General features: G+C 62.6%; 211 protein-coding genes and 3 pseudogenes (1 of these 214 cut by a window edge). 109 read left to right on the top strand and 105 right to left on the bottom strand.

Features of this window, described 5'->3' with window-relative positions; all coding sequences use genetic code 11:
- A protein-coding gene (locus tag ACFFP0_RS09795) for an ABC transporter permease (RefSeq protein WP_377259714.1) crosses the window boundary here: on the bottom strand, nucleotides 1-195 show its 5' end (the start). 720 nt of this gene lie to the left of the window's left edge; 195 of the gene's 915 nt are visible here — the first part of the coding sequence; it begins with the start codon at nucleotides 193-195; its stop codon lies off the left edge, out of view.
- Nucleotides 196-255: 60 nt separating this feature from the next.
- Nucleotides 256-1,773 carry an ABC transporter substrate-binding protein gene (locus tag ACFFP0_RS09790; protein ID WP_377259712.1) on the bottom strand — a complete coding sequence of 506 codons (1,518 nt, stop codon included), beginning with the start codon at nucleotides 1,771-1,773 and terminating at the stop codon, nucleotides 256-258.
- Nucleotides 1,774-2,256: 483 nt separating this feature from the next.
- On the opposite strand from ACFFP0_RS09790, the gene ACFFP0_RS09785 reads away from it, so the two are divergent.
- From ACFFP0_RS09785 to ACFFP0_RS09760, 6 genes are all read left to right on the top strand, one after another.
- Nucleotides 2,257-3,423: a sialidase family protein gene (locus ACFFP0_RS09785; RefSeq protein WP_377259709.1), complete on the top strand. Its 1,167-nt coding sequence runs from the start codon at nucleotides 2,257-2,259 to the stop codon at nucleotides 3,421-3,423.
- Nucleotides 3,424-4,011: 588 nt separating this feature from the next.
- Entirely contained in the window at nucleotides 4,012-4,203 is a 192-nt protein-coding gene (gene napE, locus ACFFP0_RS09780; RefSeq protein WP_377259706.1) for a periplasmic nitrate reductase, NapE protein, read from the top strand.
- A 277-nt stretch (nucleotides 4,204-4,480) separates the two neighbouring features.
- Nucleotides 4,481-4,768, top strand: coding sequence for a chaperone NapD (locus ACFFP0_RS09775; protein WP_377259703.1), 288 nt, complete (start codon nucleotides 4,481-4,483; stop codon nucleotides 4,766-4,768).
- A complete protein-coding gene (gene napA, locus ACFFP0_RS09770) occupies nucleotides 4,743-7,247 on the top strand; it encodes a periplasmic nitrate reductase subunit alpha (RefSeq protein ID WP_377259701.1) in 2,505 nt (834 codons plus the stop codon). Before ACFFP0_RS09775 ends, napA begins: the two co-directional genes overlap by 26 nt.
- A complete protein-coding gene (locus ACFFP0_RS09765) occupies nucleotides 7,217-7,708 on the top strand; it encodes a nitrate reductase cytochrome c-type subunit (protein WP_377259698.1) in 492 nt (163 codons plus the stop codon). The genes napA and ACFFP0_RS09765 overlap by 31 nt, the downstream gene beginning before the upstream one ends.
- Before the next feature lie 4 nt (nucleotides 7,709-7,712).
- Entirely contained in the window at nucleotides 7,713-8,417 is a 705-nt protein-coding gene (locus tag ACFFP0_RS09760) for a NapC/NirT family cytochrome c (RefSeq protein WP_377260132.1), read from the top strand.
- A 145-nt stretch (nucleotides 8,418-8,562) separates the two neighbouring features.
- On the opposite strand, the gene ACFFP0_RS09755 is transcribed toward ACFFP0_RS09760, so the two are convergent.
- Nucleotides 8,563-10,176 (bottom strand): sensor histidine kinase, encoded by a 1,614-nt coding sequence (locus ACFFP0_RS09755; RefSeq protein WP_377259695.1) that lies wholly within the window; start codon nucleotides 10,174-10,176, stop codon nucleotides 8,563-8,565.
- Nucleotides 10,177-10,454: 278 nt separating this feature from the next.
- On the opposite strand from ACFFP0_RS09755, the gene ACFFP0_RS09750 reads away from it, so the two are divergent.
- The 11 genes from ACFFP0_RS09750 (at nucleotide 10,455) to ACFFP0_RS09700 (ending at nucleotide 20,411) form a co-directional block, all read left to right on the top strand.
- On the top strand, nucleotides 10,455-11,360 hold the full coding sequence (locus tag ACFFP0_RS09750; RefSeq protein WP_377259692.1) for an AraC family transcriptional regulator: 906 nt from the start codon (nucleotides 10,455-10,457) through the stop codon (nucleotides 11,358-11,360).
- A 228-nt stretch (nucleotides 11,361-11,588) separates the two neighbouring features.
- Nucleotides 11,589-12,347, top strand: a complete 759-nt coding sequence (locus tag ACFFP0_RS09745) for a helix-turn-helix domain-containing protein (RefSeq protein WP_377259689.1) — start codon at nucleotides 11,589-11,591, stop codon at nucleotides 12,345-12,347.
- Between the two features lie 169 nt (nucleotides 12,348-12,516).
- Nucleotides 12,517-13,167, top strand: a complete 651-nt coding sequence (locus ACFFP0_RS09740; RefSeq protein ID WP_377260130.1) for a hydrolase — start codon at nucleotides 12,517-12,519, stop codon at nucleotides 13,165-13,167.
- A 121-nt stretch (nucleotides 13,168-13,288) separates the two neighbouring features.
- The gene (locus ACFFP0_RS09735; RefSeq protein ID WP_377259686.1) at nucleotides 13,289-13,570 is read left to right on the top strand and encodes a XapX domain-containing protein; all 282 of its coding nucleotides are present in this window, start codon (nucleotides 13,289-13,291) and stop codon (nucleotides 13,568-13,570) included.
- A 5-nt stretch (nucleotides 13,571-13,575) separates the two neighbouring features.
- Nucleotides 13,576-15,558 carry an amidohydrolase gene (locus tag ACFFP0_RS09730; protein WP_377259683.1) on the top strand — a complete coding sequence of 661 codons (1,983 nt, stop codon included), beginning with the start codon at nucleotides 13,576-13,578 and terminating at the stop codon, nucleotides 15,556-15,558.
- Between the two features lie 15 nt (nucleotides 15,559-15,573).
- On the top strand, nucleotides 15,574-16,002 hold the full coding sequence (locus ACFFP0_RS09725; protein WP_377259680.1) for a DoxX family protein: 429 nt from the start codon (nucleotides 15,574-15,576) through the stop codon (nucleotides 16,000-16,002).
- 375 nt (nucleotides 16,003-16,377) lie between these two features.
- Nucleotides 16,378-17,205, top strand: coding sequence for an alpha/beta fold hydrolase (locus ACFFP0_RS09720; protein ID WP_377260128.1), 828 nt, complete (start codon nucleotides 16,378-16,380; stop codon nucleotides 17,203-17,205).
- Nucleotides 17,206-17,225: 20 nt separating this feature from the next.
- Nucleotides 17,226-18,848 (top strand): MFS transporter, encoded by a 1,623-nt coding sequence (locus tag ACFFP0_RS09715; protein WP_377259677.1) that lies wholly within the window; start codon nucleotides 17,226-17,228, stop codon nucleotides 18,846-18,848.
- A complete protein-coding gene (locus ACFFP0_RS09710; RefSeq protein ID WP_377259674.1) occupies nucleotides 18,845-19,531 on the top strand; it encodes a YoaK family protein in 687 nt (228 codons plus the stop codon). Before ACFFP0_RS09715 ends, ACFFP0_RS09710 begins: the two co-directional genes overlap by 4 nt.
- A 139-nt stretch (nucleotides 19,532-19,670) precedes the next feature.
- Nucleotides 19,671-19,850 carry a hypothetical protein gene (locus tag ACFFP0_RS09705; protein ID WP_377259671.1) on the top strand — a complete coding sequence of 60 codons (180 nt, stop codon included), beginning with the start codon at nucleotides 19,671-19,673 and terminating at the stop codon, nucleotides 19,848-19,850.
- Nucleotides 19,851-19,892: 42 nt separating this feature from the next.
- A complete protein-coding gene (locus tag ACFFP0_RS09700) occupies nucleotides 19,893-20,411 on the top strand; it encodes a Dps family protein (RefSeq protein WP_377259668.1) in 519 nt (172 codons plus the stop codon).
- Between the two features lie 84 nt (nucleotides 20,412-20,495).
- On the opposite strand, the gene ACFFP0_RS09695 is transcribed toward ACFFP0_RS09700, so the two are convergent.
- From ACFFP0_RS09695 to ACFFP0_RS09685, 3 genes are all read right to left on the bottom strand, one after another.
- Complete coding sequence (locus ACFFP0_RS09695; RefSeq protein ID WP_377259665.1) at nucleotides 20,496-21,383, bottom strand: helix-turn-helix domain-containing protein; 888 nt, start codon at nucleotides 21,381-21,383, stop codon at nucleotides 20,496-20,498.
- A gap of 132 nt (nucleotides 21,384-21,515) precedes the next feature.
- Nucleotides 21,516-21,857, bottom strand: coding sequence for a response regulator transcription factor (locus tag ACFFP0_RS09690; RefSeq protein WP_377259663.1), 342 nt, complete (start codon nucleotides 21,855-21,857; stop codon nucleotides 21,516-21,518).
- 114 nt (nucleotides 21,858-21,971) lie between these two features.
- On the bottom strand, nucleotides 21,972-22,604 hold the full coding sequence (locus ACFFP0_RS09685; RefSeq protein ID WP_377259660.1) for a response regulator transcription factor: 633 nt from the start codon (nucleotides 22,602-22,604) through the stop codon (nucleotides 21,972-21,974).
- Between the two features lie 207 nt (nucleotides 22,605-22,811).
- On the opposite strand from ACFFP0_RS09685, the gene ACFFP0_RS09680 reads away from it, so the two are divergent.
- On the top strand, nucleotides 22,812-23,396 hold the full coding sequence (locus tag ACFFP0_RS09680) for a helix-turn-helix domain-containing protein (protein ID WP_377259657.1): 585 nt from the start codon (nucleotides 22,812-22,814) through the stop codon (nucleotides 23,394-23,396).
- Here the strand turns inward: ACFFP0_RS09680 and ACFFP0_RS09675 are convergent.
- Complete coding sequence (locus tag ACFFP0_RS09675) at nucleotides 23,360-24,280, bottom strand: LysR family transcriptional regulator (protein WP_377259654.1); 921 nt, start codon at nucleotides 24,278-24,280, stop codon at nucleotides 23,360-23,362. The genes ACFFP0_RS09680 and ACFFP0_RS09675 overlap by 37 nt on opposite strands.
- 104 nt (nucleotides 24,281-24,384) lie before the next feature.
- Between ACFFP0_RS09675 and ACFFP0_RS09670 the strand changes: the two genes are divergently transcribed.
- Nucleotides 24,385-25,599, top strand: a complete 1,215-nt coding sequence (locus ACFFP0_RS09670) for an MFS transporter (RefSeq protein WP_377259652.1) — start codon at nucleotides 24,385-24,387, stop codon at nucleotides 25,597-25,599.
- A 101-nt stretch (nucleotides 25,600-25,700) separates the two neighbouring features.
- On the opposite strand, the gene ACFFP0_RS09665 is transcribed toward ACFFP0_RS09670, so the two are convergent.
- On the bottom strand, nucleotides 25,701-26,690 hold the full coding sequence (locus tag ACFFP0_RS09665; RefSeq protein WP_377259649.1) for an alpha/beta hydrolase: 990 nt from the start codon (nucleotides 26,688-26,690) through the stop codon (nucleotides 25,701-25,703).
- Between the two features lie 42 nt (nucleotides 26,691-26,732).
- Complete coding sequence (locus ACFFP0_RS09660; RefSeq protein ID WP_377259646.1) at nucleotides 26,733-27,281, bottom strand: helix-turn-helix transcriptional regulator; 549 nt, start codon at nucleotides 27,279-27,281, stop codon at nucleotides 26,733-26,735.
- A 370-nt stretch (nucleotides 27,282-27,651) separates the two neighbouring features.
- Between ACFFP0_RS09660 and ACFFP0_RS09655 the strand changes: the two genes are divergently transcribed.
- Nucleotides 27,652-30,426 (top strand): ATP-binding protein, encoded by a 2,775-nt coding sequence (locus ACFFP0_RS09655; RefSeq protein ID WP_377259643.1) that lies wholly within the window; start codon nucleotides 27,652-27,654, stop codon nucleotides 30,424-30,426.
- Between the two features lie 46 nt (nucleotides 30,427-30,472).
- Here ACFFP0_RS09655 and ACFFP0_RS09650 read toward each other — a convergent pair whose 3' ends face one another.
- From ACFFP0_RS09650 to ACFFP0_RS09630, 5 genes are all read right to left on the bottom strand, one after another.
- Nucleotides 30,473-30,619: a hypothetical protein gene (locus tag ACFFP0_RS09650; protein WP_377259640.1), complete on the bottom strand. Its 147-nt coding sequence runs from the start codon at nucleotides 30,617-30,619 to the stop codon at nucleotides 30,473-30,475.
- Between the two features lie 47 nt (nucleotides 30,620-30,666).
- Complete coding sequence (locus ACFFP0_RS09645; protein WP_377259637.1) at nucleotides 30,667-32,397, bottom strand: dipeptide ABC transporter ATP-binding protein; 1,731 nt, start codon at nucleotides 32,395-32,397, stop codon at nucleotides 30,667-30,669.
- Between the two features lie 20 nt (nucleotides 32,398-32,417).
- Nucleotides 32,418-33,335: an ABC transporter permease gene (locus ACFFP0_RS09640; RefSeq protein ID WP_377259634.1), complete on the bottom strand. Its 918-nt coding sequence runs from the start codon at nucleotides 33,333-33,335 to the stop codon at nucleotides 32,418-32,420.
- Nucleotides 33,336-33,337: 2 nt separating this feature from the next.
- Nucleotides 33,338-34,318, bottom strand: a complete 981-nt coding sequence (locus ACFFP0_RS09635; protein ID WP_377259631.1) for an ABC transporter permease — start codon at nucleotides 34,316-34,318, stop codon at nucleotides 33,338-33,340.
- A 98-nt stretch (nucleotides 34,319-34,416) separates the two neighbouring features.
- Complete coding sequence (locus ACFFP0_RS09630) at nucleotides 34,417-36,048, bottom strand: ABC transporter substrate-binding protein (RefSeq protein WP_377259628.1); 1,632 nt, start codon at nucleotides 36,046-36,048, stop codon at nucleotides 34,417-34,419.
- Nucleotides 36,049-36,240: 192 nt separating this feature from the next.
- Between ACFFP0_RS09630 and ACFFP0_RS09625 the strand changes: the two genes are divergently transcribed.
- Genes ACFFP0_RS09625 through ACFFP0_RS09610 form a run of 4 tightly spaced genes read left to right on the top strand, consistent with a single transcriptional unit; the run spans nucleotide 36,241 to nucleotide 40,671 of the window.
- Nucleotides 36,241-37,119, top strand: a complete 879-nt coding sequence (locus ACFFP0_RS09625) for a MurR/RpiR family transcriptional regulator (RefSeq protein ID WP_377259625.1) — start codon at nucleotides 36,241-36,243, stop codon at nucleotides 37,117-37,119.
- 10 nt (nucleotides 37,120-37,129) lie between these two features.
- Nucleotides 37,130-37,924 (top strand): N-formylglutamate amidohydrolase, encoded by a 795-nt coding sequence (locus tag ACFFP0_RS09620; protein WP_377260126.1) that lies wholly within the window; start codon nucleotides 37,130-37,132, stop codon nucleotides 37,922-37,924.
- Between the two features lie 14 nt (nucleotides 37,925-37,938).
- On the top strand, nucleotides 37,939-39,219 hold the full coding sequence (locus tag ACFFP0_RS09615; protein WP_377259622.1) for an NAD(P)/FAD-dependent oxidoreductase: 1,281 nt from the start codon (nucleotides 37,939-37,941) through the stop codon (nucleotides 39,217-39,219).
- A gap of 21 nt (nucleotides 39,220-39,240) precedes the next feature.
- Nucleotides 39,241-40,671 carry an aldehyde dehydrogenase family protein gene (locus ACFFP0_RS09610; RefSeq protein ID WP_377259619.1) on the top strand — a complete coding sequence of 477 codons (1,431 nt, stop codon included), beginning with the start codon at nucleotides 39,241-39,243 and terminating at the stop codon, nucleotides 40,669-40,671.
- Nucleotides 40,672-40,703: 32 nt separating this feature from the next.
- On the opposite strand, the gene ACFFP0_RS09605 is transcribed toward ACFFP0_RS09610, so the two are convergent.
- A complete protein-coding gene (locus ACFFP0_RS09605) occupies nucleotides 40,704-41,897 on the bottom strand; it encodes a helix-turn-helix transcriptional regulator (protein WP_377259616.1) in 1,194 nt (397 codons plus the stop codon).
- 135 nt (nucleotides 41,898-42,032) lie between these two features.
- On the opposite strand from ACFFP0_RS09605, the gene ACFFP0_RS09600 reads away from it, so the two are divergent.
- From ACFFP0_RS09600 to ACFFP0_RS09585, 4 genes are all read left to right on the top strand, one after another.
- Nucleotides 42,033-42,362, top strand: a complete 330-nt coding sequence (locus ACFFP0_RS09600) for a hypothetical protein (RefSeq protein WP_377259613.1) — start codon at nucleotides 42,033-42,035, stop codon at nucleotides 42,360-42,362.
- 72 nt (nucleotides 42,363-42,434) lie between these two features.
- Nucleotides 42,435-42,917, top strand: coding sequence for a hypothetical protein (locus ACFFP0_RS09595; protein WP_377259610.1), 483 nt, complete (start codon nucleotides 42,435-42,437; stop codon nucleotides 42,915-42,917).
- 86 nt (nucleotides 42,918-43,003) lie between these two features.
- The gene (locus ACFFP0_RS09590; RefSeq protein WP_377259607.1) at nucleotides 43,004-44,707 is read left to right on the top strand and encodes a hypothetical protein; all 1,704 of its coding nucleotides are present in this window, start codon (nucleotides 43,004-43,006) and stop codon (nucleotides 44,705-44,707) included.
- 66 nt (nucleotides 44,708-44,773) lie between these two features.
- Entirely contained in the window at nucleotides 44,774-45,166 is a 393-nt protein-coding gene (locus tag ACFFP0_RS09585) for a hypothetical protein (protein WP_377259604.1), read from the top strand.
- 147 nt (nucleotides 45,167-45,313) lie between these two features.
- On the opposite strand, the gene ACFFP0_RS09580 is transcribed toward ACFFP0_RS09585, so the two are convergent.
- The 4 genes from ACFFP0_RS09580 to ACFFP0_RS09565 form a co-directional block, all read right to left on the bottom strand.
- Nucleotides 45,314-46,393: an alpha/beta hydrolase gene (locus ACFFP0_RS09580; RefSeq protein WP_377260124.1), complete on the bottom strand. Its 1,080-nt coding sequence runs from the start codon at nucleotides 46,391-46,393 to the stop codon at nucleotides 45,314-45,316.
- A gap of 200 nt (nucleotides 46,394-46,593) precedes the next feature.
- The gene (locus tag ACFFP0_RS09575; RefSeq protein ID WP_377259600.1) at nucleotides 46,594-49,665 is read right to left on the bottom strand and encodes an efflux RND transporter permease subunit; all 3,072 of its coding nucleotides are present in this window, start codon (nucleotides 49,663-49,665) and stop codon (nucleotides 46,594-46,596) included.
- A complete protein-coding gene (locus ACFFP0_RS09570) occupies nucleotides 49,662-50,747 on the bottom strand; it encodes an efflux RND transporter periplasmic adaptor subunit (protein ID WP_377259597.1) in 1,086 nt (361 codons plus the stop codon). Before ACFFP0_RS09570 ends, ACFFP0_RS09575 begins: the two co-directional genes overlap by 4 nt.
- Nucleotides 50,744-51,820, bottom strand: coding sequence for an efflux RND transporter periplasmic adaptor subunit (locus ACFFP0_RS09565; protein WP_377259594.1), 1,077 nt, complete (start codon nucleotides 51,818-51,820; stop codon nucleotides 50,744-50,746). Before ACFFP0_RS09565 ends, ACFFP0_RS09570 begins: the two co-directional genes overlap by 4 nt.
- Nucleotides 51,821-51,931: 111 nt before the next feature.
- Here ACFFP0_RS09565 and ACFFP0_RS09560 point away from each other — a divergent pair, with 111 nt between their 5' ends.
- Nucleotides 51,932-52,549, top strand: coding sequence for a TetR/AcrR family transcriptional regulator (locus ACFFP0_RS09560; RefSeq protein WP_377259591.1), 618 nt, complete (start codon nucleotides 51,932-51,934; stop codon nucleotides 52,547-52,549).
- 18 nt (nucleotides 52,550-52,567) lie between these two features.
- Here ACFFP0_RS09560 and ACFFP0_RS09555 read toward each other — a convergent pair whose 3' ends face one another.
- Nucleotides 52,568-52,834 (bottom strand): hypothetical protein, encoded by a 267-nt coding sequence (locus ACFFP0_RS09555; RefSeq protein WP_377259588.1) that lies wholly within the window; start codon nucleotides 52,832-52,834, stop codon nucleotides 52,568-52,570.
- Nucleotides 52,835-53,097: 263 nt separating this feature from the next.
- On the opposite strand from ACFFP0_RS09555, the gene ACFFP0_RS09550 reads away from it, so the two are divergent.
- Entirely contained in the window at nucleotides 53,098-53,301 is a 204-nt protein-coding gene (locus tag ACFFP0_RS09550; protein ID WP_377259585.1) for a hypothetical protein, read from the top strand.
- A gap of 771 nt (nucleotides 53,302-54,072) precedes the next feature.
- Here the strand turns inward: ACFFP0_RS09550 and ACFFP0_RS09545 are convergent.
- From ACFFP0_RS09545 to ACFFP0_RS09505, 9 genes are all read right to left on the bottom strand, one after another.
- Nucleotides 54,073-55,467 carry a coiled-coil domain-containing protein gene (locus tag ACFFP0_RS09545; RefSeq protein WP_377259582.1) on the bottom strand — a complete coding sequence of 465 codons (1,395 nt, stop codon included), beginning with the start codon at nucleotides 55,465-55,467 and terminating at the stop codon, nucleotides 54,073-54,075.
- Nucleotides 55,468-55,474: 7 nt separating this feature from the next.
- Nucleotides 55,475-56,434 carry a DUF6384 family protein gene (locus ACFFP0_RS09540; RefSeq protein WP_377259579.1) on the bottom strand — a complete coding sequence of 320 codons (960 nt, stop codon included), beginning with the start codon at nucleotides 56,432-56,434 and terminating at the stop codon, nucleotides 55,475-55,477.
- 22 nt (nucleotides 56,435-56,456) lie between these two features.
- Nucleotides 56,457-57,638, bottom strand: a complete 1,182-nt coding sequence (locus tag ACFFP0_RS09535) for an RLV_5639 family protein (RefSeq protein WP_377259576.1) — start codon at nucleotides 57,636-57,638, stop codon at nucleotides 56,457-56,459.
- A 198-nt stretch (nucleotides 57,639-57,836) separates the two neighbouring features.
- Complete coding sequence (locus tag ACFFP0_RS09530) at nucleotides 57,837-58,991, bottom strand: mandelate racemase/muconate lactonizing enzyme family protein (RefSeq protein ID WP_377259573.1); 1,155 nt, start codon at nucleotides 58,989-58,991, stop codon at nucleotides 57,837-57,839.
- A gap of 13 nt (nucleotides 58,992-59,004) precedes the next feature.
- Entirely contained in the window at nucleotides 59,005-60,213 is a 1,209-nt protein-coding gene (gene manD / locus ACFFP0_RS09525) for a D-mannonate dehydratase ManD (protein WP_377259570.1), read from the bottom strand.
- Between the two features lie 3 nt (nucleotides 60,214-60,216).
- The gene (locus tag ACFFP0_RS09520; protein WP_377259567.1) at nucleotides 60,217-61,923 is read right to left on the bottom strand and encodes an ABC transporter ATP-binding protein; all 1,707 of its coding nucleotides are present in this window, start codon (nucleotides 61,921-61,923) and stop codon (nucleotides 60,217-60,219) included.
- 1 nt (nucleotide 61,924) lies between these two features.
- On the bottom strand, nucleotides 61,925-63,079 hold the full coding sequence (locus tag ACFFP0_RS09515; RefSeq protein WP_377259564.1) for an ABC transporter permease: 1,155 nt from the start codon (nucleotides 63,077-63,079) through the stop codon (nucleotides 61,925-61,927).
- Complete coding sequence (locus tag ACFFP0_RS09510; protein ID WP_377259561.1) at nucleotides 63,076-64,062, bottom strand: ABC transporter permease; 987 nt, start codon at nucleotides 64,060-64,062, stop codon at nucleotides 63,076-63,078. Before ACFFP0_RS09510 ends, ACFFP0_RS09515 begins: the two co-directional genes overlap by 4 nt.
- A gap of 136 nt (nucleotides 64,063-64,198) precedes the next feature.
- Nucleotides 64,199-66,139, bottom strand: coding sequence for an ABC transporter substrate-binding protein (locus ACFFP0_RS09505; RefSeq protein ID WP_377259558.1), 1,941 nt, complete (start codon nucleotides 66,137-66,139; stop codon nucleotides 64,199-64,201).
- A 176-nt stretch (nucleotides 66,140-66,315) separates the two neighbouring features.
- On the opposite strand from ACFFP0_RS09505, the gene ACFFP0_RS09500 reads away from it, so the two are divergent.
- From ACFFP0_RS09500 to ACFFP0_RS09460, 9 genes are all read left to right on the top strand, one after another.
- On the top strand, nucleotides 66,316-67,008 hold the full coding sequence (locus tag ACFFP0_RS09500; RefSeq protein ID WP_377259555.1) for a GntR family transcriptional regulator: 693 nt from the start codon (nucleotides 66,316-66,318) through the stop codon (nucleotides 67,006-67,008).
- 553 nt (nucleotides 67,009-67,561) lie between these two features.
- On the top strand, nucleotides 67,562-69,346 hold the full coding sequence (locus ACFFP0_RS09495; RefSeq protein WP_377259552.1) for an IucA/IucC family protein: 1,785 nt from the start codon (nucleotides 67,562-67,564) through the stop codon (nucleotides 69,344-69,346).
- The gene (locus tag ACFFP0_RS09490) at nucleotides 69,330-71,066 is read left to right on the top strand and encodes an IucA/IucC family protein (RefSeq protein ID WP_377259549.1); all 1,737 of its coding nucleotides are present in this window, start codon (nucleotides 69,330-69,332) and stop codon (nucleotides 71,064-71,066) included. Before ACFFP0_RS09495 ends, ACFFP0_RS09490 begins: the two co-directional genes overlap by 17 nt.
- Nucleotides 71,063-72,343, top strand: a complete 1,281-nt coding sequence (locus ACFFP0_RS09485; RefSeq protein ID WP_377259546.1) for an AMP-binding protein — start codon at nucleotides 71,063-71,065, stop codon at nucleotides 72,341-72,343. The genes ACFFP0_RS09490 and ACFFP0_RS09485 overlap by 4 nt, the downstream gene beginning before the upstream one ends.
- On the top strand, nucleotides 72,340-73,641 hold the full coding sequence (locus ACFFP0_RS09480) for a DUF6005 family protein (protein ID WP_377259543.1): 1,302 nt from the start codon (nucleotides 72,340-72,342) through the stop codon (nucleotides 73,639-73,641). Before ACFFP0_RS09485 ends, ACFFP0_RS09480 begins: the two co-directional genes overlap by 4 nt.
- Nucleotides 73,638-74,507 carry a sugar phosphate isomerase/epimerase family protein gene (locus ACFFP0_RS09475; RefSeq protein WP_377259540.1) on the top strand — a complete coding sequence of 290 codons (870 nt, stop codon included), beginning with the start codon at nucleotides 73,638-73,640 and terminating at the stop codon, nucleotides 74,505-74,507. Before ACFFP0_RS09480 ends, ACFFP0_RS09475 begins: the two co-directional genes overlap by 4 nt.
- A 207-nt stretch (nucleotides 74,508-74,714) precedes the next feature.
- Entirely contained in the window at nucleotides 74,715-75,230 is a 516-nt protein-coding gene (locus ACFFP0_RS09470; protein WP_377259537.1) for a sigma-70 family RNA polymerase sigma factor, read from the top strand.
- A gap of 196 nt (nucleotides 75,231-75,426) precedes the next feature.
- The gene (locus ACFFP0_RS09465) at nucleotides 75,427-76,401 is read left to right on the top strand and encodes a FecR family protein (RefSeq protein WP_377259534.1); all 975 of its coding nucleotides are present in this window, start codon (nucleotides 75,427-75,429) and stop codon (nucleotides 76,399-76,401) included.
- 136 nt (nucleotides 76,402-76,537) lie between these two features.
- Nucleotides 76,538-78,889, top strand: coding sequence for a TonB-dependent receptor domain-containing protein (locus ACFFP0_RS09460; RefSeq protein WP_377259531.1), 2,352 nt, complete (start codon nucleotides 76,538-76,540; stop codon nucleotides 78,887-78,889).
- 43 nt (nucleotides 78,890-78,932) lie between these two features.
- Here the strand turns inward: ACFFP0_RS09460 and ACFFP0_RS09455 are convergent, their stop codons facing one another.
- From ACFFP0_RS09455 to hutI, 4 genes are all read right to left on the bottom strand, one after another.
- Entirely contained in the window at nucleotides 78,933-79,514 is a 582-nt protein-coding gene (locus tag ACFFP0_RS09455) for a HutD/Ves family protein (RefSeq protein ID WP_377259528.1), read from the bottom strand.
- A 5-nt stretch (nucleotides 79,515-79,519) separates the two neighbouring features.
- Entirely contained in the window at nucleotides 79,520-81,208 is a 1,689-nt protein-coding gene (gene hutU / locus ACFFP0_RS09450; protein ID WP_377259525.1) for a urocanate hydratase, read from the bottom strand.
- Nucleotides 81,209-81,223: 15 nt separating this feature from the next.
- Complete coding sequence (gene hutG / locus ACFFP0_RS09445; protein ID WP_377259522.1) at nucleotides 81,224-82,024, bottom strand: N-formylglutamate deformylase; 801 nt, start codon at nucleotides 82,022-82,024, stop codon at nucleotides 81,224-81,226.
- Between the two features lie 102 nt (nucleotides 82,025-82,126).
- Nucleotides 82,127-83,389, bottom strand: coding sequence for an imidazolonepropionase (gene hutI / locus ACFFP0_RS09440; RefSeq protein WP_377259519.1), 1,263 nt, complete (start codon nucleotides 83,387-83,389; stop codon nucleotides 82,127-82,129).
- A 134-nt stretch (nucleotides 83,390-83,523) separates the two neighbouring features.
- Here hutI and ACFFP0_RS09435 point away from each other — a divergent pair, with 134 nt between their 5' ends.
- The 3 genes from ACFFP0_RS09435 (at nucleotide 83,524) to hutC (ending at nucleotide 87,475) form a co-directional block, all read left to right on the top strand.
- Complete coding sequence (locus ACFFP0_RS09435) at nucleotides 83,524-84,870, top strand: formimidoylglutamate deiminase (protein WP_377260122.1); 1,347 nt, start codon at nucleotides 83,524-83,526, stop codon at nucleotides 84,868-84,870.
- 145 nt (nucleotides 84,871-85,015) lie between these two features.
- Nucleotides 85,016-86,548, top strand: a complete 1,533-nt coding sequence (gene hutH, locus ACFFP0_RS09430) for a histidine ammonia-lyase (RefSeq protein WP_377259516.1) — start codon at nucleotides 85,016-85,018, stop codon at nucleotides 86,546-86,548.
- A gap of 135 nt (nucleotides 86,549-86,683) precedes the next feature.
- Complete coding sequence (hutC, locus tag ACFFP0_RS09425) at nucleotides 86,684-87,475, top strand: histidine utilization transcriptional repressor HutC (protein WP_377259513.1); 792 nt, start codon at nucleotides 86,684-86,686, stop codon at nucleotides 87,473-87,475.
- A 9-nt stretch (nucleotides 87,476-87,484) separates the two neighbouring features.
- Here the strand turns inward: hutC and ACFFP0_RS09420 are convergent, their stop codons facing one another.
- The gene (locus ACFFP0_RS09420; RefSeq protein ID WP_377259510.1) at nucleotides 87,485-87,712 is read right to left on the bottom strand and encodes a hypothetical protein; all 228 of its coding nucleotides are present in this window, start codon (nucleotides 87,710-87,712) and stop codon (nucleotides 87,485-87,487) included.
- On the opposite strand from ACFFP0_RS09420, the gene ACFFP0_RS09415 reads away from it, so the two are divergent.
- The 10 genes from ACFFP0_RS09415 to ACFFP0_RS09370 all read left to right on the top strand — a co-directional run bounded on the left by ACFFP0_RS09415 (nucleotide 87,713) and on the right by ACFFP0_RS09370 (nucleotide 97,197).
- Nucleotides 87,713-87,847, top strand: a complete 135-nt coding sequence (locus ACFFP0_RS09415) for a hypothetical protein (RefSeq protein WP_377259506.1) — start codon at nucleotides 87,713-87,715, stop codon at nucleotides 87,845-87,847.
- Between the two features lie 105 nt (nucleotides 87,848-87,952).
- Nucleotides 87,953-88,129, top strand: a complete 177-nt coding sequence (locus tag ACFFP0_RS09410; protein ID WP_377259503.1) for a hypothetical protein — start codon at nucleotides 87,953-87,955, stop codon at nucleotides 88,127-88,129.
- Nucleotides 88,130-88,228: 99 nt separating this feature from the next.
- Complete coding sequence (locus tag ACFFP0_RS09405) at nucleotides 88,229-88,783, top strand: RNA polymerase sigma factor (protein ID WP_377259499.1); 555 nt, start codon at nucleotides 88,229-88,231, stop codon at nucleotides 88,781-88,783.
- A 78-nt stretch (nucleotides 88,784-88,861) separates the two neighbouring features.
- A complete protein-coding gene (locus ACFFP0_RS09400; RefSeq protein WP_377259496.1) occupies nucleotides 88,862-89,794 on the top strand; it encodes a FecR family protein in 933 nt (310 codons plus the stop codon).
- Nucleotides 89,795-89,907: 113 nt separating this feature from the next.
- Nucleotides 89,908-92,358, top strand: coding sequence for a TonB-dependent siderophore receptor (locus ACFFP0_RS09395; protein WP_377259494.1), 2,451 nt, complete (start codon nucleotides 89,908-89,910; stop codon nucleotides 92,356-92,358).
- A gap of 32 nt (nucleotides 92,359-92,390) precedes the next feature.
- Nucleotides 92,391-93,278 carry a siderophore-interacting protein gene (locus ACFFP0_RS09390; RefSeq protein WP_377259491.1) on the top strand — a complete coding sequence of 296 codons (888 nt, stop codon included), beginning with the start codon at nucleotides 92,391-92,393 and terminating at the stop codon, nucleotides 93,276-93,278.
- A gap of 38 nt (nucleotides 93,279-93,316) precedes the next feature.
- A complete protein-coding gene (locus ACFFP0_RS09385; protein WP_377259488.1) occupies nucleotides 93,317-94,312 on the top strand; it encodes a FecCD family ABC transporter permease in 996 nt (331 codons plus the stop codon).
- Nucleotides 94,309-95,391: a FecCD family ABC transporter permease gene (locus ACFFP0_RS09380; protein ID WP_377259485.1), complete on the top strand. Its 1,083-nt coding sequence runs from the start codon at nucleotides 94,309-94,311 to the stop codon at nucleotides 95,389-95,391. The genes ACFFP0_RS09385 and ACFFP0_RS09380 overlap by 4 nt, the downstream gene beginning before the upstream one ends.
- Nucleotides 95,388-96,203: an ABC transporter ATP-binding protein gene (locus ACFFP0_RS09375; protein ID WP_377259482.1), complete on the top strand. Its 816-nt coding sequence runs from the start codon at nucleotides 95,388-95,390 to the stop codon at nucleotides 96,201-96,203. Before ACFFP0_RS09380 ends, ACFFP0_RS09375 begins: the two co-directional genes overlap by 4 nt.
- A gap of 13 nt (nucleotides 96,204-96,216) precedes the next feature.
- Entirely contained in the window at nucleotides 96,217-97,197 is a 981-nt protein-coding gene (locus ACFFP0_RS09370; protein ID WP_377259479.1) for an ABC transporter substrate-binding protein, read from the top strand.
- A 33-nt stretch (nucleotides 97,198-97,230) separates the two neighbouring features.
- Here the strand turns inward: ACFFP0_RS09370 and ACFFP0_RS09365 are convergent, their stop codons facing one another.
- The 8 genes from ACFFP0_RS09365 to ACFFP0_RS09330 form a co-directional block, all read right to left on the bottom strand.
- Nucleotides 97,231-98,166, bottom strand: a complete 936-nt coding sequence (locus ACFFP0_RS09365; protein ID WP_377259476.1) for a 2-hydroxyacid dehydrogenase — start codon at nucleotides 98,164-98,166, stop codon at nucleotides 97,231-97,233.
- 11 nt (nucleotides 98,167-98,177) lie between these two features.
- Nucleotides 98,178-98,933: an SDR family oxidoreductase gene (locus ACFFP0_RS09360; protein WP_377259473.1), complete on the bottom strand. Its 756-nt coding sequence runs from the start codon at nucleotides 98,931-98,933 to the stop codon at nucleotides 98,178-98,180.
- Nucleotides 98,930-99,916 (bottom strand): D-erythronate dehydrogenase, encoded by a 987-nt coding sequence (denD, locus tag ACFFP0_RS09355; protein WP_377259470.1) that lies wholly within the window; start codon nucleotides 99,914-99,916, stop codon nucleotides 98,930-98,932. The genes ACFFP0_RS09360 and denD overlap by 4 nt, the downstream gene beginning before the upstream one ends.
- 45 nt (nucleotides 99,917-99,961) lie before the next feature.
- Nucleotides 99,962-101,473, bottom strand: a complete 1,512-nt coding sequence (locus ACFFP0_RS09350; protein WP_377259467.1) for a tripartite tricarboxylate transporter permease — start codon at nucleotides 101,471-101,473, stop codon at nucleotides 99,962-99,964.
- Nucleotides 101,470-101,928, bottom strand: a complete 459-nt coding sequence (locus tag ACFFP0_RS09345) for a tripartite tricarboxylate transporter TctB family protein (protein WP_377259464.1) — start codon at nucleotides 101,926-101,928, stop codon at nucleotides 101,470-101,472. Before ACFFP0_RS09345 ends, ACFFP0_RS09350 begins: the two co-directional genes overlap by 4 nt.
- Nucleotides 101,929-102,007: 79 nt before the next feature.
- Nucleotides 102,008-102,676, bottom strand: coding sequence for a 4-carboxy-4-hydroxy-2-oxoadipate aldolase/oxaloacetate decarboxylase (locus tag ACFFP0_RS09340; protein ID WP_377259461.1), 669 nt, complete (start codon nucleotides 102,674-102,676; stop codon nucleotides 102,008-102,010).
- Between the two features lie 109 nt (nucleotides 102,677-102,785).
- Nucleotides 102,786-103,739: a tripartite tricarboxylate transporter substrate binding protein gene (locus ACFFP0_RS09335; RefSeq protein WP_377259458.1), complete on the bottom strand. Its 954-nt coding sequence runs from the start codon at nucleotides 103,737-103,739 to the stop codon at nucleotides 102,786-102,788.
- Between the two features lie 94 nt (nucleotides 103,740-103,833).
- Nucleotides 103,834-104,721: a LysR family transcriptional regulator gene (locus ACFFP0_RS09330; protein ID WP_377259455.1), complete on the bottom strand. Its 888-nt coding sequence runs from the start codon at nucleotides 104,719-104,721 to the stop codon at nucleotides 103,834-103,836.
- A gap of 228 nt (nucleotides 104,722-104,949) precedes the next feature.
- Here ACFFP0_RS09330 and ACFFP0_RS09325 point away from each other — a divergent pair, with 228 nt between their 5' ends.
- Nucleotides 104,950-105,906, top strand: a complete 957-nt coding sequence (locus ACFFP0_RS09325; RefSeq protein WP_377259452.1) for a DMT family transporter — start codon at nucleotides 104,950-104,952, stop codon at nucleotides 105,904-105,906.
- Here the strand turns inward: ACFFP0_RS09325 and ACFFP0_RS09320 are convergent.
- The gene (locus tag ACFFP0_RS09320) at nucleotides 105,896-106,828 is read right to left on the bottom strand and encodes a DMT family transporter (protein ID WP_377259449.1); all 933 of its coding nucleotides are present in this window, start codon (nucleotides 106,826-106,828) and stop codon (nucleotides 105,896-105,898) included. The two genes, ACFFP0_RS09325 and ACFFP0_RS09320, sit on opposite strands and share 11 nt — an antisense overlap.
- 199 nt (nucleotides 106,829-107,027) lie before the next feature.
- On the opposite strand from ACFFP0_RS09320, the gene ACFFP0_RS09315 reads away from it, so the two are divergent.
- From ACFFP0_RS09315 to ACFFP0_RS09290, 6 genes are read left to right on the top strand one after another with little or no spacing between them, the layout of a single operon-like run.
- Entirely contained in the window at nucleotides 107,028-107,471 is a 444-nt protein-coding gene (locus tag ACFFP0_RS09315) for an acetyl-CoA carboxylase biotin carboxyl carrier protein (protein WP_377259446.1), read from the top strand.
- On the top strand, nucleotides 107,471-108,865 hold the full coding sequence (gene accC, locus ACFFP0_RS09310) for an acetyl-CoA carboxylase biotin carboxylase subunit (RefSeq protein WP_377259443.1): 1,395 nt from the start codon (nucleotides 107,471-107,473) through the stop codon (nucleotides 108,863-108,865). Before ACFFP0_RS09315 ends, accC begins: the two co-directional genes overlap by 1 nt.
- Nucleotides 108,862-109,296 carry a hypothetical protein gene (locus tag ACFFP0_RS09305; protein WP_377259440.1) on the top strand — a complete coding sequence of 145 codons (435 nt, stop codon included), beginning with the start codon at nucleotides 108,862-108,864 and terminating at the stop codon, nucleotides 109,294-109,296. The genes accC and ACFFP0_RS09305 overlap by 4 nt, the downstream gene beginning before the upstream one ends.
- On the top strand, nucleotides 109,293-110,006 hold the full coding sequence (pxpB, locus tag ACFFP0_RS09300) for a 5-oxoprolinase subunit PxpB (RefSeq protein WP_377259437.1): 714 nt from the start codon (nucleotides 109,293-109,295) through the stop codon (nucleotides 110,004-110,006). Before ACFFP0_RS09305 ends, pxpB begins: the two co-directional genes overlap by 4 nt.
- Nucleotides 110,003-111,001: a 5-oxoprolinase subunit C family protein gene (locus ACFFP0_RS09295; RefSeq protein WP_377259434.1), complete on the top strand. Its 999-nt coding sequence runs from the start codon at nucleotides 110,003-110,005 to the stop codon at nucleotides 110,999-111,001. The genes pxpB and ACFFP0_RS09295 overlap by 4 nt, the downstream gene beginning before the upstream one ends.
- A gap of 23 nt (nucleotides 111,002-111,024) precedes the next feature.
- Complete coding sequence (locus ACFFP0_RS09290) at nucleotides 111,025-111,792, top strand: 5-oxoprolinase subunit PxpA (RefSeq protein ID WP_377259431.1); 768 nt, start codon at nucleotides 111,025-111,027, stop codon at nucleotides 111,790-111,792.
- A gap of 130 nt (nucleotides 111,793-111,922) precedes the next feature.
- Here the strand turns inward: ACFFP0_RS09290 and ACFFP0_RS09285 are convergent, their stop codons facing one another.
- Genes ACFFP0_RS09285 through ACFFP0_RS09270 form a run of 4 tightly spaced genes read right to left on the bottom strand, consistent with a single transcriptional unit; the run spans nucleotide 111,923 to nucleotide 115,871 of the window.
- Nucleotides 111,923-113,026, bottom strand: coding sequence for an ABC transporter ATP-binding protein (locus ACFFP0_RS09285; RefSeq protein ID WP_377259428.1), 1,104 nt, complete (start codon nucleotides 113,024-113,026; stop codon nucleotides 111,923-111,925).
- A gap of 9 nt (nucleotides 113,027-113,035) precedes the next feature.
- Nucleotides 113,036-114,112, bottom strand: coding sequence for an ABC transporter substrate-binding protein (locus ACFFP0_RS09280; RefSeq protein ID WP_377259425.1), 1,077 nt, complete (start codon nucleotides 114,110-114,112; stop codon nucleotides 113,036-113,038).
- Between the two features lie 26 nt (nucleotides 114,113-114,138).
- Nucleotides 114,139-114,942, bottom strand: a complete 804-nt coding sequence (locus ACFFP0_RS09275; protein ID WP_377259422.1) for an ABC transporter permease — start codon at nucleotides 114,940-114,942, stop codon at nucleotides 114,139-114,141.
- Nucleotides 114,939-115,871 (bottom strand): ABC transporter permease, encoded by a 933-nt coding sequence (locus ACFFP0_RS09270; RefSeq protein ID WP_377259419.1) that lies wholly within the window; start codon nucleotides 115,869-115,871, stop codon nucleotides 114,939-114,941. Before ACFFP0_RS09270 ends, ACFFP0_RS09275 begins: the two co-directional genes overlap by 4 nt.
- A gap of 430 nt (nucleotides 115,872-116,301) precedes the next feature.
- On the opposite strand from ACFFP0_RS09270, the gene ACFFP0_RS09265 reads away from it, so the two are divergent.
- Both ACFFP0_RS09265 and ACFFP0_RS09260 read left to right on the top strand, forming a co-directional pair.
- Nucleotides 116,302-117,504: a pyridoxal phosphate-dependent aminotransferase gene (locus tag ACFFP0_RS09265; RefSeq protein WP_377259416.1), complete on the top strand. Its 1,203-nt coding sequence runs from the start codon at nucleotides 116,302-116,304 to the stop codon at nucleotides 117,502-117,504.
- Between the two features lie 11 nt (nucleotides 117,505-117,515).
- The gene (locus ACFFP0_RS09260) at nucleotides 117,516-118,208 is read left to right on the top strand and encodes an SDR family NAD(P)-dependent oxidoreductase (protein WP_377259413.1); all 693 of its coding nucleotides are present in this window, start codon (nucleotides 117,516-117,518) and stop codon (nucleotides 118,206-118,208) included.
- 132 nt (nucleotides 118,209-118,340) lie between these two features.
- On the opposite strand, the gene ACFFP0_RS09255 is transcribed toward ACFFP0_RS09260, so the two are convergent.
- The 7 genes from ACFFP0_RS09255 to ACFFP0_RS09225 all read right to left on the bottom strand — a co-directional run bounded on the left by ACFFP0_RS09255 (nucleotide 118,341) and on the right by ACFFP0_RS09225 (nucleotide 126,193).
- On the bottom strand, nucleotides 118,341-119,246 hold the full coding sequence (locus ACFFP0_RS09255; RefSeq protein ID WP_377259410.1) for a LysR substrate-binding domain-containing protein: 906 nt from the start codon (nucleotides 119,244-119,246) through the stop codon (nucleotides 118,341-118,343).
- 297 nt (nucleotides 119,247-119,543) lie between these two features.
- Nucleotides 119,544-119,804, bottom strand: coding sequence for a hypothetical protein (locus tag ACFFP0_RS09250; RefSeq protein WP_377259407.1), 261 nt, complete (start codon nucleotides 119,802-119,804; stop codon nucleotides 119,544-119,546).
- 168 nt (nucleotides 119,805-119,972) lie between these two features.
- Nucleotides 119,973-121,769: an ABC transporter ATP-binding protein gene (locus tag ACFFP0_RS09245; protein ID WP_377259404.1), complete on the bottom strand. Its 1,797-nt coding sequence runs from the start codon at nucleotides 121,767-121,769 to the stop codon at nucleotides 119,973-119,975.
- Nucleotides 121,770-121,828: 59 nt separating this feature from the next.
- Nucleotides 121,829-123,382: an ABC transporter substrate-binding protein gene (locus ACFFP0_RS09240; protein WP_377259401.1), complete on the bottom strand. Its 1,554-nt coding sequence runs from the start codon at nucleotides 123,380-123,382 to the stop codon at nucleotides 121,829-121,831.
- Nucleotides 123,383-123,490: 108 nt separating this feature from the next.
- On the bottom strand, nucleotides 123,491-124,411 hold the full coding sequence (locus ACFFP0_RS09235; protein ID WP_377259398.1) for an ABC transporter permease: 921 nt from the start codon (nucleotides 124,409-124,411) through the stop codon (nucleotides 123,491-123,493).
- Nucleotides 124,408-125,331: an ABC transporter permease gene (locus tag ACFFP0_RS09230; RefSeq protein WP_377259395.1), complete on the bottom strand. Its 924-nt coding sequence runs from the start codon at nucleotides 125,329-125,331 to the stop codon at nucleotides 124,408-124,410. The genes ACFFP0_RS09235 and ACFFP0_RS09230 overlap by 4 nt, the downstream gene beginning before the upstream one ends.
- Nucleotides 125,324-126,193 (bottom strand): metallophosphoesterase family protein, encoded by an 870-nt coding sequence (locus ACFFP0_RS09225; RefSeq protein ID WP_377259392.1) that lies wholly within the window; start codon nucleotides 126,191-126,193, stop codon nucleotides 125,324-125,326. The genes ACFFP0_RS09230 and ACFFP0_RS09225 overlap by 8 nt, the downstream gene beginning before the upstream one ends.
- Before the next feature lie 153 nt (nucleotides 126,194-126,346).
- Here ACFFP0_RS09225 and ACFFP0_RS09220 point away from each other — a divergent pair, with 153 nt between their 5' ends.
- Nucleotides 126,347-127,075, top strand: coding sequence for an HAD-IIA family hydrolase (locus ACFFP0_RS09220; protein ID WP_377259389.1), 729 nt, complete (start codon nucleotides 126,347-126,349; stop codon nucleotides 127,073-127,075).
- A gap of 30 nt (nucleotides 127,076-127,105) precedes the next feature.
- Nucleotides 127,106-127,984, top strand: a complete 879-nt coding sequence (locus tag ACFFP0_RS09215) for a MurR/RpiR family transcriptional regulator (protein WP_377259386.1) — start codon at nucleotides 127,106-127,108, stop codon at nucleotides 127,982-127,984.
- Nucleotides 127,985-128,156: 172 nt separating this feature from the next.
- Here the strand turns inward: ACFFP0_RS09215 and ACFFP0_RS09210 are convergent, their stop codons facing one another.
- The 4 genes from ACFFP0_RS09210 to ACFFP0_RS09195 form a co-directional block, all read right to left on the bottom strand.
- Entirely contained in the window at nucleotides 128,157-129,065 is a 909-nt protein-coding gene (locus tag ACFFP0_RS09210) for an alpha/beta fold hydrolase (protein WP_377259383.1), read from the bottom strand.
- 211 nt (nucleotides 129,066-129,276) lie between these two features.
- Nucleotides 129,277-129,645, bottom strand: coding sequence for a ribosomal maturation YjgA family protein (locus ACFFP0_RS09205; protein WP_377259380.1), 369 nt, complete (start codon nucleotides 129,643-129,645; stop codon nucleotides 129,277-129,279).
- Between the two features lie 337 nt (nucleotides 129,646-129,982).
- The gene (locus tag ACFFP0_RS09200) at nucleotides 129,983-131,041 is read right to left on the bottom strand and encodes a GSCFA domain-containing protein (RefSeq protein WP_377259377.1); all 1,059 of its coding nucleotides are present in this window, start codon (nucleotides 131,039-131,041) and stop codon (nucleotides 129,983-129,985) included.
- Nucleotides 131,038-131,922, bottom strand: a complete 885-nt coding sequence (locus ACFFP0_RS09195; protein WP_377259374.1) for a WcbI family polysaccharide biosynthesis putative acetyltransferase — start codon at nucleotides 131,920-131,922, stop codon at nucleotides 131,038-131,040. The genes ACFFP0_RS09200 and ACFFP0_RS09195 overlap by 4 nt, the downstream gene beginning before the upstream one ends.
- Before the next feature lie 563 nt (nucleotides 131,923-132,485).
- Here ACFFP0_RS09195 and ACFFP0_RS09190 point away from each other — a divergent pair.
- The 10 genes from ACFFP0_RS09190 to allE all read left to right on the top strand — a co-directional run bounded on the left by ACFFP0_RS09190 (nucleotide 132,486) and on the right by allE (nucleotide 142,455).
- Nucleotides 132,486-134,126, top strand: coding sequence for a thiamine pyrophosphate-binding protein (locus ACFFP0_RS09190; protein ID WP_377260120.1), 1,641 nt, complete (start codon nucleotides 132,486-132,488; stop codon nucleotides 134,124-134,126).
- A 111-nt stretch (nucleotides 134,127-134,237) separates the two neighbouring features.
- Nucleotides 134,238-135,263, top strand: coding sequence for an ABC transporter substrate-binding protein (locus ACFFP0_RS09185; protein ID WP_377259371.1), 1,026 nt, complete (start codon nucleotides 134,238-134,240; stop codon nucleotides 135,261-135,263).
- Between the two features lie 4 nt (nucleotides 135,264-135,267).
- Entirely contained in the window at nucleotides 135,268-136,338 is a 1,071-nt protein-coding gene (locus ACFFP0_RS09180; RefSeq protein ID WP_377259368.1) for an ABC transporter ATP-binding protein, read from the top strand.
- Nucleotides 136,335-137,192 carry an ABC transporter permease gene (locus tag ACFFP0_RS09175; protein ID WP_377259365.1) on the top strand — a complete coding sequence of 286 codons (858 nt, stop codon included), beginning with the start codon at nucleotides 136,335-136,337 and terminating at the stop codon, nucleotides 137,190-137,192. Before ACFFP0_RS09180 ends, ACFFP0_RS09175 begins: the two co-directional genes overlap by 4 nt.
- Nucleotides 137,193-137,289: 97 nt before the next feature.
- Nucleotides 137,290-137,994, top strand: a complete 705-nt coding sequence (locus tag ACFFP0_RS09170) for an ABC transporter permease (protein ID WP_377260118.1) — start codon at nucleotides 137,290-137,292, stop codon at nucleotides 137,992-137,994.
- Between the two features lie 31 nt (nucleotides 137,995-138,025).
- On the top strand, nucleotides 138,026-138,691 hold the full coding sequence (locus ACFFP0_RS09165; RefSeq protein WP_377259362.1) for an aspartate/glutamate racemase family protein: 666 nt from the start codon (nucleotides 138,026-138,028) through the stop codon (nucleotides 138,689-138,691).
- A gap of 17 nt (nucleotides 138,692-138,708) precedes the next feature.
- The gene (locus ACFFP0_RS09160) at nucleotides 138,709-139,608 is read left to right on the top strand and encodes a polysaccharide deacetylase family protein (protein WP_377259359.1); all 900 of its coding nucleotides are present in this window, start codon (nucleotides 138,709-138,711) and stop codon (nucleotides 139,606-139,608) included.
- Nucleotides 139,609-139,617: 9 nt separating this feature from the next.
- Nucleotides 139,618-140,556, top strand: coding sequence for a polysaccharide deacetylase family protein (locus tag ACFFP0_RS09155; protein WP_377259356.1), 939 nt, complete (start codon nucleotides 139,618-139,620; stop codon nucleotides 140,554-140,556).
- The gene (locus tag ACFFP0_RS09150) at nucleotides 140,442-141,677 is read left to right on the top strand and encodes a M20 family metallopeptidase (RefSeq protein ID WP_377259353.1); all 1,236 of its coding nucleotides are present in this window, start codon (nucleotides 140,442-140,444) and stop codon (nucleotides 141,675-141,677) included. The genes ACFFP0_RS09155 and ACFFP0_RS09150 overlap by 115 nt, the downstream gene beginning before the upstream one ends.
- A gap of 34 nt (nucleotides 141,678-141,711) precedes the next feature.
- Nucleotides 141,712-142,455: a (S)-ureidoglycine aminohydrolase gene (gene allE / locus ACFFP0_RS09145; RefSeq protein WP_377259350.1), complete on the top strand. Its 744-nt coding sequence runs from the start codon at nucleotides 141,712-141,714 to the stop codon at nucleotides 142,453-142,455.
- A gap of 19 nt (nucleotides 142,456-142,474) precedes the next feature.
- Here the strand turns inward: allE and ACFFP0_RS09140 are convergent, their stop codons facing one another.
- The gene (locus tag ACFFP0_RS09140; protein ID WP_377259347.1) at nucleotides 142,475-143,401 is read right to left on the bottom strand and encodes a LysR family transcriptional regulator; all 927 of its coding nucleotides are present in this window, start codon (nucleotides 143,399-143,401) and stop codon (nucleotides 142,475-142,477) included.
- Nucleotides 143,402-143,498: 97 nt separating this feature from the next.
- Between ACFFP0_RS09140 and ACFFP0_RS09135 the strand changes: the two genes are divergently transcribed.
- The 10 genes from ACFFP0_RS09135 (at nucleotide 143,499) to glpK (ending at nucleotide 155,288) form a co-directional block, all read left to right on the top strand.
- The gene (locus tag ACFFP0_RS09135) at nucleotides 143,499-144,887 is read left to right on the top strand and encodes an FAD-binding oxidoreductase (RefSeq protein ID WP_377260116.1); all 1,389 of its coding nucleotides are present in this window, start codon (nucleotides 143,499-143,501) and stop codon (nucleotides 144,885-144,887) included.
- A gap of 302 nt (nucleotides 144,888-145,189) precedes the next feature.
- The gene (locus ACFFP0_RS09130) at nucleotides 145,190-145,963 is read left to right on the top strand and encodes a DeoR/GlpR family DNA-binding transcription regulator (RefSeq protein ID WP_377259343.1); all 774 of its coding nucleotides are present in this window, start codon (nucleotides 145,190-145,192) and stop codon (nucleotides 145,961-145,963) included.
- Between the two features lie 109 nt (nucleotides 145,964-146,072).
- Nucleotides 146,073-147,590 (top strand): glycerol-3-phosphate dehydrogenase, encoded by a 1,518-nt coding sequence (gene glpD / locus ACFFP0_RS09125; RefSeq protein ID WP_377259340.1) that lies wholly within the window; start codon nucleotides 146,073-146,075, stop codon nucleotides 147,588-147,590.
- Between the two features lie 39 nt (nucleotides 147,591-147,629).
- Nucleotides 147,630-148,706, top strand: a complete 1,077-nt coding sequence (locus ACFFP0_RS09120) for an ABC transporter ATP-binding protein (protein ID WP_377259337.1) — start codon at nucleotides 147,630-147,632, stop codon at nucleotides 148,704-148,706.
- Nucleotides 148,707-148,716: 10 nt separating this feature from the next.
- Complete coding sequence (locus ACFFP0_RS09115) at nucleotides 148,717-149,787, top strand: ABC transporter ATP-binding protein (RefSeq protein ID WP_377259334.1); 1,071 nt, start codon at nucleotides 148,717-148,719, stop codon at nucleotides 149,785-149,787.
- Between the two features lie 3 nt (nucleotides 149,788-149,790).
- Nucleotides 149,791-150,657: a carbohydrate ABC transporter permease gene (locus tag ACFFP0_RS09110; protein WP_377259331.1), complete on the top strand. Its 867-nt coding sequence runs from the start codon at nucleotides 149,791-149,793 to the stop codon at nucleotides 150,655-150,657.
- Between the two features lie 14 nt (nucleotides 150,658-150,671).
- Nucleotides 150,672-151,499 (top strand): carbohydrate ABC transporter permease, encoded by an 828-nt coding sequence (locus ACFFP0_RS09105; protein WP_377259328.1) that lies wholly within the window; start codon nucleotides 150,672-150,674, stop codon nucleotides 151,497-151,499.
- A gap of 16 nt (nucleotides 151,500-151,515) precedes the next feature.
- Nucleotides 151,516-151,797: a DUF2160 domain-containing protein gene (locus ACFFP0_RS09100; protein WP_377259326.1), complete on the top strand. Its 282-nt coding sequence runs from the start codon at nucleotides 151,516-151,518 to the stop codon at nucleotides 151,795-151,797.
- Between the two features lie 76 nt (nucleotides 151,798-151,873).
- Nucleotides 151,874-153,604 carry an ABC transporter substrate-binding protein gene (locus ACFFP0_RS09095; RefSeq protein WP_377259323.1) on the top strand — a complete coding sequence of 577 codons (1,731 nt, stop codon included), beginning with the start codon at nucleotides 151,874-151,876 and terminating at the stop codon, nucleotides 153,602-153,604.
- 178 nt (nucleotides 153,605-153,782) lie between these two features.
- The gene (gene glpK, locus ACFFP0_RS09090) at nucleotides 153,783-155,288 is read left to right on the top strand and encodes a glycerol kinase GlpK (protein ID WP_377259320.1); all 1,506 of its coding nucleotides are present in this window, start codon (nucleotides 153,783-153,785) and stop codon (nucleotides 155,286-155,288) included.
- 96 nt (nucleotides 155,289-155,384) lie between these two features.
- Here glpK and ACFFP0_RS09085 read toward each other — a convergent pair whose 3' ends face one another.
- The 7 genes from ACFFP0_RS09085 to ACFFP0_RS09055 all read right to left on the bottom strand — a co-directional run bounded on the left by ACFFP0_RS09085 (nucleotide 155,385) and on the right by ACFFP0_RS09055 (nucleotide 162,533).
- Nucleotides 155,385-156,131: a GntR family transcriptional regulator gene (locus ACFFP0_RS09085; protein ID WP_377259317.1), complete on the bottom strand. Its 747-nt coding sequence runs from the start codon at nucleotides 156,129-156,131 to the stop codon at nucleotides 155,385-155,387.
- Nucleotides 156,131-157,369 (bottom strand): pyridoxal phosphate-dependent aminotransferase, encoded by a 1,239-nt coding sequence (locus ACFFP0_RS09080; RefSeq protein WP_377259314.1) that lies wholly within the window; start codon nucleotides 157,367-157,369, stop codon nucleotides 156,131-156,133. Before ACFFP0_RS09080 ends, ACFFP0_RS09085 begins: the two co-directional genes overlap by 1 nt.
- 40 nt (nucleotides 157,370-157,409) lie before the next feature.
- The gene (locus ACFFP0_RS09075; protein ID WP_377259311.1) at nucleotides 157,410-158,465 is read right to left on the bottom strand and encodes an amino acid ABC transporter permease; all 1,056 of its coding nucleotides are present in this window, start codon (nucleotides 158,463-158,465) and stop codon (nucleotides 157,410-157,412) included.
- A 2-nt stretch (nucleotides 158,466-158,467) separates the two neighbouring features.
- Nucleotides 158,468-159,565, bottom strand: a complete 1,098-nt coding sequence (locus ACFFP0_RS09070) for an amino acid ABC transporter permease (protein ID WP_377259308.1) — start codon at nucleotides 159,563-159,565, stop codon at nucleotides 158,468-158,470.
- Between the two features lie 90 nt (nucleotides 159,566-159,655).
- Nucleotides 159,656-160,672 (bottom strand): amino acid ABC transporter substrate-binding protein, encoded by a 1,017-nt coding sequence (locus ACFFP0_RS09065; RefSeq protein WP_377259305.1) that lies wholly within the window; start codon nucleotides 160,670-160,672, stop codon nucleotides 159,656-159,658.
- A 66-nt stretch (nucleotides 160,673-160,738) separates the two neighbouring features.
- The gene (locus ACFFP0_RS09060) at nucleotides 160,739-161,677 is read right to left on the bottom strand and encodes a PLP-dependent cysteine synthase family protein (RefSeq protein ID WP_377259302.1); all 939 of its coding nucleotides are present in this window, start codon (nucleotides 161,675-161,677) and stop codon (nucleotides 160,739-160,741) included.
- Between the two features lie 40 nt (nucleotides 161,678-161,717).
- Nucleotides 161,718-162,533 (bottom strand): SDR family NAD(P)-dependent oxidoreductase, encoded by an 816-nt coding sequence (locus tag ACFFP0_RS09055; protein WP_377259299.1) that lies wholly within the window; start codon nucleotides 162,531-162,533, stop codon nucleotides 161,718-161,720.
- 345 nt (nucleotides 162,534-162,878) lie between these two features.
- Here ACFFP0_RS09055 and ACFFP0_RS09050 point away from each other — a divergent pair, with 345 nt between their 5' ends.
- The 5 genes from ACFFP0_RS09050 to ACFFP0_RS09030 all read left to right on the top strand — a co-directional run bounded on the left by ACFFP0_RS09050 (nucleotide 162,879) and on the right by ACFFP0_RS09030 (nucleotide 169,093).
- On the top strand, nucleotides 162,879-163,730 hold the full coding sequence (locus ACFFP0_RS09050) for an NADPH-dependent oxidoreductase (protein ID WP_377259296.1): 852 nt from the start codon (nucleotides 162,879-162,881) through the stop codon (nucleotides 163,728-163,730).
- Between the two features lie 256 nt (nucleotides 163,731-163,986).
- A complete protein-coding gene (locus tag ACFFP0_RS09045) occupies nucleotides 163,987-165,081 on the top strand; it encodes a rhodanese-like domain-containing protein (protein ID WP_377259293.1) in 1,095 nt (364 codons plus the stop codon).
- A gap of 196 nt (nucleotides 165,082-165,277) precedes the next feature.
- Nucleotides 165,278-166,897: an ABC transporter substrate-binding protein gene (locus tag ACFFP0_RS09040; protein WP_377259290.1), complete on the top strand. Its 1,620-nt coding sequence runs from the start codon at nucleotides 165,278-165,280 to the stop codon at nucleotides 166,895-166,897.
- 13 nt (nucleotides 166,898-166,910) lie between these two features.
- Nucleotides 166,911-167,888: an ABC transporter substrate-binding protein gene (locus ACFFP0_RS09035; RefSeq protein ID WP_377259287.1), complete on the top strand. Its 978-nt coding sequence runs from the start codon at nucleotides 166,911-166,913 to the stop codon at nucleotides 167,886-167,888.
- Nucleotides 167,885-169,093, top strand: a complete 1,209-nt coding sequence (locus ACFFP0_RS09030) for an acyl-CoA dehydrogenase family protein (protein WP_377259284.1) — start codon at nucleotides 167,885-167,887, stop codon at nucleotides 169,091-169,093. The genes ACFFP0_RS09035 and ACFFP0_RS09030 overlap by 4 nt, the downstream gene beginning before the upstream one ends.
- Before the next feature lie 287 nt (nucleotides 169,094-169,380).
- Here ACFFP0_RS09030 and ACFFP0_RS09025 read toward each other — a convergent pair whose 3' ends face one another.
- From ACFFP0_RS09025 to ACFFP0_RS09005, 5 genes and pseudogenes are all read right to left on the bottom strand, one after another.
- The gene (locus ACFFP0_RS09025; protein ID WP_377259281.1) at nucleotides 169,381-170,973 is read right to left on the bottom strand and encodes an ABC transporter substrate-binding protein; all 1,593 of its coding nucleotides are present in this window, start codon (nucleotides 170,971-170,973) and stop codon (nucleotides 169,381-169,383) included.
- A 41-nt stretch (nucleotides 170,974-171,014) separates the two neighbouring features.
- Nucleotides 171,015-172,218, bottom strand: a pseudogene (locus ACFFP0_RS09020) (M20 aminoacylase family protein).
- A gap of 334 nt (nucleotides 172,219-172,552) precedes the next feature.
- Nucleotides 172,553-173,374: an MFS transporter gene (locus ACFFP0_RS09015; protein ID WP_377259278.1), complete on the bottom strand. Its 822-nt coding sequence runs from the start codon at nucleotides 173,372-173,374 to the stop codon at nucleotides 172,553-172,555.
- 7 nt (nucleotides 173,375-173,381) lie between these two features.
- A pseudogene (locus ACFFP0_RS09010) lies at nucleotides 173,382-173,963 on the bottom strand (NAD(P)/FAD-dependent oxidoreductase); the annotation flags it as partial.
- Between the two features lie 55 nt (nucleotides 173,964-174,018).
- On the bottom strand, nucleotides 174,019-174,954 hold the full coding sequence (locus tag ACFFP0_RS09005; protein ID WP_377259275.1) for a TSUP family transporter: 936 nt from the start codon (nucleotides 174,952-174,954) through the stop codon (nucleotides 174,019-174,021).
- A 156-nt stretch (nucleotides 174,955-175,110) separates the two neighbouring features.
- Between ACFFP0_RS09005 and ACFFP0_RS09000 the strand changes: the two genes are divergently transcribed.
- A complete protein-coding gene (locus tag ACFFP0_RS09000) occupies nucleotides 175,111-176,034 on the top strand; it encodes a LysR substrate-binding domain-containing protein (RefSeq protein WP_377259272.1) in 924 nt (307 codons plus the stop codon).
- Nucleotides 176,035-176,254: 220 nt separating this feature from the next.
- On the opposite strand, the gene ACFFP0_RS08995 is transcribed toward ACFFP0_RS09000, so the two are convergent.
- The 3 genes from ACFFP0_RS08995 to ACFFP0_RS08985 all read right to left on the bottom strand — a co-directional run bounded on the left by ACFFP0_RS08995 (nucleotide 176,255) and on the right by ACFFP0_RS08985 (nucleotide 178,205).
- Nucleotides 176,255-176,512, bottom strand: coding sequence for a type 1 glutamine amidotransferase family protein (locus tag ACFFP0_RS08995; protein ID WP_377259269.1), 258 nt, complete (start codon nucleotides 176,510-176,512; stop codon nucleotides 176,255-176,257).
- Nucleotides 176,513-176,521: 9 nt separating this feature from the next.
- A complete protein-coding gene (locus ACFFP0_RS08990) occupies nucleotides 176,522-177,442 on the bottom strand; it encodes a helix-turn-helix domain-containing protein (RefSeq protein WP_377259266.1) in 921 nt (306 codons plus the stop codon).
- Nucleotides 177,443-177,860: 418 nt separating this feature from the next.
- Nucleotides 177,861-178,205 (bottom strand): hypothetical protein, encoded by a 345-nt coding sequence (locus tag ACFFP0_RS08985; RefSeq protein WP_377259263.1) that lies wholly within the window; start codon nucleotides 178,203-178,205, stop codon nucleotides 177,861-177,863.
- A 314-nt stretch (nucleotides 178,206-178,519) separates the two neighbouring features.
- On the opposite strand from ACFFP0_RS08985, the gene ACFFP0_RS08980 reads away from it, so the two are divergent.
- Complete coding sequence (locus tag ACFFP0_RS08980) at nucleotides 178,520-178,969, top strand: hypothetical protein (RefSeq protein WP_377259260.1); 450 nt, start codon at nucleotides 178,520-178,522, stop codon at nucleotides 178,967-178,969.
- Between the two features lie 197 nt (nucleotides 178,970-179,166).
- Here ACFFP0_RS08980 and ACFFP0_RS08975 read toward each other — a convergent pair whose 3' ends face one another.
- A complete protein-coding gene (locus tag ACFFP0_RS08975) occupies nucleotides 179,167-180,036 on the bottom strand; it encodes a LysR family transcriptional regulator (protein ID WP_377259257.1) in 870 nt (289 codons plus the stop codon).
- On the opposite strand from ACFFP0_RS08975, the gene ACFFP0_RS08970 reads away from it, so the two are divergent.
- From ACFFP0_RS08970 to ACFFP0_RS08940, 7 genes are all read left to right on the top strand, one after another.
- Complete coding sequence (locus ACFFP0_RS08970; RefSeq protein WP_377259254.1) at nucleotides 180,026-180,958, top strand: glycerophosphodiester phosphodiesterase; 933 nt, start codon at nucleotides 180,026-180,028, stop codon at nucleotides 180,956-180,958. The two genes, ACFFP0_RS08975 and ACFFP0_RS08970, sit on opposite strands and share 11 nt — an antisense overlap.
- Nucleotides 180,959-180,963: 5 nt before the next feature.
- A complete protein-coding gene (locus ACFFP0_RS08965; RefSeq protein ID WP_377259251.1) occupies nucleotides 180,964-181,776 on the top strand; it encodes an inositol monophosphatase family protein in 813 nt (270 codons plus the stop codon).
- A gap of 221 nt (nucleotides 181,777-181,997) precedes the next feature.
- A complete protein-coding gene (locus ACFFP0_RS08960; RefSeq protein ID WP_377259248.1) occupies nucleotides 181,998-183,263 on the top strand; it encodes an ABC transporter substrate-binding protein in 1,266 nt (421 codons plus the stop codon).
- Nucleotides 183,264-183,320: 57 nt separating this feature from the next.
- Nucleotides 183,321-184,394 carry a carbohydrate ABC transporter permease gene (locus ACFFP0_RS08955; RefSeq protein WP_377259245.1) on the top strand — a complete coding sequence of 358 codons (1,074 nt, stop codon included), beginning with the start codon at nucleotides 183,321-183,323 and terminating at the stop codon, nucleotides 184,392-184,394.
- A 3-nt stretch (nucleotides 184,395-184,397) separates the two neighbouring features.
- Nucleotides 184,398-185,267: a carbohydrate ABC transporter permease gene (locus ACFFP0_RS08950; RefSeq protein ID WP_377259243.1), complete on the top strand. Its 870-nt coding sequence runs from the start codon at nucleotides 184,398-184,400 to the stop codon at nucleotides 185,265-185,267.
- Nucleotides 185,268-185,280: 13 nt separating this feature from the next.
- Nucleotides 185,281-186,270 (top strand): glycoside hydrolase family protein, encoded by a 990-nt coding sequence (locus tag ACFFP0_RS08945; RefSeq protein WP_377259240.1) that lies wholly within the window; start codon nucleotides 185,281-185,283, stop codon nucleotides 186,268-186,270.
- Nucleotides 186,271-186,273: 3 nt separating this feature from the next.
- Nucleotides 186,274-187,356, top strand: a complete 1,083-nt coding sequence (locus tag ACFFP0_RS08940) for an ABC transporter ATP-binding protein (protein ID WP_377259237.1) — start codon at nucleotides 186,274-186,276, stop codon at nucleotides 187,354-187,356.
- Between the two features lie 290 nt (nucleotides 187,357-187,646).
- Here ACFFP0_RS08940 and ACFFP0_RS08935 read toward each other — a convergent pair whose 3' ends face one another.
- Nucleotides 187,647-188,333 carry an aspartyl/asparaginyl beta-hydroxylase domain-containing protein gene (locus ACFFP0_RS08935; protein WP_377259234.1) on the bottom strand — a complete coding sequence of 229 codons (687 nt, stop codon included), beginning with the start codon at nucleotides 188,331-188,333 and terminating at the stop codon, nucleotides 187,647-187,649.
- Nucleotides 188,334-188,351: 18 nt separating this feature from the next.
- Entirely contained in the window at nucleotides 188,352-188,669 is a 318-nt protein-coding gene (locus tag ACFFP0_RS08930) for a hypothetical protein (protein WP_377259231.1), read from the bottom strand.
- Nucleotides 188,670-189,332: 663 nt separating this feature from the next.
- On the opposite strand from ACFFP0_RS08930, the gene ACFFP0_RS08925 reads away from it, so the two are divergent.
- From ACFFP0_RS08925 to ACFFP0_RS08905, 5 genes are read left to right on the top strand one after another with little or no spacing between them, the layout of a single operon-like run.
- Complete coding sequence (locus tag ACFFP0_RS08925) at nucleotides 189,333-190,502, top strand: patatin-like phospholipase family protein (RefSeq protein ID WP_377259228.1); 1,170 nt, start codon at nucleotides 189,333-189,335, stop codon at nucleotides 190,500-190,502.
- A 30-nt stretch (nucleotides 190,503-190,532) separates the two neighbouring features.
- Entirely contained in the window at nucleotides 190,533-191,405 is an 873-nt protein-coding gene (locus ACFFP0_RS08920; protein WP_377259225.1) for a DUF3313 domain-containing protein, read from the top strand.
- 18 nt (nucleotides 191,406-191,423) lie between these two features.
- Nucleotides 191,424-192,626 carry an HlyD family efflux transporter periplasmic adaptor subunit gene (locus tag ACFFP0_RS08915; RefSeq protein ID WP_377259222.1) on the top strand — a complete coding sequence of 401 codons (1,203 nt, stop codon included), beginning with the start codon at nucleotides 191,424-191,426 and terminating at the stop codon, nucleotides 192,624-192,626.
- Nucleotides 192,623-193,810: an ABC transporter permease DevC gene (devC, locus tag ACFFP0_RS08910; protein WP_377259219.1), complete on the top strand. Its 1,188-nt coding sequence runs from the start codon at nucleotides 192,623-192,625 to the stop codon at nucleotides 193,808-193,810. Before ACFFP0_RS08915 ends, devC begins: the two co-directional genes overlap by 4 nt.
- On the top strand, nucleotides 193,810-194,502 hold the full coding sequence (locus ACFFP0_RS08905; RefSeq protein ID WP_377259216.1) for an ATP-binding cassette domain-containing protein: 693 nt from the start codon (nucleotides 193,810-193,812) through the stop codon (nucleotides 194,500-194,502). Before devC ends, ACFFP0_RS08905 begins: the two co-directional genes overlap by 1 nt.
- Nucleotides 194,503-194,932: 430 nt before the next feature.
- On the opposite strand, the gene ACFFP0_RS08900 is transcribed toward ACFFP0_RS08905, so the two are convergent.
- A complete protein-coding gene (locus ACFFP0_RS08900; protein ID WP_377259213.1) occupies nucleotides 194,933-195,796 on the bottom strand; it encodes a MipA/OmpV family protein in 864 nt (287 codons plus the stop codon).
- 323 nt (nucleotides 195,797-196,119) lie between these two features.
- On the opposite strand from ACFFP0_RS08900, the gene ACFFP0_RS08895 reads away from it, so the two are divergent.
- Nucleotides 196,120-196,857 (top strand): response regulator, encoded by a 738-nt coding sequence (locus ACFFP0_RS08895; RefSeq protein WP_377259210.1) that lies wholly within the window; start codon nucleotides 196,120-196,122, stop codon nucleotides 196,855-196,857.
- Complete coding sequence (locus tag ACFFP0_RS08890; protein ID WP_377259208.1) at nucleotides 196,857-198,281, top strand: ATP-binding protein; 1,425 nt, start codon at nucleotides 196,857-196,859, stop codon at nucleotides 198,279-198,281. Before ACFFP0_RS08895 ends, ACFFP0_RS08890 begins: the two co-directional genes overlap by 1 nt.
- Nucleotides 198,282-198,415: 134 nt before the next feature.
- Here the strand turns inward: ACFFP0_RS08890 and ACFFP0_RS08885 are convergent, their stop codons facing one another.
- From ACFFP0_RS08885 to ACFFP0_RS08760, 26 genes and pseudogenes are all read right to left on the bottom strand, one after another.
- On the bottom strand, nucleotides 198,416-198,556 hold the full coding sequence (locus ACFFP0_RS08885) for an alpha/beta fold hydrolase (RefSeq protein WP_377259205.1): 141 nt from the start codon (nucleotides 198,554-198,556) through the stop codon (nucleotides 198,416-198,418).
- A gap of 57 nt (nucleotides 198,557-198,613) precedes the next feature.
- Nucleotides 198,614-200,089, bottom strand: a complete 1,476-nt coding sequence (locus ACFFP0_RS08880; protein WP_377259202.1) for an NAD-dependent succinate-semialdehyde dehydrogenase — start codon at nucleotides 200,087-200,089, stop codon at nucleotides 198,614-198,616.
- Between the two features lie 74 nt (nucleotides 200,090-200,163).
- Complete coding sequence (locus tag ACFFP0_RS08875; RefSeq protein WP_377259199.1) at nucleotides 200,164-201,243, bottom strand: ABC transporter ATP-binding protein; 1,080 nt, start codon at nucleotides 201,241-201,243, stop codon at nucleotides 200,164-200,166.
- On the bottom strand, nucleotides 201,240-202,040 hold the full coding sequence (locus tag ACFFP0_RS08870; RefSeq protein ID WP_377259196.1) for an ABC transporter permease: 801 nt from the start codon (nucleotides 202,038-202,040) through the stop codon (nucleotides 201,240-201,242). Before ACFFP0_RS08870 ends, ACFFP0_RS08875 begins: the two co-directional genes overlap by 4 nt.
- Before the next feature lie 2 nt (nucleotides 202,041-202,042).
- Nucleotides 202,043-202,822: pseudogene (locus ACFFP0_RS08865) on the bottom strand (ABC transporter permease); the annotation flags it as partial.
- A 251-nt stretch (nucleotides 202,823-203,073) separates the two neighbouring features.
- Nucleotides 203,074-204,084 carry a polyamine ABC transporter substrate-binding protein gene (locus ACFFP0_RS08860; protein WP_377259193.1) on the bottom strand — a complete coding sequence of 337 codons (1,011 nt, stop codon included), beginning with the start codon at nucleotides 204,082-204,084 and terminating at the stop codon, nucleotides 203,074-203,076.
- A 62-nt stretch (nucleotides 204,085-204,146) separates the two neighbouring features.
- Complete coding sequence (locus ACFFP0_RS08855) at nucleotides 204,147-204,461, bottom strand: NIPSNAP family protein (protein ID WP_377259191.1); 315 nt, start codon at nucleotides 204,459-204,461, stop codon at nucleotides 204,147-204,149.
- 5 nt (nucleotides 204,462-204,466) lie between these two features.
- Entirely contained in the window at nucleotides 204,467-205,930 is a 1,464-nt protein-coding gene (locus ACFFP0_RS08850) for an aldehyde dehydrogenase (protein WP_377259188.1), read from the bottom strand.
- A gap of 6 nt (nucleotides 205,931-205,936) precedes the next feature.
- Nucleotides 205,937-206,974 (bottom strand): LLM class flavin-dependent oxidoreductase, encoded by a 1,038-nt coding sequence (locus ACFFP0_RS08845; protein WP_377259185.1) that lies wholly within the window; start codon nucleotides 206,972-206,974, stop codon nucleotides 205,937-205,939.
- Entirely contained in the window at nucleotides 206,971-207,909 is a 939-nt protein-coding gene (locus ACFFP0_RS08840) for a flavin reductase family protein (protein WP_377259182.1), read from the bottom strand. The genes ACFFP0_RS08845 and ACFFP0_RS08840 overlap by 4 nt, the downstream gene beginning before the upstream one ends.
- Nucleotides 207,906-208,748 (bottom strand): alpha/beta fold hydrolase, encoded by an 843-nt coding sequence (locus ACFFP0_RS08835; RefSeq protein WP_377259179.1) that lies wholly within the window; start codon nucleotides 208,746-208,748, stop codon nucleotides 207,906-207,908. The genes ACFFP0_RS08840 and ACFFP0_RS08835 overlap by 4 nt, the downstream gene beginning before the upstream one ends.
- Before the next feature lie 17 nt (nucleotides 208,749-208,765).
- Nucleotides 208,766-209,368, bottom strand: coding sequence for an amino acid synthesis family protein (locus ACFFP0_RS08830; RefSeq protein WP_377259176.1), 603 nt, complete (start codon nucleotides 209,366-209,368; stop codon nucleotides 208,766-208,768).
- A gap of 102 nt (nucleotides 209,369-209,470) precedes the next feature.
- On the bottom strand, nucleotides 209,471-210,649 hold the full coding sequence (locus tag ACFFP0_RS08825; protein WP_377259173.1) for an iron-containing alcohol dehydrogenase: 1,179 nt from the start codon (nucleotides 210,647-210,649) through the stop codon (nucleotides 209,471-209,473).
- Nucleotides 210,650-210,694: 45 nt separating this feature from the next.
- A complete protein-coding gene (locus tag ACFFP0_RS08820; protein ID WP_377260114.1) occupies nucleotides 210,695-211,426 on the bottom strand; it encodes an amino acid ABC transporter ATP-binding protein in 732 nt (243 codons plus the stop codon).
- Nucleotides 211,427-211,456: 30 nt separating this feature from the next.
- Nucleotides 211,457-212,149 (bottom strand): amino acid ABC transporter permease, encoded by a 693-nt coding sequence (locus tag ACFFP0_RS08815; protein ID WP_377259171.1) that lies wholly within the window; start codon nucleotides 212,147-212,149, stop codon nucleotides 211,457-211,459.
- A gap of 74 nt (nucleotides 212,150-212,223) precedes the next feature.
- Nucleotides 212,224-213,075: a transporter substrate-binding domain-containing protein gene (locus ACFFP0_RS08810; RefSeq protein WP_377259168.1), complete on the bottom strand. Its 852-nt coding sequence runs from the start codon at nucleotides 213,073-213,075 to the stop codon at nucleotides 212,224-212,226.
- A 181-nt stretch (nucleotides 213,076-213,256) separates the two neighbouring features.
- Nucleotides 213,257-213,952, bottom strand: a complete 696-nt coding sequence (locus ACFFP0_RS08805) for a GntR family transcriptional regulator (protein WP_377259165.1) — start codon at nucleotides 213,950-213,952, stop codon at nucleotides 213,257-213,259.
- Between the two features lie 180 nt (nucleotides 213,953-214,132).
- Nucleotides 214,133-215,440 (bottom strand): type III glutamate--ammonia ligase, encoded by a 1,308-nt coding sequence (gene glnT, locus ACFFP0_RS08800; RefSeq protein ID WP_377259162.1) that lies wholly within the window; start codon nucleotides 215,438-215,440, stop codon nucleotides 214,133-214,135.
- Between the two features lie 76 nt (nucleotides 215,441-215,516).
- Entirely contained in the window at nucleotides 215,517-216,845 is a 1,329-nt protein-coding gene (locus ACFFP0_RS08795; RefSeq protein ID WP_377259159.1) for an FMN-binding glutamate synthase family protein, read from the bottom strand.
- An 18-nt stretch (nucleotides 216,846-216,863) separates the two neighbouring features.
- Complete coding sequence (locus ACFFP0_RS08790) at nucleotides 216,864-217,550, bottom strand: GltB/FmdC/FwdC-like GXGXG domain-containing protein (RefSeq protein WP_377259156.1); 687 nt, start codon at nucleotides 217,548-217,550, stop codon at nucleotides 216,864-216,866.
- Nucleotides 217,551-217,552: 2 nt separating this feature from the next.
- Entirely contained in the window at nucleotides 217,553-218,458 is a 906-nt protein-coding gene (locus tag ACFFP0_RS08785; protein ID WP_377259153.1) for a class II glutamine amidotransferase, read from the bottom strand.
- 112 nt (nucleotides 218,459-218,570) lie between these two features.
- Complete coding sequence (locus tag ACFFP0_RS08780) at nucleotides 218,571-219,221, bottom strand: helix-turn-helix domain-containing protein (RefSeq protein WP_377259150.1); 651 nt, start codon at nucleotides 219,219-219,221, stop codon at nucleotides 218,571-218,573.
- A 51-nt stretch (nucleotides 219,222-219,272) separates the two neighbouring features.
- Entirely contained in the window at nucleotides 219,273-219,455 is a 183-nt protein-coding gene (locus ACFFP0_RS08775) for a helix-turn-helix domain-containing protein (protein WP_377259147.1), read from the bottom strand.
- Nucleotides 219,456-219,611: 156 nt separating this feature from the next.
- Entirely contained in the window at nucleotides 219,612-220,814 is a 1,203-nt protein-coding gene (locus tag ACFFP0_RS08770; RefSeq protein WP_377259144.1) for a hypothetical protein, read from the bottom strand.
- 20 nt (nucleotides 220,815-220,834) lie between these two features.
- A complete protein-coding gene (locus ACFFP0_RS08765; RefSeq protein ID WP_377259140.1) occupies nucleotides 220,835-221,212 on the bottom strand; it encodes a hypothetical protein in 378 nt (125 codons plus the stop codon).
- A gap of 64 nt (nucleotides 221,213-221,276) precedes the next feature.
- Nucleotides 221,277-221,534 carry a hypothetical protein gene (locus ACFFP0_RS08760; RefSeq protein ID WP_377259137.1) on the bottom strand — a complete coding sequence of 86 codons (258 nt, stop codon included), beginning with the start codon at nucleotides 221,532-221,534 and terminating at the stop codon, nucleotides 221,277-221,279.
- A gap of 240 nt (nucleotides 221,535-221,774) precedes the next feature.
- On the opposite strand from ACFFP0_RS08760, the gene ACFFP0_RS08755 reads away from it, so the two are divergent.
- Nucleotides 221,775-222,122: a hypothetical protein gene (locus ACFFP0_RS08755; protein WP_377259134.1), complete on the top strand. Its 348-nt coding sequence runs from the start codon at nucleotides 221,775-221,777 to the stop codon at nucleotides 222,120-222,122.
- A gap of 87 nt (nucleotides 222,123-222,209) precedes the next feature.
- On the opposite strand, the gene ACFFP0_RS08750 is transcribed toward ACFFP0_RS08755, so the two are convergent.
- Entirely contained in the window at nucleotides 222,210-222,488 is a 279-nt protein-coding gene (locus ACFFP0_RS08750) for a beta-propeller fold lactonase family protein (RefSeq protein ID WP_377259131.1), read from the bottom strand.
- A 110-nt stretch (nucleotides 222,489-222,598) separates the two neighbouring features.
- Between ACFFP0_RS08750 and ACFFP0_RS08745 the strand changes: the two genes are divergently transcribed.
- The 4 genes from ACFFP0_RS08745 to ACFFP0_RS08730 all read left to right on the top strand — a co-directional run.
- On the top strand, nucleotides 222,599-223,063 hold the full coding sequence (locus ACFFP0_RS08745; RefSeq protein ID WP_377259128.1) for a MarR family winged helix-turn-helix transcriptional regulator: 465 nt from the start codon (nucleotides 222,599-222,601) through the stop codon (nucleotides 223,061-223,063).
- Nucleotides 223,064-223,427: 364 nt separating this feature from the next.
- Complete coding sequence (locus ACFFP0_RS08740; RefSeq protein ID WP_377259125.1) at nucleotides 223,428-224,636, top strand: flavin-dependent oxidoreductase; 1,209 nt, start codon at nucleotides 223,428-223,430, stop codon at nucleotides 224,634-224,636.
- Between the two features lie 4 nt (nucleotides 224,637-224,640).
- Complete coding sequence (locus ACFFP0_RS08735; protein ID WP_377259122.1) at nucleotides 224,641-225,702, top strand: maleylacetate reductase; 1,062 nt, start codon at nucleotides 224,641-224,643, stop codon at nucleotides 225,700-225,702.
- A gap of 35 nt (nucleotides 225,703-225,737) precedes the next feature.
- Nucleotides 225,738-226,030 (top strand): dioxygenase (locus tag ACFFP0_RS08730; RefSeq protein WP_377259120.1); only part of this gene is annotated, 293 nt, incomplete at its 3' end.

The raw sequence follows: 226,030 nt of genomic DNA, 5'->3' as shown, positions 1-226,030 counted from the left end.
GCCGAACTGCACGATCAGCGGATCGTTGAGGCCGTGCAGCCGGCGGAAATTGTCGAGCATTTCCTGCGTCGCTTCCCTCGGCAGGAACAGGGCCGCCGGATCGCCGGTCAGCCGCGACAGGAAAAAGACCATCACGATCAGGGCGATCAGCGAAAAGAAGCTCGAAAGAACCCTGCCGAAGATGAGTTTTCGCATTGCCTTCTCCTTGCGCAAGAAGGCGCGGCAAACGCCGCGCCCTCGCACGTCATGCCAAGCTTACTTGAAGCCGATCTGGGACAGTTGAAGCTGGCCGTTGGTTGCAATGGTCGGCTTGAACGTAACACGCTCGTTGACACGGGCAAAGCCGACCTGGTTGAACAGCAGGATGTCCGCGACGACCTCGTTGTTGAGGTAGGCGATCAGGCCGGACCACTTCTTGGCGCGGTCATCGCCGGTCGCCCCGGTCGCGTCCTCGATCATCTTGTCGACCTTCGGATCGGAAAAGCCCGACTGCGGTCCCTTGCTGTGATATTTGAAGAACATCGAGAAGACCGGGTCGCCGCGGGCATTGTCATGTTGCGCGCCGACCAGCTGGGCGGTGCGGTCCGGTGAATAGGGCTTGCTGTAGATGCGCTCGAACTCGGCGACTTCGTACATCTGCAGGTCGACGTTGAAGCCGACGTCCTTCAGCATGCCCTGGATCGCTTCCATCACCTCGAGCACGTTCGGGAAGAGATTGCTCCGGCCGACGATGGTGATCTTGGAATCCACCGCCACGCCGTCGGCCTTGGCCGCGGCGATCAGCTTCTTGGCCTTGTCGGGATCGAAGGGCCAGGGCTGGATATCCTTGTTGAAGCCGAGCGTGGAGGGCGGCACCATGGCTGTCGCAAGCGTCGTCTCGGCCGGCACCAGCGTGCCGACGAAAGCCTTGCGGTCGATCGCCAGGTTGAGGGCCTCGCGGACGCGCTTGTCCTGCAGCGGCGCCTTGCCCTGGTCGATGCGCAGGTAGAACACTTCCGAATTCGGATAGGCGTGGTCGAGCTTGTCGTTGGTGGCGTCGGTCACCGAGATGCTCGGCGCGATGTCGGCCTCGCCGGTCTGCACCATCGCCGCCGCGACGGCGGGGTCGGTGCGGAAGACATAGGTCGCCTTGGCGACCTGGGGCTTTTCACCCCAATAGTCATCGCGGCGCTGGAGGACGATGTTCTGCCCGACATTCCAGGCCGCCATCTTGTAGGGGCCGGTCCCGACGGGGTTGCGGGTGAACTCGACCGGCGTGCTGGACGGGACGATCGTCACGATCGACATCATGAGGGGGAGGATGGCCTGTCCCGGATCGGCGGTAATGTCGATCGTGGAAGGATCGACCACCGTGGCCGTGATCTTGCTGGAGCCGAAATAGCGCGGCGTTTCGCAGGCGATCTTCGAGCTCATGGCGCGGTCTATCGAGTGCTTCACGTCTTCCGCGTCGAAGTCCGACCCGTCGGAGAACTTGACGTTCTTGCGCAGATGGAAGCGCCACGTCTTGTCGTTCTGCTGGTCCCAGCTTTCCGCCAGGCGCGGCATCAGGCCCTTGCCGCCGGTGATGTCGAGTTCGGTGAGGGTCTCGTTGATGTTCTGCAGCAATATGCGCCCGATGTTGGAGCGCGTCGACATGCACGGCTCCATCAGGTCGACGCCCTCTCCCAGGACGATCGTCACATCCTTGGAGGCATTCTGCGCGAATGCCGGGGATGCTGCAGGCAAGGTGACGCTCAGGAGAGCGGCGCCCAGCGATATCAGTCGGTATTTCATAGTGATCCTCCCTGATCACGGCGGGTTGACTTGAACAACGGCTTCGGCCGGTGGCTGTTTTCTCGAATGGCCGGAAAACGGATGGGATCGCTCACGGCAGGAAACCTGCCGCGTCCATGGGCATGGCGACGGGCGGAGCGAAGGGTGACGTCGCCTCCCGCTGCGCCGGACGGTGGCGGTGCCGGACACCGCTCCCTCTCGAAGCTGATGCGAACATCTTTTGCGGCATTCCGACGGTCCTCCGTTCAGACGCCTCCTGCGTCCCATGCCCTAAGATTGACGATTTTCTGGCCAACATGTCAACTGGTAACATTCATGTCCACATCCATGTCTGCCAGTTTTGACGATGTGATAGGGAATTTCCCTTATTTTACAATGAAATCCTGCAATTTTTCTGAGCCGTTCATAGGATATTTCAACTTGACAACATTTGCCGACGCGGGAATGTTGGGCCGACTTTGCAACGGATTTGAGGAGGGAATGATGTCACCGGACGAAATCGAAAGCCGCATGGACGGCGTGTTGGCGGATCTCGGCGGCGGTCGTTCCGAGGCGTTCCTTCCTTCTCCGACGATCCAGAATCACGCGGCCTTCCTGGCCTCGCTTTCCGATGGCAGCCTTGCCTGCGCATGGTTCGGCGGTACGCTGGAAGGAAAATCCGACATCTCGATCCATCTGTCGCGGCTTGCCCCGAACGCCGGCCGCTGGAGCCCGGCATCGCGCGTCAGCGACGATCCGGATCATTCGGAGCAGAATCCGGTTCTCTGGATCAACGGGAACGGGGAGCTGACGCTTTTCCACACGTCGCAGGTCTCCGGCAACCAGGAGGGAAGCGTGGTCAAGGTCCGTCTCCTGCATCAGGACGGCGAGGCGATGGGCGCCGGAGACGCACGCACTTTGCCGCTGGACCGCGGAACCTTCGTCCGCGCACCCGTCGTGCGCCGCGCCGACGGCGCGCTGCTCCTTCCGCTCTTTCTGTGCAAGGCGAAGGAGGGGGCGAAATGGAACGGCAGCCACGACACCGCAGCCCTTGCCATCAGCGAGGACGAGGGCGCTGGATGGCGCGTCGTGCACGTTCCCGGCTCCCTCGGCTGCGTGCACATGACGATCGTGCCCCTGGGCGGGTCGAGGATGGTCGCCTTCTTCCGGCGGCGGCAGGCCGACTTCGTCTACCGCACGACCAGCGACGATGGCGGCGAGACCTGGAGCGTGCCGCAGGCGACGGACGTTCCGAACAACAACTCCTCGATCAACGCCATCCGGCTGAAGGACGGCAGGATCGCCCTTCTGTGCAATCCGGTCTCCGCGGCGACATCCCGCGACCGGCGGCAATCGCTCTACGACGAGCTTGGCGAGGAAGACGACCGCCCGGACTCCGATGGCGGAATCGAGCCGGTATGGGGCGTGCCGCGCGCGCCGCTGGCGCTCTGCTTTTCTTCCGACGAAGGCGTGACCTTTCCCGACCGCCGGCTCGTCGAGGACGGGCCGGGAACGTGCCTGTCGAACAACTCGATCGATGGCCAGAACAAGGAACTCTCCTATCCCGCGCTGCTCGAAGACGCCGATGGCGTTCTTCACCTGGCCTTCACGTTCCATCGGCGCGCCATCAAATACGTCCGGCTGGCTCCGGACTGGTTGAAATCCGCTTAGGCAGCCATGGGGCAGGCGCATGTTCCGGGCAGCGCGCCGATGGCCCATGTCCGGACGATCGGCCTTGCGAACCGATCGTCGCCCATGTTTTCGGCATGCGCGGACCTCTAGGCATGGTTGTGTGATGAAGGCAGGTCGGCGGCGATCTTCGCATCCGCTTCCGGATGGCGGACTTGTCCGGGCGGGGTTGGCGGCATCGGAAGGTCGTGCCGTCGGCAATCGCGTCGCGGGATGGCGAGTGCCGGCCGTGCGATCCGGTCTCCCGAGCCGGAAGCGGAGCGCGTAAGTCTCTTACCCGATAGAGGAAAGCCCGGCGGCCTGTTCATCGGGAGCGAGGCGAACGTCGTGGAAGGGTGCGACCGTACGCCCCGGCGTGCATGCGGCTTACTTGCGCTGGAACAAAGACGACTCCTTGCGTCTTTGGCCTTCTGGGAGCCGTCGTCGACGCGGCGAATGCGGGCATCGACGATGAGCAGGGATGCAACCGGAGAGCATGAAAGAAAAAACTGTAACCCGATTCAGTTTTGGCTTTTCTCTCAATTCTTCCATGCTAGAGTTGTTCAATAAATATGCAAAATGGAGATTGATTTGGTCAATTTTTCCACAGAGCATCTGAAAGACGAGGCGCCGAAATCCCGTCGGCGCAGCGAGCTTTTTACTTTCGTCGTACTGGCTTTCGGCATCTGGCCCGTGCTGGCCGTGGGTGTGGTCGGCGGATATGGCTTTCTGATCTGGATGTATCAGATCATCGCGGGACCGCCCGGTCCTCCCGGTCATTGAGGCGCGGCGATGATGGCCCGGTTGCTTTCCCGAGGGGAATGTCTGTTGGCGAGCGTGGTTTCGGCGGGAAGCGTCCGCTGGCCGGAAGGCCGGAGCCGCGACCCGGGATCATGCCGCGGCGATGAGTTCCGTGCGGGGCGATGTCCCACCTTCATTGCCGCCATCGGGGGCGGATCGCCGTCCGGCGCGTTCTTGAAACGGGAACGCATGCCGCGGGGCGAGTGCGTGGGCCTCTGTCCCGAAAATGCGGTGTGCATCGGACCGGGAGAGATCGCCCATGCCTGAAGGGAAGCAGCGGTATCATGTGTCCAGTGCGGTGATCGTGGTCCGGCCGCAGGACGAGGACCGGGTCCTGCGGCAGATATCCGCCATGTCCAATGTCGAGGTTCATGGCGTTCAGGACGGCAAGATGGTTGTCGTCATCGATGGTTACAGCAGTGGTCAACTGGGCGAGGCGCTGTCGACGATCTCGGCGATCGACGGCGTGGTCGCGGCGAACATGGTTTTCGAACATTCCGAAGAGCTGGAGGGTATAGCACATGAAGGGAGAACTGACGCGGCGTGACCTCATCAAGGTTCACGCGGCCGGCATCGCCGCGGCAACCGCGGGGATTGCCCTGCCTGTGGCCGCCCAGCCTGTGCCGGGCGGCGTGGAATCCCTGGAGATCAAGTGGTCCAAGGCGCCCTGTCGTTTCTGCGGCACGGGATGCGGCGTCATGGTGGGCGTCAAGGAAGGCCAGGTCGTGGCGACCCACGGCGACATGCAGGCCGAGGTCAATCGCGGCCTCAACTGCATCAAGGGCTACTTCCTGTCCAAGATCATGTACGGCGAGGACCGCCTTACCCAGCCCCTGCTGCGCAAGCGGAACGGGCGTTATGCCAAGGACGGCGAATTCGAGCCGGTGAGCTGGGACGAGGCCTTCGACGTGATGGCCGAGCAATGCAAGAAGGTGCTGAAGGAAAAGGGGCCGACGGCCGTCGGCATGTTCGGCTCGGGCCAGTGGACTATCTTCGAAGGTTATGCCGCGACGAAGCTGATGCGCGCCGGCTTCCGGTCCAACAATCTCGATCCCAACGCCCGGCACTGTATGGCGTCGGCGGCCTATGCGTTCATGCGCACCTTCGGCATGGACGAGCCGATGGGTTGCTATGACGACTTCGAAAACGCGGACGCCTTCGTGCTCTGGGGCTCGAACATGGCCGAGATGCACCCGATCCTCTGGACGCGCGTGGCGGACCGGCGGCTTGGCCACCAGCATGTCAAGGTCGCCGTGCTTTCGACCTTCACCCATCGCAGCATGGATCTGGCCGACGTGCCGATCATCTTCACGCCCGGGACCGATCTTGCGATCCTGAACTACATCGCCAACCACATCATCACCAGCGGAAAGGTCAACGAGGAGTTCGTCCGCAACCATACGACCTTCATGAAGGGCGTGGACAATATCGGCTACGGCCTCAGGCCCGACAATCCGCTGGAGCTCAAGGCCGCCAATGCCGGCGACCCGACGAAGATGGAGCCGATCGATTTCGAGGCCTTCAAGAAGTTCGTCTCCGACTACACGCTCGAAAAGACCGCCAAGCTGACGGGAGCGGACCCTGGCTTCCTCCAGCAGCTCGCCGAACTCTACGCGGACCCGAACCGGAAGGTGATGTCGCTGTGGACGATGGGCTTCAACCAGCATGTCCGGGGCGTCTGGGCCAACCAGATGGTCTACAATATCCATCTTCTGACGGGGAAGATATCCGAGCCGGGCAACGGGCCGTTCTCGCTGACGGGGCAGCCGTCCGCCTGCGGGACGGCGCGCGAGGTCGGCACCTTTGCGCATCGCCTGCCGGCCGACATGGTCGTCACCAACCCGGAACATCGCCGGCATGCGGAGGAATTGTGGAAGCTGCCCGAAGGCCTGCTCCCCGACAAGCCCGGCTACCACGCCGTGCAGCAGGACCGCATGCTCAAGGACGGCAAGCTCAGTTTCTACTGGGTACAGGTCAACAACAATATCCAGGCCGCGCCCAATACCAAGAACGAGACCTACCAGGGCTATCGCAATCCCGATAATTTCATCGTGGTCTCGGATGCCTATCCGACGGTCACGGCCATGTCGGCCGACCTTGTCCTGCCTGCCGCCATGTGGGTGGAGAAGGAAGGAGCCTACGGCAATGCGGAGCGCCGCACCCATGTCTGGCACCAGCTCGTGCAGGCGCCGGGCGATGCGCGATCCGATCTCTGGCAGCTCGCGGAGTTCTCGAAACGCTTCACCACCGAGGAGGTCTGGCCTCAGGAGATCCTGGACAAGCATCCGGACTACCGCGGCAAGACCCTTTTCGACGTCCTGTTCAAGAACGGGCAGGTCGACCGCTTCCCGCTCAGCGAAATCGATCAGGACTATGCGAACAACGAGGCGAGGGAATTCGGCTTCTACATCCAGAAGGGATTGTTCGAGGAATATGCTTCCTTCGGGCGCGGGCACGGCCACGACCTGGCGCCCTACGACCGCTATCACCAGGAGCGGGGCCTGCGCTGGCCCGTGGTCAACGGACAGGAGACCAAATGGCGCTATCGGGAAGGCTACGATCCCTATGTGAAGCAGGGCGAAGGGGTCCGCTTCTATGGGAGGCCTGACGGCAAGGCCGTGATCCTTGCGGTTCCCTACGAGCCGCCGGCCGAATCCCCGGACGACGAATATGATTTCTGGCTGGTGACGGGCCGCGTGCTGGAGCACTGGCATTCCGGCTCCATGACCATGCGGGTGCCGGAACTCTACAAGGCCTTTCCCGGCGCCCGCTGCTTCATGAATGCCGACGACGCGCGCAAGCGCGGCATCAACCAGGGCGCGGAAATCAGGATCGTCTCCCGGCGCGGGGAAATCCGCTCCCGGGTGGAGACCCGCGGGCGCAACCGCATGCCGCCGGGCGTGATCTTCGTGCCCTGGTTCGACGCCAGCCAGCTGATCAACAAGGTCACGCTTGACGCCACTGATCCCATCTCCAAACAGACGGATTTCAAGAAATGCGCAGTCAAGATCGTTCCCGCCGTCTGAGCTTCGGCTCCATCCGAATCGTGGTTGCCGCCTTTGCGGTCGCATTCATGGCGACGCTTGCCGCCGCCCAGATGGTCCCGCAATTGTCGGGGCCGCCGCAGGCGATGGATACGCTGCCCGCCCGCCCCATGCCCAAGTGGACCGTGGACGACGTGCGCAGGATGCGCGCCTATCCCGACCAGCCCCCGGTCATTCCCCACTCCATCGAGGGATACCAGCTGTCGGTGAACACGAACCGCTGTCTCTCCTGTCACAAGCGCGAGTTCACGGAAGGGGCGGGGGCGCCGATGATCAGCGTCACCCATTACATGACGCGCGAGGGCCAGATGCTCGCCGACGTCTCCCCGCGCCGCTATTTCTGCACGGCATGCCATGTTCCCCAGGCCGAGGTGACCCCTCTCGTCGGCAACACGTTCAGGGACATGAGCCAGATGGGCATCGAGCATCTGGGAGGCAAATAAGGTGATGGGACGGATAAAGATCCTTGCGGCGTGGATATGGAAGATCCTGAGCACGCCGGCGGCAACCCTGAGCCTTGCCTTCCTGACGCTCGGCGGTTTCGTCGGTGGCGTGCTCTTCTGGGGCGCCTTCAATACCGCGCTGGAACTGACCAATACCGAGAAGTTCTGCACCGGCTGTCACGAGATGCAGACGAACGTCTACGAGGAACTGACGCGGACGATCCATTTTTCCAACCGGTCCGGCGTGCGCGCCTCCTGCCCGGATTGTCACGTACCGCACAACTGGACGGACAAGATCGCCCGCAAGATGCAGGCTTCCAAGGAAGTCTGGGGCAAGATCTTCGGGACGATCAACACGCGCCAGAAATTCCTCGACGAGCGGCTGCGCCTTGCCCAGCACGAATGGGCCCGTCTCAAGGCCAATGACAGCCTGGAGTGCCGCAACTGCCATTCCTCGCTGGCGATGGACCTTTCCAAGCAGACGCAGCGGGCCGCCGACATCCACACCCGGTATCTGCTGAGCGGCAAGGCGACGTGCATAGATTGCCACAAGGGTATCGCTCACGAACTGCCGAACATGCAGGGCGTCAACCCGGGATGGCAGATGCCCAAGGAACTGGAAGGCGAGGTCCTGCCCAGCGCTTCGGCGGTCGATGACCTGCGGCGGGCGATGGATGAGGCTCATGCGAGCCTGACGAGCATCGAGTGACAACCCGCCCGTCTCTGAGAGGAATCTAGAACACGTCCGGCGAAAACGGGATCGCCGGACGTGCTCCGTCGCTTTGTTCCTGGGCAATTCCGAACACAAGACGCGGCGCACTTTTGCTGGAATTGCGTTAGGCGGGTGGAGGAGGTTAACGGGAAAGCGTCATGTCGGGGGCAGCAAGCCCGGCGATCAGGGGCAGCCTTATCTCCACCTGCGCCCCCGATGCGCCGGGCCGGTTGCCGATGGCGATGTATCCGTCATGCGCCATCACGATCGACCGGCAGATGGCAAGGCCCAGCCCCATGCCGTTCGGCTTGGTTGTCGAGAAAGCCTTGAAGAGGCTCTCGCCGTCATTTTCCCCCAGTCCGGGGCCGGAGTCCTCGAAGACCACGATCAGGTCGGTCTTGTCGACCGCCGTCCTGATGGTCAGTTGCGGCATGCCGGCTTTCGCCTCTTCCATCGCCTGCACGGCATTGGCGATGACGTTCAGGAAGGTCTGCTGCAGCAGGACCCGATCGCCGAGGACGACCGCGCCATTGGCCCGAAGGTCCATGGAGACCGTCACGGCGTGGTCCGAAAGCTCCTTCTGTTTCAGGCGGACGGCATCGGCAACGATCGTGTCGACCGAAACCGCGCCATTTTCCGGCTGCGCCTTTCCGAGCAGCATGCGCACCCGCTTCACGACGGCGGATGCGCGTTCCGTCGAGAGCACCACGTCGTCCAGGGCGAGCCTCGTTTCCTCCAGGTCCGGCTGTGTCCGGTTCAGCCATCTCTGGGCTGCCTGAACGGAGGTCATGATCGCGGACAGGGGCTGGTTCACCTCATGGGCGATCGAAGCCGATATCTCGCCGATCATGGCCGCGCGGGACGCATGCTCCAGCTCCTGGCGGGAGCTTTCGAGGGCTTCCTGGAATTCCAGTCGCTCGGTGATGTCGACGATGCTTGCCTGAATCCGGCCCAGTCCCTCACCCTGGGGAAAGCTCAGGATGACGATGACCGGGATCATCCGTCCGCTGCGGCTGCGGATGGTCGTCTCGGACTGGAAGGTGGCATGGCCCTCGTCGAGGGCGATCAGGCACTGGGCGAAGCTGGCGTCGTTTTCCGGCAGGAAATCGGCCAGATGCGTGAAGAACTCCTCTTTCGTGGGCACGTCCATCAGCCGGAGCGCGGTCCGGTTGACGTCGGTGATCCTCACCATCCGGCGCGTCCGGATGACGAATTCGGGATGATCCTCGATATACCTGCGCATATCGGTGACGCCGCTTTTTCGCAGCGACACGAGTTCCGCCTTGACCTGCCGGAAATCGTGCTCCCAGATCGCAACCGCCAGCGTCTCGAAGATATTGCGGTAGCGATGCTCGCTCTCCTCCAGCAAGATGCGGTCGGTCCGCCGTTTCCAGAGGATGGCCGTGGTGACCGCGTTGGCGGCCATGCTGAAGACGAGGCGCAGAACGGCTTCCGGCTCCGCCCGGATGCCGTGGACATAGAGGAAGCTCGCGAGGGCGAGGATGGCGCAGGCCGCCGAATGGGCGAGAAGCCGGTATCGGCCCCCCGGTCCGTCCGCGAGTACGATGACGAGGACGTACAGCACCGCAATGGCGCTGCCGAGCGACGTGAAGGTGTCGAGGATGAAGATGGATGCCGCCATGGCCGCCGCAGCCGCCAGGCGACGGTTGTAGCCTGCGGCCGCCGGGGCGGCATCGTCCATGCCCCAGCGCTCGAAAGGCTGCGATCGTCTTGGATTTTCGCTCTTGATCTCCATCTTCCCCGGCAGAATTTCTGCTGCGTTTCCTTCATCTTGCTTTAATCGGGATTTAGCATCTTGAATCATGGGCTCCATTTTTGAACTTTATCAATAGTCTTCCTCCCGCGGCGGGTTCCGCCGCGGTTCCATGCGCGAGGCTTTCCGTTGTTTTGACAATCGGGACAAGCGTTTCGTACAAGGCTCCGGCGGCCATGCATGCTGGATTGTCCATGCGGGGGCAGTCTGAAATGGGCACCTGGAAAGGGATGCTCCCGACCGAAGAATGCGAGGAGCGATTGTACAGAAGCACCGGATCTCTGACGTCCGTCGGAAGTTCCTTCGGGCTTGACGATGCGCCATGCCGCCGGGCGACCCCCATCCGGGAGGCCGGTTTTTCGGCCACGCGTCTGGAAAGGGAGGTTCCGGCAGGCTCAAGCCGCGACGTCGTCCTCGACGCCATGGACGCCTATTTCCTGATGGTCTACCGGCGGGATGTCCTGCATTGCGACATCCTGTCCGATGGCGGCCGCTCGCCGGTGCGAACCTATCGCAAGGGGTCCGTCTGCCTTGTGGACCTGACGGCGGGCGCTTCGATCTCCCTGCTGAGCCGTCTTGATTCCGTGGCGTTCGTCATCCCGGTCGCGCTCTTCCGCGAACTGGCGGAACTGTCGCCCGGGACCAGGCTGCATGGATTGCGATGCAGGAGAGGGGAGATGGACCCGATCATCGAGGGCCTGACGGAATCGCTCCTTCCGGCCTTGCAGGACGTGACCGTCTCCTACCTCGCGTTTCCGCATATCGCGCTGGCGATCTGCGCCCACCTCATCCAGAACTACAGCGACATGTCGCTCCAGAACGGCCTGAACGAAAGTTCGCTGTCCGTCTGGCAGGAAAAGGCCGCCAAGGAATTCATGCTCGACAATCTGGGCACGAGCATTTCGGTCACGGCGATCGCAGCCTCGGCCGGGCTGTCGGCCGGGCATTTTTCGCATGGCTTCAAGCGTGCCACCGGAATGACGCCACATCAATGGCTGCTGAAGATGCGCGTGGTGCGCGCCAAGGAACTGCTGGCGGAGTCGACCTTCAACATCGCCACAATCGCCGAAATCTGCGGATTTTCGGATCAGAGCTACTTCACCAAGGTGTTTGCCCGCTCGACGGGAATGACGCCGGCGGCCTGGCGTCTCACGCAGCATTATTGACCCATGGTCACGGCGGAGGAGCTTTTTGTTCAATATTCCGCTGTTTTTTACCAAAGCCCTGTTATAGGCTTCGCTGAAGCGAATGACACTTTCGGCAGGTGAAGAAGCGTGCATCAGGAAATCAGGCCCGGAGGCCTGCCGGAGCCCCGGCCTCTCGATCTCAGCATCGATCTTGCGGGCATTTTGGTCACGAGGCGGAACTCGGACAACCGGGAGACGGATGTAAGATTGCCGTTGCCGAGCGACGATGCCTATTGCGTCGTGACCGAACTGGTCGACCTGCCTCTTCATCGCATCTGGAAGGGAGAGGACCTGCTTGCCGAGGGCGAGCGCCCGAAGGGAAGCCTGGAGATCTTCGACCTGAGGGAGGAATGGCAATGCCAGTATCTGTCACCCTTCGACACGGTCCATTTCCAGATCCCGTTCCGGCTTCTCCAGTCCTTTGCCGCCGATATGGGACGGCCCGAATTCAGCGGCCTTCTCAGCGCCCGCTGCGTGACGGATGAGGTGGTGCTGGGACTGGCGAACGCGCTCATTCCTATTCTCAACGGAGCCTGGAAATCCAATCAGCTTTTCCTCCGGCAGATCAAGCTCGCCCTGCTCACGCATCTGACCCAGAATTACGGCGGGCTGCATTTTCCCTCCCGGAGGAAGGGGACGCTCGCTCCATGGCAGGAAAGGCGCGCCGTCGAATTTCTCGCCGCGCATCTCAACGCGCAGTTCTCGATCGTGGAACTGGCCGACGTATGCAGCCTTTCCAGGAGCTATTTCATCAAGGCGTTCAAGGAAACGTTCGGCCGGACCCCGTATCGCTGGCTTCTTGAGTACCGCGTTTCGCGTGCCAGGGAACAATTGCTGTCCGACACCCCGATCGCCGAGATCGCCGTATCGTGCGGCTTTTCCGACCAGAGCCATTTGACCCGTGTGTTTGCCGAGATCACCGGGCAATCGCCGGGAAGCTGGCGGCGGGATAACCGGACCGTCTGACGGTCCCGGCCTGTTCCTTTCCGGCCGCCCGGCCGTGGCGCCGGGAGGCGCGAGCAACGCGCTGCGATCCGAAAATCCAAAAGACCGGGTTTCCAACAAGAAACGGAACGGGGCGGCGGGCATCTTGTGAGCGCCATAGGCACTATATTCACGAGAGGAAACCATGACCATCACAGCGACGCCGACCCCGGGTGCCCGACTTCTCAATCCGTCCGATCACACGCTGATCATGATCGATTTCCAGTCCCAGATGTCTTTCGCGACGAAGAGCATCGACGCCGTCAATCTTCGCACCAACGCAGCTCTGGTCGCAAACGGCGCCAGGGGTTTCGGTGTGTCGACCATCCTGACGACGGTTGCCGAAAAGAGCTTCTCCGGGCCGATGTTCAGCGAGATCACCGACACTTTCCCCGGGCAGAAGCTGTTTGACCGCACCTCGATGAACACCTGGGAAGATGCCGCGGTCATCGACGAGGTGAACCGGATCGGCAAGAAGCGCATCGTGCTCTGCGGCCTGTGGACCGGCGTCTGCATCGTCGGCCCGGCTCTCTCCGCCCTCGACCAGGGCTTCGAGGTCCTCGTGATCGCCGATGCCTGCGGCGACGTTTCCGACGAGGCCCACAACCGCGCCATGGACCGGATGGTCCAGGCCGGCGTGCAGCCCATGACCTCCCTGCAATACCTGCTCGAGCTCCAGCGCGACTGGGCGCGGACCGAAACCTACGACATGACGACGGGTATCGCCAAGAAATTCGGCGGCGCCTACGGCCTCGGCATCATCTACGCCAAGACCATGTTCAACGCTTCCGAAAGTCATTGAGCGAAGGGGCGGCCGCGTCGGCGCCAGGCGCCGTGTCGCGGCCCGTCCCACGTATCCCGGGGGCGGTTTCCGAGGCATCCGCACGATAGACGCCGGGGGAGCCCGGAAAGGACAACCAACCATGAAAATCTATCTCTATTCCCTGATCGCCGGGCTGCTCGTCGGAGTGATCTACAGTCTTCTCAACGTCCGGTCGCCGGCCCCGCCGGTCGTCGCCTTGATCGGTCTTCTGGGCATCCTCGTCGGGGAACAGATCATCCCCCTGGCGAAGGTGCTCTGGAACCGGGAGCCGGCCGCGGTTTCCTGGATACATCAGGTCAAGCCGCACATGTTCGGCCACCTGCCCAAAGGTGAAATCACCGCCCGCAAGGCGGCGGGTCGCAGCTCGACCACAGCCGGATAAAGCCCATGCCCACCAGACGCTCCTTTCTCGGCGTGGCCTCCGGCCTCGCCTTTCCCAACCTGTTCTCCGGTGCGTTTGCCGCCGATCCCATCCCGACGAGAGGTGCAGGCATGTCCGCCGACATCATCCTTTTCAACGGCCGCGTCACGACGCTCGACCGGACCAATCCGAATGCGACTGCCATCGCCATCAAGGACGGCCTATTTTCCGGTGTCGGAACCGACGCTGAAGTCGCAGCCCTCGCCGGTCCGGATACGAAGTTCATCGACCTGAAGGGCAAACGGGTCCTGCCGGGCCTGATCGACAACCACACGCATGTCGTCCGGGGCGGGCTGAATTACAATATGGAGCTGCGCTGGGACGGCGTGCGCTCGCTGGCGGATGCGATGGAGATGCTGAAGCGGCAGGTGGCGATCACGCCGGCGCCGCAATGGGTGCGCGTGGTCGGCGGCTTTACCGAACACCAGTTTGCCGAAAAGCGCCTGCCGACGATCGAGGAGATCAACGCGATCGCTCCCGACACGCCGGTGTTCCTGCTGCATCTCTACGACCGTGCGCTGCTGAACGGGGCCGCGCTCCGGGCGGTCGGGTACACGAAGGATACGCCGAACCCGCCGGGCGGCGAGATCACCCGCGATGCCAAGGGCAATCCGACCGGCATGCTGTTGGCCAAGCCGAATGCCGGCATTCTCTATTCGACGCTCGCCAAGGGGCCGAAGCTTCCGCTCGACCATCAGGTCAACTCGACCCGCCATTTCATGCGCGAGCTGAACCGGCTGGGCGTGACCGGCGTCATCGACGCGGGCGGCGGCTTCCAGAACTATCCCGACGACTACGAGGTCATCCAGAAGCTCGCGGAAGCGGGCCAGATGACCGTACGCCTCGCCTACAACCTCTTCACGCAGAAGCCGAAGGAGGAGAAGGAGGATTTCCTCCGATGGACCTCCTCGGTCAAATACAAGCAGGGCGACGACTATTTCCGCCACAACGGCGCCGGCGAGATGCTGGTGTTCTCCGCGGCGGATTTCGAGGACTTCCGGCAGCCGAGGCCCGACATGCCGCCCGAGATGGAAGGCGAGCTGGAGGACGTGGTACGGGTTCTTGCCGAAAACCGCTGGCCCTGGCGTCTGCATGCGACCTATGACGAGACGATCTCCCGCGCGCTCGACGTGTTCGAGAAGGTTGACAAGGATATCCCGCTCGAAGGGTTGAACTGGTTCTTCGACCATGCGGAGACCATTTCCGAGCGCTCGATCGACCGGATCGCCGCCCTTGGCGGCGGCATCGCCACCCAGCACCGCATGGCCTATCAGGGTGAGTATTTCGTCGAGCGTTATGGTCATGGCGTCGCCGAAGCGACCCCGCCGATCCGCCGCATGCTCGACAAGGGCGTGCATGTTTCGGCCGGAACCGACGCCACCCGCGTCGCCTCCTACAATCCGTGGGTCTCCTTGTCCTGGATGGTGACCGGCAAGACGGTCGGCGGCATGCAGCTCTATCCGCGCGCCAATTGCCTCGACCGCGAGACGGCGCTCCGCATGTGGACCGAGAAAGTCACCTGGTTCTCCAACGAGGAGGGCAAGAAGGGCCGCATCGAAAAGGGCCAGTTTGCCGATCTCGTCATACCGGACAAGGACTTCTTCTCCTGCGCCGAGGACGAGATCTCGTTCCTGACGTCGGAACTGACCATGGTGGGCGGCAAGATCGTCTATGGCGCCGGAGACTTCAAGTCGTTCGACGAGAGCGACGTTCCGCCCGCCATGCCCGACTGGTCGCCTGTGCGGACCTTCGGCGGTTATGCCGCCTGGGGCGAGCCCGAAGGGGCCGGCAAACGCTCGCTGCGGCGCGTGGCGATCTCCTCCTGCGGCTGCGCCAATAGCTGCGGCGTCCATGGACACGATCATGCCTCAGCATGGACTTCCCGGCTGCTGATATCGGATCTCAAGGGCTTTTTCGGAGCGCTTGGCTGCGCCTGCTGGGCCGTGTGAGGAAGGAGAAGAGATATGGATATTCTTTCAAAGGACCAGGTAGCATCGGGTCCGCAGGCGGAGCGGTCCGGCACTCTCCGGCTGCTGGCGCTTCTGGCGCTCTGCTCGGCCTATATACAGGGGCCGATCGTGAAGATCCTGGACTTCAACGGCGCGCTCGCCGAAATGGAACATTTCGGCCTCCGGCCGGCCCCCCTTTTCGCGGTGGGGGTCATCGTCTTCGAGCTTTCCATGTCGGCGCTGATCCTGAGCGGGATCTTGCGGCGGTGGGCGGCGCTCGCGCTGGCGCTTTTCACGCTGGCGGCGACATTCCTGGCCTTACGCTTCTGGGAATTGCCAGCCGGCATGGAACGATCCATGGCGATGAACGGCTTCTTCGAACATCTCGGGCTGGTCGGCGCCTTCGTCCTCGTCGCCTGGCGTCAGGCCCCTCGAACGTCCTGAGCATGCCGTTTGAAACTATCAAAGGCCCGGCGCGACCGGGCCTTTTCCGTTCGGAGCTTCCGGCATCCGCTGCCCGGGCGAGTGTGTGGTGTTCATGGAAGAGGTGCGGCCGCCCCCGGATCGGCTCCTTCAGATTGTCCAAACCGCCCTTCGAACAGACAAGAAGCCACGGCGCGTTCAGCCTATCGATGAAGCCGAACCGCCGGTCACCCGATCGCAGTCTCGCAAAGGGATGAAACAATGCCGACAAGCATCGAATTGCTCCTGTCCCGCCGGCAGACGTTGCTGGCAGGCGCAAGTCTCACGGCGGCGATGGCCCTGCCATCCGTCGCTCTCTCCCAGTCCCATTCCGCCAACACGAAAGGTATTCCGGCGATGACCCAGAACTTCATCGAAACCAAGGACGGCACCAGGATCTTCTACAAGGACTGGGGAATGGGCCAGCCCATCGTCTTCTCGCATGGCTGGCCGCTTTCGGGCGATGCCTGGGACGCGCAGATGCTTTTTTTCGGCCAGCAGGGCTATCGCGTCATCGCCCATGACCGTCGCGGGCACGGCCGCTCCGACCAGCCCTGGAACGGCAACAACATGGATCAGTATGCCGACGACCTTGCGGAATTGATCGAGAAGCTGGATCTCAAGGACGCCGTGCTCATCGGCCATTCGACCGGCGGCGGCGAAGTCTCCCATTACATCGGCCGTCACGGCAATGCGCGCGTCGCCAAGGTCGTTCTCGTCGGCGCCGTGCCGCCGCTCATGCTGAAGACCGCATCCAATCCCGAAGGCACGCCGATCGAGGTTTTCGACGGCATCCGCAAGGGGACGGCGGGCGACCGGTCGCAATTCTTCAGGGACCTGACCATACCTTTCTACGGTTTCAACCGGGAAGGCGCGAAGGTCAACGAGGGCCTGCGGGAAGCCTTTTGGCTGCAGGGCATGGTCGGCAGCATCAAGGGCCATTACGACTGCGTCCACGAATTCTCCGAGGTCGACTACACCGAGGACCTGAAGAAGATCGAGCGCCCGACGCTCGTCATCCACGGCGACGACGACCAGATCGTCCCGATCGCCGCTTCCGCGCAGAAGACCGCAAAGATCGTCAGGAACGCGACGCTGAAGGTCTATCCGGGCGCGCCGCACGGCCTTGCCCAGACCGAAGCCGACAAGTTCAACGCCGACGTTCTGGCATTCATCAAGTCCTAAGCGATCTTCAGGAGCAGTCCATGACCGAGACCGTCGCCAAGCCTCAGCACGGAAGCGGAAGCTTCGCTCCCTTCCGCCATATCGTCTTCAGCGTATTGTGGACCGCGACGGTCCTCGGAAATACTGGAAGCTTCATGCGGGACGTGGCGAGCTCCTGGCTCGTCACCGACCTTTCAGCCGCCCCGGCGGATGTGGCGCTGATCCAGGCCGCAGGCAGCCTGCCCATCTTCCTGCTGGCGATCCCCGCGGGCGTGCTGGCGGATATTCTCGACAAGCGAAAGCTGCTGATCGCGATGCAATTGCTTCTCGCGAGCGTGAGCCTGTCGTTGATGGCTCTCGCGCATTTTTCGGCCCTGACGGTGGAAGCGCTGATCGGGCTGACATTCCTCGGGGGCGTCGGCGCGGCGCTCGTCGCGCCCGCGTGGCAGGCGATCGTCCCGGAACTGGTTCCGAAGAAGGACCTGAAGAGCGCGATTGCGCTGAACTCCCTCGGGATCAATATCGCCCGTTCCATCGGGCCGGCTGCCGGCGGCCTGATACTGGGGGCGCTCGGCGCGGCCGTCACCTATGGCGCGGATGTCGCAAGCTATATCATCGTCATCGCCGCGCTCCTCTGGTGGAAGCGTCCGAAGGACGATACCGGGGAACTGTCGGAGAATTTCGCCGGTGCGTTCCGCGCCGGTCTCAGATATGCGCGGGCGAGCAGGGAACTGCACATCGTCCTCCTGCGCGCGGCGATCTTCTTTGCCTTCGCCAGTGCGATCTGGGCCTTGCTTCCGCTGGTGGCGCGCAACCTCCTGCAGGGAACGTCGAGCTTCTACGGTGTTCTTCTGGGCGCTGTCGGCGTCGGTGCGATCGGCGGGGCTCTTGTCCTGCCCAGGTTGCGGGAGCGCCTCGGTTCCGATGCCTTGATCATGATGTCCGTGATCGTGACCGCGGGCGTGATGGCGGTTCTTGCGCTGTCGCCGCCGAAATGGCTTGCCATTCTCATCCTGCTCCTGCTCGGCGCCGCATGGATCGCCGCCCTGACGACGCTGAACGGGGTTGCGCAGTCCATTCTGCCGAACTGGGTTCGCGGCCGGGCTCTCGCGATCTACCTGATGGTCTTCAACGGCGCCATGGCCGGCGGCAGCATCGGATGGGGCCTGGTCGCCGAGGCGACGGGGCTGGCCTCCGCCCTCCTGATCTCGGCCGCGGGACTGATCGTCGCCGGCGTCGTCATGCATCGCGTCAAGCTTCCGCGGGGGGAGGCCGATCTCGTCGCCTCCAACCACTGGCCGGAACCCCTGCTGGCCGCACCGGTGGAGCATGACCGGGGGCCGGTGCTGATCCTGATCGAATACCGGGTGGCGGCCGAAAACAGGGGCGTCTTCCTGCACGCACTGGCCGGCCTTTCGACGGAGAGGCAGCGTGACGGCGCCTATAGCTGGGGCGTGACGGAGGACGCGGCCGACCCGGAGCTGATCGTGGAATGGTTCTTCGTGGAATCCTGGGCCGAACATCTCCGGCAGCATGCCCGCGTTTCGAAAAGCGATGCCGACATACAATCGAAGGTCATCGGTTATCATGTGGGCACCGAGAAGCCCGTGGTCAGGCATTTCCTCGGGCTCAACCCGAAGGCGCCCGCAAGGAGGCATCGATGAAGGACAAATGGCTGACGCTGCTCCTGAGTTTCAACGGCGGTTTTGTCGATACCGCCGGTTTCCTGACGCTGCAGGGGCTGTTCACGGCGCATGTCACCGGCAACTTCGTCACGCTTGCCGCCGCCTTCGTCGACGGCTCGGCCGGCACGACGGCAAAGCTGCTGGCGCTGCCCGTCTTCTGCGTGGTCGTGCTGGTCACCCGCCTTGCCGGCCTCGTGCTGGAGAGGTGGAACCGGCCTGCGCCCGCGATTCTCCTGACGGTGAAGTTCGTGCTGCTGTCGTCCGCCGCAGCCTATGCCGTCGGCCATGGTCACTTCGATGGCGGCGACAATCTTCCGAACGTCGTGCTGGGCATGATCCTGGTTGCCGCCATGGCGATCCAGAACGCTGTGCACCGGCTCCATTTCTCAAAGGCGCCGCCGTCCACCCTGATGACGGGCACGACAACGCAGGTGATGATCGATCTGGCCGATCTCCTGGCGGGCAGGGCAGGGGATGATGTCGCGGCCGTGCGAAGCCGGCTCGGCCAGATGGTGAGCCACGTTCTCGCCTTTGCGCTGGGCTGCGGCACTGCCGCGGCCGCGATCGTCTCCGCCGGCGTGTGGTGCTTCGCCATACCGCCCGTCATTGCCGCGCTGACCGCCATGCGCGCCCGCGTCGCCCATGAGGCGGAAGCGGGTTAGGCTGGTCTCGGTTCTTTCCGCCTGCTCCCGCTTTGCGGGCAAACGTCCAAAGGAAGGTCGATCTTTCAAGAAAGATCGGTGCGCCTCGCCGATATTGCATCCGTCCCGCCGATCAATTTCGCCTTTCGGAGCGAGCGCCATGCCCAGGAACGATGAAACCAGCACTGTTCGCGAAGGGTTCGAAACGCTTCCCGAACCGCTCGATCCGGCCCTGCCGGACAAGGACGACATGTGGCGGCAGGCCGACGCGGACCTGGATGAAGCATTGCGGGAAACCTTCCCCGCCAGCGACCCGATCGCTTCCGGCCATATCGCCTGAACACCGCACGTACGCAAACCTCGCGAACAACAGGAGACAGAAATGAACGAAAACGTGAAATCACGCCGCGCGGCCGCCCTTCATACGCCGACCGGGCTTTCCCAGGAGGCTGTCCGGGACATTTCGGCGGCGGCAACGACACTGCTTGCCGATGTCTTCGCTCTTTATCTGAAGACGAAGAACTTCCACTGGCATATGTCGGGCTCCAGTTTCCGCGACTACCACCTGCTGCTGGACGAGCAGGGCGATCAGCTTTTCGAGATGACCGACCCTCTGGCCGAACGGGTGCGCAAGCTCGGCGGCGAAACCCTGAAATCGATCGGGGACATCGCCCGCCGGCAACGCCTTGCGGACAACGATGCCGATTTCGTCCATCCCCACGAGATGCTGGCGGAACTGCGCGAGGACAACGGCACGCTGATAGCGAGCCTGCGCCAGCTCCATTCGCTTTGCGACGAACATGGCGATGTGGCGACCGCCAGCCTGATCGAGAACTGGATCGACGAGACCGAGCGCCGGGTCTGGTTCCTGTTCGAGACCCTGCGCGGCACCAATGCCTGATCGCGTCCCAAGGGAGCCTGTTCTTCCCAGGCTCCCCTTGGGAAGGTCGAACCGGAGAACCCTGCGAATTTGGGAAAGTGTCGGTCACGCCAACATGTGGCGGCGCCATGTGCCGGGCGGCTTTCCGACGGCCGATGAGAATGTCCGGCTGAAATGGGCCTGATCGGCGAAGCCGCACAAGGCGGAAATCTCGGCGAGGGAAAGCGGCGAGGTGAGCAGAAGCTGCCGGGCGCGGTCGATGCGCTGCTGGGCAAGCCACTGATTGGGGGTCTTACCCGTCGTCTCGCGGAACGCCTGGATGAAGGCGGTGCGGGACAGGTTGCACTCCGTCGCGAGATCGTCGATCGAAACGTCGCCCTTCAGGCGGCTCAGCATCAGTTCCTTTGCACGGCTCTCGTTGTGGCGGGAGAGCCTCCGCCGCTTGTCGCTCAGCCTCTGGCGGCCGTTTCCGTATCTCTGGATAAGGTGAAGGCCGAGGGCGGTCGAGAGCTGGTCGACGAAGAGCGTGCTCGTTTCCTGCTCCAGATCCAATGTCGCGAAAAGCGCGCGCGCCAATCCGCCGATGACCGGATCAGGCTCGGCGACCGTGTTCTCCAGTTCCGTCACCCCGCAGACATCGGCCCCTTCCGCGATCTGCGACAGGCTGGTTCTGGAGATTTCCATCAGGATGAAGTTCAGAGGACCCTTCAGCTCGGCCTTGTAAGGATCTGAAAAGTCTCGAATATAAATGGAGTTCTCGACGAAGTCGTGGGTTGTCGAGTGATGTTCCTGGAATATTCTTCGCCTTTGTCCGCCGGCCGTCGCCAAGCCGATGACGAAACCCCGGTTGCTGCCCGGAGTGGACACCAGGCCGGGTGAGCGACCGGCCGAACTCTTGAGGTAGAACCGTATGTCGCCGCCTGCGATATGCTGGTCGCCATCGAGATTGCCGAGCGAGCATCCGAAGCTGTCCGTTTGCTTTGGGAGGGACATTTGAGATCCGTCTGGCGACATTCATCCTCTCCTGCTGTGGGAACCCGGTGGTGGAAGATGGCGCATGATGGTCCGCCGATCCGTTCTTGTCAAAAGCCGCGCCCGATGCCGCCCGGATGCTCATCGTCATTTCTATGAGGACGGGAGGGCCTTCTCGATGCACGCGATGAGCGCTTCGGCCTGATAGGGCTTCTGGAGCACGCAGACCTCGTCTCCGACCCGGGCGCGCACGGGCGCTTCGGCGAAGGCGGTGATGAAGATGAACGGCACGGGGTTGTTTCGCGCTCTCAGGAGGCTGAAAAGATCCAGGCCGCTCATCCCCTGCATCTGGACGTCGGAAATGATGCAGGCCGGCGCTTCCTCGTTTTCCGAGGCCAGGAATTCTTCCGCCGAGGCGAAGGTGCGCACGGAAAACCCGCAGGACCGCAGCAGGCTGCTCGTCGCGCGCAGCACCGTGGCTTCGTCGTCGATCACGGAGACTGACCGGGAGGGGATCACTGGGAATGTTACCAATCTCCGGCGGGAGCCGGTGTTGTTTCTTGTCCCCAATATGCGCCCGAAGGCCGGGGAATTAAATTATACCGGGGTTTATCTGGAAGAAGATGCGGTCGCGGAGAGCTTCAGGGCCTCCGCCATCTTCACCAGATCGGCGAAATTCTTCGCCATCATCTTGCGGCTGATCTTGCCGCGATGGATCTTCACGGTGATCTCGCTCAGCCCCAACTGGCCGGCGATCTGCTTGTTCAGGAGGCCGGCGGTTGCCATCGTCATGATCTGCCGCTCGCGGGGCGAAAGGGACTGATAGCGCGCCTTCAGTTCCAGTTCGAGTTTGCCGCTGCCTCTGGCGGCGATGTGTTTCTCGGTGGCGGCGGCGACGGCGTCGAGCATGTCCTGGTCGCGGAACGGCTTGGGCAGGAAGTCGACGGCGCCCGCCTTCATGGCGCGCACGGACATCGGGATGTCGCCGTGTCCCGTGACGAAGACCACCGGCACGTCGATGCCCTTGTCATTGAGCTTCTGCTGAAAATCCAATCCGCTGGTAAACGGCAGGCGGACGTCGAGGATCAGGCAATCCGCATCCTGAAGGGAGGCGTCTTCATAAAGGTCCTGCGCGGTTGCGAACGTCTTCACGCGATAGCCGACCGACCTCAGGAGCGTATCGAGAGCCCTGCGTATGAGCGCTTCGTCATCGACGACCAATATAAGCGGACTTTCCGACATCCCCGACCGTTCTTTCGCGTGCAGGTCCTGTTCCCGGCTCACCGCTTCATAGGACGGGATCGCACCGGCGGGCAACTATACCACGGTATGTCGGCCTAAGACTCAAGTGTGCGGAAACTCAATCACCGTACGATTTCGCGGGCGTCGCCTCCGGTCAAGAATGGAGCCGTCAACAACAATCCATTCGGCTTCATGAGGAGATGAGCGATGTCCCTGGCGGCGATCGGCATGAACCACGAACTCCATCACCCGATCGAGATCGGTGATATCGACAGCCTGACGTCCGGCCGGCTTTCCAGGCTGCTGCTGCGGGCGCTGGATTGCGTCGAGCGCGACGAGACCGTCGCCCTCGACCTGGTGAAGCAGGCCTCGATGCTCATGCGTCCGCATGTCGAGGCCGTGGAGACCCGGCGAACCGGCGACGATGCCGTCTCGGGCGGGCTCGCGCCCTGGCAGGCCAGGCGCGTTGCGCAGCATATACAGGATCGCATCTCCCGCTCCATCAGCCTGGAGGAGCTGGCGCGGCTCGCCCGGTTGAGTACGAGCTATTTCTCCACGGCCTTCAAGGTCAGCTTCGGAACCTCTCCCCACAGCTATATCCTTGCGCAGCGCGTCGACCATGCAAAACGCCGGATGCTGGCGACCGATGCCCCGCTCTGCGAAATCGCGCTGGATTGCGGCCTCGCGGATCAGGCGCATCTGTGCCGCGTGTTCCGGCGTGCGACAGGCACGACGCCCAGCGCCTGGCGACGCTATCAGGCCATGGAGGGTGGCCGTTCCGTCCTCGTCTGAAAGGCCTCGTGTGCCGCAAGGCTTGCGCGGAGCGCGGAAACGAGCACGCGCACCTTCGGCAGGAGCAGCTTGTTGGTGGGGTAGACGGCCCAGATGCCCAAAGGTTCGGGAGTTCCGTCGCCAAGCGATATCCGCACAAGGTGACCGGCGGCGAGATCCTCGGTCACGTTCCACGCGGACAGAAGCGCTATGCCGCCGCCGGCGAGGCAGACGGAACGGCAGCCTTCGATGCTGCTGGACGAAAAGCGCGAGGCGAGGCGTACATGCTTTTCCCCGCCACCGGCCACGAAGGTCCAGTGCGTGCCGCCCGCAAGCGGAAGGCACTGGTGATCGATGAGGCTGTCGACGGAAGCGGGCAGGCCATGCCTTTCGACATAGTCCGGCGCGGCGACCAGGATGCGGGGGCTGTCGGCGAGCTTCTGCGCGATCATCGAACTGTCCCTGAGGCGTGCGATGCGTATCGCCAGGTCCATGCCTGAGGAGATCAGATCGGGATGCGCGTCGCTGAGGTCGAGCACGATCCGGAGCTCCGGGTTCTTTTCCAGAAGTTCCGGAACGAGGGGCGCGACGAACTTGAGGCCGAACGCGACCGATGTCGTCATCCGCAGCATGCCGGATGCGCCATCCGCGTCCGGCCGCAGGCGCGCCAGCGCTTCTTCCTCGTTTTCGACAAGCGCTTGCGCGAACGGCAGGAAGGTTTCGCCTTCGGCAGTGAGGGAAAGGGAACGGGTCGTCCTGTGCAGCAACCGCACGCCGAGGCCTGTCTCCAGGGATGTGAGGCTGCGGGAGGCGGCCATCGGCGTGACACCCAGTCGTCTCGCCGCAGCCGCGAGGCTGCCGGCGACGACCGCGATGGTGAACACTCTCACGTCATTTGTGTCCATTGTAACGGATATCGTTATTCAGGAGAAACGTACGGGATCACTAAAACCGTTTTCGATAAAGCGCTAGATGCTTGGATGATTTTTTTGTTCGGAAAGGCAAGGCCATGAATGCCATCGATACACCCAATTCCCTGAAAGGCCCGGCCGCCGGCATCGGACGGTCCGGTCTTCTGGCGATGGCCGCTGCGAGCGGCATCGCAGTCGCGAATATCTATTACAATCAGCCGATGCTCGGCCTGATCGAGGGGGAGTTCAGCAATTCCTCGGTCACCGGACTTATCCCGACCGTCACCCAGCTGGGTTACGCGCTCGGGCTGTTTCTGCTGCTGCCGCTCGGCGATATTGTCGACCGGCGGCGCCTGATCATCGGTCAATTCCTGGTCCTGGCGATAGCGCTCGCCGTCGCCGCCGTCTCGCCGTCGGCCATGGCGCTGGTCGTCGCGTCGTTCGTGGTCGGGGCGGGCTCCACGGTGGCGCAGCAGATCGTGCCGTTCGCAGCCTCGCTCGTCGCGCCGGAAAAACGCGGGTCGACGATCGGTTTCGTCATGGCAGGCGTTCTTTCGGGAATTCTGTTCAGCCGGACGCTTTCGGGCTTCGTCGGCGAGCATGCCGGCTGGCGCGACATGTTCTGGGTCGGCGTCCCGCTGGCCCTCATCGCCTCGGCGCTGATGCATGTCACCCTTCCGCATCACCGGCCGGCATCACGCATGGCTTACGGCGCCGCCATCCGTTCGCTCGCGCATCTGTGGAGGCGGGAGCCCGCGCTCCGCATCGCCGCCTTCATGCAGGCGGCGCTGTTCGCCTCGTTCACGGCGTTCTGGACGATTCTCGCCCTTTATCTCCAGAGCCCGGATTTCGACCTGGGGGCCGATGTCGCAGGGCTCTTCGGCATCGTGGGCGCCGTCGGCGTGTTTGCCGCTCCGCTGGCTGGCCGGCTCGCGGACCGTCGCGGCCCCGCATTCGTCGTCTGGCTCGGCACGGCGATGACCTTCGCAGCCTGGATCATCTTCGGTGCCTGGACATCCATCGTTGCGCTGGTGATCGGCGTGATCGTGCTGGATTTCGGGGTGCAGAGTTCGCTTGTCTCCAACCAGCACGTCGTCTACGCGCTCGATCACGCCGCGCGCAGCCGGCTGAACACGATCTTCATGACCGCCATGTTCCTGGGCGGAGCGGCAGGTTCCGCCCTTGCCTCCTTCGCCTGGGGCCATGCCGGATGGGGTGGCGTCAGCCTGGTCGGGGCGGTCCTGCCGCTGGTCGCGGTTGCCGTGCGGATTTTCAGCCGCCATCCGCATGGACCGGCTTCCGGCATCCACTGAGGTCCGCCACGCCAGGGTTCGCACAACGGATCACCGGAGGCCGGCCGCGGCCTCCTCGTCGCCCGCCATTCTTCCTTGTCGCGGCGGCCATGACGGCAGGATCATTTTCCAAACGAGACCCTGAGCGCGGCGATCGCCTGCGCGAGCGCGCTTTGCGCCGCCGGGGTTTCCGAGAGCGCATCGAGAAGGATGAAATCGTGGATCGCTCCGATGAAGCGCGTCGAATGGACCGCGACGCCCGCCTGCATCAGTTTCCGGGCGTAGGTTTCGCCTTCGTCGCGCAGGACGTCGTTTTCCGCCGTGACGACCATGGCGGCAGGCAGACCTTCAAGCTGCCGGATCGACGCGCTGGCGGGAAATGCGCGGGAATCGGCAGCGATTTCCGGGACGCCATATTCCGCGAGAAGCGACCGCATGACATCCCTCGTCAGCCAGGGGCCGTTCCCGAACATACGATAGGAGGGGGTATCGCAGCCACAGGCCATGACCGGGCAGAACAGAAGCTGCAGGCAGATGTCAGGCCCCTGTCGCTCCCTGGCCATCAGGCAGACCGCGGCGGCGAGCGTGCCGCCGATGCCGTCGCCGGCAACCGCCAGACGTGTCTCATCCAGGCCGAGGCCGGCGGCGCGGGCGGCGATTTCGGCCAGCACGGCGTAATTTCTCTCGATCCGCTCCGGAAGCGGATGTTCTGCCGCATGGCCCTCCTCGATGAGGATCACGGCGGCGTCGGAACCGGCGGCGAGCTCCCGCAGCAGCCTGTCATGGGTCCTGATGCCGCCGGTTCCGCCACCGGAGAAATAGGCGATGACCGGCAACCGGCTTGCGCCGGTCCGGGGGCGCAGGATGCGCATCCGTATCGCGCCGGCCCGGCCGGCGGTTATGGTCAGGTCTTCGCCAGGCGCATGCGGCACGGCAGGTGGATTGCCCTGCAACACGCCGAGCTGCTCTCGAAATGCCTGGAGCGTGGGAGGGGACGCCGTGGGCAGCCGGTCGAGGAATTCTTGCGTGACGGGGTCCAGCACAGGGTTGGCGGAGGCGGGCGTGACGCTCAGGGTCACCAGTGTCGGGCCGTTACCATATGGCGAGGTCATGCGCGATCTCAGCAATCGAATGCAGGGGTGGGGAGCGGGCGATCAGGTTGTGGCGAGGCGGCTACGGCGCCAGCGGCTGGGCGTCTCACCCGTCAGATTCCGGAAAAGCCGGGAAAAATGCGCCTGGTCCGACATGCCGCATGCGAGGGCGATCTGCGCGAGCGATTCATCGCTGGAAAGCAGCAGTTCCTTGGCGCGCGCGATCCGCTTGTTGAGGACATAGGCATAGGGCGAAATGCCGAAGCTCTGCTTGAAGGCCTTGGAAAAGTGGCTGACACTGAGGCGGCTGGCCGCCGCAAGGTCTTCGGTGCGAACGCTGCCGTCTATGTTGGACCGGATATAGCCTTCGACACGCTTGACCTGCCAGGGCGCGAGCCCGCCGGCATCTGCGGGGGCGGGCTGTTCCGCGGCGAGGCCGGTCAGCATGGCGTGGGCGCGATCCAGATAGGTGCGGACGGCGTTCATGTCATGGTCCACATGGCGACCTGCCTCTTCCAGCAGTTTCGCGATGTCGAACGCCATTCCGGCGGAAAACTCCGGGATCGGATGCGCGGATCGCGAAATGGTCATCTCGGCGCTTTGAGCGGGCATGGTCGTCTCCTCTCGGGTCTGGATGGGCAGGAATCCCGTTGCCGCTTCCTGTGCATCCAACCTAGCCAGACCCGGATTCGAGCGTCACTTAAGCTGTGTTAAGTATCGCAAACGCGCGTTAAGGGGTGCCTCGCAATTGGAGGATCGGATGAACATAATAATATATCTATTTGATTTACAATATTTTTTCTAAAGAAAACGCAGTTCATGTAATACATGAAGTTTTTCCCGTTCAAAAATGCGGGATATCGTTCTATCCGCGCGGCTGCGCGATGTGCGTATCTGCCCGCGGAAATCCAGGATGAGTCCTGGACCTAATATCGGAGAGGCATGATGTCCGGCTGTTCGACGGGGCGAGCCTTTGGCCCGCATGCGTGAAGACGATATCTATTCCTTCCAGGGGTTCACCCTGTCCGCGCCGCAAAGGGCGCTTTACGAAGGCAGCCAACCGATAAGGCTCGGCACGAGGGCGCTCGAAATCCTGCTCCTGCTGGTGAGCCGGGCAGGGGAACTGGTTTCAAAGGAAGAACTGATGGCGCGCGCCTGGCCGGACACGACGGTCGACGAGAACGCGCTTCGCGTCCATCTTTCGGCCGTCAGGAAGGCCCTGGGTGAAACGTCGGGCGGCGTCAGCCGGTTCATCCTCAACGAAACCGGACGAGGCTATCGTTTCGTCGCGAAAGTGGTCCGAAACCCCGTCTCCGCCTCGCCGCAGGAGACTGGAAGGGCTTCGCCGCCCCTCTATCTGCCGTCGAACCTCAGCCGGATGATCGGCCGCGACGAGATCGTGGCCGGTCTCGTCGCCCTGTTTCCGGAGCGCCGCCTGTTGACGATTGCCGGTCCCGGCGGCATCGGAAAGACGACCGTTGCGCTTGCCGTCGCGCACGCCATGGCGTCGTCGTCCTCCATACGCGTCTGCTTCGTCGATCTCGCCCCGCTCTCCGACCCGGCGCTGGTCGCCGGCGCGCTGGCGTCCCAGCTCGGTCTTGCTGTTTCTTCCGGCGCGCCGGAGCAGGCCGTCCTTGCCGCATTGCGCGGGGAACCTGTCCTGCTCGTCCTCGACAATTGCGAGCATCTCATCGACGTGGTCGCGACCCTGACCGAGTCCATTCTCCAGGGCGCGCCGGACGTCATGCTTCTCGTCACCAGCCGCGAGCCGCTGCGCGCCGACGGCGAATGGGTCTACCGGCTGCCGACATTGCAGGTCCCGTCTCCGGCGGCGAAAATCTCGGTCGAGGAGGCGCTGGCCTTTCCGGCGGTGCAGCTCTTTTGCGAGAAGGCGGTCGCGAGTTCGGACAGTTTCGTCTTCACCGACGACGAGGTGCTGCCGGTCATCGACATCTGCAACCGGCTGGACGGAATGCCGCTCGCCATTGAAATGGCGGCGGCCCGCATGGATATTCTGGACGTGCGCGATCTCGCCCTTCGCCTCGACGATCGCTTCGCGCTTCTGACGCGGGGCAGGCGCACGGCCCTGCCGCGCCAGCAGACGCTCCGCGCCACGCTCGACTGGAGCCACGATCTGCTGGGAGAGCGCGAGAAGGCGGTGTTCCGCAAGCTGTCCGTCTTTCGTTCGTCCTTTCCGCTGGAATCGGCGGTGGCTGTCTGCACCGGGCCTGACCTCAGCGAGGCGGATGTCTTCGATGCGCTGACGGCGCTTGTCGCGAAATCGCTGGTGACGATGGATCGCCGGGACCGGACCGTCCTTTACCGCCTTCTCGACACCACGCGCTTTTATGCCGCCGACAAGCTGGCGCTGAGTGGCGAGCAGGGCGAGGCTTTCCGCCGCCACGCCATCCACTGCGTGAACCTGTTCGCCGATCCGACCGCCTCCTGGGATGGCAAGGACCCCCGGCAATGGCTGGCGATCCACAGCTGGCGCGTCGACGATCTTCGCACGGCCTTCGACTGGGCCTTTTCGGCCCATGGCGATCCGGCGATCGGTCTGGCGCTGGTGGTGGCGTCCGCTCCCCTGTGGTTCCATCTGTCGCTTCCAAACGAGTACCTGGCGATCGCACGCCGGGCAAAGAAGGTGATCGCCGGAACCGATCTCGAAGGTTCGGTGGCCGAACTCGAGCTGATGGCGTCCTTCGGCCATGCCCTCTGGCATACGTCAGGCCCGGTCGGGGACATGGACGATGCCTTCAGGAGGAGCATGGAAATCGCCGAGGCGCAGCAGCTTGAAGCGCATGGGTTGCGGGCCGTCTGGGGGCTGTGGGCCTGCAACATCCTGGCTGGAAACTATGCCGAAAGCCTGACGCTTGCCCGCGCTTTCGAAGCGCCGGCCTACAAGTCGGGTGATCTCGCCAATATCCAGACGGCCGATCATATGCTGGCCCTTTCGCATCATTTCATGGGCGACCAGAAAAGGGCGCTCGATCTCCTCAACCGTGTCATCGCCGGCGACGAGGCTCCGGCGCGTGCCAATCACACCAACCATGCGCAGGTCGACGGCAGGACGGCCACGCTTGCCCTGTTGATGCGGATTCTCTGGCTGACGGGACATGCCGACCGGGCGCTCCAGGTCGCACGCGATTGCGCCGCCGACGTTCTCTCCCTCGACCACGATCTGTCGATCTGCTACGGGCTCGCGATAGGCTGCATTCCGGTGGCGATATGGACCGGGGAACTGGATCTTGCCCGCGGGCTGAACGTTCACCTCGCCGAACGCACGAAGCGTCGCGGCCTGCGCCACTGGCAGATCTGGGCGGACGGATTCGAGATCGCGCTCGGCTCGCACAGATCCCTGCCCGGCGACGGCAGCGGTATGCAGGACGAGACCTTTGCGACCTTGAGTCCAAGGACGGTCGGGGGCAATGCGCTGGCGCGCCTCGCGCGCGAACGGGACCTCTGGTGCGCGCCGGAGCTGATGCGGCTGAAGGCGGAGGAATTGCTGGAAACGGGAGCCGAAGCCGCGGCCGAAAACGCCGAAGCGAAATTGCGGGAGGCGCTCGATCTCGCCGGCCGGCAAGGGGCCCTCGCATGGGGATTGCGCATCGCGACGAGCTTCGCAAGGCTGCTCGATTATCGCGGGCGGCGCGCGGAAGCGAAAGAGGCGCTGGGCGGAGTTCTCGCGCGATTCGAGGAGGGGACCGCAACCTCGGACATGACAAAGGCCCGGGCCCTCCTGAAGACGCTGTCATAAGCATGCGATCCGGGTTTCGGCCGCGTCACCCGCCGCCCGTTCACCTTCATCCGTCGGCGAGCGGCAGGGGCGCGTTGCGGGCGACTTTAATGGCTTCCCCTGCAAGCGCCATCATGGCCGTTCGGGACGTGGCGCATCCAGCCTCCGGGGTGTCGGCATCTTCCGGAGACGTGCCGCCGCGCGGTCGTGTCATCTGTTAGGAAGCAAGATCCGTTTGCGTCGCCTCCGAAGCGGGCTGGCCTAAAGCCGGGGCATCAGCCGCAGGAGTTCTTCCGTGTAGGCGTGCTGCGGGTTTGCAAAGAGGGTTTCGGTATCGGAAACCTCGCAGAGCTTTCCGTGGCGCATGACGGCGATGCGATCGCACATCTGGCGCACGACGGGCAGGTCGTGGCTGATGAAGAGGATGGTAAGCCCGAGCCATTCCTGCAGGTCCTTCAGGAGGTTCAGGATCTGCGCCTGGATGGAGACGTCGAGCGCCGAGGTGGGCTCGTCGCAGATGAGGAAGCGGGGGCGCGTCGCGAGCGCACGGGCAATCGAGATGCGTTGTCGCTGGCCACCGGAGAATTCATGCGGGAATTTCCGGCCGGCGCCTTGCTCCAGGCCGACGAGGTCCAGCAGGTCCGCGACGATGGCGTCACGTTCGCGGTTGTTCTTCGCCAGGCGGTAGTGTTCGATCGGCTCGGCGATGATCGCGTCGACGCGCATGCGGGGATTGAGCGAGGAATAGGGGTCCTGGAAGATCATCTGGATCTGCTGGCCGGAACGGCTGCGGCTGCTCCCGCCGCCCAGGGGCGCGCCATCGAACCTGATCGCTCCGGCGGACCCGGCATAAAGCCCGGCAAGAATACGCGCGACCGTCGACTTGCCGCTGCCGGATTCTCCGACGAGGCCGAGCACTTCTCCTTCGTTCACGTCGAGGGTGAAGTCCTGCACCGCGTCGAAATAGCGCCGCCGCCCGGGGAAGACGGAGCGGTGGGTGACGAAGCGCATGCCGAGATCGCGGATTTCGACGAGCGGCGCGGTGCGCGCCTGCCGGTCGTGGCCTTTCGCCGCTCCGCCTTTCGCTGCTCCGCCTTGTCCGAGCCAATGGGTGCGTATGTCGAAATCCGGCGCCGGCTGCCCGGAGCCTTCGATGAAATCGACGCGCGGAAAGCGGTCGAGCTTCACGTCCGCGCGAGGAACCGCGCCGATCAGGCTTTTCGTATAGGCATGTTTCGGCGCGTGGATGATCTGCCGCGTTTCGCCGGTCTCGACGACGCGGCCGCGATACATGACGGCGACGCGTGTCGCCGTTTCCGCGATCACGCCCATGTCATGCGTCACGAGCAGCACGCCCGCATTCCGCTCGGCGGCGAGCCGTTTGATGAGGTCGAGGATCTGCGCCTGCACCGAAACGTCGAGCGCGGTCGTCGGTTCGTCGGCGATGATGAGGTCAGGGTCCGTGCAGAGCACCAGCGCAATCACGACGCGCTGACGCATGCCGCCGGAAAACTGATGGGGATATTGCTCCATCCGCCGCTCGGCGTCGGCGATGCCCACCTTGTCGAGCAGGACGATGGCATCGCGCCGCGCCTGTTCGCGGCTGACCCGGCGATGGGTGCGTATGGTCTCGATAAGCTGCCGGCCGATCGTATAGAGAGGGTTGAGGCTTGTCAGCGGGTCCTGGAAGATCATCGAGATACGCTTGCCGCGAATGCCGCGCATCGCTTCCGGGCCGAGGTCGTCGATCCTCCTGCCGTCGAGTTCGATCATGCCGGCGGCGATCCGGCCCGGCGCATCGAGCAGGCCCATGATGGCGCTGCCTATGGTCGATTTGCCCGCGCCGGATTCGCCGACGAGCCCGAGGATTTCGCCGTGGCGGATGTCGAGGTCGATGTCCTCCACGGCGACGAATGTCCTGATCCGCCCCGGATATTCCACCTTCAGGCCCCGGATGGAAAGAAGAGGCTTGCTTGCGTCCTTTTCCTGCATGGAACTGGTTTCTCCGAGAGTCATCGCAGCTTCGGGTCGAGCGCGTCGCGCAACCAGTCGCCCAGAAGGTTGACGGACATGACGAGCAGGGCCAGCGTCAGGCCGGGAAAGATCACGATCCAGCGTTCGCCCGAGAAGAGGAAGTTGTTGCCGATGCGGATCAGCGTGCCGAGCGAGGGTTCTGTCGCCGGCATGCCGACGCCGAGGAAGCTCAGCGTCGCCTCGCCGAGGATAGCCACGCCGAGATTGATGGTGGCGATGACGAGAACCGGGCCAAGCACGTTCGGCATGACGTGCTTCAGCATGATCACGACGGCCGGACGGCCGATGATGCGGACGGCCTGCACATATTCCCGGTTCTTCTCGACCATGGTGGAGGCGCGCACCGTGCGGGCCACCTGCGGCCAGATGGAAAGCGCGAGCGACAGGATGATGACGAAGAGCGCAAGTCGGTCATGCCGTTCCCGCGGCAGCAGCCCGCGGGAGATGCCGTCGATCAGCAGGGCGACCATGATGGCCGGGAAGGTCATCTGGATATCGACCACGCGCATGATGAACCCGTCGACGAAACCGCCCAGGTATCCGGCGACAAGCCCGAGCGCGAGGCCGATCGCCACGGCGATGCCGACGGCGACGAAGCCGACGGCAATCGAGGTCCGCGTTCCGTAGAGGATGGCGGAGAGCAGGTCCCGGCCCTGGTCGTCGGTCCCGAGGACGAAGGTCCAGTCGCCATCCTCCTGCCAGACCGGCGGGGTCAGCGAGTTCAGGAGATCGACTGTTGCCGTGTCGAACGGGTCATGGGGCGCGATCCAGGGCGCCAGCAGGGCGCACAGGATCAGCACGCCGGCGACGATCGCCGCACAGACGGTAAGAGGGGAGGAGAGGAACTTGTAGAGCATGTCGCTCCTGATGGCCTTCGCCAGTCTTCCGGCAGCCATGGTCAGTGCCTCCCGGAAGCGTCGGCGCGCAGGCGCGGGTCGACCGCATAATACAGAAGATCGACCACGAGATTGATGATGACGAAGATCGCCGCGACGAGCAGCAAATAGGTTGACATGATCGGGATATCGGCGGTCGAGATCGCCTGCAGGAAGAGAAGGCCGATGCCGGGCCACTGGAAGACGCTCTCGGTGATGATGCCGAATGCGATGATGGAGCCGAGCTGCAGGCCGGCGATGGTCATGACGGGCACAAGCGTATTCTTCAGGGCGTGCCCGAAATGGATGGAGCTGTTGCGCAGCCCGCGCGCGCGGGCGAACTTGATATAGTCGGCGCGCAGCACCTCCAGCATTTCCGAGCGTATGAGCCGCATGATGAAGGTGAGCTGGAAAAGGCCGAGCGTGAAGGCCGGCATGAGGATGGATTTCCAGCCGGAAACGGTCAGCAGCCCGGTCGACCACCAGCCGAGCTGCACGACATCGCCACGGCCGAAGGTCGGCAGCCAGCCGAGTTCGACCCCGAAGACGAGAATAAGCATGATGCCGATAAAGAAGGTCGGCAGCGAAATGCCGGCAAGCGATACGATCATGAAGGCGCGGCTCAGCCAGCTTCCGGGATGCAGGCCGGTATAGACGCCCATCGGCACGCCGAGCAGGGCGGCAAGGATGAGCGCCGTGAAGCTCAATTCGAGGGTCGCGGGAAGACGGGTTGCGAGAAGCATGTCGACGGGCTGGCCCATCTGGTAGGAAAGGCCGAAATCACCCTGCAGTATGCGGCCGGCGAAGGTGGCGAACTGGACCGGGACGGGATCGTTGAGCCCGAGCTGTTCGCGCAGCTGGGCGCGTTCCGCAAGCGAAGTTTCCTGCCCGACCATCTGGGCCACCGGATCGCCGATATAACGGAACATCAAAAAGGCGATCAGCGCCACCGCCAGCATCACGATGCCGGACTGGACGAGCCGCCGAAGCAGGAAAGAGAACATCGGGCACCATCATGTCCGTGGGGAGGGGCGCCGCAGCGCCTCCTCCGGCGGAAAAGTCGGACGGGCGCGGAAGACGCGCACCGCCCGGATGACTGAGGTTACTTCTTGATCTGCACGTAGCGCCAGTCGAAAACATCGTCGGGCCGCTGCTTCAGCTCGACGCCGTCCCGCACGCCCCAGGCGATCCACTGCTGGTGCAGCGGCAGATAGGCGATGTCGCCGGTCGTGATCTTCCACGCGTCCTTGATGAGCGCGGTGCGCTTGGCCTGGTCCGTCTCCGACAGTATCCGGTCGGCGAGCTTGTCGACTTCCGGGTTGCAGTACCCGCCGTAGTTGGACTTGCCGTTGGAGACCTTCTCCCGCTCGCCGTCCTTCCAGACGGCCGATTCCGGGGAGACGCGCGGGCACATGTGCAGCGAGTTGATCGGCGCCCAGCTATCGAAGCTCGGCGGCGTGGAGCCGATCAGGCCGACGCTGAAATCGAGCTTGGGCGCGAAGATCTTCTCGAAGAATTTCGACTTGGTCTGCGCGTTGAGCTTCACCTTGACGCCGATCCTGGCCCACATGTTGGTGACGGCCACGCAGATCGCCTCGTCGTTGACGTAGCGGTCGTTCGGGCAATCGAGGCCCAGTTCGAAACCGTCGGGATAGCCGGCCTCGGCGAGCAGGGCCTTGGCCTTTTCGGGATTGTATTCGAGACGCTTGAAGTCCTCGCTGAAACCGTTGATGCCGGGAGCGACCATCAGCGCCGACGGCGTCGACATGCCGCGCATGACCTTCTTCTTGATCGTCTCGATGTCGATGCCGCGGTAGAGAGCCTCGCGGACGCGACGGTCCTTCAGCGGGTTCTTGCCCTTCACGTCGGAGTAGAGGAGCTCATCGCGGAACTGGTCGAGGAAGAGATAGATGGTGCGCAGCTCCGGGCCGACGATCATGTGCGTGCCTTCGGATTGCTCGACACGGTCTATGTCCTGCACCGGAACGGGGAAGATGACGTCCATCTGGCCCGACAGGAGCGCTGCGACGCGCGTGGCGGCGTTCGGGATCGGCGTGAAGACCACGTCCGTGACGTTGTCGGTGCGGCTGGACTTGGCCCACCAGTCGGCGTTGGCGGCAAGCGTCGTCTTGATGCCCGGCTCGCGGGAGACGAGCCTGAAAGGTCCGGTGCCGTTTTCATGCAGCGTGGTGTAGCTCTCCTCGCCGCTGCCCGCCTTCTGAGGCGCGCCCACCTTGTTCTTCTCCGCCCAGCTCTTCGACATCATGTACCAGTTGCCCCACTGGTAATGGATGATCGGGTTCGGCGTGGCGGTGATGAAGTCGACCGTATGGTCATCGACCTTCACCACCTTGGTGTCGGGAGCGAGACGGTTCTTGAAATCGGACGCGCCGGAGCGGATGCGTTCGGCCGAATAAAGCACGTCGTCCGCGGTAAAGGCGCTGCCATCGTGGAATTTCACATCCTTGCGCAGATGGAAGCGCCAGCGTGTCGGCTCGACCATTTCCCAGCTCTCGGCAAGCGCGGGCTGGATCGAAAGATCGGGCGCGCGGCGGACGAGGCCTTCATAGACATTGCCGAGGAAACCGGACGTGAAGGTTTCGTCGATCGTGTAAGGATCGAACGAGGTGATGTCACCCTGGGAGGCGAAACGCAGTGTCTCCGCTCCTGCATGGAGCGTGCTGGCACACAGCAGAGAAGCCGTGACGAGACCAAGGCTGAGCTTTTTGCGCACTTTTTGTGTCCCCTTTTTGATGTGTGAATATATGCGTGCACCCCCGCGGCGCCGCCCTGCGGGTTTTCCAAACAACACGGCTTCATAGTATGACAACTTGAACAAGGGTCAACGCATTTTTGTAGCAAAAAATGTCAAAATGCGTTGTTGAACTAGAAAATATATCATATTGTACAAATTCAGAGGTGAGGCATGACGATCAAGGACAGGTTGACCGGCGGCGCGTTGAAGCTGACCGCCGCCGAAACCAGGGTAGTGCGTACATTGCTGGCGAATTATCCCTCCGCGGGCCTCACCACCGTTGCCGGCTTTGCGCAGCGCGCGGGAGTAAGCGTTCCCACGATCCTGCGGCTGGTGAGCAAGCTGGGTTTCGGCGGTTACGCCGCCTTCCAGGAAGCGTTGATCGACGAGGTGAGCGAGAAGCTCAATTCGCCGCTTTCGATGTTCGATGCCCGAAGCGCCGACGAACCGGGAACCGGCGTCTATGCCGCCTTCATGCGCAACCTGGCGGGCGCGCTGCAGCAGGCTGCCGACGATTTCCGCGAGGCGGAGTTCGAAGCGATCCTCGATCTCTTCGGGGACGAGCGCTCGACCGTCTATTGCGTCGGCGGCCGATCCAGTTCCACGCTGGCGCTGCGCCTGTCGCTGCTGCTGGGGCAGGTCCGGCCGAATGTCTTCCACATCGGCAATGAATCGACGCGCCTGTTCGACCGCCTGGCGGACTTCAACAGCCAGGTGACGCTCGCCGTGTTCGACTACCGCCGCTACCAGGGCGATGTCGTGGAGTTCGCGCGTCTTGCCAAGGAGGCGAGGGCGCGCATCGTGCTCTTCACGGATCGCTGGCTGTCGCCGGTCAGCAATTTCGCCGATCAGGTTCTGGTCTCGCCGGTCGAAAGCATTTCGGCCTTCGATTCCCGCGTCGTCGCCTTCGCTCAATGCGAGGCCATCATCGCCGCCCTTTCCAAGCGCAACCCCGACCGCGTGCGTGAGCGTCTCGGGATAATCGAAGGCCTGCGCAACAAGGGCAACGCGCAGTTCCACCGGATCGAATACAGGAATGACGAGGAATAACGTGAAAAGAATGCCGGACGCCGACGCGGCCTGGTTTCCGGAAATCATCAATCCGGCCGGCAGCTTCCCCTGCATGATCGTTTGCGACCATGCAAGCAGCCGGGTTCCGGCGCATTATGCGGATCTCGGTCTCGACCGGGCCGATCTCGAAAAACACATCGGGGTGGATATCGGCATCGCCGACGTCGTGCGCCAGCTCGCCCTGCGCCTCGATGCGCCGGCCGTTCTTTCTCCCTGCTCGCGCCTGCTGGTGGACTGCAATCGCTGGATCGAGGACCCGCGCTGCATTCTCGCCGAGAGCGATGGCATCGCCGTGCCGGGCAACCACGGGCTCGGCGAGGCCGGGAAGGCGGAGCGGTACGAGGCCTATTTCTGGCCCTATCACGAGGATATCGGCCGCGTCTTTTCCGCCCTCGTCGAGCGGACGGGCGGGCCGGGCTTCCTTTCGCTCCACAGCTGCACCCGCCAGCTTTGCGGCGGTGAGTTCCGGGCCATGGATGCGGGTACGATCTGGCACGAAAGCAACGCTCTCTCCGCCGCCCTGATCGACGGCCTGAACCGCGAGCCGGGCCTGGTGATCGGGGACAACCAGCCGTATTCCGGGATCGGCGGCACCTTCACCATCGATTATCACACCTGGGGCAAACGCATTCCCGCCTGCGGGCTGGAGATCGTCAACACGCATCTCGAAACGGCGGAAGGGCGAACTTTGTGGACGGAACGTCTCGCCCGGGCGCTCGAGCATATTTTCGGGAGAGCAGGGCAGGCGGACGATCCGCCTGCGCCGGAACCCGTTTCCCGCTAGCAAAGGGCTGGATCATGTCTATCCGGAGCATTCTCTACGAGCATACCGCACCGGCAGCACCGGCGACCACGCAGCTAACCGGAGCGCATGAGGCCGATTTCGTCGTGATCGGCGCGGGCTATACCGGGTTGACGGCCGCCATTCACGCTGCCTCGCGAGGGACGAAGACCATCGTGATCGAGGCGGAAGGTCCCGGTTTCGGCGGGTCCGGGCGCAACCACGGCCATTGCGTTCCGATCCTCGGCTTCATCAATCCGAAATCCGCCGCGGAGCGGCTGGGGCGGGAACGCGGAGAGCGTTTCACCCGCTTGCTGGTCGATTCCGGCAGGAAGGTCTTCTCGCTGATCGGACGATACCAGATCGACTGCGAGGCCGCTCCGACGGGCGCGCTGCAGCTTGCGCACAGCCCGGCCACGGTGGAGCAGCAGAAACGCCAGTGCGCGGCTTATGCAAGGCTCGGCATCGAAGCCGTCTGGCTCGACCGGGCGGAGGCGGTTGCAATGTCGGGCTCGGAGGCCTTTCACGGAGGCTGGATGCATCCGGATGGCGGCCATCTCAACCCGCTCGCCTATGCCCGCGGCCTGGCAAAGGCAGCCATCCGCGAAGGCGCGGAAGTCTATACGAATTCGCCGGCGCTTTCGCTCGAACGCGAGGCCGGCTGCTGGCGCGTCACGTGCCCTGCGGGAACGATCAGGGCAAAGCGGGTCGGCATCGCCACCAATGCCTATACGGACCGGCTTCTGCCGCCGCTGGGCCGGTCCTATTTCGTCATGTCGTCCTATGCCTTTGCCAGCGAGCCCATCGATCCGGCGCTTCGCCGCAGGATACTTCCCGGCAATCAGAGCCTTGGCGATACCCGGCCGGATGTCCGCTACATCCGCTTCGACAAGGCGAACCGGATGATCGTCGGCGGCCTTGTGGAAACCATCCGGGGCCGCAATGTCGGATGGACGGAAGATCACATGCGCAAGCGCTTCAGCGCCGTCTATCCGGAACTGGCCTCCGTGAAATGGGGCTGGTACTGGTCCGGCCGGCTCGCCATCAACATGGACCGGCAACCGCATCTCTACAATCCCGCGGAAGGGCTTTACGCGCTGGTCGGTTATTCCGGGCGCGGCGTGCCGACGGCGACTGCGCTGGGCGAGGTTCTGGGCGAAGCTGGCACGGGGGTCGCGGCCCCGGACCTGCCGATGGAGATTTCGGAACTCAGGCCGCTGCTTCCGGCGCCGATCCTTTCCGCCCTCGTGCCGAGGTTCCGCGGGCCGGTCAACCGCATTCGCTCAATCTGGTCTTAGGATCGCTTTCAGGACAGAACCATGAAAACCACGAATTTCTACATCGATGGACAATGGGTGCCGCCGATCAAGGGCGAACCATTCTACGTCATCAATCCGGCGAACGGCAGGTCCAGCGCCACGATCAGCCTTGGCGGTGCCGAGGATGTGGACCGCGCTGTGGCCGCTGCACGGCGTGCGTTCGAAGGATGGAGCGAGACCCGGCACGAGGACCGTATCGCGGCGATCGAGCGCCTGCAGAAAGTCTACGACCGCCGGTTCGAGGACATAGCGCGGGCGATCTCCGCCGAAATGGGGGCGCCGATCAGTTTCGCGCGACAGGCGCAGGCGGAAGCCGGCCGCAGCCAGATCAACAATTTCCTCGTCGCCGCGCGCGATTTCCCGTTTGAAGGGCCGATGCGTCCGGATGGTTCCGGCGACCATATCCTGCGCGAGCCGATCGGCGTCTGCGGTCTCATCACGCCGTGGAACTGGCCGATCAACCAGATCGGGCTCAAGGTTCTGCCGGCGCTGGCGGTGGGCTGCACGGTGGTGCTGAAACCTTCCGAGATCGCGCCCCTCTCGGCGCTGCTGTTCGCCGAGATGATCGACGAGGCAGGTTTTCCGGCAGGGGTTTTCAACCTCGTCAACGGCGCGGGCGCGACCGTCGGCGCGGCGATGGCGGCCCATCCCGGCATCGACATGATGAGCTTTACCGGTTCCACCCGCGCCGGGATTTCGGTGATGAAGACGGCGGCCGATACGGTCAAGCGCGTGACGCTGGAACTCGGCGGCAAGTCGCCCAACATCGTCTTCGCCGATTGCGGGCTTGAGGATACGGTCACGCGCGGCGTGAAGGCCTGTTTCTCCAACAGCGGGCAATCCTGCAATGCCCCGACCCGCATGCTCGTGGAAAGCAGCGTCTATGACGAGGCGGTGGCGATCGCGGTCCGTGTCGCCTCACAGACGCAGGTGGACGACCCGGCGAAGGAGGGTTCCCATATCGGGCCGGTCGTGTCGGCGACGCAATACGAGCGCATCCAGGCGCTGATCATGGCCGGCATCGCCGAAGGCGCGCGGCTTGCGGCCGGCGGTCCCGGGCGTCCCGAGGGGCTGGAGGAGGGCTACTATGTCCGCCCGACGATCTTCGCGGATGTCGATAACGACATGCGGATCGCCCGCGAGGAAATCTTCGGCCCGGTCCTCTGCATGATTCCCTTCTCCGACGAGGCGGAAGCGATCCGCATCGCCAACGATACGCCCTACGGGCTGAATGCGCAGGTGCAGACGGGTGACAAGGATCGCGCCCGCCGCATCGCCCGCAGGCTGCGCTCCGGCATGGTGCAGATGAACGGCGTCGGCCGCGCTTCGGGCAGCCCTTTCGGCGGTTACAAGCAATCCGGCAACGGCCGCGAGGGCGGGGCATGGGGGCTGGAGGAATATCTCGAGGTGAAGTCGGTCAGCGGCTGGTAGCCTGGCGGCGGAACGACGACGTCGGCATGCCGTCAGGCCGCGTTGCTCTGCATCAGCAGCCGTACGAGTTCGGCCTGGCGGCGCACCCCGGTCTTCTCGAATATGTTGCTGAGATGCGCCCGGACCGTTGTCGCGGTGATCCCGAGCCGGGCTCCCGCGGCATCCCGCCCGTCGCCCTTGGCGATCTCCAGCGCGACGTCCGCCTCCGCCTTCGTCAGTCCGAACCGGCGGCGCAGGAATTCCTTGGTCTCATCCGGTGGCAGGCCGGACCCCGCGGATACGGGCCGGGGGACAAAGACCGCCGCCACCGCTTCGGGCCTCAGGCGCGCGCGCAGGTCGCTGCCGTTTATCGGCAGGACATGGGCCAGCATCGGCAGTGCCTGCGATCCGGAAAGGCAGACGGCAAGACCGGTCTTCCCGAGCGTTCCTTCGTCCCGGGCGGCGAGGCGGATCGCCTTTCGCAATTCCCGTCCCGCGTCCGGCGCCCTGGCGGCGAGAACGCCGTTGGCATCGTATACGGCAGCGCCGTCTTCCAGCAGCCGCTCGGCCGCGCGGTTCGCATGCAGGATCTTCCCTTCCCCGCTGGTCAGGATGAAGCCGCAGCGGAGCGCGTCGAGCGCTTCGGAGATGCGTTCCCGCTCGATGGCGCCCGCATCGAGGACATTGGTGATCGTGACCGCCCGGCGCAGATGCGGCAGCAGCAGTCCCGCGATCTCGACCTCCCGGTCGGTGATCGCGCCCTGCCGCTCATGCCGTCCGATCACGAGTTCCGAGAAATGCGACGGAGTGTACATGAGGAACTGGTGCATGATGTCGACGATGCCGAGGGGTTTCAGGCAATGCTGTACGTAGGGTGACGCATGCAGATAGTCCGGTCCGAGCTGGCGCGAGGCGATGAACGGTTCGTCGAGGGACGGCCCCCTGGCAAACCATTCGCCGATCCGTGCATGCACCTCGGACAGGTGCCTTTGCCTCTCCGCAAGCCCCGCAGCGCCCCAGCCGATGCTCTTGTCGATCAGGATACGGTCGTTGCGCAGGTCGTTGAGGGAGAGGATGACGGACACGCCCGACAGCGCCTGCATGATATCCGTCAGGGTCTGCTCCCAATGAGAGGGCACGAGAACGCAGTCGTATATGGAACCGATAAGTTCCGAAAGGTCATGCGGTGAAACGTTGCGGAGCCGAGGCTCGGCGCCAGTTTCGGAGTTGTTGCGCATCTTATGCATAACTCGCCGCTCCTTACTGGAAACGGGAGAATATTATAGGACGAATGTCCGATGTGTCACTGTGTAAATCATGCAATTATTTTATTCGTTACTGATGGGTTGCTGCTTTCCTGCCGAAAATGAAGGATGGGTGGAATGTCTAGACCGGCATTTGTGACGATAAAGCGAGTGAAATGCTACGCGATCAACGATTATACCGGTTCCGACAATTTGTATGGCGTAATCGGCCCTGTCCGGTTTCGCATCGGCTCGTTTGCGCCGGGAGACGATTACCGTCTTGATATCACGCAGGTTGTCCCATTCGGGGAATTCCATCTCACGATCGTCGAGGCCGACGTGACCGGAGACGACGAAATCGGGTCCGTGAACCTGAGCGACCTCATGGATTTCGACACCAGGAAGAACGTGCACGGCGAAGACGCCAGCTACGACATAACCTATTTCGTGGAATCGGTGTCGGACTAGGTTGTCCGGAAGCCGCCGGCCTCAATCATGAAAATTCTGAATTCCGATCAGCCGCCAGAGGAGGATTCCGCAATGGCTACGGTTAGGTTGTTAATGTTGTTCTGCGTGCGCCACGCCTCCGGCACGGATTTCGGCGCGACGCAAGCGATCGCGGGGCTTGCCGATTTCATCCCCGCATCGCAGTTCGGATCGCCCCTCAGCAGCGTCATCAGCAATCTGCCGCAGGTCATCGCGGCGATCGATACGGCGCGCTCGGACCCCGACGACCTGTTCATCACGACCGATACGACCGGTGATCTCGGAGCCTCGTTCTGGCCGCCGGCAGGACAGACGCGGAATTTCCAGGCCGGCCAGTCGGCAACCGTGATGCTGGATTTCGAATTCGTCTATTCGATCAACTTCTCGCTGTGGGACTACGACAGCTCGAGTTCGAACGATCTTCTCGGATCGATCACCGTGTTCGAACAGGAAGCGGGGCAGGGCGAGATCGCCAGGCTGGCCAAGTCCGACGTGGAAGGATCGGCCTACTACGTCTTCTACGAAGTATTCGCATAGTATTTCGCAAGTCAATCAATTCACCCTTTGTCTACGGCTCCCGCCCTCCCGAAGGAAGGGGTGGGAGCGACGGGAGGAAATTGTCCATGCCTGCAAACGAGAACTACCGGAAGATCGCCTCGATGGATCTGCGCCCCGCATATATTTCGCTCGGGCTGAAAAGGGCGGCGTTCAAGGATCAGGGCCGAAGGCGGTCCAGGCTTTTCGACGCGGCGCTCAACGCAGACCCGTCGCAGCCGGACGCCGTGTGGCTGTTCAAGGGCGCCAACTATCTGCGGTTCAACGTCGACATCCGGCAGAACAAGTTCGAGCAGGAGGCGAAGGTCATCGCCGGCAATTTCGGCGGCAACACCTGGCCCCTGATGTTTTCGAGCGGCATCGACGCGGCCGCGTGGGGAGGGCCGGCGTTCCCGCACGTCTGGTTCATGTTCAAGGACAACCAGTATATCCGGCTCAACTCCACCAATGGAGGAAGCTGGGTTGTCGAAACCGGTCCGGAACCGATCGTCAATGCCTGGTGGTCGGCACGGGATACGTGGTTCACCAACGGCTGCGACGCGGCCCTGCATGGGCTGGGTGCGAAGCACCACGGAAAGCTGCATCTCTTCAAGGACGGCGAATACATCCGCCACAACTATTTCGACGGACACAAGGATATCGGCCCCATTCCGGTCGCCGAGGCATGGGCGCTGCCCGAACCGTTCAGCAAGAAGATCGAACTTGCCTTCTACGGCACCGGGACGGAAGAAGAGCACGCCTTCTTCTTCTCCGGGGAGCAGGTCGCGCAATACGACACGGGAAGCAACGAAGTCGTGCGGATCATGCCGATCGAGGAGCGCTTTCCTTCATTTGCCGAATTCATGTCGCGGCCGCAGCTCTTTCTCGTCGAGGATTATTGCCTGGAAACCTATGTGGGACCGCCCACGCTGGGGCGCCTGGTCGACACCAAGAATGTCCCGCCGGGCGTGACGATCAACACCCTGATGGTCACCGAGACGATAGACGTCAACACGAGCCAGCTCCGCCAGAGCATCCTGGAAAGCCAGGATGCCGGCGTTGTCAAGAACTTCAACGAGCAGATGGACAACCGGACGGATGCCAGCGAAAGCCGGGACGCCTACCGCTACCAGATGAATGCGGATTTTCATGGCGACGCTTCGGCGAACAGTCTGTGGGGCGGAGAGGTCAACGCTTCTCTCGGGGTATCCGGCAGCACGGACTCCCGTCGTTCCAGCATCGCCCAGTCGGCCTTCGAAACGATTTCCTCCCAGGTGACCGAGTCGACCAGGCAGCTCAACCAGCGGACCTACGATTCCGCCGAATCCATAGAGCACAGGGAACGTGTCCTGAAGCAGGAGTCGATCACCCTGACGAACACGTCCGAGCAGATGCGCTCGTTCGAATTCTATCAGCAGCTGCAGCCGACATATGCGCTGCTTGTCCTGAAGGACATCAGGGTCGCATACGGAGACGGCTCCGGGGCAGGGCTGACGGAAGCGAAGCTCCCCGCATTGCGCAATCTCCTGGACGACAAGCTCCTGCCCGAACATCGCGACCAGCTGCTCGGCTTCATCGCGGGGGAGCTGAAGGAAGTCGAGGACTACGAGGGCGCGGTCGTTTCCATCCTCGCCTCCGGGGACCCCCCATCCCTGCAGCGAAACCCGACCGCGCTCTTCAAGATCCAGCTGCCAAGCGGTGAAACGCAGGAGATCGCCGTTCGGGGGCAGGTGATCAAGGGCGTGAAGGACTGGATGAAGCCGACCTACACGATCACGGCCATCCAGCGCTGATCCCCGGACTGCACGACATTCGCGAAGGTTCCGTTTTCTGACACCGAACGATGAGGAGAAATGGAAATGTCCGTTCTTTACAATCTGGCGAGATACGCGTTTCTGGCAGTATCTTTCGCGAGCCTTCCGGCCATCGCCTTTGCCGGGTGCCGCATTTTCGAACATCGCGACTACGGCGGAGCCGGCTATACCCTCGACAACCTCGAGAGGATGATCATGGTGGATGGCGAGAGCCTCGGCTGTTCCGTCTCTCACGGAAATTCGGATTGCCCGTCCACGACCTATGACTCGTCCTGGAACGATCACATATCGTCGTTCAGGCTGACCCGGGGCTGCACCCTGACCTTATGGGAGCATATCAACGAGAAGGGCGCGCGCTTCAGGAGCGACAGGAGCTATACGTATGTCGGCAGCCGCTGGAACGACGAGGCGTCGGAGGCCCTGTGCACATGCAACTGACAATGCCGGGATGACATTGGCCTGTCCGGGAAAACGCCCGCAGCGACGTCACGGTTCGCTGCGGGCCTTGTTTGGGAATGCGTCACGGCCTGATCCGCGGACGGAGGCAGGCGGGGCGGGGAGGGCGGAGCCGATGGGCGAATGCCGCTACCGCAGGGAGCCGACCATGCTGCCGGCAAGGCGGAACGGACTTGCGACCGCAGCGCCGGCGGCGTCGAACACGAAGGCGCCGACATCGCCGACGCTCGAACTCTGGCCCTTTTCCAGGACGGCAAGCTGCGTGCCGAACTTGGCCAGAGATGCATAGCGGTCATGCCCAAGTCCGTCCGATCCCTCGACAGAAGTGATGTCGATCAGACGAACGCCCTCTTTCCGGGCCGCGTCCTTCACCACGGGATCATCGACATCCACGCGCCCGACACGCGGCCTTTCGCCGCCCACGAGGCTTGAGACGGAGAGGGCGCGATCGGTTTTCGAAACGAGAAGGGTTATGGGCGTGGGCATCCTGCCGATATCCTTCAACTGGGACCGGAACACGTCGACGTCGATATCGGGGGCGGCCAGGATCACCATCAGCTTTCCGACGGCTTCGTCCTGCTTCTGGAGCTTCAGCTGGCGAACGGCTTCCATGATCAGGAAGCTTCCCATGCTGTGTCCGAACAGGACGATCCGTTTGACCGACCTCTCGGCGGCCAGCGACCGCACGAGCGATACGAGGTCGCTCCGCGAGTAAAGGCTCGCATCCCGGTCGGCGACATAACCGGCGACGGCTGCGGCCGAGGGCCAGGAAAACAGGATCGGGGAGCCCGGGAGCTTTGCATCGGCGGCCATCTGGGCCAGGCGGAACAGGGCTTCCTGATAGCTGTAGTTGTAACCGTGCACGAAGATTCCGACCGTGCCGTCGGCCTGCGCGGAGCGCGACGCCTCCTCGACCAAAGCCTCCTTCGGGAGCTGCCTCCGCCCCGTGACGACAAACTGCCGCCTGGGGTCCGGCACCGGTGTCGGATAGCTGATGCTGGCGTTCTTCCTGTCGGGCGGCACCGATATCTCGTAGCGCTCGTATGTCGGCTTTTCCGCCAGTGAGCTTCCGAGCGCCGCTTTCGTGCCGTCCGGTCCTCTGTTCGTGGCGGTCAGAATGGTCACCCGTTCCGAGGGGGCCTTATCCAGCCGGACCGGATCGAGGACCGCCGGCGTCGGCCTGTTGGCGCAGCCGGACGACACCAGCATCACGAACAGGAACAGGATGAGGGACTGCAGGTTCAAGAACCGGATTGGAAGATGTTCTTTCATTGTCCGATCGTTTCCCGGAGCGCCATGCGTCCGAATGGACGCATCAAGGACGCTCTGACCTATTGAATCGACGCACCGTGCTTTCCGAAAATCCCGGGATCGCGGTCGGGAATCGCGGCGGATTTCAGCGCCTCGGCTCATGCCGCCGCCGTTTGGGCGCTTGCGGCATCCTCATCCCTCGGAATCCGGAACCATGTCACGTAGAGCGCGGGGAGGAAGAGGAGCGTCAGGGCCGTGCCGACGACGATCCCGCCCATCATGGCATAGGCCATCGGACCCCAGAAAATCTCGCGCGAGATCGGGATCAGGGCCAGGGTAGCCGCGGCCGCGGTCAGCATGATCGGGCGCATGCGATGCTCCGTGGCCTCGATGACGGCCCGCCACGCGGGTACGCCTTCCTTGCGCAGGTTCTCGATCTGGACGACCAGGATGACGGAGTTCCGGATCAGGATGCCGATGAGTGCGAGCACCCCGAGGATCGCGACGAAGCCCATGGGCGCGTTGCTGAGGAGCAGCGCGGCGACGACCCCGATCAGGGCTGTCGGCGCCACCGCGAAAACCAGGAAGAGCCGGCTGAAGCTCTGCAGCTGGAGCATCAGGATGGTCGCCATGGTGAACAGCATCAGCGGCACGACGGCGACGATCGGTCCCTGGGCATCCGCGCTCGATTCGACGGACCCGCCGATCTCCAGCTTGTAGCCGACCGGAAGCGCCTTCTCGAACGTCTCCACCTGCGGCCGAAGCTGCTCGACGATCGTGGCCGGCTGCGTCGGCCCGACGACCGCGGCCTTGACGGTGACGGTCGGAATCCTGTCACGCCGCCAGATGGTCGGCTGTTCGAGTTCGTAGCGGAAGTTCGCGACGGCCGACAGCGGCACGGACTTGCCGTTCGATCCCGGCAGCTGCAGGTTCTGCAAGGTCTCGATGGAACCGCGCTCGGAAGCCGCGGCCCGGCCGATCACGTCGATCAGGTAGATGTCGTCCCGCACCTGCGTTGCGGAGGCTCCTTCCACGATGCTGTTCAGCACCGTTGCGATATCCTCCGACGAGACGCCAAGCTGCCGCGCCTTGTCCTGAAGGACGTCGACCTTGACCACCCTTGAAGGTTCGTTCCAGTCGAAGATCATGTTCGAGAGCAGGGGATGGCCGCCGACGATCGACGCGAACTGCTGGGAGAGATCGCGCACCTTCTGGATGTCCGGGCCGCTGATGCGGTACTGCACGGGCTTGCCGACCGGAGGGCCGATATCCAGCAGCTTCACGAAGGCATCGGTTCCGGGGAACGTCCTGTTCAGGTAGTCCTGCAGTTCGGCCCTTACCTTGTCGCGCACCTCCAGGCCCTTCGTGACGATGACCGTCTGCCCGAAGGTGACGTCCGGCGTCTGGACGTCGAAGGACAGGATGAAGCGCGGCGCTCCCTGTCCCACATAGCTCGTCCAGTGGTCTATGTCGGCATTGTTCGCCAGCATGTCCTGCTCGAACTTGCCGATCTGCCTGTTGGTCTCGGCAATCGAGCTGTTTTGGGGGAGATTCCAGTCGACGATCAGTTCCACGCGGTCCGATGCCGGGAAGAACTGCTGCTGCACCAGTCCCATTCCGCCGAGGGAAAGAGCGAAGACGGCGAGCGTCAGCGCGATCGTGGCCCATCTCCAGCGCATTGCGAGTCTCAGAAGCCAGGCGAAGGCGGAGGCGAAGCGCCCTTTCGTCTCGTGATGGGATTTCATGGTTTTCGGCAGGATCGTCACGCCGAGAAGCGGCGTGAACAAGACCGCCACGATCCAGGACACGATGAGCGAAACGGCGATCACCACGAAAAGGGTGAAGGTGAATTCGCCTGCCGCGCTGCTGTTCAGGCCCACGGGGATGAAGCCCGCGACGGTCACCAATGTCCCCGTCAGCATGGGAAACGCGGTCGACGTGTAGACATGGGTCGCCGCTTTTCTCAGGTCGTCGCCGGCCTCGAGGCGCGCGACCATCATCTCGACCGCGATCATCGCATCGTCGACAAGCAGGCCGAGCGCGATGATGAGGGCCCCGAGCGAGATGCGCTGCAGCGAGATCCCGGCATATTCCATGTAGACGAAGGTGATGGCGAGCACGAGCGGAATGGAGATCGCCACCACCATGCCGGCCCGAAGCCCGAGACTGATGAAGCTGATGACGAGGACGATGGCGATCGCCTCGAACAGCGCCCGCGTGAACCCGGAAACGGCCTCATCGACGACCGCCGGCTGGTCCGACACGCGGCTCACGTCCACGCCGATCGGAAGGTCGGCGACGATCCGCTGCATCTGCGCATCGAGCGCCCCGCCGAATTCGAGAAGGTTGGCGCCGACCTTCATGCCTATGGCAAGGCCGATCGCCGGCTGGCCGTTGAACCGGAACAGCGACGAAGGCGGATCGACGTAGCCGCGCCTGATCGTGGCGATGTCGGTCAGCGGGAAGAAGCGGTCATTGACGCGCAGGTTGATCGCCTTCAGGCTTTCCTCGGACGTGAATTGGCCGCCGACGCGCAGGGCGATGCGTTCCGGCCCGGCATTGACGAAACCGGACTGCGTCACGGCGTTCTGGGCCTGGAGCGTCTCGATGACCGCCTGCCGGTCGATCCCGAGGGCTGCGATCTGACGGGTGGAGAATTCGAGATAGATGGCCTCGTCCTGCGCGCCGATGATATCCACCTTTCCGACATTATCCACCGTCAGCACCTTGGCGCGGGCATCCTCGACGAGGTCGCGGAGCTGCCTTTGCGTGAGGCCGTCGCTGGTGAAGGCGTAGATATTGCCGAAGACATCGCCGAAGCGGTCGTTGAAGAACGGCCCGACGACGCCGCTTGGAAAATCGCCCTTGATGTCGCTGATCATGTTGCGGACGCGGACCCAGGTGGGCTGGACATCCCTGGCCTTCGTCGTCGGCAGCAGTTCCACGAATATGGTCGTCTGGCCGGCAACGGTCTGGCTTCGGACATAGTCAAGACTCTCAAGCTCCTCGAGCTTCTTCTCGATGCGGTCCGTGACCTGGCGGGCCACTTCTTCCGCGGAGGCGCCGGGCCATCGCGCGTTGATCACCATCGTCTTGATGGTGAAGTTCGGGTCTTCCTCGCGCCCCAGGTTGAGATAGGAGAACGTTCCCGCAAGGACGAAAACGAGCATGAAATACCAGACGAGCGAACGGTGCTCCAGCGCCCAGTCGGAGAGGTTGAACTTCTTCACTCGCTGACCTCCTGGTCGATCCTGATGGCCTGGCCATCCTTCAGTTTGTGGATGCCGGCCGTGACGACGCGGTCTCCCGGGGCGACGCCTTCCGTCACCCGGACCATGCCGCCATCGGCAATCTCGCCTTCTATCTTCACGGGCCGGAGCATCACCTTCCCGCCGGCCACGTCGACGAGCCAGACGTCGGTGGAGCCTTCTTTTTGCAGGACTGCGGAGGCCGGCAGAAGAATCCGGGGCTCGGCTGAGATCGTCGCGGTGGCCGTGATGACCGAACCGAGGCGGAACGCCGCCGGCGGATCGACCAGGCCGATCTTGGTCCTGCGCGTGCGTGTCGCCGTCTCCGCCTGCGGCGCGATCTCGCGCGCGATGCCGCGTATCCGGATCGACGGATCGAGCTGGAGCGACACCTCAAACGGTGCGCCGATCCTGATGTGCTGGGCGGCTGCCTGGGGAACGTCGATGACCGCGTCGCGCTCTTCGGGACGCGCGATCGTCACCGCCGTCTGGCCCGCCGAGACGACCTGGCCGATCTCGGCGGAGGTCGCGGTGACGACACCGTCGAACTCGGCGTGGAGCTGTGCGTATCCCAGTTGCTCTTCCGCCTTGTCCAGATTGGCCTGAGCCTTGCCGACATTCGCGCTCGCAGTCTTCCTGGCCTGTTCAGCCTCCTCGAGCGCGGCCTCAGTGCCGGAGCGAGCTTCGGCGAGGGCCCGTTGGCGCTGCTCTGTCGCCACGGCGTTGGTCAGCTGCGCCTGCGCGTTCGAAAGGTCGGATTGCGCGCTTCTGACGGCGAGTTCAAGCGCCAGCGGATCGATCGACGCGACGACGTCTCCTCTCTTCACCAGATCGCCGACATCGACATTGCGGGCGATAATTCTTCCGAGCACGCGGAAGCCGAGCTCGGTCTCGATCTTCGGCTCGATCGTACCCGTCAGGCTGAGTGACGCGGCGGGGGTTTGCCTTGCGACGACGGAAAGCACCGGGCGAGGGGCTTCGGGTGCTGCTTCTTCCTGCTTCTGGCATGATGCAAGGGCCGTCGCGCCGAGCAGCAGGGCGATCATTGTGGTGCGGATGTTCATCTTGCCGTTCCCTTGTCATAGGCTATGACTTCACCGGACCTGAGGAACTTGATCCCCTCGAAGACGACGACGTCTCCCGACGATACGCCCGATTTGACGGTGAAGCTGCCGGTCTCGTATTCGCCGACCTCGATCGCGTGCATGGAAATCCTGGACGATCCGGGGTCGACCACCCAGACGGCGGGCTTGCCGCCTTTCGAGGCCATCGCGGACCAGGGGAGCTGGATCATGCTCTGCGGCTTGTATTGGAAGGTTCCGGCAACGGGGGCTCCGAGGGGCATGGAGACGTCGCCATTGAGCCCCACCTTGACCCTGATCGTCCCCGTGGACGAATCGATCGTGGGAGAAATCTCCCGGATCTTCGCGTCGACCTTCCGCGAGGCATCGGACAGCAGCTTGACGGTTACCGAAGGCTCGATCTCACGCCCGAGGAAAAGGCTTTCGACGACTTCGAAGACGGCATCCCGGGGGCCGTCATGGGCCAGGGAAAATATGACCTGCGCGGCCTGGGCGACCTGTCCCACTTCGGCGCTGCGCGCCGTGACGATGCCGTCGGCATCCGCCCTGAGCTCGGTATAGGACAATGCGTCCTGCGCGGTCTCCAGCTGCGCCTGCGCCGATTTCGTGGCGCCCTGGGCGGTCAGCAGCGCCTCCTGGGCCTGATCGAGCGCGGCGCGCGTCGTCACCTGCGTGCGGAAGAGATTCTGCTGGCGGTCGAAGGCCAGCTGCGCCTGGGTCTGCTGCGCTTCCGCCGATTGCAGGTTCGCAGCGGCGACATCGAGTTCGGCCTTCTGTTCCTCGGCGTCTATGCGGGCAAGAAGCTGGCCGGCCCTGACCGGCGTTCCGACGTCCACGAGGCGTTCGACGATCTTGCCGCTCACCCGGAAGGAAAGATCGGTCTGGACCCGCGCCCGGACCTCGCCGGTGAGGGTGCCGCCCTGCGTCAGCGATTGTTCCGCCGCGACGACGACGCTGACCCGCCTCGGCGCCGATTCCGCCGACGCTTGCTGGTCGCTGCATGACGATAGTACAGCGGCGCTGGCGAGCACCGTCGCGACAAGGATGGCTTTCATCGAATAACCTCTTGCTGTCCCTTCGGCGCCCTATATAATTGACTGACTTATTAGTCAATAGAACTGCTATAAGGGTCATGATGCCGATCTTTCGGCTGGAGTAAATAAGTAATGCCTAATGGAAAGAGATTGACCCGCGCCGAACAGAAGGCGCTGCGCCCCTTGCAGATCCTCGAAGCGGCTTTCGAGGAGTTTGTTAAGAACGGATATGCGGCATCCCGCGTCGAGGACATCGCCGAGCGGGTCGGCGTCACGAAGGGGACGGTCTACGTCTATTTTCCGACGAAGGAGCAGCTGTTCGAAGCGATGATCCAGCACATCTCGGCGCCATTGAGAAAGGTGCTGAGGACGTCCGATACGCTGAAGGGACGAGCGGCAGAAAAGCTGCAGCAATTCATCGAGCTTCTCTACGACCACATTGTCGATGACCGCAAGAGCAGGGAACTCATGCGGTTCGTCATCGCCGAGGGCGCGCGATTTCCGGACCTGATAGACCGGCATCATGAGGAGTTCATTGCGCCGATCATCGGGAGGATTCAGGAAATCCTTGACGAAGGGGTGGCCTTAAACGAATTCCGCCGCAAGCCTGCCGAGTTTGCGGACGTCACCATGTCACCCATGTTGGCCATGGTGATCGTGCGTCTCATTTTCGACGATCGGCAAGACATAGACCGGAACGCTTTTCGTCACGAGCACCTGCAGCTGGTGCTGAACAGCCTGACCGGCTGAATGCGCGCGATCCGGTCGTCAGTCGCCCGGCCTGCTGAAGCGCCGGTCGATGTATCTCATCCAGTCGCCGATATTGCCCAGCAGAACCGAAAGGTCGTATTTCCACTCCAGCATGAGCAGATCGAAGCTCATGCCTTCCGAGGAAATACCTCGTCGGGCGAGCTGCTGGCGCAGGAAATCCATCTTCGCGGTGGGCGAGGACAGGATGGAGGCGTCATAGCCGGGTTCGTCGTCCATGGGGGCGGGTTGCGAGCCCGGAGCAGAAGAATTCCTGGCATGGATCATGGTTGATCCTCCCTTCTGCGGCAGGTACTGCGCTGGCGGCATGAGCCAGCTCAACCTGTCTTCCCTATAATCTGTATCGCGGTCCGGGATAAATCAAGATGAAGGGGGAAGGGAGGGCGCGCAACAGATCGTGACGTGCCCGCTGAAAGAAGCTGCCGAAAGATCCGTCGGCTTGCGGCCCCCGGGTTTAACAGCTGATTAATCATCCTTGGCTAACACTCGATCCCGCGCGAATGACCTGCGCGCCTAAAAATGGGATCAACATGTACGTTGTATCGGTGCTTGATAAAGGCGACCAAAGGACATTTCTGTCCGAAAATCTGAAGATAATAGACCGCATTGTCTATGCGACCATCTCCGGCGTTCCGAAGGAATTCATGCTTTCGGAGATCATCGACATCGTTCCTGTCGACGCGAAGCCCGAGAAGGAGCCGACCGCGCGACTGCGGTCCAGGCACGTCCAGTAACATTTCCTGACCCGTCCGCGCTCAGCACCAGGCCGCGCACGTTCAGCCGGCGCGATGCCGGCCGGTTCGGCGGCGGATCATATCGTGGCTTTACTGCATCGTTGCAGATGCTTATCCAAATACGTCGCTGCCGCCGATCACACATGGGCGGCAGCACGTAGGGCTCGCCGATTGTCGTCGGCGAGCTTTTCACCGAGGCGATACGCGACAGAGGAGCCGCGAAAAACAGCGCTCGGCCAATGGCTTCTATCGAGACATTGAACCTTTGGTTCAGGATCTCATTGCCGCCGTGGTGCTACAAGGCTCGTCACATTGCTGTTCGAGTTCGCCTGCGGATTGGAAAAATCCATCTCCTTGACGCAATCCAAACATCGGTGCGCTCTCAGGCCTTCTCCCGCATGACATGCGTACTCTTAAGTTCCATAAGATAGATTATGCGATCGTTATGTGCACGGGGGTATATTCTTCCAAAAGGCGACGCAATGATCTGAGTGCTGTCCACCACGAGAACCGGAAGTGGTGACGATATGGAATTTGAACCTAGCCGACGCTTCCGCTTGATATTGGAACGGATCACATCGTGGCGCCTGCCCTATGGGATTTCCCGCTCTCCCATACGCTTCGTCACCTCTGCGTATAAAAAGCGAGAATATCATCCCGTCAACCGGAGGCCCCCGATGGCGGCGGACATATCGCAGATCGATGGTGATTTATGGGCCGTACGATGATCGCTTCGGCGTCCCGTGCCAGGTTCGCCGTTGCTGGCGCAGATCAGAAGCCCCCGCCCGTGCGGAAGCCGCCGCCGCCGGATGGACCGTTGCCTCCGCCGCGTGATCCGCCGAACACGCCGCCGCCGGGCCGTGACGGAAAATTGGCGCGGTTGCCGCCTGAACGGTAGCCGCTCCGCAAGGCGTCGCGCAGTTCGCGGGAAGACAGAACCCCGCCGATAATCCCGCCGATGACGTCGCCGATCAGCTTGTCGTTGCTGAAGCCGCCGCCCTGCCGCTCGTAGTCGGAACGGCGGAATTCGTCGCGCGAGCGCTCCAGTTCGGCGCGCTTGCGGGCCAGTTGCAGGGATGTCTGTCGGGCCTCGGCCGCCTCCTGCTCGCGCGCAGCGAGTTCGGCCTCGATCTGCTGCAGGCGGCGGACGATCCGCTCGTCCTCCGGCGTCGGCGTTTCCAGCGCGTCCCGCAGCAGCACGCGCAGGTCCTCGCGCTGCATGGATTCGGCAAGTCCGGCAAGAGCGCCGGCCAGTCCCTGGTCGTTGTCGTCGCCGAGCAGCACCGAGCGCTGGTGTTCCAATGCGGCGTTTTCGCTTTCGAGGTCCGCAATCCGGCGATCGGAAACCTGCAGGTCCTCCGAAGCCTTCCGGTGGGCCGCCTCGCGCTCGCCGATGCCGTCGGCTTCCAGCGCGGCACGCTCTATCGCGGTGAGCTTCCCCTCCTCCTCCGCGACCTCGGCCTTCAGCCGGTCCGCATGCTCGCGCAGGCGCTTCGGGATTTCGGTAAGGGTGAAATAATTCTGCCGCGCCGGTTCGTAGTTGACGACGCGGGCGACGTAACCGTCGCCGAGCCGGGCGATCGGGCCGCCGCGATAGGTCCGGGTGCCGTAGCCGCGCTCCCAGAGATAGACGAAAAGCCGGTCGGCCAGGTAGGGCTTCGATTTCTCGTCCAGGTCGGTCTCGGATTGCTTCGCCTTGTCCTCGGCCGCCGCGGCCCGCGCCTGCGCGCCTGACAGCCTGGCCGCCTGCGCCTGCCACGCGACATCCTCGGACATTCGTTTCTGCGTCGCCTCCTCGACGGCGGTGATGGCGTCGGCGGCGGCGCTCACCTGCCGGGCGTCGTCGGCCCGCGCTTGACGTATGTCCGACAGCTCGGCAAGCAACGCCTCGCGGCGTTTCGAGAGGTCATCCAGCTTCCTCTGCTGTTCTTCGACGAGGGAAAGCGCCTGGTGCTCCGCCGCGTCGAGCGTGCCGAGAATCTGGTTCTGCCGCAGCGCATCCAGGCGGATGCGGGCGAGCGATTTGAACAGGCCGGCCTGTTCCACCCGCAGGCGCGTGGTTTCCGCGGCCGCCCCTTCGATGATCCGGGCAAGCCTGTCCTCGTCCTGCCGCAGCCCCTGCCCGGCCCGTTCGATGGAATTCAAGGCATCGAATACACTGATCATCGCCGCCCTACCATTCGGTTATCGCGCCGCCGGAAACGGCCATGGAATAGACTGGTTCCAGCGCGCCGCGCGGCTTGGTCGCCAGAATGTCGTTCTGCAGGATGCCGTCATCCGTCTTGTCTCCGCGTACGGCGTCATAGGTGCGCTGCGGCACGCGGACCGCCCATTTCGACACGGTCTTCGTCTGGTTGTTTTCCTCGCTGCGGATCGGAAACGACAGCAGTTTTCCATCCGATGCAACCGCTTCGACGATCAGGTAATAGTTGCGCGCGCCGGTATTGACGTCGGGGATGCGATAGATGCCGCTCTGCTCGCTGGGCCGGGAAACGATCCGCAATTCGTAGACCTGGACGAGATCTCCGCGGAGCCGCTCCAAGGCGCCGAGCGCGACGCGTGCGGCTGCGGCGTCCGAACGCGACAGCGCCGAGGCCGCGTCCGTCTGCAGTTGCTCGACACGCCTGCGGGCATCGTCGGTTCTTGCTTCGGCGGATGCGGCCTGGCCCGCCGCGGCAATCCGCCGGGGCAAAGTCTCGGTCAACTCGATGCGCGCCGTCTCCGCCGCGCGCTCGGCGACCGTCTGCTGCCAGACCGACCACCCGACCCAGGCGACGAAAAGCAGGACCAGCACGCCCAGCACCTTGCCGAAGGTGCCGCGCCTCACCCACAGGCCGGCGAGCGTGCGGGAAAATCCCGGCGGTGTCGGCTCGTAGGTGAAGCGGCTTTCCTTGAGGGCCTTGATGCCCTCGTCGAGAATGCGGTCGGAAACCGCAAGCCCCTGGCTTTCGTAAAGGCGTCGCAACCTCTCCTTCAGCACGTCGTCACGGCCGTCCTGCGCCAGTTCCCGGAGGGCGACGTCCTCCTGATGGCGCAGGGTATCGACCACGTCCATGGCCAGCATCAGTTCGTCAAGGGCAGGTCCCTTGGCATCGGAGGTGGCAGGCGCTGCCGCGGCGGTGCTATCGGCCATAACGGGTCCCAGTGCGGAATGCTCAGCCGGCGATCACCAGGGCGTTGCCCTCGGAGGCCAGCTTGGCGATCCGCTTCTTGCCGTCCTCGACGGCGGCGCGGATCTCCTCGCTGTTCTTGGTGGAGAGCTCGCGCATCTCACCGATGATCTCCACCGAACGGGTCTGGAAGTTGACGACACTGTCCACCAGTTTCTTCACGGCGTCGGCGCGGATGGTCGGGCCATAGCCGGCCTTCAGCGCCTCTTCCTGAACCTTGCCGCCGATCTCCGCCAGGACTTCGAGCGATTTGGAAACGCCTTCCTTCATCTCGTTGAGCGTCTGGGTCGCCTCGTGCAGGCCGAACAGGCCGGTGAAGGACGCCTTGAGGGCCGTCAGCACCGATTCATTGGTCGAGAAGAAGGATACCGCCTGCTGGTAGACCCGCTCCTTGGCGTTGGTGGTCTGCATCAGGCGCGCCATCACCACGTCCGACGTGTTGTAGCTGATGGTCAGGTTGTCGGCGAGGTCCTTGGCCACCTGGTAGCGGCCTTCCTCGTTCTGGACCTGGCGCAGATGCTCGTCGCGCACCAGTTCGAGCTTCGCCCGCTCCGCCACTTCGCCGCCCTCCGGGAAGGAGGAAACGGCATCCGACGCGCCCTTCAGTCCGGCCTTGGCGGCTTCGAGCTTGGCCTCGGCGGCCTTGAGGATTTCGAGCGCCGCCACTTCGCCGTGCTTCAGGGCGCCGCGGAAATCGCGATAGGCTTCGAGAATGGTCTGCTCGCGCTCGATATTGGCCTTGGTATCCTCCGAAACGGCGAGATAGGTCTCCTTGATCTCGTCGAAACGGGTGGCGATATCGCCGCGCGCGATCTTCATCCAGGCATTGGTGGCGCGTTCGAAGATATCGAGCTTGCCGTCCTCGATCTGGTCGACCATGGATTTCGCATCGTCACGGATCGAATCGAAAGCCTTGGAGATGGTCTCATAGCGCTGGCCGATCGACATTTCCGCGACCTGCTCGCGGACGACTTCGTTGAAGACGCTCATCTGCTGCAGCGTGCGGGTGATGACCGCGATCTTCTCCGGCTCGATATCGGCGATCTTTTCCAGAAGACCGACGATCGGGGCTTCCTCGGTCTTGCCCTGGACCAGACCGAGATCACGCAAGGTTGCCATGGCCTTGTCGAGATATTGCAGCGGTGTTTTGACGACGACCTCGTTCATGAGCGTTTCCCCGTGTGCGAACTAAAGATATTTGGTTACCGAGACATAGCGGATGGCTCCGGTTATAGGCAAGCTTTGTTCCGATTGGATGACGGTCGTCACGCAGGCGCCGCCAGGGCAGGCACCTTCCAGGCAAGGCACGTTGCGAGGATCTGTCTCCCGGCGTTCGGTAGCTGAACTTTCCGTCGCCGCGCAAGGTTACCAGTTGGTCACCGAACCGTCGCGGCGTTTCAGGTGCGGCGCTTCCCAGAATTCGAAGCTCTGCCTGGCGATCAGTTCCTCGTTGACCTCGATGCCAAGACCCGGTGTATCGGAGACCGGATAATAGGCTCCTTCAAGCCAAGGCTGGACAGGGAAGAAGTCCGAATTGTCGAAACCGAGATGGGTTTCGGCCGGGCTGTTGCGGGTTTCGAGCCAGGAGAAATTCGGCACCGCCGCCGAGAAATGCACCGTCGCCGCGGTGCAGACGGGCCCAAGCGGATTGTGCGGCATCATGTCGACGTAATGGGTCTCGCTCCAGGCGGCGACTTTCATGCTCTCCGTCAGTCCGCCGACATTGCAGACGTCGAGGCGGTTGAACTGGTGGATGTCGCGCTCGATGTAAGGCTGGAACTGCCATTTCGAGGCGAATTCCTCGCCGATCGCGAAGGGAATGTCGGTCATCCGCCGCAGCGCCTCGTAAGAGCTCGGGGACTCATCGCGGATCGGTTCCTCAAGGAAGTCCAGCGTACCCTTCGGCATTTTCTGGCAGAAGCTCGCAGCTTCCGCGACTGTGAGCCGGTGATGATAGTCGATGCCGAGCACCACGTCATCGCCCAGCGCCTCGCGGGTCTTGACGCACCATTTGGCGGTCGTGGCGATATGCTCGCGCGGCTCGTAGATTTCCTTGTGCTCGTGGCCGGAGGGCGAGAGGCGCATGGCCGTCCAGCCGTGTTCCACCAGCATCTGCGCCTGCTCGACCATGGCCGGGCCGGGCTCGGCGAACGTGGTGGCGAAGGTGGGGATGCGGTCACGCTGCTTGCCGCCGAGCAGTTCGTAGACCGGCACGCCGAGCGCCTTGCCCTTGATGTCATAAAGCGCGATATCGATCGCCGAGATCGCCGCCTGCAGCACCCGGCCGCCCTCGAAATACTGGCTGCGGTACATTTCCTGCCAGAGCGCGCCGATCTTGAACGGATCGCGGCCGCGCAGGAATTCCGCGTAGTGCTCCAGCGCGCCGACGACCGCCTTCTCGCGGCCGGACAGCCCGCTTTCGCCCCAGCCGAAAATGCCCTCGTCGGTTTCCACCTTCACCAGAAGCTGGTTGCGGATGCCGACTTTGACGGCGTAGCTCTTGATCGCAGTGATCTTCATGATTTCCCCCGAATTACCAATGCCAAAGCGTACCGTCTTCCAGACGGTTCACCGGCAGGTAGGCGCGCTGGTATGGATATTTTTCCGCAAGTTTCTCATCGATATCGACGCCATGGCCGGTCGCTTCGCCCGGATGCAGGTAGCCGTCGCTGAGGCTCCAGGCGCTCGGGAAGACGTCCAGAATTTCCGGCAGGTAGCCGGAATATTCCTGGATGCCGAAATTCGGGACCCAGAGGTCGAGATGCAGGTTGGCGCCGAGGCAGATCGGCGACATGTCCATGGCGCCATGGCAGGCGGTGCGGACGTTATAGACGCTCGCGAAATCCATGATGCGGCGAAGCGCGGTGATACCGCCCGCATGCACGGTCGTGGTGCGGATATAGTCGATCAGCTGTTCCTCGATCAGCAGACGCGCATCCCAGATCGTGTTGAACACCTCGCCGACGGCCAGCGGCGTCGTGGTGTGCTTGCGGATCAGGCGAAAGCCTTCCTGATGTTCGGCGGCGACAGTGTCCTCCAGCCAGAACAGCCGGGCGAATTCGAGATCCTTGCCGAGCCGGGCCGCCTCGATCGGCGTCAGGCGGTGGTGCGTGTCATGCAGCAGTTCGATATCCGGGCCATAGGCTTCGCGAACGGCTTCGAAAAGCTTCGGGATATGCCGCATGTATTTCGAGGTCGACCAGACTTCCTCATGCGGAAATGCGTCGTCCGCCGCATTGTTGGTGACCGACTTCTTGCCGGTGCCGTAGACGTCCGGCAGGCCCGGAATGCCGACTTGGACGCGGATCGCCTTGTAGCCCTGCTCGATGCGCTTGCCGACCGCTTCGACGGCCTCGGCGATATCCGTGCCCTGCGCATGGGTGTAGCACAGCACCTTCTCGCGGCTCGCGCCGCCGAACAATTGGTAGAGCGGCATGTTGGCGGCCTTGGCCTTGATATCCCAGAGCGCGGTATCGATGCCGGCGATCGCCGCCATGGTCACCGGGCCTCTCCGCCAGTAGGCCCCCTTGTAGAAATACTGCCAGATATCCTCGATGCGGGACGGATCGCGGCCGATCAGGAGCGGCGCAAGATGCTCCTGCAGATAAGCGACCACCGCTTTTTCGCGGCCGTTCAGCGTCGCATCGCCAACCCCGGTCAGGCCCTCGTCAGTAAAAATCTTGACGGTGACGAAATTGCGTCCCGGCGAGCAGACAATGATTTTGACGTCGGTAATTTTCATGACTTATCCGTTGGCTGAAACTGTCTTGGTAGGGTCGTAGCGGAACCGCTTGTGGATTCGCCGGTCGCGCGGGTCGGGATGAGGAATGGCCGAAAGCAGCGCGCGGGTGTAATCGTGCTGCGGATGGTTGACGACCTGGTCGGTATCGCCGGTCTCGACGATCTTGCCGCGATACATGACCGCGACGCGGTCGCACATGTAGCGGATCACCGACATGTCGTGGGAGATGAACACGTAGGAGAGGCCGAGCTGGTCCTGCAGGTTCATCATCAGGTCGAGCATCTGCGAACGCAGCGACACGTCGAGCGCCGAGGTCGCCTCGTCGGCGATGATCAGCCGCGGCTTGACGGCGATTGCCCGGGCGATGCCGATGCGCTGCCGCTGCCCGCCGGAAAAGGCGTGCGGATAACGCTCCCGCCAGGCGGGATCGAGGCCGACCTGCCGCATCAGCTCGGCGACGCGGTCCTCGACCTCCCTCCCCTTCATGCCGGCGAGCTTCAGCGGTTCGGCGATGATCTGGCCGACCGTCTTGCGGGGGCTGAGCGAACCGACCGGGTCCTGGAAGATCATCCGCACTTCGCGGCGAACGTCCTTCAAAGTGCCCTTGTCGGCGGTGCAGAGGTCGATCGTGCTGCCATCCGGGCGGCGATAGGCCATGGCGCCCGCCTGCGGATCGTAGATGCGCAGCAGGCAGCGGCCCATGGTCGTTTTGCCGGAGCCGCTCTCGCCGACGATGCCGAGCGTCTCGCCGGGGCGGACGACGAGCGAGACGTCGTCCACCGCCTTCAGGCCCGAGGCGAAGGTCAGAGACAGGTTCTTCACGTCGAGCAGCGGCGGCGCCTCGGCGGGGATTTCCGGCCGGGTCAGGCGGACCTCGGCCTTCTTCTCCAGCTTGACGACGGAGCCGATCAGGCGGCGGGTATAATCATCCTGCGGCGCATGGAAAATCTGCTCGACCGGACCGCGTTCCATCACCTTGCCGCGATACATGACCAGCACTTCATCGGCGATCTCGGCCACCACGCCCATGTCATGGGTGATGAACAGCACGGCCATGCCGTGGCTCTGCTGCAGCTTCTTGATGAGGTCGAGGATTTCCGCCTGGGTGGTGACGTCGAGCGCCGTCGTCGGTTCGTCGGCGATCAGCACCTGCGGATTGCAGGCAAGCGCCATGGCGATCATCACGCGCTGCCGCATGCCGCCGGAGAATTCGAACGTGTAACGGTCGATCGCCGTTTCCGGCCGCGGGATTTCGACCTGCTTCAGGAGTTCGAGCACCCGGGCGCGCTGTTCCTTTTTCGGCGTGCCGAAATGGATGCGCAGCGCCTCTCCGATCTGCGTGCCGATGCGATGCACCGGCGAGAGCGAACTCATCGGCTCCTGGAAGATCATGGCGATTTCCTTGCCGCGCACCGAGCGGATGTCTTTTCCGCGCGGATCGAGCTTCGCCAGATCGGTGACCGAACCGTCGGTGCGGGTGAGCAGGATCGAGCCGCCCTCGATGCGGCCGGGTCGGTCGACGATCTGCAGGATGGAGCGCGCCGTCACCGATTTGCCGGAGCCGGATTCGCCCACCACGCAAAGCGTCTTGCCGCGCTTCAGCTCGAAGGAGACGCCGTCGACGGCCTTGAAGATGCCGGTGCGCGTCGGGAAACAGGTCTTGAGGTTCTCGACCTTGAGGATCGTGTCATTGGATGTATCTGGGTTCATGTCAGGCCACCGACTCATAGGGGTCTGCGGCATCGCGGAGACCGTCGCCGAGGAAGTTGAGCGAAAGCACCGAGATGACGATCGCGGCGGCCGGCGTGAACAGCAGCCAGGGCGCCTGCGCCACCGCACGGATGTTCTGCGCCTCCTGCAGCAGCACGCCCCAGGAAATGATCGGCGGCTGCAGGCCGATGCCGAGGAAGGAGAGCGCCGTCTCGGCGAGGATCATCGAGGGGATGGCGAGCGTCAGTGTCGCGATGATGTGGCTCATGAAGGACGGCACGAGGTGGTTGAAGATGATGCCGATCTCGCTCATGCCGTCGAGCCGCGCGGCGATGACGAAATCCTCGCTTCTGAGCGACAGGAATTTTCCGCGCACCTCGCGGGCGAGGCTCGTCCAGCCTATCAGCGAGACGATCAGGGTAATGATGAAATAGGTCCGGAGCGGCGGCCAGCCGACCGGGATCGCAGCGGCAAGCCCCATCCATAGCGGAATGGTCGGAATCGAGCGGAGCAGTTCGATGCCGCGCTGGATGCCGAGATCGAGCCAGCCGCCGAAGAAGCCGGAAATGCCGCCGATCGTCACGCCGAGGATGAGGCTCATGAACACGCCGACAAGGCCGATGGAGAGCCAGATCTTCGCCCCGTGCACGACGCGGCTGAAAATATCGCGGCCGAGCCGGTCGGCGCCGAAGATATAGAGACTGTCGCCGACCTGCGGATCGACGAGGCCGAAAAGCTTGGTCTGCATCGGGATAAGGCCGAGCAGGTAATAGGGCTGCTGCGCCTTCACGAAGAAGCCGACCTTGACCGGCTTGGCCGGGTCCGGCTGGAATTCGCGGCGCATGGATTCCGTGTTCAGCGTCATCTTCAGCTGCTTGACGTTCGGCTGGAACGAGCCGTCGTGAAACAGCGACAGGCCTTGCGGCGGCGCATAGGTGAAGCGGGCATTCGTCGCGTTCGGGTCGAACGGCGCGATGAAATCCGCGAATGCCGCGACGAGATACATGAAGACGATCACGACCAGCGAGACGAGCGCGATCCTGTGCTTCTTGAACTTGAGCCAGAACAGGCGCCACTGGCCGGCAACGGCGATGTCCCTATTGCGCAGATCGAGCGAGGGGCCGGTATCCGGCGGAAGATTGGTGATGTCTGTCATTGGAACCGAATCCGCGGGTCGGTAAGGGCGAGCAGGATGTCCGAGATCAGCGTGCCGATGATGGTGAGGACCGAGATCAGTAGGATGAGCGAACCGGCGAGATACATGTCCTGGGCCAGCAGGGCGCGGAGCAGCAGCGGCCCCGTCGTCGGCAGGCTCATGACGACCGAGACGATGATCTCGCCCGAAATGACCGCCGGCAGTATCCAGCCGAGCGTGGAGATCAGCGGATTGAGCGCCAGCCGCACCGGATAGCGGATCAGGAGCTCGAATTCCGACATGCCCTTGGCGCGCGCCGTGGTGACGTAGGGTTTGGAGAGTTCGTCCAGCAGGTTGGCGCGCATGATCCGCACCAGCGCCGCGAGCGAGCCGAGGCCGATGACGACGACCGGCAGCCAGACATGCTTGGCGAAATCGATGAGCTTTCCGAAGCTCCAGTCGGCATCGACATATTCCGGCGAGAACAGGCCGCCGACGCTTTGGCCGAACCAGGCGGACATGATGTACATGGCCGACAGTGCCATCAGGAAGTCGGGCACCGCCAGGAAGAAGAAGGCGAGGAAGGTCGCGAAATAATCCGAGATCGAATACTGCCGCACGGCGGAGAGAATGCCGATCGGGATGGCGATCGCCCAAACGAAGCAGAGCGTCAGGACGGAAAGCAGCAGCGAGAAGCCGAGGCGGTTCCAGATCAGCTCCGTCACCGGCTTGCCGAGTTCGAAAGAGATGCCGAAATCGCCCTGGGTCAGGATGCCCCAGATCCATTTGTAATATTGGAAATAGATCGGCTGATCGAGGCCGTAGCGCTCGCGCATGGCCGCAACCGTGCCGGCTTCCACCGCGCCGCCCTGGCTCGCCCAGTCGGCCATCAGCGTCGTCAGATAATCACCCGGCGGGAGCTGGATGATGATGAAGGCGATGATGGAGACGGCAAACAGTGTCGGTATCGCGAACACCAGCCGCTTGATGATGTAACGGAGCATTGAACTCGCCGTTCGCTTGCAGCGCTGCGCGTTATGACGCGCAAAAGACTCTGCAACATTCAGGATGGCGCAAAGCGCCGGTTCGAAGGGGCGGCCGGCGGCGGCATTGGCGCCGCCACCGGCCACGGGAGGAGCCTTATTTTGCAGGCTTGTCGAAGTACCACTGGGTCAGCGTCGGGGCCGGGTGCCAGAGGTTGCCGGTGATCGGGATGCCGTTCACGACGTTCTTCAGGTTGGTCGAGGTCATCATGTATTTCGGCATCGGGCGCGAGATGCCGATGTTCAGGAAGTTGTCGGCCGAGAGATTGAGGAAGTCCTTCATCTTCTGGCGGCGGTCGTCGTCGGTGACGGCGGCGTTGACCTTGTCATAGGCGGCCATCAGGTCCTTGATCGCCTGGGGAGGCTCCTCGCCGGTCGCGTGGTTGGAATACCACTCGCTCCACTTCATCGCGAAGAAGATGTCGGCCTTCTGGAACGGCATGTAGCAGCGCGGGTCGGTATAGACCTCCGAAAGCCCGCCGACGCAGTTCCAGATATAGGCGTCCTGCTCGTTGGCCGCCCACATCGTGTTGAGGCGGGCGCGGTCGGTGGTGCGTAGCTGGATGTCGATGCCGACGTCCCTGGCGTATTTCTGCACCATCTGCATCACGTCCGGATAGGACAGGCCGAAGACGTCGGCCACCATGAAGTTGATGGTGAAGCGCTTGCCGGTCTCGTTGAGACGGAAGCCTTCCGCATCCTTCTTCGGCATGATCTTGTCGAGAAGTGCGGCGGAAGCCTTCGGATCGTACTGGGTGTACTGTGTCGCCTCGCGTTCGTTGAAAAGCTCGTGCTCGGGCTGGACCGCGACCTGGGCCGGCGCCCCCTGTCCCACATAAACGAGATCGATGATCTCCTGCCGGTTGATGGCGTGGCTGAGCGCGATGCGGAAATCCTTGTCCTGGAAAATCTTCCGCTTCACCGGATCGGTGGAATTGAGGTTCAGGAGGATGACGGCGTCGTTGGCCGGCAGGTCCTTCACGTCCACGAACTTGTAATTGCCGGTCTTCTGGCCATCGAACAGCACCGACTTGAAGGTCGAGTTGTTGATGTGGCGGAAGGCGAAGTCGAACTCGCCCGACGTCATTTTCAGCGCCATCAGCTGCGGATCGTCGAGCTTCGCCCAGGTGATGCCGTCGATATAGGGAAGCTGGTTACCGGCCGTGTCGACCTTCCAGTAATAGGGGTTGCGGGTCGCCACGACACGGTCGCTGTCCGCATAGGGCGTGGTCAGTATCCACGGGTTCAGCGTCGGCAGGGCGAGGTTCTGCCAGAACGGCGGCTGGAAGGTCAGCGAGACCTTGGAGTTGAACAGCGCCACCCAGTCGCCGGCGGCCGGATTGGCCTTCAAGAGCGCCGGGATGCCGTCCTTGTTGTACTTCTCGTGGAACTGGCTGAGATAGTGCTTCGGATAGATGACCGGCAGATGGCCCTGCCCGTAGGCGAGCTGCTGCAGGAAAAGGCCATAGGGAGAGTCGAACTTGAACTCGACCGTCAGGTCGTCGATCCTGGTTACCTTGACCGGCTTGCCGGCCACCGTGAACGTCGGGTTCTTGGCCGGCGAGAGCGCCGGGTTCATGAATACGTCTTCATACCAGAACATGATGTCGTCGGCGGTGAACGGCTGGCCGTCGCTCCACTTCAGGCCCTTGCGGAGCTTGAACGTGTAGGTCGTCGCGTCGTCGGACGCCTTGAACTCCTCGGCAAGCGACGGCATCACCTTCTTCCACTGCGGGTCCCAGCGGACGAGCAGTTCGTTGGCGATGGTGCGGGTCAGGTTGTACTGGTCGCCGTTGGCGAGGATCGTCGTGCGCAGCGTGCCGCCGTACTTGCCGACGCCGTCGACCATCGTCTCGACATAGGGTTTCTCGGGAAGCCGCTGGTTGACAGCTGGCAACTTTCCGGCCTTCACCTGCTCGTCGAGCATTGGCGCCTGCCTGTAATCCGCCGCCCATGCCGGGATCGCCGCCCCGATGAGCGTGATCGCCGAAAGCCCCGTCGACACGACGAGGCCACGCAGCCTGTGCTGGTAACCCATGTCTTCTCCTCCTCAATGACCGGCTCGTGTGGCCGGTTTCCTCCCGTTCGAAGGCCTCGATGGCCCCGTCTATTGCACGAAAACTTTCAGATCGTACATTCTTTGTCAATATCGATGTATGATATTGGGCATTTTACCCTTGGCAAGCGGGGTGGAAGTGCACTAAAAGCAATGTCATGAGTACGATCACGACCATCCGACAGGCTGTTCCCGACCGCGACGACATGACCGATGACGGTGGCGTTTCGATCTACGAGCGGCTGCGCGACGATATCATCCATGGTCGTGTGAAGGCGAACGAACGCCTGAAGGTGGCGGACCTTGCCAAGCGCATGGGAACGTCGACCAATCCCGTGCGGGAGGCTCTCCAGCAGTTGCGGGGCGAAGGGTTCGTCATCATGACGCCCAATCGCGGTGCCCGCGTGCGGCCGATCGACGAGGATTTCGTACGCGACATCTGCGAGATCGAGGTCCTGATCGAACCCGCCCTGACGCGCTGGTTCGTCGGCATTGCCACGAAGGCCGACATCGATGAACTGGAGCGAATCCAGGCGGAGATCGAGGCGCTGAATTTCGCGGACGAGATGAAGCATTCCAATCTCGACCTGCAATTCCACCGGTTGATGTACGATCGTCACTACAATCGCCATGCGGTCGATCTCTGGGTGCGGCATCGCCAGATCCTCTGGGCGATCAGCCGGAGATTTCCGACCTCGCTCAGCCGTCAGTCGAACGTTCTGGAAGAGCATCGCGAACTGATCGCCTGCATCAAGGCGCAGGATGCCGAAGGCGCCTCACGCGCCATCGCCCGCCATGTCGAGGGCTCGGGACGGCATATCATCGAACGGATGCGGCTCGACAGGCGATAGTCTCGGGTCCCGCGTATGGCGGGTTCCGGGCGGCTTGCGGGCTGTCCCTCGGGAGCCTGCGGGCTCCCTCCCCGGGCGAGCCGGAAACACGCCGACCGCGGTCGCCGGCGATCGCCTCCGGCGCGGCGTTCCCTCGCCCGCCCCTCGCGAAAATCCGAAAAATAGAAATGTGATGAAAAAAAACGGCGGGCCGATCGTCTTTTGGGTCTGGAGTGCCGTGCGTCCGAGTTGGCGCAGGCATTCCTGGACCGGATGACAGGAACGGGTTCGCGCCATGAAACTTCGCCGTCACACTTCACGAGGCTCGGGAAATCCGCCGCGTCCGGCCGGTTCGCGGCTTCCGTTGCCGGCCATCCGTTCGCTCGGCCGCCATCCGGCGCGTCCTTTCGCAGGCAGAGCCAGGTTCAAAATCCCGCGGCGGAACCCGCAAGCGCCGGATCACTGTCGGCAGGCGTCCTGCCGATGACCGGCTCTGGCCGCGGGTCTCCGCTGCCCGGTGCCGGAAGGAAAGAGCCATTGCGTGATCGTTGCCATGCAACGGGGATGGAGAAGTATGCAGTCATCAAGGCAAGCAGCCGAAACGGCGACATTCCAAAGTTTCGCGAACTGCTACCTGCGTGAAGTCAATCCGGGCACGCCGGTCGTTCATCGAACCGCCGCCGGCCCGGCTGACTGCACGGAATGGTCGCTGCCCCGGCAGCAGATGTTCTTGCGCGCGGAGATCGTATCGGCTTCCGTCTGCGGACCGCAACATTTCGGACGGCTGTGGACACGGACGGTTGCCGACGCCTCCTGGCGGCAGGTCGAGCCACTGGCGGCCCTGCATATCCTCATCCACGAAGCCTATCGGCAGATGGATGACAGCCGGTCCGATGCGCTGCGCACATTCGAGCTGGAGCTTCTGGCGCGCGTGCTGGACAGCTACCAGCAGATGACGCTCTACATCGAAAGGGCGAAGAAACGCCCGCATGACGAAGGGCATTTCATCGACGCGGAACAATCGCTCGTGTTCGGCCATTGGCAGCATCCGACGCCGAAAAGCCGGCAGGGCATGACCTTCTGGCAGCAGGAAAGATATGCTCCGGAGCTGAGCGGCCGCTTCAGGCTTCAGTATTTCGCAGCCGGAGCGGATCTCGTGCGGCAGGCTTCCGCACGAGCCATGCGGGCGGACGAGATCGTCCGGTCGCAGCTCGGCGCGTCCGGCGACGATCTCGAAATCCGCGCCGGCGAATGCCTCATCCCCATGCATCCGCTCCAGGCGGAAGCCTTGCTTCTCGACCCGGACATCCAGGCATTGCTGCAGGACGGCAGCCTTCGCCACATCGGCCCGGCCGGGCAATGGTTCACGGCGACGTCCTCCGTCCGCACGGTCTACAATGCCCAGTCGGACTGGATGCTGAAATTCTCCCTTCCTGTGCGGATCACCAATTCGGTTCGCGTCAACCGCCGCCCCGAGCTCGAAGCCGGCGTGGCCATGGCGCGGCTCATGCAGCGCATCGGTTTTGCCGAACGGTCCGAAAATTTCCGCATCATCCACGATCCGGCCTATATCACGCTCGACATGCCGGGCCGGGAGGAGAGCGGCTTCGAGGTCATCCTGCGCGAGAACCCGTTCAAGGGCGACAGGGCGCGCGGGATCGTCACGGTGGCCGCCCTCACCGCCGATCCGCTGCCGGGCGATATCCCGCTCCTGGAGCGGATCGTCCGAAAGCTTGCGGAGAGAGGGGGCGACGGCGTTTCCGGCACCGCGATTACCTGGTTCCGGCGTTATCTGGATTGCGCCGTCGCGCCGCTGGTCCGCCTCTACGACGACGTCGGCGTCGCGCTGGAGGCTCATCAGCAGAACAGTCTTCTCGATATAGGCGCCGGCTATCCGACGGTCAGCTATTACCGGGACAATCAGGGTTTCTACCTTTCCGAACGCCATCGCGGCCTGCTTGCGGGCCATGTTCCCGAAACGGAGACGATTGCCTCGCTCTATTTCGCCGATGCGGAAATCCGCGACCGTTTCGCCTACTACCTGATCGTCAACCAGGTCTTTTCCGTCATCAGCCGCATGGGGCACGACGGCCTGTGCGACGAAGGCATGCTTCTGTGCATCCTGCGGACGCATCTGGAGGAATATGCGCAGGCGATGTCCGGCCCCGGCCGGGATTTCGTGCGGCACGTCCTCGACCTGCCGACGATCACGTCCAAGGCCAATCTGACGACACGCCTCTTCGACGTGGACGAACTGCAATCGAGCGGGGCTCATTCCCTCTACCGGCCGTTCCCGAACCCGCTGAGGGTTCCCATCGCGCTGACGGCGCCGAGGGCAGACCATGCCATTGCCTCTTGAAAAGCCGGACCGGTCCCGCGATCGCGTGATCCGGCAACTCGTCGCGGCGCTGCTTTTCGAGGGCATCGTCGAGGCGCGCGAAAGCGCGTACGATGGAGGCACGCGGTTCCAATGGTCGCTGGGCGGCCGGGAATTCCGCTGCCGGGGCATGGCCGGGCCGTTCGGCCGAATCCGCATCGAGGCGGGATCGGTCGAGGTGCTGGCGGGATGTGGCCGTTGGGAAGACGCCTCGCTTGGCGAAATCGTCCCGCTGCTGCCCGGAACCGGTATCTCGCGCGGCAGGCTGCTCGGCGAGCTGGAGCAGACGATTGCCTTTTGCGAGTGGAACCACCGCAATCTCCCCTCGAGGGATCGCCGGCGGATGTCCTTCGTGGAGCTGGAGGGCGCGCTGGACGAGGGGCATCCCTACCATCCGTGCTACAAGGCCCGCACGGGCTTTTCGATCGCCGACCATGCCGCCTACGGGCCGGAGACGGGACAGGCCTTCCGGCTCGTCTGGCTCCTCGTCGCGCGAAAACACCTGAACCAGGTGCTGCCGGACCGGGAGGATGCGTTCTGGAAATCCGAACTCGGCGAGGAGACATGGGGCGAAATCCGGGCGAAGCGGCAGGAACTCGGATTGTCCGGGGAGGATTTCGGGTTCGTGCCGCTGCATCCGTGGCAGTGGAAGGACCTGAACGAAACCCTGCTCGGGGGCTGGATCGCGGCCGGGGAAGCCCATAATCTCGGCCCGCTCGGCGACCGTTACGTCGCGACCCAGTCGCTGCGCTCGCTTCTCAACATCGACAGGCCATTGGCCGCGAGCATCAAGCTGCCGCTGAACGTCGTCAACACCTCGTCGCGGAGGACGCTGGAACCGCATTCGGTTTGCACTGCGCCCGCCCTTTCCGCCTGGATTGCGGATGCGGTGCGGGGTGATCCGTCGTTCCGGGATCGATATCCCCTGACCATATTGCAGGAATATGCCGGCATCGTCGCCGACCGGGAGGGGCCGCTCGCGGGCCAGGTGGGGGCGATCTGGCGGGAGAATGCCGAAGCCGCGCTGCTTGCCGGCGAAGCGATCGTTCCGTTCAACGCATTGATGATGGTCGAAGCGGACGGAAAGCCGTTCGCGGATGAATGGATCGGGCGTTTCGGCCTGATGCCGTGGCTGAACCGGCTTCTGGAAGTCGCCATCCTGCCGGTCTGGCACCTGCTCGTCCGGCACGGCATCGCCGTGGAAGCGCATGGCCAGAACATGCTGCTGGTGCACCGGGACGGCTGGCCGGTGCGGCTCATCCTGCGCGATTTTCACGAGAGCGTCGAGTTCTCCCCCGCCTTCCTGCACGAGCCGGAAAAGGCGCCCGACTTCCTGTCGCTGAACCCGGTCTACCGAGGCGCCGAGCCGGACCAGTACTACTGGACCGGCAACCTCGATTCGCTTCGTGAACTCGTCATGGATACGCTCTTCATTTATAACCTGAGTGAAATATCCCATCTTATTGATATTTACTACGATCTTCCGGAATCCCGTTTCTGGAGGCGGGTCGAAAGCCTGCTCGCAACCCATGCGCAGGAACACGGCGTTCAGCATCGCCAGACGCAACTCGGGCACGCTCGCCCGTTCATGCTGACGGAATCCCTGATCACCCGAAAGCTCCTCGCGCTGAAGCCGGAATATCACCACGAAGTGCCCAACGCCCTGGCAGCAAGGACACCTGAACGAAGGAGGAAGCCATGATCCGGATCGACGGACGGCTCTACGACCGTGCCTATTTCGACGAAACATCAAGCCGCATCGCCGCGCAGGTCGGCCTTGGCGCGGGAGAAAGCGGCCGCTACGCGGTCTGCTTCGGCGACACGCCGGAATGGCTTTCCTTCTTCTTCGCCATTCGCAAGGCAGGCGCCAGCGTCCTGCCGATCCATCCGGGCACGCCCTATGCCGCAGCCCGCAAGCTCGCGATCACCGCAAACTGCGACCGGCTCTTCTACGACAGCCTCACGGCGGAAGTGCTGGAGGCGCGGGAGGAGCCGCCGGGACCGGGACGGCTGCTGCATATGAGTTCGGGAACCACCGGGGCGGCGAAATGCATCGCCCGGAGCTGGGACGAGATCGGCCGCGAGGTCGAAAGCTATGTCGCCACCTTCCGCGAGCCGGAAGGCATGACGCCGGTGATCGCCTGCCCGACCACCCATTCCTACGGGCTGATATGCGGCATCCTCGTCGCTCTCAAACGCGGGCAGGTGCCGGTCATCGTCGAGACCGCCAACCCAAAATACCTGCTGAAGATCCTGCGCGAAACGGAGCGTCCCCTGCTCTATTCCTCGCCGGCGATCCTGCACACGCTCTCCCGGCTTCTGCCGGAGGGAGAAATGCTCCACGCCGCCATGACTTCCGGCACCCTGCTGCCCGATCCCTGGTTCATGCAGATCCGCGCCAGGAGCGAGCGCCTGTTCCAGCAGTACGGCTGCTCGGAATCCGGCTGCATCGCCATCAATCCGGATGTCCGCGCCGCCGGCGACATGGGTTTCGTCCTGCCGCACCTGAAGGCCTCGGCGGGAACCGGCGCCGACGACACCGGCGAAATCGTCGTGCAGACGGAGGGCGGCGTTCCGATCCATACCCGCGATCTCGGCTATCGCCGCGAAGGCGGCATGCTCGTCTTCGTATCGCGCATGGACGACATGATCAACGTCTCCGGCCTCAACGTCTATCCCGGGGACGTCGAGGACGCCGTCATGGCGATGCCGGCGGTCACCGACGCCGTCGCCTTCCGCAAGGCCGACCGCTTCGCCGGAGAACGCGTGGCCCTCCTCTACAGCGCCAGCCAGCCCATCGCCCCGCAGGACATTCGCGAATGGTGCGCCCGCCATCTCGCGCCCCATCAATTGCCCATGGAAATGATCCAGGTCGCGGAAATCCCCCGCCAGGCGAACGGCAAGATCAGCCGTCGCGACGTGGCGGCGCGCCATATGGCGGGCGAGTTCCTTGCGGCCCAGGCCGGAGTTGCCTCATGACCAGAGAAGACGTTTTCGACGCCGTTCGGACGGTGCTCAACGAGCATATGGCCCATCCGCACATGCAGGGTTTCGCGCCGGAGGCACGCCTCAACGAGGACCTTTATCTCGATTCCGTGCTGATCCTGCAGATATTCCTCAATCTGGAACTGGAATACGGCCTGTCCATGCCGGAGGAGGCGATCGCCCGCCAAGAGCTGGACACCGTGGAGGATCTCGTCGCGCTCTATGTCCCGAAGACCGTAGCCCCCCCGTTTCCGATGACCGGCGGGACGACGGACGAGGGCGTCCACGGCGAGGCCTATTACGACATCAAGGTGCATTGCTTCGTGAGCTGCGTCAGCGACGGGCTGAAGCGGCGGGGCCTGGACCAGAGGCCTTTCTACTTCGGCGTCTGGGATGCGAGGTTCACGGTCAGCGACCGTTTCCAGCTTCTCTATCACTCGCCGGAAATCACCCAGGATTTCCTTCGCGACTGGTTCCAGCAGCTTTACCGCGTCCCGGTCCGCGAATGGTACGATCCCGGAAAATCGAAAGGCGAGAATCTCGCGACGCTGGTCGACCTCGTGGAGAACCGTCCCGAAACGGGGTCGGTCATGGTCATGCTCGACATGTTCCACCTGCCCGAGCGCGAGAACAAGTTCAACCAGAACCCCTTTCCGCATTACCTGATGCTGCAGAAGGCCGCCGATCCGGCAAAGTGGTTCGTGCACGATCCCGATTACCGTTGGGAAGGCGAGATCGAACGGGAAAAGGTGATCCACGCGATCATGCAGCCGACGGTCGGCGGCGGTTATGTCTTCGACAATGACGCCGCCCGCGCGCCGGCCGCGGAAGACCTCAAGGCCTATTTCGAGGCCTGCTTCATCGCGCATCGGAATCCGATCGCCGACGCCGTGCGCGGCATCGTTGCGGCGCATCTCGAAGGACGCGGCGGCCTGACGCTGGCGGACCTCGCCCCGGCGGTGCGGGAACTGCCGGTGATCACCATCCGCAAATACGCCTACGAGCACGGTTTCGCCTTCTTCTGGCGCGCCCTGAAACTGCCTGCCGCCGAATTCGAGACCTGGTGCGAGGAAATCGAGGCCCTCGTCCAGGCGCTGAAAGGCCTGCACTACGCCTGCATGAAGCTCAGCCAGACAGATGACCGGGCGGAAGCGGGCCAGGTCTTCGAGCGGCTCGACGAAGCCGACCGGCTGGAGCGCAAGCTGAAAGGCCGGCTGGGCGAGGTGTTCGATCTGTGGTGCGAGAAGCACCGACTGGCGCCCGCCATGCAGCCGAAGAGGGCAACGGCATGAGACTGTCGATCTGCACGATCAGCTTCCGGCATCACCTCATGTCGATCGACGAGATGGCGGCATGGGCGCGGTCGGCCGGGTTTCAGGGCATCGAGCTCTGGGGCGTGCATGCTCGCAATCTCGCCTCCGGCCCGGAGCGGAACGGCGCCTGGCTTGCGGACCACGGTCTGACGGTGCCGATGATCAGCGACTATCTGCCGCTCGATGCCGATGCCCGGCTACTGCGGCAAAGGACGATCGAACTCTGCAATCTCGCCCGGACCTGGAAAGCGTCCAAGATCAGGACCTTTGCCGGCGGAACGGCGAGCGGGCTGACGTCCGCTGGCGAACGCAGGCTGATCGCGGACCGGCTGCGCGACATCTGCGACGTCACCGCCAGCTACGGCATCCATCTCCTGGCCGAGACCCATCCGAACACGCTCGCCGATGAGGCCGCCTCGACGCTGCGCCTGATCGAAGAGGTGGATCACCCGTTCTTCGCGATCAATTTCGACGCGCTGCACGTCTGGGAAGCCGGAGACGACCCCGTTGCGATGCGCGAGCGGATGGGCTCCGCCATCCGCCATTACCACCTGAAGAACGTCCGGCAGCGAAAGCATCTGACCGTCTTCGAGCCTGCCAACGTCTATGCCCCGGGCGGCGACCGCAACGGGATGGTTCCCTTGTTCGAAGGCGCACTCGACTATTCGCATTTCCTGTCCGATCTGGCCGAGGACCCCGATGCCGAAGCTTCGCTGGAATGGTTCGGGAACAACTGCCTGGAAACGCTGCGCAGCGACCTGATCGAGGTGCAGCGGGTGATCGCGCGGCAGCGGCGCGACACGCCGAACCGCCATTCCTTCGAAACGGGCCGTCTGGATTTCTGACGGCCGCCCGCCCTCTGGCAAACGCCCCTGTCCGCTGCGGCGGGACGATTGTGGCGTCATGAGAATAATATGACTATTGTCCTCATGTTTTTGATGCTAAACGGGACCGGCTGCGTCGATGCGGCGGGCTTGCGGCAAGGCCGTCGCTCGCCGCCGGTGCGAATGAAACCGCGCGTGTCCGCGCAAGGCGTTCCTAAAAGCCGATCAATGACGTTGAAGATGGACGATCGACATAGTCTTTACCTGGCCCATCGCTCGGCGCTGGTCGATTATGCCGCGCGCATACTGGGTTCCCGGGAGGCCGCCGAAGACATCGTGCAGGAAGCCTACCTGCGGTTCACGCCGGGAAAGACGCCGACGGAATCGGCCCGCCAGGGGCTTGCCTATCTCTACCGCATCGTCCGCAATCTTTCCCTGGACGTCTTGAAACGCCGCAAGGTCGAGCATCGCGGGCATGCGAGCGATCCGCCGTTCTGGACCGTTCCGCAGCCGGTCGAGACGCCGGAGCAGACGGTCATGTTCTGCGACGAGGTGCGCATCGCGGCGGCCGTGCTCGCTTCCCTTCCCGGCGAAATCCGCATCGCCGTCGAGATGTATCGCTTCGGCGGCCACACGCTCGAGGGCGTGGCGGACCATCTCGGGATTTCGGTCGCGACGGCGCATCGTCATGTGCGCACCGCCATGGTGAAAATCGCAACCGCTCTCGACAGGAAAAATGCCTGAACGTTCACGCACACGAAAAATCCGGGCAAGCCAATCGTTCTTACGCAAGGAAGGGAATTTCGGCCGGGGCGCCGTGCGTCCACTCGGATGCGCCGGTGCTCTAACCTATTGAATCTACGCATCGTACTTTTTGAAAATCGTTCCGATTTTCAGGTCGATGCTGTAGAAGCGGCAGGATATCCGAAGCAGGTACGACTTGGCACGGCACGACGAAACGGACGAAGGCATTCTGGAAGAGGCGATGGACTGGTTCCTGCGCCTGCGCGAACCGTGCCGGACGGATGGCGACGAGCACGATTTCAGGCACTGGCTCGACCGGTCGCCCACCCATCGCGATGCGTGGATGAAGGCCTGCAGGACCTGGGAACTGATGGGCGAGACGACGCCCGTCCACGATTATCTCCGGCAGCCTTCCGCAACGCAGGCCGGGGGGATCGCCCTGCGGCGTCGGCGCGCCTGGGGTGTCGGCGTGGCGCTCGCACTGGCGGCCTGTCTTGTCCTGGCCCTCGCGGGCCCCTCGCTTTTCCTTCGCTACCGTGCGGATTTCGAGACCGCGACGGCCGAACTCCGCAAGATCACGCTTGAGGACGGCAGCACGGTCGAACTCGGCGCCGCGAGCGCCATCGATACGGATTTTGCCGATGGCGCGCGGCATGTGACGTTGCTCGCGGGCGAGGCCTTTTTCGACGTCAGGCACGATCCGGCCCGGCCCTTCGTCGTCACCGCCGGCGGCGTGAAGGTCACCGTGCTCGGGACCGCCTTCGACGTCCATATGCGATCCGAAGACACGACGGTGGAGCTTTTGCGTGGCGTCGTCGGCCTTGCCGTGGGCGACGCGTCCCATGCATTCGAACTTTCGCCGGGGGATACCGTGACCGTGGACCGCGGCAGCGGCCGGATAACGCGCAGCAGGCTGGCGCCCGAGGACATGGCCGCCTGGCGGGACGGACGGCTGTTCGTCAACGATGTGACGATCGCCTCGGTCGTCCGGGAATTGCAGCGCTATCACCCCGCCTGGATCAGCGTTCCGAGCGGCGACCTTGCCAATCGGCGCGTGACCGGCCTCTATAGTCTCTCCGATCCCGACCGGGCGCTGGAGGCGCTTGTCCAGCCCTATGGCGGCAAGGTGCACCGCATCTCCCCCTATCTGCGCGTGCTTGCCCTTTTCTAGATCGCCAATCCGGATTGCTAAAATTTCCTGAAAATTTTCGCTGGCGCGTGAAAAAAGCGCCGGACGCAGTCGTCTCTACGCTGAAGCGCAGGCCGGGGGGCTTGCATATGAAAGGCATAGCCAGGAGACGGGGCGAATGATTTTGCTGGTGCGTGAAGCAGTGCGTGGTGCGGAGAAGAAAGGCAGGCGGAAGGTTCTTGCGTTGCATCTGGTGGCGACGGCGGCAGTGACCGCGGTCGCGGGAAATGCCCTCCTTGCCTCCCCTGCCCTGGCGCAGGCCGCGGTCCGCAGTTTCAACATCCCGGCACAGTCGCTCGCATCGGCTCTCAATGTCTTCGGTCGCCAGTCCGGCCTTCAGGTGACGCTCGCCGCCTCGACGACGCACGGCGTCGATGCGCACGCCGTCAGCGGCAATCTCACGCCGGAACAGGCGCTTGCCCGGATGCTCGCAGGCACCGGCATCTCCTACCGGATCGCCAACGGCACGGCCGTCATCGGCGCTCCGTCGGATGCCGCAGGTCCTTCCGGGGAGAACGCGACGACGCTGCAGCCGATCGTCCTGCAAGGTCAGGGAATCGGCCAGGGCGGCGTCGGCGAGACTGTGATCGGACCGGAAGAACTCGAACGGATCAATCCGACCGACCTTGCCGACGTCTTCCGCCAGGAGCCCGGCGTGCAGGTCGGCAGTTCGCTTCCCATGTCGCAGAAGGTCTATGTCCACGGCGTCGAGGAAACCAACCTCGCCGTCAGTATCGACGGAGCCCGGCAGAACAACAAGGTCTTCCACCACAACGCCACGAACCTGATCGATCCTTCGATCCTCAAGGCGGTGGATGTCGACGCCGGCATCGCACCGGCCGATGCCGGTCCCGGCGCTCTGGCCGGCTCGATCAACTACGAGACCAAGGATGCGATCGATCTCCTGGCGCCGGGCCAGTCGTTCGGCGGTTTCGTCACGTCCACCTACAATTTCAACAGCGATACGGTCACGGCCGGCCTCTCGGCCTATGGCCGGCACGAAGGCTTCGAATTCCTGGGTTACTTCACGTTCGGCAAGGGCGACGATTTCCAGTCGGGCAAGGGCGATGACGTGGACGGCACGGAAACCAACCTGCTGAGCGGCCTTGGCAAGATCGCCTACGAATCCGAGGAGGGCCATCGCTTCGAGCTCAGCCATGACCGGGTGGTCGACGATGCGCCGCGCCCCTTCCGCGCCAATGCCGGCTTCGTCGATACCGGCCGCCCTTGGGAGCCCCGTGTTCGCGACTATCGCCTGGACCGCCAGAACACGGTCTTCACCTATACGGATACGTCCCCGGAAGGCTGGTGGGACCCGACGATCATGCTTTCCTACAGCAGCACGGAAGTCGAGACGCTGGCTTACGCCTGCCCGCGCGGTTGCCCCGCTCCATCGATCCCGACCACCTATCCGGCGATCGGAGAGACCTCGAGCTTCAACGGGAAGTTCGAGAACAAGTTCTCGTTCGACATCGGCAATATCGTCGCGGGCGTCGACTTCTACCGTGACCGCGCCGAACTCGACGCGTCGAGCACGGTGCTCGGATTTTCGGACTCTTCGCGCGAGAAGGCCAGCAATATCGGCATCTACGCGCAGGCAAGGCTGGAACCCTGGGAGAAGACGCGCCTGTCCTTCGGCGCACGCGCGGACCACCAATGGTTTACCGGGACAGGCGGACAGGAGTTCGACAACGGGGGCCTGAGCGCCAATGTTTCGGGCGAATACGACCTTACCGATTTCCTGACCGCCAAGGCGGGGTTCTCGCATGTGTGGGCCGGCGTTCCGCTTGCGGAGAACTTCATCATGAACCCGGCCTGGGATTATGGCCCGGATGGACCGGAAGTGGTGACGGCGAATAATTATCTTATCGGGTTGGAAGCACACCATGAGGGCTTCACCCTTGAGGGCAGTCTCTTCCGGACCGATATCAATAATGCCCGCGCGGCTCTATACAGCTATACGGCTGCCACGCAACCATTCCCCGGTGCTTTGCCGACGTTGCGCAACCGCGATCTCGTATCTCAAGGTTTTGAGATCGGCGCAGGTTACGAGTGGGCAAGCGGCTATGTGAAGATCAAATACGCCCACATCAGAGTGGATATCGATGGCGCTCCCGCGGATTCCGACACCGGCAACTACCTTGCGACCCCGGTCGGCGACATCATCACGGTCACAGCGGCCCACACCTTCGTCGATTGGGGGCTGACGATCGGCGGCGACATCGAGATCTCACCGGAATACGACCACGTCGCCTCGGGCGCTGCCCCCTACAAGGCTTACGAAGTGGTCAACCTTTTTGCGGAATGGAAGCCGGAAGCCATGCCGAATTTCACCTTCCGCGTCGAAGTGAAGAATATTTTCGACGAAACCTATTCGGATCGCGCGACCTACGGGCAGGAATTCGGCAACGTCACGCCGCTCTACGAGCCGGGCCGCAGTTTCCTTCTGACCGCGAAAGCGACGTTCTGAGGCTCACGGGCCTCAGGTCACGACTGGCCGGCGCGAGGCCGGGCTAGGTTCCCGGCACCACCCGGTTGATGGCGGCGATGATGATCCCGACAGCGTTTTCGGGCTGCAGGCTCAGGGTGTCGTCGCCGGCTTCGAGGATGACCGCGTCGAGAGGTTCGAGAACCAGCCCGTCGCGCGCGATGCGGCAGCGGCCGGCGGTCACGACCACGGTCGTTGCCGCCTCCGGCGACACGAGCACCCGGTGCATGCCTCTTTCCAGCCTGACCCGGTGCACGAACCGCCCCCGCCGCGTCATCACGTTGAGATCGGTGATCGGCCCTCCGATCAGGTGGGCGCTCGTCGGCAGATCGGCCGGAAATGCATGGGGATCGGATTGGCGGGTCAGGGAAACCGGCAGGCGCCCTTGCATCGAAAGCCCGATGCCCTCGCCGCTCAGCACGCAAAGGGTGCGGTCGACGCCTTCGAAGATGGAGAACGGCCCGTCGGTGGCGACGGTGGCCATGCTGATGCGCCAGTCGAGATCATCCACCGAGGCGGATGGCGGGAAGACGGCGATTTCCACCGTCTCCCCTCCGCCGTTCTTCCAGGGCATGCGCCTGTAGTCGGCCGAACGCAGGACTTTCATGAGGCTCAGTTCCCGAGAATGCCGGGAAGCCGCAGCCCCTTTTCCCTCGCGCAGTCGAGCGCGATGTCGTAGCCGGCGTCCGCATGGCGCATGACGCCGGTGGCGGGATCGTTCCAGAGCACGCGTTCCAGTCGCCGGTCGGCGTCTTCGGAGCCGTCGCAGCAGATCACCATTCCGGAATGCTGCGAGAAGCCCATGCCGACGCCGCCGCCGTGGTGCAACGATACCCATGTGGCGCCCGACGCGGTATTCAACAGGGCGTTCAGCAGCGGCCAGTCGGAGACCGCGTCGGACCCGTCCTTCATCGCTTCCGTCTCGCGGTTCGGCGATGCGACCGAGCCGGAATCGAGATGGTCGCGGCCGATGACGATCGGCGCCTTCAATTCGCCCTTGCGGACCATGTCGTTGAAGGCGAGCCCAAGCTTGTGACGGTCGCCGAGACCCACCCAGCAGATACGCGCCGGCAGCCCCTGGAAGGCGATGCGCTCCTTCGCCATGTCGAGCCATTTGTGCAGGTGCCTGTTGTCGGGAAGCAGTTCCTTCACCCTGGCATCGGTCTTGTAGATATCCTCGGGGTCGCCGGAAAGGGCGGCCCAGCGGAACGGGCCGATGCCGCGGCAGAACAGCGGGCGGATATAAGCCGGCACGAAACCGGGGAAGGCGAAGGCGTTTTCAAGCCCTTCGTCCTTGGCGACCTGGCGGATGTTGTTGCCGTAGTCGAGCGTCGGCACGCCGGCGTCCCAGAAGGCGACCATGGCTTCGACATGGCTTTTCATCGAGGCCCGCGCCGCCGCTTCCACGGCCTTTGGATCATTCTCCCGCCTGGCCTTGGCTTCGGCGACGGTCCAGCCGACGGGCAGGTATCCGTTCAGCGGGTCGTGCGCCGAGGTCTGGTCGGTGACGATGTCGGGACGCGGACCGCCGGCCTTCATGCGGCGCACCAGTTCCGGAAAGATCTCGGCGGCATTGCCGAGCAGGCCGACGGATTTCGCCTCGCCCGCCTTCGTCCATCTGTCGATCAGCGCCAGCGCCTCGTCCAGCGTCTTCGCCTTTTCATCGACATAACGTGTGCGCAGGCGGAAATCGATGCGGGTCTCGTCGCATTCGACGGCGAGGCAGCAGGCGCCGGCCATGACCGCGGCGAGCGGCTGGGCGCCGCCCATGCCGCCGAGACCGCCGGTCAGTATCCACCTGCCCTTGAGATTGCCGCCGTAGTGCTGCCGGCCGGCCTCCACGAAGGTCTCGTAGGTGCCCTGCACGATGCCCTGCGTGCCGATATAGATCCACGAACCGGCCGTCATCTGGCCGTACATGGCAAGACCTTTCTTATCCAGCTCGTTGAAATGGTCCCAGGTCGCCCAGTGCGGAACGAGGTTGGAATTGGCGATCAGCACGCGCGGTGCATCCTTGTGGGTGCGGAACACGCCGACCGGCTTGCCGGACTGCACCAGCAGCGTCTCTTCCTCGGAGAGCGTCTTCAGCGTCGTGGCGATGCGGTCGAAATCGTCCCAGGTGCGGGCGGCGCGGCCGATGCCGCCATAAACGACCAGTTCGTTCGGGTTCTCGGCCACGTCCGGATCGAGATTGTTCATCAGCATCCTGAGCGGTGCTTCGGTCATCCAGCTCTTCGCATTGAGCTCGTTGCCGCGCGGCGCGCGGATTTCGCGGATGTTATGGCGTGGATTGGTGCTCATCTGGAGCGCTTCCTTTCAGCGTGCGAGGCCATGCGCGATCTTTTCGATCCGCGTCAGAATGGATTTGAGGTGGATGCGCAGCCTTTCCGCCTTGTCCCGGTCATAGGCGAAGGGAGGGGCTTCGGTCGCAAGATGCGTCGATTGCGCGAGCTCCATCTGGATCGCATGCACGCCCTTCTCCGGCCGGCCGTAATGCCGGGTCGTCCACCCGCCCTTGAAGCGGCCGTTCAGAGCGTGGTCATAGCCGTCCGCGGAGGACACCGTGGCGACCGCGGCCTGTTCGATCGCCGGATCGCATGTCCTGCCCGTATCGGTGCCGATGTTGAAATCCGGCAGCTTGCCCTCGAACAGGAACGGAATGCGGGAGCGGATCGAATGGCAGTCGTAGAGGATGGCGATGCCGTGGATGGACCTTACGCGCTCGATCTCCGCCGCAAGGGCCGCGTGGTAGGGAGCATGGTAATCCCGCAGGCGCTCGGCGACATCGGCTTCGGTCGGCGCCTGGCCATGCTTCCAGATCGCCTTGCCGTCGAAATCGGTTTCCGGAACGAGGCCGGTCGTGTTCTGGCCGGGATAGAGGCTCGCGCCACCGGGATCGCGGTTCGCATCGATGACATAGCGATGAAAGGTCGCCTGCACCGTCGTCGCGTCGGCAAGCAGGCCGTCGTAGAGTTCGTGGATATGCCAATCGGTATCGGCGAGCATCCGGCCGTTGTCGTTCAGCCGCTCCCATATGGCGGGAGGCACGTCGGTGCCGGTGTGGGGAAAGCCGAGAATGACGGGCGATGCGCCCTTTCGAACTTCAAAGACGCTCAACGCCGAACCTCCATCGAGAAAGGCAAGCCCGGGCGAAGAGGACGCCCTTCCGAAAATCCACGACATGACGCGGCGTGGGCCGGCAGGAATGTGGAGCCATGGTCATCCGGTCACGTCCTGTCCTTTGAAGAGGCGGGCATGGAGCGGATTGAAGCCGATGCGGTAGACGAGTTCCGCAAGGCGCTCGACATCCCAGACGGCGAAGTCCGCCGATTTGCCGACCTCCAGGGTGCCGGTTTCCGCGAGCAGGCCGAGCGCACGCGCGGCCTCGCGGGTCGTTCCGGCAATGCATTCCTCGACGGTCAGTCCGAAGAGGGTGGCCGACATGTTCATGGTCAGCAGGAGGGAGGTCAGCGGCGACGTGCCCGGATTGCAATCGGTGGCAATCGCGATATGCGCGCCCGCCCCGCGCAGGGTTTCGACCGGCGGCGCCTGCTTTTCCCGCAGCGTATAGAAGGCGCCGGGCAGGAGCACGGCGACTGTGCCCGCTTCCGCCAGCGCACGGGCGCCGTCCGCGTCAAGATATTCGAGATGGTCGGCGGAGAGCGCTCCGTAGGAAGCGGCAAGCTTTGCCCCGCCAAGATTGGAGAGCTGCTCGGCGTGCAGCCTGACCGGCAGGCCGAGTTCCTTCGCCCTGTCGAAGACACGCGCGATTTCGCCGGGCGAGAAGGCGATGCCTTCGCAGAAACCGTCGACGGCATCGGCGAGGCCTTCCCTCCTCGCGGCATCGAGGCCGGGCAGCACCACATCCGTGATGTAGTCGCCGTTGCGGCCCCTGTATCCTTCAGGCGTTGCATGCGCCGCAAGATAGCTGGTGACGACCCGGACCGGGCGCAGCGTCCCGAGCCGCCGCGCCACCCGCAGCATCTTCAGCTCGGCTTCGACATTCAGCCCGTAGCCGGACTTGATCTCGATCGTGGAGACGCCTTCCGCAAGCAGCGTGTCGAGACGCGGCAGGCACTGCGCTATCAGGTCCTCTTCGGACAACGCATTGGTCGATTTCACCGAGGAAACGATGCCGCCCCCTGCCCGGGCGATCTCCTCATAGGACGAGCCGGCGAGCCGCATTTCGAATTCCATCGCGCGGTTGCCGCCGAAGACCAGATGCGTGTGGCAATCGACGAAAGCCGGAGTGATCCAGCGGCCCGCGCAGTCGACGCTCGCTGCCGCATCGGAAAGCCCGGAAGGCAGCGTGTCCTCCGCTCCCACATGGACGATGCGCCCGTCGCGGGCGGCGATCACGCCCCGTTCGACGATGCCGAGACCGGCGCGCCGCGGATCAAGCGTCGCGATGCGCGCATTGCGCCAGACGACCGTCTCGCCGTTGCGCGGGATGTCGCCGGCCGGTTTTCCGTTTCCGCTCATTCACATTGCCCCTTTCCTCGAAAACAAAATGTATATACATAATTGATGCGTGACAAGCGCAATTCGGAACGCCGGGCCGGTCGAGGCATCGGGACGTTTCAGGGAGAGGGCAACGGACAATGACGCGAACGGATGTGACGACGCTTCATGCGGGCACGGCCCTCCTGCCGGGTGGATGGCAGGCAGGCGTGCGCCTGACGCTGGAAAAGGGGCTGATCTCGGCAATCCAGACAGGCGTTTCGCCCCGCGCCGACGAGGAGCGCCACGACGTGCTGGTTCCAGCCATGGGGAACCTGCACAGTCATGCTTTCCAGCGCGCCATGGCGGGCCTCGCGGAGGTGCGCGGCCCCGCGAACGACAGCTTCTGGAGCTGGCGCACGATCATGTACAAGGTCGCGCTGACGATGACGCCCGAGCATCTGCAGGCGGTCGCGGCGCAGCTTTACATGGAGATGCTCGAAGCGGGATTCGCCCGTGTCGGGGAATTCCACTATCTTCATCACGATCGGGATGGCGTCGCCTATGCCAACGTCGCCGAGCTTGCGGAGCGGATCGGCGCGGCGAGCGCCGCCACCGGCATCGGGCTGACCCTGCTGCCGGTCTTCTACGCCCATTCCGGATTTGGCGGCGCTCCCCCGATCGAAGGGCAGCGGCGCTTCGTCAATTCCCTCGACGGTTTTGCAAGGCTGATGGATGGTTGTCGCGACATGACCGGCACGCTCGATGGCGCCGCGCTCGGCGTCGCGCCGCATAGCCTGAGGGCCGTCACGCCCGAGGAACTGGCCGCCGTCGTCCCCATGGCGGGAGATGGTCCCGTCCACATCCATGTCGCCGAGCAGACCCGGGAGGTCGAGGATTGCGTTGCCTGGTCTTCCGTCCGGCCGGTGCAATGGCTGCTGGACAATGCGCCGGTCGACCGGCGCTGGTGCCTGATCCACGCAACCCACATGACCGAAGACGAAACGTGCCGCATGGCGCGAAGCGGCGCCGTTGCCGGCCTCTGCCCGATCACCGAGGCCAATCTCGGCGATGGAACGTTTCCGGCGGCCGCCTTCCTCGATCAGGGCGGCCGGCTCGGCGTCGGGTCCGATTCGAACGTGCTGATCTCGCTGCCAGGCGAATTGCGCCAGCTCGAATATTCGCAGCGGCTGGCATTGCGTGCCCGCAACATCGTCGCCGAGGCCAATGGCTCCACGGGCCGCCGACTGTTCGATCTGGCGGTCGCGGGCGGCGCGGCGGCCTTGAACGCGCCGGCCGGCCTCAGCGCCGGCGCTCCGGCCGACCTCGTCTCGCTCGATGCCGATGCCGTTCCCTATCTTTCCGGCGACCGGATACTCGACCACTGGATCTTCGCGGGCGGCGTCGCGGTCGACTGCGTCTGGGCGCGTGGCCGCAGGCAGGTCGAAGGAGGACGCCATGTGGCGCGCGAGACGATCAACCGGCAGTTCCTCGCGACGATGCGCACCCTTCTCGACATCTGACGCAGGCTTCCCGTCATGATGGCGGGGACAATCCTTCCCGCTCGCGATAAGCGCGCTTTACACATCCGCGGATTTGTTATTGTATATACAAATCGAAAAACGTCGGGTTTCGCCTGCGGAGCGATCCCTCACCGAGGCTTCCTTCATGACCGATATGCTTGTTCCCGGCAGCGTCTCCCTCGAAACGCTCCAAGCCGTATATGACAACACGATCATCCCGCGGCTCGCACCGGAATGCCTGAAGGGCGTGCAGGCGTCCGCGGATCGCGTCTCGGAAATTCTCGGCGGGGACGTGGCGCATTACGGCATCAACACCGGCTTCGGGAAGCTCGCCAGCGTGCGCATTCCCCCCGAAGACGTGGAAACGCTTCAGCGCAACCTGATCCTTTCCCATTGCTGCGGCGTCGGCGCTCCGCTTCCCGATGGCGTCGTCCGCCTGATCATGACGTTGAAGCTCGTCTCCCTTGGCCGGGGTGCCTCCGGGGTCCGGCCGAAGGTCATCCACATGCTGGGCGCCATGCTGGAGAAGAACGTCCTGCCGATCATCCCGGAAAAGGGTTCCGTCGGCGCATCCGGCGATCTTGCTCCCCTCGCGCATATGACGGCAGCCATGCTCGGAGAAGGGATGGTCAAGGTGGACGGCGATGTCATGCCGGCCGCGCAGGGACTGGAAAAGGCAGGCCTCTCCCCCCTTGCCCTGAAGGCGAAGGAGGGGCTGGCGATGATCAACGGCACCCAGACCTCGACGGCGCTGGCGCTCGCCGGCCTTTTCCGGGCCTATCGGGCGCTGGTCTCCTCGCTGATTTCGGGCGCGCTTTCCACCGATGCGGCGATGGGCTCGACATCTCCCTTCCACCCGGAAATCCACGCGTTGCGCGGCCATCGCGGCCAGATCGATACGGCCGCCGCCCTGCTCCGCCTCATGGAGGGCTCCGCGATCCGCGCCAGCCACAGGGAGGGCGACGAGCGCGTTCAGGACCCCTATTGCCTGCGCTGCCAGCCCCAGGTGGTCGGCGCATGCCTCGACCTGCTGCGCCAGGCAGGCCGGACCTTGACGACCGAGGCGAACGCCGCCACCGACAACCCGCTGGTGCTCTCGGATGGAACGATCGTCTCGGGGGGCAATTTCCACGCGGAGCCGGTGGCCTTCGCCGCGGACCAGATCGCGATCGCCGTATGCGAAATCGGCGCGATCGCACAGCGGCGCATCGCGCTTCTGGTCGATCCCGTGCTGAGCCACGGCCTGCCGGCTTTCCTCACGCCGAAGCCCGGTCTCAATTCCGGGTTCATGATAGCCGAGGTCACCTCGGCGGCGCTGATGTCGGAGAACAAGCAGATGTCGCATCCGGCCTCCGTCGACTCCACCCCAACATCCGCGAACCAGGAAGACCATGTCTCGATGGCCTGCCATGGCGCCCGCCGGCTGTTCCAGATGACGGACAACCTCTTCTCGATCCTCGGCATAGAGACCTTGAGCGCCGCCCAGGGGATCGACCTGAGAAGGCCGCTGACCTCCAGCCCGGAACTCGTCGCCGTGCACAGGCTGGTGCGCGGCGCGGTGCCGGAACTGGTGGAGGACCGCTACATGGCCGACGATCTGCAACGCGCAGCCGGACTGGTCTCGTCGGGCCGGCTCGCCGTCGCCGTCGGCGCGGGTATCCTCCCTGCCCTGTGCTGAACGCAGCCATGCTGCGGGTGTCATGTCGGGCGGATCGGAAGGGAGCGGAACCAAGGTCTCCGATATACGGAGATGGCGTAACCTGTTATGGGACCCAATCCGATGATAGCGAGTCTGCCCGAAAAGGTCCGTTTGGTGAGCAAGCACGATGCTTCCGCGATTGCGTCTCTCATGAAGGAGGACAGGGATGCGGAAAGGCAGTCCATGCCCCTCTATGCGGAGATACAGCGCGATATCGAGCGCAAGATCATGACCGGGGAATGGGGGGCCGGCACGCGCATCCCCTCTGAACTGGAGCTTGTCGAAGTCTACAACTGCTCCCGGATGACCGTGAACAAGGCTTTGTCGAGCCTTGCCGCTGCGGGCATCATCGTGCGCAAGCGCCGCTCGGGATCATATGTCGCTCCTCCACGTTTCGAGGAGCCGCTGATGTATATCCAGGACATCCGGGCGGAGATCCTGGCGCTCGACCGGACCTACCGTTTCGAGATCACCAACCGGAGCATCCGGAAGGTGACCGAAGCGGTCGATGCCCGGCATGTCGGGGTCCCGGTCGGGACGAGGCTCCTGTTTCTCGAAGTCATGCACTTCGCCGACGGCCTGCCTTTCACGATGGAAACGCGGCAGATCAACCTGGACGCCGTGCCGCAGGTCGAAACCGTCCGGTTCGAGGATGAGCCGCCGGGAAGCTGGCTCCTGAAAAACGTTCCCTTCACCAGGGGCGAGCATTCCCTCCGCGCGGTAATGGCGGACGCGATCATGGCCAGGAAACTGCAGGTCGCCGAGCATGCCGCCTGCATTTCGATTGCACGACGGACCTGGCGCGACAGCGAACTCATAACCTTCGTCCGGCTCATCTACCCGGGCGACCGGCACCGCTTCGTGGTACAGTTCACCCCGTCCTCGCCGGTTGCGGGCTCCCCCTGAGGGCACAGGCTACCGTCTCGGAACGGGTTGGGGCGAAAGCACTCTGCCCGTCCGGCAGGCGCCGGGCCGCAGCGGATAAGGATCGGGATATTCGGCAAGATCGAAAACGAGCGGCGTCTTCTGCCCGGCGAACCGGAGTATGACCGGCGCCTCGGCGACGAAACGCTGCCATAGCGGATTTTCGACATCCATGGGGTGCGGAAGGGCAAGATACTCTCCCTCTCCCATCTGAAACATATGGCGCACGGTTCCGAGCGCTATGCCGGCTATGCTCTGGACGGCCTCGGCCAGGAGCCGAACGAGGACAAGTTGAGCTCGATTCCCGATCTCGATCACATCATGCAATTGCCCTGGGGCCCCAAGGTTGCCTGAACACCCGCGTCGCGCTCAAGAAAATGCTCGGCGAGGCGGAGAAGAAGGGCTTCGGCTTCAACCTCGGCATCGAGTGCGAAATCTATCTCCTCAAACAGGAGAGCGATGGTAGCCAATGCGGAACTGCGCCCCATCCATTCGCCCTATGGTCACTGCGCGGGCGGGCCGGGCCGGTTTCCCCGGGAAATGCAGCAGGTCTCGGCGGCGGTGGAGGAACTGCTCGCCGGCCGCCGAGATCCCGGGCCGGCATGCGAGGCGCCCGCGTGCGGCATCAATAGATGACAAAAATACTCATCTTATATTGCGTTGCGGTGCGCGATCATGCAAATGTGCCCCATTGCGAGCTTCGGGGCCATTCATGTGAAACTGGATAGAAAAGCGATGACGGTGGACAACGTCGCGCCGTTGACGGCGGGCGACGACGTTTTCGGCAAGACCCTTCTCGACCGCGCGATAGAAGCTTATTACGACGACATGCGCAATGCCGTCAGGCGGCGCGGGATGGCGCAGGTGCAGGCGACGGAAGTCGTCCACGATCTTTACCTGACGCTGTCGAGACATCCCGAGCGGCTGGCTGGAAAGTCCTCCCTTCGGGCCTTCATGATCCGCGCTGCCATCAATCTCGGCATCGACCGGGCCCGAAGGATCGCGTTCGAGAACCGGCTGTTTGCGGCTCTGGACGAGCAGGCCGTGATAGTGCCCTTGAAGGCGCCCTCCCAGGAAGCCCGCCTCGATGTGATGAAGCGCGTCGAGATATTGAAAAACGCCATCGCCGAATTGCCGAGGCAATGCCGGACCGTCTTCATCGCCTATCGCATCGGCGGCATGAGCAAGGAGGAGATCGCCGAAAGCCTCGGCATAAAGCGCCGCATGGTCGACCGGCACCTGCGCAACGCCCTCCTCTCCTGCATGGCGAAAATGGCATCGTTCGAGTAACAGCCCTTTTCCGGTTGTTCGATCGTCTACCTGTTGTGGCAGTTTGTTGGGGCAAAACGTCTCCCCGGAAGCACGGATATGCGAAAAGAGTTTCAAGAGCAGGCTGTCGATTGGGCCATCCGCCTTCATGACGGCGGATTGTCCGAGGCGGAACTCGTCGATCTCGATCGATGGCTGCAACACTGTCCGAGCCATCCGCAAGCCCTGGACGAGGCAAGGCGGATTTTGGGGGAAACGGGTGCCGCGCTCGCCAGGGACCCGGATTTCACCAGGAAACTCATCCGCCGGAAATCCGCCGGCGGCAATCCCCTCATTCCCATTCTTTTGCTGGCGGCACTCGGTGGCGGCCTTTTCCTCTGGTTCGATGGACCGGTATGGCTGCGGGCGGATGTCATGTCCGCAGCCAATGAAATGCCTGTCGTCACGCTCCCCGACGGCTCCCGCGCGTTTCTCAACGGAGAGAGCGCATTGGCAGAACATTTCACGGCGGCGGACCGCAGGGTGGTCCTGCTGAAGGGCGAGGCCTATTTCGAGGTTGCCAGGGACCCGGAACGCCCCTTCGTCGTCGAGGCCGGCGCGGGTACGGTCAGGGTCACAGGCACGGCCTTCGACATCAATCTCGTGGAAGGCGGCACCGAAGTCGTCGTGACCGAACACAACGTTCTCGTAACGGGCGACGCCTCCGAGCGATCCGCCCGCCTCGAGGCAGGGCAGAGGCTCTCCTACGACGCCGGAGGAAAGCTCGGGCAGGTCGAGACTGTGACCCCCGGCATGGAGGTCCCGTGGCGTTCGGGCCGGCTTGCCTTTGAAAACCGTCCTCTTTCGACGGTCGTCCAGGAGATATTCCGCCATGTCCCCGGCAAGGTCGTGATCGCCAGGAAGTCGGTTGCGGACCGGCGCGTCAGCGGCTCTTTCGATCTTTCCGATCCGCAGGAGGCGTTGTCGAGCTTCGCCCAGATTTTCGGGCTGCGCATCGCACGCGCAGGCAATCTGATGACGGTCATATATTGAGCCCTCAAAAAAAGTCCGGCCCGACAGCCTCATCCGCATTCGCCGTTCGTCTAACCACTGGCAGGCCTCCGGAGCAGACCGGAACCTGCCCTGGAAGACGAGAGGGATCAGTCATGCGAAAGAAGTCCGGCACTGTGCGTCGTGCCGATGTATCCGTTGTGAACGCGGTGGCATTGGCCATGGCTGCAGGTGTCGCCACCGGCAGTCTGGCGATGACCGCGCCTGTTGCGATGGCGCAGGAGGAAACCGTTGCGATCGACATTCCGGCCGGACCTCTTTCAGGCGCGCTTTCCGCGCTTGCGGCGCAGAGCAGGTTGCATATCGGCTTTGAAAGCGCGGCGGTGGCCGGAAAGACGGCGGCACGGCTTTCCGGGCGCTTCACGCCCGGCCAGGCCTTGACATCTCTTCTGGCAGGTACGGGACTGTCCTACAATTTCATCAATCCACGCAGCGTGACGGTGGCTGCAGCCACGGGCAATTCGGGTTCCACCGGCCAGGTTGCGAGCGGCGATACGATGCTGGCGACGATCGTGCTGGATGGAGGCAGCGGCGGCGTCATCGATGCCGACGGTTACGTCGGCAGGAGCAGCGCCACCGGCGCCAAGACCGATACCCCGTTCGTCGAGACGCCGCAGTCCATATCGTCCGTCACCGAAAAGCAGCTCGAGGACCGCAACCCGCAATCGCTTCTGGACGCCATCGCCTATACGCCGGGAGCGAGAGTGAACGCTTATGGCGCGGACCCGCGGTTCGATTCCTTTTTCGTGCGCGGTTTCAACGTCACGAATACGGGCGTCTTCCGCGACAACCTCCGGCAGCCCGCCGCCGGATACGGCCTCTTCCTGACAGAGCCCTACGGCATCGAGGGTGTCTCGATCCTTCGCGGCCCCTCGTCCGCGCTCTACGGAGCGACCGGCGCCGGCGGCCTCTACAACGTCATCACCAAGAGGCCGACGGAAGAACCGTATCGCGACGTCGAACTGCAATGGGGAACCGATCAGCGCTATCAGGGCCAGTTCGACGTCTCCGGGCCGGTGAGCGAGGAGGACCCGATCTACTACCGCCTGACCGGTCTCGGCCGCGTCGGCGACACGGAATTCGAGTCCGTCTCGGACGACCGGGCCTATATCGCGCCCGCCCTGACCTGGAAGCCGGATGAGGATACCAGGCTGACGCTGCTGGGCGAATATTCGCGCTCCGAAAGCGGCGGCAATCCGGCCTATCACAACGACTATTACGGTCACGTCAGCCCTTACGAGGCGGGTGATCCGGCTTTCGGCGACCTTGTGCACAAGCAGGCGCGCTTCGGCTGGGAATTCGAACATGCCTTCGACGAGACCTTCACCTTCCGCCAGAATGCCCGCTACTCCTGGCAGGATGTCGATGCCAAATACGTCTATACCTACAACGGGGCGCAGCACGCTCTCGATCCGACGCTGATCGACCGCGGGGCGGGATACGACGTGCAGCGGCTCAATGCCTTCGTCATCGACAACCAGCTCGAAGCGAAGTTTTCGACGGGGCCAGTGGACCACACGTTGCTCGGCGGCCTGGATTTCACCTGGGTCAAGTACCGGGCGCTGGCGGGGTCCGGAGCCGTCGATCCGCTCAACACGCTCGACCCCAACTACGGCAAATACATCGCCACGCCGGCCCTCACCTCGCGGACCGACCAGCGGCAGATCCAGACCGGCCTCTATCTTCAGGACCAGCTGCGCTACGATGCCTGGACGCTGACGCTGGGCGGGCGATACGACTGGGTCTCGACGGATACGGACTACACCGATCTGACGACCGCTGCCGTTTCCTCCATAGAGCAGAAGGACCGCGAATTTTCCGGCCGTGTCGGCCTGACCTACGAGACGCCCTTCGGGCTCGTTCCCTATGCGAGCTTCTCGACCGCCTTTTCGCCGAATGTCGGCTGGAACTCGACGGCCAACGCGCCATTCAAGCCGACGACGAGCACGCAGGAGGAGTTCGGCGTCAAGTATCTTCTGCCCGACACCAACCTCATGCTGACGGCGGCCTATTTCAACATCGATCAGAAGAATGGCCTCTTCTATCAGGTGATCGACGGCGTCAACACGCAGGTCCAGCGCGGCAAGCTGCGCTCCAGGGGCATAGAACTCGAAGCCGTTGCGAGCCTCGACAACGGACTGTCCCTGGCCGCATCCTACACCTACACCGACCTGCGAATCCTTGAAGGAACCGCGGGCACCGTGGGTAATTTCGTGTCCAGCGTCCCGTTCCACATGGCATCGGTATGGGCCAATTACACGGTGCCCGAGGGCATGCCGTTCCATGGCCTCGGCGGCGGGTTCGGCGCCCGTTTCATCGGCTCAAGCTACGGCGACGACGCCAATACGCTGGCCAATGGAGCGCGCGCGCTGTTCGATGCATCCCTGCGCTTCGATTTCAAGGCGATCGACCCGAAATACGAGGGATTGAGCCTCCAGGTGAATGCCACCAACATCTTCGATCGCCGGGATACGACCTGCACCTCGGGATATTGCTATCTCGACCCCGGCCGGACCGTGATCGGCACACTGCGGTACACATGGTAGGAGCGCCGGTGGATTACAGGACAGGACAAGGCATGCAGCGTATGTTTTACAATGTCGAGGTGGTCGCCCGGCGATACCTGACCCCCGGCATGATCCGATTGACCTTCTCCGGTGGTGAACTGGGAGATTTCCTGACGACCGGGATCGGCGACGAATATCTTCGGCTGTTCTTTCCGGACGATGAGAGCGGCGAAGTCGTCCTGCCGATCATCGACGAGGAAGGCCGGTGGACCTATCAGGAAGGCAAACCGCCCGTGAAGTGCGCGACCTATACCGTCCGGCGCTTCGATCCTGCGGCGCGGGAGCTCGACATCGATTTCGTCGTTCACGAAGGCGGGTTGGCCAGCAGCTGGGCACAGGCCGCGGAGCCGGGCAGCCAGACCGTCATCAATCGTCCGCGTGGTCTCTACACGCCTCCGCCGGATGTCGAATGGCAATTGCTGATGGCGGATGCGACCGGTATTCCCGCGCTGGCCCGCTTGCTGGAGCAGACGCCGGCGACGGTCAAAAGCCATGTCGTGATCGAGGTGGCCGACCCCGGACACCGGCAGGACCTGCCGGATCACCCCCGCGCGACGGTGACATGGCTCGATGGAAGCGGCAACGGCATGGGACCCAGCCGGCTGGAGGCCGCCTTCCGCGCGATGAAACTGCCGTCCACGCCGGGTTACATCTGGGTGGCGGCGGAGCAGAAACCGGTTCGCGCAATCCGCAAGCATGTGCGGCAGACGCTGAAGATTCCCGCCGAACGCTACAAGCTCGTCGCCTATTGGATCGAGGCGAAACACGAGTGGCAGGCGAGATGGCAGGTCCTGCCCGCTGCGGTTCGCGAGGAGATAGAAGCCGCCTGGCAATCCGACCGCGATGCCGAGGACGTGCGCGACGAGGTCGAGGCGACCCTGGAAAAGTTCAACCTTTGATCGGGGCCGCGGACACCATGCCATCGCAGGCCGGAAACATGGCGGCGAAGCGGTCCCTGTGGTTCCTCATGGCCCTGGGGTGCCTATGCGTGACGGTCGCGGCCAGCCTTGCGGTCGGCTCGCGTCCGGTGTCGCCCGGGGCGCTGTTCGAAGCGGTGCTTTCGGGCGATTGGCACGGAGATGGCATGGCCATGCTCTCCCTTCGTCTTCCGAGAACGCTGCTCGGGCTGCTGTCGGGATCGGCTCTCGGCATGGCGGGGGTCGTCCTTCAGGCATTGACCCGCAATCCGCTCGCCGATCCGGGAATCCTCGGCATCAACGCGGGTGCGGCCTTCATGATGGTTCTCGGCGGAGGCCTGTTCGGACTGACGGGCTGGAACGCCCATATCTGGCTTTCCTTCGCTGGCGCCGCCGTGGCGGCGCTCATCGTCCATGGGATAGGTTTCTACGGACCGCGCGGGGGCATCCCGGTTCGTCTGACGCTGGCGGGCGTCGCGGTGGGAGCCATGCTCGGCGGCGTCATCAATGCCGTCCTGCTGCTCGACCCGGTCAGTTTCGACCGGATGCGGGGCTGGAGCGCGGGAACCCTCGCCGCGCCGAATCTCGAAGCTCCGCTGGCGATCGCCCCTTTCGTTAGCGTCGGCCTCTTGCTCGCGCTCGCTTGCGGTCGGTCCCTGAACGCCTTGTCACTGGGCGAGGACATCGCCACCGCCATGGGTGTCGGCGTATTGCGCACGAGGACGGCCGGCGGCCTCGCCGCCACGCTGCTGGCCGGGGCGGCAACGGCCGGAACCGGGCCGATCGCGTTCGTCGGCCTGCTCGTCCCGCATATGGTCCGCAGTTTTACCGGCGCGGACCAGCGCTGGACGCTGGCCTTCACGCTCGTTCTGTCGCCGGCCCTGCTGCTGATGGCCGACATCCTCGGCCGCATCGTCATGCGTCCCGGCGAACTGCCGGCCGGTCTGGTCATGGCCGTGATCGGCGCGCCGGTCTTCGTCCTTCTCATCCGCCGGGAAAGGTCGATTGCCCTATGAACGACGTGGCGAGGCCGGAACCGCAGGACCACGTCTTTCCCGGGGAGCGGCAGCTTCGCCTGTTCGACGGGCGGATTTCCCTGAAAATCCCCGTCCGGCCGATGGCGATCAGCACCGTCCTCCTTCTCTCCGCCTTGCTCGTCGCATTCGCCGATCTCTCGATGGGAGCCTATTCCATTCCGGTGCCGCAGATATGGAAGGCGCTCGCGGGCGATGCGACGGACCGGGTGCGGATGGTCGTGATCGAGTGGCGCCTGCCGAGAATTGCCGCCGCCCTTCTTTTCGGCGCGGCCCTCGGCGTGAGCGGGGCGGTTTTCCAGTCGCTGACCCGCAACCCTTTGGGAAGCCCGGATATCGTAGGATTCGACGCGGGCGCCTTTGCGGGAGTCCTGCTCGTCATGGTCTTCGTCGGCACCTCTCCCTATGAGGTCATGGCCGGCGCTCTTGGCGGAGGCATCCTCACTGCAGGCGCGGTCTACCTGATCGCGCAAGGCACGACCGGGCTTCGCTTCGTCCTTGTCGGCATCGGGATCGGCGTGATGCTGTCCGCCATCAACACCTGGATGCTGACGGTGACGCGGCTGGAGATCGCCATGTCCGCCGCCTTCTGGGGCGCAGGCTCCCTGGACGGGATGGACATGGAACGCCTTCTGCCGGTTGCTGCCATGCTGGCGGCATTTCTTGCCGGAATGGCGGGCCTGCATCGCTCCATCCGGCAACTGGAACTCGGCGATGACGTCGCCCTTTCCCTCGGGGTGCCCGTTCGCGCGGTCCGTATCGCGATGCTGGTGATCGCCGGCGCTCTGACGGCCATCGTGACGGCAGCTGCGGGACCGATCGGCTTCGTGGCCCTGTCCGCGCCGCAACTGGCGCGGCGGCTGGCGGGCACGCCCGGAATACCGTTGGCCGCATCGGCCGCGATGGGCGCGCTTCTCCTTTCGGCATCCGATCTTGTCGCTACACATCTTTTCGCCCCGACGAAGCTTCCCGTCGGCCTGGTGACGGTCAGCGGCGGAGGCGCCTATCTGGTGTGGCTGCTGCTGCGGGAAGCCTCCCGATCACGAAAGCTCTCTGCATGAAAGAAGACGGCACGCTCTGCTCCGAAAGACTTTCGGCCCGGGACGTCACCCTGGCCTATCGGTCGAGCGTGATCATCCAGAAGCTCGATGTCGCCATTCCGGACGGCTCCTTCTCAGTGATCGTCGGCGCCAACGGCTGCGGAAAGTCGACTTTGCTGAAAGCGCTCGCCCGGCTTCTGGCGCCGCAATCCGGCGAGATCGTTCTCGATGGCCGGGAGATAACGAGCTATCCGTCGATGGAGGTTGCCCGCCGCATCGGGCTGCTACCCCAGACGGCGACCGCGCCGGAAGGCATCACCGTCGCGGATCTGGTCGCAAGGGGACGTTATCCCCATCAGACCTTCCTGCGTCAATGGAGCCGGCAGGACGAGGCGGCCGTCCAGTCAGCGATGGAGGCGACGGGGATCGCGCATCTGGCGTCGCGGCAGGTGGACACCCTGTCCGGAGGCCAGCGCCAGAGGGCGTGGATCGCCATGGTGCTCGCCCAGGAGACGCCGATCCTGCTGCTCGACGAGCCGACCACCTTCCTCGACATGGCGCATCAGGTCGACCTGCTCGATCTCCTCCATGGCCTCAACGCGAAGGCGGGCCGAACCATCGTCGCGGTCCTCCATGATCTCAATCAGGCATGCCGCTATGCCAGCCATCTCGTCGCGATGCGCGAAGGCCGGGTCGTGGCTCAGGGACGGCCGGCGGACGTGGTGACCGAGGCACTGGTGGAGACCGTGTTCGGCCTTTCCTGCCTCGTCATGGACGATCCGGTCTCCCATACGCCGCATGTGATCCCCAGAGGCCGGCAGCCGGCGCTTTGAGGGAGGAGAAATAATGCCTGGCGCGATACGTGCTTTCATGCGGGTGATCGGGGGAGCGCTTCTGGTTCTCATGACGGTAGCCGCGTCCTCCCTTGCCCAGTCCTTCCCCGTCACCGTGCGCCATGCGCTTGGGGAGACGACGATCGCCGCGCCCCCGAAGCGGATCGTCTCGCTTGGCCTCAACGACCAGGATTTCCTCTATGCGCTGGGATTGGCGCCGGTGGGGGTCCGCGAATGGTGGGGACGGAAACCTTACGCGACCTGGCGCTGGGCGGAAGAATTGCGCCGGAAGCTTGGCGCGCAGCCTTCCGTGACGGCCGGACGCTCCGTCGATCCCGAATGGGTCCTGGCGCTCGATCCGGACCTCATCGTGGCGACCTATGGCGACCTCGATCCGGCGACCTACCGAAAACTGTCGAAGGTCGCGCCGGTGGTCACCGTGCCTGCCGGATATCCCCGATGGAGCGCGCCCTGGGAGGCTCAGCTGCGCCTTCTGGACCTGACGACCTCCGGCGCGACGGCAAAAGCGGACAACATCATCGCGGCCTTGCGGGAGAAGGCCTCGAATCTGCGCTTATCTCATCCGGAATTTAAGGGAAAAACCGCCAGTTTTGCGGACATGCGCGACGGCCAGTTCACGCTCTGGAGCCGCACGAGCGCAGTTGGCAGGTTCATCGCGACACTGGGCTTTGCTCCGCCGGAAGGGCTTGAGGCGCTCGCCGACGGAGCGGGTTGGATTCGCCTCAGCCTGGAGCAGGCCGACATGATGGACCTCGATCTCGTCGTCTGGCCGAACGGCGGGCGGACGGAAATCGAATCCGTCATGGCCTACCGCAATCTGCGCCTCTTTCGTGAAGACCGCTCGATATGGCTGGAGGCCGACAGCGATCTGGCGGCCGCGCTGTGGTTTCAATCCCCTCTCTCGATCGATTTCGCGCTGGACCGGATCGCTCCTCTTCTGGCGACCGCATTGCGTCCGGCAAACGGGCGTTAGGTGTTTCAAACCCGCTTGATCAAAACGGATACTCTAAACAACCGGCGTGGGCAAATCCTTCCCCGCGAAGTGGGCGTCCAGATTGGCCAATACCAGCCTGCCCATTTCGCCGCGTGTCTCATGCGTTGCCGCCCCCACATGCGGCACCAGCACCACGTTCGGCATCGCGATCAGTTCGTCGGGAACGTGAGGTTCGTTCTCGAACACGTCGAGCGCTGCGCCCTTCAGCCCGCCGGCGGACAGGATGTCGACCAGCGCCTTCTCGTCGACCAGCGATCCTCTGGCGATATTGACGAGCGCCCCGTCCGGTCCCAGCGCCTCCAGCACATGCCTGTCGATGACGTGACGGGTTTCAGGCGTGGCGGCGGCGGCGACGATCAGGATATCGCAACCCTTCGCGAGCGAAACGGCGGAGGCATGATATTCGTAGGGCACGTCCTGCCGCTGTCTGCTGCAATAGGATATCTTGGCGTTGAAGGCCTCCAGACGCGAAGCTATCGCCTTTCCGATACGGCCGAGACCGTAAATGCCGTAGCGCTTCCGCGATGCCTTGTTGGCCAGGGGCATTTCGGCCTTTTCCCACTCGCGGGACCGCACGTAATGATCGGCCCTGACGATCTGGCGCATGAGCGCGATGGAAAGGCCGATCGCAAGTTCCGCGACGTCCTCGGTCAGGACGTCCGGCGTATTCGTCACCCGGAAACCGCGTTCGCGCGCCTGCGCGAGATCGACCTTGTCGAAGCCGACGCCATTGATCGCGACGATCTCCAGATTGGGCAGGGCAGCCGACAGATCCGGGGCGACGCCGATATGGCCGCCGGTCACGACTGCCTTCACGGTTTCGGCTTCCGCCTGGAGAAACGCCTGCTTGTCGGAAATCTCATACCAGCGATGGACCCTGAACCGCTTTTGCAGTTCGGCCTCCATCTGCGGCGTGAGCGGGTACATCTGCAGAAGGCCCGGTTTCATGCCGTCCCCCATCAGCCGCGGCCGACAAACGGCATGCCCGTCGCCATGACGGTCATGGTCAGCACGTTTGCTTCCAGCGGAAGCGAAGCCATGTGCACGACCGCCTTGCCGATGATGCCGACGTCGATGGTCGGCTCCACGGCGGTGCTGCCGTCCGCCTGCAACACGCCCGTCGCCATCGCGCGGGTCATCTCGGTGCTGGCATTGCCGATATCGATCTGGCCGCAGGCGATGTTGAACGGCCGGCCATCGAGCGCCGCCGATTTCGTGAGGCCGGTGATGGCGTGCTTGGTCGCCGTGTAGGGAGCGGAGCGCGGCCGCGGGGTCGTGGCCGAAACGGAGCCGTTGTTGATGATGCGCCCTCCCTGCGGCGTCTGCGCCTTCATCTGGCGGAAGGCCGCCTGGGTGCAGAGGAAGGCGCCGGTCAGGTTCGCGCCCACCACGGCGTTCCAGGTCTCGAACGGAACGTCCTCGATATGCACGGCCGGCGCGGACATGCCCGCATTGTTGACCAGAAGGTCCAGCCGCCCGAACCGCTTGCGCACCTCGGAGAAGAGGCGCTCCACATCCGCCGGAACGGAGATGTCGGCGGGCGCGACGAGTATGCGGTCGGCATGCTCCTTCCATTCCGCCGCGGCCTCTTCGAGGACCTCACGCCGCCGCCCCGTCATCGCGATATGATAGCCGTCGTCCAGAAGAGCCGACGATATCGCCTTTCCGACACCCGTTCCCGCTCCGGTAATGAGCGCAATCCTTGCCGCGGTCATGCTGTTCTCCCTTCCAGTTCGTCCTCGACATGCGCCTGGATGATTTCGCCAAAGGAGGACTCGGCCCTGAACCCCAGCGACAATGCCAGGGTAGGCTCATAGTCCTCCGCCCAGCCGTCGACGATCTTGATGATCCGTTCGTCCGGCACCCGCTTGATGAGCGCCACGGCCTTCTCGCCCGCGAAGGAGCGCAGAGCCTCGATCTCGTCCGCGACCGTCGCGGAGAGGCCGGGCATGATCAGGTTGCGTCGGGCGCCGAGGTAGGACAGGTCGATCGCGGCGGCATGAACGAGGAAGCCGACTGCCGAGCGCGGGCTTGCGAACCAGTGACGGACGGTGTCGGCGACCGGCAGGATGGCCTCCAGGCCCACCAGCGGCTCGCGCAATATGTTCGAGAAGAAGCCGGATGCGGCGGCATTCGGCTTGCCGGGGCGGATGCAGATCGTCGGGAGCCGTATGCTGACCCCGTCGAAGAAGCCGCGGCGGCTGTAATCGGCCAGAAGCATTTCGACGATTGCCTTCTGCGTTCCGTAGCTCGTCAGCGGCGCCGTCAGGAACTCGTCGCCGATGAGCTTCGGGAAGGGAGGGCCGAAGACGGCAAGCGAGGAGCAGAAGACGACCCGCGGACGATAGCCGTCCTTCTGGTTTTCAAGGCGGATCGCCTCGAACAGCGAGCGCCCGCCGTCGAGATTGATGCGATAGCCCTTCTCGAAATCGGCTTCGGCCTCACCCGAGACGACAGCGGCCAGATTGAAGATCACGTCCGGCCGCTTCGCGACGAGCGCCGCCGCCGCGCCGGTCCGGGAAAGGTCGCTCCGTTCGATATTGATCTTTCCGCCGAACCCCTTCGGAGCCGTCGGCTCGAAAATGTCGGTCAGCGTCAATTCGGCGATCTTCCTGCCGTCGAGCGCGCCGTCCGCGGCGAGCCGCTGCGTCAGCTTGCGGCCGATCATACCGGCCGCCCCAATTACAAGCACATGCATGTCTTCACCTTCGGTTTGTCGGCATTGCCGGTTCAAATGGAATTGTCAGTCCTCGTCCCCCTGGAACACGACCTCCCGCCGGCGGGTGATGGCCGGTACCGCCATCAGGATCGCGACGACGGCCGAGAGGCCCAGAAGAACGGCGCTGATCGGGTGGGTCACGAACGTAGCGAAACTTCCCTGGGAGATCAGCAGGCCGAGACGCATGTTCTGCTCCAGGAGCGGCCCCAGCACGAAACCCAGGACCAGCGGCGCGGGTTCGCATCCGATCTTGCGCAGGAAAAAGCCCGCCACGCCGAATATGCCGCAGAACAGGACGTCGATGACGCTGTAGGAGAGCCCGTAGGCGCCGATCGCGCAGAACATCAGAATGGCCGGGCAGAGGAAACGATAGGGTATGCCGAGAAGGCGAACCCAGATTCCGATCAACGGCAGATTGAGCACGAGCAGCAGCAGGTTGCCGACCCACATGCTGGCGATCAGGCCCCAGAAGAGGTCCGGCCGGGATTGCATGACTTCGGGTCCCGGCGTGATGCCCTGGATCATCATCGCGCCGACCATCAGGGCCATCAGGCCGTTTGCCGGAATGCCCAGCGTCAGGAGCGGAATGAAGGAGGTCTGCGCCCCGGCATTGTTGGCGCTTTCGGGGCCGGCCAATCCCTCGATGGCGCCTTGTCCGAAGCGCGAGGGGTCCCTGGCGAGCTTGCGTTCCAGGGCGTAACTCGCGAATGAGCTCATGATCGCGCCTCCGCCGGGAAGTACGCCGAGGAAGGACCCGAGGGCCGTGCCGCGCAGGACGGCGGGAAAAGCCTGCCGGAAGTCCTGCCTGGTCGGCATCAGCGATCCGGTCCTGACGGCGCCGGCATCCCGCTCCACGCCCTGCTGGAGGTTGATGAGGATTTCGCTGACGCCGAGAAGTCCTATCGCGAGGACGACGAAATCGATGCCGTCGAACAATTCGGCCGTGCCGAAGGTGAAGCGTTGCTCGCCCGAGGTCGGATCGATGCCGATCAGGCTGAGGCCGATGCCGAGGACGACCATCGCCACGGCCTTGACCGGAGAACCGCTCGACAGGAACACCGCAAACAGAAGCCCGAAGATCACCAGGCTGAAATAGTCGGCCGGGCCGAAGGCAAGGGCGACCGCCGAAAGCGGTTTGGCGACGGCGACGATCAGAACGGTCGCCACCGTCCCCGCGAAGAAGGAACCCAGTGCCGCGACTGCGAGCGCGACGCCCGCCCTGCCCTGCCGCGCCATCGCATACCCGTCCAGGCACGTCACGACGGACGAGGATTCGCCCGGCAGGTTGACGAGGATCGCCGTGGTCGAACCGCCGTACTGGGCGCCGTAGAATATGCCCGCGAGCATGATCAGGGCGGCGGTGTCCGGCATGGTATAGGTGATCGGCAGAAGCAGGGCGACGGTCGCCGAGGGGCCGATGCCGGGCAGAATGCCGATCATGGTGCCGAGCGTGACGCCAAGCAGGCAATAAAGGAGATTGACCGGCGTGACGGCGACCCCGAAGCCGAGGGCGATGTGAGACAGGAGGTCGGTCATGGCAACAGCGGTATCCTCTGCCCGAGTCCCACCACGAAGATCAGGATGCACGCGGAAATCAGCGCGGCGGCCAGCAGAAGCACTTCGGTCCAGCGTATCCTTCCGTGGGCCACGCAAGCCAGCGTGATCAGGAACAGTGCGGCGACGGCGAAGCCCGCCGGCTCGATCAGCAGGGCGAAACCGATGATGCCGGCGACCGACAGGAACGGTCTCAGCTTCGGCATCACCCACGTTTCGGACCGCGCGTTGCCCAGGAAATCCTGCACCAGCAGCACGATGCCGAGGCAGAACATCAGCGTTGCGACGATCGTCGGCATGTAGCCGGGACCGGGCTGAAAGTTCGTACCCATGCCGAGGCTTCGCGAGCCGGTGTAGAAACCGGCTGCGACGAGAACGAAGAAGCCGCCGGAAAGCATGTTCGCCGTCAGCTTCGGTTCATTCTTCCTTTCGGACATATGGCTCCCCTCCCATAATTTTCCGAAACTCCGGCGCCTGGCAGAAGCGCCGGAGCGATTGAACTCTGGCAGAACGCAATCAGTCGGACCAGACGCATCCCTTGGAGCGCATCATCTGGTAGCGATCCTCGATGTCCATCTTGCCCTGGCGGTGCAGTTCCATCATGTGGTTTTCGTGATCGTCGCGTTCCTGGCAGGCCTTGACCAGCCTGGCGACGTCCTTCTCCCGGACGACGACGACGCCGTCGTCGTCGGCGGAGATGATGTCGCCGGGCGTGATCAGTTCGCCGCCCACGACAACCGGATGGTTGATCGTGCCGAGCGTGTCCTTCGACGTTCCCTTCATGCAGAGCCCGAGCGAAAAGACCGGAAAGCCGATCTCGCGGAGGCCTCTGCCGTCGCGGACGGCGGCGCTGACCACGAAGCCGACGATGCCCTTGCCGATGCAGGCGGCGGCAAGCACGTCGCCGAACCCGCCCTGATTGGGGTTGTCGCCGCCGTCGATCACCAGAACGTCGCCCGGCTTGGCAAGGTTGATCGCCTCGAAGATCATCAGGTTGTCGCCGATGTGGCACTTGGCCGTGATCGCCGGCCCGCAGATCTTCAGGCCCGGCTTGATGGGCTTGATCCGATAGTCGAGAGCGCCGAGCTTGCCCTGCGCCTCATGAATGGTTGCCGGGCTGAACTTGCTGATCGCCTCGATATCGGCCTTGGACGGCCGCTCGAAGTTGCGGATGACATGCGCCATTGATTGGTCCTCTTTCGGTGGGGGTTTGGTGGGGCCGCGACGCGGCCGAACCGTCGGCATCGTTGCGGGCGGAGTTGTGGATGGCGGGGAGACGGTCGGAGCCGGCCGCCTATTTGGTCCAGGGCTTGCTCTTCCAGAGCTCGGCAAGATCGACATTGCCCTTCTTGAGGGCCTCGGCGAATTCGGCCTGCGTCAGGGGCAGCATGGTCAGCTCGCGCTTCCTGGCCTCGGCGATATAGTCGGGGTCGTTGAGCGCCTTCTGGAAGGCGTCCACCAGCCTGGCTTCGACATTCGCCGGCAGCCCGGCGGGTGCGCCGAAGCCGGCCAGCAGGCTGAACTGCACATTGTAGCCCGCTTCCTTGAAGGTCGGGACATCCGGAGAAAGCGGAGAACGCTCGTTGCCTGACGTCGCGAGAACCCGCAGCGCGCCCGAACGGTGGTCGGCGAACACTTCGTTGAGATTCATGAACCCGAGCGTGACGTGGTTGCCGAGCATGGCGAGCCTTGCCGGCCCACCGCCGTTGAACGGCACGAAATTGAGCTTTACCCCGGCCGCCTCCTCGAACAGCAGCGCGGTGATCTGGCTTGGATGGCCGACGCCCGTCACGCCGACGACCACCGGATTGGCCTTGGCCGCCTCCACGAACTCTTTCGCCGACCTGATCGGCGAAGCCTTGTTGACCGTCAGCGCCAGGTCGCCCCCGATCTGGTTTGCAAGCGGCGTGAACGCATCCGCCTTGTAGGTGGCGTTGCCCTGAACGATCGGGGAATACATCGAAGGGAAATTGAGCGCCCCGATCGTGTATCCGTCAGGCTTCGACTTGGCGATGTACGTGGCGCCGATCAGCCCGCCCGCCCCCTCTCGGTTCTCGACGATGACTGACGTGCCCAGATATTTTTCGAGAAACGGAACCAGCACGCGTGACTGGATATCCGTACCGCCGCCCGCGGGGTAACCGATGACCAGCGTCACCGGCCGCTCGGGATATTCCGCCGCCGCCTCCCCCGCCGCGAGAAGCCCGACGGCGGACATCAAACCGCAAAGAAACCTCTTCAGATGCATACCCACTTCCTCCCTGGAGTATTTATGGGAGGAAGCTAGGTGAGCGCGACGACGGGTACAAATACCGAGTTTTCAAAGTACCTATAAGGATCGTTTATAGGATTGAAGCCGGTTCCCGCTTCGCCACATCGCGCAACAACGCGCGGAACAGGAGGAAGGTGCGGTCATCGACATCCTTGTTCCTCAGAAGATGGATCGAGCGGTAAATCACCGGGTCGACGATATGAGCGGCCCGCAGCCCGCCCGTATGCAGTTCCTGCGCCACCGAATTCCACGACAGGATGGTCGCGCCGAGGCCGGCGCTCACGGCGCGTTTTATCGTGTCCTGCCCGTCGATCTCCATCGTCACGTTGAGGGAGATGCCCACCCGTTCCGCGGCCTTGTCGACGGAGATGCGCAGCGGATTGTCCTTCGGGGGCAGGATGAGGTCCAGCTTCGCGACCTCCTTCATGGGCATCGACCCGGCGACCGGTTTCGCCGAGACCGCGTAGAGTGTTTCATCGACGATGAGATCGTCCGCCGCGGCGGAGCCGCCGGCGAGCGTCACCGCCATATCCACCTTTCCCATGCCGATCAGGCGCAGCGATTCCTCGTTTCTCGCTTCGATGACCCGCAGCGAAATCCCGGGCATCGAGCGGGTGACCTCGCTGACGATGCTGGGGGTGAAGGCGGTCGCCCAGGACGGAATGAGGCTGAGCCGGATCACCCTTTCGTCCAGCCTTCCGATCGCCCTGATTTCCGTCTCCGCCTGGTGCACCCGATCCATGATGGCGCGGGCGTGGGACAGCAGGACCTCGCCTTTTTCGGTCGTCTGCACACCGCGCGCCAGCCTGTGGAGCACGGGGAACCCCACGAGCCTTTCAAGCTCCGTGATGTGGTGGCTCAAGGCGGGCTGAGCGATCCCCAGCCGCCTCGCCGCGGCGGACATCGATCCGCACTCGGCGATTGCCACGAGATATCGCAACCTCCGCAGATCCAGCATGTTTCCTCGCGCCTCCCGCTGCTCTCCCCGGTGGGAAGCGCGATCATGACACCATTTTGCCCCATGCTCCTAGGGGAAAAACCGCGCGGGACGCGACCCCGTCCGGTCGCGCCCGCCTCCTCCGGCTTTTGATGCGGCCGATGGGGCCAGACAAGTTTCTTATGGCCGCCGCCTTGGCCTTTCCTCCACCCGCGCCGCGTGACACGGTCGGCCACATGGGGATACGGGATGAATCCGAGGACTGGCATACTGCTGAAACTGATCGCGACGCTCGCGTTCACGGTGATGTCCGCCTGCGTCAGGGGGCTGAACGGTTCCATTCCCATCGGCGAGGTCGTGTTCTGCCGCTCGCTCTTTGCGCTTGTTCCCTTAAGCGTCTGGCTCTGGCTGTCGTCCCAAAGCGTGAATGTCCCCGCGAGGAAAAACATCCCTGGCCTGCTTGCCGGCAGTTGCGCGGGGCTGGGGGGATTGTTCTTCGGCTTCCTGGCCCTCGCCTATCTTCCCTTGGTCAATGTCACCGTGCTGAGCTACACGACGCCCCTGTTCACCATCATGCTCGCGGCGCTGCTCCTGGGGGAAAGGGTGCGCATATACAGATGGTCCGCCGTCCTGCTCGGGTTTGTCGGCGTTTTCGTCACGCTGTCGCCCGGCCTGCCGGCTCCGGACACCTCGGCTGCCGCGGACATCGACGCCGTGACCATGACCGGAACCGTTCTGGCGCTTGCGGGTGCGCTTTGCGCCGCCTTCTCCGCGATTGCCATCCGCCGCCTGAACAGCATCGAGCACCCCTCCCGCATCGTGCTCATCTACACATTGACCGGCCTGTCCGCGGGTTTGGGCACCGCGGCCCTGGGATGGAAGATGCCGGACATGGGCCAGTGTCTCCTTCTTGCCGGCAGCGGGCTTGCGGGCGGCATCGGCCAGATCACCATGACGGTCAGCCTTCGCCATGCCCAGGCATCGCTTCTTGCGCCTTTCGACTACACGACGATGATCTGGGCCGTCGCGCTGGGATATCTGTTCATGGCCGAGATACCGACCTCGGCGACACTCGGCGGCGCAGCCATGGTCATCGCCGCCGGCCTGTTCGCCATGTGGCGCGAAAGCCGGCTGGCAGGGAGGGCGCAGGACCGGGGCGGCGACACGCCGGCCCGTTGCGAAAGCCGGAAGCGGGCTATCGGCTAGTTGACAGGACAAGCTGCTCGGCGGCGACGCGTCTGCGGCGAAGCTGCTTTTCCCGCCAGAGGGTGAACAGGCCGGCGGCGATGACCGTTGAGGCGCCGGCGATGGTGGTCGCCGGCGGGACCTGATCCATGAACGCATAGCCGATCAGCAGGGCCCAGATCATCGTCGTGTAGTCGAAAGGCGCAAGAAGCGACGCCTCCGCGTAACGAAGGCTCAGCGTCACCAGGATCTGCGCTATTCCGCCGAACAGTCCGGCGCCCACCAGCAACGCCATTTGCCAGCCGGTCGGCGTATTCCAGCCCAGCGCAATGCTTGCGAAGCCGATGGCCGTCGTCAGGATGGTGAAATAGAACACGATCGCGCCGGTATTCTCGGTCTGCGTCAGATGCCTGATCTGGATCATCGAAATGGCGGAAAAGACGGCTGCCGTCAGGCCGAAGATCCCGCCGGTCATCGCGACCGCGCTGCCTGACGACATGTCCCATGCCTCCCACGATGCGTGCGGCGACAGGATCACCAGAATGCCGCAAAGACCGATGACGATGGCCGTCCAGCGGTAGATCCTCACCACTTCCTTCAGCAGCAGGGCGGCGAGGACGACGGTGAAGAGCGGCGTGGCGTAGCTGATGGCCGTGGCATCCGCCAAAGGCAGATAGGCCAGTGCAAGATAGCTGAAGACCATTCCGCCGGTGCCCGAGAAACTTCTGACGAGATGGCCGCCTATGTGACGGGTCGCGATCTCCTTGCGCAAGCCTCCCTGCGCGGCCATCCAGATACAGAGCGGCAGCAACGCTATGGCGGAGCGGAAGAACACGACCTGCCCGATCGGAATGTCTCCCCCAAGAGCGCTTATGCATGCCCCCATCAGGACAAGGGAAAGCGTCGCCGATATTTTGAGGAGAATGCCTTTTCGCGGGTCCATCATGCCGTTCCTTGGGAGTTTTGCCCGCCGTTTCACCATGCGGTCCACGGATTTCAAACTGCAAACCGGTGTCCATAGAAACTTCGTCTGACCCCATCAGAACCACGCACATGGTAGCTATTGGCTGCAGGACGATGCGCGACGTTCCACCGGGATCGACGCAGTCCCGTCCGAACGAAGAAGACGCTGGGAACGAAGAATGGATCTGGAAAAGATCAAGAAGCTGATCGAATTTGTGGGGGCTTCGCGAATTTCGGAATTGGCCGTGACCGAAGACGGTGTGACGGTCCGGATATTACGCGAGGACGGACCTGCGGCGCCGTCTCAGGGCGCCCCGCTTGCGCAGGCGAGCGAGCCCGTCTCCGCGCCGGAAGATACGGGTCCGCCGCCGCCCGCCGCTCCGGCGAAGTCCAGGATCGTGACCGCGCCCTCCTTCGGTCTCTTTCATCGCGCTCCGAGCCCCGGCGCTCCGCCCTTCGTCGATGTGGGCGATCAGATCGCCGAGGGGCAGGAGCTTTTCATCATAGAAGCGATGAAGGTTTTCAGCACGGTGAAGGCCGAACGGGGCGGCAGGGTCGTCAGGATTCTCGCCGACGACGGCGAGGACGTGGAGCTCGGCCAGCCGGTGCTGGAGCTTGAGTGATGGACTTTTCGCCTTCGACGCCTTCGACGGCGGTTCAAAAACCTTTCGACAGCGTCCTCGTCGCCAACCGCGGTGAAATCGCATTGCGGGTACAGCGGGCATGCCGCGAGCTCGGCCTTCGGACCGTGATGGTATGCTCGGAGGCCGACAGGGACGCGGACTATCTGACGATGGCCGATACCGCCGTTTGCATCGGCCCCGCCCCGCCCGGCCAGAGCTATCTCAACAAGCCGGCGATCCTCCTCGCCATGCAATTGACAGGCGCAGGCGCCGTCCATCCGGGCTACGGCTTCCTGTCCGAGAATGCGGCATTTGCCGAGGCGGTCGAGGAGGCGGGAGCCGTCTTCATCGGCCCGGGCGCGTCCGCCATCCGGACGATGGGCGACAAGATCGCCGCAAAGAAGGCGATGATGGCGGCCGGCGTTCCCTGCGTTCCCGGCCCCGATTCCGCCCTGCCGGAAGACATGCAGGAGATTGCGGACATCGCCGGCGGGATCGGCTATCCCGTCATCGTCAAGGCCGCGGGCGGTGGAGGCGGCCGTGGAATGCGCGTCGTTCGCGATATCAAGGACTTGCAGGATGCTGTTCTCGTAACGCGTGAGGAAGCGCGGCGGGCGTTCGGAACGCCGGAACTCTATCTCGAAAAGTTCCTGGAACATCCGCGCCATATCGAGATCCAGGTTCTTTGCGACAACCATGGCGGCGCGGTCTGGGTCGGCCTGCGCGACTGTTCCATGCAGCGGCGGCACCAGAAGGTCGTCGAGGAAGGCCCGGCCATCGGCATCCCGCCGGATGTCGCGGCCTTTGTCGGAAACCGCTGTGTGGAAGCCTGCCGCCAGATCGGTTATCGCGGTGTCGGCACGTTCGAGTTTCTATACGAAAGGGGCGAATTCTACTTCATCGAGATGAACACGCGCCTGCAGGTCGAGCATCCGGTTACGGAAATGACGTCGGGGATCGATCTCGTTCGCCAGCAACTGCTCGTCGCGCTCGGCCAGCCGCTGGAGATCGGCCAGTCCGACATCGGCTGCGATGGGCATTCGATCGAATGCCGCATCAACGCCGAAGATCCCTACACGTTCGTACCCTCTCCCGGCGTGATCACGCGCCTTCGGCTTCCCGGAGGCCCCGGTGTGCGGGTCGATACCCATGTGTCGGCAGGCTATCGCGTATCCGCCCATTACGACTCGCTGATCGCGAAGCTGATCGTGCATGCGCCGACCCGTGAGCAGGCGATCCTTCGCATGCGCCGGGCTCTGTCGGAAATGCAGATCGACGGCGTCTCCACCAATCTGCCGCTTCATCGCCGGATCTTCGAAGACCCGGCGTTCGTCGCCGGCGGCACCGATATCCATCATCTCGAACACTGGCTTGCCGAGCGGAGCGCACAATGAAGAAACGCTCCCATTCGATATCCCGATACAGCGAGCCCGATATCATCGCGGAACTGACGGCCCATCTCGGACGCTGCAACGTCTCCACCATTGAAATTCAGACCGCCGATGGCGAACTGAAGATCGTGGCGCCCGTTCGGGCGCAAGATGCCGCGGCCATGCGGAACACCACGGCTTTGCCCGTGCAGGAGGGCACGATATTGGCGCGCGCTCCGATCGCCGGCGTTTTCCTGGCGAGCCATCCGCTGCGCCCGGCCAAGGCATCGCAGCAGGGCGTGGCCGTCGGACAGGGAGAAGTCGTGGGCTTCGTCAAGATCGGTCCGATGCTTGCTCCTGTCCTTGCCGAAAAGGCGGGAACGGTCGGCGCCATCGTCGCGGAGCCGGAGACGCTGGTCGGATATGGGTCCCCCCTTCTCAAAACCAAAGCATGATGGTGACTTCGATGAGCAACACCTCGCTGAACGCTCCCGGTCTCCTGCCTGTCCACGAGGGGGCGCCGAAGATTTCGATGATCGGCAACCGGAGCTATCTCGTCGAAGCGCCCGGCGAGCTGGACCTGCCTGCGCAGCGGCATATCTGGGCCCTGGCGCGAACGCTCAAGGATCGTCCCGACGTCCTGGAGCTTATTCCCGGCATGACCAATCTCCTGATCGTTCTTCGCAGGACGCCGGAAGATGCGGATACGATCCGGGGCGAGATCCTCGACATATGGCAGCGGACCTCCGGTCTGGACCTTCTGGGCAAGACCATTGAAATCCCGATGACATACGGCGGCGAACACGCCATCGATCTTCCCGCGATCTGCGATTATTCCGGCCTGTCCGACAAGGAGGTCGTCCGCATCCATGCGGAGCGGACCTATACGGTCTTCTCGGTCGGCAGCGCGCCGGGTTTCGGATATCTCGGCGGACTTGATCCCCGCATCTTCATGCCGCGCAAGAAGGTCCCCTCCCTGCGGATGCTCAAGGGAATGGTCACCATCGGCGGAATGCAGACCGGCGTGTCGGTGCTGACGGGGCCGAACGGCTGGAATTCGCTCGGCTTTGCGGACATCACCATGTTCGATGCGGCGGCGGAGCCGCCAGCGCTGCTTGCCCCCGGCGACCGGGTCAGGTTCCTTCCCGAAAGGATCGAGCTATGATCCATATCCTTGCCACGGGCCCGCTGAACACGGTCCAGGACCTCGGACGCCTGGGATATCGCAATATCGGCGTGACCGTGAGCGGCGCCATGGACCCGCTCGCCCTGCGGGTCGGCAATATCCTCGTCGGCAACGCGGAGGACGCCGCCGGCATCGAAATCCAGACCTTTCCTTTCCGGATCGAATTCGAGGAGGCCCGGGTCTTCGCACTGACCGGCGCGGACTGCGTGGCCAGGCTGGGCGGGCGGGAATTGCCTCCGTGGTGGTCCATGCGTGCGGAGAAAGGGCAGGTCCTGGAACTGGCCACGCCAATGAAGCACGCCCGCGCCTATCTGTGTTTCCGGGGCGGCGTCGATGTGCCACCGGTCATGGGGTCCCGCAGCACCTCGCTTCGCGGCGCTTTCGGGGGATATGGGGGACGCGCGCTTGCGACCGGCGATACGCTGGCGCTGGCGCAGGTCGAGCATGCCGCATTCCCGGCGAACGGCCTCGGAGTCCTGCCGCCGGCGGAGGCCATGACGGACGCCTTCCCGACATTCCCGGACGGCGAACTTCTTCTTCGGGCCATCCCGGCCGGTGAACATGACCTTTTCGGCAGCGATGCCGAGCGCTTCTGGTCCCAACCCTGGAAGATCACCTCCCAAAGCGACCGAACGGGCTATCGGCTCGCGGGAACTCCGATCCAGCTGTCCGCTCCAGTGGAGTTGCGCTCCTACGGCATCATTCCAGGCATCGTCCAGGTGCCACCCGGCGGTGAGCCGATCATCCAGATGAGCGAAGCCAACACGGCCGGGGGTTATCCCAAGATCGCCGGCATCGTCGATGGCGATCTGTGGCGTCTCGGGCAGGCGCGGATCGGCAGCCGCATCCGCTTCGTTCAAGCCGGCGTGCGTGAGGCGCTGGAGATCGAAAGGTCCATTGAGGCCTATCTCGCCGACATCCGGAAAACCTTTCCTCTGGTCCTGTCGGCGCTCGACGCCATGACCAGACGATAAGCTTGATATCTTGAGAGGGAACCATGAAAATCGATCTTAATTCCGACATGGGCGAAGGCTTCGGCGTCTACAAGGTCTGCGATGACGAACAGCTTATGGGCGTGGTTTCCTCGGCGAACATTGCCTGCGGCTTCCATGCGGGCGACCCGGAAATGATGGCGCGCATGGTTCGCCTGGCGAAACAGCACGGCGTCGGCATCGGCGCCCATCCGGGGCTTTCCGACCGCCTCGGTTTCGGCCGACGCGAAATTCCCGTCGACGCGGAGGAGATGGAGCAGCAGGTCCTCTACCAGCTCGGCGCCCTGTCGGCGATCGCCAGGGCACAGGAGGTCTCTCTCTCCCACATCAGCTTTCATGCGGCCATGGGCAACATGATCAATCGCGAGCCGGCGCTCGCCGGGCGGATCATGCAAAAGGTGAAGATGATCGATCCGGACCTGATCGTGTTCTCGATGCCCGGCATGACCATCGAGCAGGCCGCTCTGGATTGCGGCCTGAAGGTGCTGAACCTCTTCCTGGCGGACAGAGCCTATGACGTCAAAGGCCAGCTCGTATCGCGCAAGCTGCCCAATTCCGTCATCAAGGACGAGACAAAGGTGCGGGCCCGCGTGCGGCAGTTCCTGGAAAAGGGAAGCGTGACGACGATCGAAGGCGATGTCATTCCCGTGCGTGCGAAATCCATCCTCGTCCATAGCGATACGCCCGGCTCCCTTGAGCTGGCGCGCACCGTCCGAAGCGAAATCGAAGCCTGCGGCGGTACGGTTGCGCCTGCGCGGGAAGTGCTCGCCTAGATCGCGCCACGGTTGCAGTTCTTCCGTTCAAAAGACGGCCCGGAAATCGCTCTCCGATTTCCGGGCCGTTTTCGTCATCCGTCAGGGAACGCCCCGCAGCCTTGCCGCGGGACGCTCGTCCGAGGGCCGGTCAATTGACCTGGATGAGGTGGTTGCTGTCGCCGTGCCAGCTCAGCCTCACCCGGTCGCCGGCGCTGCTGACCGCATTGCCGAAGCCTTCCGTCTGCGTCTGCCTGTAGGCGATCATCCGGTCGCCGTTGTCCAGGCGCAGGTAGTAGTGAAGCATGAAGCCCCGGTAGACGACCTGCTCGACCAGCGCCGGGGTGGAGTTCGCCCTGCTCTCTCCGGCATCGCCGGCCAGCGGAGACACGGACACCGCTTCCGGCCGAACCGTCACGACGACCTTGTCGCCCTGGATCGTTCCGGTGTCCTCGACGTCGAGCAGCAGGCCGGAGGCGGTGACGAGCCTCGCCGAACGGCCGCTGCGCTGCTGGACCGACGCCTCGAAGAAATTCGAGGCGCCGATGAAACCGGCGACGAAGCGGGTCGTGGGCTTCTGGTAGATCTCGCCGGCCGGGGCGATCTGCTCGAGCCTGCCCGAATGCATGACCGCGATCTGGTCCGCCATGGTCAGTGCTTCGTCCTGATCGTGCGTGACCATGATGGTGGTAAGGCCGAGCCTCTGCTGCAGGCTGCGGATTTCGACCTGCATGCTTTCCCTCAAGCCCTTGTCCAGGGCGCCGAGCGGTTCGTCCAGAAGAAGCATGGACGGCTCGATCACAAGCGCGCGCGCCAGGGCGACACGTTGTTGCTGGCCACCTGAGAGCTGCACCGGGAAACGGTCTCCGAAAGCATGGAGCTGGACGAGGTCCAGGGTCTGCTTCACCCGCCCTTCCCGATCGGCCTTCGAAATGCCGCGCATCTCCAGGCCGAACGCGACGTTTTCCGCGACGGTCATATGGGGAAACAGGGCATAGTTCTGAAACAGCATGCCCACGTTCCGGCGATGAACGGGGGTATGCGTGGTCGGCTTGCCGCCGACCACGATTTCGCCAGAGGTGGGATCGACGAGCCCCGCGATCATACGGAGGCACGTCGTTTTCCCACATCCGCTTGGACCGAGAAGTGCCAGTATCTCGCCAGCCTTGACGGTCAGCGAAACATTGTCGACAGCGACAACCTGACCGCTGTAGTGCTTGGTCAGATTTTCCAAGCGGACTTCGACGGATTTCATTCTCGTTCCTCAGCCGTTAAAGGTCTGGTTGTACTTTTCGAGCCATTCGGCGCGCCTCGGGACGATATATTTCCAGTCCGGCGTGAAGAGGTTGAGCGCCTCCATCTTCTTGTCGGGATAGGCGAGGTACTTCGCCGTATCCTCGCTGAATTCGATGCCGCTCACGGACGGGGCGCTCAAGGTGGCTTCCGCCAGCATCTTCTGTACCGCGGGGTCCAGCAGGCGATTGATATAGGCGAGAGCCAGGTCGCGATGCGGCCCGCCCTTCACCAGCGCCACCGAGTTGATGCCGGTGAAGGCGCCTTCCTTCGGGAAGGTCATGTCCAGCGGCACTCCCTTCCTCGTATGCGGATAGACCGCCTTCGAATATTCGATCCCGCCGAAGTCCGCCTGGCCCTGGGCGACCATCATGGTCTGAGCCTCGGCATCGTAGATCGAGAGGACGTTGGGCTTCAGGTCGGCGAGCTTCGCCCAGCCGGCATCCGTATTGTACTGCGCGTCCTTGAGCGGCTTGCCGCTCGCAAGCGCGGCCGCCACCATCAGCATGAGAACGCTCTGGGTGTTCTTCGGCGTGTTGAGCAGCATGCGGCGGGCATACTTCTTGTCGAACATCTGTTCGTAGCTCTCGAACGGCTTGCCGGTCTTCGGATTGTAGAACAGGCCGGCGATCGAGATGGCGAAGCCGACGCCGAAATTATCCTCGAAGAGATACCGGGAGTAGACCTTCCTGAGGTTCGGGATCTGGTCCATCGGAAGCTGTTCGATTAGCCCCTCCTCCTTGGCCTGCGGAACGCCAACGTCGTCCATCGACATGACGCTGTATTGAGGATTGTCGCGGGTGGCGCGCAGCGTGGCGATATTGGCGAGGGTCGCCCCTTCGGTCGTCAGGACGCGGCACTTGTATTCTTTTTCGAAGGCCGGAATGACTTCCTTCTTGATGAGACCGCCCTGGGCGGAATTGTAGACGCCGACATACATCGTCCGGTCCTGAGCGGAGGCGGCGGTGTAGAAATAAGGCGTGGCAAGCACTCCTGCGGTGACCGTCAGGAAGCTGCGACGTTTCAGGATGACGGATTTGCTGGTCATTTCGGTACCCCTCTCTGTTGTTGAGTTTACATTGCCATTGCCCGGCGAAGGCCGACGAGCCGGTCGAGGATCAGCACGACGGCGACCGCCAGAACGATGATGATGGTGGACATGGTCGCGACCGATGGATCGAACACCGTGCCGATCTGGCGGTAGAGCACGATCGGCACCGGCAGGTTGGCGGAGTCGGCCAGCCACATCGAAACGGGATAGTTGTCGAACGACACCATGAAGCAGAAGATCGAACCGGACGCGACGCCGGGCGCGATCTGCGGGAAGATCACGCGGGTGAAGGTCTTCCAGCGCGTTGCGCCGAGCGTTCTGGCCGCTTCTTCGAGGTTCGGGTTGACGAGCTGCAGGCTGGTGAGAACCGTGCGGATCACGTAGGGCGAGGTGACCACGGTGTGCGCGATCAGCAGCTTCAGCTTGGTATCCATCCAGCCATAGCCGGAGAAGAGCTGCAGCAGCGCAAGGCCGGTCACCAGAACCGGGAAGATCAGCGGCGAGAGCATCAGCCCCTTGACAAGCGATCGGCCGAGGAATTCCCCCCGCGCCAGCGCGAAGGCGGCCGGAACGCTCAGCGACACGGAAAGCATGGTCGTCGAAACGGCCAGCGCGGAACTGAACGCGAGCCCTGATGTGAACTCCTCGTTCTGCATCACCGCCGCATACCAGCGGAAGGTGAAGCCTTCCGGCGGGAAGGTCACGAAGTAGCTGTCCGAAAAGGAGATCGCGATGACGAGGACGATCGGAGCGAGGATGAAGATCATCATCGCGGCGGTGATCGCGTAGAGTATTGCGGCGGACGTGCCTGTCAGCTTGTTGTTCATTGTGCACTCGCCTTGATGCGGCGCCCGCCGAGAAGCTTCATCGACACGGCGTTGATGAGGATGACGATGAAGATCAGGATCGTTGCGATGGTGGCGCCGAACGGCCAGTCGTAGACTGCAAGAACCTGTTGCTCGACCATGTTTCCGAGCATCTGCGAACCCGGTCCGCCGATCAGGGCCGGGATGACGTAGGATGCGGACGCAAGCGAGAAGACCAGGGTGAAGCCGGCCACCAGCCCCGGAAGACTGAGAGGAAAGGTGATCCGCACGAACACCTTCCAGGCCGGAGCGCCGAGCGTGCGGGCGGCCTGCTGGATATTCGGATCGATCTTTCCGAGCGCCGAGGAAAGCGGCAGCACCATCATCGGAAAGAAGATGTGAATGGAGCCGATGACCACTGCCGCATCGGAGAAAAGCAGGGCCAGCGGGCTTTCGATGATACCCAGGTTGATCAGCACGTAGTTCAGCAGCCCCGTCGGACCGTTGCCGAGGATGAGCTGCCAGCCATAGGCGCGGACCACGACGCTGACGGCCAGCGGCGCGATGACGACGAGAGTGATGATCCGGGTCGTGACGATGCTGCCCCTGACGAGAACGGTCGCGACCGGATAGGCCAGTATGGCCGCAATGACGGAGGTGATGAGGCTGATCCGGATCGTCGCCCAGAGCACCTTCCGGTAGAGATCGACCTCGAAGAAACGAATGTAGTGATCGAGCGTGAACGGCGCTCCGATGACGCCCTGGGCGTTCTGCGTCATCACGCTGAAGATCATCAGGCGTATCGCGGGAATGAAGAAGAAGAACAGCAGGAAGATGAGGAGCGGCAGTATCAGTACGCCGGGCGTGAAAAGCCTGCGCTCGATTGCCTTCCAGCCGAAGACGTCACGGCCTTGTGCGGGGTCCTGCTTCCTGATTGCAATATCCGACATCTATACTCCCGTCGCGTTGACCAGGGCATGAAGCATCGCATCGAGCCGGATGGCGATCGCCGTCCGTGCCCAAGATAATTTGCTTGAGTATGCTCCCTATCGAGATGCGACCGGCTTATCGCCGGTGCCTGGTGCCATCTCCTGCTTTTATCGCCTGCCGTCAGGAGCAGATCGTCGAGGAGGTCGTTCCCTTGTTTGTTGCCACGAGCTTAGTGAGGCGGCGGGGTGGCGCATAATATTTTCTTCTTCTGCGGTCATCGGTTACGCTTATGGACTTTGCCGCCGCTGTCCGGGCAATTCATCGGAATCTCCTATGGCCTCACATCGAAGAGCTATTGGAGAAACGGCGACCACTTCCCGTAACCTTCTCCTCAATGCCCGGGCATCGCGATGCCGGGCACCTTCGTCGCCATAAATCGAAAGCAATCCCATGCCCGCCATAGCCCAGCGCCTCAGCAATGTTACCGTTTCCGCCTCGGTCGCCATGACCCAGAAAGCCCGTGACCTCGCAGCGCAGGGCATCAAGGTGATCAGCCTCTCCTCGGGCGAACCCGACTTTTCCACGCCGGCCCATGCCGTCGAGGCCGCGCATGCCGCCGCGCTTGCGGGCGACACCAAATACCCGCCGGTCGATGGCACCCCCGCCCTCAGGGCCGCCATTCAGCGCAAGTTCAAGCGCGACAACAATCTGGATTACGATCTCAGCCAGATTCTGGTGGCCGGCGGCGGCAAGCAGATCATCTTCAACGCGATCATGGCGACATGCGATCCCGGCGACGAAGTGGTCATCCCCTCGCCCTCCTGGATCAGCTACGCCGATATCGTCAAGTTCGCGGGCGGGATTCCCGTACCGGTCAACTGCCCGCAGAACAACGGCTTCAAGCTGCGCGCCGAAGATCTGGAGGCCGCCATCACGCCGAAGACCAAATGGCTGCTTCTGAACTTCCCCAACAATCCGACCGGTGCGGCCTGCTCGCGGGCCGAGATGGCGGCGATCGCCGAAGTCATGCTGCGTCATCCGCATGTCTGGATCATGACCGACGACATGTACGAGCATCTGATCTATGACGACTTCGAATTCTGCACGATTGCCGAGGTGGAGCCGAGGCTCTACGACCGGGTCCTGACCGTCAACGGCGCATCCAAGGCCTATGCCATGACCGGATGGCGCCTCGGCTTCTGCGGCGGACCGAAGGACCTCATCAAGGCCGTCAGCAACGTCAACACGCAAAACAGCGGCGGTGTCGCGACCGTGGTGCAGGCGGCGGGCGTGGCGGTCCTTGACGGCCCGCAGGATCTGCTGAAGGAACGCGCGGCGATCTACAAAACGCGGCGCGACTTCGTCCTCGACCGGCTGGGGGAAATCGACGGGATTCGCTGCCATCGGCCCGAAGGCGCCTTCTATATCTTCCCGAACATCGCCGAACTGATCGGCAAGACCACCCAGGGCGGCCGTCGCATCGAGAGCGACACCGATTTCGTGATGGCCCTCGTCGAAGAGCACCAGGTCGCGACCGTTCAGGGCGCCGCCTATGGCATGAGCCCCTTCTTCCGCCTTTCCTATGCGACGAGCATGGAGAACCTGGCGGAAGGCTGCGCTCGCATTGCCGAATTCTGCCATGGCATGAAATAGAGGAGGTCATCATGCTCGAAGGAACTGGCCGCGTGGTAATGGTTTCGGGTGCGTCCCGGGGCCTTGGCCTTGCGATCACCGACAGGCTTCTGGCGGCGGGTTTCACCGTTGCCGGCGGCGCGCGCAACCCCGCGTCGGTTGCCGGAAAGGAACGCCTTTCGGTCGATCGCTACGATGCGGAGGAAACGGGCACCGCCGAAGCCTGGGTTTCGGCCGTTGCCGCGCGGCATGGGCGCATCGATGCCTTGGTGAACTGCGCCGGCATCAATCCCAAGGTCCGCGTCATGGATGAGGGAGAGGAGAGCCTCGACCGGATGTGGCGCGTCAACGTGAAAGGCCCGTTGCGGGTCACCCGAGCCGCCCTCCCTCACCTGATCAGGACCGGCCAGGGAAGGGTGATCAATGTCGCCTCCCTGGCCGGGCGCCGCGTCGGCTCGAATGTCGGCTATGCCATGACCAAATTTGCGGTCGTCGCGCTCACGCACGGCGTCCGGCAGGAATGCTGGGACAGCGGCATCCGCGCAACGGCCCTGTGCCCCGGCTACATCGCCACGGACATGACCGCCGGGGAAACGGAAGTCACCCGCGAGGATATGACCCAGCCCGGCGACCTCGCGGAAATGGTGGAGATCCTTCTGCGTCTGCCGAACAATCTCTCGGTCGCCGAACTTCTCGTGAATTGCCGCAAGGAAGCGATGCTTTGATGCTTTAGAGCGCCGTGCGTCCTTTCGGACGCACGGCGCTCTAACTTATTGAATCTACGCATCATGCTTTCCGAAAATCGATTCCAATTTTCGGGCCGATGCTGTAGCGGAGCGACCGAAGCATAGGAGACGCTATTTCAGCGTCTCCGTCAGCTTGACCAGAATATCCTTCACCGCCAGGGCCGGCTCCGACAGGGGCGTGCTGTCCGAGATGCAAAGCGACAGCGTCTCCTCGATCGTCGGGCTGGCAATCTGCCTCACGACAATTTCCTGCGCGGATTCCGCCACTATGCGCTCGGCAATCGCCTTGGGCATGATGGTGGCGCCCAGGATCGCGTCGACCGCACGGGCGATCGTCCGGACTGATTCCACCTCGGCCACGACCACCAGATCCTTGCGGCTGCGGGTGAAGGCGAGATCGATTGCCCGGCGGACGAAATTGTAGGCCGGAGGCAGGACGAAAGGCAGGGCCGACAGTTCGGAGACCGCAATCGTCGCGCTGTCCGGCGAGACGCCGAAGCTCTTGTGCACGACGAGAACGAACTCCTCGCGGAGCAGCGGTTCGAACTTCACGCCTCTGATCGGCCCCCTGCCGTGGATCAGCCCCATCTCCAGGCGGCCGTTCATGATCATCTGGCTATAGGGCTGGCTGACGCTTTCGGTGATGTGAAGAAGAATGCCCGGATGGAGCCGCTTCGTCTCCTCAAGCAGGCGAAGGGCAAGGGTCGCCGCGCTGCTGAAGGGCGCAAGCCCGACCGACACGCGGCCCGACAGCACGGCGCCCGCCTCCAGCGCTTCCGCCTGCGCCTGTTCCATCTGCCTCAGGATGACCTGCGCGTGGCGGTATACGACCTTTCCGGCATCCGTCATGACGACGCCCTGCTGGCTTCGCGTGAGAAGTTTCTGGCGGAAATGTTCCTCCAGGCTTGCGAGCTGCTGGCTGAGCGCGGGTTGGGCGATGTGCAGCATGTCGGCCGCTCTTGTTATGCTTCCCATGTCGACGATCGTGATGAACGATCTCAAACGCCTGATGTCCATTTCGCGATGATATTCCCTGGTAATCTCGGGAAGGATAAAAGGCGCAATCGGGCTCTCTGTCCAGAACTGAAACGCATCCTGCCAAGGCGGGCACGGAATCGATCTTCGCGGCGAATCGGAAGGTTTGTCACGCCTGATGACAGAATCACCCGGCTCCGCCCGCTGACGAACGCACTTTCGAGCGGATATCCGGCCGGTGGGCCGCGAGCGGCGATGAACCCGCTTTCACAGCCAGGATGCTATCTTTCAGCAGGGTGATCGGCGTCGCCAACGTATCCGGTCGCTCGGGCTGCTTCACTACCACTCGGAAATGGCGCCCTGAACGCTCCATTCAGGCACTCTCGAACGAACCGGAGCCTCCAGGGAGCCTGCGCCGATGGTTCGGTAGAACACGTCCGCCCGCCGATGATGGATTTTCAGGATCGCGCTTGCGCGATAGGCGTCGGCCGCGGCCAGGAGCAGTTTGGCGAACGCTTGATCGGATATTCCGTCCGCGCGGCGGAGCTGTCCGATCAACGGATCGGCGACGGCCTCGGGTATGGATAGATCGTGTCGCATTCTCTGGTCCTTTCGCCCTCGCCCTACACCCGCCATGCGACAGTTTTTTGATGTGGCGGCCAATTGCAGATGAAGGCGGAGAATCCTCCGGGGCCTGGTTCGGGTCGTCCGGCCCGGTCATCCGTGAAGCGAACGGCAGGCAGTTTGCCGCCCGTTGATCGGCGGCTCTTAATTCACAAGCACCCGATGCCCATTTCCGACATCTTCATAGACGGGCGCCGGCGGCGCATAACCGAGTGGACGCACCGGGGAGGAAAGCTGCGCCAGCGGCAAGGCGGCCTCCCTGCGCATTTCCGGGTCCGGATTGGGCACGGCCGAGAGCAATGTCTGCGTATAGGGATGGCGCGGATTGCCGAAGACTTCGGCGCGCGGGCCGATTTCGACGATCCCTCCGAGCTGCATCACCGCGACGCGGTGGCTCATCCGCTCGACCACCGCCATGTCGTGCGAGATGAAGAGGTAGGAAAGGCCGAGTTCCTCCTGCAGCTCGATCATCAGGTTGACGACCTGAGCCTGCACCGAAACGTCGAGGGCCGAGACGGGTTCGTCGGCGATGATCAGTTTCGGGGAAAGGCCAAGCGCTCGCGCGATGCAGAGCCGCTGGCGCTGACCGCCGGAGAACTCGTGCGGATAACGGTCGAGGTGATCGGCGGAAAGCCCGACCCGCTCCATAAGCCACACGACGCGGTCGTGGAGCGCGCTGCCCGTTTCCGTGCCATGTATCACCATCGGCTCGGCGACCTGATCGAAGGCCGGCAGGCGTGGATCGAGCGCCGCATAGGGGTCCTGGAAGACGATCTGCATATCGCGCCGGCGCGTCCGCAGCCGCTCCCCGCGCAGGCCAAGCATATCTTCGCCGAAGAGCTCGATACGCCCCGAGGTCGGCTCCACCAGCCTCAGGATCGAGCGGCCGGTCGTGGACTTGCCGCAGCCGCTTTCACCGACCAGCGACAGCGTCTCGCCACGGCCGAGATCGAAGGAAACGCCTTCCACCGCATGCACGTTGGCGACGTGGCGCTGCAGCGCTCCTGCCCGCACCGGAAAGCGGGTGACGAGATCGCGCACGGAAAGCAGCGGCTTTGCAGGCTCCGGCGCCGGCTCCCGATCCGGCGTCTCGTCGCCGAAACGGCGCGGTCCGGCAAACGGCTTCATCGAGCCGAGCCGTGGCACGGACGCAAGAAGCTGGCGGGTGTAAGGCTGCCGGGGTGCGGAGAAAAGCGGCCCGGTTGCATTCTCCTCCACCTTGTTGCCGTGGCGCATGACAATCACCCGGTCGGCGATCTGCGCCACGACGCCCATGTCGTGGGTGATGAAAAGCAGCGACATGTCGGATTGCTTCGCAAGCTCCTGCAGCAGGTCGAGGATCTGCGCCTGGATCGTGACGTCGAGCGCCGTCGTCGGCTCGTCGGCGATCAGCAGCTTCGGCCGGCATGCGAGCGCCATGGCGATCACCACACGCTGGCGCATCCCGCCGGAAAGCTCATGCGGATATTGTCTGAAACGCGTTTCCGCCTCGGGAATCCGTACGCGCTTCAAAAGCTCGAGCGCCTGTGCGGCGGCTTCCGCCGTATCGACGTCGCGATGGTGGCGGATCACCTCGGCGATCTGCTCGCCGATCGAGAAGACGGGGTTAAGGCTGGTCATCGGCTCCTGGAAGATCATGGCGATCTCGTCGCCGCGGATCTTCCGGAACTCCGGTTCGTCAAGCCGTGCGAGATCGGATGTCGATCCGTTCCGGCGCCGGAAACGGATGGCGCCGGCTGCGATCGTGCCTCCGTTGAAGGCGGTGAGCCCGAGGATCGACATCGCCGTCACCGACTTGCCCGAGCCGCTCTCGCCGACGATCGCCACGCATTCGCTGGGGCCGACGGAGAATGTGAGATTGTCCACCGCGGTGAATATCCCGTTCCCGGTCCTGAAGGTGACGCGCAGGTTTTCAACGTCGAGCAGCGATGTCCCGGTCATGACCAATCCTTGAAATGGAAGGAAGCCGCCGGCCTCATCCGGCCGGCGGCCTGTTTCGCTCAGTTGGTGGCAGCCGAGACGGCGCCGGCGCGGAAGTTCAGGACGTAGGGAATATGGCCCGGCAGCGGCTTCCAGGCGATCTTGCGGCTGAGGCCATAGGATTCGTAGGGCTGGTAGAGCACGACGAACGGCGCCTCCTCCTTCACGTAGTCCATGATCTCCGCATAGGCCTTCCGGCGCTGGGCGACATCGGTCGAGTAGCGAAAGCGTTCCCAGAGCGCCTCATAGGCCGGGTTGGAGGACCAGGAACCGGTGGTGCCGGCGCCCTTCGGGGACCACATGGTGCCGAACGAGCCGGCGGGGTCCGCGAAATACATCGGGTTCGACCAGTTGCGGGCGTTCATTTCCGGGTCTGCGCCGGTCCATTTGGGATCGACGTTGAGGGTCATGGTCACGCCGACCGCAGCCCACATTTCCTTGATCGCCTGGGCGGCCAGCAGGCCGTTGGTGTAATAGACCGCGTCGGTATCGAAGCGGATTGGCTCGCCGTTGTAGCCGGCCTCCTTGAGGAGCTGCCTGGCTTTTTCCGGATTGTATTCGAAGGTCTTGAGCTCCGGCATGTAGAGGTCGCCGTATTGCGGATAGGTGTGGCTGCCCGGAACCACCGCCTTGCCGAGCCAGAGCGCTTCGTTCAGGAGGTTGCGGTCGATCGCGAGGCTGAGGGCCCGGCGCAGCCGCTTGTCGGCCATTTTCGGATTGCGGGTCTGGAAGATCACGACGTGGAAGAGCGGGGTCACCGCTCCCTCGACCTTCAGGTTCGGGTTGGAGGCGATGGCGTCGATCTGGTCCGGCGGCACGTTGGTGATGAGATCGACCTCGCCATTGGCGAGTGCGGTGGTGCGGGTCGCCATTTCGGCGATGCGGCGCATCGAGACCTTGTCGAAGGGCGCCTTCTCGCCGAAGAAACCGTCGAACTTGGTGTAGACGAGGGTCTCTCCCGGCTGGAAGGCGGAGATGCCGTAGGGACCGGTGCCGACCGGCTTCAGGGCGAAGGCGTCGAAATCGGCCTTTTCAGCCACGTTCGGGTCGCCCGTCAGCCCCATGATGTACTTCTTCGGTACGATGGAGCCCTGCGTGGCGTTCAGCAGGGTTTCGAAAAGCGGCTCGGGCTTTTCGGTGGTGAAGCGAACCGTCGTCGCATCGACCGCTTCGACCCTGGTGAAGTTCGCGAAGAACTGACGGCGGATGCTCGCATATTCCGGCGTCATTTCCTTGATCAGCCGCTCGAAGGTGAAGACGACATCGTCGACCGTCAGCGCCTCGCCGTTGTGAAACTTCACGTCGTCGCGGATCTTGACTTCGAAAACGGTCGGCGAGACCTGTTTCCATTCCTTGGCGATCCCCGGCCTGAAGACAGCCTTCGGGTTCGAATAGTCCTTTTCGATCAACGGATCGAAGGCGTTGTAATAGACCTGCGAGCCCGTATTGCTGTGATCCTTGCCGGGATCGACATAGGGCGGCAGGTTCTGCAGGCCGACGCGCAGCTCCGACGCCATTGCCGAAGTCGACAGCAGAAGCGCGGATGCGATCAGGAGGAGAGACTTGTTTTTCATGGGGCAGATTTCCTTTTTTCGACAAAGGGGTCCCGTCCGACCGCTGATGCGGCGCGGTCGGGCAGAGCGGAAGCTTTCCGGAACCGGCGGCAGCGGGCCGCCGGGCAGTCATTTCAGCTTGACGTCGAGCGCATCGCGCAGCCAGTCGCCGATCAGGAGCACCAGCAGCGAGACGAACATGATGGCGACCGACGGGACCAGCGCGATCCATGGATTGGTCGCCAGATAGTCACGGCCAGAGCCGACCATGGAGCCGAGCGTCGCCGTGGGCGGCTGGACGCCGAGGCCGAGGAAGGACAGCGAGGATTCCAGCAGGATCAGCGCCGAGAAGGTCATGGTCCAGACGACGATGACCGGCGAGATCACGTTCGGCAGCACATGGCGGATCAGGATGCGCAGGTGCGAGGCGCCGGCGGCGCGCGCGGCCTCCACGAAAGGCTGGCGCGAGACGGTGAGCACCTGAGCCCGCACCACGCGGGCATATACTTCCCAGCCGGAAAGGCCGATGACCGCGATCAGCACCGGCAGCGCATTGCCGAAGATCGCCACGACCAGAAGTGCGATCAGGGTGAAGGGCACCGCGAGCTGGATGTCCACCAGCGCCATGATGAAGGCCGGGACAGGACCGCGAAGATAGCCTGCCACGATGCCCGCGAGGACGCCGACGACAAGACTGATGACGCTGCCCGTCAGCGCGATCAGCAGGGTGAGCCGCAGCCCGTGCAGGGTGCGCGAAAGCATGTCGCGGCCGAGTTCGTCCGTGCCGAACGGATGGGAGACCATGGCGCGCTCGAAGCCGAGCGGCGGGCGCAGCCGGGCGAGAAGCGTTTGGGCGTCCGGATCGAAGGGCACGAGCGCCGGGCCCGCCGCTGCCGCAAGCAGGGTGAGCAGCGTGGCGAGAAAGACGAGCCAGGTCACCGGGGTCGTCCTGGTGATCAGGCGCGCAAGGCCCTTACGGCGCCTGCGCGGACGTGGCGCCGGCGGGGCATTCAGCCGGGCGCTGTTCATCGAAGCAGCCATGTCGCTCATGATGCGGTCACCTTCACACGAGGATCGATAAGGGCGTAGATGAGATCGATGAGAAGAGACGTGGTCACCACCAGCGTGGCGATCAGGATGACCCCGAACTGGAGGACGGGATAATCGCGGCCGATGGCGGCGAAGACGATCAGGTCGCCTATTCCCTTGGTGGCGAATACCGCTTCCACCAGCACGCAGCGCGCCACCATGCCGGCCACCTGCAGGCCGATGACGGTCACGACCGGAATTGCCGCATTGCGCAGCGCATGCTTGCCGATGACCGTCAGGCTGGGCAGGCCTTTCGCCCTTGCCGTCCGCATATAGTCCTGCGTCATCACCTCCAGCATGGAATTGCGGGTGAAGCGGATGATCTCCGCCATCATCAGCGCCGACAGGACGACCGCGGGCATGAGGAAATGCACGAGCGTCATCGAGCCCGAACTCGGCAGCCAATGCAGCTTCAGCGAGAAGACCAGGATCATGACGATCGCCAGGACGAAATTCGGTGTTGCATAACCGAAGAAGGCAAAGCCCATGATCGCCGAGCCGATCGCCTTGCCGCGGTGAAGCGCGGCCATGATGCCGAGCGGCAGCCCGGCCGCGATGGAAAGCAGCAGGGCGAGCGTGAAGAGCTTCAGCGTGTTCGGCAGACGCTCCGCATAGATTTCGACGACCGATCGCCGCTCGAAGAGGCTGATGCCCAGATCGCCCTGCAGGAGACCCGATATGAAGCGTACGAACTGGTACCACATGGGTTGGTCGAGACCGAAATGCTCGACCATGGCCCCGACTGTCGCCGCATCGGTGCCGGGCGGCAGCAGGTAGTCCATGGCGTTGCCGGAAACGCGCGTCGCAAAGAACACCGCGGTCACGACAACGACGAGTGTGGCGACAGCCGCGAGTGCCCGCCTCGTCAGGAACTCAAGCACGGAGCCGCTCCGCGTCCGGGCGCTGGTCGGCCTGATCGAGGGGTGGCATCGGGGCCATCCAGGGCCGGTCGCCGGACCGGCGGAAAGGCAGGCGCGCATGGAACGGGTCGTTGCCGTGGACATCCACCGTGAACTGGCCGTCCCTGATTTCGACGAGCGCATGGGCGGCCGCGGTGAGCGGCGCCGTGGTGAAGCGCTCGCTGAGCGACTGGATCGTCACATGCTGGACGTTGCCGATATTGGTCACCGTGTTCCAGTGCACATGGCCGGAGAGCCACAGCGCAGCCTTTCCCGTCGCCTCCACCGCCTTGCGCACCGTCTCATGATCCGGATAGGTCGAGTAGTGCGGGCTGCGCTGGAAATAGTAGTTGCCGGTCTGCGAATGGCCCGACAGCGGCACATGGGTTGCGATGACGGCCGGACGCTCGTCGGCATTCAGCGTCTCGACCAGCCAGTCCAGATGGTCTGCGGCATTCGCAAAGCCGACACCGCGGGTGATGACGACGCCGGGCTGCCATGCGACAAGCCGGAAATCGCCAAGATCGGTGACCGCGCTCGCCATCGACTGGCCGAAGATCTCCTCGTTTTCGGCGATCGACAGATTGACCACGTCGTGATTGCCAAGCACATGGACGCGCCGGCCGGGAAAGGCCTTGAAGATCTCCGCCACTTCCGACATCGCCCGATGGTCCGCCTCATGGGTCGTGTCGGAAATGTGATCGCCGAGATCGAGCACGAGGTCCGCCTTTTCGGCGACGGCGCGGTCGATGAATTCCCGGAGAACCGGCAGGCCGTTCCAGTCAGGGTCTTTCGTGTGGGACAACGGTCCGTGGTGGATATCCGTAATGACGGCGATCTTCATGGGTCGAATTCCTCTCGATCAATCGGCCTGCCTCTTCTCGCCATGAGAGTTAGAGCCTCTCTGTGACAGACTCATGAAACAATCTCAAAATAATCTTCATTGACATTGAGGAAGTCTCAATCCACATTCGCCCCGCTCGCAAGGGGACATGTTTTGCAAGAACCGATATTGGATGCCGCAGGCTATCTCATTGATCTGGATGGCACTTTGATCACCGGACGCACAGTGTTGCCAGATGCGGCATGGCTTCTGGAGGAGGTGCGGGACCGCTTTGTCATCGTCTCGAACAACGCCGAACACACGCCTCGGCAGCTCTCGCGAACCTTGAGGGCCCTCGGCCTGCCGGTCGACGAAAAGGACGTGATCCTGGCCGGGACGGCGGCGATCGATATCGTCGCGGCGAAGTATCCGCGGGCTTCGGTCCTTCTTCTCGGCAGCGCGACGCTTATCGCCTATGCCCGGGCCAAGGGGCTGCGGATCGGCGACAGGACGGTCGACCTCGTGGTCGTCGCCCGCGACCGGCACTTCACCTATGCGAAACTTGCCGCCGCGGCGGAGGCGATTGCCGGCGGCGCCGGGCTGATCGTCGCGGCGCCCGACGGTAGCCACCCCGGCATCAACGGCAGGCCGGTTCCCGAGACCGGCGCTCTCGCCGCGGCGATCCTTACGTCGACCGGTCTCAAAAACTACACCGTTGTCGGAAAACCGGAGACGATCCTCTTCGAACGCGGCTGCCGCCATCTCGATGTGGCGCCGGCCGACGCCGTCATGATCGGAGACAATCCCGAGACCGATGGCCTCGGCGCGCGGCGGCTCGGCATGGGCTTCCTGCGGGTGGAACAGGGGATCATCCGCCGGTCGAGACTTCTTGCGGCCGTCTGAAAGCCGTCTTGCGTAGAGAGAGGAAGGGGCATGGCCTCTGACAAGGATAGAACCAACGGCCAGGACCTGCACGGCGTGATCGACCGTATCCATGCCATGCGTAAGGATTTGTCGCCGACCGCCGGTCGCATCGCCGATTTCATCGTGCTCAACGCGGCCGATGTCGTGCACATGTCCGTCACCGAAGTGGCCGAGAAGGCGGAAGCGAGCGAAGGCAGCGTGATCGGCTTCTGCCAGTCGCTCGGTGCGCGGGGGTTCCAGCAGATCAAGATTGCGCTTGCGCGCGACCTTGTGCAGCCGGTGCAGTTCATCCACGAGGACCTGACCCCCGGGGACGATACCGCCACGGTGGTCGAAAAGGTCTTCCAGTCCGACCTGCAGGCTCTGCGCGATACCCGGAAAGCGCTCGATATCGCGGCGCTGGCCAAGGCCGTCGAGGCGATCAGGAAGGCAAGCCGCGTCGAGGTGTTCGGCATCGGCAGCGCCGCGACGATCGCGGAAGACATGAACTATCGCCTCCTGCGGATCGGCATTCCGTCGCGCGCCAGCGTCGACAGCCATGTGCAGGCGATCACCGCCGCATTGGCCGACAGCACGACGGCGGTGGTGACGATTTCCCATTCGGGCAGCACGGTGGAGACGTTGACCGCGACCCGGCTCGCCAAGGAAGCCGGCGCCACGACGATCGCGATCACCAATTTCGGCAAGTCGCCGCTGCTCGCGCATACGGATGTCGTGCTGAATACGCTTGCCCGGGAAACCCAGTTCCGCACCGAAGCGATGACCAGCCGCATCGCTCAGCTTGCGATCGTCGATGCGTTGATCGCCTGCCTGGCCCTGGCCGACTACGATCGCTCCGTCGCCACGCTTGCCCGCACGTTCGAGGTGCTTGCGACAAAACGCGTGTAGGTCGGCAGCTTTTTCATGCCGCCGGACACCGCGAGGACGGCCCCGCTCCGAAGTGAATTCGGCGAGCCCCCTGCCCTTCTCGCATGCATCGTCGTCGAGGCGGGGTGTAGCCCTGTTGATGATCCGGGGGCGGCCGCAACGTCATCCGCATGTTCGTCGAGGGCATGTCCGTTCAGGGGCCGGAGCCGCCACGGGAAGGTCCGCCTGTCGACGTGCCGGATGCCCACACCCGGCCCAGAAAATCGCGGACGAGCGGGACCACCTCGTCGAGATTGGTCTCCAGAAGCCAGTGGCCGCCGTCGAGCAGATGGAGTTCCGCATCGGGAAGATCCCGAAGGTAGGCGCGCGCCGATTGCTCCGGCATATACCCATCCTGCGGACCCCACACGATCAGCGTCGGTGGGCGGTGTCTGGCGAGGTAGTTCCGATGCTGCGGAAACCAGGCGCGATTCTCCTTGAGCCCCGCGATCAGTTCGACTGCGATCTCCTTGCGCTTCGGTGTCATCAGCGACCAGTGCAGTTTCCACAGATCGGGAGGAATGCGTTCGGCAAGTTCAGGCCTGACGTCGTTCAGGAACTCCTTCCTGAACGTCTCCTCGTCGACCGCTTCCGCCAGCTTCTCCTTCATGTCGGACCGGGGAAGACGCCAGGTCCTTTCGATCTCGGCATATTTCGATCCCAGCGCATCCTCATAGGGAATGTCGCCATTCTGGACGATGAGCGCCATGACGCGCTCCGGCGCCTTGATGGCCAGCCGCGCGCCGATGGGAGACCCGAAGTCATGCAGATAAAGTGCGAAGCGCTCCACGCCGAGCGCCTTCACGAAACCGTCCAGGAAATCGGCATAGCCGTCGAAGCTGTAGTCGAAATCGTCGGGCGTGGCGCTGTAGCCGGAGCCGGGGAAATCCGGCGCGAGCAGCCGCCAGCGATCCGCCAGCCGTGGCAGGAGATTGCGGAATTCGTACGATGAGCAGGGATAGCCATGCGGCAGCAAAACCACGGGCGAGCCCTGCCGCCCTGCCTCCCGATAGAAAATACCGAGGCCGTTGACGGTCGCGTATCGATGGGTCGTCGGCTGCATGACGTGCCTCCCGGCGAATCCGATCCCTGCAGATTGCCCCCGAACCGCCCAGGCATCCGTTCGTTCCCCGCGCCGGCAAACACGGGCGATCTTCCGATTGCCGGATGGAGCCCGGCGCCCGTCGGACGTTTGTGCGGCGCTCCCTATCCACCCGGCGTCAGCATCCCGTCATCGTGGGTTTCCGGATGCAGGAATGTTGGAACAGGCAAATTCATCCGCGGGCACGGTCGCCCACGGAGAGGAAATGTTCAAAGCCGAGCACCAGCATCGCACCGAGCGCGTAGGCCAGTACATCCCACCAGTCCGGTGTGGCGCCGAGCACGATCCTCAGTATCCGGTTTGGAATCTGGAAAGAAAAGCTGACCATCAGATACTGCATCAGCTCCACTGCGACACCCGTTCCAAACGCGATGCCGGCAAGCAGGGCCGGCTTTGCCCGAACCAGTGTCTTGAGCAGGAAATAGACCCAGACGACGGCCAGCACGTCCCCAACAAAACTGCGAATCCAGCCCAGGCGATCGCCCAGCACCGCAAGCAGCAACAAAATCACAAAGAAAATGACGGCGTAGACAAACGCCACTCGGTTCAAGCCAATTTGCATGACGAGGATTTAGCCAAGCATCAACCAACTGTCGAGCGGTCAGCAGATCTGGCGGCAAGCTCTTCGACGGACCACGCGGCAAAGCACTTGCCTGAGCCGAGGTCGATGCGACGGTCTGCAGTGCCGCCGTGTTCTCTACCACGGGCAAATCCGTCGTTTGCGCTTGCGCTTGCACGGCCATCAGCAGGGAGACAAGAAGGCTTGCCCGATGAATGCTGAACAGCATGATTCTCCCCTGAGATGGGATCAATTCAGGCCCTATGCCGACGGCACCGAGGGGACGGGTTTCGAAAAGTCGTCGGACGCGCGATGACGGCTATACGCGTATCGCGTCGATTGCCTCTTCGTCGCAGATGATGTCCCTTCGTGTCGGTTCAGGTGCCGCAGGCAGCACCGTCCCTTCGCGCTGGATGCGGGCTACGGGATCGGATGCATAGTTCCTGACAAAGCAGCGCATGGCGTGAGCAACACCCCGTGAGTTCACTTCGCGATAGTCAGCCTCGTAATAGAGGCCACCGGCATGGCTGCCGGTAATAATCTCGTATGAAGGGAAATAGTCGACCCACGCGAAACGTGAGGTGATTTGATCTGCGGCCACCCGAAGCACGGACTTGCTGTAGGTCGTTGAAACAAGAACATTCCTGTTCTCATAGGTCGCGATCAAGGGCACCGGCGAAACCGTCAGCAGCACCTTCACGCGTGGGTTTTTTCTCCTGAGTTTCCTCAGGAAATCTGTAAGATCGGTATCGACATCAGCAAGTCTGAAATTGACGAATTCATGGCGCTTGCGGTCGAACGATCCAGCAACCACGCCTGGCGCCAGCGGAAACACCGCACCATCGATCTTCGAACGCCAAGCCTCCGTGAGACCTAGCGTGAAAACCAGCACGTCCGCATCCGTGAAAACTGACCGCACCGCCGCGAGATGCTGCTTGCGCGCATCCCTTACGGCATCGATCGTTTCAAACCCGTCCGGCTCGATCTGCGGCCGGTAGGGATCGACATACCGGCCGTCCTTCCGCAACCACGCCTTCTCAACCGGCTCCCGTCCCTCGAAGGCCTCGTTAAACAGTTGCAGCAATTGCCGAGCGGTATAAAGATTTCCGTAGCGTGCCGAAAAGACGCCGAAATTTCGCCGGTTGCGCTCGTCTTCCGGCAATGCTTCGCCATTTTCCGGCACGAAGTAGTGGAAACCTATCTGTTGCAACTGCCGGGAAATATGCTGCGCAAAACAGCTGCCAGCCGTCGCGATCCTTGATGTTCTGTCGAGACGGAACTTGGGATTGACGACCGGATCGAAGAGGTGCGTTTCCACGCGCGCCACAGACCGTCGCCAGAGCTGATAATCCTCGATCGCTGCATAGGGGTTCGTCATCGGGCTGCCTCCGCTATGACCGCTTTGATATTTGCGTAGCGTGGTCGAACCGCACTTTCGACCTGGATGGAATTGGGCGGAAGGCTGGCATAGACCTCGAAGCTGCGCTCGATGAATTTTTCCAGCGAGATGAGCCGGTATTCGTTCGGCACCTTGAAAAGATATGATCCTCTTGTGCCAAAAACCTCAGCGATTTCGGGATATACTGGATAGCATGGACCGTTCAGAAGATTGTCCGCCGGCAGAAGATCGCTCTCGACGGTATTGACACCGAGGCGCTTCATGAAGATCCGGGCAATATCGTAGATGCAGCGGATCTTCGGGTGATTGACCGAATACATGAAAGCGTCGCCGCGAGACCATTGCGCAAAGGACGACGAGATGTCCAAGCCATATTGCGAGAAATGCTTGAGGAGCTGCGTCCGTTCCTGCTCCCAGCGGGAGAAGAAGTCGCATCGCTCGAAGACGTCACGCCGGAACAGCTTGCGGGTCGCTTCGGTGGTCAATCCGGCCTCGTACGCTGCGAGAACGATCATCGAATGATATGACCCCATCGGGCTGTCTATCGGGCCATTCGAAAAGGCGTAGCAGACGTCGGGATGGTAGGCATCGAAATTAATCGACGGAATGAAGTCAAGATTCTGCGCTATCGTGAAATCGAAATCGATATTGCGGAATTGAGGATGCACGACAACTCTGAAGTATCGAGGCAGGTCTTCCTTATATTTTTCAATATTCTTCCTGAAACCCCAGACGTCCATCGAATCGATACGGAAACGCGGATTGAGCAATTTCAGGGAGTTAGCAAGGCCAAAAGTCTGGCAATTTGATAATATGAGCCACGATTCCATCAGAAAGCCATTCAAGTCAGCCGTATTCAACGATCAGTTCTTCATATCGAATTACCGTAGAGCTACATGGCCGGTTTCTCCTCAGCACGGCAGGGCAGGAAAACGGGTTCATTGTCCTTCGGTCCTCGGTGAGGGTCTATATCGATCGCGTCATGGCTGAATGATTTGCGGCAGAAGATGTCTTAACCCACCCCTCGCGACGCGCTCAGCATCTTGGGAAAGCCTCTATGCCATGCGAACGATCGATTGCGGTGTTCCATGACCTCGGGGGGCACCCAAGATTCGGAAACCGGGTCTCGTGGCTTCCACCAGATCGGTCCTCGTCCAGCGGTGCATACGAGCCTCTGACCCACCGCAAATGGGCTGCGCTATCACTCCAGACGCATACAAAACGCAGCCTCTGCACAGCTGGCATGCGATTGCCGCTCATTTCATGAGCAGTGCGCCACATATTCGATCATAAAGAATTATAATGCGCTAATTTTGAGATCATTATCCGCTTATAATTCCGCTTTTCATCCCGCCTCCTGTTGACCACAGTGGATTCAATGAAATGGGAACGCATGAAAATCTGAGAGGTCCAGCCCGTGTCGATGAACGGCGGTCAATCGAGCCGTACTGTCCATGAAGTGGTAGCGGATACGCTCGCCGCTTGTGGTGCCGAGTGCCTTTTCGGGCTGATCGGGGATGGAAATCTCTTCATGGTCGACAGCTTTGTGAGGTCCAAAAAGGGCAGATACATTCCCGCCACCCATGAAGCCGCAGCGGTCCTGATGGCCCTTGGCCATGCCCAGCGAACCGGCCGGACCGGCGTCGCGACGATTACGCACGGGCCCGCCTTGACCAATGCGCTCACAGCGCTGACGGAAGGGGTGAAGGGCGGAATTCCGCTGGTCCTCGTCTGTGGCGATACCCCGCCTGACAATCTTCAGCACCTACAGAAAATCAACCAGCGGGAACTCATCGCGGCGGCCGGGGCCGGCTTCGTCGAATTGCGCAAGCCGGAGACCGTTGCGGAGGATATCGCCACCGCATTCCGCAGGGCCTGCCTCGAACGACGCCCCGTCGTCCTCAACATGCGCGTCGATCTGCAATGGGAGCCATCCAGTTCCATCCCGATGAAACTACGGATGCCTGAGACCCGCGCCTTGGTTCCGACGAGCGCCGACCTGGACGAAGCTCTCGGCATTATCGCGAGTGCCCGCCGCCCGATCATCCTGGCCGGCCGCGGAGCCGCAGGCACGGAAGCGCGGGAAGCGCTCATCCGGCTTTCCCGGCAGATAGAGGCGCCCTTGACGACGACCCTGAAAGCCTCCGGGCTATTCGAGGGGGAAGCATGGAACCTCGGCGTTTTTGGCGGCCTCAGTCACCCGGTCGCCGTCGAACTCATCATGCAGAGCGATTGCATAATCGCATTCGGAGCAAGTCTCAGCCGCCACACGACGGAATCGGGTTCCTTCGTCCGCGGAAAGTGCGTCATTCAGATTATGTCGCGGGCAACTGATCTGGCCACCAACGTCGTGCCGCAGATCGGAATCGTCGGTGACCCCGCGCTGACCGCGGATATCATGTGCGAGATGCTTCGGGGCGCGGAAATCGAACCTTCCGGTTTTGCGACGGGCGAAGCGCCAAAGCTGGAGAATGTGATCGCGCAGGCGGCCGGCCGGCAGGACAATCTTCCCGATGGCGTTGTCGATCTCGATACCGCGCTTGTGAAACTCAACGAGGCCGTGCCCTCCGACCGAACGCTGGTGACCGACCTCGGTCGTTTCGTCACGACGGCCTGGCTCGCCTTCCCGGTGCGCGCGCCGGAAAAATTCATCCACACCGTCCATTTCGGAGCCATCGGCTTCGGTCTCGGGCAGGCGATCGGTGCGGCGGTCGGCTCGGCGGGCGAGCCGACCGTCATGGTGGCGGGCGACGGCGGCTTCATGCTCGGAGGCCTATCGGAGATATCCACCGCCGTACGGGAGAAGCTCGATCTCATCATCGTCATCTGCAACGACGCCAGCTATGGCGCGGAACATATACAGTTCACCAACCGCTCGATGAGTCCCGCCCTGTCTCTTATCGGGTCCCCGGATTTTGCCGGGATTGCCAGATCAATGGGGGCCGCCGGCATCAGCGTCCGTTCGGCCAAGGACATCGAAACGGCCTGTGAAGCCGTCAGGCAGCGTTCGGGGCCTTTGCTCATCGACCTCAAGCTCGGCGCCAACCATGTGCCGATGCGGTAGCCGGCCCCGGGTTTCGCCCGCCGCCCGGACGACCGTCAGGCGACCGGCCCGGCGCAGGCGGCAATAGCAGTCCAGACAACCAACATGCCTACCAAAAGAAAAGGGGAACACATGCAACTCACACGTCGCAGAATGCTTCAGGTCTCCATGGCGGCCGCATCGTCCTTCGGCCTTCCGGCTTTCGCGCAGGCAAAGCCGCTGGTCGTCAATATGTTCGGCGGTCGCTGGGAAAACGACTGGCGCAGCTCCGTTCTACCGAAATTCTCCAAGGAGATCGGACGGCCCGTCAATCTCGATATCGGGCTCGGGATGGGCTGGGTTTCGAACTTCCGCGCCGCAGGAGCGCAAAACCCGCCGTTTTCTGCGGTCATGCTCAACGAGCGCTACACCGCCATGCTGCGTGACGACGGATATTTCGAAACGCTGACCTCGTCGCTCGTCCCGAACCTGAGCGATGTCATCGCCCCGGCGCGCCTGAAGGGCGACACCGCCGTGACCGGCATGCTCGCTCCGCTGGTCATCGGCTACCGCACCGATCTGGTCTCCGAACGGCCGCGCGGCTGGGCCGATCTGTGGCACGACCGTTTCAAGGGCCAGCTTGGCCTTTATGCGATCACCAACTCCGCAGCCATGATGATGTCCTTGTGGGCAGGAGAACATTTCGGCTCCGGCCGCGACGACATCGACACGGCCATCAAGAAGTTCAAGGAACTGAAACCCTTCCCGCAACTCGGCTATTCGGCCCAGCTTACGCCTCTCCTGACCCAGGGGCAGATAGCGGTCGCTCCTATCGATCTCGGAGAGATCTCCACGATGCAGGCGCAGGGCGTTCCAGTCGACTATGTCATCCCGGAAGAGGGCATGTTCGTTTTCGACCACTCCTTCAGCCTGTTGAAGCATGGCGCTGACAAGCAAGACGGTGCGAGATACATCAACTTCGTGCTCAGTCCCGAAACCCAGACCTGGATGGCGAAGAACTGGCTGATCGCACCGACCAACAAGACGGTGCAGCTTCCGCCGGAACTGGAAAAGTGGCCGCTCAGGCAGGACCAGGTATCCAAGGCCATCCGTTTCGACTGGACGGCAGCCAACAAGATAAGCGCAGCTCTCTCCGATCAATGGGCCCGGAACATCTAAGGCCATGGCGAAGGTGGAGGTCAAAGCGCTTACGAAGCGATATTCGGATGTCGTTGCGCTCGATGGTGTCAGCCTGCATGCCGAGAGCGGGGAACTGATCTCGCTCCTCGGTCCCTCGGGCTGCGGCAAGAGCACCACGCTACGATGCCTGGCGGGCTTCCTGTCGCCGGATTCCGGCGACATCAACGTCGATGGCCAAAGCATTGTTGCGACGCCCTCCAACCGACGCGACTTCGGCGTGGTGTTCCAGAACTACGCGCTCTTTCCGCACATGACCGTGGCCGAGAATGTCGGCTATGGACTGCTTTTCCGGAAGATTCCCAAAAGCGGGCACAGGCCGCGCATCGACAGCGCCTTGAGGATGGTCCGCCTGACGGGTCTGGCGGATCGCCTTCCGAAGGCCCTTTCCGGTGGCCAGCAGCAACGCGTCGCCCTCGCCCGGGCATTGGTTATCGAGCCGCGCCTGCTTCTGCTCGACGAGCCTCTCGCCAACCTCGACGCCCGATTACGTGACGAGGTGCGCTGGCTGATCCGCGAAGTTCAGCAGCAGAGCGGGATGACGGCATTTTATGTCACGCACGACCAGGCGGAGGCCATGGCGATTTCCGACAAGGTCGCGGTGATGAAATCCGGCAGGGTGGCCCAGTTCGCCACCCCGCGGGAAATCTATCAGCGCCCGAGCGAGCGTTACGTCGCCGACTTCACCGGGGAAGCCAATTTCCTTGCGGCCAAGGTCGTCGATGGATCGTCGGGCGCGTTCCGCGTCGAGGTCTCCGGACGCACGCTCGACGTTCGCGGTATCGCCTCGTTGAAGGCCGGCGATCGGGCGGAACTGCTACTGCGGCCGGAATCGCTCGGCCTGGTCGCGGACGATGAGCCCCCAACCGCCCTGTTCAGGGGAACGGTGTCGAAAGCCGCCTTTCTGGGAGCCAGCCAGCATTGCGAGGTAGCGCTGGCGACGGGCGGCATGCTCAAACTGGCCGTTCCTCCGAACACGTTCATCTCTATCGGCCAGCACGTCGGCATCTCCGTCGATCTTGATCACGCCTGGCTGATGCCGGAGGTGAAGCCATGAGCGGCCGCAGGAAATGGCAGGTCCTGTTCGGTATTCCGGCGATCCTGCTGTTGTTCGTCTTCCTCGTCATGCCGCTTGCGGGCATGGTGGAGATGAGTTTCAGGACGTCCGGAACCGGCGCGCCCTATGGCGACGACTTCACGACTGCGCATTATTCGCGGGTGATCGGCGATGCATTCTATATGTCGACGCTCCTGCGCAGCCTGGTTACCGCCGTGATCGTCACCCTCCTGTGCCTGATCGTGTCCTATCCACTTGCCTGGCACCTCTCCAGGGCGAAGGGCGGCAAGGCCCTGTTTCTCTACGCCTGCATCGCTTCCCCGCTGATGACTGGCGTTCTCGTTCGCAATTTCGGATGGATGATCGTCACCGCAATCGACGGCCCCCTGAACACGTTGCTCATCGCGCTCGGCATCATTTCGAGGCCGCTGCGGCTTCTATTCACCCAAGGCCTCGTCGTGATGGCGCTGGTGCACGTCTTCATCCCCTTCATGGTGCTGCCGATCAACAACGCGCTTCGCAACATAAATCCTGCCCTGTCCGAAGCCTCGCTATCGCTCGGCGCCGGCCGCGCCTCGACCTTCTTCAGGATCATCCTGCCCCTGAGCTTCCCGGGCATCCAGCCCGGCGTCATCCTGGTCTTCGTGCTCAGCGTTGCGGCCTATGTCACACCCGCTCTGCTCGGCGGCCAGATGGTGAACCTCATGCCGACCCTGATCATCCGGGAGTTGACGGGCACTTTCGCGTGGCCTTTCGGGTCGACGCTTGCGATCGTCATGTCGATGTCCACCCTTTCGGTCGTCATCTGCTTCTCCCTGCTGACGGCGAAGCTGATGGAAAGGGTGCGCGCATGACCGAATCTTCCTCGACGCGGGGCGGTTCGGCCGTTTCGCCTTCGGCACGCTGATCCTCCTGCTCTACGTCTTCCTTCTGGCGCCGCTCGTGGCGATCATGCTGGCTTCGTTTACCGGCGGAGAATTGATGCGCGTGCCGCCGCAGGGCCTTTCGCTACGCTGGTTCATTGCGTTCTTCCAGCGTCAGGATCTGGTGGACGCCCTGCTGATGTCCCTGCGGGTCGCATCCGTCACCAGTATCGTGATCTGCGTGCTCGGCATGATGGCGGCGCTGTGCAGCCAGGCACTTTCGAAGAGGCTGGCGATAGTGTTCCAGATCTCCATGACGCTGCCGCTTCTCGTGCCGGAACTTCTGACCGCCATCGGCCTGCTGTTCTTTCTCTATCAGATCGGCCTCGCCAAGACGTTCCTGGGGCTGCAGATGGGGCATATCCTGATCGCTTTCCCCTATGCCTACGTCTCGATCGTCGCAGCGTTCCGGCAGATCGACCCGGCGATGGAAGAGGCATCCGCGAGCCTTGGCGCTTCCGGCTGGGAAACGTTCCGGCGCATCCTGCTGCCGCTGGCGGCACCCGGGATCGTGATGGGAGCGGTCTTCGCATTCATCACCTCGTTCGACCTCTATACGATCTCGCTTCTCCTGAAGCCTGTCGGGGGCAATACCCTGCCCTTGGCCCTGTTCGACTTCCTCACCTACGAATTCAGGCCGACCGCGGCGGCGGCCGCGACGCTCTCGATATTGCTCTCCGCCCTGGGCGTCGGGCTGATCCAGAAAATCGTCGGCCTCCAGCGTGCGTTCTGACCAGCCGACTGCTCAGCGGGAATACTCAGCCATGACATCTTCGCCCGAACCGAAAAAGATCCTCTATCAGCTCGTGAGTCCGCTGCATCTCGTCACCGGAAGCGGGGAAGTCGACCGCAGGCGGAGCATTCTGCGCGGTTGGGTCTCTCCGTCCATCCGCATCGACATAGCCTCCCCCGGCGACGGGCCGCCAGTCATCGAATCGCAGATCGACGCGGCCATGGTCTTCTCCAATCTCCGCCCGATTGCGCCGCAATGGGCCGAGAATGGCTACGAGGCGGTGATCGGCCCGGGAGAGGCGTCTCTTCTCGCGGCCATACAGTTCGGGGAGCGTTTCTCGGTCCTGTCGTCCGATCCCACGCCCCAAGGGTTGCGCCGGCGCGTCAGGTCGATGGGGCTTGGCGACCGCTTCGTCTCGGAGCGTGTCGTGGGGGCCTCGGTTTCCGATCTGCGCCGCAGTCCCGGGAACGCCTTCGACCGGATGATCCAGTCGGCGAAACTCTGTGTGGAGGACGGCGCCGACGTCATCGTGCTCGGATGTCTCGCCATGTGCTTTGTGGACGGGCTGGTCGAGCGCCTGCAGCAGGTGCTTGGCATCCCGGTCATCAATCCGGTCATTGCAGGGGTCAAATCGGCGGAGGCCTCCCTGAACTACGGCATCTCGACCAGAACCAGACCGGCCAGGACGAAAATATGACGAGGGAGAATTTGAAGATGACGGCGACATTCGAGACCGGCGGCATCGAGGCGCTGGCGGCAGCCGCGCGCCGCAGCGACGCGCAACATGTACCCATCGCCGATTTCCGCTATCCCGACGGCGTGCATATCGCCGTCAATTTCACGCTGGATTTCGACGCGATGCTGCTTCGGCGGCTGTGGAACGAACCTGCCCTCCAGCGCGCGAAGGGAGAATTCGGCGGCCGCGTCGGCATATGGCGCCTGCTCGATATGTTCGATGCCCACGATGTGAAAGCGACGGTCTTCACGCCAGGACGCATTTGCGAACTCTACCCCAGGGCTCTCAGGCGCGCCGTCGCGGCTGGCCACGAGCTCGCGGATCACATGTGGGAACACCAGGTGCCGGAAGACCTCCGACTTGAGGAGGATCATCTCGGCAAGGCGATCGCCGCGCTTTCGGCGATATCGAAACAGCCGGTAGCAGGCACCAGAAGCAGCCATACGCCCGCGCTGTTGAGGCGGATGGGCGTTACCTACAACTCGTTCACATCCGCCAGGTCGATGCCCTTCTATCAGCTCGACGAAAACGGCGAGAACGAACTCCTGCAACTGCCTTTCCACTACGCCGTCGATGACGCGATGTATTTCAGCTTCGGCTGGCTAGGCACGCCCAATGCCGCCCAGCGCCTCTACGATCCCGAGGCGGTGCTGGAAATCTGGTGGCAGGCATTCCGGCAGCAATATCGCGCCGGCGGCTATTTCAATCTCCTCCTGCATCCTTTCGTGTCCGGTCATGCCGCGCGCGTCGACATGCTGGAGAGGCTGATCCAGCGCATGAAAACCCTGCCGGGGGTCTGGTTTCCGACCTGCGGGGATCTCGCTGGATATTGCATCGAACAATTCCCCTTCGATCAGCAACCGCGGTCGTCCAAGTGAGGTAAATCCATGCCCTGGAAACAAAACTATACGATATCGGACGAGATCGCCATCGCCGATGCCGACATCGTCTGGCCCAACGGGAAGCAATGCTGCTTCGGCATCGTCGTGGACCTCAGTCCGGTGACGTCTCCGGCGGGTCTGACGGAGAAATCCCTGGCCTATCCGACCTATCACTTCGGGATGAACGAAGGTCTCGACAGCTTCCTTGACATGTTCGCGCGGCATGGCCTGCGCGCCACATTCGCGATTCCAGCGGCCATCGCAGGAATTTATCCTTCCCTTATCGCGACAATCTCCGGAGCGGGCCATGAGATCGCAGCCAACGGGCTATTCGGAGAAGACCCGTTGACGCTGGACGAAAAGACGGAGGCGGAACGTGTCATTCAGGCTACCGAACTGATCGAGTCGGTGACAGGCACGCGGCCCCGGGGCTGGTATTCGCTTCCGAGGCCGACGGACCCGTTTGCCACCGGCAACGTCAGCGGCCGGACGATCGACCTGCTGATCGCCAGCGGATATGCGTATTTCGGCAACAGTCTTGCCGACGATGCACCGCATTACTGGGTGACCGACTTTGAAAACCGCAAGAACCTGCTCGCCCTGCCCTACTACTACCATTTCGACGACCGCTTTTTCCTGATGTTCCCCTCCGAAGGCACCGGGCTGGAGCGGCCCGATGTGCTCTTCCGGAACTGGAAAACCGAATTTGCCGCCCAATACAGGCGTGGCCGCCATTTCTCCATGACTGTCTCGCCGCAACGCAGCGGCTGGGGCCACCGGCTGGATAATCTCGATGCCTTCCTGTGCGAGGCCGTCGCGATGCCCGGGATATGGAATGCCACCGGCTCGGAAATCGCGGACCACTGGACCCGACAGCATCCCGCAGCGACCTATCTCAAACTCGAACCGTCGATCTGGAAAAGCTACGAAGGAAGCCTGAACTGATGCCGCAGGACAACGGAATCGCGGACAGCGAAAGCCTCCTGGCGGGCCTGCTCCGCTGGGTGGAGTTCGAGACACCGACCGGCCGGGTCGACGTGATCGGCAAACTGCTCGACCACATCGTCTCCGAAGCTTCTCCACTCGGCTGCGGGATCGAACGGATCGCTGGCCGCGACGGCATGGGCGATCATCTGATCCTGCGATTTGCAGGAGGACCGGCGCGGGGTATCCTGTGCACCAACCATCTCGACACCGTATGCACCCCGGGATCGGTTCCCATGCGGCGCGACGGCGACAGGTTCCATGGTCCGGGCATCGCCGACATGAAAGGTGGCGCCTACCTGGCCTTTTCGGCGATCCGCAACATCGTCCGATCGGGGCAGATGATGCCAGGTCCGCTTACGCTCGTCTTCAATACCGATGAGGAGATTGGCTCGCCCACATCCCGCGCGGTCATTCAGGACGAGGCGCGCAAGGTCGCCTGCGCCCTCATCCCCGAACCTGCGCGTGGAGACGAGGCAATCACCTTCCGGAAGGGACGTGCGAAATACCGGATCGACATCACTGGCCGTGAGGCGCATGCTGGATCGGCCTTCGCCGACGGGCGCTCGGCCATATCGGAAATGGCCCGCACCATCGTCGCGCTGGACGAGATGACGGACATCTCAGCGGGAACCACCGTTAACGTGGGCTACGTGAGCGGCGGCACGGAGCCAAACGTTGTCGCCGGCAAGGCGCATTGCCTCGTGGATGTCCGGTTCTCCGAAAACGACGCCGGCCACGCGGTTGAGCAAAACCTGCGCAGGCTTGCGCCGCGCGATCCCCAGGTCCGGATCGATGTCGCGGGCGAGATCGAAAAGCCGTGTCTGGACCGCAGCGCGGACACGCTGGACCTGTTTCGGCATGCCGAGCAGATCGCGCGCGAGATCGGCCCGACCCTTGTCGAGACGTCCAGCGGCGGCGGCAGCGATGGCAACTTCACCTCAGCGGCCGGCACGCCTACGCTGGACGGCCTCGGCGCCATCGGCAACTTCTGGCACTCGCCGAACGAGCACATTATCGTATCCGCCCTTGCACGACGCGAGCTTCTGCTTCGGCGGTTGTTCCTTACGCTCGGCGGCTGAACAGAACTGGCCCCCCAATCGACAGGACCCTGAAATGCTTTCAAGATCTGGATCAACACGCAGCACGATCCGCGCCAATCATGCGCTTTTGACGCCGGAGAGTTTCGAACGCATAACCCAACCCGGATGGGACGGAGCCGAATTCGTCTATGTGATCACTCCACAGATGGGGGCGCGGTTCAGCATGGCGCTCGTCGAAACGAGCGCCGCGGCAGAAGCCACGATCGATTCCTCCGGGCATGCCAGCTTCCTGTTCGTCCTGGGCGGCCAGCTTGAGGTCAAGGTGGGGAGCGGGAGCCATCGGCTGACTGCCGAAGATTTTGTCTTTCTGCCCCCTTCGCTTGCGGCAGGCCTGCGCTACGAAAACGCAACCCGCTTCGTCCTCTATCAATGGCGCTTCATCGCGTCCGGCGAACGATATCCCGATCTGTATGTCGGTCATGCGAGCGAGCGTCCTTCGTCGGCGCTGCGAGGTGACGAAACGCTGCAGGTCCAGAAGTTGCTTCCGACCGATCCCATATTCGATGGGGAATTCAACATAATGACCTTCGAACCCGGAGCGTCCCTCGCCTATGTCGAGACGCATTTCATGGAACACGGCCTGCTTTTCCTCGATGGCGGCGGCGTCTACAGGCTGGACGAGAACTGGTATCCGGTCGAGAAGGGAGACTTCATCTGGATGGGACCACATGTGCCTCAATGGTTTGGTGCGCTTGGTCGCACGCGATCGCGATACCTGATCTACAAGAACTACAACCGCAGTCCGATCGCAGGTTGAAGCCTCCGCGATCGTGACATCACTCGTTCATCGTCGAGAAATGCGTCTTGACCGCCTCGGCAAAAGCCATCGCCGCGGCCGACGGCGTGCGACCGGCACTGTTGCAGCAGGACAGAACGCCGAACTTGATGACGTCCTCCTTGAGGTCGATGAAGGCGATGCGCTGCGGGCTGTTCCGGATAAAGCGGCCGGTGACGATACTCACCCCGAGGCCGGCCTGAACCATCGTTCGCAGGAGCGTGAAGGAATTGGTCTCCATGATGGGATTGATCTTCAATTCGGTCGCGGCGAACGCATCGTCGAGCATCCTGCGCAGCGAAAGCGACCGATCCGGCAGGATGAAGTCCGCTCCGGATATGTCCTGCAGCTTGACATGCTTGCGGCGGGCGAGCGGGTGGCTGAGCGACGTGATCAGATGCGTCTTGCGCTGGAGCACGGAGAGAAAGTTCAACTCTTTGATCGACGGGAAATTGTAGCCGAAACCGATGTCGACATCGCCGTCATGCAGACGCTTGACGATCTCCGGCGTGTTGTCGACGATGGTCTTGAACGTCAGGTTGGGATAGCGGGCATGAAGATCCGCAATGACGTCCGGCAGCAGATCCGTGGCGATGACTTCGTTGACGCCGATGCGCAGATGTCCCCTCTGCAACCCCTTGAGTTCGCTGATCTCGTCGCCCGCGATCGACAATTCGTTCATGACGGAGCAGAGCCGGTAATGCAGTATCCGGCCCGCCTCGGTCAGGCGCAGTCCGCTCGGCCCGCGCTCGCGATCGAACAGCCTGGCATCGAGATGGGCTTCGAGAAGGCTGATCTGGCGATTGATCGCCGATGCGGCAACGTGAATCTCGTCAGCCGCCCTCCGAAAGGAACCGTGCTGCACGACTTCGAAAAAATACCGAAGCGCGGTCATTTTCGCCAGACGTGGAACCGACTTCTCATCCATCGCACATCACCGTTCGACATCGTCACCGCAACGAAGAGTCACGATGCTCCCAATCACCGTAACCACATTGGCTTACAATAGGATCTTCAACTTGACCATGAAGAATGCTCAACAAATTGAGGAGGCGCTCGCGGAGCTTTCGGCCCTGCTTGGCGCGTCGGGCTATCTCGGTGGATACGACGAACGAAAACGGCATTCCCGGGATACGTCGACGGCCCGGAGCTGCCTGCCTATCGCCGTCCTGCGCCCCGGGAATACGGAGGAGGTTGCCGGCATCATGCGGGTCTGCCAACGGATTGGCATGCCGGTCGTGCCGCAGGGAGGATTGACCGGCCTGTCGGGCGGCGCCGTTCCGACGGAAGGCAGCGTCGCGCTCTCACTCGAGCGGATGAATGGCGTCATTGAGGTCGACGCCGAAAACGCCAGCCTGACGGCGTGGGCGGGCACCCCTCTCGAAACGGTGCAGGAAGCCGCCCGGTGCGCCGGCTTCGAATATCCCGTGGATATCGGGGCCAGAGGGTCGGCAACGATAGGCGGCACGATCGCCACGAATGCCGGCGGCATTCGCGTCGTCCGGCACGGCATGACCCGCCAGCATCTCCTGGGGCTGGAAGCCGTTCTGCCGGATGCCTCCGTCATCCGGAACTTGCGCCCTATGCTGAAGGACAATGCGGGCTTCGATCTGAAACACATGTTTGTCGGAAGCGAGGGTTGCCTTGGCGTGATCACCCGGGCGGTTCTGCGCCTGTCGCCCGCGCCACACGACAGATATACCGTCCTTCTCGGGATGCCAGGCTATGAAGCTGCGATCGCGTGCCTTGCTTCCGCCAGACGCCATTTTCAGGCGGAGCTCACGGCATTCGAAGGCATGTGGCCGGCATATTGGAGCCTGGCGTGCCGGATGGTTGCAGCCTCGCGCCCTCCACTGGGGACCGGGCACGGGATCTATATCCTCATGGAGACCAGCAGTCGCGACCGCGGATGGCTGGAAGAATGGCTTGAGGATTGCCTTGAAGCGGGCGTGGTTTCCGACGGCGTACTTGCCGACTCGCTGTCCGCCGCCAGGACCATGTGGTCGGTCCGCGAGGCGATCGGCGATGTGGATCGAGAGATCGGAGCGCACCTGAATTTCGATATCGGCCTGGCGCCGTCGCAGCTCGGGGAATTCGCGGAAGCTTGTGAGAAAGCGCTGGGCGATCTCGTGACTCGAGACATACTTCATCTCGGCCATATCGCGGATGGCAATCTGCATGTGATCGTGCCGGTTCCTGCGGGAGACGAAGTCACGGGCACCGAAGTCGAGCGCCGCCTGTTCGATCTGCTCGCTGAACGAGGCGGCAGCGTTGCCGCCGAGCACGGCATCGGCACACTCAAAAGGCCCTGGATCGACCGCACCCGTAGCGCTGACGAGATCAGCTTGATGCGCGTCCTGAAGGCTGCAATGGACCCCAAAGGCATATTGAATCCGGGAAAGGTCATTCCGTGACGTCGTGCGGGAGGCTGCATACGGTTCGCGACGGTATCGGGCGTCCCGCACGAGAGGACCGCAAGGCGTTTCCGGGCTTCTCCATCCTTTACGCACCTCTCCTGCTGTTCAAGGGAGCGAGCTAACCCGCCGCCGGCTTTGCGAATGGCTTCCTGAATGGATTGAACGCGGCAACCTTCCGGCTTTCAGAACGGTCCCCGTTCGGGTAACCAGGGCGGCCGCCCGAACTTCGGATCAAGGGGAATCGTTTTGCCTTTTGATGTGCTTCCTTTAAAACCGAAGAAAAACGAAAGGAGGGGATCATGTTCCTGACGGACCGCCAGACAAAGATCGTGGAGCTTGCGAAAACCACAGGCCGGGTTCTGGTCGACGATTTGGCCCTGCAGTTCTCGGTTACGCCGCAAACAATCCGCAAGGACCTGAATGACCTGTGCAATGCCCAGCTGCTGACGAGGGTCCATGGCGGCGCGACCTTCCCGCGCGGCACCGAGAATGTCCGCTACGATGCGCGACGCCAGATCGCCGCCGCGGAAAAGCAGGCAATCGGTATCGCCGCTGCCGAGCTCATACCCGACAATGCTTCGCTCTTCATCAATATCGGCACGACGACGGAAGCCGTGGGCGAAGCCCTCATCCATCACCACGAGCTGATGGTGATTACCAACAATATCAATGTTGCCAACAGGTTGCGGCTATTGGACGACATCGAGGTGGTGATCGCCGGCGGCGTCGTGCGCCAGTCCGACGGCGGCATCGTCGGCGAAGCGGCCGTCGATTTCATCCGCCAGTTCAAGGTGGATTACGCGGTGATCGGTGCCTCGGCGATCGATCCGGACGGCGCGCTTCTCGACTACGACTTCCGCGAGGTGAAGGTTGCGCAGGCGATCATCGCCAATGCGAGGCACGTCATCCTGGTCGCCGATTCCACCAAATTCGAACGCACGGCGCCTGTTCGCATCGGCCAGATACCCCAGGTCCAGACCTTCATCACCGATCGCTGCGATTCCCCTTCCATCCGCGATATCTGTCGGCAAAGCGGCGTCGTGCTCGTGGAAACTTCGAAACCCGAGCGCTGATTTCGAAGCCGGAAACATTCGTTTGACATTCGAAAAATTTTCGTTTTAATCGTCTCGACTTTCGTAATGAACGAAAGCAGGGCCCTGTCCGGGCTCGACGAGAGGGATTATGACCCAGCAAGTCCACGACATCTTCGTGATCGGCGGCGGCATCAACGGCTGCGGCATTGCACGCGATGCGGTCGGACGGGGCTATTCCGTCGCTCTTGCGGAGATGAACGATTTCGCCTCCGGCACGTCGTCGGGCGCCACCAAGCTCATCCATGGCGGCCTGCGCTATCTCGAACACTACGAGTTCCGGCTCGTGCGCGAGTCCCTGATGGAGCGTGAAACGCTCTGGGCGATGGCGCCGCATATCATCTGGCCGCTGCGTTTCGTCCTTCCTTATCACAAGGGCGGCATTCGCCCGGCCTGGCTGATCCGTCTTGGCCTGTTCCTTTACGATCATCTCGGCGGCCGCAAGCTTCTGCCGCCGACGGCCGTGCTCGACATGCGCACGGACCCGGTCGCAAGGCCGCTCAAATCGCTGTTCACCAAGGCTTTCGAATATTCCGACGGATGGGTGGACGACGCGCGCATGGTGGTGCTGAACGCTCGCGACGCGGCCGACAAGGGTGCCCTCATCATGCCGCGGACGATGGTCGTGTCGGCAAAGCGCGAAAACGGCCTTTGGTCGATCGACACCGTCGATACCGTCTCGGGCAAGGGTGTGAACTACCGGGCGAGGATGCTCGTCAATGCCGCCGGCCCCTGGGTCGATTTCGTCATCCGCGGCGTCTTCGGACGCAACGAGGCCCATCATGTCCGTCTGGTTCAGGGCAGCCACATCGTCGTGAAGAGGAAGTTCGAGGGCGAGCGCGCCTATTTCTTCCAGAACCCGGACAACCGCATTATTTTCGCGATCCCCTATGAGAACGACTTCACGCTGATCGGCACGACCGACCGGGATTACACGGGCGATCCGAAAGACGTGAAGATCTCGCCGGAGGAAACCGACTATCTCTGCCGCTGCGCATCGGAATATTTCCGGGAGCCGGTCAGAAAGGAAGACATCGTCTGGACCTATTCGGCGGTACGTCCACTCTTCGACGATGGCGCTTCGAAAGCGCAGGAAGCGACCCGCGACTACGTGCTGAAGGTCGAAGGCCAAGATGGCGAAGCGCCGCTGATGAACATCTTCGGCGGCAAGCTCACCACCTACCGGCGGCTTTCCGAACATGCGCTGGAGAAGATCGGTGCGGCAATCGGCGTCCAGGGTGTGCCCTGGACGGCGGGCAGTCATCTGCCCGGCGGCGATTTCCCGGCGCAAGGCTACGAGGCCGAAGTCACCAGGCTGAGGACCCGCCATCCTTTCCTCACCGAAAGCCATGCGCGCCGGCTTGTTCGCCGCTACGGCACCAGGGCGGCGGCGCTCCTTGGCGAAGCCACGGGGCTGGAGGATCTCGGGCGCGATTTCGGCGCCGATCTCTATGAAGCCGAGGTGAAATATCTGATGGCCCACGAATGGGCCACGACGGCCGACGACGTGCTTTGGCGGCGGACCAAGCACGGACTGCGGCTGAGCCAGGAACAGGCAGCGCGACTGGAGGAGTACATGGCCGCACATCCGGCCAGGATGGCCGGATAAAGGTGGCATGTCCCCGGTGTTTGGGAGGCACGGGAACGAATGCTCGAATTGCGGAACGCCGCAAAGACGGTGGGTGGGGAATATCATATCCATCCGACCAACCTCGTGCTTGAACGGGGCTCGCTGAACGTCCTGCTGGGGCCGACGCTCTCGGGCAAGACGTCGCTGATGCGTCTGATGGCTGGCCTCGACCGGCCGACGGGCGGCTCGGTGCTTGTCGATGGCGCCGACGTGACGGGCATGCCCGTCCAGAAGCGCAATGTCGCGATGGTCTACCAGCAGTTCATCAACTATCCGGCATTGACCGTCTACGAGAACATCGCCTCACCGATGCGGATCGCCGGCAAGGATGCCGCCACGATCGACAAGGAGGTGCGCAAGGCTGCCGAACTGTTGCGCCTGACGCCCTATCTCGACCGGACGCCGCTCAACCTTTCAGGCGGCCAGCAACAGCGTACCGCCCTTGCGCGCGCACTCGTCAAGAACGCAGGCCTTGTCCTGATGGACGAGCCGCTCGCCAATCTCGACTACAAGCTGCGCGAGGAACTGCGCGCCGAACTGCCGAGGATATTCGCGCAATCCGGCGCGATCTTCGTTTATGCGACAACCGAACCTTCCGAAGCCCTCCTGCTCGGAGGCAATACGGCCACCCTTTCGGAAGGGCGCATCACCCAGTTCGGCCCGACGATCGGCGTGTACCGCAGGCCGGCCGATCTCGTCACCGCGAAGACCTTCGCGGACCCGCCGCTCAATTTCATCGAGGTGATCAAGTCCGGCGGCTCCTTCCGGCACGGGGATACAGAGGGCATGCGCGTGCCGTCGCATCTCTCGGCCATCGCGGACGGGCCGGTCACCGTCGCATTCCATCCGCACCATCTGGGGCTTGCCGCTCAGACGCCGGATTCGGCGCAGATCCGTACCAGGACGCAGGTTTCCGAAATCACCGGTTCGGAAAGCTTCGTCCATCTCGATTTCAACGGCATCCGCTGGGTCATGCTGGCACGCGGCATTCACGACATCGATCCGGATACGGAAATCGATGTCTTCCTCGATACCCGGCATCTGATGGCTTTTGGCCCGGACGGACGCGCGATCGCGACCGCCGCGGCGCATTGAGGGAAAAGACATGGCACACATCACCCTCGACCACATCCGCCACGCCTACGGTCCCAACCCGCAGTCGGACCAGGACTACGCGCTGCGCGAAATCGACCACGAATGGAACGATGGCGGCGCCTATGCCCTGCTCGGCCCTTCCGGCTGCGGAAAGACGACGCTGCTCAACATCATCTCCGGCCTGCTCCAGCCATCGCATGGCCGCATCCTGTTCGACGGCAGGGACGTGACGGACCTTTCCACGCAGGCCCGCAACATCGCGCAGGTCTTCCAGTTCCCGGTCATCTACGACACGATGAGCGTCTACGACAACCTCGCTTTTCCGCTGAGAAACCGCGGCGTTGCGGAGCCCGAGGTGGACCGCCGGGTCCGCGAGATGCTGGAGATCATCGACCTTTCGGGCTGGGCGAAGCGCAAGGCCCAGGGCCTGACCGCCGACCAGAAACAGAAGATCTCGCTCGGCCGCGGGCTCGTGCGCAACGACGTCAACGCCATTTTGTTCGACGAACCGCTGACGGTGATCGACCCCCATATGAAATGGGTGCTGCGTTCGCAATTGAAGCGGCTTCACAGACAATTCGGCTTCACCATGGTCTATGTCACGCACGATCAGACCGAGGCCCTGACATTCGCCGACAAGGTCGTGGTCATGTATGACGGCCAGATCGTCCAGATCGGCACGCCGGCGGAACTCTTCGAACGGCCCAGCCACACCTTTGTCGGCTACTTCATCGGGTCTCCCGGCATGAACGTGCTGCCCGCCAACATAGAGGGAAGCACGGTCTCGATCGGCGGCGAGACGCTGTCGCTCGACTACGCTCCCGATGTTTCCGGCGCCCGCCGGGTCGAACTCGGCATCCGCCCGGAATTCGTCCGGATCGGACGCGAGGGCATGCCGGTCACGATCAGCCGTATCGAGGATATCGGCCGCATGAAGATCGTTCGCGCGAATTTCGCAGGACAGCCGATCGCGATCGTGGCCGAGGAGGACGCGGAGATCCCTTCGGAAGCGGGCATCACCTTCGACGCCGGAGCCATCAACATCTACGCCGATTCCTGGCGCGTCGGCAGGGAGGGCTGATCCATGGAAAAGACCTGGAACAACAAAGCCTGGTTCCTGGTGCTGCCGGTCCTGCTGCTGGTCGCCTTCTCGGCGGCGATCCCGTTGATGACGGTCGTCAACTACTCGGTTCAGGACACGTTCGGCAACAACGAGTTTTTCTGGGCGGGCACGGACTGGTTCGACGACATCCTGCATTCGGACCGCTTCTGGGAAGCTCTCCAGCGGAATCTGCTCTTCTCCTTCATCATCCTGGCGCTGGAAATCCCGCTCGGCATCTTCATCGCGCTCAACATGCCGAAGAAGGGTATCGGCGTTCCCGTATGCCTCGTGCTGATGGCCTTGCCGCTCCTGATCCCGTGGAACGTCGTCGGCACCATCTGGCAGGTGTTCGGCCGCGTCGACATCGGCCTGCTCGGCCACACCCTGGCGGCGATGGGGCTCGACTACAATTATGTGCGCGACCCGGTCGATGCCTGGATCACGGTCGTCATCATGGACGTCTGGCACTGGACGAGCCTTGTCGTGCTGCTCTGCTATGCCGGCCTCGTCTCGATCCCGGACGCCTATTACCAGGCGGCCAAGATCGACGGCGCCTCGCGCTGGTCCGTCTTCCGCTACATCCAGTTGCCGAAGATGAAGCGCGTGCTGCTGATCGCCGTCCTGCTGCGCTTCATGGACAGCTTCATGATCTATACGGAGCCTTTCGTGGTCACCGGCGGGGGGCCCGGCAATTCCACCACGTTCCTGTCGATCGACCTCGTGAAAATGGCCGTCGGCCAGTTCGATCTCGGTCCGGCCGCCGCCATGTCGATCGTCTACTTCCTGATCATCCTGCTGCTCTCATGGGTGTTCTACACCGTGATGACCAGCGGCGACGCCAAGAACTGAGAAGGGAGAGGACCATGGCCCAGACCACCAAGTTCAAGCCTGCCGGCAACCTCTCATGGCTGGTTTCGACGCTCTACATCGTCTTCCTGCTGCTGCCGATCTATTGGCTGGTGAACATGAGCTTCAAGGAGAATGCCGAGATCACCGGCACCTTCTCGCTCTGGCCGCAGAACCCGACGCTCAGGAACTATTCGGTGATCTTCACCGATCCGTCCTGGTATTCGGGTTACATCAACTCGATCATCTACGTGGTCCTGAACACCGTGATCTCGGTGCTCGCGGCGCTGCCGGCGGCCTATGCGTTCTCGCGCTACCGCTTCCTCGGCGACAAGCACCTGTTCTTCTGGCTCCTGACGAACCGCATGGCGCCGCCCGCGGTCTTCGCGCTTCCCTTCTTCCAGCTCTATTCCGCTTTCGGCCTGATCGACACGCATATCGCCGTCGCACTGGCGCACTGCCTCTTCAACGTGCCGCTTGCCGTCTGGATTCTGGAAGGCTTCATGTCCGGCGTGCCGAAGGAAATCGACGAGACGGCCTATATCGACGGTTATTCCTTCCCCCGGTTCTTCGTCAGGATCTTCATGCCGCTGATTGCCTCGGGGATCGGGGTCGCCGCCTTCTTCTGCTTCATGTTCTCGTGGGTGGAGCTGCTTCTCGCCCGCACGCTGACGACGACCGCCGCAAAGCCGATCTCGGCGATCATGACCCGTACGGTATCCGCCGCCGGCATGGACTGGGGCGTTCTCGCGGCAGCCGGCGTGCTGACCATCGTGCCGGGCGCGCTCGTCATCTATTTCGTCCGCAACTACATCGCCAAGGGCTTTGCCCTCGGCCGCGTCTGACAAGGAGGAACCGCGCATGAACTTTTCATGGATGGCCTGGACGCTTCCGACAGCCCTGTTCTTCCTGTCGATCCTCGTGCTGCTGATCGGCATGAGCATATGGGAATATTTCGTGCCGGGCGGTTCGCCGCGGGTCGGCATCCTGCGCTTCGAAACGACGCGCGGCGACCGGCTCTTCATCTCGCTGCTCGGTGCGGCCTTCATTCATCTCGCATGGCTGGGGCTCGTTGGCCCCAGCCTGTGGTGGGCTCTTGCCATTGCGGTGGTCTACGCGATCTGCGTCTTCCGCTTCGTCTAGAGGCAAGCCGATGCGGACGCCCTGACGATCGGGCGCCTGGAAATGAACATGCACTCGCAAACTCTGGGAGGATATCATGCGACGGCATCTTATGACGACAACGGCAGCCATGCTGCTGGCACTGACCGGCTCCGCCTATGCCGGCATGGACGAGGCGAAGCAGTTTCTCGACAAGGAGGTCGGCGACCTTTCGGCTCTTCCGCGCGCCGACCAGGAAAAGGAGATGCAGTGGTTCATCGATGCGGCAAAACCGTTTGCCGGCATGGATATCAAGGTCGTTTCCGAAACGATCACCACGCACGAATACGAATCCAAGGTGCTGGCTCCCGCCTTCACCGCGATCACCGGCATCAAGATCACCCATGACCTGATCGGCGAAGGCGACGTGGTCGAGAAACTGCAGACGCAGATGCAATCGGGCGAGAACATCTATGACGCCTATATCAACGACTCCGACCTGATCGGCACGCATTGGCGCTACCAGCAGGCCCGCAGCCTGACCGACTTCATGGCGAAGGAGGGCAAGGACGTCACGAACCCCGGCCTCGACATCGACGACTTCATCGGCAAGTCCTTCACCACCGCGCCGGACGGCAAGCTCTACCAGCTTCCTGACCAGCAGTTCGCGAACCTCTACTGGTTCCGCTACGACTGGTTCAACGACGAGAAGAACAAGACGGACTTCAAGGCCAAATACGGCTACGACCTCGGCGTTCCGGTCAACTGGTCGGCCTACGAGGATATCGCGGAGTTCTTCACCGGCCGCCAGATCGACGGCAAGAAGGTCTACGGCCACATGGACTACGGCAAGAAGGACCCCTCGCTCGGCTGGCGCTTCACCGACGCCTGGCTGTCCATGGCCGGCAACGGCGACAAGGGAATCCCGAACGGCAAGCCGGTGGACGAATGGGGCATCAAGGTCGACGAGAATTCCCGTCCGGTCGGCTCATGCGTCGCACGCGGCGGCGACACCAACGGCCCGGCCGCGGTCTACTCGATCCAGAAATACCTTGACTGGATGAAGGCCTATGCGCCGGCCGCGGCCCAGGGCATGACCTTCTCCGAATCCGGTCCGGTGCCCTCGCAGGGTGAAATCGCCCAGCAGATGTTCACCTATACGGCCTTCACCGCCGATTTCGTGAAGGAAGGCCTGCCGGTGGTGAACAAGGACGGCACGCCGAAATGGCGCTTCGCCCCAAGCCCGCACGGCGTTTACTGGAAGGACGGCATGAAGCTCGGTTATCAGGACGCCGGCTCCTGGACGCTGATGAAATCCACCCCGGACAACCGCGCGAAGGCCGCATGGCTCTATGCGCAGTTCGTGACCTCGAAGACTGTCGACGTGAAGAAGAGCCATGTCGGCCTCACCTTCATCCGCCAGTCCACGCTCGACCACAAGTCCTTCACCGATCGCGCGCCGAAGCTCGGCGGCCTCATCGAGTTCTACCGTTCGCCGGCCCGCCTGCAGTGGTCGCCGACCGGCACCAACGTTCCCGATTATCCGAAACTCGCGCAGCTCTGGTGGCAGGCGATCGGGGACGCATCTTCGGGAGCCAAGACCCCGCAGGAAGCCATGGATTCTCTTTGCGCCGAGCAGGAGAAGGTGCTGCAGCGTCTCGAACGTGCCGGCGTTCAGGGCGAGATCGGCCCCAAGCTCGCCAAGGAGCATGATCTTGAATACTGGAACAAGGATGCCGTTTCCAAGGGCAACCTCGCTCCGCAGCTGAAGATCAAGAATGAAAAGGAAAAGCCCACGACGATCAACTATGACGAACTCGTCAAGAGCTGGGCGGACGCAAAGAAGTAACGAACCATGACGCCGGGCGCTCCAGGCGTCCGGCGAACCTACGGCATCATGCATAGATTCCATAGGCTGGAGAGCCCCTCCCCGCGGATTGCGGGGAGGGACGACCTTTCCCCCATATCGATTTGAAACCTCGTCGCCCACGTGGCGAAGCGAAGAGCATTGCCCGGAGCGACAGACCATGAGCGGTTACATTCTCGCAATCGATCAGGGAACCACGTCCTCGCGGGCGATCCTCTTCGGCCCCGACATGCAGGTGAAGGCTGCCGCGCAGCGGGAGTTTACGCAGTTCTTTCCCAGGGCAGGCTGGGTCGAGCACGATGCCGTGGAAATATGGGGCAGCGTCGTGGCAACCGTCCGCGAAGCGCTTGCCGCAGGCGGCATGAAGGCTGCGGACATCGCGGCCATCGGGATTACCAACCAGCGGGAAACGACGCTTGTCTGGGACCGGGAGACCGGAAAGCCGCTCTACAAGGCGATCGTCTGGCAGGATCGCCGCACGGCCGAAATGTGCGACAGGCTGAAACTCGACGGCTATGAAAAACTCTTCACCACCAAGACCGGCCTGCTGCTCGATCCCTATTTTTCCGGTACGAAACTGCGCTGGCTGCTGGACAATATCGAGGGCCTGAGGTCACGCGCGGAAGCAGGCGCAGTCTGCTTCGGAACGGTCGACAGCTGGCTGATCTACAATCTCACGGGCGGGCGCCGGCATGTCACCGACGCGACGAACGCTTCACGCACCCTGCTCTACAATATCGCCGAAAACCGCTGGGATGCGGAGCTTCTCGGCATTCTCGGCGTTCCGCTCGCCATGCTGCCCGAGGTGAAGGACAATGCCGACGACTTCGGGACCACCGATATCGGCCTGTTCGGCGCCGCGATCCCCATTCTGGGCGCCGCCGGCGATCAGCAGGCCGCGATGATCGGAAACGCCTGCTTCGATCCCGGCATGATCAAGTCCACCTACGGCACGGGCTGCTTTGCGCTCCTCAACACCGGCACCGACCGGGTCGTCTCCTCAAACCGCATGTTGAGTACCATCGCCTATCGCCTTTCCGGGCGGAACACCTATGCGCTGGAGGGTTCGATCTTCGTTGCCGGAGCCGCCGTGCAATGGCTTCGTGACGGGTTTGGCGTCATCAAGAACGCGTCGGACGCCGATGCCCTGGCCGCGGCCGCCGATCCGCAGCAGCGTGTCTACATCGTGCCGGCCTTCACCGGCCTCGGCGCGCCTTACTGGGACCCCGAAGCGCGCGGTACGATCTTCGGCCTGACCCGCAACAGCGGTGCGGCGGAGCTGACGCGCGCGGTCCTGGAATCGGTCGCCTACCAGACGCTCGATCTTTTCGTGGCCATGAAAAAGGACTGGGGAGACCATCCCATCGAAACGGTGCTGCGCGTCGACGGCGGCATGGCGGCGTCCGATTGGACGATGCAGCATCTCGCGGATATGCTCGCCATCCCTGTCGAACGGCCCGCCCTGGTGGAAACGACGGCACTCGGCGCCGCCTGGCTGGCCGGCGCGCGTGCCGGTATCTGGCCGGACCAGGGGGGATTTGCGCGAACCTGGGCGCGCGAGCGCGTCTTCGATCCGTCGGTCGACGAGCCTGAAAGGCTGGCCAAGGTCATGGGGTGGCGGGACGCCGTCGCGCGAACCCTGACAAGCAACCTGCCCGGCTTTTGAACCCGGCACACTGGCGTACCTTTGGCTACCGGCGAGTCCGGTCATTGTCCTTTCAAGGGGCGGGAACCCGTCACTGCCTCTCCTGCCCCTGACATCTCACGGCCGCCCATCGATCCGCGATGCGGCCTCGGTCCGGAAATCCGGCACTACGCCGTGCCCGACGAAGAAGCGGGCCAGATCGGATTTCATCGTCAACCATGCGGTATGAATGTGCTGGCGGAGGAGCTGGCTCGCCTGCGCGGCGTCGCGACGCCTGCACGCTTCGAGGATCGCCTTGTGTTCGTCCTGCGAGGCGGGCGCGGAATGTCCCGCCCAGTAGGATGCATGGACGTACCGGTGCGATACGTAATGCGCGTGACGGATCATCTTCAGCAGATGACTGGCCTCCGAAGGCGCATAAAGCGACAGGTGAAAATTCAGATTGAGATCGCACATCCAGGAAAGGTCGGACAGGTTCTCCATCTTGTCTATGAAGGCGGCCCCCTTCTCGATATCCCTGCTCGTCATCATCGGCATGGCGAGTTCGATCGCGATCGGTTCGAGGGCGCTGCGGATGCGGAACATCTCGTCCATTTCCGCGGCCGACATGCGCGTGACGATGAAGCCGCGGTTCTTCACGGCCTGCACAAGCCCTTCCGCCTGCAGCTCCCGCAGCGCTTCCCTTATCGGGGCCTTGCTGATCTGCAGCAGTTGCGCGACGTCGTCCTGCTTGATGGTCGCTCCACCCTGCAAGGCACCTGTGACGATCGCCTCGCGCAACGCGACAGCCGCCATCTCCGGCGCGGTCTGCGCCGCCGACGCATGCCGCCCGACCACCTCCCGAAGGCTCGGTAGATTAGACATCAATTCTCCTGATCCGATCGAACTCCGATCCGCAAGGCGTCACGCGGCCCTGAACGTAGTGATGTGACCATCCTTGCCAATCTTTCACAAGCACCCTGCAACTCCTGATCCGAAGCTGCAATCGACAAACGTATGAATCCCGGCATTGCGAAAGCTGACCCCGGGACGCTCGACAAGCCGTAGTCGTTCAACAGATGGGCTGCAACGGCCGTATCGTGCGCGAGGTTCGACTTGCCGATGAGACGGCGCACACCGATAAACGCATAGAACGCGCCATCCGGTCGGATGAACTCGATCTCCTCGATCTTCTCCAGCGCGGTCGCCACGAGATCGGCGCGACGGGCGAAGGTTCGCGCCGCTTCGGCGACGAAGGCCTGATCGCCGGCAAGCGCCGCCGCCGCCGCGGCCTGGGCTACGTTGCAAACGGAGGTGACGCTCTGCGACTGCATCTTGTTAATAGCTGCGACAAGCGCTTTCGGCCCGGCGGCATATCCCACCCGCCAGCCCGTCATCGCATAGGTCTTGGAAACGCCGTTGACCAGGAGCGTCCGGTCACGCAGCGACGGGCACACCTCCCCGAACGAGACGAAGGGCACGTCGCGCAGCAGGATATGCTCATAGATCTCGTCCGAAAGAACCAGGATTCGAGGATGTCTTGAAAGAATGGCCTCAAGCGCCGCATAGTCGCCGGCCGTGTAGATTGCGCCCGTCGGATTCGACGGGGAATTCAACATCAGCCACTTCGTGCGCGGCGTGATCGCGGCTTCGAGGCGAGCGCCGGATAATTTGAACCCGGCCTCCGGCCCGCATTCCACATAGATCGGTGTTCCACCATGCAGGGCGACGATATCCCCATAGGACACCCAGCAAGGCGCGGGGATCACGACTTCGTCGCCTGGCTCCAGCGTCGCCAGAAAGGCATCGAATATGATCTGCTTTGCGCCGTTGGCGATCGTGATTTCGTCCAACGCAAAATCCAGCCGGTTCTCTTTGCGGAACTTGTCGCTGATCGCCCGCCGCAGCGCCTCGCTGCCCGCAGCCGGTCCATATCGTATGCCGCCGGCCCGGATGGCCTCGTGCGCGGCTTCGGCAACGTGGGCGGGCGGTTCGAAGTCGGGCTCCCCCAGGGAAAGATCGATGATGTCCCGGCCTTCCGCCCGCAGCTTCTTCGCCGCCATTGCAATCGCCATGCTCGGCGATGCCTTTATCCCGCTCGACCGGCCGTTCTCGTAGTTCATGTCCGTTTCCCATGCAGGTTGATCGCCTCTGGTGATTGCGTCATCGCTTGAGGCTCCGCTGCAAATAGGTCTCCAGCCAGCCCGAATATTTCGAAATCGAGAAGCACAAGACAAAGTAGATGGCCGCCACCCCAAGATAGGCCTCGAGATAGAACGCCTGCCATGTCGTGTCGGCGATTGCGGCCCGTGTGGTGCCGAGCAGGTCGAAAAGGCCGATGATCACGACAAGCGAGGTTGCCTGCAGAAAGTCCAGAAAAGCGTTGATCAGCCCGGGAAGTGAAACGCGCAGCGCCTGCGGCAGAATGATGAGCTGCTGCATGCGCCAGTAGCGGAAGCCGAGTGCGGCAGCCGCTTCCCTCTGTCCGCCCGGCACCCATTGCAGCCCGGCCCTCACCGCTTCCGCGACATAGGCGGCCAGAAAGACGGCGATACAGAACAGGGCGCGAATGATCTTCGGGATGGATATCTCGGCTGGCAGGAAGAGCGGCAGGACGACCGACGCCACGAAAAGCGCGGTGACCAGCGGAATACCGCGAACGAGTTCGATGAGCGCGACGGCAGCCGCGCGCAGCGGGATGATCTCCGACTGGCGAGCCAGCGCAAGCAATATCCCGAGAGGCAGGGCGATGATGATTGCTCCGAGGGACAGCACCACGGTCAGGGGGAGGCCGCTCCACTGGTCCGGCGAAACATAGGGCAGTCCCAATATGCCTCCGCTGAGGAGCAGCAGGACCGTCACGACGACCAGCATCCACAGGGCGGGCAGACGGCGCGACCAGAAACGGGGCACCGACGAGAAACCGGCGGCAATCGTCACGATAACGAGCACTGCCACCGCGCGCCAAAGCTCCGCCTGCGGATAGAAGCCAAACAGGATCAGCCGCCACTTTTCCTGTAGTATGGACCAGCAGGCGCCGGCCGCCTGCATGCATTCGCCGGCTTGACCGGGCAGCATGACGGCTCCGCTCACGGCCCATTGCCACAGGCGCACCGCCAGATAGATCAGGAAGAACGACAATCCGGCGGTGATGACGGCATTGTACCACGGATGAAAGAACGGGCTGCGTCCGCGATGCCGGAGATATGATTGCGCCATGGTCATGCCAGCGACAGCCGTCTGTTGAGACGGTTCATGATTTCGGAAATGACGAGATTCAGCAGAAGATAGGCCGCCACGAAGATGGCTATGACCTCGATCGCGCGGCCGCTCTGGTTCATGATCGTGTTGCCGACGGACACGATGTCGGAATATCCGACCGCCACGGCCAGCGAGGTGCTTTTCGTCACGTTGATATACTGGTTCGTCATGGGTGGGATGGCGATGCGTACGGCCTGGGGCAGCACGATCAGCCGCAGGGTCTGGAGATAGCGGAAACCCAGGGCGGATGCCGCCTCGGACTGGCCGGCCGGCACGGACAGGACGGCGCCGCGCACAATCTCCGCCATGTAGCCGCTCGTATAGAGCGTGAGGCTGATGACGAGCGCGGCAAACTCGGGCGTTACGGACATGCCGCCGCGAAAATTGAACCCGCGTTTTTCCGGCAGATCGGCCACGATGGAACCGGAGAGGAACAACAGCACCGTCCCCGCCAGCAGGGCCGAGATCACCAGCCACCAAAATCCTTTCACCGGATCGCGGTTCACCAGACGCCATGCGGTGAAAAGCGCTGCCGCGGCGACCAGGCCGCAGCCCAGGATCGTCAGCACGGAATGCTCGCCTGTGAGGGTCAGGAACGGAAACCAGATGCCGCGATTGGACAGGACCACGCCGCCGACCGGCTCCCAGGCGTCGCGTGGCAGCGGCAGGGAAAACTGGATGATCGCCGACCATGCGAAAAGCTGCAGCAGGGGCGGCACGTTGCGCAGCACTTCGATGAGGAGGCCGGCACAGCCGCGAAGCGGCGGATTGGAAGAAAGGCGCAGGACACCGATCAGTGTCCCGACGACAGTCGCGAACGCGATGCAGGCGATGGCAGCCTTGATCGTGTTCAGGAAGCCGACGAAAAGCGCTTTCGCGTAGCTGTCCGACCCCGAAAAGGGCAAGAGGCTGTTTCCTATGTCAAAATTGGCCGGGTAACGCAGAAAGCCGAAATCGACGCTCATATTGCGGCTGCCAAGCGCGGCCAGCGAGAAGCGCATGAGCAGGAACACGCCCGCGAACATGACGAGCCACGTCAGCATATAGCCAAGGATCACATGCGTTCTGAAAAACGAGGTCGACACTGGACACCTATCGGAAGAGACGCTGCCCCGCGTCTGCCGAACAGGTCGCGGGGCACCATGCGATCACATCGGCGGCGCATAGAGCAGGCCGCCCTTGGACCATAGCGCGTTGGCGCCGCGCGGCAGGCCGAGCGGCGAGCCCGCGCCGACATGGCGCTCGAAACTCTCGCCGTAGTTCCCTATCTGCTTGATGATGTTGTACGCCCAGTTCTCCGAAATTCCGAGCGCGTTGCCTGAACCGGGCGTGGCGCCGAGCAGCGACTTCACGGCCTCGCTGCCGCTCGACTTCATCTCCTCGACATTGGCGCTGGTGACGCCATATTCCTCGGCGGTGATCATCGCATTCAGCGTCCACCGCACAATGGCCGTGAACTGAGGATCATCCTTGCGCACGACCGGCCCAAGCGGGGATTTGGAGATGATTTCCGGAAGAACGACATAGTCGGCCGGTTTTTTCGCAGTCGCGCGAATGGCGGCCAGGTTGGACGAGTCCGCCGTGATCGCATCGCAGCGACCCGAGAAGAACGAGTTGTTGAGCGACTCCTGATTTTCGATCGCCAACGGCTGATAGGTCATCCCGTTGGTCGTGAAATAGTTGCGGGTGTCGACCTCCGCCGCAGAACCCTGGTTCATGCAGATCGTCGCGCCATCGAGCGCCTTGAGATCCTTGATGCCGGATGCGACGGGAACCATGAAGGCCAGGCCGTCGTAAAAATTGATACCGGCCCAATCCAGACCCAGTCCCGCGTCACGCTGCAGCGTCCAGGTCGAGTTTCTGGTCAAGACGTCCACTTCGCCGGCCTGAAGCGCGGTGAAGCGAACCTGCTCGGACGTCGGCACGAAACGAACCTTGGAGGCGTCGCCGAAGATCGATGCGGCGATCGCCTTGCACATGTCGACGTCGAAACCCGTCCAGCGCCCGGAACTGTCGGCGACACTGAAGCCGCCGAGCCCCGTGTTCACGCCGCAGACGAGTTCCCCGCGCGCCTTGATCTTGTCGAGCGTCGGTCCGGCGGATGCCTGGTTTGCGACCGAGAAGGCGGCGCAGGCAAGGAGTGATGTGAGAAGTTTCTTTCGCATTCCTATTCCCCTTTTTTTGAAGTTTGACGACCTCATTACCGTCGGACAGCCTGTCCGGCCTTCTTGTCAGATCGTGAACAGGTCTCCCGACAGATATTTGTATCCGGTGTCGCAAATCACCGTCGTCACCGTTCGGCCCCTGCCGAGCCGCCTGGCGATCCTCAAGGCGGCAACGACATTGGCCGCAGCCGACTTCCCGCCGAATATGCCCTCCTCGCGCGCGAGCCGGCGAGCCATGTCATATGCTTCATCATCGGTGACAGCTTCGATCTCATCGACAAGATCGTAGCGGAAAAGTACTCCCGGAGGCCCGTCGCCGACGCCGTCGATGTGGTGAACGCCCTTGGGACCGCCCGAGATATGCCGATATCCGGCGGGTTCGACGGCGACGCCGAGCATATCGGGCCGGTAGGCCTTGAAGACCTCCATCGTACCGGAAAAGCACCCGCCGGAGCCGCAGGTCATTGTGAAAGCGTCCACCTCTCCGCCGGTCTGCTCCAGGATTTCGCGGCCCATCGTATTGTACGCCTTGGGATTGGCTGGATTTTTCATCTGATGCAGATAGTAGTTGCCCGGAACGCGGCCCAGTTCCTCGACCCGGGCATGCATGAGATCGAACAATTCCGGGTAGGTCGCCTTGCCGTGAACACTTGGAATGATGTCGAGCGTTGCGCCGAAAGCCTGGATGGTCTTCAGCTTCTCGTCCGCGAAAGCATCGGACGTCACGATCGTGCAGGCATATCCCTTCAGCGCGCAGATCATCGCGAGCGCGGTTCCCGTGCTCCCGCCGCTGGCCTCCACGACGCGCTGGCCCGGCTGAAGCCTGCCGGCGCGCTCCGCGTCCTCGATCATCGACAGGGCGCTGCGGTCCTTCGAGCTTCCTGTCGGGTTCTTGCTTTCCAGCTTCACGAGGACGCGCGCGTCGTCAGGCCCCGGAAGCTTTGTGAGGGCGATGAGCGGCGTATTGCCGATACCCGAGAGAAGGTTGAAATCTTTATGCGTCATGTTGCTTTCCCATGAGATTCCGGATGATTGCATGACGGCGTCAAGTGGCGCTGACGCCCTGCTGAAGCCAGGTGTTCAGGGAGTCCGGGTCGACGGCCGAGATCCCGCCGTCCGCCATGAGATTGATGCCGGTAATGTACGATGCATCGTCACTTGCCAGGAACAGGATCGCAGCCGCGATCTCTTCGGGACGCGCCGGTCGCTTCATCATGCCGCCCTGGCCGAACCCCCGGATGAACTCCTCGGCGGTTTTCCCGAGCGCCGCCGCCCTCTTCTCGTGGAACCGCGTGAAGACCGGTCCCGGCGAGATGGCGTTCGAGCGGATGCCATCCCTGGCGTGATCGTAGGCGATGCCGCGCGTGAGACCGATCACCGCGGCCTTGGTCGTATCGTACTCCACCATGTTGCCGCCGGCGGCGGTCGAACGGTTCGACGAGACGTTGACGATGCTGCCGCCGGTGCTTGCCTTCATCGCGGCGACAGCCGCTTTCGCGCAAAACGCATAGCCCTTCACGTTGACACCGAGAATGCGATCCCAGGTCGTATTGTCGGTATCGAGGATGCCCTGATAGTGACGGATGCCCGCATTGTTTACGAGAATGTCCAGGCGGCCGAACCGGGCAACCGCCGCCTCGATGAAAGCCGTGCACTGCGCCTCGTCCTGCGTCTGCGTCCGTACGAAGAGGACGACTTCGCCTGAAGCGTTCAGTTCTTCCGCGACGGCGACGCCACGTTCTTCATCTACATCCGCGAAACACACCTTTGCGCCTTCGGCGATGAACCGGCGAACGGTCGCCTCGCCGATGCCCGATGCGCCGCCCGTGACAGCAGCAATTTTTCCTTCCAGTCGCCTCATGACAGTACTCCGTAAATCGTCGACGATTTTGTCTCATAGACGACGATTTATGTCAACGACGACTTTTTTTTACGCAAGGCGCCGCGACGGAGAAGATATCCATTGGCAGGAGCAGCCTTCTCCTTCCGGAATACAACCTGGATGACAAGTTGATCACCTGCAGCGGGGCCGATTGAGCAGTACGCCCCTCCCGCATGCCAGCTCCAGATCCAAGGCAAAACCGTTCCGCGACTTTCCGAAATATCGTTCTATCGGCGACATGATCTTTGCCAAGATCTTCTTTGTCTGCAAAGGAGATGGCTTCTAAGTTTGCGTTTACTGATATCCTCTTGGAAAGGTATGGAAATGTCGGCTGAAACTCTCGACGCCATCGAGAAACCGGAGCAGATTCATCGCCTGCTGCATCGCCGTTACGGAGCCGGCCAGACGGTGCATACAGAGGAATGGAACGCGACACTCGCCGCCATTCTTTCACATCGCTCCGTCCGCACATATCTGTCCCGGCCTGTGCCGGAAGGCGTCCTGCAGTTGGCGATAGCGGCAGCGCAATCGGCCCCGACCTCCTCCAACCTGCAGGCGTGGAGCGTCGTGGCGGTCGAAGACCCCGATCGCAGGGCGACACTCGCCGAGCTCGCCTCTCCCAATCCGCAAATGGTGTCGGCACCGCTCTTTCTCGTGTGGCTCGCGGACCTCTCGCGGCTCAGAAACATCGCCGGCACCTATGGCAAGACCGGTGAAGGTCTCGATTATTTCGAAAGCCTCCTGCTCGGCGCGATCGACGCCGCGCTTGCTGCCCAGAATGCGCTCGTCGCCCTGGAATCGCTGGGACTCGGCACCTGCTATATCGGCGGCATCCGCAATCATCCTGCCGAAGTCGGCAAGGTGCTCGGCCTGCCACCGGAAACCTTCGCGGTTTTCGGCATGTCGGTCGGCTATCCCGATCCCTCAGTCGAAACGGACATCAAACCCCGCCTGCCCCAATCCCTCGTGCTGCATCGCGAGCAATATCGGGCGGGCGCTCACGAAACCGATCTCGCAGCCTATGACAGAACGATAAGCGCGTTCCAGGCCGGCCAGGGTATGACCGTGAGGGGGTGGACGAGCGTCATCGCCAACCGCATCGCCGATACTGCGGCTCTCAAGGGCCGGCATGTGCTTCTCGACGTCGTCCGTCGCATGGGGTTCAAGGCAAAGTAGGCGAAATTGACTTCGCTCAACCTGGAATGCCGTTCGCCGCGAATCCTCCTTCCGTGACCATAGGTCCGGCGCGCGCCCCCCTTCGGCGACAAGGAGCGTTGGGTATCGCCGCGTAAAGAAAATTAGTCTATGGTTTTTGTATATTATAAAATCATCTTTCCATTTGGAAGGCGGCTCCGCATGCAGCGGACTTCGCCACATGAGCCCCTCCCCGCTAGTCTTGCTGCATCGACAGCAACCGATGAGGAGCCGGTTCATGAGCCAGAAGGCGATTTCCCGCGATACTTTCCTTACCTGGCTTGCAGATGGACAGGAGCTGGCGGTGCTCGACATCCGCGATCCGGCCGTCGTTGGTTATGCCTCGCCGCTGTTCGCCACCAACCTGCCGGTCGAACGGGTAAAGAACGATATCGATCGTTTCGTGCCGCGCAAGGTTGTCCGCACCGTGCTTGCCGATGCCGGCGACGGTGTTGCCGCGCGCCTTGTCGAGGAACTCGCCGCCATCGGCCGGTCGAATGTATTTGCACTTGAGGGCGGCATTCCGGCCTGGACAGCGAACGGCGATGGCAAGACGCTGCCGACTTTCGACACGCCCGGCGTCGATTTCTCCGTTGCGGTAAAAGAGGAGAAGAACACGCCGGTCATCTCCGCCGATGAACTGAAGAAGCTACGCAACGCCGGCGAAGACGTCATCGTCATCGACACACGCACCGTTCCCGAATTTGTGCGCGAGCATGTGCCTGGAGCCGTCAGCGTGCCGGGGGCCGAACTGGTGTTGCGCTTCAAGGATGTCGTTCCCTCCGAAAAGACAAAGGTGGTGGTCTCATGCGCAGGCCTACCGCGCGCCATTCTCGGAGCGCAAACGCTGATAGACGCGAAAGTTCCCAACCAGGTATCCTATCTCCACGAAGGCACCAAAGGCTGGACCGCAGCCGGTCTCGGCCTCGAAACCGGCAAGACCCGCGTCTATGGGAAAGCCAGCGATGCAGCACTCGAATTCGCCCGCCGGCATATCGAGGCATTGAGCAGCGACGATCGCTTTCCCGAAATCGATGTCGCGACCGCCCGCAATTGGGCTACCGATCCGGACCGCACCACTTATCTTCTGGATGTCAGGACGCCAGAAGAATTCGAGCTGGGGCATCTCGACGACACCCTGTCATCCGAAGGCGGCCAGTTGCTTGGCGTTGCCTATCGCACCATCGCCGTGCGCGGGGCGCGCGTCGTCCTGATCGACGACCTGCCTGGCGTGCGCGCCCGCACCGTGGCCCATTGGCTTCAGCGGCGAGGCTACGAGATCGCCATCCTGCTTGTCGATTTCCAGGCCGGCCGGCTCAGCGAAGTGGCCTGATATAAGCCGGAGAAATGAACTGCCGATCCGACAGAAATCGCCTGCCGATAAAGCCGTCGCTCAGCCATGGCCTGCTGCCTCCCATCAACAGGTGAACGCGACAAGTTTCCACGCCTGCCTGTAAGCCTGTCATCTCAAGTAACGCGTCTTGAAATCCGTCACATGGGAAAGGCTACACATATCCCTGGAGATACTCATGCCTTCCATGTCCCGCCGCGTCCTGATCAAAGGCACGTCCTTGCTGCTCGCGGCGACCGCACTCTCTTCCTCCGTATTCAATCGACGGGTGGCCCTGGCGGGAGAGACGGCCATCTCTCCCCAGAGAGGCGGCACATTGATCTTTCTGCTTGCCGTGCAGCCTCCGCAGCTGGTGCCATTTTCTCCGGATGGGTCAAGAAGCATTGGTCCGAAGGTGGTGGAAGGACTGCTTCGCTATGACTTCGACCTTGCGCCGAAACCCGCCCTGGCGACTGCCTGGGAGATCAGCGACGATGGCCTGATCTACACCTTCCGCCTTCAGGAAGGTGTCAGGTGGCACGACGGAAAGTCTTTCTCCGCCGAGGACGCCGCATTCTCGATCCAGCTCCTGAAACAGATTCACCCTCGCGGCCGCGCGACGTTCGCCAATGTCGAGACGATCGACACGCCCGACGACCATACACTTATCCTGCGGCTCTCCAAGCCTGCGCCATATCTCCTGAATGCGCTCGTCGCGAGCGAGTCCCCCATCGTACCCAAACATATCTATGCGGGGACAGACGCCAGCATCAATCCGGTCAACAATGCCCCAATCGGAACCGGGCCGTTTCGGTTCGTCGAGCTTGTACACGGGAGCCATTTGATCCTCGAGCGCAATCCCGACTATTGGGATGAAGGCAAGCCCTATCTGGATCGTGTGATTTTTCGCTTCATATCCGATCCCGGTGCACGGGCCACGGCGATCGAGACCGGGGAAGTCGATATCGCGTCCGGCACGCTGATACCACTCAGCGATGTCGAGCGGATCAAAGGTCTCGATCACATCATCGTCGATCCCCGCGGCTCGATCTTCGATGCCGGTGTCAAGCGGATCGAGTTCAATCTCGACAACGAATACTTCAAGGATATCCGCGTGCGGCAGGCCGTCGCCCATGCGATCGACAAGACGGTCGTGCGGGATGTCGTCTGGTATGGTTTCGGAGAAATCGTGACCGGCCCGATCAGCCCCGACCTCGCCCCTTTCCGTGCGGCTGGATTGCCGACCTATGATTTCAACCCGGCGAAGGCGGAAGCGTTGCTCGACGAAGCAGGCTATCCGCGGGACAAAAACGGGCTCCGTTTCCGCGTCGTGCACGATTTTCGTCCCGCGACGGAAGGAGACAAGCGCACCGCCGACTACGTCAAGCAGGCATTGGCGAAGGTCGGTATCGAGGTGACGGTCCGCACCCAGGATTTCGCAAGCTACGTGAAGCGCGTCTATACGGATCGCGACTTTGCATTCACGACCAACTCGATGACCAATACGTTCGATCCCACTGTCGGTGTGCAAAGACTGTACTGGTCGAAGAATTTCAAGCCGGGCGTTCCATTCTCAAACGGTGCGCATTATGCCAATCCCGAGGTCGACTCCCTTCTCGAAGCCTCAGCGGTGGAGGTGGACACGACGCGGCGCAGGCAGTTCTGGACGGATATCCAGATCAAGGTGATCAACGACCTGCCCGACCTGAATCTTCTGTCGGACTTCCAGTTCACGTTCCTGAACAAGCGCGTTGTCGATGCGATCACCGATGCCGCCGGAATTTCCGGCGATTTCGCCTCAACCTGGCTCAAGCAGTGAGAGACCGCGCGACATGACCAGTGGAACTCAAATCTACTACACGCGCTGCCCTGCTCCGACCGCGACGGGCGTAGGAGCCGGACTTGGCCTGTTGCAGAAAGCCCTGCGAGCCAGTGGCTTCCAGCCCAATGCGCTGCAGGATGTGAAGGACCCAGACCTCCGCCGCCACCATTTCGAGCACGGCATCTCCAATCTCATTCGCGAGGGCGGCAACATTCCCGCCATATGGGCGAGGAGCCACGGCGCCCGGACACGACTTCTGGGCATCACATGGCTCGATGAAATCCAGGCCGTCGTCGTACGATCGGATTCGCCTGCAAAAGTAATCGCCGACCTCGTCACGGGCCGCTTTGCAGTTCCCGTATCTTCCGGCCATCGCCTCGATGTTGCGAAAATCTCAGCGCTACGAGGAATCGATCAGGCGCTCGGAACCGTTGGAGCGAAACTATCTGACGTCACCCTCGTTGAAATCCCTCACAGGACGACCGCACCTGGCGAGCGGGGCGGTGAGCATTTCGATGACGAACTTGCCGCGCTGGAGGCTGGACAGGTGGACGCCGTCTGGCTGAAAAGCGCCGCCGGTGCCGCCGCCATGGCGTCGGGGAAGGTGCGTCCGATCCTACGGCTCGACCTTCAGGAAGATCCGCTGGTCCGGGTTAACAACGGCACTCCGCGCACGCTGACTTTCCACGAGGCTTTCATCGCCGATCATCCGGAAGCCGTCACAGCCGTTCTGGCGGCGGTAAAAGAGTCCGTCCTGAGCATCGGCCCTGACCGGCACAGGCTCTGGGGGCTTCTGGCGAGCGAGACAGGCCAATCGGCAGAGGACGCCGAAAGCGCGTTCGGTAATTTCGCAACGGCCAACCTGCTTCCCCACCTGTCGGAAGAGCGCCTGACTGCGCTTCAGCATCAGGCGGATTTTCTGTTGCGCGAGGGCTTCATTCCCGCACCGGTCGACGTGCGAGCCTGGGCGCTGGACTGGGCGGCATGATCATGGATGCCGGACATTCCCCCTTGACGACGGTCTCGAAAAACACCTTCCGCCGGATAGCCCGGGACTTTGCCGCGACGCTTTTGCCGGGAGCGGTGGAGCGCGATGCCTCCGGCCAGCCTTTGCGTGCCGAATACAAGGCATGGGGACGCACGGGGCTTCTGACGCTCACAATTCCGGCCGAGCAAGGAGGCCCCGGGCTTTCATATCCCGAATTGTCGGACATGATCCAGATCATCGCGGCTGCGGACGGTGCTCTCGCCCAGACGGCGCAGAGTCATTTCGGCACGATTGAAACGCTCCGGAGCTTCGGCACGCCCGCACAACGGGAATTCCTCCTAGGCCGAATTCTTGCATTCGACACCTTTGGCAATGCCCAGGCGGAAGCCGGCCAAAAGGATGGAGGGTTACCTTCAACTTGCCTGACGTCGAACGGCCCGGATTACCTTCTGAACGGCACGAAGCTTTACACGACCGGCGCCTTCAACGGCGATTGGATTCGTGTTTCGGCGCAGGACGACGACGGCAACTTCGTCTTCGCCATCGTGCCCCGTGAGACCGAAGGCATTCACTTTGCCGATGACTGGAGGCATTTCGGCCAGCGCGGTACAGCCAGCCAGACCATCCTTTTCAAGGATGTCGTTGTCCCCGTCAGCCATGTGCTGCGTAGACCCGAAGGCCAGCCGCATTTCACGCCGCTTCTGGCGACTTTCCAGCTCACCCATTCGGCGATCGACATAGGCATCGGCAGAGGTGCCCTGGAGACCGCCAAGGACCTCGTCCGTGGCCGCACGCGGGTTCCGCCGGAAGCGCTTTCCCGTGGTTGGACACGACCGGGAGACGATCATCATCTTCTCGTCACGCTCGGTCAGTGGGAAGCGCGCCAGCACGCGGCGGAACTATTGCAGGCGCACGCGGCGCAGACATTGCACGACGCGGTGCAAACTCTGGATTCCGACAGTGTTGCAAAGGCGGCAGTCACCGTTTCGAAAGCCAAGGCCTTCGGAGGAGATGTCGCCCTGCAGATTGCGACGGATATCTTCACTTTCGCCGGCGCCAGTTCCACCCGCTCCGAACTGGGATTGGATCGGTACTGGCGCAATCTGCGCGTCCACACGCTCCACGATGCCAACTGGTGGAAATATGCCCAGGTCGGAGCCTATGCGTTGGATGGCATTTCCCCGCCAGTGATCGCCTCGCAATGAAGCACGATAGCAGCATTAATTCGTCGTGCCGCAGCAGGCCCGGTACATGACATCCATGCTCATGTCGCCTCATGGACAATAGTGGGCACCGTGGCCATTGGCGACAGCGGTGAGGCCATGAGGCGGCCACTCTGCCCGTCTGTTTCCATGGCGGTCGACCCGGTGAAGTCATATGACAGAAACACCCGGCCTATCCTCACGGCAACGTGATTCCCGGACCTTCTTCACTTTGCAGGCAAAGGTATCCCCTGTCGAAGATGCCTTTGCCTCGTTCGGGATTCTCTCGCTCAGACATCCAGCCAGGCATTGGCGAAATCGCTTGACGTCACGTCGATCGTCGTCACCAGCGAGCGGGCGGCGGCGGATCGCGCTATCACGGTCGGCAGGGCGACGAGCGCGAAGTTCGGCAGGTCGACGCCGGCAATCGCCTGGATTTTCCTGAAATAGCCGGCCCGCTTCGCATCGTCCTTTTCAATCGCAGCCGAGCGGAAAAGGTCGTCCACTTCGGGGTTGTTGTAGTGCGCGGCATTGACATAGGGAGCGACATTCTTGATCCCGTCCGACCAGTAAAGCCGCTGCACACCGGCCGTCGGGTCGAACAACCGGCTGATTCCGTTCAGGTTGATATCAAAACCGCGCTCGTTATAGACACGCTTGATATAGGTCCCCAGGTCCCCGTCCTGTATCTCCACCCTGACACCGAGCTTGCCGAAGGCGGAACGAAGATATTCCGACGTCTTCCTGAACGTATCGCCGGGAAGGAAGGCAAGGCGCAGGCTAAACCGGACGCCATCCTCCTTCTTCTGAAAACCGGCGGCATCCAGCAATTGAGATGCCTTCTGGAGGTCGAATGGATACTGGAACGGGGCCTCATCGTTGTAAGCCGCGAAGACCGCGGGTATCGTCGAGGCTGCCGGCTTCGCAGCTCCGAAGAAAATCGTATCCACGATGAAGTTTCGATCTATCGCGTGGGCCAGAGCGTGGCGAACCTCGCGTTTTGCGAGGATCGGGTTCTCCAGATTGAACTCGAATATCTGTGCGTTGTTGAGGTAGGCGTCGGTATAGGTATCGACGGCAATCTGCGGGTTCTGCCTCAACCGGTCGATATCGACGTATGAAATGTCTGTCGACAGATGCGCTTCCCCAGTTTCGATGGCGATGGACGCGGCAGCCGCGTCACCCACAAACCGCGTCACCACGGCGTCGAGATACGGCAAACCCGCCTGCCAATAGTCCGGGTTCCTTCTGAGCTTGACGTGGCTGCCGCGTTTCCACTCCTCGAATATGAAAGGGCCGGTCCCGATCGGGCTCGTGCCATTCTTGCTGGCGGCATAATCTTCCGTCGGATAGCTGTGGGCGGCGAGAATCGGCGTCTCGCCTCCGGTCAACGCTCTCAGCAGGAAGGGTGTCGGCCTGGACAGGACAATGACAGCGGTATGGGCATCGGGCGTTTCCACATCGGTGACGTTTGCAAAGGTGATGCGGCCGCGGGGGCCGACGCGTTTGAACGCCAGGAGCGAAAAACGCACGTCAGCGGCGGTGAATTCCTTGCCGTCGTGCCATTTCACACCCTGGCGCAAACTGAATGTGTAGCGCAGCCCATCCTCCGATATCGCCCAGGAGGTGGCGAGTACGGGCTGGGGGGTGAACTTTTCATCAAAGCGCACCAGTCCTTCGAGGATCTTGGTGGAGATGACCCGGGTCCGGGTGTTGGAATCCAGCAACGGCACGAGGGTCGTCGGCTCTCCGACGGCAACGGCGTTCAGAATCCCGCCCTTTTTCGCCGCCTTTGCCGATTGTGCCAGGGAGGACAATCCCGGGACTATTCCCGTGCCGAAAACCGCACCGAACAAAAGGGCATTCCGTCTGGACAGTTGCATATGCAATCCTTCCTTTGCTGGACAAGAATATTTCAGAGAGTTCAGGCCGCTTGCAGCCGGTTTTCGACAAGGCGGGCAAACAAGGTGGCCCCGACGGGCAAGATGGCGTCATCGACGATAAAACCGGGATTGTGGGCCGGAACGCCGCCGGAATGGCCGAGTGTGAAGAAGGCTCCGGGCGCATGGAGCAGCATGTCCGCGAAATCCTCGCTGCCCATGGCGCGTTTGGGTGACGTGGAAACCCGGCCTTCGCCCAAAACCTGACGGCCGATATCGGCGACGATGTCGACATGTTCCGGATGGTTGGTCAGGACCGAGAAAATATCCCGGATATCGATTTCGACCTCGAGATCATGCGCGGCAGCGACATTCCGGGCGATGGTCGTCAGCCGGGAGCGGATCAGGTGCCTGACGTCATCGGAGAACGCACGTATCGTGCCGCCGATGCTCGCAGTTTCCGGGATCACGTTGTTAGGCTGAACCGCTATGCACCTTGGTAACCGACAGGACGGCCGGTTCAGTCGGCGTGACGTTCCGGCTCACGATGGTCTGCAGTGCCTGAACGAGTTCGGTGATCGCGGGAATGGGGTCTCGTGCGACATTCGGATGAGCGCCGTGAGCCCCTTTGCCTTTAAACGTGACGTCGAAAAAATCGGCGCCAGCGAGCACCGTACCGGCAGAGACATGCAGATGGTCGGGCGGCGAGTGCGTCGAATTGTGAAGCCCGTAGATCTCGTCAACCGGAAACCGCTCGAACAAACCATCGGCAATCATCGCGCGCGCGCCGCCGAGTCCTTCCTCCGCCGGCTGGAAGATGAAGGTCACCGTGCCGGCGAAATCCCGCGTCTTAGCCAGATAGCGGGCCGCTCCCAGGAGAATTGTCGTGTGAGCGTCGTGGCCGCAGCCATGGAAACGGTCGGGATAGACGGAGGCATAGGAAAGGCCGGTCTCCTCCGGCATGGGCAGCGCATCCATGTCGGCCCGCAATCCGACTGAACGGTTGCCGGGGTGACGTCCCGAGAGACGCCCCACCACGCCCGTCTTGCCGATGTTCCGATGAACCTCGATACCCCACGACGAAAGCTTTTCGGCAACGATAGCCGACGTTCGCACTTCCTCGAAGCCGAGTTCGGGATGAGCATGCAGATCGTGCCGGATGGCAACAAGCTCCGGAACATAGCTCTCGATGAGGCCGATGACCCGAGGGGCGAAATCGGGTTCAGTTCGCACGATGGATTCACTCATGATGCATGTCTCACAATCAAGGCCGGCGGCGCGGTTCTTGCCGATGGAAATTCGGAGATCGGCAAACGGATTGCCCTCAGCCGGAAGGCTTCCGGCTTCGTACGGTTGTCGGGAATGGCCGCAATCCCATCTCCACTCATGTGAAGTTGTACCGTGCTTCGCGCCAAATAGTCTATAAACTTTATAGACTAAAGGATGTCAGATTGAGGAAAGAAGTTGCTTGAGACTGGACCAATACGGAAAATTCGTCTTTCCAATCAACATGTTGATTTCGGCAGTCCAACGCAGCCGAAAACCTGAAGCGGAACTATGGCGATTGTTGGCGGATCTATATTCAATGAAGCTTGCTCCGTCCGATGAGCGCGTCACCCGCTGTCCTCGAAAGGGCGAAGAATGAAAGGGATGAAAAGGCGGAGATCAGGGCGATGACGACAAAGGATGCGGAGAAAGCCGAAGAGGTCAGATTCCCTGCGTTTCCGGAATAGAAATGGAGCAGGATAGCGGCAAGTGCCACGCCGACCCCCTGGGAAATGCGCAACGCCATTTGCGAGAGCGTTGTTGCATGGCTCATCTCGGCATCCGTCACCTCCGCAAAAGACAGCGCATTGAGGCTCGTGAACTGCAGGGCGCGGAACACCCCGCCGAGAAAGATGACCGCCATCATCAGATGAACGGCAGTTTGCTCGTTGAATGCGGCACAGAGACCCATGAACAGGCTGGAGATCAAGGCATTCCAGGATAGCACCGATCGAAAGCCAAAACGGTTCAGAATGTAACGGGTCAATGTGCGCATTCCGAAGGCGCCGATCGCCGCGACAAAGGTTATGGCTCCGGACTGGAGCGCCGTATAACCGAATATCACCTGCATCAACAAAGGCAGCATGAAAGGCATGGCGCCGAAACCGACACGGAAGAGCGTACCTCCGAACATGCTGGCCCGGAACGCCGGATGCCGGAAAAGACGAATGTCCAGAATAGCGTCCGGCCGGCGTCGCGCATGGTGAACATAGAGCCACAGACTGATGATGCCGGCGAGTGCAGGCGCAACCATTCCAACGCTATTCTCGCGTGCGAAGGAGTCGAGACCGAAGATGACGGCGCCTACGCCGAAACCGGACAGCAGAAAACCAGGGAGATCGAAAGGTCTCTTCGCCATGTCGTCAACCGGTCGACGTGGACACACCCGTTGCCCGGCCGCCCCTGACGACGACATGCGCAGGCCCCTGATCGGTCACCAATTTGCCGCCGTGCCGGACAAAGTCAGCCAGCAGCACATCAATCAGGGCAGACAGATCGAACCAACCTTCTCCGGGATTGAAGATGGCGCCCTGCGGGGTTACTGCTCGGGCGTCGACACCAGGCGTCACCTCCGAGACGCTGCCCGCATCGACATGGACCGCCTCATACGCAAGCGACACATTGCGACGAAAGGTTGCGTCGATCCTGTTCGTCGCGTCATCGGGGTCCCACATCAGCCCGCCCTTGAAGGAAAGCCAGCTTGCGGTGGGAAATCGATGCGACAACGTGCGATATCTGTCGATGCCGGCCATTCTGAGCCGATGGTATGCTTCCGAGCAGACACGCGCGGAATTGAGCCAGGAGAGCGAGCGGCCGGAAGCTCCATTCCCCACCGGACCGTCGTTGACGAGTGTGACGGCCACACCGCGCCGCACGAGTTGGGAGGCCGTTGAAACACCCAGGATTCCGGCGCCGACGACAATCACATTGGAAGCTTCTTTAGTCATGGGCAGCCATCCGATATCATTTTCCTGGCTGGTGCGCAGCGGTGTGAAACCTGCTTCATCGGCGCACCGGGCGTGGCAGGCCTAAATGGTCGCGCAGGGTCATCCCCGTATATTCGATTCGAAACAGGCCGCGCTTTTGCAGTTCCGGCACCACCAAAGTCACGAAATCCTCGAGAGATTCCGGAGCGACCGGCGGAATGACGTTGAAGCCATCGGCCGTGCCGCTGGTGAACCATTCTTCGAAATCGTCGGCGATATCGCGATGGGAACCGACGATCAGCCTGTGGCCGCGCGATGCGAGGGCCTGACGCTCAGGCATGTTGTCGAGAGCAAGCGTTCCGGCGAGCGTGCCGGCAAAACCGCTGGCGATCATCGCCCCAAGCATCGGCAGCCAGGCCGCATAGGCAAAGCCAAGAAGACCGAATGCCAGGATCTTCAGGCCATGCTGCACGACCATGCAGGTTGCATGGGTTGCGATCAGTGGCTGCTTCGTGATCCCGCGAGTAGACAGCAGGGCGGCCACCAGCGGCTCGGTCGCCCCGACGATCATCATCCCGAAGCTCGTCACGACGTCTCCGGCGATAAAGAAACCGCGGTTTACGCGCTCGGTATCCGGCTTCAGCGTCCGGCCGAGCACCGACCACAGGATGAAAAGCCTCAGCATGATCTTGGCGAAGGCGTCCGGAATGAAAACCACAACCGGTCCGCCGAACGCGATCCCGATGACGCTGCCGATCAGGAACCACATCACCAGAGGCCAGATGACATGGCGGTGCTGGACCACGGTACGTCCGAAATTGGAGCCGAGCTGAACGATGCCGTGGACGGGCAGCAGGTTTGCAACCGGCATGCCGGCTCCCATGACGGCCAGCATGGCGACGCCGCCTCCCAGGCCAAGAGAAGCCGTCAACGCCGACGTGAAAAAGCTGGCAAAGACAAGAATGGCCGCAAACTGCCAACTGATATCCGGAGGAACAAAAGCGTCGATCATCGCGGTCCGTTATTCGCATCGCCACCCGCTCCGATGAACTGCCGTCGGGTCGGGGGCGTAAATTAGTCTATAGAAGTGATCGATTTTATGATATGCAGTCAAATATCTTGTTTTTCATCATCTATTCCTTGAGGCTATGGAATGTCGGTAATCAGCTTGCGCCAGGTCGAGGCCTTCAAAGCCGTGGTGGAACACGGAACAGTCAGCCTCGCAGCCTCAGCTCTCCACGTCTCGCAACCGTCCCTGAGCAAGCTGATCGCAAATCTCGCGCGGCAGACCGGTCTGAAGCTGTTTGAGCGGCAGAAAGGCAGATTGATTCTGACTGACCGTGGGCGACGGCTTTACTCCGAGGTCGAGCGCATTTTCGTCGGTCTCGATCAGCTCGGGCGCGCCGTGAGCGAGTTGCGCCGCGAGGAGGCGGAGGTTCTGCGGGTCGGCGTCGTCCCGGCGCTCTCGGGGCTGCTGCTGCTCAAGGCCGTTCAGGACTATGCAAGGCTCCGTCCCGGCGTAAGGCTGTCGATCTTGATCCGGGAATCGCACCTCCTGGTCGACAGGATAGAAAACGGAAAGCTCGATGTTCTGATCGCAAGCAGGACCACGGAGATCAGGGGGCTGGAACGAACGTCACTCATGACGGCTCCGGTGGTGTGCATATTACCGGAGGGGCACGCCCTGACCCGTCACGATATCATCACACCAGCGCTTCTGGCTGGCGAGAACATCGTTTCGCTGACCGACGAGAGCACCCTGCCCCAGCGGATGGCGGAAGCCCTCGAGGCTGCCGGGCATCAGGTATCGAGCAGCATCGAGATATCCTTTGTCACGGGCGTGTGCAGGCTGGTGGAAGCCGGGCTCGGAGTGTCTCTCGTTCATCCGCTCGTTGCAGCGGATTCCGGAGCGACGCTGGCCATAAGGCCGTTCGAACCGTCCATCGTCGTAGACTTCCATATCTACCGGACGGCAGCCCGCCGCACCCGCCCCTACGTCGAGGACTTCATCACCGTCTTCGAGCAAGCCGCAAGCGAACTCCTCTCCGGCGATCTGCCCGGGGTCGCCGGGAACGGAAGGGCAACACTCTAGCTTCGCTGCGAGCAAACCACTGCAGCATCGCGGAATGCCGCAGGGGGATCGATTCCCTTGCGATGACGCCTGCATCAGGCACGTTCACAGGCAAACTGAGCGCTATCCATGGAGGCGCTTAGCCCGCAACGATGGCTACGACGAGCGATCGGCGGGATCGACACGCCAAAGGGGAGATCGGAAGGTCCTTTCTCCGCCTGTTTCAACCACCACAAAGAATTTATGCCGTCCCTCGACAATCAATACTCGTCGAGCGCTTCCACAGGAGTTCGGCGGTTAGCCCGCTGCTGTATTGCTGCCGGCCGGTGATGAGGCGGCCGTCGCGAATGGCAAACGGCTCGTTTGCACCGCGGCACAGGAAGCTGGTGCCCGCGATGCCGGCAGCCTCGCTCTGGATGGTGTACTCGTTCAGCGTCATGCCGAAGGCGACGTTCACCTCCTCTTCCTTCTCGTCGGTGAAGCCATGAACTCCCATCACGCAACCGCGCTATCGCTTTCTGCGGAACTCGGTGGGTGTCGTTCCCCAGGTCCTCTGCATCACCGCGGTCATGTGGCTATGGTTCGAGAAACCGGCAAGCTCCGCGATCCGGCTCAACGGGGTATCGGTATTGACGATCAGGCCCCGGGCATATGAGAGCCGGGATGAAATCACATACTGGTGCGGCGACTGGCCGGTGGTGCGCTTGAAAGCCCGAACGAAGTGCGTCGGCGACAGGTTGGCGATCGACGCCAGACGCTCCAGGGATAAGGGCGCGCTCAAGTGCTCCTGAATGAAGTCATTGACCCTTCGCCATGTTCTGGCCTGAAGCCCGCCATTGAAAACCTGAGCCGGCCGGTCCTTCAGCGAGCTGTGATTGCGAAGCAGGTGGAGTGCGAAGACCGTGGCCAGAGCATCGAGGTTCTCCTGGGCGCCCAATTCGTTGTTTTGAATTTCGTGCCGCATCCAGCAGGCCAGGGTGTGTGCCTTCTCGTCGAACAGGCCGGGCTTCGGCGGGCGCAGTTCGAACGTCTCCCGGTCGAACTCCATGCCCGCCAGACGCTGCAGGCGCAGCGGATCGATGTCCAGGCGCAAGCTATGCTTCTGCGCCGTCCAGCCCGCGAACACCTCGTTCTGCGCGGGAACGATTTCGAGCGATCCCATTGGCGCGATGTCGACAATCCTTCGGTCGCTGTTGAGCGCGATCTGCCATTGCGGTTCCATCGTGAAGAAAACCAGCGCCGCGTGTGCCGGAGGGACGAATTGAACCGAATTGGGTCCGGCATGGGTGCAGGCAACCGCCGCGCCATCGAGCTTGGCTCTCGGCCCCCACTTCTCCGGTCTTGCGCGCAGAACGCCGTGTCCGCCTCCAAGAGCGGTCGGGCGTGACAAGGTTACGTTCCCGGAGGAGCCGTTGCCGCGTTCGGCCATTGTACTTTCCCCTACAATTTCAGTTACCTCTCTAGGCGATCTTAAATGTCCGAACAACCTCGCTCCCCTTCATGCCGAGATGAAGGACATTCGTCAATTGACGACCCATGCCCTCGTTCACGCCAGGCGTGCTCCTCGCACGCACGAACCACCGCGGCTTTCGTACCGTGTCAGTCGAGTTCAATATGACCACAGCGACATCTGGAATGCGCCTGCTCAATCGAACGACGCGCGGCACCTTCTGATCGAGGCTGGTGGGCACACCCAGTGATCCGGCCGGCATCCTATGACATCTATGAGGGGGAGCCGGGTTGTCGGCATGACAATCTGCCGACCGGCCGCACAGAATATACGACGGGAGGCATGGCGGGCACGGCGGCCCATCCCCTCATGCGTACGATCTTCCCGAATGAACGGCCTAGCGCCGCAAGGCGACGAAGCAAGTACCCTGCAGGAACGACATCGTCTCGAATGCAGTTGGTTTGCGAGCGGCGTCGGTCTGCATCCAATCGTCCAAGAGCGACTGAATATCGATAATCGGCAATTCAGAAGACGTCCGAATTCCATCAATACAGGAAGACACGGTAATGATTGCAGTGTAGTCCCCACGCCGTATCGTCATCTCGAATTCCGCGAAGGTCGTGACGCTTACAGCCGCAAGACCCTCGGCGATCAAGGCGGACTCGAGCAATTTGATTGCCCGCGTATCCGGCAGATAGATACAAATTCGCCGAAGCGACGACAGGTCGACGAGATTGAACATCACAAGGCTCCCTCATTTCCGCAGTTATAGGTTCGGAAATTGGAGGCAGCATTCGATTTTGTTTTGTTTTGTTTCGGTTTCCTACCATGCGTTCGAATGGGAAAGCCGGTTGCTCGCACCGGCGGGCCGGCATGGTTCAGCACGTTCTTGAGGCTGCAACCGGCAAATGCGGGGGAAATCGAGCCCACCCGATCTTTGGCCTCCGTCGAGTTGTGATCAACTACGCAATGTCCGCAATAAAATCAAACATAACCAAACACACTCTTACGCTGGCAAGAGGTAGATTTTCGTCATCTCCGTATGAGGAAATCACCATGCCGACAGGGATCATCCGCCCCGGGAAAATTCTTGTATTTCTGCCTCAGCCAGCGGCCAATCTGATTGTCACGAAACTGGCGGAACATGGGCATGAGGCCATTGCAGCATCGACGGTGACTGAGGCTTTTGATATACTTCGCTCGGATAATTGTTCCTTCGCCATAACGACCGGATCGGCGATTGATCTCCTGCGCAGCATCCGCCCGGTACCAGTGGTCAATCTTGAGGTTTTCTTCCACGCAGAGCCTTCCGGTGATGGTACATTGATAACGTCGAAACAGTTCGACAGCAGCGCATTCATGAAACGGATCGAATTTCTTGTTCAGCCCATGACAAAAAGGGCTGAGTTCACCGGTACCGAGTGGGCAGAGCGTGAAAGGATACGAGAGCACAAAGCGCCCCGATGGTGGGCTACGGCAAAGGTGATGTTGGGTTTGGCGCGTTAGTCACGAGCTCCCAAGATCGCAGCCAGATACGAATTGAGGCAAGCCGGATAGGTGCGAGGACGTTATCGTCGCGTCTGTCGTATCGGGTTGCCACGGCCCTGAACCGTTTGAGCTTGTTGAAAGACCGCTCGACAGCGTTGCGTTGTTCGTGAAGCCACGCGCTGAAAGCGGGAATATTGACCGCGTGAGGCCGTCACCTAATGCGCTGCAAGCTGTTTCGCGCCAAGTGCAAATGCAGCACGGGCCAGGTTGGTGCGCTCTTCATGTGCAAGCGAAACCATGTGGAGCGGAATCGAAAGGTCCTCGGCAAACTCCAGCCGCACGATGTCGTCGCTGACGGCATGGCCAAGGTCGGAGAGAATGCCAACGTCGGTGCCGAGCCGGGCCAGGTGCCAAATGGTTTCGATGGAGGCCACCTCGTAGAGAATGGGCGCCACGACACCATGATTGTGCAGATGGTCGTCGAATACCTGACGGGACCGGCGGACGGACGGCGAGATGATGAGGCCGACCCCTTCAAGTTCCCGGATGGAAATCTGCGACCGGTCGGCCCATGCGTGCGAGCGCCCGACATAGGCATGATATTTGTAGCGACCGATCTCCACCGCTTCGACGCCTTCGAGGCCCGCTGGGGCCGTGAAGAAGCCGATGTCGCAGCGCCGCTGATGCAGTGCTTCCAGGATATCGGCGAAGGTGCTGATGGACAGGTCGATCTCGACATTGAGCAGGTTGGCGCGGCAGAGGCCGACAAAGTCGGCCAGGCGCGGGGTTGAAACCGAGCGTATGCGCAAAGTCTTGCCGACCAGGGATGCGCCTATGCTCTGCACGTAGTCGAGGCTTTCGAACACGCGCGCGGACGCGTCGAGCAGCCGGCTGCCCTCTTCAGTCGGAAAGACGCCGCGGCTGGTGCGCCGCAGCAGGGGAACGCGGCATTCCTCCTCAAGCGACTGGATATGCCGGGTCAGCGCCGGCTGGGAGATGTTGGCCGCCAGCGCCGCCTTCGAAAAGCTGCCGGCCCTGATGACGGCGTCCAAATATTTCAGTTGTGTGACGGTTATGTTGATCAAGTCGGCCCCCATGCCCAATCGGCATTTCAGTCGTTGCGGCCACTTAGCTAACCTTTTCGACATCGCGATGACAGTGGCCGCTACGCCCGTCTGGCGCACCTGCCCAACACGAATCAAGGAAACGCGCGTGTCTCTTCTTTTCTCCGAAACCGGCAAACTGCACATCTGCGCCCATCGCGGGCAAAGTTACAGCGCGCCGGAGAACACGCTCGCCGCCTTCCGCGCGGCGGTGCAGCTGGGGGCGAGCGTCTGCGAGACCGATCTGGCCGTGACGGCCGATGGCGAATTCGTGCTGATCCACGATGCCAGCGTCGATCGCACCACCAATGGCAAGGGCCTCGTGGCCAGGATGACGCTCGATGAACTGCGCGAGCTCGACGCGGGCAGCTGGTTCGGGCCGCAGTTCGCCGGCGAGCGCGTTCCGACCCTGCGCGAGGGTTTTGCCCTGGCCAGGGAATTGGGCTTCATCATACAGCTCGAACTCAAGATCCATGGCCGCGACGACGAAATCCTGCCGCGCCTGGCCAAACTGATCGACGAGGAAGACGCCCATGGCGTCGTGCAGTTCTCCTCGTTCGATTTCGCCCAGCTGCGCCGGGCCAAGCTGGAAATGCCGCGCATCCACACGCTCGGCATCAGCCATTCGCGCCTGATCAATCCCGTCGCCGCCGCGCGGGAAGCGCTGCTCGACGCCTACAACATCGAAATCCAGCATTTTGCCTCCGGTGAGGCCCAAGAGTTGCATGAAGAGGGCATTGCCGCCTTCCTCACCGTGCCGCGCCCCGACAAGATCGCCCTCAACGCCACCTATGGCGACGATCTCGAACCGCGGCTTCTGGCCTGGATCGCCGAGGGTCGGATGGACCAACTCTGCTGCGACGATGCCGGCTTCTTGGCACGCCTTGTCGGTGGAGATATCTGACCCCCATGCTCCAATCCGATGACCTGGTTCAGCCGGTCGCCGACCTCGTGATCGAGGCAGCCGAACGGTTTGTGCTTCCTCTTTATCGCCACCTCTCGTCCGACGACATCTCCCTCAAGGCGCCCCTGGACTATGTGACCAGGGCCGACCGCGACGTCGAGGCTTTCCTGCTGCCCAGGCTCGTCGCGCTCCTGCCGGGCAGCGTCACCGTGGGCGAGGAGAGCGTTCATGAAGACCCGGGCCTGCTCGCAAGCCTGGGGAACGACCTCGTCTGGCTGGTCGACCCGCTCGACGGCACCCGCAATTTCGTCGAAGGACGGCCGGAATTTGCCATCATGGTCTGCCTCGTCGCCGAGGGCCGGGCGGAGATGGCATGGATCTATTTCCCCCTGCTCGACAAGCTCATCCTGGCGCGCAGGGGAGAAGGCGTGTCGATTAACGGCATTCCGGCCAAGGCCATGACCGCTGTGCGCTCCCCTCCGCACGGCATCGTCGTGCATTCAGGCATGCCGCAAGCCATCAGCCAGACGCTGGCGTCGGCGACTCCAGCAATCGGTCTTACCGGCTCCGAACTGTATTCGGCGGCTGCCGATTGCCTGACCATGCTGGAGGGACGCCTCGATTTCGTACTCTATTGGCGCACCATGCCGTGGGACCATGCACCTTGCTGCCTGGCACTCACCGAAGCGGGCGGCGCCTGCCTGCGGCTGGATGGGCAACCTTACAGCCCCGGCGATGCCAAGAGCGGGTTGGTGGTGACGCCGGACCCCGCGATGACACGCCGGCTTGCCCGCTGGATGGAAACCCAACTCGCCTGATCCATGCGTCTTGTTGCCCTCGTCCAACTGCGCCGCGCCGATTGCAACAACCCGATGACAGCTATGCCGAGTCCGGGGCGCCTCATAGGCAAACGGCATTTTCGCTGCGCTTTCAGGATCGCTAGTCTCCTTCGTGTGGAAGAACCGATGCCACGCCAAACACGCTGCCAACCGCATATGCATGGCGCCTGCACCCGCCTCCCAGCAGAAAGGAATCCATCATGAACAGACTTTGGAAGATCGCCGGCCTCGGGTTGCTTGCCGCGGCACTGACCAGTTCCTCGGCCATGGCACAGACGGCGCTCAGCATGTGGTATCACGGGGCCGGCAACGAGGTGGAAAGCAAGATCATCAACCAGATCGTCGCCGACTTCAACGCCAGCCAGTCCAACTGGACCGTGGAACTGCAGAGCTTCCCGACGCCGGCCTACAACGACAGCGTCGTCGCCGGTGCGCTCGCCGGCAACCTGCCCGACATTCTCGATGTCGATGGACCGAACATGCCCAACTGGGCCTGGGCCGGGTACATGCAGCCCCTCACCATCAACGAGGCCAAGATCGAAAACTTCCTGCCCGGCGCCAAGGGCTATTGGGACGGCAAGCTCTATTCCATCGGCCTGTGGGACGCCACGATCTCGCTGGTGACCCGCACGTCGACCCTCGAAAAACTCGGCCTGCGCACCCCGACACTGAAACAGCCCTGGACCAGGGACGAGTTCATGGCCGCCCTTAAGGCTGCCAAGACCTCGGGCAATTTCCCCTACGCGCTTGACCTGGCCATGCAGAACAATGGCGGCGGCTGGTATGCCTACGGGCTGACCCCGCTGCTCTGGAGCTTCGGCGGCGACCTCGTCGACCGTTCGACCTACCTTACCGCCGAAGGCGCGCTCAATGGCGACAATGCCATGGCGTTCGGTGAGTGGTTCCAGGCTCTGTTCACCGGCGGCTACGCCGAAGCCACCCAGAGCCAGGCCGACCGGGAAACCGGCTTTGCCAAGGGCCGCTATGCCTTCTCCTGGCAGGGCAGCGGCACCGCCACCAAGGCCCTCGCCGCCTTCGACGACACCGTGTTCCTGCCCGCGCCCGATCTTGGCCATGGCGGCAAGGTCGGCGCCGCCTCCTGGCAGTTCGGTGTTTCCAAGACATCCAAGCACCCTGAGGGAGCTGCCGCCTTCATCGAATTCGCCCTGCAGGACAAGTACCTGGCGGCCTTTTCGGACGGTATCGGCCTCATTCCCGCCACCACGACCGCTGCTGCGCTGACCAAGAACTATCGTCCCGGCGGCCCGCTGGAACAGTTCTTCGCCTTCTCCAACGAGCAGGGCATGGTCCGTCCGGTCACCCCCGGCTTTGCGGTGGAATCGGTCGTGTTCCGCAAGGCCATGGGCGACATCGCCAACGGCGCCAGCGTGGCTGATACGCTCGACGCCGCCGTCGACGAAATCAACGCCGACATCGAACGCAACAACGGCTACGGCCACCGCTAAGCCGGATTTGAGGGGCGCGAATGCGCGCTCCTTTCCTACCCCTCGCATGGAACAGCCATGGCATCGAAGTTCACAATCTCGAACCGCGCAGGCTGGCTGATGGCCGGGCCGGTCGTTCTGCTGCTTCTGGTCTTTACAGTCCTGCCGTTTGTTCTCGCCTTTATCTACAGCTTTACCGACCAGCGGCTGGTTTCCCCCAACGCTCCGCGGTTCGTCGGCCTTGCCAATTACCAGCAATTGCTCGGCGTCGGCATGCTGACGCTGGAGCCCGAACGCGGCCCGGACGGCACGATCAAACGCAACGACGCGGGCGATGCCACCTATCCCTCGATCCGCAGCTTCACCCGCGCAAATCCCGACTATCCGCACCTGACCGGCATGCGCGAATGGTTCTCCTTCCAGCTCGGCGACAACCGCATCGTGGCGCTGGCGCGCGACATCGTCTTCATGAAAGCCATCGGCAATACGCTGATCTTCGTGCTGTTCGCCGCGCCCCTGCAAAGCGCCCTGGCTCTCGTGCTGGCCCTGCTCGTCAACCAGCGCCTGCCGGGCATGACGATCTTTCGCGCCATCTATTTCATGCCGGTTGTCGTTTCGATCGTCGTCGTATCCCTGCTCTGGCAGTTCATCTATGCGCCGGACAGCGGGCTTTTGAACAACCTGCTCAAATGGCTGAGCCTCGGCACGCTGCCGGCAATAAACTGGCTCGGCAATCCGGCCACCGCGCTGGGGTCCATCATCGGCATGTCGATCTGGCAGGGCGTGGGCTTCCACATGGTCATCTGGCTTGCGGGCATCCAGACGATCAACCCGGTGCTCTACGAGGCGGCGGCCATCGAGGGCGCCAATCGCCGGCAAGTATTCTGCCATGTCACCTGGCCCGGGTTGCGCAACACGGCCGTGCTCATCCTCATCGTCATCACCATGCAGGCCTTCTCATTGTTTTCGCAGGTCAACGTCATGACCGCCGGCGGCCCGCTCGATTCCACCCAGACCATCATGTTCCAGGCCGTCGAACGCGGATTCGCCCGGCAGGACATCGCCAGCGGCGCCACCATCTCGGTGATCTTTTTTGCCATGGTGCTCTGCGTCTCGCTGTTCCAGCGCCACCTCACCCGGCAGAAGGTCTAGTCCATGACGCGCAATGAACATGTCCTTCTGACCACGGCGCGCTACCTGCCGCTCGTCGTGCTGGCGCTGATCTTCATCTTCCCTATCGTCTTCATGGTCATGTCGAGCTTCAAGCCCGACATGCAATTGCTGAACGACACCACAAGCCTCGCCGCATTCCTGCCCGTGGGCGACATTTCGCTCGACAATTACGCTGCAGCCTTCCGGCGCGTGCCGGTCGGGCTCTTTATCTTCAATTCGGTGCTGGTGACGGCGATCACCATGCTGGCCAGCCTCGCGCTGTGCTCGCTGGCGGGCTTTGCCCTTGTCTTCATCAACTGGCGCGGGCGCGACATCGTCCTCGCGGCCATTCTCGCCACCATGATCATACCTTTCGAAGCGATCGCCATTCCCATGCTGCTGCTGGTGTCCAAACTGCCCTGGATCGGGGCGGAGGGGCTGGCCTTCGGCTGGTTCAATTCCTATCAGGTGCAGATCGTGCCGTTCATCGCCGACGGGCTGACGGTCTTCCTCTTCGTTCAATATTTCCGCGACCTCCCGGGCGAATTGATCGAGGCCGCCCGCGTCGAAAGCGCCAGCTGGTGGCAGGTCTACCGGCGCGTGGTGATGCCTCTGGCCGGCCCGGTGACGGCCACCGCCGCCATCCTCAAGTTCCTCGCCATGTACAACCAGTATATGTGGCCGCTGATGGTGGTGCAGGACGAAGGCTACCGCCCGGTGATGATCGGACTGCAATATTTCTTCCAGCTCAGCGTGCCCTGGGGTGAGGTTATGGCCTATCTCTCGATCATCACGGTGCCGGTGCTCGTTTTCTACGTTTTTCTGCAACGCGCCTTCATCGCCTCGATTGCGGCGACCGGCATAAAAGGCTGATCGGAGTTTTCCAATGGCGATTCATCTTGAGGACAAGTGGATCTGGGACAGCTGGTACGTCCATGACAGTGTTCGCTGGCATGGCTATTTCCTGCAAGCCGACCGATCGCTCGGCGATCCGCGCCTGCGGCACCGCAACGTCTCCATCGGCCACGCGGTGTCCGACGATCTGGTCAACTGGGAGCTTCTGGGTACTTGCTTTGCCCCTTTCGGCGGCCCGGCCTTCGATGACGAAACCACCTGGACCGGCTCTGTCGTGCACGGCGACGACGGCCGGTGGCATTTGTTCTATACCGGCACGAGCAAGGCCGAAGACGCCAAGGTGCAGCGCATCGGCCATGCGGTGTCCGATGACCTGCACAATTGGCAGCGCGTTGGCGACGGCCTCTGCCTCGACCTTGAAGGCCCCAATGCCGGCCTCTACGAGGTGACCTACACGCCCGGCCATTGGTACGAGCGCGCCATGCGCGATCCATGGGTGATGCGCGACCCCGATGGCGAGGGGTGGCTGATGTATTTTACCGCCCGCGCGCCCGGCATCGAAGAAGCCAACGAGGGCGGCGCCATCGGCTTTGCCACCTCCAGGGACCTGGTGACCTGGACGCTCGAGCCGCCGGTCTTTGTCGGCGCCTTCGGCCACCATGAAGTGCCACAGGTCTTGGAGATCGCAGGCCGCTGGTATTGCCTGTTCTGCTGTAGCGCCGGCAATTGGTCGAAGGCCTATGCTGCGGCCGTCAGCCAGGAGCCGGTGACGGGAAGCCACTATCTCGTCGGCGACGGCCCGCGTGGCCCCTGGCGCGTGGCACCCGGCGATTTCCTGGACAGCGGCGCGCCCATCAACCGCTACGCGGCCCGCATTCTCGATGCCGATGGCCTCAAGATTCTCGGCTTTGCCCGCGGCACGACCGAGAACTTCATCGGTATCGTGACCGATCCGGACGATGTCACCGTCGATGCCGACGGCTTGCTGCATGTCGTCCCGCGCGTTCGGGAGGCGGAATAGATCATGGCTCGCCTTTCCCTGACCGGTCTCGCTAAGGACTACGACGGCAATCGCGTCATCGATGGCATCGATCTGGACGTCGAGGACGGTGAATTTGTCGTCTTCGTCGGTCCTTCGGGTTGCGGCAAGTCGACGCTTTTGCGGATGATTGCGGGCCTCGAAGACATCAGTGCCGGCACATTGACCATCGGCGAACAAGTGGTCAACGACGTGCCGCCCAAGGACCGGCGCATCGCCATGGTCTTCCAGAGCTACGCCATCTTCCCGCATATGACCGTGCGCGAGAATGTTGCTTTCGGGCTGACCATCGCCGGCGCATCCAAGGCCGAAAAGGAGGCAAAGGTGACGAATGCCGCTCGCATTCTGCAGATGGAGCATCTGCTCGACCGGCGTCCGAGCCAGCTTTCGGGAGGTCAGCGCCAGCGCGTTGCGATCGGCCGCGCCATCGTGCGCAATCCGGAAGTCTTCCTGTTCGACGAGCCGCTGTCCAATCTCGATGCCGCTTTGCGCGTCGACATGCGTCTTGAGATCGCCAAGCTGCACCGGGACCTCAAGGCGACGATGCTCTATGTCACCCACGATCAGGTGGAAGCCATGACCTTAGCCGACCGCATCGTGGTTCTGAACGAAGGTGTCGTGCAGCAGGTCGGCGCGCCGCTCGAACTCTATCACAAACCCGCCAACCGCTTTGTCGCGGGCTTCATCGGCTCGCCGAAGATGAACTTCTTCTCCGGCAGGCTCGAAGCGATCGAAGGCCGGGAATTGGAGCTCGCCTCGGCGGCACTGGGTCAGGTCAAGCTCATCGCCCGAGATGCGAACCTGCGCGTGGGCGACGAATTGACCATCGGCCTGCGCCCGCAGCATTTCGAAATTTCCGGTGCCGGTGGCATCGACGCGACGGTGATGCTGGTGGAACGGTTGGGCAACGAGACCACGGCGGTGGTGCAATTGCCATCGGGCGACAGGGCGACGGCAGAACTTCCGGCCGACAACCCAGTCAGCATCGGCGAACGGCTGCAGATACGTCCCAAGGTCAACGAAGCGAAACTCTTCGACACCTTTGGCGCCGCGGTCGTTCTGGCGTGACGCCAGGTTCGAAGTTGGCCAAGAAATTCGATGAGTGTCGACTTCGCGCGAATGAAGACCGGCTCATCGACGGTCGGAACGAAAAACTCTGACCGCATTCTCATGAAGGATCATCTGAGGCCGGCCCCTTTACTTGCAGAAGCTCTCACAATCATCCGATTCTCCTTTCTTATGGCCTTAACCGTTGATTTTCCTTCAGATGACCACAGTCGCATCCGTTTTGGCAATCATCATCTGGAGTTGAATGGTCACTCATCCTGGAAAATTTCGCGACGTGAACGCTTAAGATCTCAGCCGGCGAAAGATACGCCTCTGTAATGCATCCCCATCTGGACCCCGCGGACAATAAGCCGGGACAGGATTTCCATGTCCAGCGGCATCCGCGGACGCCACACATCAAGGAGAAGCGCAACGCGAGCCTGATCGGCGTTGTTCGTGACTTCGTGCGGGAAGGTATCATCCCATAGCATGCACTCGCCGTCGGCGATCCGCTTTTCCTGATGATTGATCATCATGATTGTTGCGGGGCGACCATCCGGCTGGCGTGGAATGACCAGGCCGAGGTGAAATCTCATGATCCCGCGGAAAGGACCTCGGTGGGGTGGGATGTGCTTGTACGGCGCCAGGAAGGAAACGGCCGCCGATTTCACTTCCGGGCACTCCGCCAGCAGCCGGCTGAGGACCGGCATGCGCGCCATATTTTCCGGTATTGTCATATCGTAGGCCTTAAGCACAAACATGCGCCAATCGCGGCCGTCATTGGCCGAGATTTCAGCCTGTTCCGGCATGATATCATGAAAGCGCGGCGCCTTGCCCAACTGCACCGCAAGAGCTTCGTCACGGATTTCGTGCCACGCGGCAATAAACTTCGCCGCGTTTGGAAATTGGGTGCCGACATCGAGAATCGCCGGTGCATCTATACGCTTTTCATAAATACACCGGACGAGATTGGCTCCGAGATCGTAGATGTGCGACATTGCATTGCCTCAATAGGGTTATGGATGTCGACCGCGTCCTTCCCGCGATCGACGCCGCTTGGCTATTCTCGTTTGCTGTTTTCTGGTGTTATCTTTTGTTGAGAGTTGTGTTCGACGAAGCGATGCGGCGCGGAAAAAATGGAGCGGCCAGCGCGCCGTCTGCGAACGGCCGCCCACCGTGGTGCCATCGCTAGAAGATCCAACTGCGGGGGCAAAATCCTGGTTGAAGGCGAACAGCCGCTGGCAGTCAGCAGGATGAACAGAAGGACAGCGGGAACGGGATTGCGGATCGATCAGGCGGAAAAGTTCATCGCGCTTCTCCTTCTGTTCGGCCAAGCCTCCCATCGGACAGGAAGGCGCCGCCCGCCGTTACGACGTCGGCCGAACGGTCGAGGCCCGAGAGGTTCTCCACTTCGCTGCTGCACCGCCGGTCGGTTTCCATGCGCACGCGTGATGCGCACCTGTTTTCATCCACAGTGAAAACGTGGAACCGGTCCAACGCTGAAGTTGCCGCCTCCGGCTCGCCGGCCTTTCTTGACCGAGTTCGGGTCCAGATCCGTGATGAAGATCCCTTCGTTTCGCCGCCGGCAAGATTGCCGGGGTGATCTGCGGTTTTGGACAGACTGCCGACATCACTGCCAGAACCGGATAATCGCCATGACTCCGGCGGCTTCACCCGACGTGAATGAACAATTCGCGAGACCGCCGCTGTTGCCGGTCGGCCGGCCGCACCTGCCAAACGACGCCGTCCTATTGGCGCGGCTTCTCCGATGCCCGCAACAATTCTTAACAAGAGAAAACCCAAGCCAACGGCAAAATCGGGATTAGTTCCGCCGGACACGAACCAAGGGAATCCGGCTGTGAACCACAAAAGCTTGCCAATGCGATCGCGACGCCGGGCCAACCGGCCTTGGAGCGCATGTCGCATTCGCGGTGGAGTGCAGCACGGCTGGCGGATGTCATGATGCTTCGCCGGAACAGTGGAAAGAGGCGATATTAGTGCCTCGGCTGCTCACGATTCTCCTGCTGGCCTTTCTTGCCGGCTGCATGGCGCCGGATCGCATTCCCTATGGATCGAAGGCGGCAACGGCCGCCACTATCGACGGGTTTGACGACATCCGCATCTACGCGGATTCGAACGGCACGCTGCCGCAGGCGCGGGCCTGGCTTCCCGCCACGAAACATAAGGAAATCAACTACCTCGTCCTGTCGGGCGGGGGCGCCGGAGGAGCCTTCAGCGTCGGCGCGCTGAAGGCCTGGTCGGACAAGGGGCAACGGCCCGAATTCGACATGGTCAGCGGCGTCAGCACGGGTGCGCTGATGGCGCCCTATGCGTTTCTCGGACCTGCCTACGACGGGACACTCGTCGATCTGTATACGAGCGGCATTGCCCAGGAACTGGTCGACGTGGACTTCCTGCCGAGAGGTCTGCTGGGCGCAAGTCTCCTCAAGCAGGAGCCGCTTCGCAAGCTGGTCGAGCGCTATCTGACGCACGACATCCTGGCGAAAATCGCAGCGGAACACCGCAAGGGACGGCGCCTGCTTGTTTTGACCTCGAACCTCGACTCCCAGAGAGCCGTGATCTGGAACATGGGCGCCATCGCCGAAAGCAACCGGCCTGACGCGCTGAAACTCTTCCAGGACATCATCATCGCGTCGGCCAGCATCCCCGGCCTTTATCCGGCGGTGCTCATCAGGGCCAGAGCCGGCGGGCAGGTATTCGAGGAAATGCATTCCGACGGCGGTTCGGCCTCCCAGATCCTGACGATCCCGGAGGGCTGGATCGCCGATGCGGAGAAGGGCGACTGGCCCGAAGGGCCGAAATTCAACATGTACATCCTCGTCAACAACGCCCTCATGCCGGAATTCTCCACGACCACGAACAACACGTTCATTGTCATGGCCAGGGCGAGCTCGTCCCTCATCAAGGCGCAGACCCGCAGCGCGCTGCTGGCCACCTACGCCTATGCCAAGAAGACCGGCATCCGGTTCCGCATGGCCTCCATCGATGCGCAGGTTTCCTACGACATGACCGATCCGTTCAACACCAACTACATGCGCGCCATATACAACCTTGGATATGCAAAAATGGCGAGCGGCACCCTTTGGAAGGATCGGCCTTCCTTCACCGACAATCTCGCCGCCACACAACCGACGCCGTCGCGATAGCCGCGGCCCCTCACCCAACAGGAAAACGAAATGCCATCTTCCCGCATTCGCCCGTCAGGCACCGGCTCCCGCCCCCGACCGATCAGATCGGCCCTCCTCTTCCTGCCGTTGCTGTCGGCCGTCGGAGGCTGTGCCTCCGTGCCGCTCGAACAGGCAAACTCGCTGACGACCTATGACGGCCTGACGTCGAACAAGGGGCGGCTGACGAAGGCGAAATACAAGGTCGCGTCAAGCGATCTCGTTGCGACCAAGACGATTTTCATCGAGCCGACGGCGGTGTCCACCGCTGCCGCGCAATCCATCAGGAAACCGTCCGACCAGGCTTTGGTTGCCAATGTGATCAGCCGCGCCCTCTGTGTCGGCCTCAGCGACCGTTTCCAGGTTGTCGACAGGAGGGAGAATGCGGATCTCGTCGTTCACGCCACCGTCACCCGCATCGTACCGACCAATGCCACGGTGGCCGGCCTGTCGACCGTGACGTCGCTCGGAGCCAACTTCGTCGTTCCCGTGCCCGTCCCGAGACTGCCGATGGGACTTGGAGGCCTTTCCGTCGAGGCTGAGGCCACCACGAGGGACGGCAGGCAGGTGGGCGCGATGGTGTGGGCCAAGGGCGCGAACTTCGTGACCACCAGCGCGCGCGTTTCGCAGATTGGCGATGCCTATTCGCTCGCGTCGAGCTTCGGCAGCGATTTCTCCAAGATGCTCGTCACGGGCAAGACGCCGTTCAAGGGGCTGCCCAAGCTTCCCTCCGGGCAGAAGATCGTGTCAGGCCTCGGCGGAAAGCCGAAATATCCGGCCTGCGAGAAATTTGGCCGGTCGCCCGGCCTGACGGATTTCGCCGCCTCGCAAGTCGGGCTGCCACCGTCCTGGACGGACAGGCAGCCTCAGGCGCAGGGCCGATAGAAAGGAAACGACGCACTGATGATTGAAGTCGTAGCCAAGGACGGGGTCGCATTGCCGCTCGAAGACTCGGGAAAGGCAGACGCCCCGATGTCTTCCAGCCAGGAGCAGAAAGGCGGATCATGGTGGCGGACACTGTTGCTGGCCGGGTTGTCGCTCGGCCTGGGGGTAGTTGCCGGCATGTATCTGCAGTCGCCGGTCCTGAAGGTCCTGGAGCTTGCGGGGCTTGATCCGCTCCAATCCTCATCCGTGACGGCCTTGACGGAGGAGAGCCAGCCGACAACGGCTGCGGCCCCGCTCGACGTCGTCGCGCTCGGCCGCCTCGTGCCGAACGGCGGCACCCTGGCCGTCGCGCTTCCCAACGGAGCGGGCGATGCGCGCATCGCCCGCCTCGTGGTTGCCGAGGGCGAACGGGTGGAAGCAGGGGAAACCGTTGCGGAACTGGACAACATGCCGGCGCTCCTCGCCGCAAGAACCTCGGCCAAGTCCAATCTCGCCGCCCAGCAGGCCGCACTGGAACAGGTGCGCGCATCGATGCTGGCGAATCTCGCGGAGGCCCGGGCCAATCATTCGGCGGCGGAAGCGGCATCGACATTCGCGGACCTGGAGCTCGAGCGGCAGACCAGGCTCGTTGCCGGCAACTCCACCACGCAGGTGCTGCTCGAGCAGGCTCGGTCGAACGCGATCAAGGCTCGGGCCGAGCTGGGCCGGACAGCGGCGCTTGTCGAGCGGTACGGTGGAGCGGAGACGGGCAGCCAGCCCGACATCCTGCTGGCGGCGCGCAATCTCGATCTGGCGCGCGCCAACCTCGCCCGCGCCGAGCAAGATCTGGCCTCCGCGCGGGTCGTCGCGCCACGAGCGGGTATCGTGCTCGAAGTTCACGCCCGCGTCGGCGAAAAGCCATCGACGACCGGGGTCATGACCATCGGCGACATCACCCGGATGACGGCGGAACTGGAGGTATACCAGTCCGACGTCAAGCAGGTCGCGCCCGGCCAGATCGCCAGGATGACGGCGCAAGCGCTGCCGGCGCCTCTGACGGGCAAGGTCACGCAGATCAGGCAGATCGTCGGGCGCCAGTCGGTGATGTCCACCGAGCCGGCCGCCAACGCGGATGCGCGCGTGGTGCGGGTAACCGTCGCTCTGGACGCGGAATCCTCGGCCCTTGCCCGCTCCTACACCAATCTGGAGGTCGTTGGCAGAATAGCGACGAAGGCCGAATGACCCGGCTGCTGCATCTCCTGCTCCGGCGTACGCCCATCGGCTGGCTGCAACTCACCCACAACCACATGCGGCTGGCGGCGGCGGTGGCGGGCATTGCCTTCGCCAATCTCCTCGTCTTCGTCCAGTTGGGCGTCGTGGCTTCGATGAACAGCGTCATCTACCTGACCTATACGCCTTTCCGTACCGATATCGTCATCTCCCCGCCCAGTCCCGAGCTCTTTGGCGGTGCGCTGCTGTCGCGGCGGATCATCTACATGGCGCTTGCCGATCCGGGCGTGGCGGATGCGACCGCGCTTCATCTCGGCAATATGGAATGGAAGCGGCCGGGTGGCATTTCCAAGGCCCTGATCGTGTACGGCATGGCGCCCGAGGCGAGTGCCTTCGCAGGCGAGACGATCAGCGAACAGCAATTGGCCATGCTGGCCCTGCCCAATCGCGTGCTGCTCGACAGCGAGTTCCGGGATATCGGCCAGAACGGCGACGTAGCAGCCGTCGAGCGGATATCGCCCGAGACGCCCCTGGAGTTCGAGATCAACGGCCATGCCGTTTCAGCCGTGGGCAGTTTCAAACTCGGCAGCGGCTTCGGTTACGACGGTGCGCTCTTCATGTCGGACCAGACGTTCCAGCGGCTCGTCCCGGAGCGGACTGCCGGCACGCTGAGCCATGTTCTCGTCCGGCTGAAGCCGGGGGCGGACCCGGCGCCCGTCATACGGCGCCTGAACGAACGGCTGGCATCCGAGCATGTCCAGGTCCGCACGGCCGGGCAGATGATCGCCGACGACGTCGACTACATGAATACCGAGGCGCCGATGGGCATCATATTCGGGATCGGCGTGTTCATCGGCATTTTTGTCGGCCTGGTCATCGTCTACCAGGTCCTCGCAACGGATGTCGCCGCCCATATGAAGGAATATGCCACGTTCAAGGCCATGGGCTATCCGCACCGTTTCCTCCTCGGCATCGTCTTCGAGGAAGCGCTGATCATCGCCTTCCTCGGCTTCATGCCCGGGGTCCTGCTCGGAAGCGGGGTCTATCAGGTGATGGCGGTGGCGACCGGCCTGCCGCTCGGCATGACGCCGGGCCGCGCGCTCTCGGTCCTTGCGGGCACATTCGCCGCCTGCGCGATCTCGGGCGCTCTCGCAACCCTTCGCCTCAGGCGGGCGGAACCGGCGGAGTTGTTCTGATGACGAACCGTGGTGAACCACCCATCCAGCTGAAAGGCGTCAATCACTGGTTCGGCGCCGGCGAAACCCGCATCCAGGCGATCTTCGACGCGTCGCTGTCGATCGAACGCGGCAGCCTGACCATCCTGCGCGGCCCCTCCGGCTCGGGCAAGACGACCCTGCTCACCCTCATGGGCAGCCTGCGCAAGGTGCAGGAGGGGTCGATCCGCCTGCTGGGTCGGGAATTGCGGGGGGCAAGCGAAGCCGGCCAGGAGGTGTTGCGCCGCCGGCTCGGCTTCATCTTCCAGGCCCACAATCTGCACGAAAGCCTGACTGCGCGGCAGAACACGCTGATGGGGCTGCAGGTGCATGGGCCGCATGGCGATGCGGCAAAGCAGGATGCCGCGGCGGTTCACATCCTGGAATCGCTCGGCCTGGGCAAGCGTATCGACTACCTGCCGGAAAAGCTCTCCGGCGGGCAGAAACAGCGCGTGGCGATTGCCCGCGCGCTCGTCTCCAACCCGGAGATCGTCTTCGCCGACGAACCGACCGCGGCACTCGACAAGGATGCGGGGCTGCATGTGGTGCGGATGCTCAAGGCGCTCGGGAAAACACGCGGCACCTCGACAGTGATCGTCACGCATGACGCCCGCATCATCGATTTCGCCGACAGGGTCATCACCATAGAGGACGGACGATTGGTGTCGGACTGAAGGAAAACCGAATGCAGGTGACCGCGTATCGCCCGAGGACTTGGCCCTCCCCGTCATCGCCGGCGGCTCCGTCGCATATGCATGTCCGTTCGGGAAGGGTGAGCGGACAATGGACAAGCGGCCCGTCAATTGACGGGCCGCTTGTCCGGCGAGGCGTCAGCAGGACTTCATCATCCGTTTCGCCGTCACCAACGACACCGTCCCGCCGGTCCCGACTGAATCCAGGGGGTAACATCGTGCCGGCAGGACAACATCGCTTCCAATCTGTCGAACCTGGAAGGAACCTGCTCCCGGGCTATTGCCGTCAGGAAATTCCCGCGTCAGGTTCGCGCGGGATACCGGTGCCGACAAGGGGCGGCGCCGGCGGATTTGCTGCTTCCGACCGGGTTCCCAGAGCGCCGTGCGCCTGAACGGGCGCAGCAAGGACGCTCTAGAACTTGTACCCGACCATCAGCATCGCCGACGGCTGCACGTCGTCCTGAACGATCGGGCTGTCCTTCGCGTCGCCGGTGAGGAAACCGACCCCCGCCTGGCCGCGGACGAGCCAGTGCTCCGTCGCCATGTAGGTTACCGAGGCTTCGATATCGAAACGCTTGAGGCCGGCGCCGGCCTCGTATTGCCGCAATCCCGATCTTGCCGATTGAGCAGCGGTCACGCCAAAATAGCTTTCCATATGATTGTCGTCGGCGAATGTCGCGGAGGCTCCCGCCGAAAAGATGAAGCGATCATAGTGATGGGAGATGTTCGCTCCCACCTGGCCGACCAGGCCGTCGCTGCCGCCAATCGTCTTGTCGACGGACGCGTAGAATTCCAGCGGCCCTGTTTCATACGAGATTTTCGTTCCGACGACGCCGCCGGCATCGATATCGCCAAGTCCCCGCAGATGTTTGGAGTCGTCCTCATCGCGCCCTCCTCCCAGTTCATAGCCGCCCTTCACCGTGACCTTGAAGCCATTCGCTTCCAGCACATCGATGCTCAGCCCGCCCGGGTCGATAGTGAGGCGACCGAAGGTTGCGGAAATCATGGGAATGGGGACGAATTCGAATTCGTCCGATCCTTCGTATTTCGGCGCGTACATGACGCCTGCCCCAACGATGACATTCCAGTCGTGGAGCTTCTGGCGTATGCCTCCGAAGCGCCCCTTGTCGAAGCTCTCCGCCGGGGGAATAGCGGCGGCTTCATTTTCATAAAGATCGGCCGCGCCCGCCTGGAGCGGAAAGACGGCAACCGTCGAGAGGCTCGTGGCGACGGCGACCCACCGCGAGAGAGTTGAGAAAGATAGCGTCAATGACATTCGAATTGGCTCCTGGAGTCTCGTAGCGATTTTCAACGAATGCCAGGGGTGCAAGCCCAACGCGTCGTGTCTTTCGCGGCCGCACTGTCTCAAACGGCCTCGTTAACTTGGATTTTGTGATGTTGAGAAATGTTGCCGCGCGATCGATGGGTGGCCTGCTGGCGCAGGCGGCTGACGTATCGCTCCGGCCGGGCCCCGGCTTAACATATCAAAATATCTCTACCCCGTGACTTTAGGCGTGTTTTTGCGACAATGGGGGGGTGAAGCCCCGGAAACATTGAAGCCCCGGGGCATCCGTCGGATCACACTTTCAAAGCGAACACATGACAGTTCAGCATCTCGTCGTATCGGAGACGGTATCCCGCGTTCTTCTTGTCGAAGACGACGACGAGATCGCTGCGATGGTCGTCGAAATGCTGACGGAGAATGGTCTTCAGGCTGTTGCGGTCGGCTCGGCCGCCGGCATGGACGCCATCCTGAGAAAGCAATCCTTCGATCTGGTCGTGCTCGATGCCATGCTGCCGGGTGAAGACGGTTTCAGCATCTGCCGCCGGCTGCGGGCATCATCGACCATTCCCATCGTCATGCTCACGGCGCTCGGCGATGAAATCAACCGCATCGTCGGCATCGAGCTCGGCGCTGACGATTACATCACCAAACCGTTCCATCCGCGGGAATTGATGGCGCGGATAAAAGGGCTGTTGCGGCGTGCATCCTACGGAGTGGAACACCGCCCGCAGCAGACGGCCATGCAGTTCGCCGGCTGGCAGATCGACCCGATCCTGCGGCAACTGGTGTCCCCGGAAGGCATACATGTTTCGATGACGACGGCCGAGTTCGATATTCTTCTTGCCTTCTGCCGGAATCCGGGCCGCGTCATGACGCGCGAGCAGCTTTTGCGCCTGACCCATGCCGGCCTTGCAGGTCCGGTCGAACGCAGCATCGACGTCCATGTCAGCCGCGTCCGGCAGAAGATCGAGCCCAACGTTCGCGAGCCGACCTTCATCAAGACGGTCCGGCTGGGGGGCTACATGTTCACCCCGAAAGTCGAGGCCTGCTGATGTTCGCACGCTTCCGGGCCGGGTCGATCCGCCGGCAGATCGCGGCCTTGGCCGTCGGCCCCATCATCTGCCTCGTCATTCTGGGAACCATATCGGAGTACCTGTTGCGTGACGATCCGGAGAGCGTTTCCTATGCCCGAACGACTGCCCTGAAGATCGAGACGGTCATCGATCAGGTCGAGGCGTCCACCTCCGCCGAGCAGAGAGCCGCGATCCTGGACGCCACATCCAGGACAGGGCTTCAGGTCGAGGAGGTGTCGGCGGCCGAGCTTTTGCAGGAGGCAGATACGGACATCTCGTTCGAGGATGTCCGCCATCTTGTCCAGAGCAACATGCCGGCCACCTTCGCAACGGCCTTCCGGGCGCAGACTGCCACCGGCAAACTTCACAATGTCCTGGTCGTTGGCATGGGGGGCGACCGCGCCCTGGCGTTCCTGCCCGCGTCCCCTCCTCCCGATGGCTGGATCAGCGACCAGCAGGTCAGCATCGTGCTGCAACTGATGGGCCTCGTCCTGCCGGTGGCGCTTCTGTCGCTCTATGCCGCGCGGGTCATTGCGGCTCCTCTTCTTGAGTTCGCGAAGGCCGCGGAAACGCTGAAGCCCGACAAGGGGCCGGACAGGCCCTTCGATGAGGGGGGAGTCGCCGAAATCCGGACGCTGGCAAGATCGCTGAACGACATGCGCAGCCGCGTGCGCAGCATGATCGACGACCGCACCCGCATGTTGCGCGCGATCAGCCACGACCTGCGCACGCCGCTGACACGCCTGCGCCTGCGTGCCGAGCGCTCGATGCAGCCGGAGCTCAAGGCCGCGCTTTTGAAGGATATCTCCGCTCTCAGCGACATGATCAACGATACGCTGACCTATCTCAGCAAGGAGATGGCGACCGAGAAGCCGGTCAATGCCGACCTGCCCAGCCTGTTGGCCACCGTATGCTCCGACTTTTCCGACATAGGCTTCAACGTGAAATATGTCGGGCCGGAACGCTTTGCCTATCGCTGCAAACCGCGGTCGCTGGCCCGCGCGATCACCAACCTCGTCGAGAACGGCACCAAGTTCGCGCAGGAAATCTCCGTCGAGCTTTCGGTCCTCGAAAACGGAATCGTGCGCATAGGCGTTGTTGATGACGGCCCCGGCCTTCCCGGCAGTTTGCGGACCCGCGTGCTCGAACCCTTCTTCAAGGTCGATACGGCGCGAACATCGACCGATCGCAGCGGGTTCGGGCTGGGGCTCTCGATCGTCGATGACATCGTGCGGGCGCATGGCGGCACGATCGAACTCCTGAACAGAGCACCGCACGGTCTTGCGGCGCAGATGGATTTCCCCGCCGAAGGCCATGTGACGGGAGGCGCGGCGCATGCCAAAGCCACCGGCTCTCCTCCTGCCGAGGAAAGCCGGTGGCCCGGGCAACGCAACGTTTCCTGATGTGAAGACACACCGATAATCGGCGCGATCCACGATCCGATCCGGATCGGCGGGAATACAGTTCTCAGGCTTGAACGAAAATCACCGATGGGTGACATATTCCGGCTCGGCCTGCGCAAGGCACGGTGATCTCCTCAGCTATTGTTGGCGGCTGTCACGAATGCCGCAAGTTCCTGTCCGTAACGCGCCGGTTCGTCGAAAAAGGGGCTATGCCCGCTTTCGGAGAAGAGCGACAGGCGGCTGTTCGAATGAATGGCCTTGATCCGCTCCGACATCGCGACGCGCACCAGCCGGTCATGAACGCCATTATCTCCGCCTCATCGCGACTGCCTTCAGATGCTCAGGCATAAATACTTGATCTCGGTGTAGTCATCGATGCCATATTTTGATCCTTCGCGCCCCTGGCCGAACTGTTTGATCCCTCCGAAGGGCGCGACCTCGGTCGAGATCAGGCCGGTATTGATGCCGACCATGCCGTATTCAAGGGCCTCGGCGACGCGGAAGATTTTCGACATGTCCTTCGAATAGAAATAGGAGGCGAGACCGAATTCGGTGTTGTTGGCCATCTCGATGACCTCTTCTTCGGTTTCAAACCTGAAGACCGGCGCGACCGGGCCAAAAGTTTCTTCCCGCGCCACTTTCATGCCGGTGGTCACGCCCGTGAGAATGGTTGGCTGGAAAAACAATCCGCCCCGCTCGTCGCGCTTGCCCCCAAGGGCAATTTTCGCCCCCTGTTCCAGGGCATCGGAAATATGTTCCTCCACCTTGGCCACGGACTTGTCCGTAATCAGGGGGCCGGCGGTCACGCCCGGCTCGAAGCCATCGCCGACCTTGATGGTTTTTACCCTGTCGGCAAGCTTTTCGACAAAGGCGTCATAGACGCCCGCCTGCACGTAAAGCCGGTTGGCGCACACGCAGGTCTGGCCATTGTTGCGATACTTGGAAACCATCGCCCCTTCCACCGCCGCATCGAGATCGGCGTCGTCGAAGACGATGAATGGCGCATTGCCGCCCAATTCCAGTCCGAGCTTCAGGACCTGTTCTGCGCCCTGGCGCATGAGAATCTTGCCGACATTTGTCGAGCCGGTGAACGTGATCTTGCGGACCTTGTCGTTCTCGCACATCTCCTTGCCAATCGAGGGGGAGTCGGTGGAGAGAACGACATTGAACAGGCCCGGCGGCAAACCGGCCCGCTCCGCCAGGACCGCAAGCGCCAGCGCCGAAAGAGGCGTTTCCGAAGCCGGCTTCGAAACCATGGCGCAACCGGCAGCGATTGCCGGGGCCATCTTGCGGGCGAGCATGGCGTTGGGGAAGTTCCAAGGGGTGATCGCTCCGACCACACCGACCGGCTGCCTGATGACCATGATGCGCTTGTCACTCAGATGACCGGGGATCACGTCGCCATAGACGCGCTTGGCCTCTTCGCCGAACCATTCCACATAGGAGGCGCCGTAAAGGATTTCGCCCCTGGCCTCGGCGAGCGGCTTGCCCATTTCAGCGGTGAGGATGGCGGCGAGGTCGTCGGCGTTTGCAACCATCAGGTCAAGGAGCCCACGCAGCACCGAAGCACGTTCCTTGCCGGTCCTTTTCGCCCAATCCTTCTGTGCTTTGTAAGCGACGGCAATGGCTCTGGCCGTTTCGACACGGTTCATGTCAGGAAGCGTCGCGATCACCTCTCCGGTCGCCGGATTGGTGACCTCGAAGGTCTTGCCGCTATCGCTTTCGGCCACCCACTCGCCACCGACCCGGGCCTTGTCCACGGCAAGGGTCGGATCGTTGAGCTTGTCCAGAAGTGCCTGGGAGATCATTTGCCGTGCTCCATTCTAGCGTTGTCGGATCTGGTTCAGGCAATTACCGACGGCGTCTCGCCTGCCTTTGTCGCCTAATGGCTGAAGACGTGGGCGGAGCCGGCATCGAACCTCAGCCAGACCGCGTCGCCGCGATTGAGACCAGATATCGCTTCATGACCGAACGGCAAGCGGACGGAGAGATCATTTCCCCGCGCCGTCGTCGTGACGACATGCACGTTGTTGCCGAGGAACGTGATATCGTTGACGGTTGCCGGCAGCCCTGTTTCCTGCGGAGCCTTCGACAGGAACAGGCGTTCTGGCCGAAGCATGACGGATGCCTGGGCATTTGCGGATGCTGAACCGTGGACAGGCACGTCGGCGACCGTCATGCCGCCGCCGATGGAAATTTCCGCGCGGCCGTTGGATGCCGCAAGAATGCTGCAGGGCAGGAAATTGCTGTCGCCGATGAATTCCGCAACAAATCGCGTGGCGGGATTGGCATAAAGTTCCGGACCCGTTCCGATCTGGTCGATCACGCCTTTCGAAAACACGGCGATCCGGTCCGAAAGCCTCAGCGCCTCTTCCTGGTCATGAGTCACGTAGAGGATCGTCACTTCGGTCTGCTGGTGAATACGGCGGATTTCGTACTGGATCTCCTCGCGCAGTTTCTTGTCGAGCGCCGAAAGCGGCTCGTCCATCAACAGGACCGGCGGATCATAGGCGAGCGCACGGGCGAGCGCGACACGCTGCTGCTGGCCGCCCGACATCTGAACCGGCTTGCGATCTTCAAACCCCTCCAGCCGGACCAGGCGCAGCATCTCGCGAACCCTGGCGTCAATCTCCGCTCTTGGCTTTCTTCTCACTTTCAAGGGAAAGCCGATGTTCTCGGCAACGGTAAGATGGGGAAACAGCGTATAGCGCTGGAAGACCATTCCGATATTGCGCTGGTGCGACGGCGTGGAAAGCAGCGTCGTGCCAGCCAGCTTTATGTCCCCCTTCGTCGGGTTCTCGAACCCGGCAAGGATGTAGAGGGTCGTGCTCTTGCCCGATCCCGAGGGACCGAGAAAAGTAAGGAATTCACCTCTGCGGACGTCCAGGTTGACATCGTGCACGGCAACGACCGGACCATATTCTTTACGAATGCCCTGGATCTGCAGGAAGGGTGTGGTCATGATTTCATTCCTTTGCGCACAAGTGCGATAAGCGTCATCAGCGCGAGGGTGAGAACGATCAGAAGCGTCGAAGCCGCCGCCACGACGGGGGTCAGGTCCTGCCTCAGGGTTGTCCATACCTTTACCGGCAGGGTTTGAAGCGTCGGGCTCGCCATGAAGATCGCGACGACAACCTCGTCCCAGGAGGTGAGAAAGGAAAAGACAGCGGCCGAGAACAATCCATGGCTGATGGCGGGCAATGTGATCCGGATCTTCGCCTCGACCGGGGACGCCCCGCATAGAATTGCAGCGTCCTCGATCGACGTGTCGAAGCCTTCAAGCGCGTTGCTGATCGACAGGATCGAGAACGGCAAGGCCAGCACGAGATGCGAGAGAACAAAGCCCGCCATCGTGCCATTCAGGCCGAGTTGGAGGAGGAAGGCATAAAGTCCCACGGCCAGCACGACGACCGGAAGGATCATCGGCGTCAGAAAGAGCGCCTTGGCAGCTTCCCGAAAGAGGAACTTGCCGCGGATCAGCCCGAAAGAGGTAACGAGGCCAAGCAGGACCGACAGGACGGTGACGATCGCCGCGATCTTGAAGCTAGTCCAGGCCGACTCGAGCCAGCGAGGGTCGGCGAACAGCTCGGAATACCACTTCAGCGTCCACCCCGGCGGGGGAAAGATCAGCCACTGCGACGACCCGAAGGAGAGAGCTGCGATGAAGATGATCGGCAGCAGCAGAAACGCTGCCGTCAGCGCGGTTATCAGAAGCAGGATGTATTTCCAGTAACCGAGACGCTCGAAGTTCAACAGCACGGCTAGCGCCCTCCGAGGTTCTGCTGGCCGAAGAAACGCAACTGGACCGTATAGAGCCCAAGCGTCACCACAAGCAGCACCAGTGCCGCTGCGCCACCCATTCCCCAGTTGACGAGCGACTGGACGAACTGGGCGATGAGTTCTGCAAGCATCATGTTCGCGGTTCCGCCAAGCAGGGCCGGCGTCACGAAATAACCGAGCGACATCACGAACACCATCAGGGCGCCGGCCGCCATTCCGGGAGCTGCAAGCGGCAACAGGACGCGCGTGAGCGATTGCCAGCGCGTCGCGCCGCACAGGGCGGCAGCCTGCAAGATGGCGGGATCGATCTTGCGGATCACGCCGTAAAGCGGAAGGATGATAAACGGCAGCATGATATAGGTCATTCCGATCGTCACACCCGTAAGATTGTTGACCAGCGGCAGGGGCGCTTCGATCAGCCCCATTCCCATCAGCACCTTGTTTATGACGCCCGTTCGCTGGAGGAGGACCATCCAGGCGTAGGTCCGGGCAAGCAGGTTCGTCCACATCGACAGAAGCAGGATGGCGAAAACGACGGAGGCTGCCTTCTGCGGCATGATCGCAAGCGTCCAGGCGACCGGAAAGCCGATGACAAGGGAAACCAGCGTCACGAGCGCCGATACGGCGAAGGTATTGAGGAATATCCTGAGATAGGTGGTGGAGCCCAGAAGCTCCGCATAGTTCGAGAAGCCGGGAGTGGGTTCCAGAACGCTTCGCAACAGAAGCGCGACCACGGGAATGACGAAGAAGAGCGCGACGAAGATCAGCCCCGGCATGACCCATGCAACGCCGACGGCACTCGCGACTTTCGTGGTCTTGCGTCGTATGGCGTGATCTCGCGACTGCGAGACTGCTGTAGCGGACATGGTTCTCCCTTTCGAAAATCAGCGGCGGATCACTTCGCCGCTGCAAACCGGAGCCGGAGCGGCCTGGATGATCGGGGGGGCAGTTGCGCCGCCGGGCGCTTCGGAGCCCTGATCAGTCCGAGCCGCTGCACTCCCCTCCCCGTGGGTTATTTCGCCTGCCAAGCGTACCACCGCTCGCCGATGGCGTCGCGGTTCTTGGCCCAGTAGGACATATCCGCGTTGACCTGGCTCGCGGTCTGCTGATCGGGCAGTGTTTTGGCCGTGGCGGCATCCATGAGCTTGGCGGAGTCCAAGTTGGTTGGCGCATAGCCCGTTGCGATCGCCATGTCCGCCTGCGATTGGGCCGACGTGGCGAGCGCGATAAATTCCATCGCGGTTTTGACGTTCTTCGTGCCCTTGGGGACGACCAGAGAATCGGCGGCGGTGATGTTCTGCTGCCAGGACGTTTCCACGCTCACGCCGGACTGGGCCAGCGCCGTCATTCTTCCGTTCCACAAGCTGCCGAATGGAGCTTCGGCGGAGGCGAGCAGTTGTTGCGATTGAGCACCGCCCGACCACCAGATGATGTCCGACTTGATGGTGTCAAGCTTCTTGAAGGCCCGGTCGAGGTCGAGCGGATAGAGCTTCTCTGCGGAAACGCCATCCGCCAGAAGTGCGGCTTCGACGACACCTGGTGCCGACCACTTGTAGAAAGTGCGCTTGCCGGGGAATTTCTTCGTATCGAAGAGGTCGGCCCAGGTCTTCGGGCAGGCCGCTACGGCATCCTTGTTGCAGCCGATCACAAAGGAATAGTAGAAGCTGCCGACGGAATAGTCGGTGACGAAACGAGGGTCGAGCCTGGACTTGTCGATCACGCTGAAATCGAGCTTTTCGAGGAGGCCCTTGTCGCCGGCCTGCGCGGCGTAATCGCCCTCGACGTCGACAACATCCCAGGTGACGCTGCTCGCCTCGACCATCGCCTTCAGCTTGCCGTAGTCCGTTGGCCCGTCCTGCAGGACCTTGATGCCTGTCTTCTGAGTGAATTTATCCGCCCACGCTGCCTTCTGAGCGTCCTGCGTTGTCCCTCCCCAGCTGGAGAAGACAAGATCAGCCGCACTCGCAGAAGAGGCGATTAAGATGAAGGCGGCGGTAGCCGCGAGTCCCAGTTTCAGTTTCATGTTCCCACTGTTCCTTCTTTCAGGAGTTCATCTCTCTTCACGCTGCATTCTCCGGAGCCGCCTCAGCCCAGAGGCGAAAAGCGGGCCGGCCTTACAATCTTGTTCTCCGCGACCTCGATCAGGTCGCGGATCTTGGGCAGGAAGGCCTGCCATGCGGGATCTGCGTTGAGCGCGGCCCGCCGCTTCTCGCGATCATCAAGGCTCTCGTAGGCCCAGATATGGACGATCTCGTTGATCGTTCCGATCTCGGACGAGAAGTAGCCGACGAGCTTGCCCAGGTGCCCCTTCTGGATATCGATCCCCTCCTCTTCGACCAGTCTGAGGTAGGCCGGAACGGCTCCGTTCTTCAGGCGGTAGGTGCGGATCTCGTAGAACATCGACTTCACCGCATCACGAAGGGGTCTGGGAAAGGCGCATCGGACGTGTTGAGCCAGACCGTCTTGGTGCGGGTATAATCCATCACCGCGGCCATTCCGCCTTCGCGTCCGTGGCCGGAAAGGCCGTAGCCGCCGAAAGGCGCGATCGGCGAGACGGCACGATAGGTGTTAAGCCAGACGATGCCCGCATGAAGGCTCCTGCTCATGCGGTGGGCTCTGGCCAGGTTGCGGGTAAAGACACCCGACGCAAGACCGAAGCGGGTATCGTTTGCGAGTCTCAGCGCCTCTGCTTCGGTTTCAAACGATACGACGGACAGAACCGGGCCGAAGAACTCCTGGACGAGCGAGGGGGAGGCAACGCCATCGCAGTCGAGGATGGTTGGGGGATAGTAATTGCCGGGGCCTTCCGGACGGATGCCGCCGGTGACGAGCTTTGCGCCGGCCGCAACGGAAGCGGAGACAAGCGCATCGACGTGATCCTGCTGACGGCGGGTGGCGAGCGGACCGACTTCCGTTGCCATGTCGAGCGGGCTGCCGACCCGGATCGCCTCGGCTTTGAGCTTGAGCCTTTCGATGAATTCGTCCTTGATCGAGCGCTCGACGATAAGGCGCGAGCCGGCGACGCAGGACTGGCCCGTCGCCGCGAAAATTCCCGCGACCTGGGCATTGACGGCACTGTCCGGATCGGCATCCGCGAAGACGATGAACGGCGACTTTCCGCCGAGCTCGAGCGAAGTCGACGCAAGGTTTTCCGCTGAATTGCGAACGACGTGCCGGGCAGATTCCGGCCCGCCCGTGAAAGCGATGTGGTCAACCCTCGGATGACGCGTCAGCGCCGCGCCGCAGGCTGCGCCAAAGCCGGTGATGACATTGACGACGCCCGGCGGGAACCCTGCCTCATGCACCAGCCGGGCAAATTCGAGCAAGGGCGCCGGACCGTCTTCCGAAGCCTTGAGGACAAGCGTGCAGCCCGCGGCGAGCGCCGGACCGACCTTGACCGCCGAAAGGAAGAGCTGGCTGTTCCAGGGAACGACCGCGGCGACGACACCGACGGGCTCGCGACGCAGCCATACATCCATGTCGGGCTTGTCGATCGGAAGGAACGAGCCTTCGATTTTGTCGGCAAGTCCCGCATAATAACGATAGTAATTGGCGACATAGGCAATCTGCGAAGAGGTTTCGCGGATGATCTTGCCCGTATCGCGGGTTTCCAGTTCCGCCAGCGTTTTCGCGTTCTCTGCGACAAGGTCGGCGAGCTTATGGAGCAACTGGCCGCGCTGGGTGGCCGTCATTCTCGCCCAGGGGCCATCGGTGAGCGCCCTGCGGGCGGCCTCGACAGCGCGATCGACCTCGGCTTCCCGCGCCTCCGGCATCATGGCCCAGGCCTCGCCGATGGCGGGATCGAGGCTCTCAAACCCGCTTTCGCCGTCTTCAAACACGCCGTCTATGTAAAGCTGGAAGCGTCGCATGGCGTCTTACCCCTTGAAGGCCGGCATCACGTCGCGGATGAACCGTTCGAGAGAAGCTTTCTTCCGTTCGAACGTCATTCCGGTATCGATCCAGAAGGAATATTCGTCATATCCCAGCGCCTCGTAGTGCTTCAGGCGCGCGATCACCTCATCGGCGGTTCCGACAGCGAGATTGCTGCGCATGACCTCCGGCGAAACCACGGCATTCGCCGCGATCTCCTCCTCGCTCAGTCTCTCGATCAGGCCCTGACGGATCGGCCGCTCGTTCTTGAACCAGGCGAAGAAGTAGTTGTAGTAGATACTCAATTCCTTTTCGGCCTGCGCGATATCCGCCCCGTCGGCGCCGACATAGGTGTGCAGCAGCAGCATGATCTTGGGGCGGGGCATGTGGGGAGCGTTTTCGCACGCCGCCTTGAAGCGCTCCATCAGGCTGTCGATTTCCTTGTCGCCGTTCCACAGCGGGGTCACCTGCACGTTGCAGCCGCTGGCGACGGCAAACTCATGGCTGTTGGGGTCCCGGGCGGCAACCCAGATCGGAATCGGGTCCTGAAGCGGTTTCGGCGATGAGGTCGTCGCGGGAAACTTCCAGAACTCGCCGTCATGGGCGTAGTCGCCCTGCCAGACGCCCTTGACTGCCGGAATGAGTTCCCGCATGCGCTGGCCGGCGCCCCAGGCATCAAGGCCGGGGAAAAGCCGCTCGTATTCGAAGGTGTAAGCCCCGCGCGCGATGCCGAGATCCAGTCTGCCGCCTGTGATCAGGTCGGTCATTGCCGCCTCGCCGGCCAGCTTGATCGGGTGCCAGAATGGAGCGATCACCGTTCCGGTGCCAAGACGCACGTTCCTAGTGCGATTGGCAAGATCGGCAATGGTGACGAACGGGTTCGGAGCGATGGTGAAATCCATGCCATGATGTTCACCGGTCCAGATCGCGTGCATGCCGCCTTTGTCGGCGATCTCGCACAGCGCGATAAACTCGTCATAGAGCTGTTTCTGCTGCTGGTCCGCGTCCAGCCGTTCCATATGGACAAAAAGCGAGAACTTCATCGCCGCGTCTCCTTCATCGCGTTCGAATGCACCCTTCCCTCGGTCTCATTGCCGAAGTAGACGCCGAAATTGCCGATAGAACTCTCCAGCGCGAAGCGGCGTATGATGTCGGCGGTCGCCTTGCTGCGGGCGGCAGTCGGGTCGATCCGGGAGGATGGAAAAAAGCGGCCGGCCTTCGCCGTGCCCTCACCGGCGATCGCACGGTAGACGATATGCTGCCGCCCATCCGTCTTGTCCTCGTAGACGGAATAGAGAAATCCGATCGTTACCGGCAAACCCGTCAACTCTTCCAGGTAGTCGGCCAGAACCTCGGTGGGGTTGCCGTCGCTGATTTCGCAACTCGGCAGGTCGAGAGACCGGTCGTCGCCGACGAGCAGGATATCGCCGTGCTGCTCCAGGACAGCCGCGAATTCGATATTGCCCTCGCTGGCCGCCGAGACGGCCCTGGCCGCCAGGGTGGGCGTAAAATAGCCGCCGCGAGCATAGCCAAGCCCGTTCAGGCCGCTATTGCCGAACGATGTGACTCGGCCGACCAGAACGACATGATCTCCCGCTTCCACGACCTCGTGCATGGCGCATTCGAAGAATGCCGCCACATTGGAAAACACCGGACAGCCGCTCTCTCCGCTTTGCCAGTCGACTGCGGCAAAGCGGTCCTCGACAGGACGGGCAAAGGTGTTGGATACATCCTTCTGGCTTTCGGAAAGGACGTTCACCGCGAAATGCCCCGTGCCGGTCATGGTCGCATAATTGCGCGACGTCTTTGCAAGACAAACCAGCAGGAGAGGCGGATCAAGCGACACGGAGGTGAAGGAATTCGCGGTGAAGCCGATGGGTTTGCCGCCGGCGTCGCGCGTCGTGACAACAGTCACCCCAGTCGGAAATGCGCCAAAGGCGTCGCGGAGCGCCCTCGGGTCGAACGTTTGCGCTGTCATTTCGGCCTCTCCTCTGTAGCCAGCCATTCACGCATCATGTCGTTGACGATACCGGGCGCTGTCAGGTTGACCATATGGCGATGGCCCACGATGATCCGCGCCCAGCCGTTCCGCGCCTGCGCCGCCATTGTCTCGGCCATTTCCGGTGTCGAGTTGGGATCGCCGTCACCGGTCAGAAACATCGCCGGGCAGACGACCTTTGCCCAGCAGTTGTAAAACACGTCGTCGCCTGCGGCGAACGCGGAATATGCGACCGCATAACCTTCCGGATTGACCTGCTCCAGCCATCGGCGCGTCAGCTGGCGCGCCCGATCGCTCTGGGGATCGCTACCGAACCAACGCAGCAGCGGCCCCTCCTTGTCGACCCCTGTCGCGGCAATTGAAGCGGCTCTTGCGAGAACCGCCGCTTTCGCATCGGGATCGCGTCTGTGAACGCCGTTCAGATAAGCAATGCGCGCAATTCGCTCCGGAAAGGTTGCCACCGCACCACCCGATATCATCGCGCCCATGGAATGGCCGGCGATGTTCACCCGGGCAAGCTGCATGTCGTCAAGGAAGCCTCCCAGCCATGCAACGAAGTCCACGATCGTGCTTCCGACGGGAAGCCCGGCACTCTCGCCGTGACCGGGCATGTCCACGGCGATGACACGATGCGTCTTTGCCAATTCCGCGATCTGGGGAGCCCAGGCTTCCAATCGCATGCCAACGCCGTGAATCAGCAGAAGCGCTTCGCCTTCACCAACCTCGTGATAGGCAGTCCCCCCGGCTGAAATCCTGCGCGGGCAGACCAGATCGCCAACCTCAGGCGGTGCGACAAGTGTGTGATCGAAACCGGCCATGGCGCATTCCATTCCGTTCAGACGCCAGCGGGATTGGCGACGTCCTGCCCAAGATCCCTGAGATCCTGATACCGGTCGCCGATACGGTGATGCGGCCGGCCGCCGACAGATGCCCCGAGGGCGACAACGATCTCGTCCGCAGCGGGCGCATCGGGGATGGATGTCTGGATCGTAAGATAGTGGGAGCGACGCCCTTCGTCGTTCTTGTCCATGAGCGGGATCATGATCGGAGCGTTTGCGGGGCCGCGCGTGTTGCAGAAGGCGAGGTAAGACTTCGCTCCGACCGCCTGCCGATAGTGATTGCCGAACCGGAGCGTGTGAATGAGGGCCGAAGCGTGCTCGATTTCCCCATCCAGCCCGACGACGGCGGATTTGCCATAGCCTTCCACCGCTTCGCCGGAGCCGACCGTGTCGATGATCATTCTGGTCAGCAGTTCACCGAGCACAGGGGCGGCTGCATGAATTTCCGGCTTCAGATCCTCCACGAAGCCCTTGCCTGCCCAAGGGTTTTTCACCACGGCAAAAGCGGAAAACAGCTTGAGCGGCCGAGCCGCCGCCTTCCCGCCTTCGATAAGCGTCGTCTCGATCTGGAGCAGCGTCTTTCGGATCTGGATAGCCATGTTGTCCTCTCTCTATGTATTATATCTTATGGTATGCCATAATATGATGATGTCAAGGGTGCCCAGCCGAAAACACCTTCCGGTCGAGATATCCGGGCGCCTTTAGAAATGCGGATCGCGGCTGTCGTAGGCCAGTTCGTAAAGACGCGCCATTTCGGCTTCGTTCGGGATACGGGGGTTGTTGAACGGGGTTCCCGAAGCGAGCCCCTGCCGGACCATTTCCGGTATGAGTTCGAAATATCTTGAACGATCGATACCGAAGTCCTTCGGACTTGGCACAGCCAGCCTGATGTTCATGTCACGAAACGCGTGCACGAGCCGGGACGCGGCAAGGCTATCGGTATCGGAATGGTTTGCCTGGCCCAAGGCCCGCGCCGCGGCTGCATACCGCTCTGTTGCTGCGCCCATCGAGAATTGCGTGACGAGCGGAAGAACCATCGCGTTCGACATTCCGTGGGGCACATGGAAGAAGGCGCCGATTGGCCGGCTCAATCCATGGATCAAGGCTGTCGAGGTATTCGAGACCGCGAGACCGGCATGAAGCGCGCCCAGCATCAGCGCCTCGCGGGCGTCGCGATCGTCGGGATGTCCGGCGGCGCGCTCCAGATTGGCGCCGATCAGCTTCAGGGCCGAAAGGGCGAGCGCTTCCGAATGCGGATTGCCGTTTCGATTGACCAGCGCTTCCAGGGCGTGGGTCAGGGCGTCGATACCGGTGTCGACCGTGACGCGGTAGGGACATGTCATTGTCAGTTCGAAATCGGCGATGGCGGCAGCCGGCAGGGCTGCGGTACCGAGAATGAGCATTTTTTCGTGCGCGACCGTATCGGTGACGACGGCTGCGCGGGTGACTTCGGAACCTGTTCCGGCCGTGGTCGGAACGGCGACGACCGGCATGACCGTGGCATCGACGATGCGGGGAACCTTCAGCGCCGCCAGTTCTTCCCCGGTCGTCGCAACGATGGCGGCCGCCTTGGCGGTATCGATCGCGCTACCGCCGCCGAGAGCGACGAGCCCGTCATGATTGCCGGTGGCAATGCGTTCAACCACGGCCGCAATCGAGACATCGGTCGGGTCCTCCACCACCCCGGAAAAGACGGCCGAGACCAGGCCGCCCTCGGCAAGCGCCGCATTCAGGATATCGGCATGGCCGAGCTTGACCATGATCGGATCGGTAACGAGCAGCGGATTGCGGACGTCAAGGCTGGCGAGAACGGAAGCCAGCTTGAAACGGCTGCCTCCGCCGATGAGGATTTCGCGCGGCATCAGCACACGGTTGATCATTGCAGGACCTCCATCGAACAGGTCGACCGATCTTTTTGTTGGGGCTCAATGCGCCAAGATCTTGGACAGGAACGACTTGGCGCGCTCCGTCGTCGGATTATCGAAGAAACTGTCGCCGTCGCTGACCTCGACGATTTCGCCGGCATCCATAAAAACGATCCGGTCCGCGACTTTGCGGGCAAAGCCCATCTCGTGGGTCACGACCATCATCGTCATTCCCTCCTCGGCGAGCGAGACCATGACATCCAGGACTTCATTGATCATTTCCGGATCAAGCGCCGAAGTCGGCTCGTCGAACAGCATGGCGACGGGGTCCATCGCCAGCGCCCGGGCAATGGCGACGCGTTGCTGCTGTCCGCCGGAAAGCTGGCCGGGATATTTCTTCGCGTGGGCGGTAAGGCCGACCCGTTCAAGAAGCGAGCGTGCCTTCGCCTCCGCCTCGGTCTTGCTTCGGCCAAGCACCTTTTCCTGACCGATGCACAGGTTCTCAAGGATCGTCAGATGCGGGAAAAGTTCGAAGTGCTGGAAAACCATGCCCACCTTGGCGCGCAGATTGGGCAGATCCGTTTTCGGGTCGTGAACCGCGATGCCCGTGACGAGAATGCTTCCCTCACCGATCCCCTCCAGCGCATTGACACACTTGATCAGCGTTGATTTTCCCGAACCGGAGGGACCGCAGACGACGACCACCTCGCCCTTGCGGACCGACAGGCTGCAATTCTTGAGAACCTGGAAGCTCGGACCGTACCATTTGCTGACGGACTTGAGCTCGATCATGCTTGTCTCGTTACTCATGAGCCTGCCTCCTCAATGGGCGTCCGTGGACATCGGGCCGTAGGCCTTGCCAAACCGCCTCTCGATCCGCCGCTGGATCAGCTCCCAAGCTGTCGTCATGGCGAGATAATAGAGAGCCGCTACCGTGAAGAGTTCCAGAACCAGGAACTTCTCCTGGATGAGCACCTGGGTCCGCCGCAAAAGCTCTTCCATCGAAATGATCGAGGCAATCGACGTCGTTTTCAAAACGCCGTTTACGGAATTGCCGAGAGGCGGAATGATGATCCGCAATGCCTGCGGCGCAACGACATATCGCATGACCTGCGATGGGCGCATGCCGATCGCCAGCGCCGCATTGACCTGGCCGCGCGGGACGGCGCCGATACCGGCGCGGATGATTTCCGAAAGATAGGCTGCCTCGCACAACGCCAGCCCGAGAAGGGTGGACTGGATCACCGTGAACTTGATCCCGATCTGCGGCAGGCCGGTGTAGATGATGATGAGCTGGACCAGGAGCGGCGTGCCCCGGAAGATCCAGATATAGAAATAGGCCGGCCCCGAAAGGAGCCGGTACTTGGACATGCGCATCACGGCAATGATGAAGCCGAGGATCAGGCCGGCCGTCATCGCAAAGATCGTCAGGCCAAGCGTCACAAGTGCGCCCTGAAACAAATAGTAGTTGGTCAGGTATTCAAAGAAGCCGTCCCAGTTCCAGCCCTTCTGCATAGCGGTCTCCATTCAAGCACGGCTGATCGCGGCGGGGCCTGCCCGCCGTGAAACTATCGGTGATGAGGGGTGCCTCAGTCGGTCTGGTCGAGAACCGCCAGATCGCCCGGCGCCTGGGTTATTCCATAGGAGGACAGGATCTTGTCGAACGTCCCGTCCGCCTTCATCTCCTTGAGCGCACCCGAGACGGCCTCGGCGACATCCTTGCTGCCAAAAGCAAGAGAGCCCGGCGTGGGATACATGCCGGACAGGGCATGGGTGAATTCGCCGCGATCCTGATACTGCTTGGCGACGGGATCAATCGAAACGGCGGCCTGCACCTGGCCGGCGCGTAGCGCCTGATATACGGTCGCATAGTTGTCGAACAGGTTGATGGTCATTTCCGGAAGGCCGCGCTTCTTGAAGTCGGCGTTCAGTTCCTTGATCTTGCGTTCGGCATAGCCCCCGATATCGGTGCTGACCGCCTTGCCGGCGAGGTCGTCAACCTTCTTGATCGGTTCCGAGCCGTTCACGGCCGTGGAAATACTGATGGCCAGGTTTTCGTACGGGATCATGTACAGGATCTTGCGGCGCTCGGCTGTGACGAAGAGGCCCGCATTGATCATGTCCCAGCGCCCGCCCTTGAGGCCTGGAACCATCGTCGCATATTCGGTGCTGATATATTCGCCGGTCAAGCAGAGACGCTTGGCGATCTCATAGCCGATTTCGATCCGCAATCCCTTCAACGTGCCTTGCTGATCGGCATAGGCCATGGGCGGAAGCGTAGGGCTTGTCGCCATCACCAGATGGCCGGGCTTGACCAGCTTGTCGTCGGCGATCCTGGGCGCGCAGTTTTGCGCAAGAGCCGAACCAGCGGTCAGCGTCAGGAGCGCCCCGCAAAGCGTCGCTCTCACTTTCAATGCAACGGAATGCCTTCCAGTTTTCATGTGCTCTGCTCCACTCTGTATTATTTATTATGGCATACCATCACATCATAGAGTTTTGCCTGTCAAGGGGCGGATTCAGCCCTGGCAGAAAAATCGGACACAGCGAAAATCCGCCCGCACGAAATCCATCGCCGCCCGGGTGTGAGGCGCGATTGACCGGAGAACTTAAAGTCCGGCGATCTTACTTGGAGGCGGCTTGGGCCGACAAAAGCTTCTCCGCGATCGCACAAGCGCTTGCGACGTGCTCGGTGGCGGCCTGATAGGCGGCCTGCCCATCCCCCGCGCGAATTGCGTCTACGATCTTCTTCATCTGCGCCGGCCCGTCGCTATCGCGGTTCGGCGTCTTGATTGTCATCGATCGAAGATGATTGATCCGAACCGTCAGGAGATTCACGACCCCCCAGGCGACGTGCCGATCCACCATGCTGAAAAGCGTCTGGTAAAAGGCACTTGTATGCGCCAGAACGCCGGCCGTGTCCTTCTCCGCATAGCTCCGGCGAATGCCGTCCAGCGACTCATCGAGCGCTTGGGCAATCGCCTTGTCGCCGCGCTCGGCACAAAGTCTTGCCGCCATCCCCTCAAGCGCACCGCGAATCTCATAGATTTGCTTCGCTTCCTCGAGGTCAAGCATTGCAACGATCGGCCCCCGGTTGGGCTGGTTCGCAACCAGGCCCTCCGATTCCAGATGACGCAACACCTCTCTCACGATCGTTCGGCTGACGCCGAGTTGAGCGCAGAGATCACGCTCGACGAGCCGGTCTCCCGGCCGGAAATAACCATTGACGATCGCATCCCGAACCTTGTCAAGCGCCAGTTCCCTGAGCGTCTTCGACGGACGCTCGACCCGTATGGCACTATCCTGCAAAGCAGCGCCCATTATATCATCCTTCACATTTTGCACGCCTTCGGCCACCGCGGCAGAATCTCACTCCATAATATGGCGTACCAAAATATAGTCTGGGGCCGCTGTCGAAAGCAACGGTTCGCTTAGCCCATGCGCCCGGATACATATGAACCGGGACTTGGGAGGAAGAGGCCGCGAAGCGGCTGGGGAACATCAGATATCAAGGGTGGTATGCCGTTCCCAGTCGGTGAACTGAGAGCAATAGCTGTTCCACTCGCCATGCTTCATCTTGAGATAGGCGGAGGAGAACTCGTGGCCCAGCGCTCGCCGGAGTTCCTCATCCCTCTCATATTCGCGGAGCGCATCGAGGAGATTGAGCGGAAGCTTCGGTGCATCGGTGACCGAATGCCCGTCCTTGTACATGTCGATGTCGTAGTGCGGGCCTGGATCGGCGTTGGAGCGGATACCCGACAAACCCGCGGCGATGATGATCGCCTGCAGCAGGTAGGGGTTGACGGCCCCGTCGGGCAGCCGGAGCTCGAAACGGCCGGGCCCCGGGACACGCACCATGTGCGTGCGGTTGTTGCCGGTCCAGGTGACGGTGTTGGGCGCCCAGGTGGCGCCGGAGATCGTTCTGGGCGCATTGATGCGCTTGTAGGAATTGACGGTCGGGTTGGTGACGGCGGCGAGTGCGGAAGCATGTTTCATGATCCCGCCAAGGAAGGTCTTGCCCTGCGCCGACAGGCCAAAGGGCATCGCCCTGTCGGCAAACGCGTTGACCTTACCTTCCAGGTCCCAGACCGATATATGCGCATGGCATCCGTTTCCCGTCAGGCCCTTGAAGGGTTTCGGCATGAAGGTTGCCCTCAACCCGTGCTTCTCGGCGATCGACTTGACCATGAACTTGAAGAAGGAGTGCCTGTCGGCCGTCTTCAGCGCATCGTCATACTCCCAGTTCATCTCGAACTGGCCGTTGGCGTCCTCGTGGTCGTTCTGATAGGGCTTCCAGCCAAGTTCGAGCATATAGTCGCAGATTTCAGCGATCACATCGTATCTGCGCAGCAGGGCCTGCTGATCGTAGCAGGGCTTTTCCGCCGTATCGAACGCGTCGGAAATCACCGATCCGTCGGCTGCGATCAGGAAGAATTCCGGTTCCACGCCGGTCCTCACCCGCAGGCCGGCCTCTGCTGCTTCGGCGACAAGTCTCTTCAGCATGACGCGCGGCGCCTGGCCGACCGGCTGGTCGTCCATCGTGCAATCGGCAGCCACCCACGCCACCTCCTTTTTCCAGGGAAGCTGAATAACGGACGATGCATCGGGAACAGCGAAGAGATCGGGATGGGCAGGAGTCAGGTCCAGCCAAGTGGCGAAACCGGCAAAGCCGGCTCCGTCTTTCTGCATGCCGGCGATCGCTTCGGCGGGGACCAGTTTGGCGCGTTGGCCGCCGAACAGGTCCGTATAGCTGATCATGAAATATTTGATGCCCTTCTCGGCAGCGAATTTCGAGAGGTCCAGTGTCACGGTCGTTCCCCTGTTTTCAGTATTGGACACTTGTTGAAATGAACCGGCCGCATCCTCCCAAACGCGGCCGGCACGGTCAGAAACCGGCCTTGCCGGGATACCAGTTGGTACCGGCGAGCGGTACCTGAGCCATGGCGGCAGCCTCCATCGTCAATGCGACGAGGTCTTCCGGCTCCAGGTTGTGAAGATGGTTCTTGCCGCAGGCGCGCGCTATCGTCTGCGCCTCTAGCGTCATCACCTTCAGGTAGTTGGCAAGCCTACGACCGGCCACGACGGGATCGAGGCGGGCTGCAAGCTCGGGATTCTGGGTCGTAATGCCGGCCGGGTCCTTGCCTTCATGCCAGTCGTCATAGGCGCCGGCCGTGCTGCCCAGCTTCTGATATTCCTCCTCCCAGCGGGGGTCGTTGTCGCCAATGGCGACAAGCGCGGCCGTGCCGATGGCCACCGCATCGGCGCCGAGCGCGAGCGCCTTGGCGACATCGGCACCGGAACGGACGCCGCCGGAGATGATCAATTGCACCTTGCGGTGCATGCCGAGATCCTGCAGCGCCTGGACCGCAGGGCGAATGCAGGCGAGTGTCGGCATGCCGACGTTCTCGATGAACACGTCCTGGGTGGCGGCGGTGCCGCCCTGCATGCCATCGAGCACGACGACATCGGCGCCGGCCTTCACCGCGAGCGCGGTGTCGTAGTAGGGGCGTGCACCGCCCACCTTCACATAGATCGGCTTTTCCCAGTCGGTGATCTCGCGCAGTTCCAGTATCTTGATTTCGAGATCGTCCGGCCCCGTCCAGTCGGGGTGGCGGCAGGCGGAACGCTGATCGATGCCCTTCGGCAGATTGCGCATGTTGGCGACGCGATCGGAAATCTTCTGGCCAAGCAACATGCCGCCGCCGCCCGGCTTGGCCCCCTGCCCGACGACAACCTCAATGGCGTCCGCGCGGCGCAGGTCCCTGGGGTTCATGCCGTATCGCGAGGGCAGGTATTGATAGACAAGCGTCTGGGAATGACCGCGCTCCTCGTCGGTCATGCCGCCATCGCCGGTCGTCGTCGAGGTGCCGGCAATCGTCGCGCCGCGGCCGAGCGCTTCCTTGGCGTTGCCGGAGAGTGCTCCGAAGCTCATGCCGGCGATGGTGATCGGGGTTTTGAGCGTGATCGGCTTTTTTGCGAAACGGGCACCGAGCGTGACGGTGGTGTCGCATTTCTCGCGATAGCCTTCGAGCGGATAGCGTGAAATGGAGGCGCCGAGGAAAAGCAGATCATCGAAATGCGGCACCTTGCGCTTGGTGCCGGCGCCGCGGATATCGTAGATGCCGGTGGCCGCGGCGCGGCGGATCTCCGCAAGCGTATAGTCGTCAAAGGCCGCCGACTTGCGGGGCGGGGTATAGGGGTTGTGATAGGACATGACGGACCCTCTCGGCGCTCAGTACGCGTCGGCGTTGTCGATATTGAAATTGTAGAGTTTGCGGGCCGAACCGTAGCGTTTGAATTCTTCAGGTTTCACGTCGGCGATGCCTGCCTTCTCCAGAAGCTCGGCAAGCTTTTCCAGATGCTCCGGCCGCATTTCCTTTTCGATGCAATCGGAGCCGAGGCTTTTGACCGTGCCGCGCACGAAGAGCTTCGCCTCGTAGAGACTGTCTCCCAGCGCGTCGCCCGCATCGCCGCAGACCACCAGATGGCCGGACTGCCCCATGAACGCCGACATATGGCCGATCGAGCCATGCACGACGATATCGATGCCCTTCATCGAGATGCCGCAGCGCGAGGCGGCATTGCCCTTGATGACGAGAAGCCCGCCGCGGCCGGTGGCGCCGGCATATTGCGAGGCATCGCCTTCGATCACGACAGTGCCCGACATCATGTTCTCGGCAACGCCCGGACCTGCGGAGCCTTCCACTGTAACGGTGCCGCCGTCGTTCATCCCCGCGCAGTAGTAACCGACGGACCCGTGCACCGTCACAGTCACCGGGCTGTCGATGCCAACCGCGACGGCATGGCTGCCACGGGGATTGGTCACCTCGAATTCCGTGTCGTTTGCGCCTGCGGAAAGTCCATGAAGAGCGCTGTTGAGTTCACGCAGCGACGTGTTGGAAAGATCGAAAACGGGCATCGTCAGGCAGCCTTCTCGTGGTCCCAGAAATAGACGGTGGCCGGCTCCGGCTCCCAGACCCGGGCGTTCTCAATGCCCGGCAGGTTGACGAGTGCGCGGTATTCCGATCCGAAAGCGACAAACTGGTCCGTTTCGGCCATGACCGCCGGCTTGCAGGCAATCGGGTCCCGCACGACGCCGAAGCCGGACCTAGTGCCGACCACGAAGGTGAAGAAGCCGTCGAGGTCGTCGAGCGCACCGGTGAGCGCCTCGCCGAGATCCTTGCCCTTCGCCATCTCCGCCGTCAGATATGCGGCCGCCACTTCCGAGTCGTTCTGGGTCTCGAAGGTCATGCCCTCGCGTACGAGATCACGGCGCAGGTTGTTGTGGTTCGACAACGAGCCGTTGTGCACCAGGCATTGGTCCGCACCGGTCGAAAAGGGATGCGCCCCGAGCGTCGTCACCGCCGATTCCGTCGCCATGCGGGTGTGGCCGATGCCATGGGTGCCAGCCATGGAGCGCACTTCGAAGCGGTTGACCACGTCCCTCGGCAGGCCGACTTCCTTGTAGATTTCAACACTTTCGCCCGAGCCCATGACGCGGACGTTCGGCCGTAGCCGGGTCAATGCGATACGAATCTCGCCAGCCTTGTCGGCCGGGATATCGAGCACCGCGTGGGTGCTCTTGACCGTCACCGACGCATCGATGCCCTCTCCGGTCAGCGCTTCCGCCAACCCGGCGAAATCCGCCTGCGGCTCCACCGACTGGACGGTGACCTTCGCCCGGCCTTCGGCCGCGCCGCCATAGATGGCGATGCCGGCGGAATCGGGTCCGCGATCGGTCATGGTGATCAACATATCGGAAAGCAGCGCGCCCAGCTGCGGTTCCAGATTCTTGTCCTTCAGGAATAATCCAACAATGCCACACATCGACGTGCGCCTCCGTTCGTTGCTGAACGAAGGGCTATCATGCGGCATTGCACAAATCAACTGTAAGGAATAAAAATTTCTTTACAGGAAAATTCTCACGATGCCGATCCCGTTATTGCGAATAGCTGATGATCGACAGATAGCGCGCCGGAAGCTTCACCAGTTCCTGAGGGCCATGCGGCGCATCCGCATCGAAGAAAAGGCTGTCGCCGGCCTGCATCGTGAACAGCCGCTCGCCATGGCGGTAAACGACCTCTCCTTCCAGCATGTACAGAAACTCCATTCCCTCGTGCTGGAACGTCGGAAAGATGTCGGATTCCGTGGTCAGCGTGATAAGATACGGCTCCACGGTGACGCCGCTCGTGTTGTTGTCGATATGTCCGAGCAGGCTGTATTGGTGACCGGCGCGCGTACCGCGCCGCTCAATGTTGACCCCTTCCCCGGCCTTCACAAAGATAGCGTTGCGAGGTTCCTCGAAGCGACGGAAGAAAGCGGTGAGGGGGACACCGAGAGCCTTCGAGAGCGCCTGCAGGCTCGTGAGCGACGGCGAGGTGTTGCCGTTTTCAATCTTCGACAACATCCCGATCGAGATGCCCGTGGCGGCGGCAAGGTCGTTGACGGTGATGCCGAGCGTCTTGCGCAGGGTACGGACCTCATGGCCGATCGCCATTTCAAGATTGTTCTCGCGCGGTTCCCGCACCGCATGCGGGTCCTGCGAAAGGGCCATCGACGCCTGCTCATGCGTCTTCTTATTGCCTGCCATCGGTCTTACTCCGCTTCGAAATGCATGCCTTTCCCTACAGTAATAATCTTTTTATTCGGAGGAAATTTTTCCCCGGAGCGAATTCGGCGTGGCGGAGAACCGCACCTTGAAAGCCCGGGAAAAATGCCCGGCGCTGGAAAAGCCGGTGGCAAAGCCGATTTCGGCGATGGACAGCGGACTCTGCGGGCAAATACGCCCCCATATGCTGGGCGATATGGACGAGCTTGCCCGCATGAGCCTGGAATTCAGCTAGGTCCTTCGCCACGCAAGGCCCGATGCAGCCGCTTCTTCCGCGCGCCATGGGCTGCTGTGCGCGGCATGTTCGGGCTCTGACAGGCGCATGGGATCGCATTTCGCGAAGGCGCATGCCTTCCGCTTGCCTTCGTCCGGTTATCCAACCCTGGATAGGGGCGGATGTTCGCTCTCGGTTTCCAAAGGAAGATCCCAGGAGAAATCCGCGAACGACGCGGCCGGAAGAGGCCCGGCCGTCATCAGCGCGAAGTCGAAGCGGGTACGCCGGTCGGCATCGAGAACGTACTGGCGGTGGACGCGCAGCAGGTCCCGCTTGATCTTCCGGTAGCGTTCCGGAGACAGCATGTTCCTGATGCGGATGAATATGATGTGAGCCTGCGGCGCGTCCGGATGCCCGGCAAGGGCGACCACACGCGACTTGTAGAAATTGATCGCATCCGCCAGGCACTGAACATCCAGCCAGAATATTTCCTTCGTGCGCGCGATTGCGCCCACGCGAGCGCGCAGCGCCGTGGCCGAGCGCAGCAGGGCACATTGCAGGACCGCTCCCCCGAGCGTGGCGAAGACGACCCGCTTTCCCTTGAACAATTCCGGCTCTCTTTCCAACAGCATGCCGATGACATGCACGGCGACGCTGGAGCCCATGCTGTGGGAGCTGATCACGTATTCGTCGGCCTCCCCGGCAAGCGCGGTTCTCGCCGCCGCCGCACAATCCTCCAGCCAGTCGAGAACGGAGCGACGATCGAGGCGTGCGATGGCGACGGCCATCTCCCAGTCGGAAAGCAGGTGCAACGTATGAAGCCGTTCCGACCAGGGCAGGAATATGCTGAAGAAGAAGACATGGGCCAGGGTGATCGCCAGCGGATAGTGCCCCCAGCCAAGTCCGAACCAGTGAGGATATCCGGCAATCGCCAGGCTCGCTCCCATCGCCAGTCCAACCAGCAGGAACGGAAAGACGAAAAACAGGCCGAAGCGCCAGGCATGCCTGAAATAGGCCTGGGTCCCGCCTTCCAGGATGACGCGGGCGGCACTCAGGTATCCATTCACCAGCCGTGCGGCGAGCGGTCTCCCGTTCAGCCGCCTCACGAGATCGTTGTGGTCGAGGATGTGGACGCGGCTCGATATCCGCCAGGCAAGATCGTGGCTGTCGACATCGAAGAACGGCCTGCCGCCTTCGCGGCCGATCGGCCCGACTTCGGCGGCGAACCCCCACAGTTTCGCCGTCTTCAACATCGAGCGCTGATAGCGCTCGCGATGCTTGTGGGCATCCAGGGGCTCGAAACCGGGAAAGTGCAGGACGACACGTTTCCGGATATGCCGGGATGGAATGGTTCCGTGCACCTGGGTTCCCTTCCTCTCGTTCAGCGCGTCAGGCAGTCATGCGGAAATACGGGGAACCGGCTCTCGGCGGCGAGCCGAACCCGGCCGACAAAGGCCGCCCGGTCGAACAGACAGATGCGCCGGCCGGTATCCTTGTCCGCCCGCTCGTGGACGAATGTCCGGATGTTCACGAGCGGCAACCGCGACATCCGCCGGATGGCCTCGATCGCTTCGGACACGGTAACGATCACGCGAAACCCACTCTGCCTCATGGCATCTCCGAATTCGGACAAGGTGTTCGCGGCCGTAACCGCAAAGCCTTCCCGCGTCAGTATTTCATCCACCAGCACCAGTCCCCTGGGACTGGCCAGGCAGACCAGAACCGGCAAGCGATCCGCGATGGCGAGCGTATGGATCATGAGAAGCGTCCAAAGCAATTGATCTGCCTTCTCATGAACCGAATCGATGTCAGATGATGTTTTTTTATGTTGCGCTTTGTACGGTTAACAATTCAGCCATTGGCGGCGCGTCCCCTATCCCTCCAGGCAACCACGGCCTGCGGCGGTCGCAGGGCCCGGGCTGCGCGATCGCCGTCGAAGACGCCGGTTCATTCCGCGTCCGGACGGCGGTTTCCCGGAGAAGCAGGGCAAAGTCGGACAATGGCATCCCGTCCGCCTTCAGCATCTGGCGAATGAGAGGGTCGCGAAGGATCTGGGGAATGGTGAATTCGGCATCGGGCATCTCGTTCTCCTGTGCTCAGGAAAACGTAGACGGAACCGATGGACAGGACACGGCGAAAACCGGGCGAAAGCCGGGCATTTTGTTCGGGCGCGTTGCAAATGATGCGATCATGCCCGGTGGCCTTGGTCCATCACGGCGGCGCCGTCATCGAAAAAAATCCGGCGCAATATAACGTAACGCACTCTTGCGGTGGAATCTGCTCCCCTGCGGCCGAACGATGACCGGCAAAGGGTGGCTGCCATGGCCCATGATACAAAGCACCGCGATCTCAAATCCCGGATGCTGAATGTCGGACGTCACCTCGTCAGACGGAAGAATGCCCATGAATGGTTCGCCTGTCTGGCGGGCAACGTCGCCTTCTGGCTTCTGGACGCGACGATCCAGCAGTTCGCGATCTTCGATCTTCTCTGGTCGATCGTATTTCTGGTCAGATATTCGTCGAGGAAGGAGGCGGCCCCGACGAGCTGGAGCAGGCCCGAGCCCTCAGGCAGCCACAGGGAATTCATCGTCTTCCTCATCCACGTACTGATCGCCTGCGATGTCGCGACGGTGATCGTCGACAGCTTTTCATCGAACGCCATCATCTGAAGCCGCCGTCCCGCATATCGAAGCTGCAGGACAGAATGACATCGCCTCCGAGCGACACGAGCGGGCGGCGATTGTCCTCGGTCACGGTCACGAAGTGGGGGGTGGCGGCGTTTCCAGCATCCGTGCGGCGCCCGGCAAGCCATCCTCGCCGACGCGGCTGATGGAGATGCCTCCGCCGTTGCACGATGCCCCGAACAGGTAGCTCCCGGTCCTGTCGAGGCTCAGATGGCGGATGTCCGCCGGCAGCGGTCTCGTGCCGATGAGGTGGAGTTCGGCCGTGGAGCGGTCGATTGCGAAAACATGGACGCGATAGGGTTGGCCGCGAAAGGCCGCGTAGAGAAGCAGGCCATTCGGACTGCGCGCCACGGGAGATGACCGAACATCGCTTCGATCAATCCGGCTATGGAACAGGACGGCGTTGCCCCGTATAGAAAGCAGCGCAAACATGCGACGCGATTTGGATGGACTGCCTGAGTTTGAAAAAACCTCCCGATACAACCCTCTGGCGCCAGGGCAATATCGGCCGCCTTCTCAACAACGCCGTCCGGCGCTTCGAGGCCCGCGTCCTGGAGGTCATGAGCGAGAAAGGGCATTCCGAGACCCGGATCGCCCATGTCAACCTCACCCGCAACCTGGATGTCGGCGGCACCCGCCTGACCGAACTCGCCCGCCGCGCCGAGATGACCAAGCAGGCGATGAGCGAACTCGTGGACCAGTGCATCGCAATGGGGCTGGTGAGCCGCACCGGCGATCCGAGCGACCGCCGCGCCCGCCTGGTAACCTTCACGCCCGCGGGCCTGATCTGGCTGGAAGCCTTCCGCGACGCCCTGGACGTCGCCGAAAATGAAATGCGCGCCGAACTTGGCGATGCCTTGATGGATGCGATCCTGCAGGGGCTGAACAGATACGCGGCAAGGTTCGGCACCCTGTCCGAAAATTAAATTAGTCAGGCGGCTTGACTAAAATAGTCAGGCAGCATTACCATTATTGACAATTCGCATTTCGGAAAAGGAAGCGGCTGGACGGTTCGCTTCGGCTTGAGGTTCGGTGCGCCGCAAGGAGGACTTCGCCGGACACGCCTTCCCGGACGTTTTGCGAATGCGGAGGTTCAGGAGGAGAACAGATACACGATCGCCAGGATGCGGGCTTGCGGCCTGTCGGCTGGCGCCCCCTTGCTTCACAAGACACGACTGATTGACCAACAGGTCGCCCGTTCGGTTTCGCTTATCGCCCCCTGATCGTCGAGGGTGATCCGCGGGCCGTGGCCGGCCGAGCCTATCGGCTGACTTTCAAGGAGAAGACAATATGAGGATCGCGATAGCGGGCGCCGGCATCGGCGGCCTGACGGCGGCGCTTTGCCTGCACGAGAAAGGTTTCGAAGTGCGGGTCTTCGAGGCGGTGGACACCTTGCAGCCGCTTGGCGTCGGCATCAACGTCATGCCCCATGCGGCGGGCATTCTTTTCGGGCTGGGCCTCGGCGACGCGCTTGACGACCTGGCCATCCGCACCCGTGCCATCGAATATCGCACGCGTTTCGGCCATCTGATCCAGTCCGACCCGCGCTGCGTGGAAGCCGGTTTCGAATATCCGCAATATTCGGTTCATCGCGGAGAGCTGCAGTTCCTGCTCCTTGAGGAGGTTCGCGCCCGCGCCGGCGAAGATACCGTCACCACCGGCAAGGGCATCGAGGGCTTTACGCAGGACGAAAACGGCGTACGCGTGCTTTTCGCCGATGGAGACACGTTCGACTGCGATCTCCTGATCGGTGCTGACGGCTTCCGCTCCAAGGTGCGCCGCCAGCTCCATCCCGGTGAAGGGCCGGCGCATTACGAGGGCACGATGATGTGGCGCGGCGCCAATCTCCAGTCTCCCTTCGCCGATGGACGCACCATGTTCATTGCCGGCGATCATAACGTGAAGTTCGTCTGTTATCCGATCAGCGGCCGCGCCGCGCGCGAGGGCAAGGCGCTGATCAACTGGGTGGCGGAAGTGCGCCACGACCAGCCCCGCGCGGCTGAGGACGCCGACTGGACACGCGAGGGCGACCGGGACTTCATTGCCGATTTCCTGCAATTCCAGATGCCGGACATCGACATCCCCGCCCTTCTGAAGAACACGCAGAAAATCACGCAATATCCGATGATCGACCGCGACCCGCTGCCATGGTGGACCGAGGGACGGGTCACGCTGCTGGGCGACGCTGCGCATCCCATGTATCCGATGGGGGCAAACGGCGCTTCGCAAGCCATCCTCGACGGCCGGGTGCTCGCCGACGCCCTTGCCGAAGCACCGGGACCGGAAGGACTGGCCGCCTATGAAGCGGTGCGCCGTCCGATCACCACGAACGTGGTGCTGAACAACCGCAGAAGCGGCCCCGAACAGGTGCTCGACATAGCGGCCGCACGCGTCAAGGGACCGGAAGACCGCATAGAGGACCTGATTTCCGCGGCCGAACTGGAGGAAGTCGCAGCGCGCTACCGCCAGATCGCCGGCTTTACCAGGAAGGCGAGCTGACGCGATGCGCACCTTCCACGCGGGTTTCGAGCCGGGGCATCCGCCGGTGCGCGTGCGGCTCGGCGCAGGCGTCCGGCACGAGATCGGCGCCGAGATGACCATGCTCGGGCTGTCACGCGCGCTGGTTCTCAGCACGGCCGAGCAGGCCGGACAGGGCGAGGCCGTGCTTGGCGAGCTCGGCGCTCTCGGCCACGGCCTCTTCGCAGGCGCCGTCATGCACACGCCGGTCGAGGTTACCGAAACAGCGCTCGCGGCCGCCGCTGCTGCCGATTGCCTCGTCGCCATCGGCGGCGGTTCCACCATCGGGCTCGCCAAGGCAATCGCGCTGCGGACCGACCTGCCGCAGATCGTGCTGCCGACGACCTATGCCGGCTCCGAGGCGACCCCGGTCATCGGGCAGACCGTCGGCGGCGTGAAGGAGACGTTGCGCTCTCCCAGGGTCCAGCCGGAAGTGATCCTGTACGATCCCGAACTGGTGGCGACGCTTCCGGCCGCCATGACGGTGACCAGCGGGCTGAACGCCGTGGCGCATGCCGTCGAGGGGCTCTATGCCCGCGACCGAAACCCGCTTTCGGATCAGCTCGCGCTTGGCGGCATCCGCGCCTTCGTCACCGGCCTGCCGGGTGTCGTCGCCGCTCCGCACGACCTTGCTGCACGGGAGGAAACGCTTTTCGGCTCCTGGCTGTGCGGGACCGTTCTCGCCCAAGTGGGCATGGCGCTGCATCACAAGCTCTGTCACACGCTCGGCGGTCGTTTCAACCTTCCGCATGCCGAAACGCACGCGATCCTGCTGCCGCATACGGCGGCTTACAACGAGGATGCGGCAGCGAAGGCGCTGGCGCCGGCGGCGGAACTGCTTGGCGGACCGGTCGGCGGCGGGCTCTACGATCTCGCCGCGTCACTTGGCGCGCCGCTGGCGCTCAAGGAGCTTGGCCTGGTCGAAAAGGATCTCGACGAGGCTGCCGAACTTGCGACCAGAAACCCCTACTGGAACCCCAAGCCCATCGAAGAAGCCGGGCTCCGTGCACTGCTGCAAGGCGCATGGGAAGGAAGCCGCCCGCAATAACCGGGTGGCTTGGCGACGAATTACGGAGGAATGAAATGCCATCCTATTTCACCGAGGAGGGTTCGGTCGAGGCCGTGAATGCGCGGATGGGGGCGGATATCAGCCCGCGGCTTGCCGAGGTCATGGCCTGCCTGGTCCGGCATCTGCATGCCTTCGCCAGGGAGATCCACCTGACCCAGGAGGAATGGGAGGCCGGCATCGGCTTCCTGACGAAGACAGGCCAGATCTGCAGCGGCGAGCGGCAGGAGTTCATCCTGCTTTCCGACACGCTCGGCTTCTCCATGCTGGTCGACGCCATCAACAACCGACGCCCGCAGGGCGCGACGGA

The organism is Neorhizobium puerariae, from assembly GCF_042429745.1.
GTDB lineage: Bacteria > Pseudomonadota > Alphaproteobacteria > Rhizobiales > Rhizobiaceae > Neorhizobium > Neorhizobium puerariae.
The sequence above is the reverse complement of the archived record's forward strand: the minus strand, read 5'-3'. Positions and strand labels throughout refer to the sequence as shown.

What these genes read in the sequence shown, in the direction of transcription:
- ACFFP0_RS09130 (WP_377259343.1), top strand. Translation starts at nt 145,190, where the DNA reads ATGTTCCTGACGGACCGCCAGACAAAGATCGTGGAGCTTGCGAAAACC.
- ACFFP0_RS09540 (WP_377259579.1), bottom strand. Translation starts at nt 56,434, where the DNA reads ATGGCCGATAGCACCGCCGCGGCAGCGCCTGCCACCTCCGATGCCAAG.
- ACFFP0_RS09565 (WP_377259594.1), bottom strand. Translation starts at nt 51,820, where the DNA reads ATGAAAGCCATCCTTGTCGCGACGGTGCTCGCCAGCGCCGCTGTACTA.
- ACFFP0_RS09410 (WP_377259503.1), top strand. Translation starts at nt 87,953, where the DNA reads ATGGTAGCCAATGCGGAACTGCGCCCCATCCATTCGCCCTATGGTCAC.
- ACFFP0_RS09105 (WP_377259328.1), top strand. Translation starts at nt 150,672, where the DNA reads ATGGCCCAGACCACCAAGTTCAAGCCTGCCGGCAACCTCTCATGGCTG.
- ACFFP0_RS09080 (WP_377259314.1), bottom strand. Translation starts at nt 157,369, where the DNA reads ATGAACTACGAGAACGGCCGGTCGAGCGGGATAAAGGCATCGCCGAGC.
- ACFFP0_RS08970 (WP_377259254.1), top strand. Translation starts at nt 180,026, where the DNA reads ATGTTGATCAAGTCGGCCCCCATGCCCAATCGGCATTTCAGTCGTTGC.
- ACFFP0_RS08985 (WP_377259263.1), bottom strand. Translation starts at nt 178,205, where the DNA reads ATGTTCAATCTCGTCGACCTGTCGTCGCTTCGGCGAATTTGTATCTAT.
- ACFFP0_RS09115 (WP_377259334.1), top strand. Translation starts at nt 148,717, where the DNA reads ATGGCACACATCACCCTCGACCACATCCGCCACGCCTACGGTCCCAAC.
- ACFFP0_RS09475 (WP_377259540.1), top strand. Translation starts at nt 73,638, where the DNA reads ATGAGACTGTCGATCTGCACGATCAGCTTCCGGCATCACCTCATGTCG.
- ACFFP0_RS09790 (WP_377259712.1), bottom strand. Translation starts at nt 1,773, where the DNA reads ATGAAATACCGACTGATATCGCTGGGCGCCGCTCTCCTGAGCGTCACC.
- ACFFP0_RS09455 (WP_377259528.1), bottom strand. Translation starts at nt 79,514, where the DNA reads ATGAAAGTCCTGCGTTCGGCCGACTACAGGCGCATGCCCTGGAAGAAC.
- ACFFP0_RS09530 (WP_377259573.1), bottom strand. Translation starts at nt 58,991, where the DNA reads ATGAAGATCACTGCGATCAAGAGCTACGCCGTCAAAGTCGGCATCCGC.
- ACFFP0_RS09555 (WP_377259588.1), bottom strand. Translation starts at nt 52,834, where the DNA reads ATGATCCATGCCAGGAATTCTTCTGCTCCGGGCTCGCAACCCGCCCCC.
- ACFFP0_RS09270 (WP_377259419.1), bottom strand. Translation starts at nt 115,871, where the DNA reads ATGTCGGATATTGCAATCAGGAAGCAGGACCCCGCACAAGGCCGTGAC.
- ACFFP0_RS09470 (WP_377259537.1), top strand. Translation starts at nt 74,715, where the DNA reads ATGACGTTGAAGATGGACGATCGACATAGTCTTTACCTGGCCCATCGC.
- ACFFP0_RS08980 (WP_377259260.1), top strand. Translation starts at nt 178,520, where the DNA reads ATGCCGACAGGGATCATCCGCCCCGGGAAAATTCTTGTATTTCTGCCT.
- ACFFP0_RS08820 (WP_377260114.1), bottom strand. Translation starts at nt 211,426, where the DNA reads ATGATCGAGCTCAAGTCCGTCAGCAAATGGTACGGTCCGAGCTTCCAG.
- ACFFP0_RS09160 (WP_377259359.1), top strand. Translation starts at nt 138,709, where the DNA reads ATGACGGCGACATTCGAGACCGGCGGCATCGAGGCGCTGGCGGCAGCC.
- ACFFP0_RS09165 (WP_377259362.1), top strand. Translation starts at nt 138,026, where the DNA reads ATGACATCTTCGCCCGAACCGAAAAAGATCCTCTATCAGCTCGTGAGT.
- ACFFP0_RS09485 (WP_377259546.1), top strand. Translation starts at nt 71,063, where the DNA reads ATGATCCGGATCGACGGACGGCTCTACGACCGTGCCTATTTCGACGAA.
- ACFFP0_RS09400 (WP_377259496.1), top strand. Translation starts at nt 88,862, where the DNA reads ATGCGAAAAGAGTTTCAAGAGCAGGCTGTCGATTGGGCCATCCGCCTT.
- ACFFP0_RS09645 (WP_377259637.1), bottom strand. Translation starts at nt 32,397, where the DNA reads ATGCAGGAAAAGGACGCAAGCAAGCCTCTTCTTTCCATCCGGGGCCTG.
- ACFFP0_RS09520 (WP_377259567.1), bottom strand. Translation starts at nt 61,923, where the DNA reads ATGAACCCAGATACATCCAATGACACGATCCTCAAGGTCGAGAACCTC.
- ACFFP0_RS09670 (WP_377259652.1), top strand. Translation starts at nt 24,385, where the DNA reads ATGAATGCCATCGATACACCCAATTCCCTGAAAGGCCCGGCCGCCGGC.
- ACFFP0_RS09490 (WP_377259549.1), top strand. Translation starts at nt 69,330, where the DNA reads ATGCCATTGCCTCTTGAAAAGCCGGACCGGTCCCGCGATCGCGTGATC.
- ACFFP0_RS09180 (WP_377259368.1), top strand. Translation starts at nt 135,268, where the DNA reads ATGGCGAAGGTGGAGGTCAAAGCGCTTACGAAGCGATATTCGGATGTC.
- ACFFP0_RS09025 (WP_377259281.1), bottom strand. Translation starts at nt 170,973, where the DNA reads ATGCAACTGTCCAGACGGAATGCCCTTTTGTTCGGTGCGGTTTTCGGC.
- ACFFP0_RS08860 (WP_377259193.1), bottom strand. Translation starts at nt 204,084, where the DNA reads ATGAAACTGAAACTGGGACTCGCGGCTACCGCCGCCTTCATCTTAATC.
- ACFFP0_RS09045 (WP_377259293.1), top strand. Translation starts at nt 163,987, where the DNA reads ATGAGCCAGAAGGCGATTTCCCGCGATACTTTCCTTACCTGGCTTGCA.
- ACFFP0_RS09660 (WP_377259646.1), bottom strand. Translation starts at nt 27,281, where the DNA reads ATGCCCGCTCAAAGCGCCGAGATGACCATTTCGCGATCCGCGCATCCG.
- glpK (WP_377259320.1), top strand. Translation starts at nt 153,783, where the DNA reads ATGAGCGGTTACATTCTCGCAATCGATCAGGGAACCACGTCCTCGCGG.
- ACFFP0_RS09305 (WP_377259440.1), top strand. Translation starts at nt 108,862, where the DNA reads ATGAAGAAACGCTCCCATTCGATATCCCGATACAGCGAGCCCGATATC.
- ACFFP0_RS09215 (WP_377259386.1), top strand. Translation starts at nt 127,106, where the DNA reads ATGGCCTCTGACAAGGATAGAACCAACGGCCAGGACCTGCACGGCGTG.
- ACFFP0_RS08895 (WP_377259210.1), top strand. Translation starts at nt 196,120, where the DNA reads ATGACAGTTCAGCATCTCGTCGTATCGGAGACGGTATCCCGCGTTCTT.
- ACFFP0_RS08875 (WP_377259199.1), bottom strand. Translation starts at nt 201,243, where the DNA reads ATGACCACACCCTTCCTGCAGATCCAGGGCATTCGTAAAGAATATGGT.
- ACFFP0_RS09395 (WP_377259494.1), top strand. Translation starts at nt 89,908, where the DNA reads ATGCGAAAGAAGTCCGGCACTGTGCGTCGTGCCGATGTATCCGTTGTG.
- ACFFP0_RS09370 (WP_377259479.1), top strand. Translation starts at nt 96,217, where the DNA reads ATGCCTGGCGCGATACGTGCTTTCATGCGGGTGATCGGGGGAGCGCTT.
- ACFFP0_RS09405 (WP_377259499.1), top strand. Translation starts at nt 88,229, where the DNA reads ATGACGGTGGACAACGTCGCGCCGTTGACGGCGGGCGACGACGTTTTC.
- ACFFP0_RS09340 (WP_377259461.1), bottom strand. Translation starts at nt 102,676, where the DNA reads ATGGCGCATGTCATCCGCAACTTCGAGCGGCCGTCCAAGGCCGATATC.
- ACFFP0_RS08775 (WP_377259147.1), bottom strand. Translation starts at nt 219,455, where the DNA reads ATGCGGGCAAGCTCGTCCATATCGCCCAGCATATGGGGGCGTATTTGC.
- ACFFP0_RS08780 (WP_377259150.1), bottom strand. Translation starts at nt 219,221, where the DNA reads ATGGCAGGCAATAAGAAGACGCATGAGCAGGCGTCGATGGCCCTTTCG.
- ACFFP0_RS09325 (WP_377259452.1), top strand. Translation starts at nt 104,950, where the DNA reads ATGAATCCGAGGACTGGCATACTGCTGAAACTGATCGCGACGCTCGCG.
- ACFFP0_RS08810 (WP_377259168.1), bottom strand. Translation starts at nt 213,075, where the DNA reads ATGAAAACTGGAAGGCATTCCGTTGCATTGAAAGTGAGAGCGACGCTT.
- ACFFP0_RS09550 (WP_377259585.1), top strand. Translation starts at nt 53,098, where the DNA reads ATGTACGTTGTATCGGTGCTTGATAAAGGCGACCAAAGGACATTTCTG.
- ACFFP0_RS09175 (WP_377259365.1), top strand. Translation starts at nt 136,335, where the DNA reads ATGAGCGGCCGCAGGAAATGGCAGGTCCTGTTCGGTATTCCGGCGATC.
- ACFFP0_RS08950 (WP_377259243.1), top strand. Translation starts at nt 184,398, where the DNA reads ATGACGCGCAATGAACATGTCCTTCTGACCACGGCGCGCTACCTGCCG.
- ACFFP0_RS09725 (WP_377259680.1), top strand. Translation starts at nt 15,574, where the DNA reads ATGGATATTCTTTCAAAGGACCAGGTAGCATCGGGTCCGCAGGCGGAG.
- ACFFP0_RS09050 (WP_377259296.1), top strand. Translation starts at nt 162,879, where the DNA reads ATGTCGGCTGAAACTCTCGACGCCATCGAGAAACCGGAGCAGATTCAT.
- ACFFP0_RS09245 (WP_377259404.1), bottom strand. Translation starts at nt 121,769, where the DNA reads ATGACCGGGACATCGCTGCTCGACGTTGAAAACCTGCGCGTCACCTTC.
- ACFFP0_RS09415 (WP_377259506.1), top strand. Translation starts at nt 87,713, where the DNA reads ATGGCGCACGGTTCCGAGCGCTATGCCGGCTATGCTCTGGACGGCCTC.
- ACFFP0_RS09715 (WP_377259677.1), top strand. Translation starts at nt 17,226, where the DNA reads ATGACCGAGACCGTCGCCAAGCCTCAGCACGGAAGCGGAAGCTTCGCT.
- ACFFP0_RS09505 (WP_377259558.1), bottom strand. Translation starts at nt 66,139, where the DNA reads ATGGGTTACCAGCACAGGCTGCGTGGCCTCGTCGTGTCGACGGGGCTT.
- ACFFP0_RS09585 (WP_377259604.1), top strand. Translation starts at nt 44,774, where the DNA reads ATGTCCGTTCTTTACAATCTGGCGAGATACGCGTTTCTGGCAGTATCT.
- ACFFP0_RS09665 (WP_377259649.1), bottom strand. Translation starts at nt 26,690, where the DNA reads ATGACCTCGCCATATGGTAACGGCCCGACACTGGTGACCCTGAGCGTC.
- ACFFP0_RS08805 (WP_377259165.1), bottom strand. Translation starts at nt 213,952, where the DNA reads ATGGGCGCTGCTTTGCAGGATAGTGCCATACGGGTCGAGCGTCCGTCG.
- ACFFP0_RS09545 (WP_377259582.1), bottom strand. Translation starts at nt 55,467, where the DNA reads ATGATCAGTGTATTCGATGCCTTGAATTCCATCGAACGGGCCGGGCAG.
- pxpB (WP_377259437.1), top strand. Translation starts at nt 109,293, where the DNA reads ATGATGGTGACTTCGATGAGCAACACCTCGCTGAACGCTCCCGGTCTC.
- ACFFP0_RS09785 (WP_377259709.1), top strand. Translation starts at nt 2,257, where the DNA reads ATGTCACCGGACGAAATCGAAAGCCGCATGGACGGCGTGTTGGCGGAT.
- allE (WP_377259350.1), top strand. Translation starts at nt 141,712, where the DNA reads ATGCTTTCAAGATCTGGATCAACACGCAGCACGATCCGCGCCAATCAT.
- ACFFP0_RS09285 (WP_377259428.1), bottom strand. Translation starts at nt 113,026, where the DNA reads ATGAAATCCGTCGAAGTCCGCTTGGAAAATCTGACCAAGCACTACAGC.
- denD (WP_377259470.1), bottom strand. Translation starts at nt 99,916, where the DNA reads ATGCATGTGCTTGTAATTGGGGCGGCCGGTATGATCGGCCGCAAGCTG.
- ACFFP0_RS09275 (WP_377259422.1), bottom strand. Translation starts at nt 114,942, where the DNA reads ATGAACAACAAGCTGACAGGCACGTCCGCCGCAATACTCTACGCGATC.
- ACFFP0_RS09495 (WP_377259552.1), top strand. Translation starts at nt 67,562, where the DNA reads ATGCAGTCATCAAGGCAAGCAGCCGAAACGGCGACATTCCAAAGTTTC.
- ACFFP0_RS09610 (WP_377259619.1), top strand. Translation starts at nt 39,241, where the DNA reads ATGAAAACCACGAATTTCTACATCGATGGACAATGGGTGCCGCCGATC.
- ACFFP0_RS09005 (WP_377259275.1), bottom strand. Translation starts at nt 174,954, where the DNA reads ATGATCGACGCTTTTGTTCCTCCGGATATCAGTTGGCAGTTTGCGGCC.
- ACFFP0_RS09600 (WP_377259613.1), top strand. Translation starts at nt 42,033, where the DNA reads ATGTCTAGACCGGCATTTGTGACGATAAAGCGAGTGAAATGCTACGCG.
- ACFFP0_RS09705 (WP_377259671.1), top strand. Translation starts at nt 19,671, where the DNA reads ATGCCCAGGAACGATGAAACCAGCACTGTTCGCGAAGGGTTCGAAACG.
- ACFFP0_RS08960 (WP_377259248.1), top strand. Translation starts at nt 181,998, where the DNA reads ATGAACAGACTTTGGAAGATCGCCGGCCTCGGGTTGCTTGCCGCGGCA.
- ACFFP0_RS08945 (WP_377259240.1), top strand. Translation starts at nt 185,281, where the DNA reads ATGGCGATTCATCTTGAGGACAAGTGGATCTGGGACAGCTGGTACGTC.
- ACFFP0_RS09185 (WP_377259371.1), top strand. Translation starts at nt 134,238, where the DNA reads ATGCAACTCACACGTCGCAGAATGCTTCAGGTCTCCATGGCGGCCGCA.
- ACFFP0_RS08825 (WP_377259173.1), bottom strand. Translation starts at nt 210,649, where the DNA reads ATGATCAACCGTGTGCTGATGCCGCGCGAAATCCTCATCGGCGGAGGC.
- ACFFP0_RS08920 (WP_377259225.1), top strand. Translation starts at nt 190,533, where the DNA reads ATGCCATCTTCCCGCATTCGCCCGTCAGGCACCGGCTCCCGCCCCCGA.
- ACFFP0_RS09765 (WP_377259698.1), top strand. Translation starts at nt 7,217, where the DNA reads ATGCGCAGTCAAGATCGTTCCCGCCGTCTGAGCTTCGGCTCCATCCGA.
- ACFFP0_RS09605 (WP_377259616.1), bottom strand. Translation starts at nt 41,897, where the DNA reads ATGCATAAGATGCGCAACAACTCCGAAACTGGCGCCGAGCCTCGGCTC.
- ACFFP0_RS08900 (WP_377259213.1), bottom strand. Translation starts at nt 195,796, where the DNA reads ATGTCATTGACGCTATCTTTCTCAACTCTCTCGCGGTGGGTCGCCGTC.
- hutU (WP_377259525.1), bottom strand. Translation starts at nt 81,208, where the DNA reads ATGAGCACCAATCCACGCCATAACATCCGCGAAATCCGCGCGCCGCGC.
- ACFFP0_RS09755 (WP_377259695.1), bottom strand. Translation starts at nt 10,176, where the DNA reads ATGGAGATCAAGAGCGAAAATCCAAGACGATCGCAGCCTTTCGAGCGC.
- ACFFP0_RS09035 (WP_377259287.1), top strand. Translation starts at nt 166,911, where the DNA reads ATGACCAGTGGAACTCAAATCTACTACACGCGCTGCCCTGCTCCGACC.
- ACFFP0_RS09170 (WP_377260118.1), top strand. Translation starts at nt 137,290, where the DNA reads ATGCTGGCTTCGTTTACCGGCGGAGAATTGATGCGCGTGCCGCCGCAG.
- ACFFP0_RS09055 (WP_377259299.1), bottom strand. Translation starts at nt 162,533, where the DNA reads ATGAGGCGACTGGAAGGAAAAATTGCTGCTGTCACGGGCGGCGCATCG.
- napA (WP_377259701.1), top strand. Translation starts at nt 4,743, where the DNA reads ATGAAGGGAGAACTGACGCGGCGTGACCTCATCAAGGTTCACGCGGCC.
- ACFFP0_RS09635 (WP_377259631.1), bottom strand. Translation starts at nt 34,318, where the DNA reads ATGTTCTCTTTCCTGCTTCGGCGGCTCGTCCAGTCCGGCATCGTGATG.
- devC (WP_377259219.1), top strand. Translation starts at nt 192,623, where the DNA reads ATGACCCGGCTGCTGCATCTCCTGCTCCGGCGTACGCCCATCGGCTGG.
- ACFFP0_RS08990 (WP_377259266.1), bottom strand. Translation starts at nt 177,442, where the DNA reads ATGGCCGAACGCGGCAACGGCTCCTCCGGGAACGTAACCTTGTCACGC.
- ACFFP0_RS09330 (WP_377259455.1), bottom strand. Translation starts at nt 104,721, where the DNA reads ATGCTGGATCTGCGGAGGTTGCGATATCTCGTGGCAATCGCCGAGTGC.
- ACFFP0_RS09535 (WP_377259576.1), bottom strand. Translation starts at nt 57,638, where the DNA reads ATGAACGAGGTCGTCGTCAAAACACCGCTGCAATATCTCGACAAGGCC.
- ACFFP0_RS09375 (WP_377259482.1), top strand. Translation starts at nt 95,388, where the DNA reads ATGAAAGAAGACGGCACGCTCTGCTCCGAAAGACTTTCGGCCCGGGAC.
- ACFFP0_RS08915 (WP_377259222.1), top strand. Translation starts at nt 191,424, where the DNA reads ATGATTGAAGTCGTAGCCAAGGACGGGGTCGCATTGCCGCTCGAAGAC.
- ACFFP0_RS09510 (WP_377259561.1), bottom strand. Translation starts at nt 64,062, where the DNA reads ATGCTCCGTTACATCATCAAGCGGCTGGTGTTCGCGATACCGACACTG.
- ACFFP0_RS09730 (WP_377259683.1), top strand. Translation starts at nt 13,576, where the DNA reads ATGCCCACCAGACGCTCCTTTCTCGGCGTGGCCTCCGGCCTCGCCTTT.
- ACFFP0_RS09290 (WP_377259431.1), top strand. Translation starts at nt 111,025, where the DNA reads ATGAAAATCGATCTTAATTCCGACATGGGCGAAGGCTTCGGCGTCTAC.
- ACFFP0_RS08840 (WP_377259182.1), bottom strand. Translation starts at nt 207,909, where the DNA reads ATGACAGCGCAAACGTTCGACCCGAGGGCGCTCCGCGACGCCTTTGGC.
- ACFFP0_RS09210 (WP_377259383.1), bottom strand. Translation starts at nt 129,065, where the DNA reads ATGCAGCCGACGACCCATCGATACGCGACCGTCAACGGCCTCGGTATT.
- ACFFP0_RS09065 (WP_377259305.1), bottom strand. Translation starts at nt 160,672, where the DNA reads ATGCGAAAGAAACTTCTCACATCACTCCTTGCCTGCGCCGCCTTCTCG.
- ACFFP0_RS09775 (WP_377259703.1), top strand. Translation starts at nt 4,481, where the DNA reads ATGCCTGAAGGGAAGCAGCGGTATCATGTGTCCAGTGCGGTGATCGTG.
- ACFFP0_RS09595 (WP_377259610.1), top strand. Translation starts at nt 42,435, where the DNA reads ATGGCTACGGTTAGGTTGTTAATGTTGTTCTGCGTGCGCCACGCCTCC.
- ACFFP0_RS09480 (WP_377259543.1), top strand. Translation starts at nt 72,340, where the DNA reads ATGACCAGAGAAGACGTTTTCGACGCCGTTCGGACGGTGCTCAACGAG.
- ACFFP0_RS08890 (WP_377259208.1), top strand. Translation starts at nt 196,857, where the DNA reads ATGTTCGCACGCTTCCGGGCCGGGTCGATCCGCCGGCAGATCGCGGCC.
- manD (WP_377259570.1), bottom strand. Translation starts at nt 60,213, where the DNA reads ATGAAAATTACCGACGTCAAAATCATTGTCTGCTCGCCGGGACGCAAT.
- ACFFP0_RS09560 (WP_377259591.1), top strand. Translation starts at nt 51,932, where the DNA reads ATGCCTAATGGAAAGAGATTGACCCGCGCCGAACAGAAGGCGCTGCGC.
- ACFFP0_RS09110 (WP_377259331.1), top strand. Translation starts at nt 149,791, where the DNA reads ATGGAAAAGACCTGGAACAACAAAGCCTGGTTCCTGGTGCTGCCGGTC.
- ACFFP0_RS08785 (WP_377259153.1), bottom strand. Translation starts at nt 218,458, where the DNA reads ATGTGTGGCATTGTTGGATTATTCCTGAAGGACAAGAATCTGGAACCG.
- ACFFP0_RS09655 (WP_377259643.1), top strand. Translation starts at nt 27,652, where the DNA reads ATGCGTGAAGACGATATCTATTCCTTCCAGGGGTTCACCCTGTCCGCG.
- ACFFP0_RS08790 (WP_377259156.1), bottom strand. Translation starts at nt 217,550, where the DNA reads ATGCCCGTTTTCGATCTTTCCAACACGTCGCTGCGTGAACTCAACAGC.
- ACFFP0_RS08855 (WP_377259191.1), bottom strand. Translation starts at nt 204,461, where the DNA reads ATGTTCTACGAGATCCGCACCTACCGCCTGAAGAACGGAGCCGTTCCG.
- ACFFP0_RS08815 (WP_377259171.1), bottom strand. Translation starts at nt 212,149, where the DNA reads ATGCAGAAGGGCTGGAACTGGGACGGCTTCTTTGAATACCTGACCAAC.
- ACFFP0_RS09680 (WP_377259657.1), top strand. Translation starts at nt 22,812, where the DNA reads ATGTCCCTGGCGGCGATCGGCATGAACCACGAACTCCATCACCCGATC.
- ACFFP0_RS09700 (WP_377259668.1), top strand. Translation starts at nt 19,893, where the DNA reads ATGAACGAAAACGTGAAATCACGCCGCGCGGCCGCCCTTCATACGCCG.
- ACFFP0_RS08755 (WP_377259134.1), top strand. Translation starts at nt 221,775, where the DNA reads ATGGCCCATGATACAAAGCACCGCGATCTCAAATCCCGGATGCTGAAT.
- ACFFP0_RS08835 (WP_377259179.1), bottom strand. Translation starts at nt 208,748, where the DNA reads ATGGCCGGTTTCGATCACACACTTGTCGCACCGCCTGAGGTTGGCGAT.
- glpD (WP_377259340.1), top strand. Translation starts at nt 146,073, where the DNA reads ATGACCCAGCAAGTCCACGACATCTTCGTGATCGGCGGCGGCATCAAC.
- accC (WP_377259443.1), top strand. Translation starts at nt 107,471, where the DNA reads ATGGACTTTTCGCCTTCGACGCCTTCGACGGCGGTTCAAAAACCTTTC.
- ACFFP0_RS08965 (WP_377259251.1), top strand. Translation starts at nt 180,964, where the DNA reads ATGCTCCAATCCGATGACCTGGTTCAGCCGGTCGCCGACCTCGTGATC.
- ACFFP0_RS09685 (WP_377259660.1), bottom strand. Translation starts at nt 22,604, where the DNA reads ATGTCGGAAAGTCCGCTTATATTGGTCGTCGATGACGAAGCGCTCATA.
- ACFFP0_RS08735 (WP_377259122.1), top strand. Translation starts at nt 224,641, where the DNA reads ATGCGCACCTTCCACGCGGGTTTCGAGCCGGGGCATCCGCCGGTGCGC.
- ACFFP0_RS09380 (WP_377259485.1), top strand. Translation starts at nt 94,309, where the DNA reads ATGAACGACGTGGCGAGGCCGGAACCGCAGGACCACGTCTTTCCCGGG.
- ACFFP0_RS09255 (WP_377259410.1), bottom strand. Translation starts at nt 119,246, where the DNA reads ATGGACATCAGGCGTTTGAGATCGTTCATCACGATCGTCGACATGGGA.
- ACFFP0_RS09200 (WP_377259377.1), bottom strand. Translation starts at nt 131,041, where the DNA reads ATGACGAACCCCTATGCAGCGATCGAGGATTATCAGCTCTGGCGACGG.
- ACFFP0_RS09085 (WP_377259317.1), bottom strand. Translation starts at nt 156,131, where the DNA reads ATGTCTAATCTACCGAGCCTTCGGGAGGTGGTCGGGCGGCATGCGTCG.
- ACFFP0_RS09420 (WP_377259510.1), bottom strand. Translation starts at nt 87,712, where the DNA reads ATGTTTCAGATGGGAGAGGGAGAGTATCTTGCCCTTCCGCACCCCATG.
- ACFFP0_RS09590 (WP_377259607.1), top strand. Translation starts at nt 43,004, where the DNA reads ATGCCTGCAAACGAGAACTACCGGAAGATCGCCTCGATGGATCTGCGC.
- ACFFP0_RS09095 (WP_377259323.1), top strand. Translation starts at nt 151,874, where the DNA reads ATGCGACGGCATCTTATGACGACAACGGCAGCCATGCTGCTGGCACTG.
- ACFFP0_RS09620 (WP_377260126.1), top strand. Translation starts at nt 37,130, where the DNA reads ATGCCGGACGCCGACGCGGCCTGGTTTCCGGAAATCATCAATCCGGCC.
- ACFFP0_RS09240 (WP_377259401.1), bottom strand. Translation starts at nt 123,382, where the DNA reads ATGAAAAACAAGTCTCTCCTCCTGATCGCATCCGCGCTTCTGCTGTCG.
- ACFFP0_RS09315 (WP_377259446.1), top strand. Translation starts at nt 107,028, where the DNA reads ATGGATCTGGAAAAGATCAAGAAGCTGATCGAATTTGTGGGGGCTTCG.
- ACFFP0_RS09155 (WP_377259356.1), top strand. Translation starts at nt 139,618, where the DNA reads ATGCCCTGGAAACAAAACTATACGATATCGGACGAGATCGCCATCGCC.
- ACFFP0_RS09295 (WP_377259434.1), top strand. Translation starts at nt 110,003, where the DNA reads ATGATCCATATCCTTGCCACGGGCCCGCTGAACACGGTCCAGGACCTC.
- ACFFP0_RS09675 (WP_377259654.1), bottom strand. Translation starts at nt 24,280, where the DNA reads ATGGACACAAATGACGTGAGAGTGTTCACCATCGCGGTCGTCGCCGGC.
- ACFFP0_RS09190 (WP_377260120.1), top strand. Translation starts at nt 132,486, where the DNA reads ATGAACGGCGGTCAATCGAGCCGTACTGTCCATGAAGTGGTAGCGGAT.
- ACFFP0_RS08885 (WP_377259205.1), bottom strand. Translation starts at nt 198,556, where the DNA reads ATGTCGGAGCGGATCAAGGCCATTCATTCGAACAGCCGCCTGTCGCTC.
- ACFFP0_RS09650 (WP_377259640.1), bottom strand. Translation starts at nt 30,619, where the DNA reads ATGACACGACCGCGCGGCGGCACGTCTCCGGAAGATGCCGACACCCCG.
- ACFFP0_RS09460 (WP_377259531.1), top strand. Translation starts at nt 76,538, where the DNA reads ATGATTTTGCTGGTGCGTGAAGCAGTGCGTGGTGCGGAGAAGAAAGGC.
- ACFFP0_RS09320 (WP_377259449.1), bottom strand. Translation starts at nt 106,828, where the DNA reads ATGGACCCGCGAAAAGGCATTCTCCTCAAAATATCGGCGACGCTTTCC.
- ACFFP0_RS09500 (WP_377259555.1), top strand. Translation starts at nt 66,316, where the DNA reads ATGAGTACGATCACGACCATCCGACAGGCTGTTCCCGACCGCGACGAC.
- ACFFP0_RS09390 (WP_377259491.1), top strand. Translation starts at nt 92,391, where the DNA reads ATGCAGCGTATGTTTTACAATGTCGAGGTGGTCGCCCGGCGATACCTG.
- ACFFP0_RS09075 (WP_377259311.1), bottom strand. Translation starts at nt 158,465, where the DNA reads ATGGCGCAATCATATCTCCGGCATCGCGGACGCAGCCCGTTCTTTCAT.
- ACFFP0_RS09260 (WP_377259413.1), top strand. Translation starts at nt 117,516, where the DNA reads ATGCTCGAAGGAACTGGCCGCGTGGTAATGGTTTCGGGTGCGTCCCGG.
- ACFFP0_RS09345 (WP_377259464.1), bottom strand. Translation starts at nt 101,928, where the DNA reads ATGTCCGAAAGGAAGAATGAACCGAAGCTGACGGCGAACATGCTTTCC.
- ACFFP0_RS09100 (WP_377259326.1), top strand. Translation starts at nt 151,516, where the DNA reads ATGAACTTTTCATGGATGGCCTGGACGCTTCCGACAGCCCTGTTCTTC.
- ACFFP0_RS09120 (WP_377259337.1), top strand. Translation starts at nt 147,630, where the DNA reads ATGCTCGAATTGCGGAACGCCGCAAAGACGGTGGGTGGGGAATATCAT.
- ACFFP0_RS09040 (WP_377259290.1), top strand. Translation starts at nt 165,278, where the DNA reads ATGCCTTCCATGTCCCGCCGCGTCCTGATCAAAGGCACGTCCTTGCTG.
- ACFFP0_RS08940 (WP_377259237.1), top strand. Translation starts at nt 186,274, where the DNA reads ATGGCTCGCCTTTCCCTGACCGGTCTCGCTAAGGACTACGACGGCAAT.
- ACFFP0_RS08850 (WP_377259188.1), bottom strand. Translation starts at nt 205,930, where the DNA reads ATGCGACGCTTCCAGCTTTACATAGACGGCGTGTTTGAAGACGGCGAA.
- ACFFP0_RS09150 (WP_377259353.1), top strand. Translation starts at nt 140,442, where the DNA reads ATGGAATGCCACCGGCTCGGAAATCGCGGACCACTGGACCCGACAGCA.
- ACFFP0_RS08795 (WP_377259159.1), bottom strand. Translation starts at nt 216,845, where the DNA reads ATGTCCTATCACAACCCCTATACCCCGCCCCGCAAGTCGGCGGCCTTT.
- ACFFP0_RS09250 (WP_377259407.1), bottom strand. Translation starts at nt 119,804, where the DNA reads ATGCGACACGATCTATCCATACCCGAGGCCGTCGCCGATCCGTTGATC.
- ACFFP0_RS09280 (WP_377259425.1), bottom strand. Translation starts at nt 114,112, where the DNA reads ATGACCAGCAAATCCGTCATCCTGAAACGTCGCAGCTTCCTGACGGTC.
- ACFFP0_RS09640 (WP_377259634.1), bottom strand. Translation starts at nt 33,335, where the DNA reads ATGGCTGCCGGAAGACTGGCGAAGGCCATCAGGAGCGACATGCTCTAC.
- ACFFP0_RS09360 (WP_377259473.1), bottom strand. Translation starts at nt 98,933, where the DNA reads ATGACCGCGGCAAGGATTGCGCTCATTACCGGAGCGGGAACGGGTGTC.
- ACFFP0_RS09350 (WP_377259467.1), bottom strand. Translation starts at nt 101,473, where the DNA reads ATGACCGACCTCCTGTCTCACATCGCCCTCGGCTTCGGGGTCGCCGTC.
- ACFFP0_RS09265 (WP_377259416.1), top strand. Translation starts at nt 116,302, where the DNA reads ATGCCCGCCATAGCCCAGCGCCTCAGCAATGTTACCGTTTCCGCCTCG.
- ACFFP0_RS09710 (WP_377259674.1), top strand. Translation starts at nt 18,845, where the DNA reads ATGAAGGACAAATGGCTGACGCTGCTCCTGAGTTTCAACGGCGGTTTT.
- ACFFP0_RS09030 (WP_377259284.1), top strand. Translation starts at nt 167,885, where the DNA reads ATGATCATGGATGCCGGACATTCCCCCTTGACGACGGTCTCGAAAAAC.
- ACFFP0_RS09760 (WP_377260132.1), top strand. Translation starts at nt 7,713, where the DNA reads ATGGGACGGATAAAGATCCTTGCGGCGTGGATATGGAAGATCCTGAGC.
- ACFFP0_RS09570 (WP_377259597.1), bottom strand. Translation starts at nt 50,747, where the DNA reads ATGAACATCCGCACCACAATGATCGCCCTGCTGCTCGGCGCGACGGCC.
- ACFFP0_RS09625 (WP_377259625.1), top strand. Translation starts at nt 36,241, where the DNA reads ATGACGATCAAGGACAGGTTGACCGGCGGCGCGTTGAAGCTGACCGCC.
- ACFFP0_RS08740 (WP_377259125.1), top strand. Translation starts at nt 223,428, where the DNA reads ATGAGGATCGCGATAGCGGGCGCCGGCATCGGCGGCCTGACGGCGGCG.
- ACFFP0_RS09720 (WP_377260128.1), top strand. Translation starts at nt 16,378, where the DNA reads ATGACCCAGAACTTCATCGAAACCAAGGACGGCACCAGGATCTTCTAC.
- ACFFP0_RS08955 (WP_377259245.1), top strand. Translation starts at nt 183,321, where the DNA reads ATGGCATCGAAGTTCACAATCTCGAACCGCGCAGGCTGGCTGATGGCC.
- ACFFP0_RS09140 (WP_377259347.1), bottom strand. Translation starts at nt 143,401, where the DNA reads ATGGATGAGAAGTCGGTTCCACGTCTGGCGAAAATGACCGCGCTTCGG.
- ACFFP0_RS08935 (WP_377259234.1), bottom strand. Translation starts at nt 188,333, where the DNA reads ATGTCGCACATCTACGATCTCGGAGCCAATCTCGTCCGGTGTATTTAT.
- ACFFP0_RS09580 (WP_377260124.1), bottom strand. Translation starts at nt 46,393, where the DNA reads ATGCTGGTGTCGTCCGGCTGCGCCAACAGGCCGACGCCGGCGGTCCTC.
- ACFFP0_RS09060 (WP_377259302.1), bottom strand. Translation starts at nt 161,677, where the DNA reads ATGACGCATAAAGATTTCAACCTTCTCTCGGGTATCGGCAATACGCCG.
- hutH (WP_377259516.1), top strand. Translation starts at nt 85,016, where the DNA reads ATGACCGATATGCTTGTTCCCGGCAGCGTCTCCCTCGAAACGCTCCAA.
- ACFFP0_RS09695 (WP_377259665.1), bottom strand. Translation starts at nt 21,383, where the DNA reads ATGTCCCTCCCAAAGCAAACGGACAGCTTCGGATGCTCGCTCGGCAAT.
- ACFFP0_RS08830 (WP_377259176.1), bottom strand. Translation starts at nt 209,368, where the DNA reads ATGGCTATCCAGATCCGAAAGACGCTGCTCCAGATCGAGACGACGCTT.
- ACFFP0_RS09615 (WP_377259622.1), top strand. Translation starts at nt 37,939, where the DNA reads ATGTCTATCCGGAGCATTCTCTACGAGCATACCGCACCGGCAGCACCG.
- ACFFP0_RS08760 (WP_377259137.1), bottom strand. Translation starts at nt 221,534, where the DNA reads ATGCCCGATGCCGAATTCACCATTCCCCAGATCCTTCGCGACCCTCTC.
- ACFFP0_RS09735 (WP_377259686.1), top strand. Translation starts at nt 13,289, where the DNA reads ATGAAAATCTATCTCTATTCCCTGATCGCCGGGCTGCTCGTCGGAGTG.
- ACFFP0_RS09385 (WP_377259488.1), top strand. Translation starts at nt 93,317, where the DNA reads ATGGCGGCGAAGCGGTCCCTGTGGTTCCTCATGGCCCTGGGGTGCCTA.
- hutI (WP_377259519.1), bottom strand. Translation starts at nt 83,389, where the DNA reads ATGAGCGGAAACGGAAAACCGGCCGGCGACATCCCGCGCAACGGCGAG.
- ACFFP0_RS09225 (WP_377259392.1), bottom strand. Translation starts at nt 126,193, where the DNA reads ATGAAGATCGCCGTCATTACGGATATCCACCACGGACCGTTGTCCCAC.
- ACFFP0_RS09335 (WP_377259458.1), bottom strand. Translation starts at nt 103,739, where the DNA reads ATGCATCTGAAGAGGTTTCTTTGCGGTTTGATGTCCGCCGTCGGGCTT.
- ACFFP0_RS08905 (WP_377259216.1), top strand. Translation starts at nt 193,810, where the DNA reads ATGACGAACCGTGGTGAACCACCCATCCAGCTGAAAGGCGTCAATCAC.
- ACFFP0_RS09235 (WP_377259398.1), bottom strand. Translation starts at nt 124,411, where the DNA reads ATGAGCGACATGGCTGCTTCGATGAACAGCGCCCGGCTGAATGCCCCG.
- ACFFP0_RS08765 (WP_377259140.1), bottom strand. Translation starts at nt 221,212, where the DNA reads ATGATCCATACGCTCGCCATCGCGGATCGCTTGCCGGTTCTGGTCTGC.
- ACFFP0_RS09015 (WP_377259278.1), bottom strand. Translation starts at nt 173,374, where the DNA reads ATGGCGAAGAGACCTTTCGATCTCCCTGGTTTTCTGCTGTCCGGTTTC.
- ACFFP0_RS08880 (WP_377259202.1), bottom strand. Translation starts at nt 200,089, where the DNA reads ATGATCTCCCAGGCACTTCTGGACAAGCTCAACGATCCGACCCTTGCC.
- ACFFP0_RS09135 (WP_377260116.1), top strand. Translation starts at nt 143,499, where the DNA reads ATGAAGAATGCTCAACAAATTGAGGAGGCGCTCGCGGAGCTTTCGGCC.
- ACFFP0_RS09365 (WP_377259476.1), bottom strand. Translation starts at nt 98,166, where the DNA reads ATGAAACCGGGCCTTCTGCAGATGTACCCGCTCACGCCGCAGATGGAG.
- ACFFP0_RS09515 (WP_377259564.1), bottom strand. Translation starts at nt 63,079, where the DNA reads ATGACAGACATCACCAATCTTCCGCCGGATACCGGCCCCTCGCTCGAT.
- ACFFP0_RS08845 (WP_377259185.1), bottom strand. Translation starts at nt 206,974, where the DNA reads ATGAAGTTCTCGCTTTTTGTCCATATGGAACGGCTGGACGCGGACCAG.